The following is a 228,106-nucleotide window of genomic DNA, read 5'->3' on the forward strand; positions in this document are numbered from 1 at the left end:
TCGACCCTCGCCGACCGGCACTCTGACCTGGTCAGCGGGGAGGTATCTGGCCATCCACGGGGAGATCCCTGGCCACCAGCGGGGCGACATATGGCCGCCTACGGGGAGTATTCACTGGCCGCCGACACAGCCGATCGCCGAGTTGCCGGTGCGTGATGTCTTCGCCTTCGGCCGGTCGTGGCACACGATCGCGGAATCGCTGCCGCTCGACGACGCAGGAGGTTTTGACGCGGGGAGTTCGATGTACCGCTCGACGGCTGCTGGTCGTAAGGTACGCGTCCACACCCTCCCCTCCGGCCAACGGCTCATCGTCGTGTGGCAGCCCGGGTACGCCGGGCCGCCGAGTGCCGAGGAGACGGCGTTGCTCCGCGATGCGCTCATCGGCGTGGAGCCCGGATCCGAACGCGAGACCCCGCCTCGTGCCCGAGCGGAAGCGCCCGGCGAGCGGTTGCTCACCCAGGTGCAGGCGGCGCCATGACCATCACGAGCGACACCACCGCCACGGCACGGCGGATCGGCGAACTCGATCAGTACATGGCTCAGCACGTCCTGTCGCCGTCGGGTGAGTTCGTCTGCCGGATGCTCGGCAGTTGCCAGCGAAGTGTCCTCAGCCGAAACCGGAGTTCTCAAGCGGGCGCCTCCTTCACCGCCGGACAGTTGTCGCATGTCGGCCACCACTACGACCTGCTGGTCAACGGCCGTCCGGCGCGCACCCTGGTCATCGCCATGGAGACCGGACGGGCGCGAGCGGGCGTGACGCTGAAGGAGCGCCACGCCGAGGTGATGAAGTCGGCGAGCCTGACCTTCGGAGCGCGAAACCCGCACATGCGCGGTGTCACGAACGCCTTGCGGCTGGCCGTTGGCCGTGATCCCGGAGCCGACCGAGAGGGCGAGCACCTTCGCCTCGACGGCACCCGTGCTCCGGTGCACCTCTTCGACGCCTACGCCATGGCCAACATGCGGTTGTGCTCCGCGGTCGTCACCGGGACCAGCAAATCGCTGGGCAACCCGACGATGAGCCGGAACTGCACGCCGCACATGGCTGCCACGATCCAGATCCTCGAGCCAACCCTCTGCATCGTGCAGGGCGTCGAGGTCTACAAGGCGCTCACCGCGCTCATGACCCGTCGCCGGCAGGTGGCACCGCACCTCGAGCGGGCGCGGATATCGGGCGTTGACACGCTCGTTGCCGCCTTCACCCATCCGTCCGCAATGAGGTTGACCGACCACTGGGGGCGGCTGACCAGCGCGCCGTACTTGTATGAAACCGTCGCGCCGACGATCAGGACCGCACACCAGTTGCTCAGCGGGGACGCCGAGCATCGGCGGCCCGCGCCGGGGCCGTGATCCCGGGCGCTGCCGTTGGCTACCAGCCCGGGTAGCGGTCCCACCAGTGCGGATCGGCCGCGTCACCGTAGCCGCTGCCGGAAGGGCCGTCGACGAACTCGGTGAGCAGGTCTTGCGCCAGGACGTCGGCGACCCACACCAGCTCCATCCTGGATACGAGGTCAACGGGGAGTGCATCTACGCCGTGCGCTGCGCCGAGGAACGCCCCGGCGGTAGCGGCGACGTGCATGCCGTGCGGAACGGACGCGGCAAACATCAGGGCATCGCGTAGCTGCGCGCGGTCGGGAAACGAGAGAGCCACGTAGACGGCTCCGGCCAGGGCCGATGCGGCGCGAGCATCCGGCGCGAGCTGCGCCAGGACCTTGGCCTGACGTGGGTGGTCCCGTCCGGCGTGTATGGCCGACGAGAGTGGTAACCCGGTCATGACCCGCACGAGCGACTGGCACTCCCGCTGCGCCAGCTCCGCCGACTTCAGCACGTCCTGGCGCTTGGCGAGGTTCGCGATCACGGTGACGCCCAGGGCCGCGGCATCAGCCGCCTCTTGGCCATGTGTCGTGGACGCCACCTCTGCCGCGAACCGTCCGGGTTGCGGGCCCCACCATTCCACGAGACCGGCAGGGAGGGTGCGAGTGAGCCCGTGCGCCCCGACGCTGGTCCACTCGCTGTCTTCGGCGCCCCAGTTCGGTTGGCTCTGCAACGCGGAGACCGTGGCGGGCGCGGACCCGCGTCGAACCGTCAGCACTGGCACCTGAGCGAGCCAGCCGTCCGGCCAGCCCTCCTCCTTCCAACGCTTGATCCCTGGGATGCCCTGCATCGCCGCCCACCTCGCGTAGGCGTGTCGCACCACGCTGGGCGGATGGCAGATGCCTTTGTGAGTCCCTCGGATGTTGGCGCGGATGATGCCCTCGATGGTGAAGCAGGCGAGCTGACCGGCGCTTGTGGCCCGAAGGGGTCCGCTGGCCGGCACCTTGCCGCCGGTCGCGCCGATTGCGTCACCGAGCATCAGCCCGAGCACGCAGCCCCGAGCGGTTGCGAGCTGCTCTGCCGTCACCCTGGTCATCCCGGGAAGCATAGAGGTGAGTGACACGAGGGCGGCTCGGCGCCGGGGCGCTGGCGGCCGGGCGGAGGCCGGCGAGCTGGACGTAGATCTCGCGCTTGGCGGTCGCCGCGCCGCGACGGTTGAGCACGTAGCCGGTCAGCCAGATCCATCCGGGGTACGTCTGCCGGTCCGACACCGAGACGACGCGGAAGGCCAGGGCGCGGTCGCCGGCGAACTGCACCGAGGCGCGACCGTCGATCCGCAGCAGGTCACCGGGCTGGGGCCGCACCGCTACCAGTACCCCTCGTTGGGCCGGCACTCCCGGGCGTGCATGGTCTGCCAGTCGCGCAGCGCCCGCTTGATCCGGTCGTTCTCCTCAGCGAGCAGCCGTACCGTCTCGTTGAGCGCCGCCAGCTCGTCGGCCACGCGCGCCTGGAACTCGCGTACCTCGATCGGGTCGACACCGCGCCGGCATGCGGCGAACTCGCGGGTGCGCACCTCGTGCGGCGTCAGCCGACCGGGATATCCGGCGGGGTAGGGCCGACCACCTCGATACACCTGAGCCACGACGATCCTCTCCACGGGCACGCGAGACCGCGACGGGTCCCGCTGGTGGGCGCTGGGCAGGGCGGGTCGTCCGCGCGGGGGCCGCGGACGACCCGCCCGCTCCGCCGCCGCAGCTCTCTTCAGCGGTACGACAGCTGAGCAGTCCGGTCGGTCGGGACGGGCACACACCCGCCCCGACCAGGGGGATGCCTCTGCTCCTTGTTGCCACGCAAGGGGAGAGGCGGTCTTCAACTTAGCTGTCCCAGCCATCTGAGTCAAACGAAGAGTTGTTGCGGGGTGTCGTTGCGTGATCGAATTGGCGTGCCACGCAGGGGGAGTCATGCCGATTACTGCCGACTACATCCGCATCGCCGACGAGATCGTCGCCGACATCCGGGCGAACAAGCTCAAGCCAGGGGACAAGCTGCCCTCGATTGCGCAACTCGCCGCGATGTACAAGGTCAGCCCGTCGACCGTGAAGCAGACCTATGTGCGGCTTGAGGCGCTGCGCGTGATCTGGCGTCACCAGGGCAAGGGCATCTTCGTGAATGACCCGAAGCTCTGGATGCGGGAACCGTAGGTAGCGACCCGGCGACGGAATCAGGCCTTACGGGTACCTGTGCCCGTTCGGCGGGGCGACTAGAGTCTTCGCGTGATCGACCGGAAGTTGCTGCTGTCCGACCTGCAGAAGCAGGTCAAGAACCTGGAGAAGGACCTGCGGGAGCAGGCCGAGTCGGTCGAGGAGGTGCGCCTCAAGCTGCGTGGCGAGTACGACCACGCCTTCAAGGTCGGGCGTACCGCCGCCACCTGGGCGGCCTGGCGCGACGAGCGGGTGACGCAGGTCGCCGTCGCGTGGGTGCTCGGCACCGTCTTCGTACGCTTCTGCGAGGACAACGGCCTGCTGCCCGACCCCTACCTCGCCGGGCCGGGGGATCGGCTGGTGCTGGCCGAGGAGGCCGAGGCGCAGTTCTTCCGGGAACACCCCGACAAGACCCTGCGGGATTGGCTGCACCAGGGCTTCGACGCCATCGCCAGCACCCAGGCAGGCAAGTCGCTCTTCGACAAGCGGCACAACCCGCTCTACCAGATCCCGCTGTCCCACGACGAGGCCAAGAATCTGATCGCCTTCTGGCGCCGGCGCACCGAGCAGGGCGACCTGGTGCACAAGTTCCGCGACGAACTGTGGGACACCCGCTTCCTCGGCGACCTCTACCAGGATCTCTCCGAGGCGGCCCGCAAGACCTATGCGCTGCTCCAGACGCCGGAGTTCGTCGAGGAGTTCATCCTCGACCTGACCCTCACCCCGGCCATTGATGAGTTCGGCCACGACGTCGTGAAGATGATCGATCCGACCTGCGGCTCGGGTCACTTCGTCCTCGGCGCCTTCGAGCGCTTGTTGAAGGAGTGGGAGCGGCACGCCCCGAACCGTGACCCCCACGAGCGGGTACGCCTCGCCCTCGACGCCGTCCACGGCGTCGACATCAACCCGTTCGCCGTAGCCATCGCCCGCTTCCGCCTCCTGGTCGCTGCCCTCCGCGCCAGCGGCGTCAAGACCCTCGCCGACTCGGCCGGCTACGTCTTCCCGATGCACCTGGCGGTCGGCGATTCACTCATCAAGGACCGACAGCTTCTGCTGTTCTTTGACGAGTTGGCCGACCTGCAGTACAGCACCGAGGACCTGCAGGAACACGTCGGCATCCTGGAGGGCGGCCGGTACCACGTCGTTGTCGGCAACCCGCCGTACATCACCGTCAAGGACAAGGCGCTCAACGAGCTATATCGTGGGATCTACAGCGCGTGCGCCGGCACCTATGCCTTGTCAGTGCCCTTTGCGCAGCGATTCTTCGAGTTGGCGCGGCGGTCAGGCTCAGATGGCAGGGGTGGCGGCTTCGTCGGCCAAATCACGGCTAACTCTTTCATGAAGCGTGGATTCGGAAAGAAGCTGATTGAAGAGTTCTTTATCGAAAACGTTGAGCTGAGCCACGTCGTGGACACCTCAGGAGCCTATATCCCAGGGCATGGCACTCCGACGGTAATCCTTGCGGGCCGTCCTAGCTCGGGGCCCCGTTCTGATGTCGTTCGCGTTGCTCTCAGCGTGCGCGGCGAGCCAGGCGCTCCTGACGAACCGGGCAGCGGTGTAGTCTGGCAGGCTATCGTTCGCCAAATCAACGACCCGGGCTCGCACTCGGAATGGCTTGATGTAGTCGATATGCCGAGAGAACGTCTTGCCCGCCACCCATGGAGTCTCTCCGGTGGCGGCGCGGACGGGGTCCGCACCGCCATCGAAGCAGCTCCTGAGCTGCTTGTGTCTAGGATCGACCCGCCTGTAGGACGCGCAGTGCGCGTCGGGTCTGATGACGCGTTCAACCGTCCGCGGCCCATTTCTCTGGCTCCCGGAACTGACCTCAGCCGTCTTCGTCCAATCGTGCAAGGCGAGGTGGTTCGGGACTGGTCGATGCACGAGATGCTCTTGACGTGGTATCCCTACGAAGATGGGCGGGTCAAGCCGGGGCTTGAAAACGAACTTTGGCTGCTGAGGACGCCGCTAGCTGCTCGTCGGACGTTCCAGGGAACTATGGCGGATGCCGGACGGCAGTGGTGGGAGTACATGCAGCACACTGCGTCTGCTTACACGACAAGGCTGTCGATCACCTTCCCCAACGTGGTCACTCACAACCACTTTGTGCTGGACAGGGGTGGGAAGGTCTTCGATGCGCACGCGCCGGTGATCAAGTTGCCGGAGGGGGCGTCGGAGGACGATCACCTGCGGCTGCTCGGGGTGCTTAACAGTTCGACCGCCTGCTTCTGGCTCAAGCAGGTCAGCCACGACAAGGGCATCCGTGGCGAGGGCGGAGGATTTACTCCTGATGACTGGGAACGGTTCTACGAGTTCACGGGTACCAAGCTGCAGGAGTTTCCGCTGCCGTCCGCGTACCCCCTTGAACTGAGCCGGGAGATCGACGGGCTGGCGCAGCAGCTCGCCACGGTGACCCCGGCGGCGGTCGCGGCCTCCGGCGTGCCCACCCGCGAACGGCTCTACGCCGCGGAGCGGGAGTGGCACTCGATCCGGGCGCGGATGATCGCGTTGCAGGAGGAGTTGGACTGGCAGGTCTACTCGCTCTACGGGCTGCTGGACGAGGAGTTGACCGCCCCGGCCGGCTCGGTGCCGGAGGTGAAGCTGGGTGAGCGGGCGTTCGAGATCGTGCTGGCCCGCAAGATGCGCGACGAGGGCCTGGAGACGCAGTGGTTCGCCCGGCACGGGTCGACGCCGATCACGGAGCTGCCGGCGCACTGGTCGGACGAGTACCGGGCGGTGGTGGAGCGGCGGATCGCGGTCATCGAGAGCAACCGCAACATCGGGCTGATCGAGCGGCCGGAGTGCAAGCGACGCTGGGCCAGCGAGGGCTGGGACGCGATGCAGGCGAAGGCGCTGCGCGACTGGCTGCTGGATCGGTGCGAGGCGCGGGAGCTGTGGTACCACCACGTCGACGGTCTCGAACAGCCGCGCCCGTTGACCACCGCCCAGCTCGCCGACGAGCTGCGCCGCGACGATGACGTGCTGACCGTCGCCGGCATCTACGCGCCCGGTAAGGATCTCGGCAAGGTGATCGCCGACCTGGTCGCCGACGAGCATGTGCCGCACCTGGCCGCGCTGCGCTACAAGGAATCCGGCCTGAGTAAGCGGGCCGACTGGGAGCACGTGTGGGACCTGCAGCGGCAGGAGGACGCACTGCCCGACGAGGCGGCGAAGCGGGAGTTCCGCAAGCAGATCCCGGTGCCGCCGAAGTACACGTCGGCGGACTTCCTCAAGGGCAGCTACTGGAAGCACCGCGGCAAGCTCGACGTGCCCAAGGAACGGTTCATCTCGTACCCGGGTGCCAGCCGCGACGGTGACCCGTCGCTGCTGGTCGGCTGGGCCGGCTGGGACCACCGCGAACAGGCCCAGGCCCTCGCCACCCTGATCGTCGCCCGCGAGCAGGAGGACGGCTGGGCCGCCGACCGGCTGCTGCCGCTCGTCGCGGGGCTGCGCGAGATCCTTCCCTGGGTACGCCAGTGGCACGGCGAGTTCGATCCGGAGTGGGGCGCATCGCCGGCGGACATCTACGACGGCTTCCTCGCCGAGACCACCAACCGGCTGCACCTCACCGACGAGGTGCTCACCTCCTGGCGCCCGCCGAAGGCCACCCGCGGCCGCAAGGCTAAGGCATAGCAACACGTTGGACCTCCTCACCCTGAGGCCGGTCTTCTGGCCGGCCGGGATGAAGGGAGCGGCAGCAGTGGGAGACATCCCGGCCGGCTGGCACATCAGGGAGATGCTTCCCGTCCGGGGGCGACTGCAGCAGTACCGGCTTCAGTCAGCGGTGACGTTCCGTTGTCGCCGCTGCGGCCGGGACACGACGACACAGACAGTCGCCACCCTTGAATGGGACTGGTCAGCCCCGATGTGCGAGGGCTGCCATGCCGAACTGTCAAAGACCCCGCACGCCGAACCCATCCGGCCGATCGTCCCCGAGCCGTGGAAGCCGTCCGTTGCAGAGCCGCGGGAACCCACGCCGATCAGTGCTAAGCCGGAGAAACGAGAGGGCTGGCGTAGCGCACCGGGCATCCTCCGCGGGAACTTCACACAGCTCGCCATCATCCTGCGGGACCGGGCCGCCGGGGCGAAGCTGAAGCCCGAGGAGCGACGGACGCTCAGAGTTCTTGAGGACGAGCCCATCTTTCCGGTGGCACTGCGCTATGCGGAACTGCTCGACGAGGGCGAAGCCATGGTGGCCCGGCACAGCGGACGCGGTGCGCCCAAAATTGTCAGGGCATTGACCCAGCAACGCATCGCCGCTGTTCGCTCGTTCGAAAACCGCTACCGGCAACGGGTCGCCCACGTCCGAAGAACGAGCAGCGTACCGGACCGGTTGAGCACGCTGATCGTGCGGGAGATCGCCAGAGAGAAGTACGACCGGGCACTCGCCTCCGTGCTGCGGCAACGAGGCCTGCGTCCCGATGCCATCAGCGTCCCCGCCGTTCGCCTCTGGTCCTGGCTCACCGCGGCGACCGGCGACCGGACGTCCGGCGATGAGGCTCTGCCCCCCGCGGTACGTCGGCTTCTGCGTATGCACGACACGGCCTTCATGCAGGCCGTCATAGCCGACGCGAAGGTAACTCAGCCTGACGCCGCCTTTGAACATCCCGCAGTTGTGGAGCGCTGGGCGGCGAGCACTGGCGAGGTCGAGTCTCAGCTCAGGTCTGCCCGCGACCGGTGTGACCGGGCGCTGCGTGGGAAGTTGTCGAAGGGACAGCGAGCCAAGGAGATCGGCAGACTGCGGGCTGCCGCCCGCGCATACGCAATGGCGTCGGCGCGCAACCTGATGGCTGACTTCGCGCTGAAGTCCCTCCGGCTGGAGGTGCTGCAACAGTACGGGCAGGAACGATTCCAGCAATTCCGTATCGCCATCCTGAAGGAGGCGACGGAGATGGTTTATCGGACCGAGCCGGCGTTGGCATCCGAGGTGGCGCGGGCCAGCGCGGAGCACCGGAGGTCCTGTCCGCGGTGGTCCGCGCGCAACCCCTGTTTGACGTGCGCGCCGCAGGTGGCGGCCGTCGTTCGGGAGCGTCTGTCCGCACGGGCGAGCGCGGGCGCGGGCGACACGCACAAGGAGGCCTCCAAGCCCCGAGAGGTCGAAGTCGGGGAGGTCACCGCGACCACCTGTAGCGGCGGACCGGATTCCTTCACCTGCCGCGACCTGGGCCGGCAACTGTCGGCGAACCTCGGAAGGATGGTCGGTGTCACCGAGCCGCGGTATGACAGTGAAACGGGACGCTTCGGTTATGGCTGGGTGACCGAGCACGGGGAGTGGGGCGCCGGCGAAGGTCAGGCCGCCAACGTGCATGACGCGTGGCTGCAGGCAGTATGTCGCACGGCTCTGGATCTCGGCGGTGAGGTGTCGCGCGTCCACGTCCTCTGTAGCGACCAGCGAGCAGCCTCCGTGGTGAACCACGTCGTGAAGGTCGAGTTCGTCGCCGAGGCACTGGGATTTCCGGTCACTGAGCAAACCCGCAAGCTGCTGACGCGGCTGCTTCAGAGTCGCGGCAAGGTGTCGGCCTCGGCTAGCGGCTGCCAGGAGCGCCATCGCGGTGCAGACGCGGCAGGGCAACTCGCTGACCTCGCGATCCGCGCTGGCGAGGCCGGCGGAACGGACGCGATCAAGGCTGCAGGGAAGAAGATCGCGGAGGAGTTCCGCAGGCTGGCAGAGACGACCAGCGCGCAGTCGCCGGAGGACGGCGGCGGGGCCTCTTGGATCCCGGGTGGGTTCGACAAGGGGGAGCTCCGATGGCGGGGCGCGTTGCGTCAGGTCCACCTCACGAACGGCTGGACCGAACTCCCCGACGGGCTGAAGGCCACCGTCGAGGACAGGCAACGCCTTCGCCTGGTCGTTGACCATCCCCGTCGAGGGTCATCCCCCGTTCAGACCGAGAGCGAGGTGCTGCTTCGACGTACCGGCCGACGGTGGGAACTGCACGGGGTGAGCTGGCCCCGCGGAATGCTCCCGGGAACCCTGGTCACCTACCGCTGGCGCCCGAGTGAGCGCCGGATCAGGGCGAGCACCGAACTGCTGCCCCAGCCGGAGCGGATTGATGAGCTGACCTACCGGCACCGTTACGACATACGGGTTGTCACCAGGGAAAACGCGCCCGGGGTGAAACCGGGCGTGCAAGACCACGATCTGTCAGATTCCGCCTGGGTGATGCGCACGCTGCGGATTCTGGGTCACCTCAGTGCGGACGGTAGCGCGATCCTGGCTGAGGAAGCGCTGGTGCGCAACTGCTTGGAGCTGGGCATGCCGCAGAAGCGGGTCCCACGCATCCATCCCGCCGTCGAGCGGCTGGTGAAAGAACAGCGCATCGGACGAATATCAGGCAGCCTTGACGGCAGCGGTCAGCCAAGTTATCCACCCCGGCGGGGAGAAACGCGCGTCCGACTTCTGCGCTACGCGCCGCGATTGGAGCGCATCGCTCCGCCCCCACCCAGGCATGCGCAATCGCAGTGCACCGGCCGCGAGCACGTGGTGAACGGCTTCGTGCGTCGCCTCCCGGCCGGACGGCAGGCGTCCGACGAACAGAAAGAACTGCATCAGGAGGCGATCCGCGCCAAGCAGGTGGTGAACCGCCCGCTGCCCGACGGCCACACGTTCGTGCGCTCGCATCGCCGCAAGGGGTGAGCCGGCAGTCACGGTGACATGGGGGTCCGGCCGACACACACGAGATCAGCGATGATGGCAGGGCGGGCGTGACTCACTTCGGACGATCAACAAGGCGTAGGACCGCAAATCGACCAAGACCCGATGCCCCGACCGGGAGCCTCGCCTGCGTTGTCCTACCTCTGCACGATCTCGTTGTCCAGCCGGACCGTGAACCACCTGGCCGATCGCATCAGCCACCACCGCAACGAGCGCCGATCCAGGTGGCGGCGCCTCGACGCGGGAAACACCAGCACCACGGCGTGAACGTGCAGGTCATTGCCGATGCCGCCGGCCGCCTCGTCTGGGCTTCGCCGATGAGGGCTACCAAGGAGCCCGCGGCAGCGTGTACGCACCGTTCAAGCGGCACCGCTTCCGGGCGAAGTTGTCACGCCGGCAGAAGGCCGTGAACCGTGCCCACGCGAAGATCCCGTGCCCGGTCGCAACCCCTTCGCGTGCGCCAAACTACGCATCCCGTTCACCCGTGATCACGTGTCGCAGCGGGTAGCCGGGCGGTGGCGTCCTGCAGCGGGAGGGCGCGCTGGCGAGGGTGATGACGGTCTGGATGCCGTCGGTGCTCAGGCAGCTTGAACCAGACCAGCTGCGGCGGGAGGCGAAAGATGGGTGGGCCCCCGCGGCACGCCCGGTCGCCGGGGCTGCCTGACCGACGCCCTGAAGGTCACCCCGGCGGTCGGGTTCACCCTCGCCGAGGACCTGACCAGTAGCCATCGCGCCCGGGTGGAGCCGGTGCGGCACTCCAGCACCGACAAGGGCGGCGTGCTCGACGTGTGTCCGAAACCGCCGCGATGCTCACCGTCGCCAGGGGAGCTGGACAAGCTACCCGGCCGCGAGCAGCGTGTCGCCTGGGGCCTGGCGCCGCTGGACGGCGACTACGACCAGGTGCTCATCGACTGTCCGCCTCACCCTGGACGTCGTCACCCTCGTCAGCCTGGCGAGAAGCTACCTCAGTGGACCTGGCCATAGTTGAAATGCCTCCCACTGAGCTGGCACCCACGTCGGTCACGGCTTTCACTGAATCGGTGAAGAATCACGCAGACGGCGAGCTACTTCGAGCCGCGCCGCTGCTGAGCCCGACCCCCGATGACAGCGTCACACTGATTTACGCGGATTCCGCGGAGTTTCAGTAACGGCCCGGGATGGTGCGTAGCGAAGATCGCCTACCCGCCAAGTGGAAGCAGCAGCGACGTCTGTGCGGAGGCCACCGCAGGCGTTTCGCCGACGCCGTGCCACTCCTCGGAGAGCTCATCCCGCGTACCCCGACGAACCAGGCAGACCGGACGGTGGACGGTCGGTTCGGCTGACCACCTTGGACCTTTTCTCGGATGGACGGTCACGGCATCGCTCGGTAACGTTGCGGCTCTGTCGCTGCGAGGAGGCTTCGGGCGCCGAAGCTCAAGGGCGTCAACGATTGAGTTTCGAGGTGCGCTGTGCCGTTCCCGGTAATTCTGGTGGCCGTCGCCGCAGGTACGACGGCGGTCAACTTAATCGGAAACAAGATCATCGAGAACCAGGCAAAGAAGAGGATCGAAGGCATAAAGGCCCAGCACGATGACGAGTACGCGAAGCACCGGGCCGCCGCTGAGTCCACCACTGAGAAGTTGAGAAGACTGGGCGAGTGTCAACAGTCAGCCCTCGACAGTGTGATGCCCCGAATGAAGGCCTTCGCAGACCGGAACGAGCGCCAGTTGCGGATGCGTGGACGCCAAATCATTGAGAACGGCGAGGCGCCCGAACAGCGCGAGATCGACGCATCTCCCGAGGTCTCGGGACCTGGCGAAATTTCGACCGCGATGGCGGGTATCGCATCGGCTGCCGCCGGAAATGGCCTTAGTGCTGCCGCCTACACGACCGTAGCGAAGGTGGCCACAGCATCTACCGGAACTGCGATCAACGCCTTGAGCGGCGCAGCGGCAAAAAACGCAACTCTTGCGGCGATTGGAGGTGGCGCTAAGGCTGCAGGGGGCGGGGGTATCGCAGCAGGCGCACTCCGGCTCAACATCATCACGGCGGTCCCGGCAGTCGCGCTCAGCGTCGGCTTGATGATCAAGTCGAAGTCTGACGCCGACAAGGCAGTCGCCAAGTACGAGGCGGACGTCAAGACGGCAATCGCCAAATACCACCACCAGAACGAACTACTTCGCGGCGTTGATCAGCGGGTCGACGAGATGCAAACCGTGTTGGCCGACCTCGTGAGGTGCGCAGGGGAAACGATTGACCGCCTGGAGCAGGCTGAGCGCGAGCCCGGCGGGTTCGACCTCGACAACGATGATCATGCCCACCGTCTCCAAGCGGCGCTCCTCGTCGTGAAGGGCGTCGGCGACGTCAGCGCCGCGCCCGTCGTGAATCCAGATCTGACGCTCGACCCCAGTGGTGAATTCCTCGTGATCAAGTACCGCAACTACGACCCGGAGCGCGACAATGCCTGACGCCCGTCGGAAGACCATCGTCGAAGGGGTCGGCTGGGCGGCCACGACAGCGGACGCCGCCCAGTACCTCATGGCAATTGTCGGCGTCGCCAAGGGCATCGACGCGAACATGACCGAGCGCGCCCGAATCGCAGCGGACCGCGACAAGGAGATCGCCCGAATCGGCGCCGCGAGTCAGGGCTTGCGGGACTATCTGGATCGCGTCTTTGCCGAGCGCCGCGAACTGCACCAGGGCTTCTTCACGAGGCTCGACAAGGCTATCGAGGACGGCGACCCAGAGACCATTCGTGCATGCGTCACCGGGATCGTCGAGGTCGCCAAGCACTCGCCCCTCAATGACATCGTGGAACTGCGCTCCGTCTGGGCGGACCCGAACGCAGTGATCGAGATCTAGCATCGATGATGCAGGAAATGCGACCATCTACGTCAGGCCGGATTATCCGCTGAAGCACCTGGTGGAGCAGGCCAACCGACGAGTCTGCGCGATCCCGATTTCGTCGCTGCGTTCTCCCAGGTCGTCCGCCGCGGTCGATGATGGATAAATCTATGAACCCACGGAGTTGGTCGCTCAGTGGTCAAAACTGGTTCCTCGTCCTGCACCACGTCGAAGCCAACCGCTACGCAGGATGAAAAGGGATCAATTGGGTAGATCTGTCAAGGGAGAAGGGCTGGCCTCGATGTCTCGCGCTTCACGCCGGCTCGTTCGACCCGACCCATCGTCGTCGATCGCCGCAGTCGCGCTTCCGAGTATGGTGAATGGCCGCCTCTCGCGGCGGCGGGGCGTGCTCTCCTGAGGGTTGTCGGGGCAACGGCGTATGGGCTAGACGGGGGCGAGATGGCCGTGATCCGTCGAATGCTGTGGTGCTAGCGCGCCGGTCGCATCGTGACTCCATCCGCGGGCCCTACTCGGCATCAGGCATTGGACAGTTGCCGCGATGGTGTGGCACCGAGGCTCCTCGATAAGGTGGCCCTCGATGACCGCGGGGGGATGGTGACGTGGCAACGCCGGGCAGCGTGTTCTGTGTAGAGGGCCAATGGGACGATAATCTTGCTGAGCGTGGGTCGGTGCTACCAACACTGGAGATGCTGGAGTGCCTGGGGCGGATCCGCTACATCCATCGCGACGTCGCCACACCCGACGAGCTGCGCTACTACCTCGACCAGTGGCTGTCCCGCAAGTACGCCGCCTACAACGTCGGCATCTTTGCGATAGACGGCTCACCCGGCGAGTTGCGTCTGTCCAACCGACACCAACTGAAACTGGCGGAGGTGGCGAGCTGGCTACAGGGCCGGTGCGACGGCAAGCGGCTCTACTTTGACTCCGGCTCGATCCTCCGGATCTCCGATGCCTCGCTTGCTGAGATCCTGGAGGAAACCGGCGCATCGATGGTCTGTGGCTTTACCAGGACCATCGACTGGGTCGAGTCCGCCGCCTTCGACACGGTTCTCATCGACCGGCTTGCCAACGGCCAGAAGGTCAACAGCGTCGGGCAGCTGGTGGGGTCCGCCCGATGGGCGGCCTTGACGGAGCATCTCGGCTTTCGCGTGAGGTGCCGGAGCGGCGCGGCTGCGCGGATTCCGGGAATGAGACGGCCGGAGTCCGGTGTGCCGGCATGAATGGCGGACGGGCGAGCAGCGAGTCGAGGGTGCCCACCTGAGGCTGCCGGGACGACGAGCCGTCGGCTGTCGTACCAATGCGTTTCGCTTGAGCACGGGTCGTCATCTCATGCGCCCATCAAGTGGGATCAGGATGAAGGCAGCGGACGGGAGGAGGCGGCGTGGACATGGAGGACTGTGCGGTGGCCGACGCAGGGCGGCTGGCGGCTTTCGTGGAGGAGGTGCTCGGACCTCCGCGGACATGGCCACCGCTACCGCCGGGCTACCCTGACGGCCTGGCGCTCGCTGTCATCGACGCCATATGGTCCGTGGGCGTCCGGTACAAGGCGGTCGAAAATGTCGTCTACCGCTATCGCAGATCCCGGCGCGAGGCGGGTGGTGATCCTAACCGGGATGGGGTCTCCGAGCTGCTCCAGCACTACGGGAAGGCTGGTGGGCCCGAGACGTTCGCGGAGCGTGTGAACAACCGGCAGAGGGTGTCGACGCATCCGGGCGCCGTACTGAAGGCGGAGGCGGTCTACCAGGCGGCCCTGGGCCTACAGGCGGCGGGGATCGAGACGTGCGAGGAGTTGCGCGCGGCGGCGACCGGCTCCGACGCAGCGCGGGTCAAGAGCCTATGGCTGGCGGTGCCGGGGCAGGGTTCGGCTATCTCCTGGCGCTATTTGCTGATGCTGGTCGGCCTGCCCGGTGTGAAGCCGGACCGCATGATCCGCCGATTCGTTGCCCGGGCGCTCGGTCACTCGGGCGTCGCTCCAGACACTGCCGTCTGCCTCGTGGAGAAGGCCGCGGAACTCCTCGACGTGTCGCCGACGTCGCTGGATCACGAAATTTGGCGACACGAGCGCAGGAGGCGGCCTCGTCGTCCTGATGTCGCTGAGTAATGCCGAACGAGGCGCCGCGACCCGCCACCAGCGGATAACGCGGGAGAGGAGCGATCGGTACGGTAAGGACCATGTCTTCGCCCAGCCCTGCCCCGCTGCTCCGGGAGTACATCGACATCCCGGAGCGCACGAGCGTGAGCGACTTCGTGCTCAAGCTCTCCGACAGTGTCGCCGACGCCGACGCCACCCTCCGCGACTATGTCGTCACGGACCGACTGCTGGCGAACTTCGACGAGGCGCTCGGGCTGATCCGCTCCGCGGTCGAGGGGCACGCCTCCAAGGCCGCGTACCTGCACGGCTCCTTCGGCTCCGGCAAGTCGCACTTCATGGCGGTGCTGCACGCGCTGCTGCGGGGCGAGCCGGCGGCCCGCGGGCGGGACGAACTGGCCCCGCTGGTCGCCAAGCACAGTGTCTGGCTGGACGGGCGGAAGTTCCTGCTCATCCCGTACCACCTGCTCGATGCCCGCTCGCTGGAGCAACGGGTGCTCGGCGGCTACGTCGACCGGGTACGGGCGCTGCACCCCGACGCGCCGATCCCCGCGGTGCACCGCACCGACGCGCTGCTGGAGCAGGCCGCCGCGCTGCGTGAGAAGATCGGCGACGCCCAGTTCATCGCCGGCCTGCCGGGCGGCGACGTCGAGGACGAATGGGGCGAGACCGAGGCATTCTGGACGCCGGAGCGGCTCGACGAGGCGTTCGCCGGGGCGTACTCCGACGAACTGCGTCGCAAGCTCGTCAACGACCTGCTGACCAGCTGGAACAAGGGCTTCTTCAGCAACGCGCGGGAGGACGCGGAGGCGTTCATCTCCCTGGACCGGGGCCTCACCGAGATCAGCCGGCACGCCAAGGAACTCGGCTACCACGGCCTGATCCTCTTCCTCGACGAGCTGATCCTCTGGCTTGCCAACTCGATCGGCGACCAGCAGTTCGTCTCCCGCGAGATCCAGAAGATCACCAACTTCGTCGAGGGCGGCGACACCCGCCGCCCTATCCCGATCGTCAGCTTCATCGCCCGGCAGCGTGACCTGCGCGAGCTGGTCGGGGAGGAGGTCGTCGGCGCGAACGAGCTGAGCTACCAGGACACCCTCAACCTGGCCAGCGGCCGGTTCGACGTGATCAAGTTGGAGGACCGCAACCTTCCGGAGATCGCCCGCCGTCGCCTGCTCAAGCCCCGCGACGCCGCGGCCGCCGAGGCGATCTCGCGCGCCTTCGACGCCACCACGAAGGTACGCCGGGAGGTCTTCGACACCCTGCTCGGGACGGACGCCGGTCGCGGTGCCGACATCGACGCCTTCCGGTCGACGTACCCGTTCAGCCCGGCCTTCATCTCGACCCTCGTGCACGTCTCCAGCGCGTTGCAGCGATCCCGCACCGCGCTCAAGCTCATGCGGCAGCTTCTCGTCGACCGCCGGGAAACTCTGCGGCTGGGGCAGCTCGTCCCGCTCGGTGACCTCTACGACGTCATCAGCAGCGGCGGCGACCAGCCCTTCACCGAGAAGCTCAAGGCCGAGTTCGAGATGGCCCAGAAGCTGTACGAGCTGAAGCTGCGCCCGTACCTGCTCGGCCAGTACGGCCTCACCGAGGACGACCTCGACGCGGCCCGACGTGGTGACCCCATACCCGCGGAGGCCGCCGGGCGGGTCCGCGCCTTCACCGGCGACGACCGGCTCATGAAGACCCTGCTGCTCGCCGCCCTGGCGCCCAGCGTGCCCGCCCTGCGGAACCTCACCGCGCGCCGGCTCTCGGCTCTCAACCACGGCAGCATCACCAGCCCGATCCCAGGAGGCGAGGTCGCGCAGGTCGCGCGGAAGCTCGCCGACTGGGCGGGCCAGTTCGCCGAGATCCGCATCGGGGAGGGCGACGACCCGGTGGTGTCGCTGGAGCTGGTCGGTGTCGACGTCGACAGCGTCCTCGCCACGGCGAAGCACTACGACAACGAGGGCGCCCGCAAGCACATCGTGCAACGGCTGCTCTGGCAGCAGCTCGGCGTGCCGTGGAGCGACTCGTTCTTTGCCGAGGCGGGGCTCACCTGGCGGGGCAGCCGACGCATGATCGAGTTGGTGTACGGCAACGTCCGCGACCGCAACGACATCCGCGACGAGGCGTTCCACCCCGACGCCCCCGACGGCTGGCGACTGATCATCGACTATCCGTTCGACGACGGCAGCCACGGGCCGGCCGACGACCGGCAGCGCGTGCAGGAGCTGCTGAGCAGAACCAACGCCCGGACGGTGTGTTGGATCCCGGCCGCCCTGACCGTCGAGCGCCGCAACGAGCTGGGCAAGCTCGTCATCATCGACAAGCTTCTCGAAGGGCAGCGCTTCGACAGCCACGCCGAGCACCTCAACCCGGACGACCGGCGGCGGGCGCACGGCGCGCTCACGAACCAGCGCAGCGCCCTCCTGGCCAAGATGCAGGGCGTCCTGCGCCAGGCGTACGGGTTGGCCGCGAAGCACGCGACCGACGTGCAACTCGGCTTCGACGATCACCTCCAGTCGCTGACCCGGGCACTGGAGCCGAAACTCCCGATGGGCGCCACCTTCAACGACGCGCTGCAGACCATCGGCGACCAGATGCTCACCCAGCAGTACCCGGCCCACCCCGACTTCGACCCGGACCGCAAGGGCGACCCCGTACGGCTGCAGGACGTCAAGGTCGTGCTCGACTACGTCCGGCGCGCCGTCGAGTCGCAGGAAGGGCGCGTCGAGGTCGACCGGGCGCACCGCCACACCATGCGACGGATCGCCAACCCGTTGCGGCTCGGGACGATGCACGAGGCGGCCTTCGTCATCGAGGGGGAGTGGGTCCAGCACTTCCACCAGAAGGCGGCGAGCGAGGGCATCACCGGCGAGCTGCGGGTGGCCGACCTGCTGCGCTGGATCGACGAGCCGAAGGCACGCGGCCTCGACCCGATCGTCGCGCACCTCGTCGTGACGACCTTCGCCGAGCAGACCGACCGCGCCTTCTACCTGCACGGCAGCCAGGTGACGCCGGCACCGGAACCCGGCAAGATCACCGCTGACCACACCCTGCGCGAGGAGAGCCTGCCCAGCGAGGAGGACTGGGACCGCGCGCGGGCACGGGCCGCCGCGATCTTCGGCTTCCAGCCGCTCGCCCTGCGCCGCGGCCGGCTGGTAGCGCTCTTCGGGCGGGACCTGAGCAGCCAGGCGAGCCGGCACCGGGACGCCGCCCACACTCTGGTGAGCCGGCTCGAACAGCACGCGGTTCGGCTGGGACTCGACCGGGAGAGCGGCCGGCTCGCCACCGCACGTGCCGCCGCGGACCTGCTCGACGCGCTGACGACCGCGCGGTCGGCCAAGGATGCGATCGAGCGGCTGGCGAGGGCAGAACTGTCCGGACCGGCCGACCGTACCGGCAGGAGCATCACCAGTGCCGCCGACGTGTCCGCGGCGCTCGTGGCCGCGCCCTGGGATACCTTCGAGATCGTCGCCGGCCTGCCAGAGCCGCACGCGAGTGAGGCCGAGACGGTGCTCGCGGATCTCCGCCGAACCGCGCAGGCCGACGAACTGACGGCACCGCTCGCCCCGGCCCTGCGACGTGCCCAGACCGACGCCACCACGTTGCTACGGCGAGCCACCCGCAAGCCCGAGTTCGTCGAGCCGCGGAAGCGCGACGATGACACGCCTCAGATCGTCGTTCCCTCCCGGACCGGCCCGGAAAACCGTGATGCGCGGGAGGGCGGCGAGCAGCCGCACGGCCGGGTTGCGGTCCGTGGTGAGAAGCTTGAGGCGGCGGTGGCGCGACTGCGCGCCTTCGCCAGCGACCATCCTGACGCCACCATCGAGGTGACCTGGAGAATCGTGCCGTGACACAGGCACCCGCGGTCTCGCAGGCGTTGCGGATTAGCCCCGCGGCGCTCGCCCAGAAGGTGGCGCAGCAGCTCGACCGGCATCGCAACGGTGACCCGTACCCCGTCATGGTGGTCGGCGCGGAGCCGGAGTGGCCGCACGACCCTGTACTGCTGCTGCCCGGCGGGCGGCAGGCCCGTGTCGTGCCGTGCGTGTCGCCGCTCGCCGTCTGGGAGCACCTCGTCGCGGAGCGTCGCGACGAGGTGCTCGTGCTGCTCACCGACATCCCCGAGTCCGCCCTCGGCCACGGGGTGCGTAGCCGGATCTTCCGGCAGCAGGTGATCGGCATCGAGCCGTGGGGACTGGTCGTCGACGCCTTCGGCGCTCAGGTGCCGGACACGGCGCTCGAGAGTGAGCGGTGGGCCGGACAGGCCCTGCTCGACGCGATGCCGCCCGGTGGTTGGCCCAGGCTCACCACGAGGGTGCTGACCCGCGACGTCGCCCTGCGCCATCTGGCCTCCGTCCGGCTCGGTCTGCATCGGTGGGGAGCCGGCGCCGACGATCTGGACGTGACCGCGCTGCTGCGGTGGAGCGTCGAACCGGGGGCGATCGAGGCGTTCGACCTGCTCCGGCAGGAGGAGCGGGACGGCCTGGTGCGCTGGCTCGTCGAGCAGTTCGGCCGGCCGGCCCGGGCGCTCTTCGCGCTCGTCGACGCCGGGCGGGGCGCGGACGCGTTGCCGTTGGGTCTGGTCTGTGACGCGCTGTGGACCAGCGACAATCCGGACGCCGTGCGCGCCCAGGGCCGCATCGACCAGTACTTCGGCAAGCTCGACGACGATGCCGCCGTCCGCGCGTTGGCTGAGGTGGCCGTGCAGGTCGTCGGCGCGTTGCTGGCCGACCGGGACGCAGATCTCCGGCGCCAGGGGCACGCCGTCCTCGATCGAGCCGAGCAGTTGCTCGTGCTGTTCAACGCGGTCGGCAGCGCGAGCCACAGCCGGATCCTGCGTACGGGATTCACCCGGCGGTTGAGCGACGCGGCGGCCGCGCTTGTCGCCGGCCTGGCCGATCCCGGCGATCCGGCGCTGGAGACGGCGGTCGACAACCTGGCGGGGCACCGGCTGGCCGAGGCGGAGAACGAACGGGTACGACGGGTGCGGATGGCCCAGCGGCTCGTCCGGTGGCTCGGCACTCCGGTCGAGCCCCCCGCGAGCGTGGCCGACGGTGTGCAGCGGCAGATCGCCGAGTGGGGCTGGGTCGACCTGGCGTTGAACCACGTCTGGGCCGGCGAGGATGTCCATCCCGAGTTGCAGCGGGCCTTCCGCTCCGTTCACGACCGTGCGCAGCAACGGCGTCGGGACCTCGACGCCGCCTTCGCCAACCGCCTGGTGGCCTGGGCCGCCGCCGGGCCGGGTAACGACGGCGAACTGCTGACCGTCGAGAACCTTCTCCCTCGCGTCATCGACCCGCTGGTCCGCGCGCACCGACCGGTGCTGCTGGTCGTGCTGGACGGCATGAGTGCGGCGGTGGCCGTCGAACTCGCCGACGAATTGTCCCAGCACTGGGTCGAGTACGACCCGCTGGCTCGGAAGGGAACCGGCCGCCGCCGGGGCATCGCGGCCGCCCTGCCCACCCTGACGGCAGTGTCCCGGACCTCGCTCTTCGCCGGCGCGCTGCGTGCCGGCACTCAGGCCACCGAGCAGCAGGTGTTCAAGCAGGGGCGGTGGGGCGACGACGCCCAGATCTTTCACAAGGGCCCCGCCCGGGGTGGGGCAGGAGAGGTGATCTCCGGTGACCTCACCGACGCACTGGCCGGTCCGGCGCGTCTGGTCGCCGTGGTGATCAACACGGTGGATGACTCACTGGCCCACGGCCGCGAGGGCCAAGAGGCCGGCTGGCAGCTCAACGATCTCGGCGCCCTGCGTAGCCTGCTGGACCTCGCCCGGAACGCAGGCCGGGCCGTCGTGATCACCAGCGACCACGGGCACGTGCTCGAGCGCGGCGGCGAGCACCTCAAGGCCGCCGACGCCGCCTCCGCCCGCCATCGCACCGGCCCGGGCCCTGCCGGGCCCGGGGAGGTCGAGCTGAGCGGCCCGCGCGTCGTTGCCGAGGAGAAGCGGATCATCGCGCTCTGGGACCCCCTGCGGCGCTACCGCCCCAGCAAGGCCGGCTACCACGGTGGAGCCTCGTTGGCCGAGGTGACCATCCCGCTCCTGGCGTACCTGCCGCCCTACGCCGACGATGTGCCACAGGACTGGGCGCCGGTCGAGAACCGCCCGCCCGAGTGGTGGGCGGCGAGCGCACCTGCCGTCACGGTCGCACCCGCCCCGGTGTCCCCCAGCAAGCCACGCCGGAAGGCGCCGGTCGTCGCGGGCGAGGCGCTGTTCGACATCCCCGACATGCCGCCGGCGCCGGGAGCGACATCCGCGGCAGGCGGCGGTGACCTGGTGAAGACCCTGCTCGACACCGATCTCTTCAAGGCGCAGCACAGCCTCACTCCGCGCAAGGTCGACGCCAGGAAGATCGAAGCGGCTCTGCGGGCGCTCCTCGAGGCGAAGGGCGTGCTGTCGGCGGCCGTGCTGGCGCAGCGGGCCGGGGAACTGCCGGCCCGCGCGGTCGGCTTCGTGAGCACACTGCAGAGGATCTTCAACGTCGACAACTATCCCGTGCTGTCGCTGATCGACGACGCCCGCACCGTCCGGCTGGACATCGCGCTGTTGCGGACCCAGTTCAACCTGCCGGACGGTCTGGCGTGAGCGGCGTCAGCCCAGCCCGGCGCCGTGAGGTCATCGACGCCTTGCGACGGGGCGCCGTGCCCTCGGCAGGGTTGGACCTGTTCGCCGTGGGCCTGGACCGGTTCGTGACCTCGGTGAGTGAGGATCTCGACGCCATCTCCGCCGGCGGTTCGGTGTTCAAGGCCGTTCGCGGCGAGTACGGGTCCGGCAAGACCTTCTTCACGCGGTGGCTGGCCGAGCGGGCGAAGCGGGCGAACCTCGCCACCGCCGAGGTGCAGATCTCCGAGAACGAGACGCCGCTGCACAAGCTGGAAACCGTCTACCGGCGGCTGACCGAGCGCCTGACCACCGCCACCTTCCCCCCGAGCGCCCTGCGGCCCGTCGTCGACGGCTGGTTCTACGCCTTGGAAGAGGACGTCCTCGCCGCGGGAGACGTCACACCGGACGACGCCGCGGCGCTGGATCGCGCCGTGGGGACGCTGCTGGACCAACGGCTCGCGGCGGTCAGTCGCAGTGCGCCGGCCTTCGCAGCAGCGCTGCGGGGCTACCGGACCGCCGGCCTCGACGGCGATTCGGCGACGGCGGAGGCGGTGCTCGCCTGGCTCGGCGGTCAACCGCACGTCGCCGCCTCGGCCCGCCGGGTGGCCGGCGTACGGGGCGATCTCGATCATTTCGCGGCGCTCAGCTTCCTGCAGGGGCTTCTCGTGGTGCTGCGCGACAGCGGTCACCCCGGCCTGCTGCTGGTCCTCGACGAGGTGGAGACGCTGCAGCGGGTCCGTTCCGATGCGCGGGACAAGGCGCTCAACGCCCTGCGCCAGCTCATCGACGAGGTGCACTCCGGCCGGTTCCCCGGGCTCTACCTCGTCATCACCGGCACCCCGGCCTTCTACGACGGCCCGCAGGGTGTCCAGCGACTCGCCCCGCTCGCGCAGCGGCTCGCGGTCGACTTCACCACCGACCCCCGGTTCGACAACCCCCGCGCCGTGCAGATCCGGCTCCCCGGCTTCACCGTCGATTCGCTTGTGGAACTGGGCGGCCGGGTCCGGGACCTCTACGCGGACGGTTCCGCGGCTGCAGACCGTGTGCGCGAGCTGGTCGATGACGCGTACCTCGGTGATCTGGCCCGGGCCGTTGCGGGCGGGCTCGGGGGCAAGGTCGGGGTGGCACCGCGGCTGTTCCTCAAGAAGCTCGTGGGGGAGGTGCTCGACCGCGTCGACCAGTTCCCCGAGTTCGACCCCCGCCAGCACTACGCGCTCACCCTCTCTGCGGCGGAGATGACGGACGTGGAACGCAACGCGAGCAGGGCTGACGAGATTTCGCTCGACCTGTAGGAAAGAATCAGATCATGAGCACCGACCTCGCCGACCTCCTCGGGACGCAGGAGACGGCCGCCCTCGAGTTCAAGCGGGAGGCGACCGATCGCAACGCCATCCGCAAGGCGATCTGCGCGCTTGCCAACGACCTGGCCGGACAGGGTGGCGGTGACCTGTTGATCGGTGTCGACGACAGAGGACGAGCCGTTGGCGGTGTCGACACCTCCGATGCCGCGCTGCTCAAGATCACCGAATATCGCGATCAAGGCCTGATTCTCGACAGACCCTCCATGGTCGTGACCCGTGGCCTGTACCAAGGTCAGCAGGTGATACGGGTGCGTGTGAATGCGTCCCGCACCCCTCCGGTTCGGTTCGAAAACGTGGTCTATGTCCGGCCTGGGCCCTCCACACGTCGCGCAACGCGTGACGACGAACGGGTGCTGTCAGAGCGTCGTCGCTCTTTCGAGTTGCCCTTCGATGTTCGGCCTGCGCCCGGCAGTTCCCTCGCCGAACTTGATTTGGAGCTCTTCCGAACAGAGTATCTCCGCCAAGCGGTGGCGCCGTCGGTCCTCGAGGAGAACCATCGGTCCATTGAACAGCAGCTTGCCTCTTTGCGCCTGGCGGACCTCGATGGTGCACCGACCGTGCTTGGCCTGTTGGTGGTCGGCGTCGATCCCACAAATCGGATCCCTGGCGCGTACGTGCAGTTCGTCCGATATGAGGGAAACGACGTGGGCGGGTCAGTTCTGGACGAGCAGGAGATCCGGCTCAATGTTATCAATACGGCGGAGCGGCTGGAGTCTCTACTCAAGGGGCATCTCCGTAGCCGGCTAGTCGAGGTTACCGGGTTCCGTGAGGAGGCCCGCCCGAACTATCCTTTCGAAGCGCTCCGTGAGTTGGTCATGAACGCAATGATGCACCGGAACTACGAGTCGTCTAATGCTCCTGTCCGAATCGCTTGGTTCGACGACCGGATCGAGGTTACAAACCCGGGTGGGCCGTTCGGGCAGGTGCGGGCGGACAACTTTGATAGGGTGAACGACTACCGTAATCCCTCCTTGGCGGCGGCAATGAAGTCACTCGGATACGTAAACCAATTTGGGCGTGGCATTGGTCGGGTGCGTGCTGCCCTGGCTCGTAACGGGAATCCCGAGGCCGACTTCGCTGTGGACGATGCGTCATGGACCGTGACGGTGAGGAGCGCATCGTGATCTCGGTTGCGTTGTTTAACAACAAGGGCGGTGTTGGCAAGACAACGCTTACCTACCATCTTGCTCATATGCTTCAGCGGCTTGGCCACCGCGTGCTCGCCGTTGACCTTGACCCGCAGTCCAATCTAACGGCAGCATTCCTCGACGAGGATGAGTTAAGCGAGATTTGGCAGGAGGGGAGTGAGTCGGACTGGCCCTTAGCTGAGGGACAGCAGAAACTCCTACTGCGAGCCTACAGTGATTCGGGAACCGTTGCCTCGGCTGTCCAGCCGATCATGCAAGGCCTCGGAGATGTTCGATTTACGCATCCGGTCACTATCGTGGATGGTCTCTGGCTTGTTCCTGGGGACCTGAATCTCAGCGCGTTCGAGGACAAGTTGTCCGCGGCCTGGCCAAACAGCCTGATTGGTGACCCTGCGGCACTCCGAACTACTACCGCGTTCCATCGGCTCATTACCGATGCGGGGCAAAGGGTGCGGGCCGACATCGCATTGGTTGATGTCGGGCCTAATCTCGGAGCCATTAACCGAGCTGCACTGCTTGCCGCCGATACCGTACTCATGCCACTCGCGGCCGACCTATTTTCCTTGCGTGGTCTCAGGAACCTCGGACCCGCCCTTCGTGACTGGCGGCGAATCTGGCAGAGCAATGTGCTGCCGCACGTCCCTGCGGATATTTCTGCTCCGCTAGGGGCTATGACGCCGATCGGGTACGTAGTTATGCAGCCGAAGATGAGGCTCGACCGGCCGGTCAAGGCGTATCAGCGCTGGCTGGATCGCGTTCCCATCGTCTTCGCCAGTTCCGTCCTGAACAATCCATCTAAAGCCGCAGACCGCACCTACGAGGTTGCAACGCTCCGGAACTACCAAAGTCTCATGCCTTTAGCGCACGATGCGCGGAAACCGATGTTTGACCTCAGATCGGCAGACGGTGCTCTCGGCAGCACTCAAATGCTTGTGCAGCGGTGCTACCAGGACTTCAAGACACTGAGTGAGCGGCTGCTGGAGAGGCTTGAGCAGTTGCGAATCGACAAACCGTGAGGGAGGGAGATCAGCTCCACCCGGTCGTGCTGCACCACGTGGTCAACACGTTGCAGTGGCCGGCACTGCGGCCGTTGCAGGAGGCGGCGGTCGGTCCCCTCCTGGACGGCGAGGACGCCCTGCTTCTGGCGCCCACGGCCGGAGGCAAGACCGAGGCGGCCATGTTCCCGCTGCTCTCCCGCATGGCACAGGAGAACTGGTCCGGCACCTCACTGCTGTACGTGTGCCCGCTGAAGGCGCTGCTCAACAATCTCCTACCTCGCCTCGAGACGTACACCGGCTGGCTCGGCCGCCGGGCGGCGCTCTGGCACGGCGACGTGACAATGGGACGCCGCCGGACGATCCTCCGCGAGCGACCGGACGTCCTGCTCACCACGCCGGAATCGATCGAATCGATGCTGGTCAGCTCGGCCGTCGACCATGAGGAGTTCTTCGGCCAGGTTCGGGCGGTCGTGGTGGACGAGGTGCACGCGTTCGCCGGCGACGACCGGGGATGGCACCTGCTGGCCGTCCTCGAGCGGCTGTCCCGGGTGGCGGGCCGCGCGGTGCAGCGGGTCGGCCTGTCGGCCACCGTCGGCAACCCCGACGAGCTGTTGGGCTGGCTGCAAGGATCGGGCTCGGGACGACGGCCAGCCCGCGTCGTCGCACCGGGCGTCGAGACGGCCGCACGCACGGGGCCGGCAGCATCTCCCGCGGGCGAGGTCGAGCTGGACTACGTCGGGTCCGTGCACAACGCGGCCACGGTCATCGCCGCCCTGCACCGCGGCGAGAAGCGACTGGTCTTCTGCGATTCCCGGGCTCTGGTCGAAGACCTCGGCCAACGGCTGCGGGCGCTCGGCGTCACCACGTTCCTCTCCCACGCCTCGCTGGCCGTCGAGGAGCGGCGCCGCGCGGAGGAGGCGTTCGCGCAGGAGCGGGACTGCGTCATCGTGGCCACCAGCACGCTGGAGTTGGGTATCGACGTCGGGGATCTCGACCGGGTGATCCAGATTAACGCGCCCCGCACGGTCGCGGCCTTCCTGCAGCGGATCGGCCGTACCGGCCGGCGGACCGGCACCACGCGGAACTGTCTCTTCCTCGCCCTCGACGGCGACGGCCTGCTGCACGCCGCCGGCCTGCTTCACCTCTGGTCCCAGGGTTGGGTCGAGGCCGTGGTGCCGCCGCCCGAGCCGCGGCACATCGTGGCGCAGCAACTGCTGGCCCTGTCCCTGCAACGGCACCGGATCGGCGACCAGACCTGGACGGGTGAGTGGAACGGGCTGACGCCCTTTGACAAGAGCGCCGAGGTCATCGTCCGGCACCTCGTCGGCCAGGGGTACCTCGACGAGGACTCCGGCATGCTGTTCATCGGGCCGGAGGCGGAGCTGCGGTTCGGCCGGCGGCACTTCATGGACATGCTGGCGGTCTTCACCGCACCGCCGCAGTTCACCGTCCTTGCCGGCCGGACCGAGATCGGCCGTACGGATCCGGCGCTGCTCACCGCCAAGGTCGACGGCCCCCGGCTGCTCCTGTTGGGCGGGCGCAGCTGGCGGGTCACCTACATAGACTGGAAGCGCCAACGGTGCTTCGTCGAACCCGCGGACGGCGGCGGCAAGGCGCTCTGGATGACGGGCGGGGCACCACAGGGCCTGTCGTTCCAGATGGTCCGTGCCATGCGCCAGGTTCTGCTGGGCAGCGAACCGCCGGTCGCGCTCACCGGTCGGGCCCGGACCAGGCTCGCGAGCCTGCGCCAGGAGCGTGAGGGGGTTGTGCATCCCGGTGGCGCAATGGTCGTCCGCGACAAGGACGGCGAGGTCAGGTGGTGGACCTGGGCCGGTTACCGGGCGAACGCCACCCTGATCGCCACGGTGAGCGACATCGCCGACCCGAACCAGCGGTACGACGACGCATCGATCCGGCTGCGGCCCGATCTTGACCGCGAGACGATGCGCCGGGCTGTCTCGGACGCGTCCGAGCGAATCTGCCTCCCCGACGTCAACCCGAAGGCGTTGGCGGGACTCAAGTTCAGCGCCGCGCTGCCGGAGCGACTGGCGGTCGCCACACTGGCGGCCCGGCTCGCTGACATTCCGGGCGCTCACGCTGTGCTGGCCGAGCCGATCCGCATGACGAGCCTGCTCGGCGACTGAATCCGGACGGCCAGGGTGGGCGCGAGGGATGACCGCCGCGACGGGCTCAGGCCAGGAGGACCGTCACGCCGGCGGCGCGTAGGTCTGCCACCACCTGCGCGTCGGCCGCGTCGTCGGTGACCAGGGTGTCCACGGCGGACGCGTCGCAGATCTTGGCGAAGGAGTGGCGGCCGAGCTTCTCGGACCCGGCCACGACGACCACTCGACGGGCGCGCGTGACCATCAGCGCGTCGATGCCCGCCTCGCTCTCGTCGTGGCACGACGTGCCGTCGGTGGAGAAGCCGTCGACGCCGAGGATGAGGACGTCCAGCCACAGGGACTGCATGACCATGGTGGTGAGCGGGCCGGTCAGTTCGTACGACTGGGGGAGCGCGACCCCGCCGAGGATGACGGTGCGCACGGAGGGTCGCAGCACCATCTCGGTGGCGATGTTCAGCGCGTTCGTGACCACCGTCAGCGCCGGCCGGGCGGTGGCCTGCGCCAGGTCGGGGCGTGCCGCGAGATGTCGGGCGGTGGCCGACGTGGTGGTGCCCCCGTTCAGCCCCACGACGCTGCCCGGCTCGACGAGGCCGGCGGCCGTGGCGGCGATGCGCTCCTTGGCGCCGCGGTCGCCGCGGTGGCGGTAGCGGACCGGCAGGTCGTACGCCACCGAGCTGGCCACGATGCCGCCGTGCGTGCGGGTCACCAGCTGCTGCGTGGCCAGGGTCGTGAAGTCCCGGCGGACGGTCGGCTCGGAGACCTGGAGGGCGGCCGCGGCCTCGGCCACCGACAGCCGGCCGCCGCGCGCGGCGAGTAGCTCCAGCAGCGCCTGCAGCCGTCGGGACCGGTCGGCCGCCCCGCCGGGCGCGGTGCCTCCCGTGGCGGCGTCGGTGGAGGTCACAGCGGGCTCCGGGCGCCGGAGTCAGGCATCACAGCTCCTTGACGATCACGGCGGGGAGCAGGTGCCGGTAGTCGGCGAGGTCCACGCTTCCCGCCACCGGCGCGCGGACGGCCGCCGCCGACAGCGCGACCGCCTCGGTGAGCCGGTCGGGCCAGGCGTGCCGCCCGATCATGCCCCGGGTCAGCGCGGCCACGCAGGCGTCTCCCGCGCCGGTCGGGTTTCCGGCGACGGGGTGTGGCAGGTACGCGTGCCAGGCGCCCTCGCCGGTCACGGCGAGCAGCCCCTCGGGGCCGAACGAGGCGACGACGGCGTCCGCGTCGAGCGCGCGGACGGTCTCGACGGCGGCGGCCGGACCCGGCGGCGCGTGCCCGGTGAGGCCGGCCAGTTCCTCGGCGTTCGGCTTGACGAGGTCCGGGCCCGCGTCCAGGCCGTGGCGCAGCGGGTCGCCGCTGGTGTCGAGCACCGTCCGGGCGCCGGCCCGCCGGGCCACCTCGACGAGCACGCGGTACGCGTCGGCCGGCACCCCGGACGGCAGGGAGCCGGAGAGCACGGCCACCTCGGCGTCGCGTACCAGGTCGGTGAACCGGGCGAGGAAGGCGTCCCACTCGTCGGCGGTGACCGTGGGGCCGGGCTCCCACAGGCCGGTGGCGGTGTCCGGCTCGGCCACGACGACGGTCCGCCGCGACTCGGCGGCGATCGGCACGAACGCCTCCGGCACCTCCTGGTCGGCGAGCAGGGAGCGGATGCGTGCGCCGCAGGCGCCGCCCGCGAGTCCGGTGGCGACGACCGGGGTGCCGAGGGCGTGCAGCAGGCGGGCGACGTTGAGGCCCTTCCCGCCGGCCCGTTCGTCCACCCGGGACACGCGGTGGGTGGCGCCCGGCGTGAAGGCGGCGACGTGGTACGTCACGTCCAGCGCGGCGTTGAGCGTGACGGTGAGGACGCGACCGGTCACGTGCGGACCATCGATCGGGTCGGGCAGCGGGGCCGCCCGCTGGTCTCGTGCTCCACGTGGGTCACCTCCGGCCGCTGGCTCCCGGTGGGTGTGAAATCTGCTCGATCTTGCGGCGATGCGAGCGTAAGTGATCAGGTGGTCGTCGGGCAATCCGTCGACGGGCCGACGCGACCAGCGGCTGGCCTCGCGGATCTCCCCTCTTGCCATCGATCGATATGTGATTGACACTGATCGATGATCGGCGTAACCGTACACGTTCGATCAGGCCCCGTCATGTTGGGAGTGATCACTGTGGCCCCGCCAGCTCACTACAATCCGTCCCGCCGTGACCTGCTCCGGTCCGGTGCCGTGCTGGGCGCCGCGGCCGGCCTCACCGGCGCCGTCGGCGCGCCCGCGGCGGCCGTCCCGGGCGGCACCGAACCCGCCCGTGGCAGGGACGAGAAGAGCATGGTCGACGTCCCGTTCGAAGGCTTCGCGCAGGTACGCGTCGGGCTCATCGGCCTCGGCAACCGGGGCGGCGACCAGGACCGGCGGTTCGGCGCCGTGGCCACGGTGACCGCCGTCTGCGACATCCGACCCGAGCGGGTCGACCGGACGATCAGCCGGATCATGGAGCAGGGCTTCCAGGACACCCCACCCGCCGGCTACTCCAACGGCGAGGAGGACTACCTCAACCTCCTGCGCCGCGACGACATCGACCTCGTCTACATCGCCACCCCCTGGGAGTGGCACCACCCCATGGCCAAGGCGGCCATGGAGCACGGCAAGCACGTCGCCGTCGAGCTGCCGATCGCGCCGTACCTCGACCAGATCTGGGACCTCGTCCGCACCTCCGAACGGACCCGGAAGCACTGCGTGTTGCTGGAGAACGTCAACTACTTCCGACCCGAGCTGGCCATGTTCACCATGGCCCGGCAGGGGCTCTTCGGCGACCTCCAGCACGCCTCCGGCGGGTACGTCCACGACCTGCGCTGGCCGTACCTGTTCGGCGGGGCGTACCACCCCGAGCACTGGCGTCGCCGCTGGCAGACCAGGATGAACGCCTCGCACTACCCGACGCACGGCCTCGGGCCGGTCGCGGCGGCCCTCGGCATCAACCGGGGCGACCGGTTCGAGGAGCTGATCGCCGTGGCGTCCGCACCCAAGGCGCTGGCCCTGTTCCGCGCCGAGGACCCGCGGGTCGGGCCCGACCACTCGTCCTGGGACGACAAGCCCTACATCTCCGGCGACCGGCACACCTGCTTCGTCACGACCACCAGCGGCCGGTTCATCCGCGTCGAGCACGACGTCAACTCGCCCCACCCGTACACCCGCGAGACCACCCTCACCGGCACGCGGGGGTCGATCGAGCTGGACAACGCCCGGGTCTACCTCGAATCGCTCGGCCACCAGAACCACACCTGGCGGACCGGCAACGACTACACCGCGATCCTGCGGCAGCACGACCACTGGCTGTGGCCCACGCTGGAGAACCTCGCCGACCAGTACGGCGGCCATGGCGGCGGCGACTTCGTCTCCATCTGGCGTCTCATCCAGACGATGCGGCTCGGCATGACCCCCGACATCGACGTCTACGACTCGGCGGCGTGGTGCTCGGTGATCCCGCTCAGCCACGAGTCGTTGAAGAGCGGCCGGATGCGCCCGGTCAAGGTGCCGGACTTCACCCGCGGGCACTGGCGCAAGGCGCGGCCCACGTTCGACCGGCCCAAGCCCGACGACCCGTGGCTGACGGAGCGCTGAGACCGTCAGCCGGTCACGCCTGACGCGGTGCGTCGGGGTCGGGAGCGACCGCGTCGCCCGACCCCGCCGCCGGGCCGGGTTGCTTGGGTACGTCCCGCGCCCGGTCCGGCGGCTGCCGCGTCACCGCGTCGCCCCGCCGCCCGGCGGGGCGGGACTCGTCGGTGCGTGGCCGGTCCCTCAGCAGCTCCTCCACCCACCGTGCGGCGATCTTCTGCAGGGCCGTCATCCGGCGTACGGCGTCGACGACGTTCTCCTCCGCGGTCGGGCCGGCCGCCGCGGGGACCGGGCCGGCGGCGAACTCCTGGAGGATGCCCGTCCAGCGGCGGGCGAGCTGCTCCGCCCTGCGCGCCCGGGCCAGGTGCAGCTCGTACTCGGATTCGAGGGTCACGAGCCGCTCCGAGTACGGCAGCAGGGCCCGCCGGACCCGCTCGTCGAGCCGTACCCGGATCTCCGGTTCACACGTGACGGTCTTGGCGCCCCGCGAGAAGGTCCAGTCCGCCGCGTCGACCGCCCGTTGGAGGCGTACCTCGAGGTCGCCGGCCCGGTGCGGCGGAAGCGTGCGGGCGAGGTCCGCCGCCAGGCGGGTCAGCTTCTGGACGGCGTGCGGCTGGAAGTAGTGCGCGTGCCAGCTCAGGTCCTCCGGGCGCAATCCCTCGGACCACCACATGAGGCTGGCGCGCACGTGGAAGACGTACACGTAGCCCTGGGCGGGGACGGCGAGTTCCGCGTCGCGCCGTTCGGTGAGGCGCCCGGGTGGGGGAGGGGGCGGCCCGAACGCCGTGGCGGGCTCCATGCCCCGCAGCAGCGCGACGACCTGCCCCCAGCGCCGTGACAGCCACTGCCCGGTCTCGACGCTCAGCCGCGCGCCGGTCGTGAGGGCGTTCTCGCCCCAGCGGCGCCAGCGCTGCCCGGTCCGGGCGTCCGGGGGAGGGCCCCCGCCGGCCGCCGGGGCGGGATCGGGGTTGTCCGCCATGCCGCCCCTCCCTCCGCCGGACCCGCTGCCCGGGCACCGCGACGCCCCGCCGGCCCACGTCCCGCCGGCCCACGTCCTGCCGCTGGCCCGGCGCCGTGCCGGCCCACGTCGTGCCCCCATGTGAACAACGGCTCACCGACCCCGGGAAGTGACGGCCACGCAACGAGGTCCGGCCGGCTTCGCCGGTCGTGCCGGCCGCGGGGGTACGTGCCAGGGGCGGCGCGGCGGCGTCCGCGGGCGCCCGTCCGCCGCCGGCGGTGGGGCGCCGCCGGTCAGTGGCGGTGGGCGGGCTGGTCCAGGATGGCGCTGAACCGCTCCTCGGCGAGGTCGAGCTGGGCGAGGATGTGCCGCTTCACGTCCGCCGAGAGGGGCGTGTCGGGCCGGCTGACCAGCTCGCGGAACACCGGCACGAGGGGGCGGTACTTGCGCGCCGACGACTCGACCTTCGGACCGACCATGTGGATGACGCCCACCCCGTTGTCCGTGAAGTCCGACACCTTGATGACCCGTGCCCAGGGCTCCCGGTCGAGGCTGGCCGCCACGTGCTCGCGGTACTGCTCGTTGCGGTCGCGCGCCGGGTCGTACGCCGGATTGGTGACCGCCGCCACCAGGCGCGCGACCCGCGCACCGAACCGGGCGGCGAGCGCGGCCAGCGCGGCGGCCGTGGGGTCGTCGCCGGCGGCGTCGCCGGCCAGCTCGACCGGGTGGTCCTCGACGGCGTCGTGCAGCAGCCCGGCGACGATCACGTCCACGTCCCGCACCTGGTAGTGGTGCATCATCCGGATGGCGACCCGCAGCAGGTGGTTGAGGTACGGCTCGCGGACCCGCCGGTCGTCGCGGTGCAGCTCGGCGGCGAGGTCGAGCGCGGCGGTCAACCGCTGCCGGGCCGCCGCGTCGAAGGACCGGATCTCCAGCCGGAAGCGCTCCAGCAGTCCGGGCTCGCCGTGGATCTCCGTGATCGCGTGCATCGGCATGCTGCCCAGGTACGGCGGGAAGTCCATGCGTCACTTATAGCCGATCTTCACCACGGCGGCGGTGCGCCGCCCCGGCGACGCGACCAGCGGCCGATGGTGGACGATCGCGTACGTCCGGGAACCGGTGGGAAGGAGGTGGCGATGGCCCGGTTGAGCTGGCTGCGGGTGGCCGCGGGGCGGCTGCGCCAGCGCTGGTGGCCGGTGGTCGAGGCGACCGTCGCCGCCACCGTCGCCTGGATCCTCGCCACCCGGCTCGTGGGGCACCCGCAGCCCTTCTTCGCCCCGGCCGCCGCGCTGATCGTCCTCGGGCAGGCCCGCGGGCAGCGGCTGCGCCGGGCCGTCGAGGTGGTGCTCGGCGTGGCCGGCGGGGTGCTCGTGGCCGACGTCGTCATCCAGGCGCTGGGTCGGGGCAGCACCTGGACCGTCTTCACGGTGATCCTGCTCACCGTCGTCCTCGCGGCGGCCGTCGGCGCGACCGGCGTGACCCTCGTGCAGGCCGCCGTCTCCGCCCTCTACCTGGTGGTGGTCGCGCCGCCCACCGAGTCGCTGGTGCCGTTCCGGTTCGTCGACGCGCTGATCGGCGGCGCGGTGGCGCTCGCCGTCAGCCAACTGGTCGACGCCCGACGGCCGCTGGCCCCGCTCATCGCCGAGGTCCGGGGCACGTTCGACGAGATGGGCGGGCTGCTCGCCGGCATCTCCGACGCGCTGGACCGGCACGACGAACGGGCGGCGCTCGCCGCGCTGGCCCAGGCCCGGGGGATGGACGCCCGGATCGACCGCCTCCGCGAGGGGGTGCTCGCCGCCGGCGAGGCGCTGTGGCTGAACCTGCGCCGCCGGCGGCACCTCGGACGGCTGCGCTCGGTCGACAGCTCGATCCAGCAGATCGACTACGCCGTCCGCAACGTCCGGGTGCTCGCCCGCGCCGGCGTGACGCTGAGCCGGCAACCGTCGCCGGTGCCCGCCGACCTGGGGGTGGCGCTGCGCTGCCTCGCCGACGCGGTCCGGGCCGCCGGGGAGGCGCTCGCCGCCGACCTGCAGGGGCACGAGGAGGCCGCCGACGGGCACGCCGCGCGGGCGGACGAGGCCGCGCTCGACGCCGTACGCACGGCCGGCCGCCTCTACGCCGCCGGCCCGTCCCTGCCACTCGCCATGATCATCGGGCAGGTCCGGGCGACCGCGATCGACCTGCTGCGCGGGCTCGGCGTGGAGGACGACGCCGCCGTCCTCGGCCGGGTCGACCAGGCCCTCGGACTGCCGCCGGTCTGACCCTCAGGAGAGCGCGTCCAGCCAGTCGGCGGCGGCGTCCCGGATCTCCCCGGGCACCTCGTGGCCGCCGGGGAACTCCCGGTACGCCACGTCGTAGCCGAGGCCGTGCAGCCGGGGCACCAGCCGCCGGCTGCACACGTCGATCGGCAGGACGCGGTCGCCGACGCCGTGCGAGACGAAGATCCGGGGCCGGCCGTGGGTCACCAGCGGCGCCGCGAACCCGGGGGAGAAGGCCACCACGCCGGCCACCAGGTCGCCGTTGGTGAGGCCGAGCGAGAGCGCGTACGACGCGCCGTCGGAGAAGCCCCCGAGCGTCACGTCCCGCACCGGGTACCCGGCGAAGACCGACTCCAGCACGGCGTCGATGCGCCGCACGTCCGGCCCGAACCCCTCGCCGATCAGGTCCCAGCTGCTCGCCACCGCCTGCGGCGCCACCAGCAGCAGGTGGTGCGCGTCGGCGACCGGGAGCAGCAGGTCCAGCCCCTGGCGTGCCGAGCCGCCGGCGCCGTGCAGCAGCACCACGAGACGGTACGGCCGGTCGCCGGCCGGCGCCGGGGCGTAGAGGAGGGCGAGGGGCCCGCCGGCGGCGTCGGTGAGCGGCAGCAGGCCGGCGGTCGCCGGGCCCACGGGCGCGGCGGGCCGGGCGGTGAGCCGTCCGTGCCGGGGGTTCTCCTCCGGCTGCCGGTGCGGCGGCGCGGGCTCGGACACAGATCACCGCTCCTCGTCGTCGGGTGTGGTGCCGCGGTTACCCGGCCGCCCGCCGGTTAACCGCCGCCGGGCCCGCCGCCCGCCGGTCGGCCGCCACGTGCCGCCGCCCGCCGTGGGGTCGCCGTGCCGCCGCGCGCCGCCGGTCAGCCGCCGGGCCGCCGCCCACGGGTCGCCGCCGCCGTGGTGCCGCCGCCCGCCGTGCCGGCGTTCAGGCACTGTCGCGGGCCACCAGCGCGGACGGGAAGAACGTCGCCGGCGGGACCGGACGCCGGTCGAGCACCGCCTGCGCGGCCGCGGTGGCGATCCGCCCGACGGGGTGGCTCGCCGTGGTCAACGCGGGGGTGTTCAGCTCGGCGAGCGGGATGTCGTCGAACCCGGCCACCGCCACGTCGCCCGGCACCCGCACGCCCCGCCGGCGCAGGCCGGCGATCACACCGAGCGCCGTGGGGTCGCTCGCCGCGAAGATGGCGTCCGTGTCGGGCCAGCGCTCCATCACCTCGACGGCGGCCGCCCGCCCCCGTGCCGGTGTGAAGTCGCCGCGCACCAGGCGCACCGGCAGCCCCGCCTCCCGGACCATCTGCCGGTAGGCGCGCACGGACCGCCCCGCGCACATCAGCCAGCGGGGACCGGTCACCATGGCGATGCGGCGCCGGCCCGTGGCGTAGAGGTGGTGCAGCACCGCCGTCGTGCCGCCGCCGTTGTCGACGTCGAACGCGGGGACGGTGCGCGAGCCGATGCCGATCGAGGCGACCCGCCCGCGCAGCGACCGGGGCACCGCGTCGAGCACCGACCCGGTGGTGTTGACCAGGACGATCCCGCAGACGCCCCGGTCGTACGCGAGCTCGCGCAGCGCCTGCGGGGCGCTGCGTGGCAGCCAGTGCAGGCTCACCCCGATCCCGTGCGGGGTGCCGACCTGGGCGGCGGCGGCCACCACCCGGGCCACGTACGGGTCCTCGAGGACGGCCGACGTGGTGCCGGTGACCGCCACGGCGAGCCGGACGCCCGCACCGCGGACCAGCGCCCGGGCGGCCGCGTTCGGCACGTAGCCGAGCCGGTCGGCGGCGGCGGCGACCCGGTCGCGGGCCTCCGGCGACGCGGCGCCCGTGCCGGCGATCACGCGGGACGCGGTCGAGCGGGACACGCCGGCGGCCCGGGCGACATCCTCCAGGGTTGCGGGTCGTGCGGCCGCGGTCGTCATCTCGTCCTCCCAGGTGGTGCGGGTACTCTCGGGCATCATCCCTCCCGGGTGTGACGAGCGGTACCTCCGTAACCAGCTTGAGGTGAGAGCGCTCTCAGGTGTCGGATCGGGGTGACCGGAAAGATCCCAGGAAGGAACCCGCACCCCGTGAGCCCCGCCACCGCGCCATCCGTCGACGCGACCGCACCGGCCGTATCCCGAGCGGTGCGGTCCGCCCGCAACGGCGTGGCCGTCGTCTTCGCCCTCAACGGGCTCGCCGTGGCGACCTGGTTCTCCCGGGTTCCCGCCGCCCGCGAGGCGCTCGGGCTCAGCGCCGGGCAGCTCGGGCTGCTCCTGCTGGCCGTCTCGGCCGGCTCGCTGCTCGCCATGCCCACCGCCGGGCTGGTCAGCCAGCGGCTCGGCGCGGCGCGCACCGTCCGCCTCTCGACCGCGGTGGTCGCCGTGGGCCTCACCGGGGCGGGGCTGGCCACCGGCCTCACGCACTCGCCGATCGCCGTCGCCCTCGGCCTGTTCGCCTTCGGCTACGGCTCCGGCACCTGCGACGTGGCCATGAACGTCGAGGGGGCGACGGTCGAGCGGCGCCTGGGGCGTACGGTCATGCCCCGCTTCCACGCGGCCTGGAGCCTCGGCTCGGTGGCCGGCGCCGGCCTGGGCGCCGGGGCCGCCCGGCTCGACGTCCCGGTCGCCGCCCACCTGGCCGCCGTCGCCGTGGTGGTGCTGGGCGGCACCCTGCTGGGCGCCCGGCTGTTCCTGCCGCCCGCCGTGGCCGGCGCCGACGCGCCGGCGCAGTCGAACGCGGCCCGGCGCCGGGCCCTGCTCGCGGCGTGGCGGGAGCCGCGGACCCTGCTGGTCGGCCTCGTGGTGCTGGTCATGGCGTTCACCGAGGGCAGCGCCAACGACTGGCTCGCGGTGGCCTTCGTCGACGGTCACGACCTGAGCGAGGCGGCCGGCGCGGCGGTGTTCGGCGTCTTCGTGGCCGGCATGACGCTGGGGCGTACGGCCGGCACGATCGCCATCGACCGGTGGGGCCGGGTGCCGGTGCTGATCGGCACCATCCTGCTCGCCGCGGTCGGCGCCGCGCTGGCGATCCTGGCCAGCTCGGGACCGGTGGCGGTCGCCGGGGTCGCGCTCTGGGGCATCGGGGCGTCGCTCGGCTTCCCGGTCGGCATGAGCGCCGCAGCGGACGAGGAGGAGAAGGCGGCCGTACGGGTCAGCGTCGTGGCCGTGATCGGCTACACCGCGTTCCTCGCCGGCCCGCCGCTGCTCGGCCTGCTCGGTGACCGGGTGGGCATCCTGCACGCCCTGCTCGTGGTGCCGCTGCTGCTCGTGCCGACGCTGGCGCTCGTGCCGGTGATGCGCGAACCCCGGTCGAGCGACCGGCCCTGACGCGGTCCGGTCCCGCGGCGCATCATCAAAGCTAGTGGAGATCGGGAGCCAGCGGTATCGGGTGCGCGGCCGACTGCGCCGCGTCCCGCCGCTGGCTAGGTTCGCCGGGTGCCTACCGAAGAGATCACCGCAGCGGCCGCCGGAACCTGGGTGCTGGGAGACCGCACCGTCAACCGGATGGGGTTCGGCTCGATGCGGATCACCGCCGACCCGGACCGGGACCGCGCCCTCACCGTGCTGCGCCGCGCGGTCGAGCTGGGCGTCAACCACATCGACACCGCCGCCTTCTACGTCTCACCCGGCGGAACCCTGCGGGTCGGCACCGGCCCCGCCCGCTACGCCACCGAGCTGATCCGCGCGGCCCTCGCCCCGTACCCGGCGGACCTGGTGATCGCCACCAAGGTCGGTCCCGGGTACGACCCGCGCGACGGCTTCACCGAGGCCCTCACCCCGGCCCAGCTCCGCGCCCAGGTCGAGGAGAACCTGCGCCGGCTCGGGCGCGACCACCTCGACCTCGTGAACCTGCGGCTCTACCGGCGGCCCTCCGCGGTGCCGCTCGCCGAGCGGTTCGGCGCCCTCGCCGACCTGCGCGCCGCCGGGCTGATCCGCCACCTGGGGCTCTCCAACGCCCGCCCCGAGCACCTCGACGAGGTACGCGACATCGCGCCCGTGGTGTGCGTGCAGAACGCGTACGGGGTCGACGCGTACCGGGAGGACGACGAGTTCGTCCGGCTCTGCGGCGCGCGCGGGATCGCGTACGTGCCGTTCTTCGCGCTCGCCGGCACGCGGCGGGAGGCGGGAGCGACGGCCGAGCGGAACGAGGCCCTGCTCGCCGTGGCCCGTGCCCACGACGCGACCCCGCACCAGGTGCGGCTGGCCTGGACGCTGCACCAGGGCCCGCACGTGCTCGCCATCCCCGGCACGGGCGACCCGGAGCACCTGGTGGCGAACGTCGCCGCCGCCGGGCTGCGGCTCACACCCGAGGACCTGGCCCGGCTGGGCTGACCCCCGGCGGGGCGGGGACGACGCCGCCCGGCTCGGCTTCCGTCGGGCCGGGCCGGGCCTCCGCCGGGCCGGGCCGTCCGTCGGGCCGGGCCGGGACCGTCGGTGTCGTGCGGCCGGGTCAGTCGCGTACCCACACCCGCAGCGGTCCGCCGGTCGTGAAGCCCGCCCGCACGGCGGCGGTGAGGTCGTCGCCGGACTCGTACCCGACGAGCGGTTCCCCGGGCCGGGCGGCGTGGACCGCGGCCCAGACGTCGGCCGCGTCGGCGCCGCTGGCGAAGACGTTCGAGACGCCGGTCACCGGGCCGCTGCGGTTGAGCACCGCCCCGCCCGCCACGGCGCCACCGGCCGTCCACACGGCGAGCACGGTCACCCGCGGGTCGCCCAGCAGCGCCGGGCGGAACAGCTCACCCCCGCCGTGCGCCGCGGCCCACACGGCCAACCGGTGGGGGGTGGTCACGGGAGCCAGCGGTGGACGCCCGTCCGCCGCGCCGGACGGTGGCGCGGGGGCGGCCACCGGCGGGCGGTGGATCCACCGGGCCGTGAAGAGCACCCGGAAGCCGTACGGCCGCAGGTCGAGGTCGGTGAAGCTGTCCTTCACCGACGCGCCGGGGCCCGCGTCGATCCGGTCGAGCACCGCCTCGGCGGCGAGGCCGGGACGCAGCGTGACGGCGTCCGGGTACCAGGGCGGGGAGCGGCGCGGCACCGACCAGGCGTCCGCGTCGAACCGGCCGACCAGGCCGTGGCTCGCGCAGACGATGTCGCACCACTCGGCGTTGTTCCGCGCCGCCGCCGGATCCCCGAGCACGGCCCGAGCCTAGCCCCGGCACGGCCTCCGGCGACGGTCAGGTCGTTCCCACCCGGCTCGCAGCCGATTGCCAGGAAACGGTGCTGCACTGGGAGGCACGCCGAGGGAGAGGAGCCGGGAATGGGCTGGTTCAACCGGCGGTCCCGCGCCGACGGGACCCCGACGAAGCTGGACCGGGAGGCGACCCGGGACGACCTGGCCGCGCTGGAGGCGTTCGTCACGAGCCGGCACGGCGTCGAGTTCTACCTGGAACCGGAGACCACGGCGACGGACACGACCGTCGTGGCGATCGCGCACGACGGGGAGTGGATCCGCCGCCGCACCGGCTCGCCCCGGGCCGCGGCCGCCATCGCGCGCCGGCACGCCGTCCCGCTGTACGAGGCCGCCCGTACCGGCTACCCGGAGCGGATGCGGGCCTGGAACCGGGCCCACCCGGAGCGACGCGCCCACTGACGCCGCGGGCCGCCCGGCCGCGTCGCGCCGTGCCACGCCCGCCGACGCCGCGAGCCGGCCGCGTCGGGACGCGCCTGGCGACGCCGCGGGCCGTCCGGCCGCGTCACGCCCGCCGAGCGCCCCGGGCGTCGCGCCCGTCGCCGGTCAGGCCCCGTCGACCTGCGCCCGCGCCTGCGCGCGCGTCATCGGCTCGGCGTGGCTGGAGACGTACCAGTCGTAGTGGTCGTCGAGCAGCCGACGGACCAGGGCCAGGTCGGGGCCGTCGTCGGGCTCGCGCAGGTGGGCCGGCGGCGGGTAGAAGCAGTCGCCCAGCAGCATGACGCCGGAGTCCGGCACCAGCACCACCGTCGAGTCGGGCGCGTGCGCGCCGCCGACGTGCCGCAGGCGCACGCCCACCGGCAGGTCGTCCTCGTCGGTGAAGGTACGCGTCGGCGGCAGCACCGCGAAGTCGTCCCACGAGTCGACGGCCAGGGCCCGCGCCCGGAAGCTCGGGGCGAGCCGGGGGCTCGCTCGCACCTGCTCGCGCAGGTAGCGGTGGCTCCACGGCCGGGCCGCCTCTTCCCGCAGCAGCTCCCGCCCGCTGACGTGCCCGACGATCTCCACGCCCGGCCACGCGCACGCGCCCCAGACGTGGTCCCAGTGGTGGTGGGTGTAGACCAGCCATCGCGGCTCCGGCAGCCCCGCCGCGTGCAGCGCGGCGCGGATCTCGCGGGCGTGCGCGGGGCTCTGCCCCGCGTCGACGAGCACGCTGCCGCGTTCGTCGGCCACGAGGGCGACACCCGCCTGCACGGCGAGCGGGTCGGGATCGCCGGGGTAGAGCCAGACCCGCCCGGCGAGCCGGTGGAACCGCATGACGACCTCACCCCCGCCGACGACGTTCCCGCGCTGTGCCCGTCGATCCTAGGCGTCGCGCCGGCCGTGCCGCGCATCGCGCCCCCGTCGACCGTGCCGCGCATCGCGCCCGCGGTGCCGTACGCCGCGCCGGACGCGCCGTCGCGTGGGCCGCGCCGGCCGCGCCGACGGCGCCGTGGACCGGCGGCGCCGTACGCCGCACCGACGCGTCGCGGACCGGCCGCGCCGTACGTCGTACCGGCCGCGCGTGGCCGATCCCGCCGGCGTACGCCCTCCACAGTGGCTGGTCGCGCCGCTGCCGGCGGCTCGGTGGCGCGTTGACCCGGGGTCCGGCCGTGTGGCAGCATTCGCGGCCTGACGGCAGTGAAGGAAGCCGGTGCGATTCCGGCGCGGTCCCGCCACTGTCACCGGGGAGTGATCCCCCCTCGCGAGTCACGGCCGTGCGTGCGCGGTTGGAAGGCCGGGGGTGAGCGTCGATCCGGGAGCCAGGATACTTCGGCCGTCGGGAGTGACCCCAGGGCGTGGACACCCGAGGAGGACCCGATGACGCACCGCGTCCACCGCGCCGGCGGCGATCGCCGCGACCGGCCCGCAGCGGGAGGCGCGTTCGCGCCCCACCGCACCCGACCCACCGGCGTCCCCGCCCCGACCGACGGCGGCACGCGCGCCGTCCCGGGCACCCGCGCCCTCCCGAGCGGCGGCACCCGCCCCCTCCCGGGCACCGGCATCCCCGCCGTCCCGGTCGGTGGCACCCGCCCCCTCCCGAGCGGCGGCACGTCGCTCGTCCCCACCGCGCCCCACCGTTCGGCCGGTCGGCCGTCGACGCCGCGCGGAAGCCGCTCCACCCCCTGACCCCACCCCGCGCCGCCGGCCGGCGGTGAACCCCGGCGGCCTCCCGCGCTGTCCCACCCGCTCCGCCCGCTCGTCCCGTACGGCGGTCGGGCGTCACTCTCCGGAGCCACCCGTGTGCATCCTGCTGCTGTCCACCTCCGACACCGACCTGCTGGCCGCCCGCGCCAGCGGCGCCGACTACCGGCTGGCCAACCCGGCCCGGGTCGACGCCGAGGCCGTTCCCGCGCTGCTCGACGGCGTCGCCGTGGCCGTCGTACGGCTGCTGGGCGGCCGACCGGCGTGGCCGGACGGGCTGGCCGCGGTGCTCGCCTCGGGCGTGCCGACGGTCGTGCTGAGCGGGGAGCCGGCGCCGGACGCGGAGCTGATGGCGGCCTCCACGGTGCCCGTGGGTGTGGCCACGCAGGCGCTCGCGTACCTCGTCGAGGGCGGCCCGGAGAACCTGGCCCAGTTGGCGCGCTTCCTCTCCGACACCGTGCTGCTCACCGGTGAGGGATTCGCGCCGCCGGCGTCCACCCCGGCGTACGGCGTGTACGGCGACCGGACGGCGCGCGCCGACCGGCCGACGATCGGGATCGTCTTCTACCGGGCGCACGCGCTGGCCGGCAACACGGCCTTCGTGGACACCCTCGCCGACGCCGTCGAGGCGGCCGGCGGAAACCCGCTGCCCGTCTACTGTGGTTCGCTGCGCGGGCTGGCCGCCGACGCCGGCCCCATGGCGCTGCTCTCCCGGTGCGACGCGCTGCTGGTCACCGTGCTCGCGGCCGGAGGGGCGGTGGCCGCCGACGCCTCCGCGGGCGGCGACGAGGACGCCTGGGACGTCGGCGCGCTGGCCTCGCTCGACGTACCCGTCGTCCAGGCGCTCTGCCTGACCAGCACCCGCGAGCAGTGGGCCGGGTCCGACGCCGGCCTGACCCCGCTGGACGCCGCCATGCAGGTCGCCGTCCCCGAGTTCGACGGGCGCGTCATCACCGTGCCGTTCTCGTTCAAGCGGATCGACGGCGACGGCCTCTCCGTGTACGCGGCCGACCCCGAACGCGCCGCCCGCGTCGCCGGGATCGCCGTACGCCAGGCCCGGCTGCGGCGGCTGCCGAACGCGGACAAGCGCCTCGCGATCGTCCTCAGCTCGTACCCGACGAAGCACTCCCGGGTCGGCAACGCCGTCGGCCTGGACACCCCCGCGTCCGCGGTGCGGCTGCTGCGCGCGCTCGCCGACGCCGGCTACGACCTGGGGGACGCGCCGCCGCCCGACGACGGCGACGCGCTGATCCACGCCCTCATCGCGGCCGGCGGCCACGACGTCGAGTGGCTCACCCCCGAGCAGCTCGCCGCCGCCGAGGCGCGGGTGCCCGGCGAGGTGTACCGGCGCTGGTTCGCGCAGGTCCCCGCGCCGCTGCGGGAACGGATGCGCGCCCACTGGGGCGAACCGCCCGGCGACCTGTACACCGACGGCGGAGACATCGTGCTGGCCGGTCTGCGCTTCGGCAACGTGGTCCTGCTCATCCAGCCGCCGCGCGGCTTCGGCGAGAACCCCATCGCCATCTACCACGACCCGGACCTGCCGCCCAGCCACCACTACCTGGCCGCCTACCGCTGGCTGGCCGCGCCGCCGGCCGACGGCGGGTTCGGGGCCGACGCCGTGGTGCACCTCGGCAAGCACGGCACCCTCGAATGGCTGCCCGGCAAGGGCCTCGGGCTGGCCGCCGACTGCGCACCGGACGCCGTCCTCGGTGACCTGCCGCTGGTCTACCCGTTCATCGTCAACGACCCCGGCGAGGGCACCCAGGCCAAGCGCCGCGCGCACGCCGTGGTCGTCGACCACCTGGTGCCGCCGATGGCCCGCGCCGAGACGTACGGGGACCTCGCGAAGCTGGAGCAGCTGCTCGACGAGTACGCCACCGTGCAGGCGCTCGACCCGGCGAAGGTGCCGACCGTGCAGGCGCAGATCTGGGAGCTGGTCCGGGCGGCCGAGCTGCACCACGACCTGCACACCGAGCGGATGCCCGCCGCCGAGGAGTTCGACGACTTCGTGCTGCACCTCGACGGGTACCTGTGCGAGGTCAAGGACGTGCAGATCCGCGACGGCCTGCACGTGCTGGCCGCCGCGCCCACCGGCGACGCCCGCGTCAACCTCGTCCTCGCCGTGCTGCGCGCCCCGCAGGTGTGGGGCGGCGCCCGCGCCCTGCCGGGGCTGCGGCAGGCGCTCGCGACCGCGTACGGGCTGGACGAGGCCGCGCTGCTCGCGGCTCCCGGCGAGCGCGTCGCCGTCCCCGCGGCCCTCACCGACACCGTGGACGGCCCGTCCGCCACGGCGGCCGACACCGTCGACCTGATCGAGGCCCTCGCGCGCCGGCTCGTCGTCGCCATGGAGACCCTCGGCTGGGACGCCGGCAAGGCCGACGCGGTCGTCGCCGAGGTGACCGGCCGGGACCTGCCGGACGCCGCCGCGGTGCTGCGCTTCGCCGCCACCGAACTCGTGCCCCGGCTCGACGCGACCACCGACGAGCTGACGCACACCCTCGCCGCGCTGCAGGGCCGCTTCGTGCCGCCCGGACCGTCCGGCTCGCCCACCCGGGGGCTCGTCAACGTCCTCCCCACCGGCCGGAACTTCTACTCGGTCGACCCGAAGGCCATCCCCAGCCGCAACGCCTGGGACGTGGGCGTGGCCCTGGCCGACTCGCTGCTGTCCCGGCACCTCGCCGACACCGGCGAATACCCGCGCTCGGTCGGGCTCACCGTCTGGGGCACCAGCGCCATGCGGACGCAGGGCGACGACATCGCCGAGATCCTCGCGCTGCTCGGCTGCCGCCCCACCTGGGACGACCGGTCCCGCCGCGTCACCGGCGTCGAGGTGGTGCCGCTCGCCGACCTGGGCCGCCCCCGCATCGACGTCACCGTGCGGATCTCCGGCTTCTTCCGCGACGCCTTCCCGCACGTGGTGGCGCTCCTCGACGACGCCGTACGCCGGGTCGCCGCCCTCGACGAGCCGCACGAGCACAACTACGTCCGTGCCCACGTGGCCGCCGACCTGGCCGAGCACGGCGACGAGCGGCGGGCCACCGCCCGCATCTTCGGCTCCAAACCCGGGGCGTACGGGGCCGGGCTGCTGCCGCTCATCGACGCCCGGAACTGGCGCAGCGACGCCGACCTGGCGCAGGTGTACGCGGTGTGGGGCGGCTACGCGTACGGCCGGGGGCTGGACGGCCGGGAGGCGCGGGCCGACATGGAGCGCTCCTTCGCCCGCATCGCGGTGGCCGTCAAGAACCAGGACACCCGCGAGCACGACATCGTCGACTCCGACGACTACTTCCAGTACCACGGCGGGATGGTGGCGATGGTCCGCCACCTCACCGGCGCCGCGCCCGCCGCGTACGTGGGCGACTCGGCCATGCCGCACGACGTGCGCACCCGCACGCTCGGCGAGGAGACCCGGCGGGTCTTCCGCGCCCGGGTCGTGAACCCGAAGTGGATCGCCGCGATGCGCCGGCACGGCTACAAGGGCGCGTTCGAGCTGGCCGCCACCGTGGACTACCTGTTCGGCTACGACGCCACCGCGGGCGTCGTGGACGACTGGATGTACGAGCGGCTCGCCGAGGCGTACGTCTTCGACCCGACCACCCGGGAGTTCCTCGCCGAGTCCAACCCGTGGGCGCTGCGCGGCATCACCGAACGGCTCCTGGAGGCGGCCGACCGGGGCCTGTGGGCCGAACCGGAGCCGGCCACGCTGGACCGGCTCCGCGAGACGTACCTGGCCAGCGAGGGTGACCTGGAGGACCGCGCGTGACCACGTTCCCGTTCTCCGCCGTGCTGGGCATGGACGACATGCGCCTGGCCCTGCTGCTGAACGCCGTGAGCCCGGCGATCGGCGGCGTGCTCGTCCGCGGCGAGAAGGGCACCGCCAAGTCGACGGCCGTCCGCGCGCTCGCCGCCCTGCTGCCCCCGGTCGACCAGGTGGCCGACTGCCGTTTCGCCTGTGACCCGGCCGCGCCCGACCCGGGCTGCCCGGACGGCCCGCACCCGGCCGGCGCGCCCGTGCAGCGGCGGGCCGCCCGACTGGTGGAGCTGCCGGTCGGCGCCGCCGAGGACCGGGTGGTCGGCGCGCTCGACCTGGAGAAGGCCCTCGGCGAGGGCGTACGCGCCTTCGAGCCGGGCCTGCTGGCCGCCGCGCACCGCGGCGTGCTCTACGTCGACGAGGTCAACCTGCTCCACGACCACCTGGTGGACCTGCTGCTCGACGCCGCCGCGATGGGCCGCAGCCACGTCGAGCGCGAGGGCGTCTCGGTCAGCCACGCGTCCCGGTTCCTGCTGGTCGGCACGATGAACCCGGAGGAGGGGGAGCTGCGGCCCCAACTGCTGGACCGGTTCGGGCTCACCGTCGAGGTGGGGGCCAGCCGCGACCCGGCGATCCGGGCCGAGGTGGTCCGCCGCCGCCTCGCCGCCGACGCCGACCCGGCCGGCTTCGCGGCCCGCTGGGCCGACGCCGAGGCGGAGGTCGCCGGGCGGGTGGCCGCCGCGCGGGCCCGGCTCGACGAGGTGGTGCTCCCGGACGCGGCGCTGCGGCAGATCGCCGAGGTCTGCGCCGCGTTCGACGTGGACGGGATGCGCGCCGACATCGTGACGGCGCGTACCGCGATGGCGCACGCCGCCTGGCACGGCCGGGACCGGGTGGGTGTCGAGGACGTCCGGGTGGCGGCCCGGTTGGCCCTGCCGCACCGGCGGCGCCGGGACCCGTTCGACACGCCGGGGCTGGACGAGAAGCGGCTCGACGAGGCCCTGGAGCGGGCCGGCGACGACCCCGACGACGACCCGCCGGGCGGCCCGTCCGGCGGCCCGGACGGCGGCGACCCGGACGGCGGTGGACCCGTCGGTGGCGGGCCCGGCGGCGTTGACGGTGGCGGGCCCGGCGGCGGCGCTGGCGGTGACCCACGCGGCGGCGGCCCGGACGGCGGTGACCCACGCGGCGGTGATCGGCGCGGCGGTGATCCGCGCGGCGGTGGCGCGCCGCCGGCCGGGCGCGACGACGCCGGCCCGGACCGCGCCGACGCCGACCTCCGGCGCCGCCCCGACGGCGGGTCCGGCCCGGACGGACCGGCCCCGGGCGGGGACGCCGGAGCGGGCTCCGGGTCCGACCCGGCCGCCGGGAACGGGGCGGCGCGGGGCGCGCTGGGCGCCGGCGCGGGGATGCCCCGGCCGGGTTCCGTGGCCGTACCCGTCGGAGGGTTGCGGGCGCGGCTGCTCACCGCACCCGGCGTCGGCGACGGCGTGCCGGGCCGGCGCTCGCGGGCGCGTACCGGGCGGGGCCGCACCACGGGCGCCCGGCTGCCTGCCGGCCGTCCGGGCGCGCTGCACCTTCCGGCGACCCTGCGCGCCGCCGCGCCGCACCAGCTCGACCGGGGCCGGCGGGGTGGTCCGCTGCGCCTGCGGCCGGCCGACCTGCGCGAGGCGGTGCGCGAGGGCCGCGAGGGCAACCTGGTGCTGTTCGTGGTCGACGCGAGCGGGTCGATGGGGGCCCGGGAGCGGATGTCCGCCGTCAAGGGGGCGGTGCTCGCGCTGCTCACCGACGCGTACCAGCGGCGGGACAAGGTCGCGGTGGTCGCGTTCCGCGGGAGCGGCGCGCAGACCCTGCTGCCGGCCACCTCGTCGGTGCTCGCCGCCTCGGCCCGGCTGGCGGAACTGCCCACCGGCGGCCGTACGCCGCTCGCCGAGGGACTGCTCGCCGCGGCGGAGCTGCTGCGGGTGGAGCGGCTGCGCGACCCGAGACGCCGCCCTCTGGTGCTCGTGCTCACCGATGGGCGGGCCACGGCCGGGGAACGTCCGCTGCTGCGCGCCGACCGGGCGGCGGCCGTGCTCGCCGCCACGGGCGCCCCGTGCGTCGTCGTGGACTGCGAGTCCGGCTCGGTCCGCCTCCACCTGGCCCAGCGCCTGGCCACCCACCTGCGCGCCCCCCTGACCCCCCTCACTTCCCTGACCACCCCGACCCCCCACCCCACCGCCCCGCGATCTTGCACTTTCGGCCCCGACAAAACTGGTGAAGCGGGGCGAACGAGGGGCGCAAATCGCAAGATCGCGGAGTTGGTCGAGGGCGTGACGACACGAAGGAGCGTCGCCTGATGCCGCAGGGCAAGCCGTCCCACGTACCCGCCGACGGGCTCACCACCCGGCAGCGCCGCAACCGCCCGCTGCTCGTCGTCCACACCGGACAGATGAAGGGCAAGTCGACGGCCGCCTTCGGCCTGGCGCTGCGGGCCTGGACCGCCGGGCTGCCGATCGGCGTCTTCCAGTTCGTCAAGAGCGCCAAGTGGCGGGTGGGGGAGGAGAACGCGTTCCGCGCGCTCGGCGAGGTCCACGAGCGCACCGGCCAGGGCGCCCCGGTGACCTGGCACAAGATGGGCGAGGGCTGGTCCTGGATCCAGCGGGGCGACCGCGCCGACCACGCCGCCGACGCCCTCGAGGGGTGGCGGCAGATCCAGCGCGACCTGGCCGCCCAGCGGTACGGGCTCTACGTGCTCGACGAGTTCACCTACCCGATGAAGTGGGGCTGGGTGGACGTCGAGGAGGTGGTCGAGACGCTCGCCGGCCGCCCCGGCTTCCAGCACGTGGTCATCACGGGCCGGGACGCCCACCCCCGCCTCGTCGAGGCGGCCGACCTCGTGGCCGAGCTCACCAAGATCAAGCACCCGATGGACGCCGGCCAGAAGGGGCAGAAGGGCATCGAGTGGTGACACCCGGGCCCGCCGACGTGCCGGCCGGGTCCGCCGACGTGCCGGCCGGGTCCGCCGACGTGCCGGCCGGGTCCGGGCCGCGCGCCCGGCCGTCCGGTGCGGCGCGCCGCCACCCGGGGGAGCCCACCCCGCCGTGGGCGCTGCCCCGCGTGGTGGTCGCCGCGCCGGCCAGCGGGCACGGCAAGACCACGGTGGCGACCGGCCTGCTGGCCGCGCTGCGCCGCCGCGGTCTCGCCGTGAGCCCGCACAAGGTCGGTCCCGACTACATCGACCCCGGCTACCACGCGCTCGCGGCCGGCCGTCCCGGCCGCAACCTCGATCCGTGGCTGGTCGGCGAGGAGCGGATCGCGCCGCTGCTGCGGCACGGGGCGCGCACCCCCGTCCCCGCCGACATAGCTGTCATCGAGGGCGTCATGGGGCTGCACGACGGGGCGGTCGGCCGCCGCGGGTACGCCTCCACCGCCCACGTCGCCCGGCTGGTCGACGCCCCGGTGCTGCTCGTGCTGGACACGACGGCCCAGGGCCGTTCGGCCGCCGCGACGGCGCTGGGCATGGCCGCCTTCGACCCGCGCGTCCGGCTCGGCGGCGTGATCCTCAACCGGGTCGGCTCGCCCCGGCACGAGCGCCTGCTGCGCGACGCGTTCGCCGAGGTGGGCGTGCCGGTCCTGGGGGCGCTCGCCCGGACCGCCGAGGTGGCCGCGCCGGCACGGCACCTCGGCCTCGTCCCGGTCGCGGAACGCGCGCCGGAATCCGTCGCCGTGGTCGACGCGCTCGCCGACCTCGTCGAGTCCACCGTCGACGTCGACGCGGTGCGCGACCTGGCGCGCACCGCACCGCCGCTCACCGCGCCGGCGTGGGAGCCGGTCACCGCCGTCGGCGGCCCCGCCGGCACCACCCGTCCGGTGGTCGCGGTCGCCGGCGGTCCGGCGTTCACCTTCGCGTACGCGGAGACCGCCGAACTGCTCACCGCCGCCGGCGCCCGCGTGGTCACCGTGGACCCGCTGCGCGACCCGGCGCTGCCCGCCGGCACCCGCGCCGTGGTGATCGGCGGCGGCTTCCCCGAGGCGTACGCCGAGCGGCTCGCCGCCAACACGGCGCTCCGCGCCGAGCTGGCCGGCTTCGGCGGCCCGGTGGTCGCCGAGTGCGCCGGCCTGCTCTACCTCGGCCGGTCCCTCGACGGTGTGCCCATGTGCGGCCGGCTGGACCTCGCCGCCCGGATGACCGGCACGCTCACCCTCGGCTACCGCGCGGCGGTCGCCGCCGCCGACTCGCCGCTCGCCGGCGCCGGCGACCCGGTACGCGGCCACGAGTTCCACCGCACCGTCACCGATCCCCGCCACGGCGACCGCCCGGCCTGGCGCTGGGACGGCGCCGCGCACGGCTTCGTCGACGGCCTCGTGCACGCCTCCTACCTGCACACGCACTGGGCGGGCCACCCCGGGGCCGCCCGGCGGCTGGTCGAGGCGGCGGCCCGCTGACCACGCCGCCCGTCCGGCGTTCCCCACCACCCCGAAGGAGTCCGATGAGTTCGACGACCCTCACCACCGCGCCGCCGGTCGGCCGGTGGAGCCGCGCCGAGCGGGTACGCCTCGGCGGCATCGTGCTCGCCGTCGCCGTGCTGCACGTCGCCGGCTGGAGCCTCTACCTGTACTGGAACAACCAGCCCGTGGCCGCCGGCGGGCTGGCCGGCGCGGGCACGCTCGCGTACGTGCTCGGGGTGCGGCACGCCTTCGACGCCGACCACATCGCGGCGATCGACGACACCACCCGGATCATGCTGCTGCGCGGCCGGCGGCCCGTCGGGGTCGGCTTCTTCTTCGCGCTCGGGCACAGCGCCGTGGTGCTGCTGCTGGCCCTCGTGGTCGGGCTCGCCTCGGCCAACCTGACCGGGCCCCGGCTGGCCGGCGTCCGGGAGGTCGGCGCGACCGTCGCGATCGTCACGGCGACCGCGTTCCTGGCGCTGGTGGCGCTGCTCAACGCGGCGGTCCTCGCCGGGCTGGCCCGGTTGTGGCGGCGGCTGCGCCACGGCGAGCTGGACGAGCGGGAACTCGACCTCCAGCTGCTCAACCGCGGCCTCGTGCAGCGGGTGCTCGGTTCCCGGGCCCGCTCGCTGGTGCGCTCCTCGTGGCACATGGCGCCGGTCGGGTTCCTCTTCGGCCTCGGCCTGGAGACCGCCAGCGAGGTCACGCTGCTCGCCCTGTCGGCCAGCACCGCCGCCGGCGGGGGCCTGCCGGTGCTGGCGCTGCTCACGCTGCCGCTGCTGTTCGCGGCCGGCATGTCCGCCATGGACACCGCCGACAGCCTGCTGATGAGCCGGGCGTACTCGTGGGCGTACCGGCACCCGGCCCGGCGGCTCTACTACAACCTGGCCACGACCGGCATGACCGTGCTCGTCGGCGGCGTGGTGGCCACCGTCTACGGCGCCGGGCTGCTGGTCGAGCACCTGGACGTGCGGGTGCTCGCCGGGTACGCCGGTGTCGCCGACCACTTCGAGCAGCTCGGCTACGTGGTGGTGGGGCTCTTCGTGGTCTCGTGGGTCGGCGCGGTGGCGCTGTGGAAGCTGCGCGGCTACGACCGTCGCTACGGCGGGGGCGCCGCCGACTGAGGGTGTCGGCGAGGGGCCGAGCCCAACGGATGGGCCCCGCTCACCGCTCAGCCGGCGAGGGTCCGGGTGAGCGTGTAGCCGACGGTGGCCGCGGCCAGGCCGGCGGCGACGCTGCCCAGCACGTTCACGAGAGCGGGCAGCCGGCCGCCGGCCCGGGCCAGTTGCAGCGTCTCGTAGCTCAGCGTGGACCAGGTGGTGAGCGCGCCACAGAACCCGGTGCCGAGCAGCGCGCCGACGGCCGGGCCGGTCGGGAGCCCGGCCAGCGCGCCGAGCAGCAGCGAGCCGGCCACGTTGACGGTCAGCGTGCCCCAGGGGAAGGCCGAGCCGAACCGGGCCTGCACCGCCCGGTCGGTGAGGTAGCGCAGCGGCGCGCCGACGGCCGCGCCCAGCGCGACGAGGAGCACGGTCACCGGGCACCCCGGGACAGCAGCCGTCCGGTGAGCGTGTCGCCGGCCCAGACGGCGAACAACGCCCCCACGACGGTCGCCGCCAGGTAGGCCAGCGCGGTCGCGGGGGCGCCGGCGACGAGTGCCGCGTGCACGTCGACGGCGTACGTCGAGAACGTGGTGAAGCCGCCGAGCACGCCGACACCGAGGAACGGACGGGCCAGTGGCGGACCGCCGCCGGCCGCCCGCAGCACCGCCATGAGCACGCCGATGAGCAGGCACCCGCTCACGTTGACGCCGAACGTCGCCCAGGCGAAGGTGGCCGGGCCGTGCGGGAAGGCGGCCTGGAGGCCGGCGCGCGCCAGCGCGCCGAGCACCCCGCCCGCGGCGATCGCGCCGAGCACGGCGGCCGGGTGCGCGGCGACCTCCCGGCGGTCACGCGGCACCCGCAGGTCGACGTCGGGGTCGACCCGCCGGCCCGCTCCGTCCGCCACCCGTACCCTCCCGGTCTCCGCCGCGACCGGCCCGCGGCGCGGTCCGCCCCGTGCCGTCGCGGCCGGTCGCCCGCGCCCCGGCCCGGGACCACCGTCCGCACGGCGGTGCGGGGTCGCGGGGTCAGGATAGGCCCGCGGCCGGCCGGGCCGGTCAGCGGACGGCGACGACCGCGGCGTCGGCGCCGCCGCGCCAGAGCGTGCCGACCTCGGTGTATCCGGCGTCGGTGAGGGCGGTCAGGTGCCAGGACGCCGGCGGGGTCCACTCCGGGCTGTGCCCGCTCGGGTAGATGGCGTGCCGGCGCTCGACCAGCGGGGCGAGGGCCGGGTCGGCGGCGGCCCGCTCCCACCACTGCGACCAGGACAGGGCCGCGCCGGCGGCGTACCGGGCCGTGCGGCGGGCCTCGGCGCGGGCCGCGAGCCGCTTGGTCAGCCCCGGCAGGGCGTCGTCGGGCATGTGGTCGGCGTTGACGAGGATGCCGCCCGGGCGCAGCACGTCACGGATCTCGGCGTAGAGGCGGGCGAGCCGGTCGGCCGGCAGCCAGTGCAGGGCGGTGGCGGTGAGGACGGCGTCGTACTCGCGGTGGGGGAGCCCGGCGACCCAGTCGGGACGGCCGAGGTCGGCGGTGACGACGGTGGCGCGACCGGCGAGGGACGCCTCGGCGATGGCGAGCAGGGCCGGGTCGAGGTCGAGCAGGGTCACGTCGGCGCCCGGGAAGCGGGCCAGGGTGCGCAGCGAGATGGTGCCGGTGCCGCCGGCGAGGTCGAGCAGGCGCGGGGGTGCGCCGTCGGTGGTCGCGTCGACCGCGTCGAGCATGGCGGCGAACCGGTGCTCCCGGTCCGGCAGGTACGCCTCCTGCTGCCGGTCCCAGCTCTCCTGCCAGGCGGACGCGTCGGTGATGTAAGGGCTCATGCCCCATGAGGCTAGTTACCAGGCGGACCGCCGTCCAGACCTTGTTGCCAGTTATTTGCAACAAGCCTCGGGCGGCGGTCCGGGTGCGGGTCGGGCGGGCTCAGGCCACCGTCGCCGGCTCCCGGGACGCCTCGGTCGCCGGACGCGATGACCGGCGCCGGTCCAGGCGCAGCGCGACGAGCAGGACGCCGAGACCGGCCAGGGTGAGACCGGCGCCCGCCCAGATCGGGGAGGTGTAGCCGAGGCCCGCCGCGATGGTGAGGCCGCCGACCCACGCGCCGAGCGCGTTGCCGACGTTGAAGGCGGCGATGTTGGCGCCCGAGGCGAGGGTGGGCGCCTCGTTCGCGTACCGCATGATCCGCATCTGCAGCGGTGGCACGGTGGCGAAACCGAAGCCGCCCATCAGCACCAGGGCCGCGATCGTGAGCGGCCGGCTGCCGGCGGTCAGGGCGAACCCGGCCAGCACCACGGTGAGCGCGGCCAGGACGACGACGAGGGTCCGCGACAGCGAGACGTCGGCCGCCCGGCCGCCCAGCAGGTTGCCGGCGAACAGGCCCACGCCGAAGAGCACCAGCAGCCACGGCACGGCGCCCGAGGCGAACCCGCTCACCTCGGTGAGGGTGAACGCGATGTAGGTGAAGGCGCCGAACATGCCGCCGAAGCCGAGGACGGTGATCACCAGCGAGAGCCAGACCTGCGGGTGGGTGAAGGCGCGCAGCTCGCCGCGGAGCCCGCCGGCCGGAGCGTCGGCGCTCGCGCGGGCCGGTACGAGCGCGGCCAGGCCGATCAGCGCGACCACCCCGATGCCGGTGATCGCCCAGAACGTCGAGCGCCAGCCGAGGTGCTGGCCCAGCAGCGTGCCGAACGGCACCCCGAGCACGTTGGCGATGGTCAGCCCGGCGAACATCAGCGCGATGGCGCCCGCCCGGCGTGCGGGGGCGACCAGCCCGGCGGCGACCACCGCGCCGATGCCGAAGAAGGCGCCGTGGCAGAGCGCGGCGACGACGCGGCCGACCATCATCGTCGGGTAGTCGCCGGCGACGGCGGAGAGCAGGTTGCCGACGATGAAGAGCACCATGAGGCCGAGCAGCACCTGCTTGCGGGGCAGGCGGGTGACGGCGGCGGTCAGGGCCACCCCGCCGACGGCGACGCTCAGGGCGTAGCCGGAGATCAGCCAGCCGGCGACCGGCTCGCTGACGGCGAAGTCGGCGGCGACCTCGGGCAGCAGGCCCATGATCACGAACTCGGTGAGCCCGATGCCGAAGGCGCCGATGGCCAGCGCGAGCAGGCCACCGGGCAGGGACTGGGAACGTACGGACATGGTCCATCCCGTCGAGGAACAAGATTGCAGGCGTGTGCAACTACACGCGTGGACAACGAGATAGTTGCACGCGCTTCATACCTGCGCAAGCGTGCTAGCCTGGCGAGCGATCCGCATCACGGGAGGTGGCGGCATGGGCATCGCCGACGACGCCGTGGAGATCCGCGCGCAGGGCTGGCGTACGCTCGCCGCCCTGCACGGGCTCATCGAGACGGCCCTGGAGCGGGCGTTGCAGGCCGAGCACGACCTCTCCGTGGTCGAGTACACGGTGCTCGACGCGCTCTCCCGGCAGCACGGCTGGCACATGCGCATGCGCCAGCTCGCCCGGGCCGCGGCGCTCTCGGGCAGCGCCACCACCCGCCTCGTCACCCGGCTGGAGGAGCGGGGGCTGCTCACCCGGGTCCTGTGCGCCGACGACCGGCGCGGCATCTACACCGAGCTGACCCCGGCCGGGTGCGACCTGCTCGCCCGCGCCCGGCCCACCCACGACCGGGTGCTCGCCGACGCGCTGGCCGAGGCCGAGGCGACCCCGGAACTCGCTCCCCTCGTCGACGCGCTGCACCGGCTGCCGACCCCCGGCTGACCGCCGCGCCGACCCCCCTGGCTGACCACCGCGCCCGCGCCACGCCGACCCCCGGGCTGACCACCGCGCCCGCGCCACGCCGACCCGCCGTTTCGCCGTCGCCGGCCCGGGGCACATGCCCGGCCAGGATCGTCGAAGAGGGGGTTCGTGATGGCGCAGACCACCACGTCGACCGGCCGGGCGTCCGGCCACACATCGGGACGGGAGGGCTCCGGCCGCCGCTCCGGGCCGCCCTTCCGCAAGCCGCGCTGGCCCAAGGCGTACGCGTTCGCGCTCGTCACGGGCGCCCTGTTCCTCGTCTCCTGGATCGGCCAGTTCGTGTTCCAGATGGCCGTGGAGAGCAACGAGGCGAGCCAGCACGGGCAGTCCTTCGCCTGGACCGAGTTCCTGCCGCAGTTCTTCGCGTCGACCCTGGAGAACTGGCAGTCGGAGTTCCTCCAGCTCGTCTGGCAGGCGGCCGGCCTCGCCCTCTTCTACTACTGGGGCTCCTCCCAGTCCCGGGAGTCCGACGAGCGGATCGAGGCGAAGCTCGACGCGCTGCTGCGCGAGCGGGGGATGGACCCGGAGAACCCGGACGGGGCACCGCAACCGGCCGCCTGACCGGTCCGCCGGCGAAAACGGCCGTCCGCCCCCCGGCACGGGCGTCCCGGCGCGGGCGTACGGTACCGGGTCAGCGAGCACGGACCCGGCCGTGACGGCGGGTGGACAGGAGGCAGCCGATGCAGGACCGGACCCCTCGACCCGAGGACCTGGAGCCGATCGAGCGGGCCAGCGTGGACGAGCTGCGCGCGCTGCAGCTCGAGCGGCTGCGCTGGTCGCTGCGGCACGCGTACGACAACGTGCCGCACTACCGGCGGGCGTTCGAGGCCGCCGGCGTGCATCCCGACGACTGCCGGGACCTCGGCGACCTGGCCCGGTTCCCGTTCACCGGCAAGGCGGAGCTGCGGGAGAACTACCCGTTCGGCATGTTCGCGGTGCCCCGCGAGCGGATCGCCCGGGTGCACGCCTCCTCCGGCACCACCGGCCGGCCCACCGTCGTCGGCTACACCCGCGACGACCTGACCACGTGGGCCCGGCTGATGGCGCGGTCGATCCGCGCCTCCGGCGGCCGGCCGGGCGACCGGGTGCACGTCGCATACGGCTACGGCCTGTTCACCGGCGGCCTCGGCGCGCACTACGGCGCCGAGGAGCTGGGCTGCACGGTCATCCCCGTCTCGGGCGGCATGACCGAGCGGCAGGTGATGCTGATCCGCGACTTCGAACCCGAGATCATCATGGTCACCCCCAGCTACATGCTCGCCATCATCGACGAGATGCAGCGGCAGGGCGTCGACCCGCGGACGACCTCGTTGCAGATCGGCATCTTCGGCGCCGAGCCGTGGACCGAGGACATGCGCCGGGAGATGGAGCAGCGGCTCGACATGCACGCCCTGGACATCTACGGGCTCTCCGAGGTGATGGGCCCCGGCGTCGCCACCGAGTGCGTGGAGACCAAGGACGGTCTGCACCTGTGGGAGGACCACTTCTACCCGGAGATCATCGACCCGGTCACCGGCGAGGTGCTGCCCGACGGCGAGCGCGGTGAGTTGGTCCTCACCTCGCTCACCAAGGAGGCGATGCCGGTCGTGCGCTACCGCACCCGCGACCTGACCCGCCTGCTGCCGGGCACCGCCCGCCCGATGCGCCGCATCGAGAAGATCACCGGGCGGACCGACGACATGATGATCGTGCGCGGGGTGAACGTGTTCCCGACCCAGATCGAGGAGCTGATCCTGCGTACGCCCGAACTCTCCCCGCACTTCCAGTGCGTGCTCGACCGGCAGGGGCGGATGGACACCCTCACGGTGCGGGTCGAACGGCGGGCCGGCGTGGCCGTGGACGCCGCCGAGCGGGCCGGCGCCGCGCTGGTGGGCCTCGTGAAGAACACCATCGGGGTGAGCGTGGGGGTCGAGGTGATCGCCCCGGACGGGGTGGAGCGCTCGATGGGCAAGATGCGGCGCATCGTCGACCAGCGGCGGGCGGGCTGACGTGGGGAACGAGCGCAACGCCGCGCACGACATGTTCGACGCCGACGTGGCCTCGCGCGGGCTCGGCATCGAACTCGTCGAGGCCGCCGACGGCGCCGCCGTGGCGCGGATGCCGGTGACCGAGGCCATGCTCAACGGCCACGCCATCGCGCACGGCGGCTTCGTGTTCCTGCTGGCCGACACCGCGTTCGCGCTGGCGTGCAACAGCTGGGGGCCGGTGACCGTCGCGGCCGGGGGCGAGATCAGCTTCGTCCGGCCGGTACGCGCCGGTGACGTCCTGACCGCGCGGGCCACCGAGCGCACCCGGTACGGCCGCAGCGGCATCTACGACGTCACGGTCACCCGCGACGACGGCGCGGTGGTCGCCGAGTTCCGGGGCCGCAGCCGTACGCTCGCCGACCGGTCCCGCGCCGACGGCACCCCGGCCGACGCGACCGCCGGCCGCTGATCCGCCCCGCGCGGGACCGTCCGTCACCGACCGTCCGCATAGGATCGCCGCATGCGCGTCCTGGTGGTCTCCGCGCCGCTGGTCGGTCACGTCTTCCTCCTGGTGCCGCTCGCGCTGGCGCTGCGCGACGCCGGGCACGAGGTGCTGGTCGTCACCGGCGGCGAGGGGATGGCGGTGGCCGGCTCCGGCCTCCCGGTGCGCGACGTCGCGCCGGGCTTCGACTTCGGGCGGATCGCCCGTGGCGTCCTGCTCCGCCACCCGCTCGTCGCGCGGGCCGAGCTGGCCGGGACGGCCGGCACCCGGGGCGCGGGCCTGCTCTTCGGCGCGCTCAACGACCGGCTCACCGATCCGGTGGTCGCGCTGGCCACGACGTGGCGGCCCGACCTGGTGCTGCACGAGCCGTTCGCGGTGGCCGGCGCGGTGGCCGCGGCCCGCCTCGGCGTGCCGGCCGTACGCCAGGAGAACGCCCTCTTCGACGGCCGGGAGCTGGTCCGCGCGACCACCGCCCGGCTCACCGGCGCGCTGCGCCGCCACGGTGTCGCCGCGCTGCCGCCGCCGGCCGCCGCCATCGCCGTCGCCCCGCCCAGCGTGCTCGCCCAGGACGGCTGGCCGATGCGCTACGGCGCCTACCTCGGCGGCGGCGAGCTGCCGGACTGGCTGCGCGAGCCGGGCGAGCGACCCCGCGTGCTCGTGAGCCGCAGCACGCTCACCGGGCCGGGCGGCGGCGGGCCGATGGGCGCCGTGGTGGCCGCGGCCGCCCGCGTCGACGCCGAGTTCGTGCTGGTGCGCCCCGACCGCCGGTTGGCCGGCAGGGCACTGCCGCCAAACGTCCGGACGGTCGGTTGGATCCCGCTGCCCGCCGCGCTGCCGGCCAGCGCGGCCCTGGTGCACCACGGCGGCGCCGGCAGCGTCTACCACGCCCTCGCCGCCGGGGTGCCGCAGCTGGCCACCCCCGGCCCCGGCGACCGGCGGCACAACGCGGACCTGGTGGCGCGCCGGGGAGCCGGTCTCGCGCTCGCCCCGAAGGAGATCACCGCGGAGGCGCTCACCCGGCTGGTCGACGACCCGGCGCTGCGCCGGGCGGCGCGGGAGGTCGGCGACGAGATCGCCGCGATGCCCGACCCCGCCACGCTGGTCGGCCGGCTCGAAGCGCTGCGCTGACCGCCGAGGACGCGCCGGGGCGCGACGACCCGCGACCTGGCGACCGCGACCTGGCGACCTGGGACCGACGACCGTGGACCTGGCGGCCGGGCCGCACGGGCGTCCGCGCCCGTCCCGCGGCCCGGCGTCCCCGGCGCGACGGCCGGAATGCGGCAGGATGTCCGGATGGGACACGTCGTGCTCTTCCACTCCGTGTACGGGTTGCGTCCGGCGACCCTGGCCGCCGCCGACCGGCTCCGCGCCGCCGGCCACGAGGTCACCGTCCCCGACCTCTACGGCGTGCCCGCCGCCGGGACCGTCGAGGAGGGCTTCGCCCTGCTGGGGAAGGTCGGCGAGGACGCGGTGCTCGACCGGGCCCGGGCCGCCGTGGCGTCGCTGCCGCCGGAGACGGTGCTGGGCGGCTTCTCCATGGGCGCCGGGGTGGCCGGCGCCGTGCTCGCCGACCGCCCGGACGCGGCGGGGCTGCTGCTCCTGCACGGCACCGGTGGCGACCCGGCGACCGTCCGGCCCGGGCTGCCGGTGCAGCTGCACCTCGCCGAGCCGGACCCGTACGAGCCGCCGGAGGAGGTCGACGAGTGGCGGCGGGCGATGACCGGGGCGGGGGCCGCGCTGGAGGTGCACCGCTACCCGGGCGCCGGACACCTGTTCACCGACCCGGACGTGGCCGACCACGACCCGGTCGCGTCCGTGGCGACCTGGGCCCGCGTCCTCGCCTTCCTCGCCGGCCGTTGACGCCGGCGCCCCGACCGGCGACCCCGCTGTCGTCGGGTGCCGGTCAGGCGGCGGCCGCCGCCGGTTCCACTGCCGGTCCGGGGTCCGACGGGTCGAGCGCAACGGTGGGCCGTACGGGCGGCTGCGCGGCGCCGGTCGGCGCCCGCACGGCGTCCCCGGCCGGCGCGTCCCGGGCCGCGCCGCTCGACGCCGGGTCGCGTCCCGTGCCCCGCGCCGGCGGGTGAGTGCCGCGCCCGGCTGCGATCGGGCCGGGCGGCTCCGGAGCCGGTCCGGCGCCGTGCCAGCGGCCCGGCGCGGACCGGTCGATCCCGGGCGTCCCGCTGCCGGCCGCCGGGTAGCGGCCGTTGAACGGCATCGCGTCGAGGGACCGGACCCGCGGTGGCGGCGCCGCCTGGCGTACGGCGGATGCCCCGGGCGGCGCGTCCCTCGGTCCGGGAACCACGGCCGCCGGCGCGGGGACGGCCGCGACCGGGTGGACGGGCGGCACGTGCCGGCGGGCGGGCCGGGCGGGCGCCGCCGCCGGGCCGCCGACCGGGTCGAGGCGGCGGAGGCGGTGGGACAGCACCACGTCGACGGCCCGCTGACCGAACGTGGCCCGGAACCGGCGGGGCAGCCGGTCGGCGGCGACCCGGCGCAGCGCGGGCGACGCCAGCGCGTGCCCACCCGCGGGATCAGGGACCAGGAGACCGGCGGCGACCAGGGCGGCCAGCGCCGGCGGCAACCGCTCGGCCGGCCAGTCGAGCACCCGCGCGACCTCGTCCGCGGTGAACCCGGGAGGCAGGACGGCGGCGGCCATCAGCACCGCCCGGTGTGGACCGTCGAGCCGGTCCAGCTCGGCCCCGACCGCGCGGCGCAGGGCCTCCGGCAGTGGTGGCAGCGTCCGGTCGTCGCCGTCGGCGAGCGCCCGCACGTACGCGGCGGCGTGGCCGGGGTGGCCCCCGACCAGCGGGAGCAGGCGGGTGACCAGGCGCAGCGGCTGCTCGGCGCGGATCAGCAGGTGGCGCAGCAGCCGGCCGGTCTGCACGGGGGTGAGCGGGCGCAGCGGCACCCGGTGGTGCCGCTGTGCGGCCACGGGCAGCACGTCCGCCCGGTCGGGCCGGTGCAGCGTCACCACGGCCAGCGGCAGCCCCCGCGCGGCCGCCGCGACGAACAGCGAGTGCAGGAACCGGTCGACCGCGGGCGCGGCCCGGTCCAGGTCGTCGACCGCCACCACCACGGGACCGCGGGCCGCCACCCGCAGCAGCAGCTCCTGGCACCAGGCGGCGCCCGCCGTGGCCTGGCCGTCGGGCACGTCGAGCAGCCGTTCCAGCGCCGGCAGGGCGGTCGCCAGCCGGGCCGGCGGGAGCAGCCCGGCCAGGGTGCCGGCCCACCCGGCGCCCGGCGCGCCGGAGCCGGCGAGCGCGCGCAGCAGCTGCGCGACCGGGGCCAGCGGCTCGTCCGGGTACGGCGGGCAGGACGCCACGCACCAGCGGACCGGCGTCCCGTCGACGGCGTCGAGCGACCGGACCAGGTCGTGCAGCAGCCGGCTGCGGCCGCTCCCGGCAGGGCCCACCACCGACACCCACCGCGGGCTGCGGTCGCGCACGGCGCGCAGGATCCGGTCCCGGGCGCCGGCCAGCTCGCGCCGGCGCCCCACGAGCGGGGCGTCGTGGCGTACGGCCGCCGGCCCGGCCGGCCCGACCGCGTGCCAGACGCCCACGGGGGGCACCCGGCCCGCCACCGTGACCGGGGTGAGCCGCCGGTAGGTCACCGTCCCCGCGGTGGCCCGGTGGGTGGCCGCGCAGCAGACGACCGCGCCCGGCGGGGCGTACTCCTGGAGGCGTGCCGCGGTCGTGATGACCGCGCCGCTCGCGGCGCCGTGCCCGCCGTCGCGCGCCGCGCCCAGGTCGACCACGGCCTCGCCGGTGGCCACGCCGACCCGGACCCGCAGGGTGGCCCCTCCCGGCAGCGGCCGCCGGTCCAGCTCCCGCTGGATCTCCAGCCCCGCCCGGACCGCGCGGTACGCGTCGAACCCGTCGGACTCGCGGGCGCCGAAGAGTGCCATCACCGCGTCGCCGATGTACTTCTCCACCACGCCGTGCCAGCGGCGCAGCACTCCCGCCACGGTGTCGAAGTACGCCCGCTGCACGGCGCGTACGTCCTCCGGGTCCAGCCGGTCCACCAGCGCCGTCGACCCGACGATGTCGGCGAACAGCACGGTGACCGTGCGCCTCTCCTCGGGCACGGGCCAGCGTGGCGACGGGACCCGCGGCGCGGCAGCGACGAACGTGGACATGGCCTCGCACCTGCCCTTCCCCCGGTTGGCGGCTGATGACCCTCGGAGACTCGCACTCCCGCGCCGACCGGGGATCCGTAGGACGACGTATGTCGGCCGCGCGCAACCTTCGGTCGCAATGTCGACGCGAGGAGTACCACATGGGGGAAACGGACGTAGAACGGTGCGGGGGCCTGTGACTAGGCTGCGTGCCATGGCCAGCGATGTGGACACGGCACCGCTCGTCGGCCGGGCCGACCTGCTGAAGTCGGTCCGGTCGGCCCTGCTCGACGACGTCGCGCAGGGGCACACCGCCGCGGTCTTCCTCACCGGCGAGAGCGGGGTGGGCAAGACCCGGCTGCTGCGCGAGGTGGGCACGCACCTGCGCGACGCCGGCGCCGTGGTCCTCACCGGCACCTGCCTGGACATCGGCGACGCCTCCCCGTTGCATCCCCTGCTGCAGGCGCTGCGCCGCTTCGACGCGGAACTGTCCACCTCGCACACCCGCACGTCGTCGGCCGTGCGCGCGCTGCTGCGCATGTTCGCCGAGGAGACCGCCGGGCCGGACGGCGCGGGCGCGCTGCTGGAGCGGGTCTCCCGCGGCCTGCACCTCATCGCCGAGGGTCGTCCGCTGGTGCTGGTCCTCGACGACCTCCAGTGGGTCGACCGCAGCACCCGGCAGCTGCTGCTGTACCTGCTCGCGGGCCTCGGCGACCTCCAGCTCTCGGTGCTGGCCGCCGTCCGGGCCGAGTCGTTGCAGAACGCGCACCCGCTGCGCCGGGTGCTCACCGAGCTGCGCCGGCTGCGGTCCGTACGCGTGCTCGACCTGGCCCCGCTGGACCGGGCGGCCACCGAGCAGCTCGCCGCCGAGGTGGTCGGCCGGCCGCTGACGCCGGAGGCGGCCGAGCAGATCTGGCAGCGCAGCGGCGGCAACCCGTTCGTCATCGAGGAGCTGGCCCGCGACCTGCGCGACGGCCGCGACGGCCTCTCCGACACGCTGCGGGAGATCTTCCTGGCCCGGGTGGACGCCCTGCCCCAGCCCGCGCACGCCGTGGTCCACGCCGTCGCCGCCGGCGTCGAGCCGGTGGAGCACTGGCTGCTGGCCCGGGTGGTGGGGCTGCCGGAGACCGAGCTCATCGAGGCCGTCCGGGCGGGCGTCGCGCACCGGCTCCTGGTCGGGGCGGACGACGGCTACCGGCTGCGCCACCGCCTCGTGGCCGAGGTGCTGGAGAACGAGCTGCTGCCGGCCGAGCGCGCGGCGCTGCACCGCCGCTACGCCGAGGCGTTGACCTCGGCGGAGGCCGAGCTGCACCAGGCCCGGCTGGCCCACCACTGGCGACTGGCCGGCGAGCCGGTCCGGGCGCTGCCGGCCGCGGTGGCCGCCGCGCAGGAGGCCGAGCGGCTGCACGGCTACGCCGAGGCGCACCGGCACTGGTCGGCGGCGCTGCAGCTGGCCGACAGCCCGGCCGTCGGCGCGCGCGCCGTGGACCGGGCCGACCTGCTCGGTCGCGCCGCCGAGGCGGCCCACCACTGTGGCGAGCACGCCCGGGCGCTCACCCTGCTGGAGGAACTGGCCCGCGCGGGTGGCATGTCGGCGTGCGCCCTGCACATCCGCCGGGCGCGCTACCTCGCGGCCGCCGGCCGGTCCGCGCTCGCGGAGACGGAGTACCGGCGCGCCCTGGAGGCCGACGACTGCACCCCGCGGGAGCGGGCGACCGCCGCCGCGCACCTGGCCGAGCTGCTGCTGCACCTCGGCCGGTACGCCGACGCGGGTCGCCGCGCCCGGGAGGCGCTGGAGCTGGCCGCCGCGGTGGACGGCTCCACCTCGGAGGTGGTGCTCGCGAGCGCCGCGCTGGGCTTCAGCGAGGCGTACCTGGAGGATCCGGACGCCGGCCTGGCGGTGGTGCGCCGCGCGCTGGACATCGCCGAGCGGGCCGGCCGGCCGGAGGACGTGGCCTGCGCGTACCTGCACCTGGCCGAGCTGCTGACGGGCCCGCTGAACATCCTCGAAGAGGGCGTCGTGGTGGCCCGCCGGGGCGCCGAGCGGGTCGCCGAGCTGGGGCTCGGCCGCACGTACGAGACGCGGCTGCTGGCCATCGCGACCAACGGGCTGTTCCGGGTGGGCCAGTGGGCGGAGGCGGAGAAGGTCGTGGCGGCCGCGCTGCGGCACCGCCCGTCCGGCGCCGACGCCGTCGAACTGCTGCTGGCCCGCTGCCGGCTCTCCGTCGGCTACGGCGACATCGAGGCGGCCGACCGCGACCTCGACGCGGTGGCCACCGTGCTCGCCGGTGGCGGCGCCCGCCACGTCATCCCGCTGCTGACGCTGCGCGCCGGCCTCGCGATGTGGCAGGGGCGGCACGACCTGGCGCGGCAGGCCGTGCAGCGCGGCCTGACCGAGAGCCGCTCCGACGACGTGGGGATCCTCGCCGCGCTGGTCTGGCACGGTCTGCGCGCCGAGGCGGAGGCGCACGCCAGCCGCACCGTCGCGGTCGACGAGACGGCGGTGCGGCGGCTGCGGGACGTGGCCGAACGGGTGGCCCGCAAGAGCGAGAAGGCCGCCCGCCCGGTACGCGACGTCGTCGACGGGTTCCTGGCGCTCTGCGACGCCGAGGTGGGCCGGCTCGACGGCAACGACCCGGACCTGTGGGCCCGGTCGGTGGCCGAGTGGGACCGGCGCAACCACCCCTACCCCGCGGCGTACTCGCGGCTGCGGCAGGCCGAGGCGCTGCTGGCCCGGCGCAGCCGGGTGGCGACCGCCGGCAAGCTGCTGCGCGAGGCGTACCGGACGGCGCAGGGGCTCGGGGCCGTGCCATTGACCTCGGAGATCCGGACGCTGGCCACCCGGGCGCGCGTGTCGCTGGAGGAGCGGGAGCCCGCGCGTGGGCGGGACGCCGCGGCGGAGGTCGCCGGCGCCGACGAGCTGGCGGCGCTCACGGCGCGGGAACGCGAGGTGCTCGCCGCCGTGGCCGAGGGGCTGACCAACCGGGAGATCGGCCAGCGGCTGTTCATCAGCGAGCGGACCATCGGGGTGCACGTGTCGCACATCTTCGACAAGCTCCAGGTGCGCACCCGCGTCCAGGCCAGCGCCATCTACCTGCGGAACCGGCGCGGCTGACCCGCCCGGCGTACGCGACGTATACGTCGTTCTACTGATCCGGCGGACAGCGGCGGCTGCAAGGCTGTGCCCTGTCGCCGCCGGCACGTCGTGCCGGGGACCACTGTGGAGGAGAGATGACCGAACCGGTCTGGGGCCCCGTGCACCGGGACATCGTCGACCTGCTCGCCGATCACCCCGCTGACGTGCCGGCCGTGGTCGACCACCTCACGAAGCTGCAGGACCTGCTGGTCCGGCTCCCTCCGCTGCTGGACAGCTGCCCGCTGGCCGACTTCAACAAGCTCTACCTGACCATCACCACCACGGTCCTCGACGGCCTGTACGACGACCGCTTCGTCGACCCCGTCTTCCTGTCCCGGCTGGACGTCGAGTTCGCGGCCCGCTACTTCGACGCCCTCCGCCTGTGGACCGACTCCAGCCCCGGCACCCCGAAGGCGTGGTCCTGCCTCTTCGAGCGGATGCGCGGCCCGGACGCGCGGCCGCTGCCGTCGGCGGCCGCCGGGGTGAACGCGCACATCAACTTCGACCTGCCGTTCGCCCTGGTCACCACGTTCGACCACCTCGAATCCGAACCGGTCGACGGCAGCGACCAGCACCGCGACTACCTCGAGATCAACAACATCTTCGCCGAGAAGATCCCGGGGCTTCGCCGGGGCTACCTGGAGCGCTGGCAGCTGCTCATCGACATGCTCAACGGCGAGATCGACGACTGGTACCAGGGGGAGCTGGTCGAGTACACGCGCGACGTCGCCTGGCGTAACGCGCAGAAGATCTGGCGGTGCCGGCACGATCCGACCGCCCACGAGCGCGAGCGCAGCCGGCTGGACTCCACGGCGGCGGCGCTCGGCCGGCTGCTGCTGTCGCCCCTCGGGGCGTTCCTGCAGTAGCCGGGACGGGGGGTCCCCGCGTTCCGTCCGGGGGGCGGAACGCGGGGACGTGTCACCGACGCGGGGGGAAGCGCCGCCGGTTCGGGGGGAACCGGCGGCGCGGCGCGTCCGGGGGTACGGCACGGCGCGGCGCGTCCGGGGGTACGGCGCGGCGGCGGCTGACGGGGCACGGGGGTACGGCGGCGGGGTGGTGGCCGGGGGGACGCCGCCTCGCCGCGCACGTGCCCCCGGGGGAGCGGGCAGTGCTCCCCGGACGGGGGGGCGGCGCCCCTGCCGTTGCCGGTCCTCGGCACCGGAGGGAGGCCCGCGCCGCCGGCGGGTGTCGGGCGGCCCGCACCGGGTACGCGCGGGCCATGACGCTCCCCACCCGGCGGCCACCGGTCGCTCGACCCCGGCCCGCCCGACCCGCCCCGGCGCGGCCGGGCGGCGCGGCCCCGCGCCCGACCCGCTCCGGCGGCACCCGGTGAGCCGGCGGCGCTCCCCGTCCCGCGCCGCGCCCGCGGGACGTCCACGACGGTAGAACCGCCGGTTCCGTCCGGTGGCGGTCGCGGCAGCACCTACGGTCGGGGCAGGAGTTCTGGACGCGGGACGGGGACATGGCTGACGAGCACGGGGCGAAGCCGCGACGGGCGCAGGGGCGCCGCCGGCCGAACGGGCCCGGGCCGGCGCTGCGGGCGGCCCGTGACCCGACCCGCCCGGAGCCCTCCGGTCGCCGGGTCGTCGTTCCCGAGCGGGTGGCGAGCCCGGTACGTCCCGCGCCACCGCCCGGCCGGCTGAACCGGTGGCTCTTCCGGCACCGGGTGCAGCCGGTCGGCCCGGAGGCGGCCGAGGGGCAGACCCGCGCGCATCCGTGGTGGCAGGTCATGTGCCTCACCGGCGTGGACTACTTCTCCACGCTGTCCTACCTGCCGGGGATCGCCGCCGTGGCGGCCGGCGCGCTCTCGCCGCTGGCGACGTTGCTGATCGTCGCGCTGACCCTGTTCGGGATGCTGCCCATGTACCGGCGGGTGGCACGGGAGAGCCCGCACGGGCAGGGGTCGGTGGCGATGCTCGAGCGGCTGCTGCCGTTCTGGCGGGGCAAGATCTTCGTGCTCGTGCTGCTCGGTTTCGTGGCCACCTCCTGGATCATCACGATCACGCTCTCGGCGGCCGACGCGACGGTGCACCTGCTGGAGAACCCGTACCTGCCCGAGGGCTTCCACGGGCAAGGCGTCGCCGTGGCGGTCACGGTGGCGCTGCTGCTCGTCCTCGGCGGGGTGTTCCTGCTCGGGTTCCGCGAGGCGGTGGCGGTGGCCATCCCGCTGGTGACCGTGTTCCTGGCGCTGAACGCGATCGTGGTGGCGGTGGCGATGACCCGGATCCTGGACGACCCGGGCGCGCTCGCGGACTGGGGCGACCGGTTGGGCGGGGTGGGCGGGCCGGGTGACGTCGTGCTGACCGCGGCGCTCGCCTTCCCGCTGCTCGTGCTGGGGCTCTCCGGGTTCGAGACCGGCGTGAGCATGATGCCGCTGGTCGCCGGCAAGGGGCCGGACCGGGAGGCCCGGCTGGCCGCCCGGATCCGCAACACGCGGCGGCTGCTCACCGCCGCCGCCTTGATCATGTCGGTGTACCTGCTGCTGACCACGTTCGTGACCACCGTGCTGATCCCGCCGGAGGAGTTCGGTCCGGGCGGCGCGGCCAACGGCCGGGCGCTGGCCTTCCTGGCGCACGCCGACCTGGGCGAGGGCTTCGGCACCGTCTACGACGTCAGCAGCGTGCTGATCCTGTGGTTCGCGGGCGCCTCGGCGATGGCCGGGCTCATCAACATCGTGCCGCGCTACCTGCCCTCGTACGGCATGGCTCCCGAGTGGGGGCGGGCCGTGCGCCCGGTCGTGCTGGTCTACACCCTGGTGAGCGTCGCGATCACGCTCGCGTTCCGGGCCGACGTCAACGCGCAGGCAGGCGCGTACGCCACCGGGATCCTCGCCATGATGGTCTCCGGTGCGGTCGCGGTCACCATCTCGGCACTGCGGCACCGGCGGCGCGTCGCCACCGCCGGCTTCAGCGTGCTCACCCTCGTGCTGCTGTACGCACTGGGCGACAACGTCCTCAACCACCCGGACGGCATCACCATCTCGGGCCTGTTCATCCTGGGGATCATCGTGGTCTCGCTCGTCTCCCGGGTCACCCGTACCACCGAGCTGCGGGCGGAGCGGATCGAGTTCGACGAGCCGGCCCGGCGGTTCATCGCCGAGTCGCTGGCGCACGACGGCCGGCTGCACCTCATCGCCAACAAGCGCAAGGGCGGTGCCGCGAAGGAGTACACGCTCAAGGAGCGCGCCCAGCGTGCCATGAACCCGGTGCCCGGCGCGGCGGACGTGCTGTTCCTCGAGATCGACGTGATCGACCCCTCCGAGTTCAGCCAGGTGCTGCGGGTGCACGGGGTCGAGGTGGGCGGGTTCCGGGTGCTGCGGGCCAGCAGCCCGGCGGCGCCGAACGCCATCGCGGCGATCCTGCTGGCGTTGCGCGACGTGACCGGCGTACGGCCGCACGCCCACTTCGAGTGGTCGGAGGGGAGTCCCATCGCCCACCTGCTGCGCTACCTGATCCTGGGCCGGGGCGACACGCCGCCCGTCGTCCGGGAGATCATCCGCCGCAGCGAACCCGACCCGGCCCGCCGGCCCGGCATCCACGTGGGCGGCTGACCCCGTCGGTCCCGCCCGTCACGCCGGTCCCACCGGCCGTTCCTCGCGCCTCTCCCGAGAAGGTGAATGGCAAGGTTGTTCACGTTCACGGCCTGATTGTCCGTATTGCGCCCGTATCGTGACGTCTGGTGGCCGGCGATCCGTCGTCCACCCCGCGTCCGGTTCGGACGCGGCCGTGCAGGCAGCCAGGAGAGGCAGGAGACGATGTCGACGTACCAACAGGGCCGGCGGGTAGGACGACCCAGACGGCGGTCCCGGTGGTTCTTAGCCGGCGGGTTGCTGGCGGGCAGCCTCGTGGTGGGCGCGGCGGGCGCGGCCGGCGCCGCCGTGGGGGCGACGTCCCTGCTCGACCCGTTCCCGACAGCCGGTGTGCAGCGGGGGGACGACGCGGACGGGGACCGGCGCGGGGGCGCCGACGCGCGTGAGCCGGCCGGCGACGGCGCCGGCCGCCCGGACGGGCGCGACGGTGACGGCCGGGACGCCGCCGGCGCGCCGCGCGGGCACGGGGACGGCCCCGGAACCGGCCGCCACCCGGTGGTGGAGGTGCCGTGCGACGCGGGCCGGCTCGTGGCGGCGCTCGTGAAGGCCAACGCCGAGGGCGGCGGTTCCCTGCGGCTGGCGTCGAAGTGCACCTACACGCTGACCCAGGCGTTCGCGCAGCCCGACGACTACGACGGCGGGATCCGGGACGCGCGGGAGGCGGCCGACGCGGCCGAGACACCGGGCGACGCCGAGGCGCCCCCGCGCAACCCGGCCGACGACAAGGCCGGCCTGCCGGTGATCTACCAACCCATCACCATCGACGGCGCCGGGGCGACCATCGAACGCGACGTGCACGCCGAGGACTTCCGCTTCTTCACCGTCCGCGACGGCGGGGAACTGTTCCTGCGCGACGTCGAACTCCGCAACGGCCGCTCGAAGATCGAGGGCGGCGCCGTGCACATCGTGCACGGGGCCACCGCCGTCGTCGAACGCGTCACCGTCGTCGGCAGCACGTCGCTGTCCGCCGAGGGTGGCGGTGGCGGGATCTTCAACGACGGGAACCTCGTGGCCACCGACAGCAGGTTCATCGGCAACAGCGCGGCCGGCACCGCGGGCAAGGGCGGGGGCCTGCTCAACGGTGGCGTGCTGACGCTGCGGGGGTCGCAGTTCCACCACAACAGCGCCAACGGCTACGGCGGTGGGCTCGGCAACTACCGGGGCGCGGCGGACGTGGAGAACACGACCTTCGTGCAGAACAGCGCCGCGCAGGGCGGCGGCATCGCGAGCTTCTCGGCGCGGACCAAGGTGCTGGACACCGCGGTGCTGGGCAACACCGCCCAGGTCGGCGGCGGCATCGCGAACTCCGACGCCGTCATCGTGCTGCGCGGGATGACGATCCGCGACAACACCTCCACCCTGAAGGGCGGCGGAATCTCGACCGTCCAGGGGCTGCTCCCGCTGGACGACAGCGTGGTCGCCGGCAACACCACCCACGGCCTCGGCGGCGGCATCTACGCCGAGAAGTCCAACCTGCTGGTCCGCGGCAGCGACGTGGCCCGCAACGGGGCGGTCGGCGCCAAGTCGACGGGCGGCGGCATCCACGCCACGGCCGGTCAGGTCTCGATCTACACGAGCAAGGTGGTGGGCAACAACGCGTCGGCCCGGCCGGGTGGCATCTTCGCCCAGCAGGCGCGGGTACGCGTCGACGACGAGAGCGTCGTCGCCGGCAACGAGCCCACCAACTGCGTGGGCGGCCGGGTGCCGGTGCCCCACTGCTTCCGCTGACCGACCGCGTGCCAGGGCGCGCCCGGCCGTGCGTGACGATCGATCGTCGCGGGCGGACCGGGTGCGCCCGGCCGTGTCGTCGGGGATGTGGTCAGACCTCGACCACCCGGCGGCTCAGCCGAGCGCGCGCAGCGGGCCGGCGAGGTCGCTGGCGAAGAAGTCGATGAAGCCGTCCGGATCGGGGCCCGCGTTCTGGAGCACGATGTGGTCGAAGCCGGCCTCGACGTACCCGCGGACCTTCGCCACGTGCGGTTCCGCGTCCGGGCCGACGGAGAGGAACTGCCGGATGTGCTTCTCCTCGACGTGCGCGCTGGCCGCGTCGAAGTTCACCGGGTTGGGCAGCTCGCTCATCACCTTCCACCCGGTGACGAGCCAGCGGCTGGTCGTCAGCGCGGCCTCCACGGCCTGGCGCTCGTCGCTGGCCCAGGCGAGCGGCACCTCGGCGTACCGGGGGCCCTGCCCGCCGGCGGACCGGTACCGCTGCACGATCGAGGGGTCGGCCTCGGTGGCGAAGAGCCCGTCGCCGAGCTCCGCCGCCATGGTGGCCGACTCGGGCCCGCTGGCGGCCACCGCGATCACCGGCAACGTCTCCGGCAGGTCGAAGACCCGGGCGTCCTCGAGTTGGAGGTGGCGGCCCTCGTACGACTGGTAGCCGCCCCGCCAGAGCAGCCGGATGATCTCCAGCGCCTCGCGCAGCCGCTCGTGCCGGCCCCGGACGCTCGGGAAGCCCTGCCCCACGACGTGCTCGTTGAGCCGCTCGCCCGCGCCGACGCCCAGCGTGAACCGTCCGTCGGAGATCAACGCCATGGTCGCGGCGGCCTGGGCGATGATCGCCGGGTGGTACCGGACGCTGGGGCAGGTGACCCCGGTGGCCAGCCCGAGGGTGCTGGTCTGCGCCGCGATCGAGCCCAGCATGCTCCAGGTGAAACCGGAGTGCCCCTGCGTGTCCAGCCAGGGGTGGTAGTGGTCGCTCATCTCCACGAAGTCGAATCCGGCCTGCTCGGCCCGGACGGCCTGACGGATGATCTCCTTCGGCCCGTAGCCCTCCGTGGACAGCTTGTACCCGATCTGCATCGCTGGTGCTCCCCGTCCGTCCGCTGGAGCAGCAGCCGTTCCCCTGGGGCGCTCCCGCAAACGCCGTACCCCCGTAGACCCAGCCTCCTAGGACGCCGTACGCGGTGTGAGGCGCGCGCGATCCGATGGTCGTGGGTCCACGATCACGGCGGCCGGGCGGCCGCTGGTGCTGGACCTGGCCGATTCGGCCGCGGACCGCTCGGTCCGTGCCCGCAACGCCGGCCGTGCTCGCGGCGGCGCCGGTCGTGGGCCGGTCGTCTGACCGTGGCGGCGTGGAGAGCCCGGCGGCGGGCCGGGCCGGGGCTCACGGTCACCGACGGCACGGGCAGCGGTGCGAACCCGGCACCCGGACGGCGAACGGCCCGCGCCGGAGTGGGCGCGGGCCGAGGAGTGCGGCGCCGACGTCGGCGCGGGGGCCGGGAGTGTCCTACTGGGACGGCTGGGGGAGCTCGCAGTCGATCTTCGGGTTGGCGCCGATGTAGTTCAGCGGGCCGGCCACGATGGTGACCAGGATGGTCCCGGCCTCCGCGCAGTTGGTGTCGTCGTCGCCGTAGTAGCCGCGCTGACCCGCGGCGATGGCACCGATGACCAGCCAGATGACGACGAGGACTCCGAGTATCGACGTGCCGCGCATGGCGTGCCTCCTGACGGGGGTGTGGTGGGTCGAGGTGCAGGGCGTTGTACCCAGTCGCGTGCGACGGCTAACGGTGGGGCCGATCGGCGGCGTTGGGCGGGACGTCCGGCTGGCGGGGGACCGCCGGTGGGGGAGCCGGCATCGGCCGCGGGCACCGTGGCGGTCGCGCCGACTATCGGATCGAGGACCGATCTCGGCGGGGCGGGCCCACCGGGACGTAGAACTGGCGTCACGGCACCGCCGAGGAGGAGTCATGGACGTCCGCACCCCGACCCGGTACGTCGACGATCCCGCCGACGTGGCCTTCGCCGCCCGCGCCCTGGCCGACGGCGCCGTCGTCGCGGTGGCCTTTGGGAACTTCTACGCCCTCGTCACGCGGCCGGACGCGGCGACGGTGCGCCGCGTCAACCTGGCGAAGGGACGGCCGGCCGACCAGGTGGGCAGCATCACCGCCACGGCCCACCGGATACCGGCCATGTTCGACTGGTCGCGGATCCCGCCCCGGCTGCCCGAGGGGCGGGTCCGGCAGTTGATGGACGGACTCTTCGGCGCCGGCCCGTTCGGGTTCTGCGGCCCCGCCGTCGACCGGCTGCCCGACCACCTCGTGCGCGTCGACGGCGGCGTGCGGACGACCCAGGTGATCGCGCCCGGAACGCTCTGCCCGTCGAACTCCTTCTTCGCGCGGGCCTGCGCCGAGGCGGGGGCGGAGCACCTCTTCATCACGTCCGCGAACCGCTCCCACCATCTCACGGGAGCGGACGAGGAGCCGGCCCACTGGCGGGCCGAGGGCATCCTGGCCGACTTCGCCCACGTGCCCGACCTCGTCGTCCTCGCGCACCGCGACGAGGCGGCGGCCCGCGCGGCGTACCCGGTCCACCTGCCGACCTCGGTCACGCTGCTCTCCTTCCACCGGCCCGAGGGGGAGTGGGAGGAGCCGCCGGTGCTGCCCGTGGAGCGGCACGGTTCGCTGCACGTCGACGACGTGCGCCGCGCCGCCGCGCCCCTCGGGCTCCAGGTGCGCCTGAGCGCCCGCGCCGCGCGCCGGCTGCGGGTCCGGGCGTACGACGGGGCCCTGGTCTGACCGTCCACACCGGACCTGCACGGGGGTACCCGGAGCCCGGGTACCGCCCGGGTGGCGGTACCCGGGCGGACGGTGGCCCGGGTCGGGGGGTGTCAGGCCGGGCGGGCCCCGTCGGACAGCACGGCGGCCGTCTCGTCGGGGGCGCCGGCCAGCACCTTCGCCTGCTGTGGCCAGGTGGCCAGCCCGGGTGCCGCGCGCAGGCCGGCGTTGCGGATGAGCGTCCGCAGCGCCGCCTCGTCGAGTTCGGCCAGCTCCCGGAAGGTGCGGATGCCGGCGGCCTGCAGCGCCGCGGCCATCTTCGGCCCGATGCCCTGGATGCGGCGGAAGTCGTCCACCTCGACGGTGGCGGCGGCCATCGGGCGGACGGGCGGGGTGGCCACCCCGGAACGGCGGCGCGGCGTGGCCGCCGGAGCCGCATCCGCGCCGGCCGGCTCACCGTCGGGGACCGAGGCACCGCCAGCCCCGTCGGCGGGCGCCCCGGTCGCGGCCGGGCCACCGGCCGTGGCGACCTCGGGGCGGCCGGAGGCCGCGGTCGTCTCGGCCGGGTCGGCGGGAATCGCCGTCTCCGGCCGGTCGGCCTCCGCGGTGGTCTCCACCCGGTCCGCGGCGACCGTCGGCGCGGTGTCGCTCCGCGCGGCGTCCGGCGCGGTCGCGGGCTCGGCGTCCGCCGGCTCGGTGACCGTCGTGGCCGCGGCCTCGGCCGGGGACGCCGCGGCGGACGTGTCGGCGGCCCCGGTGCGCTCCGCCGGCGGGACCGCGCGCGGCTCGGGGACCGGGTCGCCGGTCAGCGCCATGTCGGCCGGGTCGACCGTCGCCGGGGAGTCGTCCACGGCCGTTCCGCCGGTCGGCACGGCGGCCGGCTCGTCGGTGACGGCCGTCGTCGTGCCGGACGGCTCGTCGGTGACCGCGCTGGGCGCGGTGGTCGGCTCGTCCGCGACCGCGCTCGGCGTCGGGTCGACCGTCGCGGCGGGCCGGTCCGGGTCGACGGTGGCGTCCGGCGCCGGGGCGGTACGCACCGCGACCGGCTCAGCGTCCACGGTGGGCGTACCGGCGTCGTGTGCGTCCCGCCGGCCGCGCACCGCCCACCCGGCGGCGAACCCGAGCAGCAGAACCAGTATCACTGTCAGCGAGTGCCCGAAGGACCACGCCACGGCAGACCTCCCTCTCACCTCGTCGATGTGTCGTGCGAGAAAAAACCCGCCGCAGCTTCGCATACGCGCGGTCGGTGCGACAGGGAGGCACGGGTACCCAACCGGGGTGCGGGACGGGCGGGCACGGGTGGTGCCCGAGGTGCGACGGAGCGTGCCGTGCCGGGTGCCGGACGGCCCACCGGGCGGGTACGGACGGTCGCCGGTCGGGCAGCCGGCGCGGTCCGGTCGGGCACGGGGACGACCCCGACGCCACCGGGCGTCGGGGTCGCGTGGACCGGGCCTCAGTCCTCCTCGCCCCGGTAGGTGTAGAAGTCGTCGACGAACCGGCGGCGCAGTGCCGGCACCCGGCTCGTGACGCCGAAGTAGCCGCGGGCGCCGAGCAGGGCGAGCCGGCCGACGACGGGCTTGTACAGCCGGTCGTCCCCGTTGGTGCCGCTGCGGTTCAGCGAGTCGGCGACCCGGGCGAAGCCGTACGGCAGCATGGCGGCCTCGTAGTCGGCGACGGCCTGCACGAGCGTCTTCTCGCCGGCCGCGGCGAGCCGCACCTGCCGGCACAGCAGCGCGGCGTCGCGCAGCGCGGTGTTCGCGCCGACCCCGCGGCCGGGGGTCATCGTGTGGATGGCGTCGCCGAGCAGCGTCACCGTGGTGCTCTTCCACGGTGGCACCGGCTCGGTGGTGGTGACGCGGATCGGCAGCGCGCTGGCCGGGTCGGCGCGGGTCAGCAGCTCCCGCAGGTGCGGGTGCCAGGAGCGGGTGAGGTCCAGCGCGACCGCCACCAGGTCGTCGCCGCGCCGCTGCATGACGTCGTCGGGGAACCGGCGCGCCGTGCTCCAGACGACGAGGTTGATGTTGTCCCGGGTGGGGTCGTGGGCGCGCCCGTGCCAGCGGGACAGCACGGCGGCGTCGGCGGGGGTGACGTCGGGTTTGAGCCGGCCGTCGGCGTCCCACTTGAAGTCCATGACGTGCAGCACGCCCATGATCCCTCCGGTGCCGAAGATCAGCGAGATGCCGCGTTGGAGCTGTTCCGGCAGGAGCGAGCGGGTGTGCGGGGTCAGCGGGATGCGGGTGGCGATGTTGACCGTGCCGGCGTCGCGGGTGACCGCGTGCGGCAGGTACTGCCGGCGGACCGCCGAGTGGGTGCCGTCCGCGGCGACGAGCAGGTCGCCGGTGTCGCTCGTGCCGTCGGCGAAGTACGCGGTGACCGTGCCGTCGTCGCGCTGCTCGTAGCGGGTGAACGTCTTGTCGAAGTGGACGGTGTCCTCCATGCCGGTGAGCAGGACCTGGCGCAGGGTCATCCGGGCCACCGACCGTTCGGTGTCGACGGGATGGGTGTCCGGGCGCAGCTCGAAGGACGCCGTGCGGCGCATGCGTTGGGTGATGACGTTGAACCAGCGGGGCGAGCGGGCGCACGTGGCCAGGTAGATGTCGAACAGCTCCGGCGGCAGGCACTCCCGCAGCGCGCGGCTGCCGGTGGGGCCGATGCCGACGCGGTAGCCGAGCAGCCCTTCGCCGCGGGTGCGGTACCGCTCGTAGACGGCGACGTCGATCCCGGCCCGGCGCAGCCCGTGCGCGAGGCACAGGCCGCCGGTGCCGGCGCCGATGACGAGCACGCGCGGCGCGGTGGCGGACACGGCGGCCCCTCAGCCGGCCGGGCGGGGGACGGGCGCGCCGGCCGCGTCCCAGCGGTAGAAGCAGCCGGCGATGGCGTCGCGGGGGGAGCGCCAGGTTGGCAGGTACGGCGAGGTGTGCGCGGAGAGCCGCTCGTTGACCTTCCGGTAGAGCGGGTGGTTGCGCGCCTCGGCGAGGGCCTCCGGGTCGACGTCGGCGGTCTCCATCAGGTGTACGAAGACGTCGTGCAGGCAGTAGAGGGACCGGTGGGTGACGCCGGTCAGTCCGGGCAGCTCGGTCGCGTCGGACTCGGCGAAGATCTGGGCCACCCGGCCCTCCGCGCCGGGGGCGATCCTGCTGACGATCAGTAGACGGCTCATGGGACCCCTTCCGCCGGTGGCCCCCGCCGGGAGCCACGGGACTGCTGTGCCGCCCACCGTGCCCGCCGGCCTGTCACCTGCCCGTCACGCGTTGCGGCGCTGCGGTGACGGCGGGCGGGCCGGTCCCGTCGCCGCACGGGCGGGCGGCCCCGTACGGTGGCGGGCCGCGGGGGCGCCGTCGCGGCTGGCGCGGCGGATCGGGGCGAGCGTGTCGTCGAGCAGCGCGCACATGGCCGGCGACGGTTCCAGCCGCAGTTCGCGCCGGAGCAGGTCGCGGTAGACGTAGAAGGCGTGCACCGCCTCGAACGCGTTCCCCTCGGCGAGGTGGATGCGCACCACGAGGCGGTGCGGGGTCTCGCGGAGCGGCTCTGCCGCCATGGCCTCCAGCGCGGCCTCGAGCGCCTCGCCGTGCCGGCCCGCGGCGAGGTGCTGCCCGGCCACCTGTTCCAGCATGTGCAGGCGGAGCTGGCGCAGGCGTTCGCGTTCCAGCAGGACCCAGTCGTCGTACCAGCCGGGGAGCAGGTCGTGCCGGCCCGCCGCGAGCGCCCGGGCCGTGCAGCGGGGGTCGTCGCCGTCGCGTACGCGGGTGGCCGTGCCGACCAGCTCGTCGACGTCGAGGCGTACGGACGGGTCCAGCCGCACGGTGTCGCCGCTGACGGTCAGGGGGCAGCAGGGATCCTGGCGTAGCCGCCACAGGGCGGTGCGCAGCGACGACAGCGCCCGCTCCTCCGGCGCGTCGGGCCACAGCAGGCCGGCCAGCTGGCAGCGGGTGGCGCCGGGGCGCAGCCCGATGAGCGCGATCACCCGCTGGAGGCCGCGGGGCACGACCACCGGCCGGTCGCCGTGCAGGAGCCGGAAGCCACCGAGCAGGTGCAGCGACACCGCGCCGGGACGGCCCCCGGTCGGCACGGACGGATCAGCGGCCACGGCGGCACCCCCTGCGGAACGCGTGTCCCGACTGTCTGCTGTGTCCCGGCGCGGCTGCCCACGACACCGCTGCCGTCGGGTCGCGGTGGGCGCGGCGTCGCGCCGGGCGGCCGGGCTGACCGGGACGAAGATTATCAATAAGTGTCACTCTGGGTCAATGGTGGTGCCGGTGCCGGCGGTCCCTGCCCGGAGACCATGAGATGTGCTCTGAACTGCGAATAGTTACCGCCGGGACGATCGGCGGGAGGCAACGGCGCATAGCCGGTACACAGCTTACGTCAACGCAGCGTCACCATGGATCGTCCCCGATGCACCCCCGGCGGTGACGCCGCCGTGACGAGCGCCGCCGCATCGTGGCCGCAGTCGTCCGGCTCGTCCGGCGCCGGCGGGCGCGGCCGGCGGGCGCCGTGGGAGGAGGCCCTGTCCATGGATCGTTCGCTGATCGTCGCGAAGGTGGTTCCGACCGCCGAGGCGCAGGTCGCCGAGATCTTCGCCGAGTCCGACGCCACGGAGCTGCCGCGCCTGGCCGGCGTGCGGCACCGGTCGCTGTACCGGCTGCACGACCTGTACGTGCACCTGCTGGAGACCGAGCTGCCCGGTGACGAGGCCGTGCGGGCCGCGCGGGAGCACCCGGAGTTCGACCGGGTCAGCGCGCGGCTGCGACCGTACGTCTCGCCGTACTCCCCGACCTGGCGCTCGCCGCGCGACGCCATGGCGCGCTGCTTCTACCGCTTCGACGCCCCCGCGACCGCCGGGGGCGGCCGTGACCGCCACCGCCCCCCGCGAGGAGCAGCTCTGGTCGCGCTGCGCCGGCTGCGCCACCCTGCTCTACCGCAAGCGGCTGCGCCGCAACCTCGACGTCTGCCCCGAGTGCGGGGCGCACGCCCGGCTCAGCGCGCCGGACCGGCTGCGGCAGCTCGTCGACCCGGGCTCGTTCCGGCCGCTGCCCGACCCGCCCGCCGACGTCGACCCGATCGGCTTCGTCGACGTGGTGCCGTACCCGCACCGGCTCACCGCCGCGCGGGCCGGCACCGGGCTCGGCGAGGCGGTGGTCTGCGGCACCGCCACCCTCGGTGGGCACCCGGCCGCCCTCGCCGTCATGGACTTCCGCTTCCTCGGCGGCAGCCTCGGCTGCGCCGTCGGCGAGCTGATCACCCGGGCGGCGGAACGCGCCCTCGACGACCGGGTGCCGCTGATCCTCGTGACCGCCTCCGGCGGGGCGCGGATGCAGGAGGGCGTGCTGTCGCTCATGCAGATGGCCACCGTGAGCCAGGCCGTCGCCGCGCTGCGGGAGGCGGGGCTGCTCACGGTCAGCGTGCTCACCGACCCGACGTACGGCGGGGTGGCGGCCTCCTTCGCCACCAACACCGACGTGGTGGTCGCCGAGAGCGGCGCCCGGATGGGTTTCGCCGGGCCCCGGGTGATCCGGCAGGTCACCGGCCGGGCGCTGCCGGAGGGCTTCCAGACCGCCGACTTCCTGCTCCGGCACGGGCAGGTCGACATGGTCGTGCCCCGCCGCGCACTGCGGGCCCGGCTCGTGGCGCTGCTCGCCGCGGCCCGGGGCGGGCGGACGCCGGCGCCCGGACCGGGCGACCCGGCCGCGCCGGCGGCCCGCCGGCCCGTACCCCGCCAGCAGCCGGCCGGCGCGGGCCGCGACACCGCCCCGGCGGACGCGACCGACGGCGACCCCTGGGCGACCGTACGGCTGGCCCGGCACCCGGGCCGACCGACCACCCTGGACTACCTGGACTCCGCGTTCGACGGCTTCGTCGAACTGCACGGCGACCGGCTCGGCGGCGACTGCCCGGCCGTGGTCGGCGGCCTCGCCCGGCTCGACGGCCGGCCGGTCATGGTGATCGGCCACCAGAAGGGGCACACGACCGCCGAACTGGTCGCCCGCAACTTCGGCATGGCCAGCCCGGCGGGGCACCGCAAGGCCCTGCGGCTCATGCGCCTCGCCGCCCGGTGGGGCCTGCCGGTGGTCACGCTCGTGGACACGCCCGGCGCGGATCCGGGCGTCGGCGCGGAGGAACAGGGGCAGGCCGCCGCCATCGCGGAGAGCATCCTCGCGCTCACGGTGCTTCCCACCCCGGTCGTCGCCGTCATCACCGGCGAAGGGGGCAGCGGTGGGGCGCTGGCCCTCGCGGTGGCCGACCGGGTGCTGATGCTCGCGCACGCCGTCTACTCGGTGATCAGCCCGGAGGGCTGCGCCGCGATCCTCTGGCCGGACCGGTCGGCGGCTCCCCAGGCGGCGCGGGCGCTGCGGCTCACCGCGCCGGACCTGCACCGGCTCGGCGTGGTGGACGAGATCGTGCCGGAGCCACCGGGCGCGGCGCACGACGACCCGCAGGCGACGGCCGTCGCCGTGCGCGACGCGGTGCGCGCCAACCTGCTGCCGCTGCTCGACGTGCCGCCGGCGACCCTGGTCCGCCGGCGGCGCCAGCGGTTCCGGCGCTTCGGCGCCGCCCGCGCCGCGGCCGGGGGTGTGCGGTGACCGCCCCCGGGACGGCCGGCCCGGAGACGGCGGCGGCCGACGGCGGCGACCGTCGGGCGGGCACGGACGCCGTCCTGGCCGGGCTGCGCCGCCACGCCCGGCAACTGGTCGCCGAGCTGGCCGGGCCGGTCCGCCGCGTCCGGCTGCGCAGCGGCGAGACCGTGCTGGAGGTGGAGTGGCACGGCGCTCCGGTCGCGCCGCCACCGGTCGCGCGGCCGGACGCCGCACCGCCCCCCGCCGACCAACCGGCGGACGGGCCGCGCCCGGCCGAGCGGTCCCCGGTCCCACCGGCCGCCGAGATGGTCGTCCGCGCGCCGATCGTCGGCACCTTCTACCGGGCGCCGGAGCCCGGGGCGGCTCCCTTCGTGGCCGTCGGCGACCACGTACGGGCCGGGCAGGTGGTCGGGATCGTCGAGGCGATGAAGTTGATGAACGAGGTCACCGCCGAGCGGGCCGGCCGGGTGACCGCCGTGCTCGCCGACGACGGCCAGCCGGTGGAGTACGACCAGCCGCTGATCGCGCTGGATCCGGCCTGAGGTGGTGCGGGATGTTCGAGACGGTGCTGATCGCCAACCGGGGTGAGATCGCCCTGCGGGTGCTGCGCGCCTGCCGTGAGCTCGGGGTGCGGACGGCGGTCGTCTACTCCGCCGCGGACGCCGACTCGGCCGCCGTCCGCCTCGCCGACCGGGCCGTGTGCATCGGACCGGCCCCGAGCCGGCGCAGCTACCTCAACGCCGCCGCCATCGTGGAGGCGGCCCGGCAGGTCGGCGCCCAGGCGGTGCACCCCGGCTACGGCTTCCTCTCCGAGGACGCCGACTTCGCCGAGATCTGCGCCCTGAACGGGCTCACGTTCATCGGGCCGCGCCCCGAGGTGATGGCGGCGCTCGGCGACAAGTCGTCCGCCCGGGCCCTCATGAGCCGCGCCGGGCTGCCGCTGCCCGACGGCAGCGTCGAACCGGTGCCCACCGTGGAGGCGGCCGTCGAGGTGGCCGCCGGCATCGGCTACCCGGTGATCGTCAAGGCGGTGGCCGGGGGCGGCGGGCGGGGGATGACCGTCGTCCGGTCCCCGGCCGACCTGCCCCGGGCGTACGCGCGGACGCGGGCCGCCGCGCAGGCCGTCTTCGGCGACGACCGGGTGTACGTCGAGCGGTACCTGACCGACGCCCGGCACGTCGAGGTGCAGGTGCTGTGCGACGGGCACGGCAACGGCGTGCACCTCGGCACGCGGGACTGCTCCGTGCAGCGGCGGCACCAGAAGCTCGTCGAGGAGGCGCCCGCCCCGGCGCTCTCGGCGGGCACCCTCGACACGATCGCCGAGACGGCGCTGCGGGGCGCGCTGGAGGTCGGCTTCACCGGCGCCGGGACGCTGGAGTTCCTGGTCGACGCCGCGGAACGGTTCCACTTCCTGGAGATCAACTGCCGGATCCAGGTGGAGCACCCGGTCACCGAGATGGTCACCGGCGTCGACCTGGTGCACGAGCAGCTGCACATCGCCGCCGGTGTGCCGCTGCGCTGGCGTCAGGAGGAGATCCGCCCGCACGGGGTGGCGGTGGAGTGCCGGGTCAACGCCGAGGATCCGGACCGCGGCTTCGCCCCGACACCCGGCCGGCTGGACCGCTTCGTCCCGCCCGGCGGTCCGTTCACGCGCGTCGACACCCACGGCCGTCCCGGCTACGTCGTCGGCCCGCACTACGACTCGCTCCTGGCGAAGGTGGCGGTGTGGGCCCCCGACCGGGAGCTGGCCCTCGACCGGCTCGAACGCGCGCTCGGCGAGTTCGAGGTGACCGGGCCGGGCGTCCGCACCACGATCCCGTTCGTGCGGCGCGTGCTCGACGACGCCGAGTTCCGCAAGGGCCGCCACACCACCGGCCTGGTCGACCGGCTGCTCGCCGCCGCCGCGCCCGGCTCGCCCGACCCCGCGCCGGCCACCACCGCACCGCCGAACGCCTGACACGAGGAGGACCGATGACCGTCACCCGAGGCCACCCGATGACCGCCGAGATCACCGACATCCTGGTGGCACACTGCGGACTGGACGCCGAGGTCGCCGCCCGTACGCCCGCCGCCTCCCTGGAGGAACTCGGCCTGGACTCCCTGGCGCTGCTGGAACTCTCCGCGGTGGTCGCCGACCGGTACCGCGTGCAGATCCCGGAGCAGGCCGCCCAGCTCAGCATCCCGGCGGTGGCCGACCTCGTGGCCCGCCGCGGCCAGCAACCGGGACACACCGAGAACAGCATCGTGATCGCCGCGCCGCTGCCGCTGGTGTGGGACGTCACCAACGACGTGGCGAACTGGACGGAGCTGTTCACCGAGTACGCGGCCGTGGAGATCCTGCACCGCGACGGCGACACGGTGCGGTTCCGGCTCAGCATGCACCCCGACGAGAACGGCGTGGTGTGGAGCTGGGTGAGCGAACGCACCGCCGACCCGGCCACCCGGCAGGTGCACGCGCACCGGGTCGAGACCGGGCCGTTCGAGTACATGCGGATCCACTGGCGCTACACCGAGGAGCCGGAGGGCACCCGGATGACCTGGGTGCAGGACTTCGCCATGAAGCCCACCGCGCCCCTGGACAACGCCGGGATGACCGAGCGGATCAACGCCAACAGCGCCGTGCAGCTGGCCGTCATCAAGGAGCGGATCGAGCGGCGGGCCCGGGCCGGGGCGCCGGCCGGCGAGACGACGGGGACCGGCGATGAGTGAGCGCACGATGCACCTCGTCGCCGCCCGGGACGTACCGGCCGACCGCCGCCGGGGCGGCGCGCTGCGGGTGCTGCTCGGCCCGCGCACCGTCGGCAGCACCTCCGGGTTCATGGGTGTGGCCACGCTGGACCCGGGGGAGCGGATCGCCGAGCACTACCACCCCTACAGCGAGGAGTTCCTCTACGTGGCCCGGGGCGCGATCACCGTCGACCTGGACGACCGCCCGGTGCCGCTGGCCGCCGGGGAGGCGCTCTTCGTGCCGGTCAACGTCCGCCACCGGCTGCGCAACACCGGCGCCGAGCCCGCCGAGGTGGTCTTCCACCTCGGACCGCTGGCGCCCCGGCCGGAACTCGGCCACGTCGACACCGAGCTGGTCGAGCAGCGGGGTGCGTCGTGAGCGCGAGGAGTGAGCCGGGGTTGCGAGCCCCGCAGTCGCGAACTCAAGGTGGCGCTGTGAGCGCGAGGAGTGAGCCGGGGTGGCGAGCCCCGCAGTCGCGAACCAAAGGTGGCGCTGTGAGCGCGAGGAGTGAGCCGGGGTGGCGAGCCCCGCAGTCGCGAACTCAAGGTGGCGCTGTGAGCGCGAGGAGTGAGCCGGGGTGGCGGGCACCGCGGCCGCGAACCGGGGTGGCGTCGTGACCGGGCGCCGCACGGTGGTGACCGGGATCGGCGTGGTCGCCCCGGGCGGCGCCACCCGCGACCGGTTCTGGAAGTCGATCACCGAGGGGCGCACGGCGACCCGGCGGATCACGTTCTTCGATCCGTCGCCGTTCCGCTCCCGCATCGCCGCCGAGTGCGACTTCGACCCGGTCGCCGCCGGGCTCACGGCGGCCGACCGGCGGCGCGCCGACCGGTACGTGCAGTTCGCGCTCGCCTGCGCCGACGAGGCGCTCGCCGACGCCGGACTCACGCTCACCGACGCCGAACGCGACCGCGCCGGGGTAGTGCTCGGCACGGCGGTGGGCGGCACCATGGCGCTGGAACAGGCGTACGTGAGGGTCAGCGACTCCGGCCGGCGCTGGCTCGTCGACCCCGGCCGCGGTGGCCCGTTCCTCTACCAGGCGCTCGTGCCCAGCAGCCTGGCCGCCGACGTGGCCTGCCGGCACGGGCTGCACGGCCCGGCCCAGGTCGTCTCCACCGGCTGCACCTCCGGCATCGACGCCATCGGGTACGCCCACCAGCTGATCGCCGACGGCGAGGCGGACGTGGTGCTGGCCGGCGCCGCCGACTCGCCGATCTCGCCGGTCACCGTCGCCTCGTTCGACGCCATCAAGGCGACCAGCCCGGACAACGACGACCCGGCGCACGCCTCGCGCCCGTTCGACGCCGACCGGCACGGGTTCGTCCTCGCCGAGGGCGCCGCCGTGCTGGTGCTGGAGGAGGCCGGGCACGCCCGGCGGCGCGGCGCGCACGTCTACTGCGAGGTGGCCGGGTACGCGAGCCACAGCAACGGCTACCACATGACCGGCCTGCGGCCCGACGGCGTGGAGATGGCGCTGGCCATCACGGCGGCGCTGCGGCAGGCCCGGCTCGCCCCCGAGCAGGTCTCCTACATCAGCGCGCACGGTTCGGGCACCCGGCAGAACGACCGGCACGAGACCGCCGCGTTCAAGCGCGCGCTGGGCGAGGTCGCGTACCGGGTGCCGGTCAGCTCGATCAAGTCGATGGTCGGGCACTCGCTCGGCGCCATCGGCTCGATCGAGATGGCGGCCTGCGCGCTGGCCATCGAGTTCGGCGTCGTGCCGCCCACCGCCAACTGGACCACCCGGGACCCGGAGTGCGACCTGGACTACGTGCCGAACGAGGCGCGCGAGCTGCCCGTCGACGTCGCCCTCTCGGTGGGCAGCGGCTTCGGCGGCTTCCAGTCCGCGATGATCTTCCGTCGTCTGTCGAAGGCGGCCACGTGACCGCCCGGGCGGTGGTCACCGGCGTCGGGGTGGTCGCGCCGAGCGGGATCGGCGCGGACGCGCACTGGCGTACGGTGCTGGCCGGCACCCGGCGCACCGGCCCGATCACCCTGTTCGACCCGGCCGGCTACCCGACCCGGCTCGCCGGGGAGGTGCCCGGCTTCGAGGCCGCCGCGTACGCGGAGAACCGCCGGCTCGTGCAGACCGACCGGTGGACGCACCTGGCGTTCGCGGCCACCCGGCTCGCCCTGGCCGACGCCGGCCTGCCCGACCGCTCACCCGACCCGTACGGCTACGCGGTCACGCTGGCCAGCTCCTCCGGCGGCAACCTGTTCGGCCAGCGGGAGCTGCAACGGCTGTGGGGCGGGCCGACGCGCACCGTCGGGGCGTACCAGTCCATCGCCTGGTTCTACGCGGCCAGCGTGGGCCAGCTCTCCATCCACCACCAGTTCAAGGGGCCGTGCGGGGTGCTGGTCAGCGAGGCGGCCGGTGGGCTGGACAGCCTCGCGCACGCGGCCCGGTCGGTGCGCCGCGGCACGCCGGTGGTGATCGCCGGGGGGACCGAGTGCCCGCTGAGCCCGTACGCCCTCACCTGCCAGCTCGCGAACGGGCTGCTCAGCGACGTCGCGGACCCCGAGCGGGCGTACCGGCCGTTCGACGCCGCAGCGAGCGGCTACGTCCCGGCCGAGGGCGGGGCGGTCTTCGTCGTCGAGGAGCTGGGACACGCGCTGGCCCGCGGCGCGCGCGTCTACGGCGAGCTGACCGGGTGGGGAGCCACGCACGACGCCGCGCACACCGGCCCGGAGAGCGCCGGCGACCCGGTCCAGTACGCCCGGGCCATGCGGCTCGCCCTGGACCGCGCCGGCGTGGAGCCGGGGGACGTGGACGTCGTGCTGCCCGACGCGCTGGGCGTGCCCCGGTACGACCGCACGGAGGCCACCGCGCTGCGCGCCGTCTTCGGTGACCGCCCGCCCCCGGTCAGCACCGCGAAGCCGCTCACCGGCCGGGCGCACCAGGGCGGCGCCGCGCTCGACGTGGCCACCGCGCTGCTCGCGTTCCGGCACGACACCCTGCCCGCCTCGGCCGGCCCCGACGAGGTGGCCGCCGGCTGCGAGCTGGACTTCCTGCGGGAGCACCGCCGCCCCCGCACCCGGCTGGCGCTCGTGTGCGCCCGGGGCTTCGACGGCTACAACAGCGCGCTGGTCCTGCGCGGGGCCGCGCCGGCGAGGGAGGACGAGGATGGCTGAGCAGCGGGCGCGGGTGGTGTTCCTGGTCCGGGTGCCGGCCGCGCGCACCGAGGCGTTCCTGGCCGCGTACGAGGCGATCCGTCACCAGGTGGCCGGCGGGGTGCCGGGGCACCTCGTCGACCAGGTGTGCCGGTCGTCGGCCGACCCGGAGCAGTGGCTCATCACCAGCGAGTGGGCCAGCCTCGCCGACTTCGAGAGCTGGGAGCGCAGCCCCGAGCACCGGGAGCTGGTCCGGCCCATGCGGGAGTGCTTCACCGACGCCCGCTCGCTGCGCTTCCACGTTCACGCACAGACCCCCACCCCGGCCTGAGCGCCCCGGCCGGCCGCGACGTCCGGCCGGGCCGCCGGTAGGGTCGGCCCGCGGGAAGGGTGGTGCCGACGGTGGCGTACCAGGTGGCGGTCTGCGGGCCGGCGGACGCGACGGACACGGAGGTGGCGCAGGCCCGCCGTGTCGGTGAGCTGCTCGCCGAGCGGGGTGCCACCGTCCTCTGCGGAGGCGGCGGCGGGGTGATGGCCGCGGTCGCCGCCGGCGCCCGCGCCCGCGGCGGCCTGGTCGTCGGCGTACGCCCCGACGACGGGAACGTCCCCGGCCCGTCCGCCGACGTGTCCGTGACGATCAGCACCAACCTGGGGCAGGCCCGCAACGCGGTGCTGGTGTGGAGCGCCGACGCGGTGATCGCCGTGGGCGGCTCCTGGGGCACTCTCAGCGAGGTGGCGCTGGCCATGCGGCGGGGCGGCGTGCCGGTGGTGCTGCTGGGCGGGTGGCGGGTGTTCGACGGCGGCGGCGCGGCGGTCGCCGGGCCGGTGCCGGTGACCAACCCGGAGGAGGCCGTACGGCTGGTGCTGCCGGACTGAGCGGAGGCCGCCGGCCGGCGCGAGCGTCATCCGGCCGACGGGTCGCTCTGCGCCCGGTAGGCGGCGGCCAGCCGCTTCGGCGCCCGGTCGTACCACGCCTCGACCATCAGCTCGGTCAGCTCCGTCGTGTCGATCCGGTCGAGCCGGACCAGCACGGCCGGGTAGCCGTCGAGGTGCGGGATGGTGAAGTAGACGTCGGGGTCGTCGGCGAGCAACGCCTCCTTGGCGCCCAGGTCGGGCACCCGCGCGCCGAGGATCGGGCCGTCCGGCGCCGCGTCGCCGAGCGCGGCCAGGTCCGGCTTGCGCAGCGGCCGCTCCCACACGAACAGCTTGTTCCGCACCCGCCACGCCGGCAGGCCGTCGTACGACGGGTACTCGGATGTCTCCGGCAGGCTCGCGGCGATCCGGCGGACGTCGTCCCAGCTGGCCATCCGCCCAGCCTACGGCCCCCGGCCGCCGTCGGGATCCCGCCGCTCGCCGACCCGCGAGGGCCGTCCCGGTCGGCGCCGGCGCACCGTCGGGCCGATTGACGGGCTGCGTCGACTGCGGCTACGGTCCTGCCTCGACCGAGGCCCGGGGGGACCGATGGGTGAGCCGACCGTGACCGACCTGCCGGCCGAGACGCCGCCGGTCTGCCTGACCGACTTCGCCGCGCGCGCCCGGGCGGTGCTGCCCGCCGACGTGTGGGACTACGTGAACGGGGGCAGCGGCGCCGAGGTGACTCTCACCGCGAACCGCGCCGCCCTCGACCGGGTCGCGGTCCTGCCCCGGATGCTGTGTGGGGTGGAGCTGCCGGACCTGACTACCCCCCTGCTCGGCCGCCCGTACGCGATGCCGGCGGGCGTGGCGCCGATGGCGTACCAGCGGCTGCTGCACCCCGACGGCGAGCGGGCGCTGGCCGGGGCGGCGGCCACGGCGGGCGTTCCCTACCTGGCCAGCACGCTCAGCAGCACCCCCGTCGAGGACGTGGCCGCCACCGGCGCGGAGGTCTGGTTCCAGCTCTACTGGCTGCGGGAGCGTTCGCTGGTCCTCGACCTGCTGGCGCGGGCCCGGGACGCCGGCTGCCGGGCGCTGGTCGTCACCGTGGACGTCCCGGTGCTCGGCCGGCGCTTCCGCGACCTCCGCAACGCGTTCCGGCTGCCCGCCGAGGTGGTCGCCGCGAACCTGCCCCACGGCCGGGACGACCTGGCGCACCTCGGCACGCCCGGGGTGTCGCCGGTCCCGGCGCGGTCCGGGGCGGTGTTCGCCCCCGCGCTGCGCTGGGCCGACCTCGCGTGGCTGCGTGAGCAGGTCGACCTGCCGCTGGTGGTCAAGGGGGTGCTCGACCCGCGTGACGCGCGGGAGGCCGTGGCGCGGGGAGCGGACGCGGTGGTGGTCTCCAACCACGGCGGCCGGCAACTCGACGGGGCGCCGGCCAGCGTCACGATGCTGCCGGAGGTCGTCGAGGCCGTGGGTGACCGGTGTGAGGTGCTCCTCGACAGCGGCGTCCGCGGTGGCACCGACGTGCTGCGCGCGCTCGCCCTCGGCGCGGCCGGGGTGCTCGTCGGCCGGCCGCTGCTGTGGGCCCTCGCGGCGGGCGGGCGGCCCGCCGCGGAGGAGGCGCTGGCCCTGCTCGCCGGCGAGCTGCGGGACGCGCTCGCGCTGGCCGGGTGCGCCGATCCGGCCTCGGCGCGCGAGCTGCGCACCCTCGTCACCAGCTGAGCGGCCACGGCCTGACACACCGCGTTCACCCGATGGCAATGCGCGACGGCCGCCGTTCCGGCGTCCTGGATGGACGGTCATAATGGGCGGCATGGTTGCCTGGGAGTACGCCCTGCTGGTCCGCCGCTACCAGGGGCAGGGCCGCAATTTCCACGTGTCGTTCGTCTGGTACGGCCCCGACGGCTCCCGCAAGGACGTCACCGCCTACGGCGACACGGCGATCGCACACCTCAACCGGGTCGGCCGGGAGGGCTGGGAGCTGGTCTCCGCCGCCGAGGACGTCAACAACGTGCAGGGCAGCACCGAGGTGCACCGCTACCACCTGAAGCGCCCCCTGGCCTGACACCCACCCGCCGCGCCCACCCACCCACCCGCCGGCGCCCGCCCCCCGGCGCCCCCGGCGGCCCGCCGCCCCCGCACACCCCGTCGATCATGAGGTTGACGGGCGGGAGAGCGCTCCCGGACCCCGCCAACGTCATGATCGACAGGCCCCGGGCCCCAGGCCCCGGGCCCCAGCCCGGGGCCTGTCGGGCCGGGTCAGGTCAGGTCGACCGTCGGGTACAGGGGGAAGCCGGTCAGCAGCTCGCTGGCCTGGCGGCTGACCTTGTCGGCGACGGCCGCGTCGAGCGCGTACTTGGCCTTCGACGGGGTGCCGTCCGCGTTCGCGCCGGGGCGGGTCTGGCTCAGCACGGTGTGGATCAGCTCGGCGATCGTGTCCATCTCGGCGGTGCCGAGACCCCGCGTGGTCAGGGCCGGGGTGCCGATGCGGATGCCCGAGGTGTACCAGGCGCCGTTCGGGTCCTGCGGGACCGAGTTGCGGTTGGTGACGATGCCCGCGTCCAGCAGCGCCTGCTCGGCCTGGCGACCGGTCAGCCCGTACGAGGTGACGTCGATGATCGCCAGGTGGTTGTCCGTGCCGCCGGTGACGAGGGTGGCGCCGCGGCGGAGCAGCCCCTCGGCGAGCGCCTGCGCGTTGGCCACGATCCGCTGGGCGTAGTCGGCGAAGTCGGGGCGGCGAGCCTCGGCGAGCGCGACCGCCTTGGCGGCCATCACGTGCGGCAGCGGGCCGCCGAGCACCATGGGGCAGCCGCGGTCCACCTGCTCGGCCAGCTCCGGCTGGCAGAGCACCATGCCGCCGCGCGGGCCGCGCAGCGACTTGTGGGTGGTCGTGGTGACGATGTGCGCGTGCGGCACCGGGTCGAAGTCGCCGGTGAAGACCTTGCCGGCCACGAGGCCGGCGAAGTGGGCCATGTCCACCATGAAGGTGGCGCCCACCGAGTCGGCGATCTCCCGCATGATCCGGAAGTTGACCTTCCGGGGGTACGCCGAGTAGCCGGCTACCAGGATCAGCGGCTTGAACTCGCGGGCCGCCTCGGCGACCTTGTCGTAGTCGATGAGGCCCGTCGCCGGGTCGGTGCCGTAGCTGCGCTGGTCGAACATCTTGCCCGAGATGTTCGGGCGGAAGCCGTGGGTGAGGTGGCCGCCGGCGTCCAGCGACATGCCGAGCATCCGCTGGTTGCCCAGCTCGCGGCGCAGCGCGAACCAGTCCGCCTCGGTGAGGTCGTTGACCTGGCGCGCCTGCGCCCTCTTCAGCGCCGGGGCCTCCACCCGGTCGGCCAGCACCGCCCAGAACGCCACGAGGTTCGCGTCGATGCCCGAGTGCGGCTGGACGTACGCGTGGGCGGCGCCGAACAGCTCGCGGGCGTGCTCGGCGGCGAGCGCCTCGACGGTGTCCACGTTCTGGCAGCCGGCGTAGAAGCGGCGGCCCACCGTGCCCTCGGCGTACTTGTCGCTGAACCAGTTGCCCATGGCGAGCAGGGTCGCCGGGGAGGCGTAGTTCTCGCTGGCGATCAACTTGAGCGACTCGCGCTGGTCGGCCAGCTCGGCGGCGATGGCGTCGGCCACCCGGGGTTCGACGGCGCGGATCACCTCGAGCGCGCTGCGGAAGGCGGTGGACTCGGCATTCGGCGACGACATGCGACCTCCTACTCACGTACGGAAGGCCCAGGCGCTCGGCATGCGTCCTCGTGACGGGGCCGCTCCCCGATGGTTCTCCATCCCCACGCGCCAGTAACGGCCCGGCCCGATCCTACCCAACCGGCCGCCGGAGGCCCGGACGACCTCGCCGGGGGTTGGGCGCGGCGCGACCCGCGGTGGGGCGGTGCCGGTGCACGTGGCGCCGGCCGGAGGCGGAACTAGGGTGCACACGGCGGTCGGCAGGACGTGCCCGACCGGCTCACGTCGGAACAGCACCGCCGGACGGCCGAGCCCGGCTGGGCGAGCTGGCCCGGCCACCGGAGCCCCCGGCACGGCGACGGGCCCGGCGGTCGCCGGGCCCGTCGGTGCCGTTCGCGGCCGTCAGGCGCGCACGGCGTCGAGGGACTTCTTGACCGCCTTCGGGTCCGACGGCTTGCGCGGCGCGTCGTCGCGAAGCTCGATCATCCGCGCGCCGATCTCCTGGAGCTGCTTGCGGCCCAGCGCGTCACGCACCTTGGGGAACCACTCCTGCTCCTCCTCCTCGACGTGGTGCAGCACGTTCTCGATGAGCACCGTCGTCTTGGCGTTGAAGTGCTCGTCCTCGGCGTCCATGGCGAACAGCTCGGCGCAGAGCACGTCCGCCACGTGGTGCTCCTCGTAGGACTCGAGGATGTCGTCCTCCAGGTCCGGCAGGAGCCGGCGGACCTCCGGGTACATCACCTCGTTCTCCAGGTAGGTGTGCACGGTGAGCGCCTCGATGATCTGCCCGACCAGCTTCTGCCGCTGGTCCGCCGGGCCCTCCTCGGCGTCCTGGAACGCCTTGAACAGGCGGCGCATCTCCTTGTGGTCCTCCTTGAGCAGGACGATGGCATCGGTGGACACCGGGTGACCTCCTAGGTGTGTCGGGTGGTCGTCCGGTACCCCGGCGGTGACGTGCGGAAACGGGTGGGGCCCGGCACGACGCGCCGGGCCCCACCGTCATCGGTGCGTCGTGGTCACCTCACCACGTTGTACGCGTCGACCATGCCCGCGCCGTAGAACCCGTTGCGGGCCCCGCCGGAGCACGTCGCGTCGTACAGGTGCGGGTCCGCCGCCGAGAACAGCGGCACGGGGTTGTAGACCCCCGCCGGGCAGGGCTTGGCGACCGCGGTGTTCTGCAGGAACGCGGCCAGCTGGCCGGGGTTCATGCCGGGGTGCGCGGAGACCGCCAGGGCGGCGACGCCGGCCACGTGCGGGCTGGACATCGAGGTGCCCTGCTTGTAGCCCCACCCGTTGGTGCGGGTGGCGGTGTTGAAGGTGGTGGACAGGATCGCGTCGGTGGTGGTGGACCGGGCGCCCTGGGTGCGGAACCGGGTGTCGCCACCGGGCGCCGTCACCTCGACCACACCCTGCCCGTACGAGGAGTAGTAGCTCTTCTCCCCGGTCGGGCCGACCGCCGAGACGGTCACCACGCCCGGCGCCTCGGCCGGCAGGTCGAGGCAGGCGCTGTTGATCTCACGGGTCTCCGGGGTGCCGTTGTTCGGGCTGCCCTCGTCGACCGTCTTGTGCTGCAGGTCCACGTTGGAGTTGCCGGCGGACGCCACGTTCAGCACGCCCTTGCTCGCCGAGTAGCGGATGGCCCGCTGCACGGCCTGCCACACCGGGCGCTGGCGCGCGTCGTTGCGGCAGTTGAACTCCCACGGGTCGATGTAGTAGCTGTTGTTGGTCACCTGCATGCCGTGCTCGGCGGCCCAGATGAAGCCGCAGACGGCCGCCTCCGGGAAGATGTAGCCGTCGTCGTTGACCACCTTCACGGCGGCCACCTTGACGCCCGGCGCCACGCCGGTGACGCCCACGCCGTTGACGGCGGCGGCGATGGTGCCGGCCACGTGCGTGCCGTGGTCCGACGTGGTGGGGTTCCAGGCCGCCTCGGTGGTGTCGGCGACACCACCGACGCAGGACGCGCTCTTGTCCTTGGCGATCTGGCTGGCCAGGTCGGGGTGCGTGCTGGAGATCCCGCTGTCCAACACGCCGACGACGACGTCCGGGCTGCCCGCGTTGACGGCGTGCGCCTGCGGCACCCGCATCATCGGCATGTCCCACTGCTGGGCGAAGAGCGGCTCGGCGGTGGGGTCCGCGGTGGTCCGGACGGCGTCGGCCGCCGGCACCTCCACGGTTTCGCCCTCCTCCAGGGCGGTGCCCAGGCCGGCGGTGGCGGCGACCGAGTCGACCCCGGCGCCGGCCACGGCGGTGGTGAAGCGGGGGTTCGCCGAGCGGGCCACGAGCACGCCGATCTGGTCGTAGCGGGCCACCACCGTGCCGTCGGCGGCGGCCACCCGGGCTGCCGCCCGGTCGGTCTTCGCCCCCTGCGGGGCGAGGACGAGGTAGGTGGTCTCCGGGCCGGCGGCGGAGGCGGCCGGGGCCAGCCCTCCGGTCACGGCGAGACCGATGCCGAGCGTCAGCGCGGACGCCGCGGCGAGTGTCTTGCGACGGATCACCTTCACACAGACTCCCAAGGGGGCCGTACATCGCCGCTCGGGTGCCCCTGGGCAGGGGCAACCGGGCGGGAGACGGGCAGGATGCCGCCTCCGTTGGGACAGCGCCGGAGGTGGACGCGGCGTTACACCGCGGCGACGGTCGGGCGAATCCGTGTCAGACGGTGGCGATTGTGTGGGGGATCTCGTCCAGCAGCTCGCGGGCCAGGAAACCGATCCGGCCGTACCGGGGGACGAGCCGCTGACCGCTCACCGCGTGGGCGAACGCCGCCCAGCACGCGGCCTGCGCGGGCTCGGCGCCGCGGGAGAGCAGGCCGGCGAGGAGCCCGGAACGCACGTCGCCGCTGCCGGAGGTGCCCAGCCCGGCGTCGCCGCTCTCCTCGCGCCAGCCCTGCCCGTCGGGCGCGGCGATGTGCCCGTAGAGCGAGACCACCGCGTCGTGGCGGGCGGCCAGCTCCGCGGCGTCGGCGTCGAGGTCGTCGCCGGGGTCGCGCCCGAGCAGGTGCCGCGCCTCGGTGAGGTTGGGGGTCAGCACCACCGGCCGGCCGGAGCCGACCAGCAGGTCCGGCTCGTGGCTGAGCGCGCCGAGGGCGTACGCGTCGAGCACGAGCGCCGTCCGCCGACCGGCCGCGTCGCGCACGAGGTGCAGCAGGCGCGCGGTCTCCTCGATCTCCTTGAGTCCCGGGCCGAGGGCGACCACGTCCGCCTCGGCGACCAGCGCGGCGAGCTGGTCGCCCGGGTCACCGGCGAGCGCGCCGTCCCTGGTCTCCGGCAATCCCACGACGAGCGCCTCGGGCACCTGGATGCTGAGCGCGGCGGCGGTGGACTCCGCGGCGGCCAGTTGCAGCACGCCGGCGCCGGCCCGCAGGGCGGCCACGCCCGCCAGCAGCACCGCGCCGGGGGTGAACCGGGACCCGCCGACCACCAGCACGGTGCCGCGGTTCTCCTTTCCGCCGGAGGGTACGGGCAACGCCCAGTCGCGCAGCAGGGCCGGGGTGATGACCCGCGGCTCAGATCGGTTCGGCACGTACCTCGTCCTCCCGTGTCGGATGGGCGCCCTGCTGGTGGAGGTGGCCGACCTCGTTGAAGCCGTCCAGGCGCAGCCGGCCGTCGTCGTCGGCCGACCAGCCGGTGATCGCGCAGTTGGCGATCACGTGCTGCCGGGTGAGCGCCATGAGCTCCGCCTCGGTCAACCCCTCGACGAGGTACCGGAGCACGAAGACCAGCGCGTCGTGGCCGAAGAGCAGCACCCGCTGCCCGCGGTGGTCACGGCGCAGGTCGCCGAGGAGCGCGCGCAACCGCAGCGCGACGTCGGTCCACGCCTCGCCGCCGGGCGGCCGGTAGTAGAACTTGCCCAGCCGGCGCCGCCGCGCCTCCTCGTCCGGGTAGCGGGCGCGTACGCCGTGCGGGGTCAGGCCGTCGAGGATGCCCAGCTCGCGGTCGCGCAACCGCTCGTCGCGGCTGAGCGGGACTCCGGTGTCCTCCAGCGCCAGCTCGGCGGTGCGGACCGCCCGCAGGTACGGCGAGGTCACCGCCACGTCCGGGCGGCGGCGCGGCGGCAGCGCGGCGAGCCAACGGCCGGTGGCGCGGGCCTGCTCCTCGCCGGTGGGGGAGAGCGGCACGTCGGCGTCGCGGTGGTCGAGGCCGATGAGTTCGGCGCCGGCGGACTCCGCGCGGGCCGCCGCCACGTTCGCCGTGCTCTCGCCGTGCCGGACGATCCAGAGCCCCGCCAGTTCCGCCATGCGGCAACCCCTACCCGCGGCCCTGCCCCGGATAACCGCCCGCCGCCCGGCCGGCGGGTGCGTGATCGCGGTGAGGCCGGGTAAGCGCCCGGCCCAGACGCAGGAAGGGGAGGTGCGCCGTGGCGACCATGACCAAGGAACAGAAGAGCCCGGTCAAGGACAAGAACTACGACCTCATCCGCACGTTGCAGATGTCGCTGGAACACGTCTACCGGATGGAGACGTACATCGCCGACGCCGAGCAGCGCGGCGACAGCGAACTGGCCGACTGGTTCCGCAAGATCCAGGACAACAACCGCCGGGCGGGTGACCAGGGCAAGCAGATGCTCATGGCCCGGATGCAGCAGGAACAGCGCTGAGGACGGGTGCGCGGGCCGGGCGGGCGGTGCGCCCGCCCGGCCGCTGACCTCCGGCCGCCGGGCCGACGCGCCGGCATCCGGCCTGTTCGCGTACGCGCGGGAGCCCGTCGACCGCTACGGTGTGAGGCGTGGCGGGGGCGGAGGAGATCCGGGTCGGGGAGCGGGTGGTCCGCGTCTCCAGCCCGGACAAGCCGTACTTCCCGGAGCGGGGCCTCACCAAGCTGGACGTCGTCCGCTACTTCCTGGCCGTGGGTGACGGCATCCTGCGCGCGCTGCGGGACCGGCCGACGATGCTGGAGCGCTGGCCGCGCGGCGTCTTCGAGGGCGCGAAGATCGGCACCCGGCAGGACAACCGCGGCGACGCCTTCTACCAGAAGCGGCTGCCGGCCGGCGCGCCCGACTGGGTGCGCACCGCGCACATCACCTTCCCGAGCGGACGCACCGCCGACGAGGTCGCGCCGAGCGAGCTGGCCGTGGTGATCTGGGCGGCGAACCTCGGCACGCTGCGGTTCCACCCGTGGCCGGTCTCGGCGGCCGACGTGGAGCGCCCCGACCAGCTCCGCATCGACCTCGACCCGATGCCGGGCGTGGACTTCGCCCAGGTGGTGCCGGTGGCCCACGAGGTGCGGGCGTTCCTCGCCGAGCTGGGTCTGACCGGCTACCCGAAGACCACCGGCGGCCGGGGCCTGCACGTCTACCTGTCGATCGAGCCGCGCTGGAGCTTCGGGGACTGCCGCCGGGCGGTGCTCGCGCTGGGCCGGGAGATGCAGCGCCGCCTGCCGGACCTGGTCACCACCACCTGGTGGCGGGAGCAGCGCGACCGGCCCGTCTTCGTCGACTACAACCAGATGTCCCGTGACCACACGATGGCCTCGGCGTACTCCATCCGGCCGACGCCCCGGGCGCTGGTGTCGGCGCCGCTGGACTGGGCCGAGCTGGACGACGCCCGGCCGGAGGACTTCGACGTGGTCTCCATGCCGGCCCGGTTCGCCGAGCGCGGCGATCCGCACGCCGGCCTCGACGAGAAGCGTTTCTCGCTGGAGCCCCTGCTGGAGCTGGCCGACCGGGAGGGTCTGGAGGCGCCGCCCGAGCGGTGAGCGTCCCTCCGCTCGTCACACCCAGGGGCTGCGGGCCCCGTCGAACTCCTCGAAGACCAGCCAGGTGCGGCTGCTGAGCACGCCGGGGATGCTCTGGATCCGGCCCAGCACGACGTCGCGCAACGCCGCGTTGTCCGGCGCCCGCACCAGCGCCAGCACGTCGTGGTCGCCGCCGAGCAGCGCGGCGTGCTCGATGTAGCGCACCTGCGCGAGCTGCGCGGACACCTCGCGCCAGGTGTTCTGCTCGATCGTCAGCGCGACGTACGCCGAGGTGCCCAGCCCGGCCGGCTCGGGCGCCACCTGGGCCCGGAAGCCGGTGATCACCCCCTCGCGGACCAGCCGCTCGACCCGGGCGTACGCGTTGGTGCGGGAGATGTGGATCCGCTCGGCGAGGGTGCGCACCGAGGTGCGGCCGTCGCGGACCAGCTCGTCGAGGATCCTCCGGTCCACCTCGTCGAGCGGGCGGGACGAACGTCCCGCCGGCGCGGCGGGGGCCGCCTCCGTTTCGGTCTCCTGGCTCATCACAGCCCCTTCCGCGTGCCGTTCGTCCCACGTTCATGGCCGATCTTGAGCAAATCATCCGCCAGGCAGGAGCATAGGTCCACCACACGTCCAGGAGGTCCCGCCGTGACGACCACACCCCAGGCGGTCCGCAGGGCATCCCCGCGCACCCGTCGCCGGCCGGCCACCCCGGCCGACCCCGCCCGTCCGCTCCTGCCGGACGCCGAGCCGGTCCGCCTGCTCGACCCGGCCGGCACGCCGCTGCCCGCCCGCGCCGACTACCCCGAGCCGCCCGCCGACGTCCTGCGCGAGCTGTACCGCCGGATGGTCGTGGGCCGCCGGTTCGACGCCCAGGCCACCGCGCTCACCAAGCAGGGCCGGCTGGCCGTCTACCCCTCCTCGCGCGGCCAGGAGGCCTGCCAGGTGGGTGCGATGCTCGCCGTACGCGACACCGACTGGGTCTTCCCGACCTACCGCGAGTCGATGGCGCTGGTGTCCCGGGGCCTGGACCCGGTCGAGGTGCTGACCCTGCTGCGCGGCGACTGGCACTGCGGGTACGACCCGGCCGCCCGCCGCACCGCGCCGCAGTGCACCCCGCTCGCGACCCAGTGCGTGCACGCCGCCGGCCTCGCCTACGGGGAGGCGTACCAGGGGCGGGACACCGTGGCGCTGGCCTTCATCGGCGACGGCGCCACCAGCGAGGGCGACTTCCACGAGGGGATCAACTTCGCGGCCGTGTTCAAGGCGCCGGTGGTCTACTTCGTGCAGAACAACCGGTACGCCATCAGCGTGCCGCTGTCCCGGCAGACCGCCGCGCCGAGCCTCGCGTACAAGGGCGTCGGCTACGGCGTGCCCAGCGAGCAGGTCGACGGCAACGACCCGGTCGCCGTGCTGGCCGTGCTCACCCGCGCCGTGGCGCACGCCCGCGCCGGCAACGGGCCGTTCCTCGTCGAGGCGCACACCTACCGGATGGAGCCGCACACCAACGCCGACGACGCCACCCGCTACCGCGACGGCGCCGAGGTCGAGGCGTGGCGCGACCGGGATCCGATCAGCCGGCTGGAGACGTACCTGCGCGCCCGCGGCGAGCTGGACGACGACGCGGTCGCCGCGGTGGCCGCCGAGGCCGAGGCGTACGCGGCCGCGCTGCGCGAGCGGATGAACGCGCAGCCGACCGTCGACCCGCTCAGCCTCTTCGACCACGTGTACGCGCAGCCGACGCCGCAGCTCGTCGAGCAGCGCGAGCAGGTCCGCGCCGAGCTGGCCGCCGAGCGGGAGGGGGACGCCTGATGGCCACCACCATGGCGAAGGCCCTCAACGCCGCCCTGGCCGACGCGATGGCCGACGACGAGCGCGTGGTCGTCTTCGGCGAGGACGTCGGGCAGCTCGGCGGCGTCTTCCGGATCACCGACGGCCTCCAGGCCCGCTTCGGTGACAAGCGCTGCTTCGACACCCCGCTCGCGGAGGCCGGCATCGTCGGCTTCGCGGTCGGTCTGGCCATGTCCGGGCTGCGCCCGGTGGTCGAGATGCAGTTCGACGCGTTCGCGTACCCGGCGTTCGAGCAGATCGCCTCGCACGTGGCGAAGCTGCGCAACCGCACCCGCGGGGCGCTCAGCGTGCCGATCGTCATCCGCGTGCCGTACGCCGGTGGCATCGGCGGCGTCGAGCACCACTGCGACTCCAGCGAGGCGTACTACGCGCACACCCCCGGGCTCAAGGTGGTCACGCCGGCCACCGTCGCCGACGCGTACTCGCTGCTGCGCGAGGCGATCGCCGACCCCGACCCGGTGGTCTTCATGGAGCCGAAGAAGCTCTACTTCTCCAGCGCCGACGCCGACCTGCCGGCGCGTACCGAGCCGTTCGGCCGGGCCGTCGTGCGCCGGCCCGGCCGCGACGCCACGCTCGTCGCGTACGGGCCGGCGGTGCCCGTCGCCCTGGAGGCCGCCGAGGCGGCCCGGGAGGAGGGCTGGGACCTGGAGGTCGTCGACGTACGCACGATCGTGCCGTTCGACGACGAGACGGTGACGGCCTCGGTGCGCCGGACCGGCCGCTGCGTGGTGATCCAGGAGGCGCAGGGCTTCGCCGGTGTCGGGGCCGAGATCGCGGCGCGGGTGCAGGAGCGCTGCTTCCACGCCCTGCACGCCCCGGTGCTGCGGGTGTCCGGGCTGGACATCCCGTACCCGGCGCCGATGCTCGAGCACACCCACCTGCCCGGTGTGGACCGGGTGCTCGACGCCGTCGCCCGCCTCCAGTGGGACGACGAGCCGGACCCGCGCTGGCTCCCGGCGACCCAGGGCAGCGCGGCATGAGCGAGCGCAGCGAGCGAATCATGGAGCGCAGTGCGGTGGAGTCTCGTGGCGGTGCCGACCGGAGGGAGGCAGCGGCATGAGCGAGCGTGTTTTTCTGCTGCCGGACCTCGGGGAGGGGCTCACCGAGGCGGAGATCGTCGAGTGGCGGGTCGCGGTCGGCGACACGGTCACCGTGGACCAGACCGTGGTGGAGGTGGAGACCGCCAAGGCCGTCGTCGACGTGCCCTGCCCGTACGCCGGACGGGTCGTCGCGCTGCACGGCGCCCCCGGTGAGGTCCGCCCGGTCGGCCAGCCGCTCATCACGATCGCGGCGCTGGACGGCGCGGCGCCCGCGTCCGGCGACGGACCGGAGCCCGCCGGGCACGCCACCTACCGCGAGGAGGAGCGCGCGGGCTCGGGCAACGTCCTGATCGGCTACGGCACCGGGCACGGGCCGGGGCGGCGCCGTCGCCGTCCCCGGCTCGCGGTCGCCCCCGACCCGGCCCCGGCGGCCCGGCCGGCGTCCGGCCCGTCCGCCGGGACGGCGACCGCCGCCGGACCGGTCGCCGTCGCCAACGGCACCGCGACGCTGGCCCCGCTGGTCATCTCGCCGATCGTCCGCCGGCTGGCCCGGGAGCACGGCCTCGACCTCGCCGCCCTGACCGGCACCGGGCCGGGCGGGGTGATCCGCCGCGCCGACGTGGAGGCCGCGGCCGCCGCCACGCCCGGCCGGCTGGCCGCGATGCCGCAGCCGCCGGTCGCGTCCGACGCCGAGGACGTGGTGGTCCCGCTGACCGGGGTGCGCAAGGTCATCGCCGACAAGCTGTCCCGCAGCCGCCGGGAGATCCCCGAGGTGACCATCTGGGTCGACGCGGACGCCACCGGCCTGCTGGAGACGCGTGCCGCGATCAACGCCGCGCGGCCCGAGCAGCCCGTCAGCATCCTGGCCCTGCTGGCCCGGATCTGCCTGTCCGCGCTGCGCCGCTACCCGCAGCTGAACGCGCGGGTGGACACCGAGGGCCAGCGGATCGTCCAGTCCGCGGGCGTGCACCTCGGCATCGCCGCGCAGACCGACCGGGGCCTGGTCGTCCCGGTGATCCGCGACGCGCAGCGGCTCACCACCACGGAACTCGCCGCCGAGCTGGCGGACACCACGGCCGCGGCGCGGGCGGGCACCCTGCCGCCGGCGCGGCTGACCGGCGGCACGTTCACGTTGAACAACTACGGGGTGTTCGGCGTCGACGGCTCCACGCCGATCATCAACCACCCGGAGGCGGCGCTGCTCGGCGTGGGGCGCATCGTGGACAAGCCGTGGGTGGTCGACGGTCAGCTCGCGGTCCGCAAGGTGGTGCAGCTCAGCCTCACCTTCGACCACCGGGTCTGTGACGGCGGGGTCGCCGGGGGCTTCCTGCGGCACGTCGCCGACTGCGTCGAGCGGCCCGCGCTGCTCATCGCCGCCGTCTGACCGGCGTACGCCACGGGGGCCGGCACCGTGTGGTGCCGGCCCCCGTCGCATGCCCGGTCGTGCCGCGGGCGGCGGCCGGGCGCACCCGACCGCCGCCGGTGACGGTCAGCCGGCGCTGCCGCCCGTCGGTGTGAGCACCACCTCGGCGGTGCCGGTCTGCGGCGGGACGCCGGGCTCGGTCGGCGCGTCGGTGTACTCGGCCACGAAGACCGCGCGCAGGTTGTCGGCGCCACCGTGACCGCCGTCGAGGAAGGTGGTGATGGTGCCGCTGCACCCGGTCGCCGAGGAGAGCGGGTGGCCGTGCTCGTCGTGGCCGAGGATGTACGTCACCCGGACGCGGGCGCAGTCCACGGGCAGGTCGTCGGTCACCCGTACCTCGAAGGCGACGGTCTGCCCGAACTCGAACGGCTGCCCGGCGGTCGGCGTCACGAACTCGACGATCGGCGCCCGCGGCCCGATCAGCAGCGGCAGCGTGGCGGCGGCCGACCGGCCGGTGCGGTCGGTGACCTTCAGCGTGGGCTGGTACTGGCCGTTCGCGCGGTAGGTCCAGGTCGGGTTCGGGTCGGTGGAGTCCACCGATCCGTCGGCGTCGAAGTCCCACGCGTAGCGGAGCGGGTCACCGTCCGGGTCGACGGTGCCCGCGCTGGAGAAGTGCACCGTGAGGGGCGCCTGGCCGGCCGTCGGGTCGGCGCTGATCCGCGGGATCGGGGTGTGGTTGCCGCGCACGAAGTCGATCCGGGACAGTTGCGCGTCCGGGTTCTCGGCGAAGTAGCCGTCGCCGTACTCGAGGACGTAGAGCGCACCGTCCGGGCCGAACTCCATGTCCATCGGGTTGTCGACGACCAGCGACGGGACCACCGGCCGGATGTCGCGCACCTCGCCCCGGCGGTCGAGGCGGAACTCCTTGATGTAGTCGCGGGTCCACTCGTAGAACAGCGGCACCCCGTCGTAGTAGGCCGGCCACCTCGTCCGCGACGTGCTGCGCCCGTCGTAGTCGTACGCGGGGCCGGCCATCGGCCCGATCCCGCCGGTGCCGAGCTGCGGGAACTCGGCCGAGGCGGCGGACGGGTACCACACCTGCGGCGCATCGACCGGCGGGAGCCGGCGCTGACCGGTGTTGTGCGGCGAGTCGTTCACCGGGCGCCGGCAGTCGAAGTACGCACCCGGCGTGCCGGTGGCGAAGTCGTAGTCGCGGTACGGCATGGTCGGCGTGACGCAGTACGGCCAGCCGTAGTTGGCCGGCTTGTCCACGAGCATCCACCGGCCGTGACCCGCCGGCCCTCGGTCCGGGTTCGCCGAACCGGCGTCGGGGGAGTAGTCGGCCAGGTAGACGTCGTCGGTACGACGGTCGACGGCGAACCGGAACGGGTTGCGCAACCCCATCGCGTAGATCTCGGGGCGCGTCTTCGGCGTGCCCGGTTTGAACAGGTTGCCGGGCGGGATCGAGTAGCCGCCGCCCGGCTTGACGCGGATCCGCAGCAGCTTGCCCCGCAGGTCGTTGGTGTTGGCCGAGGTGCGCTGCGCGTCGAACGCCGGGTTGCGGTCGGCCCGCTCGTCGATCGGGGTGTAGCCGTCGGAGAAGAACGGGTTGGTGTCGTCGCCGGTGGAGAGGTAGAGGTTCCCCTTGCTGTCGAACTCGATCTGCCCGCCGACGTGGCAGCAGATCCCCCGGTCGACGGGGACGTCGATGATCTTCTGCTCGGAGGCGAGGTTCAGCGTCATCCCCTCGAGCTTGAACCGGGACAGCCGGAGCACGCCGCGGAACCGTTCCCAGTCCTCCTCGGTGCCGACCAGCGGCGCGTCGCCCTCGTTGACGTCCGGGGTCGCCGGGTCGTCCACCGGCGTGTCCATGGGCGGGGAGTAGTACAGGTACACCCACTTGTTGCGGGCGAAGTCGGGGTCGATGGCGACGCCCTGGAGCCCCTCCTCGTCGTGCTCGTAGACGGGGATGTCGGCGGCGAGGGTGTTCAGGCCGGTGCGCGGGTCGTGGATGCGGACCTCGCCGGTGCGCGAGGTGTGCAGGACACGCAGGTCGGGCAGGACGGCGAGGCTCATCGGCTCGCCCGGGTAGTCGTTGAGCGTCACCTTCTGGAAGCTGGAGTCCGGCGGCGGGCCGGCGGGCGCGGGCGCGGCGGCGGCCGGCCCGGCGGGCGCGGCGAGCCCGGCCGTGACCAGCGCCAGGGCGGACAGGATGGCGGTCCTCTTCTTCACGGTGGTCCCCCGAGTCTCGGTGGTCAGTAGCGGAGCGACGCGAGGTAGTCGAAGCCGACGCGGGCGGTGTCCAGGGCGTCGGCGGGGGTACGCGGCGGGGTGCCGGCGTCGTCGCGCTCCACGATGTACTCCTCGATGCCGGCCTCCCGCTCGTGGGCGAAGATCCGCCCGAAGTCGATGAGGCCGTCGCCGAGGTCGGCGAAGCTGGCGTTGGTGTCCATGTCCTTGACGTGCACCTGGCGGATCCGGCCCCGGTTGGCGTGGATGAGGTCCACCGGGTCGCGCGCGCCGCGCCAGGCCCAGAACAGGTCGAGTTCGAAGTGGACGAGGCGGGGGTCGGTCTCGCCGGTGAGGATCTCGAAACCCGTCCGCCCGTCGGTCAGCGGGACGAACTCGAGCTGGTGGTTGTGGTAGCCGAACTGCAGGCCGGCGCGCTCGGCCATGCGGCCCGCGCGGTTCAGGTCCCGGGCCAGGGCCCGGTAGACCTGCGGGTCCCGGATCGGCTGTCCGGCCGAGTCCAGACCGAACCACGGGTGCACGATCTTCCGGCAGCCCACGACGTTCGCGTCGGCGAGGGCGCGCTCCCAGGCGTCGGCGTCGAAGGGCTGCGGGATCCCGGTGTGACCCGAGGTGGCCCGCAGGCCGGCCGCGTCCAGCGCGGCCCGGAACTGGGCCGCCGTCCGGCCGACGAAGCCGGCGTGCTCGACCCGCCGGTAACCGATGCGCCGGAGCGCGGCGAGCGTGCCGGGCAGGTCGGCGGCGAGTTGGTCGCGCAGGGTGTAGAGCTGGATGCTGATCCGATCCAGCGGCACCCGTCGCCGGCCCCGGCCGTGGCTCGATCCACCCGAGGCGGACGCGGCCGAGGCGCCGAACAGCCCGGCGGCGCCGACCGCCGCGGCCGAGACGGTCGCCGCGCGAAGCACCCCGCGCCGGCTGACCGGCTCGGACGCCTCGGGTGGCTCCGACCGCCGTGTGCTCTGCTCCATGGTGGTGTCCCTCCCTGCCGGACCGTGCCGTCCGGCGGTTCCGGGTCGACCCGCTGCCGCGCCCGGGCACGCCGGACCGGCCGGAGGGCGCCTCCGGCGGACGCCGCGGTCGGCGTGCGGGTAGGGGACGGGCCCACACGGGGCGCGCCACTGGCGGCAAGCGGGCAGCGGATCGACCGATGGGCAAGTTTCTATCTGGCTCGACACCGTACCGTTGTCGACGGTCGAGCGCAAAGGTTCCGCGGGGAGGGCGGAACTTTTGCTGGGGCTGACAAAAGTTGCCCGGGGCCCACGTCGGCCGGGGGACGGGCGGGTGGGTCGAATCCGGCCGGCACGGCGCGCCGGGGCGCGGACGGGACGGTCCCGTCGCGGCGGGCCGGCGACGGCGGTAGCCGACGGTCCGTCCGAGTCGGGGCGAGGCGGAGCGGTCGACGCCATTCGGCGCAACGCGTCCGCATGCCGCCCATAATTGCGTCGCCCTTATTCCGCGAATTGCGTGGGAGCCGTACGCGGGATGGAGAGAATGAGGCGCAGGGAAGCGGAAAACGGGGGGACGCATCATGAAGTTGAGGCGGCGTTTGACGCTGTTGGCAGTAACCGTCGCGGCCACTCCACTGGTCCTGGTCGGCTGTACCTCCGAATCGAAACCCGGGGACGGGCACGGGGCGAAGCACGCCGCGCCGCCGGATCTCACCGTCACGCCGGGGGACAGGACGAAGGACGTGCCGGTCAGCGCCGAGATCGGCACCCGGGTGGCCGGCGGCCGGGTCACCTCGGTGCGGATCACGGACGACAAGGGCAAGGAGGTCAAGGCCGAGCCGCGCGAGGACGGGTCGGGGTGGGTCCCGAGCACCACCCTGGCGCCGAAGCGGACCTACACCGCCGAGGTGACGGCCACCGGTGACTCCGGCAAGACCACCACGCGGACGATCACGTTCACGACCTCGCCGAAATCGACCAGACCGGCCGTGACCAGCACTCTCTATTTCGCCGACAAACAGACGTACGGCACGGCGATGCCAGTCACGGTCGCTTTCGACCCGCCCATTCCGAAAGAGGCCAGGGCGGACGTGCAGCGCCGGTTGTTCGTGAAGACGGATCCACCGCAGCCGGGCGTCTGGTCGTGGGTGTCCGACGGTAGCCAGGTCTATTACCGGGCGCCCGATTTCTGGCGACCCGGCACGAAGATCAGCGTCCGGTCCGGGCTCGAGGGGCTGCCGATCGGCAAGGAGTACGTCGGCGACGCCGACCGGAGGGCCACGTCCACGATCGGCCGGCAGGTCTCGCTGGAGATCGACAACGCCACCAAGCAGATGACGGTCATGCGCGACGGCAAGGCGATCCGCAAGATCCCGGTCAGCCTCGGCAAGCCGAGCACGCCGACGTCCAGCGGCAAGATGGTGATCATGGAGAAGCACCAGTTCACGACGTTCGACACCCGGGGTTCGGCCGACCCGTACGTGGTCGACGTCGAGGACGCCCAGCGGCTCACCTGGGGTGGCGAGTTCATCCACGGCGCCCCGTGGTCCGAGGGCGACCAGGGGAACACGAACGTCTCGCACGGTTGCACGAACGTCTCCGCCGCGGCCGCCGACTGGCTCATGAACGTCACGCAGGTCGGCGACCTGGTGACGGTCAAGGGCACCGAGGTGCCGCTGACGGAGGGCAACGGCTGGACGGCCTGGAACGTCAGCTGGGCCGAGTACGTCAAGGGCAGCGCCCTGCCGGTGCCCGCCGGTCTCGCACCGGCGCCGGCCAGCCCGGCGCACCCCGGCGCGGTCGCGGGTGGCTCGCCCGCCCCGCACCCGTCGGTCACCGGCGGCTGACCACCGCGGCGCACACCGACCGGGCCGGCCCGCCCACTCCGCGGGCCGGCCCGCCCGCCCTCATCCCCGCGATCTTGCACTTTCTGCCCCGGCAGAACGCCGGAAAAGGTGCGAACCGGGGGCCGGAAGTGCAAGATCGACGGGGTGGTGGGGCGGGGTGCGGGACCCGTCCCTGAGGTGGATCGGGGGTTGCCCGGGTACGACCCTGGGCGTACCCCGAATCACTCCCCGGGATGGGCGGAAACGTCGGTGGTCGGGGCTAGATTCAGCAGTATGGGAGAGCGCAGCGACCGCTTCCACGTGCGGGTCAGCGTGGGCGACCACGGCGTGGACGTGCACGCCGTGGGCGAGATCGACATCGCCACGGTGGGTGCGTTGCGCTCCGCCCTCTGGGCCGCGCCCGCGCGTCCCGTGCTGCGGCTGCACCTGTCCGGGGTCCGGCTGCTCTCCGCCGCCGGCGTCCGGGCCCTGGTCGCCGCTCATCGGCGGGTGCGCACTCGCGGGGGCGAGCTCGTGCTGGTCGATCCCGAGCCGGTGGTGGCGCGGGTGCTCCGGGTGACCGGTCTGCACCGGGTCATCCCGGTGGTGGAGACGTCCGGGCCCGCGTCCGCCTCGCCGGCCACCACGCCACGGCCGACGGCCGCCGTGGCCACCGCGCAGCCGACCGTGGCCGTGGCAGCCCCACAGCCGACCGCGGCCGTGGCCGCGGCGCAGCCGACCGTGGCAGCTCCAGCCCCACAGCCCAGCGTGGCCGTGGCCGCTGCGCAGCCGTCGTCGGGCGGCCCGGATCGGTCCGCGCCGGCCCGGCCGGAGCCGCCTCAGCCGGTGCTGCTGGCCGCCTGAGGCCACCAGGACCGACGGCCGCCGGGTCCGGGGCCGCGCACCGCGGCGGCGTACGCACGAGGGGCCGCCGACGGTCGGTCGACGGCCCCGAGGCGTGGGCTCAGCGTACGCCGAGCAGGTCCACCACGAAGATCAGCGTCTCGCCGGGACGGATGACCCCGGCCGCGCCACGGTCTCCGTACCCCAGGTGCGGCGGGATGACCAGCCGGCGACGGCCGCCGACCCGCATCCCGACCACGCCGGCGTCCCAGCCCGCGATGACCTGCCCGCCGCCGAGCGGGAACTCGAACGGCTCGCCCCGGTTCCAGGACGAGTCGAACTCGCGTCCCGTGGAGTGTCCGACGCCCACGTAGTGCACGGTGGCCAGCTGACCCGGCTGGGCCTGCGGGCCCTCGCCCACGGTGATGTCCTCGATCACGAGGTCGGCCGGGGGCGCTCCCTCGATCGGCGCGACCTCGGGCTTGCCCGAGCGGGCACCTGCTGGCTGGTTCATCCGGGATTCTCCTGCCGTCCGTCCTGTTCCGGTCAGCCCCGATCCTGCCCGACGGCGGCGGGCGCGTGTGCGGCAGCCCGCCGACCGGCCCGTGTGCCCGTCCGCAGACCGGCCTCACGCGACCGACGCCGGCGGGCGTCACCTCGGGGGTGACGCCCGCCGGGCGGGGGAGGGAGCGAGGTCAGCGCAGCCAGGGGAACCGCCGGACGACGGGGAGCGCCGCCCAGACCCGGCCGAGGCCGAGCGTGTCGCCCGCGTTCACGAGGGCGAGGAGCGCCAGCACGGCCGCGTAGATCAGGTGGTCGTCCATGAACGGGTTGTTCTCCGGAGGCAGGACGGCCGTCCACATCATGACCAGGAGCAGCCCGCCGGTGACCGCCGCGATCCGGACGCCGATCCCCAGCACGAGGGCCGTGCCGATGGCGGCCAGGCCGAGCATGAACAGCCAGTCCGCCCAGGCCGCGCCCGCGATCCCGCCGTAGAAGCCCTCGAACGGGCCGGTGGCGCCGAAGGCGAGGAAGCCCTTCGTGGGGCTGCCGCCGTCGATCCAGGCGTCCTTGCCCTCGGTGGCCAGACCCAGCCCGAACAGCTTGTCGAGGAAGGCCCAGAGGAACACCCAGCCCAGGGCCAGGCGGAGGCCGGCGTGCAGGTAGCGGACCGCCCTCTCCCGGGTCGTTCCGGCCGGCACAGCGGCGGGACCGGCGGTCGTCCGCCCAGTCGTCGCGGTCATCGTCTCCACGTCCCTTCTCGTCCGTCCTCACGGCGCTTGTCCGGTGACGTCTCCAGTGGACCGTTCGGCGGCCCGGCCCGGACAGGGCCGAGCGGGCCCGCCTCGACCGGGTCCTTGGTCCCGTTCCCGCCCGGGTCGGCCGGGCCGACCGGCACGGACCGTCGGCCCTGACCGACGGCGCGCTCCGGCCATAGCGTCGTGGGTGGACAGCGGTGAGGAGGACGTGATGAGGACGTGGCAGGTGGGCGACGTGATGACGGGGGACGTCGCGACGGTGCGGGAGGCGACGACGTACCGGGAGATCGTCGACGTGCTGGTGCGGCGGGGGATCAGCGGGGTGCCGGTGGTCGACGGGTTCCGCCGGGTGCTCGGCGTGGTGTCCGAGGCGGACCTGCTGCACAAGATCGAGCACACGGGCGAGCCGGAGCGGCGGCGGATCTTCGAGAGCCGACGGCGGCGCGGCGCCCACGGCAAGGCGGGTGCGCTGCTCGCCCGCGATCTGATGACGGCCCCGCCCGTCACGACGTACGCCGAGGCGTCACTGCCGGCCGCGGCCCGCACGATGGACCGCGAGCAGGTGAAGCGACTGCCGGTGCTCGACGACCTCGGTCGGCTGGTCGGCATCGTGACCCGCGGCGACCTGCTGCGGGTGCATCTGCGCAGCGACGCCGCGATCCGCGAGGACGTCGTGCAGGAGGTGCTGCACCGGATCCTCGCCGTGCGGGACGGGCTGGTCACCGTCCAGGTCCGCGCCGGTGAGGTCACCCTGGCCGGCCGGGTCGACCGGCGGTCCGCCGCCGACCTCGCGGGCCGGCTCGCGGCCCAGGTCAGCGGTGTGGTCCGGGTGTCGAACCGGATCGTGTTCGACGCCGACGACACGGCCCTCGTGGAGGCGGGCGGGGTGACGCCCGTGGCGTGAGACTCCCGGGTCGCGGCGGCCGCCGGGCTCGCCTTGGGGCCGATCCCCACCCGGGCCGCCGCGAGACCCGCCCGCCACCCGCCCACCCGGTCGCGTGAGGCGGACCCTGGACCGGCCGCCGCACCCCGGCCGCGGGCGGCGGGGATCTCGGCGGAGCCGGCTCGCCGGCCCCGCCGCTGGCCTAGGCTCGAAAAGCGCCCCTGTGCTCCGGAACTTCGCGGCGAGCGGCGGGAGCGGCACCCCGGTGAGGCGGTCGATGCGGAGGGCGCCGGGTGGGCGAGGCGACGTTGTCGGCGCCGGTCTGGGCGTGGGCCGCGGTGAGCGCGGTCATCGCCGTGATGCTCGCGGTGGACATGCTCTCGCACCGGGACAACCACGTCATCGAGCTGCGCGAGGCGCTGGTCTGGAGCGCCGTCTGGATCGGCGCCGGGGTCCTGTTCGGCGTGTTCGTCTGGCTGTGGCGCGGGGGCGACCCGGCCGTGGCGTACTTCTCCGGCTACCTGCTGGAGAAGGCGCTGTCGGTGGACAACGTCTTCGTGTTCGCCCTGCTCTTCGGCTACTTCCGCGTGCCGGCGGGCTACCAGCACAAGGTGCTGTTCTGGGGCGTGGTCGGCGCGCTGCTGTTCCGGCTGGTCTTCATCGTGGCCGGCGCGCAGCTGCTGCAGCGGCTGGCCTGGGCGGGTGTGGTGCTCGGCGCGTTCCTCATCTGGACCGGCTGGCGGCTCGCCGTACGCGGGAAGCCGGACGTGGACCCGGGGCGCAACGTCGTGGTCCGGTTGTTCCGCCGGGTCGTGCCGACGGACCCCGCCTACCACGGTGACCGGTTCACCGTCCGCACGGCGGGGCGCCGCCGGGCCACCCTCCTGCTGGTGGCGCTGGTCGCCATCGAGGCGACCGACGTGGTCTTCGCGATCGACTCGGTGGCCGCGATCCTCGCCATCACGACCGACACGTTCCTCGTCTGGACGGCGAACGCGTTCGCGGTGCTCGGCCTGCGCAGCCTCTACTTCTGCCTGGCGGGGCTGCTGCGGCACTTCGGCTACCTGCGCTACGGCGTGGCGCTCCTGCTGGGCTTCGCCGGGCTGAAGCTGATCCTGGCCGAGACGCCGGTGGGGAAGCTGCCGATCTGGCTCACCTTCGCGGTGGTGGTGCTGACCCTGTCGGTGTCGATCGTCTGGAGCGTGCTGTCCGGGCGCCGGGGACGCCGCCGCGCCAGCCGGGCCGGCCAGCCACCGGGCGGCGCACAGCCCTAGCGGCCGGTCCGGCCGACCGCCGGGGGCGTTCAGCGCGAGTGGCCGGTCAGGCCCGCCCGGGAGGTGCCCGGCCCGAGCGGCCGGTCAGGCCGGGTGCGTCACCGGCCGGGCCAGCTGGTCGGCGAGGACCGCCGGCGCCTCGGCGAGGGACGGGCCGTACCAGGTCAGGTGCCGTCCGGACAGCAGCGCGCACGGCGTGCCGGGGAAGGCCTCCGGGCCGTCCGTGGCGGTGAAGCGGTACGGCTCGTCGGGGAGCACCACGAGTTCCGGGCCGGCCTCGCGCAGCGCGGCGAGGTCGGGGCGGGGATAGCGCTCGGGGTGCCCGTCGTACGCGTTGCGCACCCCGAGCCGGCGCAGCACGTCCCCGGCGAACGTGTCGGCGCCCAGGACCACCCAGGGCCGGCGCCAGACGGGCACGACCGCGCGACGTGCCGGCGTCAGCCGCGGCGGGTCGGCCCAGGCGCGGCGGGCGGTACGCAGCCAGGCGGGCTCCTCCGCCGCGCCCAGGGCGGCGAGCAGGTCGGCCAGTTCGGCGAGCGCCTCCGGGACCGTACGGGGATAGGTGACGCGTACGGGCACCCCGGCCGCGGTCAGCGCGTCGGCGTCCACGCGGCGGTTCTCCTCGACGTTGAGCAGGACGAGGTCCGGTCGCAGCGCCAGCACGCGTTCCAGGTCCGGGTACTTGGTGCCGCCCACCCGGGGCACGTCGAGCCCGGGCGGGTGGGTGCACCAGTCGGTGGCGCCCACGAGCACCCCGGGCAGGGTGACGGCCACCGCCTCGGTCAGCGACGGCACCAGGGACACCACCCGCACCGCGCACCTCCCTCACGGCCCTCGCGACCCCCGCCGATCCGGGCGGAGCCACGACGTCTCCCGAGGCACGATCCTGCCGGACGCGGCGACGTGGACGGGACCGGGGGCGGCGTCGAGGCGGGCGGTGACGTCCAGGTGCGCGGGGCGGCAGCCCGCGGTGTCGGCGTACCGGCGGATGGCCGTGCCCACGTGCTCGCGCAGACCGGCCGTCCGCGCGTCGGCGGCGATCTCCACCCGGACCCACAGGTCGGGCCGCGGCGGGTCGCCGGTCAGCACCACGCGGGCGCGGCGGACCCGCGGATCCCCGGTGAGGTCGCGCTCCAGCGCGCGGGCCAGGGGCGCGGCGGCCAGGCGTGTCCGTCCACGCCGACCGGGGCGGGCGAGGGTGCCGTGCCACGCCCCGCGGGCGGCGCGCAGCTCCCGCCGCAGCAGCCACAGCCCGCCGGCGGCGGCGAGGAGACCGGCGGCCGCCGCGGCGAGGGCGCTCCACGGTGCGGCGAGCCGCCAGGCGCGGCGCAGTCCCGCGCCCAGGATCACGTCGCCGGGCTCGACTCCGGGCAGCAGACCGAGGTTCAGCGCCAGCGCGACGCCGCCGGCCGCGACGAGCAGCAGCGCCAGCGCGGTCCAGAGCACCCGGTGCGCGGCGTTGCTCATGCCTCCCTCCGGCGGGAGAGGCGCACCTCGACCCGGTCGGGGCGGTACGCCGTGAGCCGGTGCAGCTCCTGCCGTACGGCGAACTCGACCTCGGCCCGGGTGGCCGGGTCGCCGGTGGCCACCACCCGCGGCCACCAGTGGCCGCCGCGCCGGCGTACCCGGACCCGCGCCCGGTGCACGCCCGGCACCGAACCGGCCGCGGCGGCGAGCCGGCGCTCCGTCGAGCGGCGGTGCAGGTGCCAGCCGTCTCCGGCGTCCAGCCGCTGGGGCGACCACCGCCGCAGTTCGGCGGCGAGGACGGCCAGCCCGACCAGGAGGAGGACGAGCGCCGACACGCGTACGGCCGGGTCGTCCCACCGGGTGTCGCCCAGGGTCGCGGCCCAGCCCCCGGCGTCGGTGAGCAGCGCCGGCCGGCCCGCCGCGGCGAGCAGCGCCTCGACGGCGAGCAGGACGCCGCCGGCCAGCAGGGCGACGGCGAGCAGCAGGGTGGCCAGGCGGTTGGCGGTCCGCATCTCAGGTCCCGGCGGCGCCGGTCACGCCGGCGCCGGCGGGTCCACGCCCGGCACGACGACGTCGTCCACGGTCACGGTGACCTCCCGTACGGTCAGCCCCGTCACGGCCTCCACCTCGCCGATCACCGCGTCGCGGATCGCGTCGGCGACGGTCGGCACCGGGCGGCCGTACCAGGTGACCACGTCGACGTCGACGCTCGCCGCGTGGTCGTCGAGGCGGACCGCGACGCCGTGCGGCCGGGCCGGTACGCCCACCAGCGCGTGCACCCCGGCGACCTGCCGGGCCGCCCGGGCGCAGATCCGGGCGACCGCCTCCGGGGCGATCCTCGTCGGGCCCCGGTCCGTCGGGTCGGTCATCGCCCCTCCCGTCGGTCACCGCCGCCGGACGGCCCGGTCACCGAGGCCCGTCGAGGCGGGGGCCCCGTCCAGCACGCGCACGACGATCCACCCGACGAGCCCGGCGAGCACCGCGAGCGCGGCGACGCGGAGACCGGCCGCCGCCCAGACCGCCACCACGAGGAAGCCGGCGAGAAAGCCGAACTGCTGTCGTGACATGCCACCTCCCGGCCGGCACGTGACCGGCGCGGATCTGGATACACGCTCCGCCCCGGCGGGAACGTGGCGACCGTGTGATCCACGTCACAATCAGCGGCGGGAGGATGGCCGGACCGGCCGAGCCGCCACCATGATCCACCCCCTAGACTCGGCGCCGGCGACCGATCGGCGGATGGACCAGGCGGATGACGATCACCGGCACTGACGAGGGCGTTCTGCTGCGGACGCTGCCCGTGGCGGGCGGGCGGGCTCCGCTCTTCACCCGTGCCGGTCATCCCGTGTACGCCGCGCACCGGCTCGCCGAACTCGTGCAGGGCCGTCCGGCGGGTGTCACCGGGCACCAGTGGAGCACGGCGAGCCGGGAGGCGTACGACCTCGTCGTGTGCTCCGGCGACTCCGGCCGCCCGCTCGTCGCCGTCGAGTTCGCCGCCGCGGCGCCGCCCGGCTCACCCGCGCAGCGCGCCGAACGGATGAAGGCCGCCGTCGCCGCCGCGGCGGGGCTGCCGGTGCTACGCATCGAGTCGTCCACCCTGCGGGCCGCCGACCACGGGCGCCGCCTGGTCGAGTACGTCCTCGACGCCCGCGCCTACGCCGCCGCCACCGCACCGGCCGACCCCGACGAGCCCGCGCCGGTCGGCTTCCGGGAGATCCTGGGCCGGCTGCCGGACGGGCGGACCGGGCACGTCAACGACCTGGGGGCGCTGGCCCGGGTCGCCGCCCTCGACGCGTACGTGTCGCGCCGGCTGGCCGACCCGATCGTCCGTGGCCTGCACGTGCGGTGGAGCGGTGGGCCCGCCGAGGGGTGGAGCTGGGTGGAGGTCCGGCCCGGAGCCTGCCTCGTGGAGCGGGTGTCGGTGTGGGAACAGGGGTTCTCCTGCGGGATCGACCCGGCGCGCCTCGCCGAGGACCTCGCGGCGGTCGCCGTCGGTGAGCGGCTGCGCGACCTGGACGGTGGGCTACCCGGGGTCACGACCCGTGACGCGCTGCGGGCCGACATCCTCGCGTTGAAGGATCGCCACGACGAGATGGTGGGTGGATTCGGTTTCGCGCACCTCTGCGCGGACTGACGTTTCTCGTACGCGGGCGGTCACCACGGCGCCCCGGCGGGACATCGCCTATTCCGGTGACCGTGACGCGGCGCCGTGGCCCGGCCGGGTGAGGCGTGCCCCGGTGCCACCCGACATCCGGCCGGCACGCGCCGGCAACAATTTTCCGCCGACCGGTTGAACCGTGGGCTCCGGCGTTCCGTACTCCAGCGGGAATGGACAGGATCTCCCCCCGTCCGCGGCACCGGAGGCGGGAGACGGTGCGGAAAGGCATCGTCGGTCATCGACGTGTCGCGGCGCGCTCGCGGCTACCTCAGGCGTGGCGTGCCCGTGCAATTCCGACGGTCCGCCGAGGGCACGGATCCACCACCGGATCGTGAAGGAGAACAATTCGATGCGCAGGTCCACACGGGCGCGCCGGTCGTCCGGCAACGCGCGGAGCAAGCGGCTGCTGGCCGTCGTCGGCACGCTCGCCGTCTTCGGCGGGATCGTGGCCGTGACCCAGATCTCGTCGGCCGAGGACCGGCGGCCCGGTGGCACCCGGCCGGTCGCGGGTTCCTGCGTGCAGCCCAGTCCCGGCGCCACGGCGCCCGGCGGGCGGGACTCCACCTCCCGTACGTGGCAGGACGGCCGGTGGGTGCGCAACCACTGGGGCGACGGGCAGCAGTCGATGCGGGAGTGCCAGGAGGGCTCCGGCGGCGGCAGCGGCTCCGGCGGTTCCGCGATCGCCTGCCCGGACGTGGCGGGCGAGCTGCCGGAGGTGCCGCGCCGGGCCCGCGCCGAGGTCGAGCGCAACCTGAGCCAGTTGCAGGCCCAGATCGCCGAGGCCGACCGGCGGCTGGCGGCCGAGGGCAGCCGGGGTGAGCAGTTCGTCCGTTCCGCCATCCTCCAGCCGCTGGCCAGCAAGCGCCGGGCGACGCTGGCGCGGATCACGACGGCCATCGACCGGTTCGGCCCGCGTCCGCAGAACCTGGCGCGGCTCGCCGAGTGCCAGGTCGCCCCGGTGGGCGGCGACAACGGCGGCAGCAACGGCGGTGGCAACAACGGTGGCGGGAACAACGGCGGTGGCAACAACGGTGGTGGCAACAACGGCGGTGGCAACAACGGCGGCGGGAACAACGGCGGCCCGGGCTCGGGCCTGGACGTCCTCGCCAACGACTGCGACGACAGCCGCCTGCAGCCGCACGACGGCTTCCAGAACGGCAACCGCTGCGTGAGCACGGCCTTCGGCGAGGTCGGCGCCGCCGCGAACAACCCCTCGCTGCTGATCACCGACTTCCCGCAGGAGATCGGCGCGAACCAGCCGTTCACCCTGCGGGTGAGCACGCGGAACCTCGTCCGGGACCGCTTCCTCCCGGCGGGGCAGGGCGGGTACTACGTGGAGAGTTCCCTGCTCAACGAGCAGGGGCTGGTGCGCGGGCACTTCCACACCGCCTGCCGGATGCTCGACAGCCTCGACACCCCGCCGGAGCCGCAGGAGGTGCCGGCCTTCTTCGTCGCCACCGAGGACGGCGGGGGCGGCGCCGAGCCGGACGAGGTGACCATCCAGGTGCCCGGTCTGCCCGAGTCCGGAACGGCGCAGTGCGCGGTCTGGGCCGGCGACGGCTCGCACCGGCTGCCGATGATGGAGCGGGCCAACCAGACCCCCGCCTTCGACGCGGTGCGCATCCAGGTCAACTGAGCCGCTCCGCGGCGGTGGGTCGCGGCAGGGTCAGCCGGGCGGTGGCCGGGTCACCGGAGCGCGGCGCGGCCGGGCCGACCGGGACAGCCCCGGTCGGCCCGGCCGCGTGTGTGGCGTCGGCGGGGGCCGGCAACGCGTCGGCCGGCCCCCGCGGGCCGGCCGACCTCAGGCGCTCGCGGGTGCGCGCCGCGGCCGGGTGGCCGGCGCGACCCGCCCGGACTCAACGGTTCTTGTACGCCTCGACGACCTCGACGGGAATCCGGCCCCGCTCCGAGATCCGGTAACCGTTCTTGGCGGCCCATTCCCGGATGGCGCGGTTCTGTTCCCGATCCATGGTGGCGCCGCCGCGCGCGGGGCGGCGCGCGGTGCGGACGCTCTCCGTCGTCCCGCGCCCGATTCGCCGACCGGCGCTGATGTACGGGTCGAGCGCCTTTCGCAGCACTCCGGTGTTCTCGTCGGAGAGGTCGATCGTGTAGGCGACGCCGTCGAGGCTGAACTCGACCGTCCGGTCGGCCTTTCCGCCATCGAGGTCGTCGGTCAGCACCGTGATTACTTTTCTGGCCATCGCCGATTACTCCCTGTCTGGGGCTGGTGTGTCCAAAGTTTGACGTACGCTCCGGCTAAGCCGCAAGAATACGGCCCTCTCCATTACCGGGTCGCGTTTTCCCATCATCAATAACAGGTGTCGAGGCGCGGAATCCGGCCCCGTGGGATCGGCGGCACGCCGAATCGCTCCCGCCGGGGACCGTTGTCACGGCAATCACCGGGGAGCCGTGCGACGAGGTCGGCAAAGGCGCCTATTCGCCGAGCAGCCCCGCGTGACCGGCGAGCGCGGCGGCCTCGGCCCGTGTGGTGACGCGCAGTTTCCGCAGCAGCGCCGCCGTCATCCTCTTCACCGTGCGTTCGGACACGTGCAGGTGCTCGGCGATCTCCACGGTGCTCCGCCCGCTCGCGATGGCCCGCAGCAGTCGACGCTCCTCGGTGTCGAGGTCGATCGGGGCGACGCGGGACGGCCGGAGCAGCCCGCGCAGCAGCTCCGACGGCAGCACCGCCCAGCCGTCGAGGATGGCCACCAGCGGCCGCATCAGCTCCTCCGGCTCGCTGCTCTTCGGCAGGTACCCCTCGGCGCCGGCGCGCAGCGCCTCCAGCGCCGGGGCCGGGTCGTCGTCGCCGGACATCGCCACCACCCGCACCCGGGGCGAGGTCCGCCGGATGGCGGCCACCGCGCGGATGCCGCCCGGCGGCGGCATGTGCAGGTCGACCAGGGCCAGGTCCGGCTGGCAGCGGGCCACGAGCGAGGCGGCCGCCGACGCGTCCCCGGTGGAGGCCACCACCTCGGCCCGCTTGTCGGTGGCGGCGGGCAGCAGCAGTTCGAGGCCCCGGACGAAGAGTGGGTGGTCGTCCACGACGACGAGTCGGATGGTGGGTGCGTCGGGCATGTCTGGTCCGTTCCCGAGCGGGTACCGATCATGCGGGTACGCGCCGGTACGAGGGGAGTCGGGGCGGATGCGTGGACGGCACGGGTTGCAGGGGCTGTTGCGGGGTTTCCGGCGGATCGGGCCGGGTGGCACGGACGGCGAACGGGCGACGCGTACCGACCACGAGCTGATGCTCCGGGTCCTCTGTCACGAGTTCCGCACCCCCGTCAGCACGCTCACCTCGCTGACCCGGGCGCTGGCCGACGACCACCGTGAGCTGAGCGGCGAGGACCGGCGCGCGATCACCCAACTGGCCCGCGACCAGGCCGTACACCTGCAGGCGCTGTTGCGCGACGCCACCGCCGGCACGGGCGCGCTGGCCCGGGCCGCGGAGCCGGAGCCCGCCGTGCCGCTGGCCGGGATCCTCCGCGAGGCCGCCGCGCTGGTGCCCGCGCACCGCCGCCGGGCGCGGGCCACCCGGGGAGCGGCACGGTTCCCCGTACCGGCCGGGCGCACCCGGCAGGTGCTGGTGAACCTCGTGGAGAACGCGCTGCGGCACGGGCCCGCCGACGGGCAGGTGGGGCTGTACGCGGCCCTGCGCGGCTCCCATCTCAGCCTGTTGGTGACCGACGAGGGGCGCGTCGATCCGGCGCTGCTCGACGCGCTGCGCCGGCCGGAGCCCTCCGCCGGGATGTCCGGGCTGGGGTTGTGGATCGTCCGGCAGATCGTCGCGGCCGACGGTGGCGCGCTGCACGTGCACCGGCTCCACCCGCGCGGCGTGGCGCTGGAGGTGCGCCGTCCGGTCCTCCGCCACGCCGGTTGACCCGGCGGGGTCGCCGATTGGCCCGGCTGGGCCAGCGGCGCGGGAAGTGTCCTCGGTACCAGGTGAGCCCGGTACCGAGGAGGGACACATGTTCACCCACATGAAGGACCTGCAGTTCGAGGCCAAGCCGGACGGTCCGGACGCCGCGTTCGCCCGTCGCCTACAGGAGATCCTGGGCGGCAAGTGGGGCGAGATGACCGTCGCCAACCAGTACCTCTACCAGGGGTGGAACTGCCGGCTGCCGGGCAAGTACAAGGACCTCCTCCTCGACGTCGGCACCGAGGAGATGGGCCACGTCGAGATGATCGCCACCATGATCACCCGGCTGCTGGAGAACGCGCCGCTGTCGCTGCAGGAGGCGGCCGAGGACAACCCCATGGTGGCCGCCGTCTACGGCGGGTCGAACCCCGCGCACCTCATCCACGGCGGTGGCGGGGCGCTGCCCGTGGACAGCGCCGGGGTGCCGTGGAACGGCAACTTCATCACCGCGAGCGGCAACCTGATGGCCGACTTCCAGCTGAACGTCACCGCCGAGGCGCAGGGGCGGCTGCAGGTCGCCCGCCTGTTCAACATGACCGGCGACCCGGGCGTCAAGCAGATGCTCCGCTTCCTGCTGGCCCGGGACACCATGCACCAGAACATGTGGATGGCGGCCATCGAACAGCTGAAGGAGGACGGCCTGGAGGAGATGCCGGTGCCCGACGCCTTCCCGGACTCCGGCGACCTCACCGAGCAGTTCGGCTACACGTACCTCGACTTCTCCCCGGACGGCGACGCGGCCGAGGGCCGCTGGGCGTCGGGGCCGTCCCCCGACGGGAAGGGCCGGTTCCGGTACGAGGGCAGCCCGCGCCCGCACGCGCCGGAGCCGGTGCTGCCGCCCGGCGACCCGCGCCTGTACGGCACCAACCCGGGCATGGCCGGCAGGGCCGCCGACAGGGCCAGGAGCGAACTCACCTGACGTCCCCGCGCCGGGCCGCCCGACCGCCGGGTGGCGGCCCGGCCGCACCCGTACCGAAGGAGGTGTGCCGTGACCGAACTCGTGCTCCGCCCGCTCGCCGACGCGTTCATGCAGGTGGGTGTCTACGTCGCCGTCATGGTGGCGCTCTTCGGCTGGCTGCGCTGGCGCTACGGCGACCGGGTCACCGACGGGCTGACCAGCCGGCCCCGGCTCGGTCCGCTCGTGGGGGCGCTGCTCGGCGTCAGCCCCGGCTGCGGTGGCGCCATCGTGCTGATGCCGCTCTACGCGCGCCGCAAGGTGTCGTTCGGCACCGTCGTCGCGGCGCTGGCCGCGACCATGGGCGACTCGTCCTGGGTGGTGCTCGCCTGGAACCCCGCGTTCGCGCTCAAGATCCACGCGTTGCTGTTCGCGGTGGGTCTGGTCACCGGCTACGTCGTGGACGCGCTCGGCATCGACCCGGTCCGCGCCCCGCGCCGCCGGGCCGCCCGCCCGGAGCCGGCCGGACTCGCCGGACCCGCCCCGGCGGACGCCCTGGCGATGGTCGGCGGGCCCGACCTGGCCGCGTCCCGCCGGCTGCTCGGCGGGCTGCTGCCCCGGGTGCCCGCCTCCACGGCGTTCTGGGGGCTGACGACGCCCGCGTTCGCGGTGTCGGTTCCGGTGGTGTTCCAGATGGTCGACCCGGGCGTGCTGACCCGCGCCTTCGGCGGCGTCGACCCGTACCTCGCGCTGGGCGTGCTCGGCACCCTCGTCGCGGTGCTCATCTTCGCGGCCGGCCGGGGGCGGCTCGCCGACGACAGCCTGGAGACGGCGCAGCCCACCTCGTTCCGGGCGACGCTGCGGCACAGCGCGCACGAGGCGTCGTTCGTCACCGTCTGGGTGGCCGTGGCGTACGTCGGCTGGCAGGTGTTCACGACGACGACCGGCTTCGACGGCTCCCAGCTCGCCCTGACCGGGCTGCTCGGCGTGCTGGTCGGCGCCGGGATCGGACTGATCCCCGGCTGCGCCGTGCAGATCGTCTTCACCGGCCTGTACGTCAGCGGCGGCATCCCGCTGCCGACCCTCGTGGCCAACGCCATCAGCCAGGACGGCGACGCCCTGATCCCGCTCGCCGCGTTGCGGCGGCACTCGGCCGCGCTGGCCACCGTGATCACCACGATTCCGGCCGCCGCCGTCGGCGCCGCGCTGCTGCTCCTGCTCTGACCGGAAGGAGAACCCATGTCCTCGCATCCGTTCGTCCCCATCGCCCGTACGCGGGTGAAGCTGGCCGTCTGCGCCGCGCTGACCCTGGCCGCGGCGGGCGCCGGGATGCCCGTCTGGACGGTCGTCGCCCTGGCGCTCACCTGCGCCGCGATCCCGCTCGCGGTGGCGCTCGCCGGGGGCGGGCCGCTGCTGCGGGAACTGCTGTTCCCCGCGCCGCGCGCCGGGACGACGAGTGGTCTGGCTCACACCCCGGAAGAAAGGGAACGCTTTGTGACTTGAGTCTGACACGCTCAACTCAATGCGATAGCAGGTGTTCGATGGCAACTCTTCCGGTACTTCCCCTGACCGACGCCGTGCTGCTGCCCGGCATGGTCATCCCGGTGACCCTCGACCCGACCACCCAGGCCGCGGTCGACGCGGCCCGCGCGACCGGCGACCGCAAGCTCCTGGCCGTGCCCCGCCTCGACGGCGACTACGGCCCGGTCGGCACGGTCGCCACCATCGAGAAGGTCGGCCGGCTGCCCAGCGGCGAGCCGGCGGCCGTCGTCCGCGGTCTGTCCCGCGCCCGCATCGGCTCCGGCGTGCCCGGCCCCGGCGCGGCGCTCTGGGTGGAGGCCACCGAGGTCCCCGAACCCGCGCCCGCCGGCCGCGCCCGGGAACTGGCCCGCGAGTACCGCGCCCTGATGACCTCGGTGCTCCAGCAGCGGGGCGCCTGGCAGGTCATCGACGCGATGGAGCGCATGACCGACCTCTCCGAGCTGGCCGACTCCGCCGGGTACGCGCCCTGGCTGACCCTGGAGCAGAAGGCCGAGCTGCTCGCCGCGCCGGACGTCACCGCCCGGCTGGAGCTGCTTGTCGGCTGGGTGAAGGAGCACCTGGCCGAGCAGGAGGTCACCGAGCAGATCAACAACGACGTGCGCGAGGGGCTGGAGAAGTCGCAGCGGGAGTTCCTGCTGCGCCAGCAGCTCGCCGCGATCCGCAAGGAACTCGGCGAGGACGAGCCGGACGGCTCGGCCGACTACCGGGCCCGCGTCGAGGCCGCCGACCTGCCCGAGAAGGTGCGCGAGGCGGCGCTGCGCGAGGTCGGCAAGCTCGAACGGGCCAGTGACGCCTCCCCGGAGGCGGGCTGGATCCGGACGTGGCTGGACACCGTCCTCGAGATGCCGTGGAACACGCGTACCACGGACAACACCGACCTGGCCGCGGCCCGCGCCGTGCTCGACGCCGACCACGCCGGCCTGACCGACGTGAAGGACCGCATCCTCGAGTACCTGGCCGTGCGCAACCGCCGCGCCGAGCGCAACCTCGGCGTCGTCGGCGGACGCGGCTCCGGCGCCGTGCTCGCCCTCGCCGGCCCGCCCGGTGTGGGCAAGACGAGCCTCGGCGAGTCCGTCGCCCGGGCGCTCGGCCGCAACTTCGTCCGCGTCTCCCTCGGCGGCGTGCGGGACGAGGCCGAGATCCGCGGGCACCGGCGCACCTACGTCGGCGCGCTGCCCGGCCGCATCGTCCGCGCCCTGCGCGAGGCGGGCTCGATGAACCCGGTCGTGCTCCTCGACGAGGTCGACAAGCTGGCCGCCGGCTACGCCGGCGACCCGGCCGCCGCCCTGCTGGAGGTGCTCGACCCGGCGCAGAACCACACTTTCCGGGACCACTACCTGGAGGTCGACCTCGACCTGTCCGACGTGCTGTTCCTGGCCACCGCGAACGTGGTGGAGACCATCCCCGGCCCGCTGCTGGACCGCATGGAGCTGGTCACGCTCGACGGGTACACCGAGGACGAGAAGGTGGCCATCGCCCGGGACCACCTGCTGCCCCGGCAGCGGGAGCGGGCTGGGCTGACCGCCGACGAGGTGACCGTCTCCGACGAGGCCCTGGCCCGGATCGCGGGGGAGTACACCCGCGAGGCCGGCGTCCGGCAGCTGGAGCGGGCCCTCGCGAAGATCCTCCGCAAGGTGGCGGTCGCGCTGGCCACCGACCCGACCCCGGTCCGGGTGGACACCGACAACCTGGCCCGCTACCTGGGCCGGCCGAAGTTCACCCCGGAGTCGGCGGAGCGTACCGCCGTGCCGGGCGTGGCCACGGGTCTCGCGGTCACCGGCGCGGGCGGCGACGTGCTCTTCATCGAGGCCACCAGCATGGAGGGCGAGCCGGGGCTGACCCTCACCGGCCAGCTCGGCGACGTGATGAAGGAGTCCGCGCACATCGCGCTGTCGTACCTGCGCTCCAACGGGCGCCGGCTCGGGCTGGACCCGAACGCCCTCGCCGGGCGGCGGATCCACCTGCACGTGCCGGCGGGCGCGGTCCCCAAGGACGGCCCGAGCGCCGGCATCACCATGGTCACGGCGCTCGCGTCGCTGGCCAGCGGCCGGCCGGTACGCCCGGAGTTCGGGATGACCGGTGAGGTGACCCTCTCCGGGCGGGTGCTGCCCATCGGCGGCGTGAAGCAGAAGCTGCTCGCCGCGCACCGGGCCGGCCTGACCGAGGTCATCATCCCGAAGCGCAACGAGCCGGACCTGGACGACCTGCCCACCGAGGTCCGCGAGGCGCTGACCATCCACACGCTCTCGGACGTCGCCGACGTGCTCGCCCTGGCGCTGCGCCCGGCCGACATCGAGGCGGAGTCGCTGGACGGCCCGGCGCTCGCCGCCGCCTGACCCGGCACGGAGGGGCCCCTGTCGACACGTCGGCAGGGGCCCCGTCGTGACATCCGTCAGGGACGACCGCGGCCGTCGCGGTCGCGCCGGTCGCCACCGTACGGCCGGTCCCGCCGGTCGCCACCGAACGGCCGGTCGCGGCGGTCGCCGCCGTAGGGGCGCTCCCGGCGGTCGCCGCCGTACGCCCGCTCCCGCCGGTCCCGGTCGTCGCCGTCGCGGTCGCGGCGGACGGTCGCCTTGCGGCCCTTGATGGTGCTGGCCCGCAGCCCCGCGATCACCTCGTCGGCGACGTCGTGGGGCACCTCCACGAGTGAGAACCGGTCGGCGATCTCGATCGAGCCGATGTCCCGGCCGCTCACCCGCGTCTCCCCGGTGATCGCCCCGACCAGGTCCTGCGGGCGCACCCCGGCGCGCCGGCCGAGCCCCACGAAGACCTGCGTGGTGCCGCCCGGGCGGGGGCGGCCACCGCCGCGCCGCTCGCCCCGGGCGCCCTCGCGCGGGCCGCGCAGCGACACCTGGGGGATCTCCTCCTCGTCGTCCGCGCCGGGCGAGGTCGCCTCGTGGGCCAGCTTCACGGCGGCGAGGGCCACCTCCATGAGGTCGAACTCGTCGGTGAGCGACTCCACGATCACCCGGAACGGCTCCAGGTCGTCCTCGAGCAGGCTCTCCCGCAGCGCCGCCTGGGTCAGCTCCAGCCGGCGCGTCCGCAGGTCGGCCACCGTCGGGATGGTGTCGATGGCGATCCGCTGGCCGGTGACCCGCTCGATCGTCTTGAGCATCCGGTGCTCCCGCGGCTCGGCGAGGGTGATCGCCACCCCCTCCCGCCCGGCCCGGCCCACCCGCCCGATGCGGTGCACGTACGACTCCGGGGCGGACGGCACGTCGTAGTTGACGACGTGCGTGAGCTGCTCCACGTCCAGACCGCGGGCGGCCACGTCGGTGGCGACCAGCAGGTCGGCCGTACCGGCCCGCAGCCGTCCCATCACCCGGTCCCGCTGCTCCTGGCTCATGCCGCCGTGCAGGGCCTCGGCCCGGTAGCCGCGGCCGTTCATCGTCTCGGTGAGCCGGTCCACCTCCTCCCGGCTACGGCAGAAAACGATGGCCGCGGTGGGGGACTCCACGTCCAGCACCCGGCCCAGCGCCGCCGGCTTGTGCGCCCGCGCCACCAGGTAGGCGCTCTGGCGTACGCGGGGCGCCTCCCCGGCGACCGGCTGCTCGCGCTCGATCTGGATGCGGACCGGGTCGGTGAGGTGCTGGCGGGCCATCCCGTCGATGCGCGACGGCATGGTGGCCGAGAACAGCACCGTCTGCCGCTGCGCGGGCGCGTGCTCCAGGATCGCCTCGATGTCCTCGGCGAAACCCATGTCCAGCATCTCGTCGGCCTCGTCGAGCACGACCGTGGCCAGCCCGCCCAGCCGCAGCGTGTCCCGCGCGATGTGGTCCAGGGCACGGCCCGGCGTGGCCACGACCACGTCGACGCCGGCGTCCAGGGCCCGCAGCTGCCGCCCGATCGGCTGCCCGCCGTAGATCGGCAGCACGCGGGTGCCCAGCTCCCGGCCGTACCGGTGGAACGCCTCGGAGACCTGGACCGCCAGTTCCCGGGTCGGCACCAGCACGAGCGCCACCGGGTCGCCGTCGTCGCGGCCGGCCGGCATCCGCTGGAGCAGGGGCAGCGCGAAGGCGGCGGTCTTGCCGGTGCCGGTCGCCGCCTGGCCGAGCAGGTCCCGGCCGGCCAGCAGCGGCGGGATCGCCTCGCGCTGGATCGGGGTGGGCTCCTCGTAGCCGAGGGCGGACAGCGCGCCGAGCAGCTCCCGGCGGAGCCCCAGCTCCGCGAAGCCGTTCGCGTCGTCGCTGTCCGGGCCGGTGGGGTGGTTCTGTGCCGAGCTCATGTGACAAGCCTTTCATCACCGCCCCGGGCCCGCCGCGCCGACCGGTCACAACCCGCCCCGGACGCCATCCGGTCGGAGATCGCGACGCGCGCACACGGGGAGGGCCGGGCCGCGGCGGCGACCGGCTACGCCGGGCGGCGCGGCTACCGTGAGCGGGTGCGTACGGTCGAACTGCTCTGCGCGCCGGCGCTGGACGCCGCGGTGCGGGCGGCGTGGGACCGGCTGGCCGCGACCGGCCTTCCGAGCCTCGCCCGCAACACGCATCCGACCAACCGGCCGCACCTGACCCTCGCCACCGTGGACGCGTTCCCGCCCGGCGCCGCGGCGCGCCTCGCCGACCTGTTCGACGCGGCGCTGCCCGTGCCCGCGACCGTCGACCGGGTGGCGGTGCTCGACGGCAGCGCCCCGCTGGTCTGGCTGGTCCGGCCCGCGCCGCAGCTGCTGGCCCTGCACGGAGCGGTCTGGGACGTGCTCGCCGGCGCGCCGGGGCCGCGCCCGTGGCACCTGCCCGGACGGTGGATCCCGCACCTCAGCCTGGCGCTGCGGTTCGGCGACGCCGACCGCCGCCGCGCCCGGGCGGTGGTCGGTGCGGACCGCCCGGCCGGGGAGTTCGTGGCGGCGCGCAGCTACGACAGCGCCACGCGCACCGTGCGGCGGTTCGCGTGACCGGGGCCCCTCCCGGATCGCACGCGTCCGGAAGGGGCCCCTGCGGACACGCTCAGCGGTAGAACCGCACGTAGTCGAACTCGGCGGTCACCGGCGGCTGGTTCCCGCCGTGGGCGACCAGGCCGATCCGGGGCGTGGTGTCGGCCGGGAAGGTCCAGACGCCACCCCAGGTCCAGTGCCGCCCGTCGCGGCTGGAGGCCGCCCGGAACTCGTGCTCGCCGTTGGCCGGGTCGACGCGGTGCGCCAGCCGCAGCCAGGTCGTGGTGGCCGGGGTGCCGACGATGGTGCCGCCGTACACCGGCTGCCCCGCGAACGGCAGCTCGTAGCCGTACTCCACCTGCCGGGTGTTCCAGATCGCCACCTGGGCCAGCCGGGCGAACCGGTCGTCGTCGACGTACGCGACGAGGCCGGCCTGCTGGTAGTTGCGGACGGTCTCCTCGCCGAGGTCGAGGGTCACCTTCGTCTCCACCACGTAGTCGCCGGCCGGCGCGTCGCGCAGCAGCACGCTCGCCGTGTTGCCGGTGCCGGTGAGGTCCGCGGCCTGCGTGGGCCAGCGCAGCGCGCCGCCGGCCACGGTCGCCGCCGGGTCCTCGCGGATCCAGCTCCAGGCCGGCCCGAGGCCGTCGGCGAACTCGTCGGAGTAGGCGACCAGCTCCCGCCCGACCCGGGGCGCCGGCACGGCGGCCCGGACCGGCTGGAACAGCCGGACGGCGCTCACGTTGTCGAACTCGGCCGTGCCGCCGTCGGCGCGCAGGGTGATCCGCCCGGCCACCGGGCGCTCCAGCCGCAGCTCCACCACGGCCACCTGGTCACCGAGCCGCGCCGGGCTGAGTTCGGCCACGAGCTGCCGGCCGCGTACCTCGACGGCCAGGTTGTGCCGGTGGGCGGGGTCGAACCCGGCGGGCAGCGGCGCGCTCGCCGTCCGGCGGCCGTCGCGGGCCACCAGGGCGCCGGCCGCCGCGTCGACGCGGACCTCGACCCGGTCGGCCAGGGTGATCCCCGCGCTGCGCGCGCCGGTCAGCCGCAGGTCGGCCTCCGCCCGCACGTCGCCGCCCACCGTCGTACGGCTGGTGAGCGTCCCGCCGCCGGTCAGCCGGCCGTCGGCGACGCGCCAGTCGCCGCCGATCCGCCGCCAGCCGGCCAGGCCGGCGCGGTCGAACCGCTCGTCGACCGGGCCGGTGGTCACCGGCGCCGGCCGCGTCCCGTCGGAGGGACCGGCGCCGGCGTTCACGGTGGGCCAGCCGTCGATCCAGTCCAGCCGGTCGAGCAGCATCGGCCGCTCGTTGATGCCGAACGGCTCGTCGAGGTACGGGTCGGCGCGGTCGATGGCGTGGTAGACGATCCAGTCCTGCCCGGACAGGTCGGTGAGGAATCCGTTGTGGCCGGTGCCGATCCAGCGGTTGCCGTTCTGCGTGAGCACCGGGGTGCCGCCGGTGCGGGAGGCGGTGAGCGGGACGCCGTCGCGGTCCAGGAACGGCCCGCGGGGACTGCGGGCGCGGCCGACCTGCACCGAGTAGCCGGTGGCGGGGCCGGCGCAGCAGTTCGCGGTGGACGCGAAGAGGTAGTACCAGCCGTCGTGGCGCAGCACGTAGGTGCCCTCGAACTTGTTGTCGATGGCGACCAGCGTGGGCGTGCCGACGGCGCGCAGCCCGTCGGGGGAGAGTTCGGTGACCGAGACACCGCCGTAGTAGCTGCCGTAGTAGAGGTAGCTCGTGCCGTCGGTGTCGGTGAACTGGCTGGGGTCGATGGTCCACAGGTAACCCCCGCCGCCGCCGGGGCGGGGCGCGACCACCGGCTCGTCGGCGAACGTCCACGGGCCGGTGGGGGTGGGCGCGGTGGCGGCGCCGATGGCGTAGTCGCTGCCCTCGGGCGAGACGGTGGTGTCGGTGACCGTCATGTACATGACGTAGCGGTCGCCGATGCGGCGCACGTCCGGCGCCCAGTAGGCGGCGCCGGGAGCCGCGTACGGCGGGCGTTGGTCGGGGCCGAACGCGTCACCGACGTACGTCCAGTCGACCAGGTCGGCGGAGCGGGCCGTGGGCACGCGGTGGAAGCTCCGCTCGCCCTCGCGCAGCGGGTCGGTGGTGCCGTAGGCGTACCAGTAGCCGTCGTCACCGCGCACGATCACCGGGTCGGCGAACGTGTCGCCCACGCCGGCCGATATCGGGTTGCGGTAGGGGACGGCGGATCGGGGTTCGGCGGCGGCCGGCGCGGCGGCGGAACCCGCCAGCAGCAGACCGAGTGTGGCGGCGAGTGCGCCGCCGCGGCGGAGATGTCCCATCAGACCTGCCTCGCGTGGAGTGGACGTCGGTGTGACTCGCGTCCCTTCCTACAACGATGCATACAACGTTGTAAAGACTGTCGGCCACCACCGAAACGTCGCCGTGCCAGCATGGGCGGATGCACACCGCGACCGCCGACGCGCCGGCCCTGGCCCAGCTCGCCACGTTGCTGGCCGACACCACCCGGGCCCGGATCTGCCTCGCCCTGCTCGACGGCCGGGCCTGGACGGCGGGCGAACTGGCCCGGACCGCCGGCGTCGCCCCGTCCACGGCGAGCGACCACCTCAGCCGCCTCGTCGAGGGCGGCCTGCTCGTGCAGGAACGGCAGGGGCGGCACCGCTACCTCCGGCTGGCCGACCCGGGCGTGGCGCAGCTCATCGAGGACCTCGCCGGGCGGGTGTCCGCGCCCGCGCCGCCGGCCCGGTCGCTGCGCGCCGCCCGGGCCGGTGCCGCCCTGGCGTACGCCCGCACCTGCTACGACCACCTGGCCGGGCGGCTCGGTGTGCTGGTGCACGACGCGCTGCTGCGCGGCGGCCTGCTCGACCGGGCCGGTGGGCTGGCGCTCACCCCGGCCGGGATCGCGTGGTGCGCCGACCTGGGGCTGCCCGTCGTCCAGCTGCGGTCCGCCCGCCGCCCCCTGCTGCGCGACTGTCTCGACTGGACCGAACGCCGTCCCCACCTCTCCGGCGCCCTCGGCGCCGCGCTCTGCGACCGCCTGTTCGAGCTGGGCTGGCTCGCCCGGGGCGCCGGCCGCGCCGTACGCCTCACCCCAGCCGGCGGCCCGGCGCTCGCCGCCGCCCTCGACCTCGCGTCGGACGACCTCGCCCCGCCCGCCGCGCCCGACACCGGCGGCGGCCGCGCCTGACCCGGCGGCAACCGGACCGCCGCCACCGGCCGTACACTTCGGCGACCACCGTAGGATTCCGCGCCTAGCGTCGGCGCGTGACCCTCACCTGGCCCGACATCGCCCCCGCCCCCGACACCCCGCCGTGCGGCCCGCCCACGCTGGACCCGGACACCGGCTGCACCCTCACCCGGCACGCCGACGTGCGCGCGGCGCTCACCGAGCCGGCCTGCCGGGTGCCGGTCGCGCCGCCCGGGGCGGCGTACACCCTCGCCTGGCTGCGGGGCGCCGTGAGCCGGTTCAGCGCGCCGGAGCACCACCCTGCCCGGAGGGCCGCCGGCCTCGCCGCCCTGGACCCTCTCGATCCCGCCGACCTGCGCCGCGAGGCCGCCCGGGTGACCGCCGCCGCTCTCGACGCCGCCGGCGGCCGGTTGGACGTGCCGTCCGCGCTCGCCCGGCGCGTACCCGTGCGGGTGCTCGCCGGGCGGCTCGGGATGGCCGACCCGGAGGCCGCCGTCACGTCGGTGGCCACGGTCGCCGCCGCCTACCAGCCGGGCGCCGACCCGGTCGCGGTCTGGCGGGCCGACGCGGCCGTGGTGGAGCTGGTGGCGCAGTCCCCGCCCGCCGGGACCGAGGTGCTCGCCAACCGGATCGGTTTGCTGGTGCAGGCGTGCGACGCCACCGCCGGACTGGTCGGCGCGGGCGCCCGCCACCTGCTGCCGACGGCCGCCGGCACGGCCGCGGAGACGTCGCCGGCCACCGGCACGGTTACGGACGCGTCACCGGCCACCGGCGGGGTCACGGACGTGTCGCCGGTCGGTGACACCGCGGACCTGCTCGCGGAGGTGCTCCGGCTCGACCCGCCCGTCCGCGGCACCCGCCGGATCACCGCCGGCCCGGTGCGCCTGGGCGGCGTCGACCTGCCACCCGACACCGCGCTGCTGCTGCGCTTCGACGCGGCGAACCGCGACCCGGCGGTCTTCGCCCGGCCCGACGCCTTCGCGCCCGGCCGGCCCGTGCCGGCGCTGACCTTCGGCGCCGGTCCGCGCGGCTGCCCCGGTCGACGGCACGCGCTGGCGCTCGCCAGCGGGGTGCTGGACGTGCTGCGCGAGCGGTGCCGCCGTGCCCCGGAACCGGTGACGTACGCACCGCACCCGCTGCTGCGGGTGCCGACCCGACTCGAGGTGATCCCCCGATGACGCTTCCGTCCGCACCCGCCCGACACGACCGGCCCGCCGGCGACCACGCCGCCCGGTGCGCCGAGTTCCGCGCCCTGCACCGGCCCGGCCGGCCGCTGCTGCTGCCCAACGCCTGGGACCACGCCTCGGCCGCCGCGCTCGTCGCCCGCGGACACCGGGCGGTCGGCACCACGAGCCTCGGCGTCGCCGCCGCGGCCGGCCTCCCGGACGGCACCGCGGCGACCCGCGCGGAGACGCTGGCGCTCGCCGGGCGGCTGCGCCGGCTCCCGGCGCTGCTCACCGTCGACGTGGAGGGAGGATTCGCCGACGACCCGGCGGAGGTCGCCGCGCTCGCCGTCGAGCTGGCGGGGCTCGGCGTGGTGGGGATCAACATCGAGGACGGCCGGCCGGACGGGGGACTCGCCGCGCCGGAGGCCGTCGCGGAGCGGGTGGCGGCCGTCAAGGCCGCCGTGCCCGACCTCTTCGTCAACGCGCGGACCGACGCCTGGTGGCTCGGCGTCCCCGAGCCGCTGGACGAGGGGTTGGCGCGGGCCCGGGCGTACCGGGCGGCCGGAGCCGACGGCGTCTTCGCGCCCGGCACCGTCGACCCGGACACCGTCCGCACGCTCGTCGCCGAGGTCGACGCCCCGCTCAACGTGCTGTACCTCCCCGGCGGGCCCGGCGTCGCCGAGCTGGGCCGCCTCGGGGTGGCCCGCGTGAGCACCGGCTCGCTGCTGTTCCGGGCTGCGCTCGGTGGGGCGCTGTCCGCCCTGGAGGAGGTACGGGCCGGAGCGGCGGACACCGACGGGGCGGGTGCGCCCGGCCGACCCACCGAGTTGCCCTCGTACGCGCAGGTGCAGGGGTTGGTGGAGTGGGGTGGGGAGGGCGAGCTGTGACCTACTATCGCCGAACGGGGTAGATAGGAGGATTGTTCGGGCTTCTCCCGATCCGGCCGATTACGGTGGGTGCAGGGCAAGCGACCAGGTGTCGTGACCGCAGGGAGGACCGATCATGCGAGTGCCCAGCCGAAGCTCCGGACCGCGGCCCGGTCCGGTCACGCCCACCGCCGCGGCCCACCGCCTGCCCGCCCCGTCCGGCCCCACGCCGGCCAACGGACCCGACCTCGCCGCCTACCGTGCGGCCGTCGCCGACCTGCTCGTCGAGGTCGGGGCGCTGGCCGACGCGCCGAGCGTCGCCGCCCGGCAGGTGCTCATCGACGACCGGCTGCGCGAGCCGGCCCTCGCCGCGGTGCTCGACGCCACCCCGCAGGGGTTCCTCGGCGCCCGCGAGACGCTGCTGCTCGAGATGGCCCGCTACCAGCCGCACACCCGCAGTTCGGCGCGGGACCTGACCGCGCTCGTGCGGATCTACCTGTTGTCGCGCATCGACGTGATGTGGTGGCGGGACACCCCGGCGTTCCTCACCGACGCGCAGGTCCAGGGCAGCCACGACCTGGTCGACCTCGAGTGGCTGCGTCGCCGGGACCTGCTCCGGTTCCGCTACCGCGAGCAGCCGGCCACGGTGCTGGGCCGGGGCTACCAGGCGATGCGCCGCCGGCTGCGACCCAACGGGAGCCCCCGTACCGCCGGTCTGCTCGCCCGGCGCGCGCGCCGGGAGGTGGTGGCGCTGCTCAACGACGTGGGGCGCGAATTCGCCGCGTCGACGCCGGCCGGCACCCCGCCGCTCTGGGTCACCTCTCTGACCCGCAGCGCGGAGCACCAGCACCGGCTGCGGCGCCTCGGGTACGCGGCCATGCTGCCCAGCGGCCACTGCGTCGGGTACGCCGTCGACGTGGAGATGGACTGGTTCGCCCGGTTCGGCGTACGCGACACCCTGGCCGCGGTCCTGCTCGCCCGGCAGGAGGCCGGCGAGATCAACGTGGTCGACGAGGGGCAGGCGTGGCACGTCTGCCTCGCACCCTCGGCCCGGCAGCGGCTGCGCCGGGCGTACGAAGCCGAGATGGGGGTCTGAGCCGATGTGCGGTATCGCGCTGAGCATCGGCCCGGACGCCGACCCGACGATCCTGCGCCGGATGCTCGCCGTGCTCGCCCCGCGCGGCGAGGTGACCGAGGCCCGCTACGAGAACGGGCTGCTCGCCGGCACCCGGCGCCTGCGCGTGGTGGACCGCGAGCGGGCCGTGCAGCCGTGGACGTCGGCCGACGGGCGCTGGCTGCTCTGCTACAACGGCGAGGTCTTCAACCACCGGGACCTGCGGGCGGAGCTGACCCGGCTGGGCCACGCCTTCCGCGGCGACAGCGACACGGAGGTGGTGCTCGCGGCGTTCGAGCGCTGGGGCGACGAGGCGGTCACCCGGCTGCGCGGCGAGTACGCGTTCGTGGCCGTCGAGCGGGCCACCGGCCGCGCCTACCTCGCTCGTGACCCGCTCGGGGTCAAGCCGCTGTACTGGGCCCGCAAGCCCGGCTGCCTGCACCTCGCCTCCGAGGTCAAGGCGCTGGTCGGGCACGGCGCCCCGATCGTCGAGGTGCCGCCCGGGCACCACGGCTGGGCCGACGGCGACGGGACCGTCCGGCTGCGGCCGCACGTGGACCTGCTCACCCTCGGCGACGGGCTGCCGATCGACGACCCGGACGAGGCCGCCCTTCTCGTCCGTGCCGCACTGCACGACAGCATCCGGGTCCGGGTCGACACCGACCTCACCGTCGGGGTGGTCCTCTCCGGAGGGCTGGACAGCTCGCTGGTCCTGCGCCACGTACGGGACCTGCACCCCGACTGCGTGGCCGTCACGGTCGGCGTGCCGGACAGCCCGGACGTGGCGTACGCCCGGCGCCTCGCGGCCGACCTCGGCGTGCCGCACGAGGTCGTCGAGCTGCGCCCGCGCGACATCCGGCTGGCCGACGTCCGGGAGGCCATCCGGATCTCCGAGCTGACCGAGTACGGCGACATCATCAACGCCGTCGTGTCGGTGCCGCTGTTCCGGCGGCTGCGGCAGCTCGGGGTGAAGGTGGCGCTCACCGGCGACGGCTCGGACGAGCTCTTCGGCGGGTACCCCATGTACCACGAGGTCGGCCCGGACGCGTCCCGCCGGCTCTTCCTGCACCGGATCCGCAACCTGGGCCGGACCGAGCTGCAGCGGGTGGACCGCGCGAGCATGGGCCACGGGGTGGAGACCCGCGTGCCGTTCCTCGACCTCGGCGTGGTTGAGCTGGCCCTGCGGCTGTCGCGGGACCTGAAGATGCGCGACGGGCAGGAGAAGTGGATCCTCCGCAGAGCGTTCGCCGACGTGCTCCCCGACTACGTGCTCCGCCGCCCGAAGAACCCCATGTCGTACTCCTCGGGGCTGCACGAACGGGCGCGCCTCTACAAGCCGTTCTTCGCCCGGCTGCACCGCTCGTTCGGCTACCAGCTGCTGGAACCCGTGCGGCGGGACTTCGACAGCGTCCTGAGCCGCTGCGGCAACGACCTCGACCGGGCGATCGCGGACGGCCTGGCGCGGCCGGACTACACGGTGCTGGAACACGCCCGCGACCTGGTGGGCGCCGCGCGGTGGAACGCCGCGCCGATGGTGCGCCGCCTGGTCGGCCCCCGCCGCACCCGGGGGAAGGGGAGCCCCGCGCGCGGCGCCCAGGGTGCCGGCGTCACCCCGGCGGACGAGAGCCCGCGCCACGCGCGCGGTGACGGCGCGCCGCTTCCCGGCTGAACCCGGGGGACGGGACGTCGCGGCGAGGCTCCGGATGATCGAGTCGGAGGGACGCGACGTCCGATCACCGCCAGCGCCCACCCGGGCCGCCGCGCCAGGCTGGGACGCATGACCGCACCGAACCGTTTCGTCGTCCGTCCGCTGCCGCCCACCGTGCTCGCCGCCGTCCGCCGGGGCGGCCGGGACTCCGCGGGCCGCCCCGTGGAGGCGGTCGTGGCCGAGGGGGACGAACCGCTGCGCTGCTGCCTGCGGGACGCCCGCGCGGGCGAGGAACTGCTGCTCTTCGGGTACGCGCCACCGGTCGCCGCCGGCCCGTACCGGGAGGTCGGCCCCGTCTTCGCGCACGCGGACGCGTGCGCGGGTCCGGTGCCCGGCGGCGGTTACCCGCAGGCGTGGCGGGGCCGGCCGCAGGTGCTGCGGGCGTACGACCGGCGGGGCCGGATCTGCGGCGGCCGGCGGCACGACGGCACCGACCCGGAGACGGTGATCGCCGAACTGTTCGCCGACCCGGCGGTGCACCAGTTGCACAGCCGCAACGTCGTCTACGGCTGCTTCATGTTCACGCTGGACCGTGCGGGGGAGTGACCGCGGCTCGGGGCCGGCGTCCCGCGCCGGCGGGGTCGGGTCGGGGGCTTGCCCGGCCCGGCCCCGGGTACCTGTCGGGCATGGCGGATCTGGACGTGCTGGTCGTCGGGCAGGTGGCCCGCGACCTCGTGCTGCTGGTCGACGACGTGCCGGAGGCCGGGCGGAGCGCGCCGGTGCGCCGGCGGCGGGAGCTGCTCGGCGGCAAGGGCGCCAACCAGGCGGTCGCCGCCGCGCAGCTCGGAGCCCGGGCCGGCCTGCTCGGCGTGGTGGGCGACGACGAGGTCGGCGAGCACCTGCTGGCCCAGGCCCGGGCCGACGGGATCGACGTCGCACCGGTGGTACGCCGGCGGGGCGTCCGCAGCGGCCTCATCGTCGACCTGCTGGACGCCCGCGGTCGCTGGCGCTACCTCGAGGACCTGCCCCCGGCGACCCTGCTCACCCCGGCGGACGTGGCCGGCGCCGGGGCCGCGCTGCGGGCCGCCCGCGCGGTGCTCGTCCAGCTCCAGCAGCCCGCCGACGCCGCGCTGGCGGCGGCGCGCACGGCCCGGGAGACCGGCCGGACGGTGGTGCTCGACGGCGCGCCGCCCGATCCGGCGACGGCCGACGCGCTGCTCGCCGCGGCGGACGTGCTGCGCGCCGACGCGCGGGAGACCGCGTTGCTCGTGGGGGAGGCACCGGGCGACGCGACCGCCGGCCTGGCCGCCGGGCGGAAGCTGGTGCGGCGCGGCCCGACACTCGTGGCCGTCGAGGTGCCCGGCGAGGGCAACGCGTTCGTCTGGCCGGACGGCCAGCTCTTCCTGCCGCTGAGCGACACACCGACGGTCGACAGCACCGGCGCGGGCGACGCCTTCGTGGCCGCGCTCACCGTCGCCCTGCTGCGCGGTGAGCCGACGGAGGGTGCCGCCCGGTACGCCGTGGCCGCCGCGGGCGCCACCGTCGGTCACCCCGGTGGCCGGCCGGCGCTCAGCCCGGGCGCCCTCGCGGACCAACTGGACCGCATCCCGGCCGGCTGAGCGGCGACCGGCCGGTCGAGGACGCGAGCTGTCCGGTGGTCGATGGACAACCGGCGGCGCGCCGCATAGCGTCCAGTGAATATGCGGAGGACACTGCCGGCCGTCACCCTGGCCCTGCTGCTCGCGCTCACCGCCTGTTCGGCCGACGTGCCGGACGGCTCCCCACCGACCGTGGCGTCACCCACCGGCACGCCCACGGCCTCCCGACAGGACGCGGCCCAGGTCGACCAGACCCTGGCCAGCCTGCGCCGGGTCGACGACCTGCCGCTGTACGAGATGACCTACGTCGGGGGGTACGACGCGACAGTGGGCACGGACGCCGCGCCGGCGAGCCCGTTCGGCTGCTCGCTGTTCGTGGCGGCCGGCGACCGCAGCCGGCCGCTGTTCGCGCGGAACTTCGACTGGGACGCCAACCCGGCCATGGTGCTGCGCACCGACCCGCCGGACGGGTACGCGTCCATCTCGCTCGTGGACCTGTCGTACCTCGGGGTCGGCGCCGACCCGGCCGGCGACCGCCGGCTGCTGAACGCGCCGCTGCTGCCCTTCGACGGGATGAACGAACGCGGACTCGCGGTGGGGCTGGCCGCCGACGACACGGCCCGGGCGGAGCCGGTCCCGGGCAAGCCCACCGTCGGCTCGGTGCGCATCCTGCGCCTCGTGCTCGACCGGGCGGCCACCGTGGACGAGGCGGTCGCCGTCTTCACGGCGCACAACCTCGACTTCTCCGGCGGTCCGCCGCTGCACTACCTGGTGGCCGACGCCACCGGCGCGTCCGCCGTGGTCGAGTTCGTCGACGGCGAGATGCGCGTCGAGCGGGGGCAGGGCCCGTGGCAGGCGTTGACGAACGTGCCGGTCGTCGGCGTCGCCGAGCAGAAGCGCCGGGAGGACCACCGCTACGGCCTCATCGCCCGGGCCATGGACGAGACCGGCGGGGTGGTGGACGCCGCCGCCGCGCACCGGGTGCTGACCGGCGTGCGGCAGGCGCACACCCGCTGGTCGGTGACGTACGGCCTGCGCAGCGGCGAGGTGCGGCTGGTCACGGCGACCGGCGGCGGCGAGCGGCGGTACCAGCTGCCGGTGAGCTGACGACCGGCGCGGCGCCGGCCGGGCCCCCGGCCGGCGCCGCCGATCCGGTGCGACGCGACCCGGCCCGCCCTCGGCGCCGGCCGGGCGGGACGGGTGAGGGCCCGGCCCCCGAGGGGGACCGGGCCCTCACCGTGTGCGCCGGTGGTTACCGCGGTGCCTACCAGCCGCCCAGGTAGGTCGGCTGGGTCTGCACGTTGAGCTCCTGGTACCGGACCAGCTCGGCCGTCCAGGTGCGCCAGTCGCTGAGCTTCAGGACGTCGAAGCCCTTGGCGATGTCGTTGGAGTAGATGTAGCCGTTGTAGTAGTACGCCGACCAGCTACCGCCGCCGATCATCTGCTCGTTCGAGATCGGGCCCCGCTCCCAGAAGGCGATCTCCTTCGGGTTGCGCGAGTCGGTGAAGTCCCAGACCGAGATGCCGCCCTGGTACCACGCCTGGACCATGATGTCCCGACCCAGCACCGGGATCAGCGAGCCGTTGTGCGCCACGCAGTTCTCGGTGTCGGCGTTGGTCCGCGGGATCTTGAAGTAGCTGCGGAAGACCATCTTGCGGTGGTCGCCGCGGCCGGTGATGTCGTAGATGGCGTCCGCGCCGCGGTTCGGGCCGACCTCCTCGTTGCAGGTCGCCGCGCCGCCGCCGCCCAGCTCGTCCGTGAAGACGACCTTGGTGCCGGAGTTGTTGAACGTGGCCGAGTGCCAGAACGCGAAGTTGGTCGTGTCCCGGACCCGGTTGATCACCCGCGGCGCCTCCCGGTTACGGATGTCCATGAGGATGCCGTCGCCCATGCACGCGCCGGCGGCCAGGTCCTTGCTCGGGTAGGCGGTGATGTCGTGGCACCCGGTGGTCGCCGAGCCGGTCTCGCTGCCCTCGAAGCCGCCGTCCGGGAACAGGTTCGGCGTGGCCACCACGGCCGCCTTCGTGGGCGTCTTCACCGGCACCTTGATGATGGAGATCGAGTCGTGCGGCGGCTGGCAGTCCGGGAAGTTCGCCCGCGGGCTGTACGAGGAGACGTACACGTAGACGGTCTTCTTGTCCTTGCCGGGCACCAGGGTGTGGGTGTGCGAGCCACAGGCCGTCTCGACGGACTTCACGTACCGCGGGTTGGCCTTGTCCCTGATGTCGAAGATCTTGATGCCCTCCCAGGACTCCTTCACGTCGGCGCCCTGCGCGGTGCTGTTGCAGGAGTCGTCGCTGCGGGACGAGTCCGTGGAGAGGAAGAGCAGGTCACCGTAGACGGAGATGTCGTTCTGGGAGCCCGGGCAGAGCACCCGGGAGACGACCTGCGGCGAACTGGGCCGCGAGACGTCGTAGACGACGAATCCGTTGTAGTTGCCCGCGAAGGCGTACTTGCCCTGGAACGCCAGGTCGCTGTTGGTGGCGTCGAGCGGGGCGACCTTGGGCAGGTTGGTGACCAGGCGGATGTTGGGGCTGCTGACGATCTCGTCAACGCCGGGGATGGTGTTGGTGGCGGCCGTCGGGGCCTGCGACGTCACCTGGGCGCTGCTCGGCGGCGCGACCAGGACGCTGGCGGTGAGGAGGCCGGCGGCGGCGACGGCCACGATCCGTGCCTGTCGTAACCGTGGCTTGGGGAGTCCGATCATCGGCGAGACCCTTCGCGAAGGGGGGTGGCGAATGTGGACACACTACCGTCCGATGAAGGACGTCGATGTGATCCAGGTCACATGGAAGGAGGATCGTCAATGGATAGCATCGCGGTGACCTCGTTCTCAGGGAGTGGCCCATGACCGGTCGACGCGCCCGTGTCCTGGCGATCGTCACACTGGCGATCGTCCTGCCGCTGGCGGTCGTGGTGTCGCTGCGCGCCCGTGGCGACGAGGGGTCGGCCGGCACGCCGGCGGCCGCGCCCACCAGCGCCGCGCCGACGAGCCCGGAACCGACCGACGTGACGGTCATCGTGCCGGGCCGGCCGGGCGAACCGGCCGCCACCGCCGCCCCGAGCGAGGTCCGCGGCGCCGGCGCGGTCCCGCACAACTCCATGGACGTCTGGTTCGTCCGGATGATGATCCCGCACCACACGCAGGCGCTGGAGATGGCCCGGCTCGCCCCCGAGCGGGCCGCCGACCCGACCGTGCGCGCCATCGCCGACCGGATCCGCGCCAGCCAGGGTCCGGAGATCGGCATGATGCGCGCCTGGCTGAAGAACCGGGGCCTGTCCGAGGAGGCTCCGGGCCACGACCACGGCACGATGCGCGGCATGCAGACGCCGGAGGCGATGCGGAAGCTGGCCGCCACCCGCGGCGCCGACTTCGACCGCCTCTTCGTGCAGATGATGACCGAGCACCACCGGGGGGCCATCGAGATGGCCACCGACCTGCTCACGGTCGGCTCGGACCAGCAGCTCAACGAGTTCGCCAACTCCGTGGCCACCGAGCAGGCCGTGGAGATCGGCCGGATGCGCGAGATCCTCCCCGACTGACCGGTTTCCCGGCCACCCCCGCCCCGGGCCGGGGGCCGTCGCATCCCCGGGCACGTACGCTGGGTGACCGTGAACCGCACGATCCTCGGCCGACCACTGCGCGGCGTCGCCTTCGACGTGTTCGTCTCGGGCACCGTGGTGCTCTTCGGCCTCGCCGGGGTGGTGGCACAGCCGGGCGGCTGGAAGGCCACGCTGGTCGGGGTGGCCATGGCGGTCGCGTTGCTGTTCCGCCGGTCCCACCCCACCGCGGTGGCCGCGGCCGTCGGGGCGCTCGGGCTCGTCCAGGTGATCGCCGGCTGGGGGCCGCTTCCCTTCGACTTCGCCGTGCTCGTGGCGCTCTACAGCGTGGTGAAGTACGCCGACCGGCTCCGCGACGGCCTGCTCGCCGGCATCGGCGCCCTCGTGGGCGCGGTCCTCGCCGCGATCCAGACGGAGGGCGCCGGACCCTGGTGGGGCCGGGCCATCTACTTCGGGCTCGTCACGGCCGCGACCTGGCTCATCGGGCTGAACGTCCGCACCCGGCGGCTCTACGTGCTCAGCCTCGAGGAGCGCGCCGCCACGCTGGAGCGGGAACGCGAGGCCGAGGCCCGCGCCGCGGTGGCCGGCGAACGCGCCCGCATCGCCCGCGAACTGCACGACGTCGTGGCGCACAGCATGGCCGTCATGATCGTGCAGGCCGACGGCGCGCGCTACATGCTGGACCGCGACCCGGAGACCGCCCGCCAGGCGGTCAAGGTGGTCGCCGACACCGGCCGGCAGGCGCTGGAGGAGATGCGGCGACTCGTGAGCGTCCTCCGCGAGCCCGCCCCGCCGGAGCCGGCCGCCGCGGACGCCGGGCCGGACGGCGCGACGGTGGGCGGCGACCCGGAGCACCGCCGGTTGGCCCTCGCCGAGCTGCCCGCCCTGCTCGACCGGTTCCGCGCCGCCGGCCTGCGGGTCCGGCACACGGTCAGGGGTGACGCGCCGCCGCTGCCGGCCGGGCTCGAACTCACCGTCTACCGGCTCGTGCAGGAGGCGCTGACCAACGCCCTCAAGCACGCCGGCGTCGGCGCCGCCGTCGAACTGACCCTCGAACACACGGCCGACGCCGTCGTGGTCCGGGTCGTCGACGACGGGCGCGGCCGGCCGGTGGTCGCGCCCACGCCGTCCGGCGGGCACGGCCTGCTCGGCATGCGGGAGCGGGTCGGCGTGTACGACGGCACGCTCACCGCCGGCGCGCGCCTGGCCGGCGGCTGGCAGGTCGAGGCCCGGCTGCCGCTCCCCGCGGGCACCGCCCCGGCGGAGGTGATCGCGGCATGACGGTCCGGGTGGTGATCGTCGACGACCAGGCGCTGGTCCGGGCCGGGTTCCGGATGGTGCTCGACTCGCAGCCGGACCTGGAGGTGGTGGGCGAGGCCATCGACGGTGCGGACGCGCTGCGGGTGCTCGCCCGGGTCGAGGCCGACGTGGTGGTGATGGACATCCGGATGCCGACCATGGACGGCGTCGAGGCGACGCGGCGCCTCTGCGCGGACCGCCCCGCCGGACCGCCCCGGGTCCTGGTCCTCACCACCTTCGACACCGAGGCGGACGCGTTCGCCGCGCTGCGGGCCGGGGCGAGCGGGTTCCTGCTCAAGAACGTGCCGCCGGAGGAACTGCTCCAGGCGATCCGGGTCGTGGCCCGCGGCGACTCGGTGGTCGCCCCGTCCATCACCCGGCGGCTGCTCGACCGGTTCGCCGGCCACCTGGGTCCCGGCCCCACCGAGGACCCGCGGCTGGCCCAGCTCACCGACCGGGAACGGGAGATCCTGCTGCTGGTGGCCCAGGGACTGTCCAACGCGGAGATCGCCGGCACCGTGCACGTCGCCGAGGCGACGGTGAAGACGCACGTCGGGCGGATCCTCGCGAAGCTCCAGCTCCGCGACCGGGTGCAGGCGGTGGTGTTCGCGTACGAGAACGGGCTCGTCGTCCCCGGCGGCTGAGCGGCCGTACGACCTGAGTCGTACGGGTCCGCCCGGTCAGGGACGACCCGGGGCGTACCGCGGTCGAGCGCGCAGGTGGAGCCGGACGGGGCACGGGCGCCCATAGCGTCGAGGCGTCAGAACGTCCACCTCGACGGGGAGCACCACGTGCCTGTTCCACCTCCCGCGCCCGCCGCCACCGGCGGCACGATCACCGGTCGCGGCGGCGTCGCCGTCAGCGCCCGCGCCCTCGGCAAGCGGTATGGCAGCGGCCCGGCCGCCGTCGTCGCCCTCGACGGCGTCGACCTGGACTTCGCGGCCGGTCGGTTCACCGCGATCATGGGCCCGTCCGGCTCGGGCAAGTCCACGCTGCTGCACTGCCTGGCCGGCCTGGACCGGCCGAGCGCCGGGTCGGTGCGGATCGGCGAGGCCGACCTCGACCGGCTCGACGACCGGCGGCTCACCCTCCTGCGCCGGGACCGGGTCGGCTTCGTCTTCCAGAAGTTCAACCTGCTGCCCGCGCTGACGGCCGAGGAGAACATCGTCCTCCCGCTGGCCATCGCCGGCCGCCGCCCCGACCGGGCGTGGCTGCGCCAGGTGGTCGCCGCGGTGGGGCTCTCCGACCGGCTGCGGCACCGGCCCGCCGAACTCTCCGGCGGCCAGCAGCAGCGCGTCGCCATCGCCCGGGCCCTCATCACCCGGCCGTGGGTGGTGTTCGCCGACGAGCCGACCGGCAACCTCGACTCCCGCTCGGGCGCGGAGGTGCTGCGCCTGCTCCGCGAGGCCGTGGACACGCTCGGCCAGAGCGTGATCATGGTGACGCACGACCCCGTGGCCGCCGGGCACGCCGACCGGGTGGTGCTGCTCGCCGACGGCCGGCTGGTCGCCGACCTCGCGGCGCCCACCACCGAGCAGGTGCTCGACGCGCTCGCCCGCCTCGACCCGTCCGCGGCGCACGGCGCCCGGCCCGGCACCACGGCGCGGCGGTGACCGGCATGCTGGGACTCACCCTGCGTTCGCTGCGCGCCGAGGCCGTGCGGATGGCGCTCTCCGCGCTGGCCGTCGTGCTCGGCGTGGCGTTCATCGCCGGCACGCTGATCTTCGTCGACGGGATGCGGGCCGCCGCGTACGAGCGGGCGGGCACCTTCGACCGCCACACCGACCTCGGCGTGTACGCGCAGCGGGACCCGATCGGCCCCGCCCTCGTCGACCGGGTGCGCGCGGTGGACGGCGTGGCCGCCGCCGAGGGGGAACTCACCGGAACCGCGGGCGTCGTCGGCTCCGACGGCCGGCCCGTGATCGGCTACGCCGTCCTCGCGGCCATCCCCACCGACCCGGCCCTGCGCTCGTACGACGTGGTCGCCGGCCGCCTGCCGGACCGCACCGGCGAGGTGGTGCTCGACGCGGCCACCGTGGAGGAGGAGGGCTTCACCCTCGGCGCACCCGTGCGCGTCGGCGGCACCGGGGGCGCCGCCCGCCCGTACACCCTCGTCGGCACCGTCGACGTGGCCGGCACCACCCGGGACGTCGGCGGGCCGTTCATCGGCCTGGTCGGCCCGGACGCGCTGGCGGTCACGGGGGAGAAGGGGTACGGGCGGATCATGGTGGCGGCCCGCCCCGGGGTCGACGACGAGACCCTGGCCGCCCGGCTGGCCGCCGTGGCCGGCGACGGCACGCAGGTGAAGACCCGGCAGGAGATCCTCGACGACGCCGTCGACGAGGCCGTGCGGGACCTGAGGCAGTTCATGATGGTCCTGCTCACCTTCGCCGCCGTGGCGGTCGTGGTGGCGGCATTCGTCATCGCCAACACCTTCGCCATCGTCCTCGCCCAGCGCACCCGCCGGACGGCGCTGCTGCGCCTGGTCGGCGCCACCCGGCAGCAGGTCTTCGCGGCCACCCTGCTGGAGTCGGCGGTGGTCGGGTTCGTGGCCTCCGCGGCCGGCGTGCTGCTCGGCGCGGGGCTGGCCGCCGGGATGGGCGCCCTGCTGTCGCGGTGGGACGTCCCGGTCGGCGGGGGCGGGCTCACCGTGACGCCGGGCACCGTGCTGGTGAGCCTCGTGCTGGGGACGGTGCTCACCGTCGGCGCGGCGCTGCTGCCGGCCTGGCGGGGCACCCGCGTGCCCCCGGTCGCCGCGCTCACCGACGCCGCCGTGCAACCCGCCCGGGGTGCCGGCGCGCTCCGCCTCGCCGCTGGTGCGCTGGTGCTGGCGGCGGGGGTCGCGGCCCTGCTCGGGGCCGCCGCGGTCGGGCAGGTGGTGCTCGTGGCGGCCGGCGGCGTGCTCGCGTTCCTGGGCATCGTCCTCTTCGGCCCCATGCTCGTCCCGGCGATGGTGCGGGTGCTCGGCTGGCCGGCCCGCCGGCTGGCCGGGGCCACGGGCGGGCTGGCCGTCGCCAACGCGGTGCGCAACCCACGCCGGGTCGCCGCCACCAGCACCGCCCTGGTCATCGGGATCGGCCTGGTGTCGGCGTTCGTGGTCGGCGCACAGAGCACCAAGGACGGCATCGAACGCAGCGTGGACGCCGAGATCGGGGTCGACTTCCTGGTCACCGGCATCGGCGGCGACCTGCCCGCCCCGCTCGTCACGGAGCTGGCGGCCCGGCCGGAACTCGGTGTCGTGCACGAGCAGCGGGCCGCGGTGGCCGACGACATCGAGGTGCGCGCCGCGCACCCTGCGCTGGTCGGCCGGACGCTCACCGGGGTGTCGGCCGGGGACCTGGACGCGTTCGGCCCGGGCACGGTGCTCGTGCACCGGGAGCTGGCCGCGGCCCGCGGCTGGACCGTCGGCGCCCCGGTCACCGTGAAGGGCCGGCAGTTCCGGGTCGCCGCCGTGGTGGACGACGACTCCGCGCCGCTGGCGGCCTCCCGTACGCCCGAGGGTCACGTCGTCGACGTCGTGGACGGTGACTTCACCGCCCTCTTCCCCGACGAGCGGGGCTACCTGGCGGAGGTCGAGCCCGCCGACGGGGTGGGCGCGGAGCAGGCCCGGTCGGCGATCGAGGCGGTCCTCGCCCGCTACCCGACGGCGAACCTCATGGACCAGGCCGCCTACAAGAAGATGCTCACCGGCACCGTCGACATGGTGCTCGCGTTCGTGACCGCGCTGCTCGGCCTGGCCGTGGTGATCGCGCTGGTCGGCGTGGCCAACACGCTGAGCCTGTCGGTCGTCGAACGGACCCGGGAGAACGCCGTGCTGCGGGCGGTCGGCATGACCCGGGGCCGCATGCGCGCGATGCTCGCCGTCGAGGCGGTGCTCACCGCGCTGGTCGGCGCCGTGCTCGGGCTCGGGCTCGGGACGGGGGTGAGCGCCGCCGCCATGGCCCTGCTGGCGCGCATCGGCGGGGACTTCCACGTCGTCCTGCCGGCCGGGCGGCTCGCCCTGATCCTCGGGATCGCGGCGGCCGCGGCGCTGCTGGCCTCGGTGCTGCCGGCCCGGCGGGCGCTGGCCCGCCCCGTGGTGGAGGCGCTGCACGACGAGTGACGCCGCCGGCCCGGTCCCGCGGGTCGACGCCGCCGGCCCGGTCCCGCGGGTCGACGCCGCCGGCCCGGTCCCGCCGAGACGGGACCGGGCCGGGCGGTGCCGGGTCCTACAGGCGCTCGACCACCGGGCCCGAGCAGCGGTTGCGGGTGTCGAAGACGTACCGCGCGTGCCGGGCCACCAGGTCGTAGTCGAAGGCGTCGTGGTCGGTCACGACGACCACCGCGTCGGCCTCGCGGACCTCCCGCTCGGTCAGGTCCACGACGGTCACCCCGCCGGGGATGTGGTGCGGCTCGGCGTACGGCTCGACCGCCCGGACGTCGGCGCCCAGCGCCTGCAGCCGGCGGGCCACGTCCACGGCGGGGGAGTCGCGCATGTCGCCGGTGTTCCGCTTGTACGCGAGCCCGAGCAGCAGCAGCCGCGCGCCGGAGACGGCCCGCCCGGACCGGTTCAGCCCGGCCATCACCCGCTGCGCCACGTGCTCGGGCATCTCGTGGTTGACGTCGTTGGCCAGCTCGATGAAGCGGAACTGCCGGCCGAGGCGCCGCTTCACCTGCCAGGACAGGTAGCACGGGTCGATGGGCAGGCAGTGCCCGCCCACACCGGGGCCGGGCCGGAACGGCATGAAACCGAACGGCTTGGTCTCGGCCGCTTCGATGGCCTGCCAGACGTCGATGTCCAGGTGGTGCGAGAGCATCGTCAGCTCGTTGATCAACGCGATGTTGACCTGCCGGAACGTGTTCTCGATGAGCTTGGTCAGCTCGGCCACGCGGGTCGAGTCCACCGGCACCGTGCGCGCGACGATGCGCCGGTAGAACCCGTCCACCCGGGCCAGCGAGTCGGCGTCCACACCGGAGACCACCTTCGGCGTGTTCTCCAGGCGCCAGGTCGGGTTGCCCGGGTCGATCCGCTCCGGGCTGTAGCCGAGGTGGAAGTCGCCGGGACTGTGCAGCCCGCTCGCCGATTCCAGCAGGGGCCGCAGCAGTTCCTCGGTGGTGCCCGGGTACGTGGTGGACTCGAGGATGACCGCGCAGCCCGGCCGCACGTACGGGCCGATGCCCATCCCGGCCTGCTCGACGAAGCTCAGGTCGGGCGTGCCGTCGCGCAGCGGGGTCGGCACGGTGATCACGCAGACGTCGAAGCCCTCGGCGTCGGCGTAGTCCGTGCTCGGCCGGTACCGTCCCGTGCTCAGCGCCCGGCCGAGCCGGTCGGTGGGGATGTCCTCCACGAACGACTCGCCCGAGGCGAGCCGTTTCACGCGGTCGGCGTCGACGTCGAGCCCGACCACGTCCAGGCCGGCCTCCACGGCCCGCATGGCCAGTGGCAGTCCGACGTACCCCTGGCCGATGACGACCAACTTCTCAGCGCTCACCCGAGCTCCCGCGGCAGACGGTGGAAACGACCTGCTTGAGCGTAGAGCGCCGTCTGGGGTCGTACGTCCGTTTTGGGGATATCGGGGCTGGTGGGGTCCGTCGGCCATCCGGCATCCGCCGGCCGTCACTCCCGCCGGCGTCGCGCCTCGCGGGTCAGTTCGTCCCCGCCGGGGGCGGATTGCCCCCGGTCTCGCCCGTGGGAGTCGGTGAGGCGGGATCGGACGTGGGCGACGGCGACTCGGAGGTGGAGGACGAGTCGCTCGGCGACGGTGAGCTGGGGTCCGGCGACGGGGACTCTTCCGTCGGCGACTCGCTCGGCTGGACGCTCGCGCTGGGGCTGACCGACGCGGGCGCGCTCGTACGGGGCGCCCGCGGACGTTCCGGCCGGTCCGGGTCGTCGGTGGGCTTGTCCTCGTGCACCGCCGGCACGTTGCGGTCCTGGCTGGGCGCCACCGCGGGCGTGCTCGGGGTCAGCTCCACGGCCGGCGCGTCCGCGTCCTTGGCCGCGCCGAGCGCCGCCACGAGCCCGGCCACCGCGACCAGTACGGCCGCGCCGGCGCCCACGAGGGCCGGTCGGCCACGGCGGCGGGGCGCCACCGGGCCGGCGGGAAGGTCCGGCTGGGTGTCCGGCCCCGCGTCGCGCAGAGGGGAGACCGCGACCAGGGCCGTCGGCTCCGCGCTCTCGCCCACGGCGGCGCGCGCCGCCTCCGCCATGGCGGCACCGCTGCTGAACCGGTCGGCGGGGTCCTTCGCCAGGGCACGCGCCACCAGCGCGCGGACCGCCTCCGGGATGTCGTGCGGCAGCTCGGGCGGCTCGTCGTCGAGATGCCGCACGGCGACCTGGAGCGGGTTGTCTCCGGTGAACGGCGGGGAGCCGGTCAGGCAGCAGTACGCGACCGCGCCGAGGGCGTAGATGTCGGTGGCGCCGCTGACCGGGCGACCGGCGGCCTGCTCCGGCGCCATGTAGAGCGCGGTGCCGGGCACCGCGTTGGTGCTCGTGATGCTCGTGACGTTGGTGGACCGGGCCACACCGAAGTCGACCAGGACGACCGAGCCGTCCTCCTGGACGAGCAGGTTGCTCGGCTTGACGTCGCGGTGCACGATGCCCCGGCGGTGCGCGGCGTGCAGCGCCTGCGCGACCTGCGCGACGATCGACATCGTCTCGGCGACGCCGAGCCGCCCGAGGGACTCGATCCGCCGGGACACCGGCTCGCCCTCGACGAACTCCATGACCAGGTAGTCGGCCCGGCCGCCGTCGGGTAGCTCGTCCTCGCCGCAGTCGAAGACCTGCACGATGCCCGGGTGCCGCAGGGCGGCCATGATCCGGGCCTCCGCCCGGAACCGGGCGATGAAGTCGGGGTCGGAGACCAGCGCCGGCAGGAGGACCTTGACCGCGACCTGCCGGCCGAGGACCAGGTCGGTGCCCTGCCAGACGTCGCCCATTCCGCCCGTGGCGACACGCTCGTCCAGGCGGTAGCGACCGCTGAGCACGACCTCCGATGACAACACGCGATTACCGTACCCACAGCTGTCCGGAACCACGCACCGCGCGGTCCCGTCCCGGGCGGGCGGCCGAGGGGCGGGGGCCCCGCGCCCGCCTCCGGACCGGACACGGTCGGTGGCCGGCGCGTGACGGACGGCCACATCAACCGGCGTACGGTGGGACCGGCGCGCGGATGCGAGCACATGTGGCCGCGTAGCGTCCCGGAGCCGAAAAGTGTTACGGCGACGCGCCGGTCAGCACGGTTGACAAATGTCACTCTTCTGTGACCGGAAGCCCGCTTGCCGGTGCCGGCCTCCGCTCCTAGCGTTGGCGCAACTCGGGTCGCTCCACGGCACACCCGGCTGCGTCGACCGCCGTGGCGGGAGTCCAGGCGAAACCACGGGGCCGCCGCGGCCACGGGCGTGATCAGGTCGGCGGGGGGCGAGAGAGGTGCGCAGACGGGTCCGGTCCACGCCCCGGACGGGCATCGCGTGCGCCGGCGTCCGTCGCGCCGTGGCCGGGAGACACGCGACGGAATGACCCGTGAGCTGAGCGAGGCCGTCGAGGCGGCGCGGGCCGGTGACGAGGACGCCTTCCGGTTCCTCTACCGGACCCTCCAACCGGGCCTGCTGCGCTACCTGACGGCGCTGGTCGGTGGCGACGCGGAGGACGTGGCGTCGGAGACCTGGCTGCAGATCGCCCGGGACCTGCCGAGCTTCACCGGCGGCGAGTTCCGCGCGTGGACGGTCACCATCGCCCGCAACCGGGCCATGGACCACCTGCGGCGGCAGCGTCGCCGCCCGTCGTTGCCGGTGCCCGTGCAGGCGCTGAGCGACCTGGCCGGCGACGCCGACACCGCCGAGCGGGCCGGGGAGACCATCGGCACCGAGGCGGCCATCGCGCTGATCGCCACGCTGCCGCAGCGGGAGGCGGAGGCGGTCCTCCTGCGGGCGGTGATCGGTCTGGACGCCGAGACGGCCGGGCGGGTGCTCGGCCGCCGGGCGGGGGCCGTGCGCACCGCCGCCCACCGAGGGCTGCGGCGGCTCGCCGCGATGCTGGAGCGCGACGACCGGCGCTCCGCCGCCGCTACCGAGGGCGCACCACCCCGTCCGCGTGGCGACCTGCGCCGGCAGGCGCCGCACGCCGAACCGGCGGATGGTTGACGTGAGAGGTTTCAGGATGAGTGTCCGCCGGCCCGACCGGCCCGCCGACCGCGCGGAGGCCGACCGGCTCCTCGACGCGGCCCGCGCCGGCGCGCGCGGAACAGCGGGCGGGGTCCCGCCCGATCCGCTGACCGACCTGCTCGCCGCCGCGGCCGCGCCCGCGGGCGCGCACGAACTGGCGGGCGAGGGGGCCGCGCTGGCGGCCTTCCGGGCGGCGCGCGCCGCACCGGCGCCCACACCCGCACCCGCACCCGCTCCACGCCGCCGGCGCCTCACCGCGCGGGCCCTTGCCTGGGCCGCCGGCGTGCTCGCCACCGCGACGGCCGGCGCCGCCTTCGCCGCGGTCACCCTGGAACGACCGCCGACCCCGGCGCCGTCGCCCACCCCGGTGAGCCCCGGTCCCGGCAGCGACCACCCGGACGGCAGCCCGACCGATGGCACCCCCGGTGGGGAACCGGGCGGGGGCTCGCCGTCACCGGCGCCGACCGTGTCGCCGAGTCCCGCCGCCACCGGTACGCCCTCCGGCGCCCCGGCGCCGGACGACGTGGCGGGACTGTGCCGGGCGTACCTCGCAAAGAAGCCGACCCAGCGCGACAAGGCGCTCACCACGCCGGGGTTCCAGCCGCTCGTCGAGGCGGCCGGCGGTGCCGGGCAGGTCGAGGCGTACTGCGAGGAGCGGGCAGCCGAGCCGACCGCCACGCCGGACGACGCTGACGGCTCGGACAAGAGCGACGGCACCGGCAACGGGTCCGGCAAGGGCAAGGGGCCGGTCAACGGCAACGGGTCCGGCAACGGGTCGGTCAACGGCAACGGGTCGGTCAACGGCAACGGGCCGGTCAACGGCGGCGCGCCGAAGCAGGACACCAGCAAGGCCAACGGCAACGGCGGTGACGCCGCCCCGCCGGGCAGGAGCAACGGCTCCGGCAACCCGAACGCGCCGGGGTCCGGCAACGGCAGGGGTTCCGGCGACGGCGAGGCGCCGGGCAACCGTTCCGGCGGCGCGCCCGGCCGGGGCGACGGCGGACACCTCCCGGCCTGATCCGACCCGGCATCGCGGACCGCGTTCCGCACCGCTCACGCCGTTCGGGTCGTGTCCGCCCGTCCGCCGCCGGCCCGCCGCGCGGCACGGTTCCCCGCCCTCGACGCCCGTGGCCGTTTCCACCCGGCCGGCGCCCGGTCGTCTGTTAGACAGGGGGAGGGCGGTCCCGCTCGTCGGCCACCGTGTCGGTGGGTGGCGATACGGTGACCGCGTCCGGGTGCCGGCGCGGGAGGGGGCCGACCGATGGTGACGTCACCCGAGCTCGATCGCGGCGCGATCCTGCGTGAGTCGGCGGCCGCGGCGCGCCACCTGGCGCGGATCTGCTTCAAGACGGGCCCGCCGACACACACCGGGCTCGAACTCGAATGGACCGTGCACGACGCGGCCGACCCGTCCCGCCCGGTCGACCGGGCGCGACTGCGGGCCGCGCTCGGCGGGCACTGCCCCGCCACCCTCGACGAGACGAGTCCCGCCCGGCCCCTGCGCCACGGCAGCGCGGTGAGCCTCGAACCGGGCGGGCAGGTGGAGATCTCCACGCCGCCACGGGCGTCCCTCGGCGCACTCGTCCGCGCCACCGAACTCGACATCGCCGAGGTCACCGGCCTGCTCCGCGGCGCCGGGCTGGTCCTCGGCCGCACCGGCATCGACCCCCACCGGGGGCCGCACCCCGTCGTCGACACCCCCCGCTACCGCGCCATGCGCCGCGCCTTCGACCACGGCGGGCCGGCGGGGCGCACGATGATGTACTGCACGGCCGGCCTCCAGATCTGCCTGGACGCGGGCGAGCCCGAGCACCTGCCGCTGCGCTGGGCCGTGGCGCACACGGTCGGCCCGCCCCTGCTGGCCGCGTTCGCCACCTCCCGCCGCCACGCCGGGCGCGGCACGCGGTGGGCGTCGGCCCGCATGGCCGCCTGGCTGGCCATCGACCCGGCCCGCACCGGCCCGGTCTGGTCGCCGGCCCGACCGGACGAGGACCCGGTGGCGGCCTGGACCCGTTACGTGCTCGCCGCCCCGCTGCTGTGCCTGCGCACACCCGGGCCGGACTGGACGGCGCCGCCGGGCGTGACCTTCGCCGACTGGCTCGCGGGGGCGCTGCCCCGGCCGCCGACCACCGACGACCTCGACTACCACGTGAGCACGCTGTTCCCCCCGGTGCGACCCCGTGGCTACCTGGAGCTGCGCTACCTCGACGCGCAGCCCGGCGCGGCGTGGCGGGTCCCGCTGGCGGTGCTCGCGGCGCTCTTCGCCGACACGGAGGTCCTGCACGCCGCCCACCTGGTCAGCGCGCCGGTCGCCGACCGCTGGCACCAGGCGGCCCGGCACGGGCTGGGCGACCGGCCGCTCGCCACCGCCGCCGCGCGCCTGCTCGACCTGGCCCTCGCGGGGCTGCCCCGACTCGACCTGCCGCACGACCTGCACGAGGAGATCCACCGAGACGTACGACGGCGGCGGACCGCCGCGGAGAGGGGAGACCGGTGACCGACACGAGGACCGATCGTCTCGGCCCGGAGCAGCTGCGCGCGCGGATCGCGGCGGAGCTGGACCGTACGCGGGCGCGCACCGCCCAGCTCACCGACGTGGTCGACGACGCGGACCTGATGCGCCAGCACTCGCCGCTGATGTCGCCGCTGGTGTGGGACCTCGCGCACGTCGGCAACCAGGAGGAGCTGTGGCTGGTCCGCGACGTGGGCGGCCGTCCGCCGGTCCGGCAGGACATCGACGACCTCTACGACGCCTTCAAACAGCCGCGCAGGGACCGTCCCTCCCTGCCGCTGCTGCCGCCGGCCGAGGCCCGCGCCTACGTGGCGACCGTCCGGGACAAGGTGTACGACCTGCTGGACGGGATGCGGTTCGCCGACCGGCCGCTGGTGGCCGACGGGTTCGCCTTCGGGATGATCGTGCAGCACGAGCAGCAGCACGACGAGACGATGCTCGCCACCCACCAGCTGCGCGCCGGGCCGGCCGTGCTGCACGCGCCGCCCCCACCGGAGCCGCGGGCACGGGTCGGCGGGGAGGTGCTCGTCCCGGCCGGTCCGTTCACCATGGGCACCGACACCGACCCGTGGGCGCTGGACAACGAGCGACCGGCCCACCGGGTCGACCTGCCCGCGTACGTCATCGACGCGGCGCCGGTGACCAACGGCCAGTACCGGCGGTTCGTCGACGACGGCGGGTACGACGACCCGCGGTGGTGGAGCGAGGCCGGCTGGGCGCACCGGACGGAGGCCGGGCTGACCGCGCCCATGCACTGGCGGCGCGACGGCGACGGGTGGGCGTACCGGCGGTTCGGGCGGTGGGCCCCGGTCCGCGACGACGAGCCGGTGGTGCACGTCTGCTGGTACGAGGCGCAGGCGTACGCGGCGTGGGCCGGCAAGCGGCTGCCCACCGAGGCGGAGTGGGAGAAGGCCGCCCGCTGGGACCCGGCCACCGGCCGGTCCCGCCGCTACCCTTGGGGCGACGAGGACCCCACGGCCGCACACGCCAACCTGGGGCAGCGCCACCTGTGGCCCGCACCGGTCGGCGCGTACCCCGACGGGGCGTCACCCCTGGGCGTGCACCAGTTGATCGGCGACGTCTGGGAGTGGACGTCGACCACCTTCCGGGGCCACCCGGGGTTCCGCGCGTTCCCGTACCGCGAGTACTCGGAGGTCTTCTTCGGCGACGACTACCGCGTGCTGCGGGGAGGGTCGTTCGGCACCGACCGGGCGGCCTGCCGCGGCACGTTCCGCAACTGGGACTTCCCGATCCGCCGGCAGATCTTCAGTGGCTTCCGCTGCGCCCGCGATGCCCGCCCGGAGGAGTCGCGGCCGTGACGGGGAGCCGGCGCGCCGTCCACCCGCCGGAGCGCGGCGGTGCCACCTGATGTGCCGTCACCTGGCCTACCTGGGGCCACCGGTCACGCTCGCGCGGCTGCTGTTCGACCCGCCGTTCTCGCTCGTGCGGCAGTCGTGGGCCCCGCGCGACATGCGGGGCGGCGGCACCATCAACGCCGACGGCTTCGGGATCGGGTGGTACGCCGGCGACGGCGAGACCGTGCGCTACCGGCGCGCCCAGCCGATCTGGAGCGACCCCACCATCGCGCAGCTGGCCGCGGTCACCTCGGCCGGCGCGGTGCTCGCCGCCGTCCGCTCGGCCACCGTCGGCATGGCGGTGGTCGACAACGCGGCCGCGCCGTTCGCCGAGGGCCGGTGGTTGTTCAGCCACAACGGTGTGATCCGGGGCTGGCCCGACTCGGTCGTGCCGCTCGCCGCGGAGCTTCCGGTGCGTGACCTGCTCACCCTTGACGCCGCCACGGACTCGGCGCTGCTGTGGGCGCTGATCCGGCACCGGCTGCGCGCGGGCGCCGACGCGGCCGAGGCCGTGGCCGCGACCGTCCGCGCGGTGGCCGCGGCGGCGCCCGGGTCGCGCCTCAACGTGCTGCTGACCGACGGCCGGACGGCGGTCGCCAGCGTGCTCGGGCACGCGCTGTCGCTGCGTGAGACGTCCGACGCGGTGCTGCTCGCCTCCGAGCCGCACGACGACGACCCTGCCTGGCGGTCCGTGCCGGACGGGCAGCTGGTCACGGCCACGGCCGGCCGGGTGCGGCTGCGCCCACTCGGGTAGCGCCACCCGGCCCACGAGCACCGTCCGACCGATGCGAAGGGAAGTGCCTGCATGAGCGCCGAACCGCTGGAGATCCACCTCGAGGAACAGGACCTCGCCCGCAGCCTGCGGGAGGACGTGCGCGTCGGGCTGAGCGCCGAGCCGAAGTGGCTGCCGCCGAAGTGGTTCTACGACGCCCGCGGCAGCGTGCTGTTCGAGGAGATCACCCGGCTGCCCGAGTACTACCCGACGCGGTCCGAGCGGGCCGTGCTGGCCGCCCGGGCGCCGGACATCGCCGAGCTGACCCGCGCGAAGACGCTCATCGAGCTGGGCTCCGGCTCCTCCGAGAAGACCCGGCTGCTGCTGGACGCGCTCACCGACCGGGGCGGGCTGGGCACCTTCGTGGCGTTGGACGTCTCGGCCAGCGCGCTGCGCGGCTCGACCGCGCGGATCGCCGCCGACTATCCCGGCCTGCGGGTACGGGGCATCGTGGGCGACTTCACCCGCCACCTCGACCGGCTGCCCGCCGGGGGGAGGCGGCTGGTCCTCTTCCTGGGCGGCACCATCGGCAACCTGCTGCCCGCCGAGCGCGCCGAGTTCCTCGGCCGGACCCGGGCCGCGCTGGAGTCCGGCGACTGGCTGCTGATCGGCACCGACCTGGTCAAGGACCCCTCGGTCATCGTGCCGGCGTACGACGACACCGCCGGCGTGACCGCCGAGTTCAACCGCAACGTGCTGCGCGTCGTCAACCGGGAGCTGGGCGCGGACTTCGTCCCGGAGGCGTTCACCCACGTGGCGCGCTGGGACGCGACGAACGAGTGGATCGAGATGCGGCTGCGCGCCGACCGCCCGATGCGGGTACGGGTGCCGGAGCTGGACCTCGCGGTGACGTTCGCGCAGGGGGAGGAGCTGCGTACCGAGGTGTCCGCGAAGTTCCGCCCGGAGGGTGTGGCGGCGGAACTGGCCGCGGCGGGCTTCGCCGGACGCGCGTTCTGGACCGATCCGGACGGCCTCTTCGGCGTCACGCTGGCCCGCGCCGCCTGACGGCGTTCGGTCACCCGCACGGCGGGGCGGCGCCGTGATCGGATAGGCTCGGTTCCGCGAAGGGGAGTAGCCCCCAATGTCGTGGTCGACATACTGGTGCGTCACGCATCCGGCCACGCGGCCCCGTCCCGGGGCGGGCGAGACCTTCGGCTCAGGCTGTCACAGCCGGGTCGAGGGCGCCCCGTACCTCCTCCCGGCTTGATCGGGAAGGATGTCATGGAAGGATTCCTCGCCGCGCTGGTGATCAGTTTCGGCGTCATCTTCGTTGCCGAACTGGGCGACAAGAGCCAGCTCATGGCGCTGGCCTTCGCCACGCGGTACCGGCCGATGCCGGTCCTCATCGGCATCACCGTCGCGACCACGGTGGTGCACCTCGCGTCCGTTGCCATCGGGTCCGGGCTCGGCGCCGTGCTGCCGACCGACTGGATCTCACTGGTCGCGGGCGTCGCCTTCCTCGGCTTCGCGGCCTGGACGCTACGGGGGGACACCCTCACCGAGGAGGAACGCCGGAAGGCCGAGAAGACCAGCAGGTCGGCGGTCGTCGCCGTCTCGGTGGCGTTCTTCCTCGCCGAGCTGGGCGACAAGACGATGCTCGCCACGATCACCCTGGCCACCCAGCACGGCTGGGTCGGCACGTGGATCGGCTCGACGATCGGCATGGTGGCGGCCGACGCCCTCGCCATCCTGGTCGGCCGGCTGCTCGGCCGCCGCCTCCCGGAGAAGATGATCAGGTTCGGCGCCTCGGCCCTCTTCGCGATCTCCGGCCTCTGGCTGATCTTCGAGGCCGTCGCCGAACTCACCTGACGGGCGGCGAACGCCGCGCGGCCGTCCCGACAATCCCCGCCGCGCTGCGGAAAAGACGATCACCACTTACCGTTGGCGGTGAGAGGCGAAGCGGGAGAAAACGGGAGGATGACCACATGAGCAGGCACGACGAGCCCAACGAGTACGGCTTCGCCGGCGGCGCCACCGCCCCCGAACCGCCTCCGGGTGGACGGGCCGACGAGCAGGACCGCGCCGAGGAGGTGGCGATCCCGGGCGACGACCTCACCGAACCCGCCAGCGAGGCCCTCTACGAGGAGACCGACGACGAGCACGGGACCGACGACCGGCGATGAGCCGTACGCCCCGGGGGGACACCCCCTCCGGGGCGCCCGCTCCCGTCCGACGGGCCGCGCCGGGGTATCCGGCGCGGCCCACGTGCGTCCCGGGACCGGTTCACGCCAGCGAGATCCACGTGTGCCCCGAGGGCCGGGCGGGCCAGTTAGGGCCCCACGTGCGTCCCGGACCGCGCCGGCTACGCCCGCGTGCGTCCTGAGGCCCCGCCGCCGGCTCGGACCGCCGGCGAGCGGTCCGTGCCGCTGACCCACCCCACAGGACCGCCGCGCCTCGCGCCGCTGTCCCGGGACCCATCCCGCCTGACGTGGCGCCACCGCCGCGCCCGCCGCCACGGGCCGGATGCCGTGACTTTTCCCCGAGGCCGCCCGATGCCGAATGGCTCTTTCCCGGGTTGGTAATTCGAGCGCATCGCGCGCCACTGAAAACGCTCAACTCCGGACATAAGCCGTATTAGCCGGTTTAATGGTTTCACGAGTTGAAGACGACCTTGGGGGTTTTCGTGAAGTTCTTTGGCGTTACCGGCCCGGTACGGAGGCGCGCCTGATGGACCTGCTCCGCCAACTTCGCCACGTGCGTCGGCACTGGTGGGTCGTGCTGGTGACCGTGATGGTGGCCCTGGGTGTCAGCGCCTTCCTCACCGTCCGGGCCCAACCCCGGTACGTCGCCTCGGTGACCTTCTTCGTCACCACCCCCAACCAGGGGGTCTCGGACGCCTACCAGGGCGGACTCTTCCTCCAGCAGCGTGTCCGGTCGTACGCCGACCTGCTGACCAGCGACCGGCTCGCGCAGAGCGTCGTCGCCGAGAACCCCGTCGGCCTCACGGCGGACGAGGTGCAGCGCCGGGTCAGCACGTCCACCGAGTCGGGCACGGTTCTGCTCAAGGCGTCGGTGACCGACACCGACCAGACGCGGGCGCTCAAGGTGACCGAGACGCTGTCGGCGCAGTTCGTCGACCTCGTGCAGAAGGTCGAGACCCCGCCCGAGGGCAAGGCCCCGATCAAGATCGAGGTGGTGAGCGGCCCCCGCGTCAGCTCCAGTCCCGTCTCCCCGCAGCCCGTACGCAACCTCCTGCTCGGCGGCATCATCGGCCTGGTGGTCGGCGTGGGCCTGGCCATCCTGCGCGGTGTGGCCGACGTCCGGCTCCGCGACGCGGCGGGCCTCCAGCGGGCCACCGGCAGCCCCCTGCTCGGCGAGATCCCGTACGAGAGCGGCGCGAAGTCGGCGCCGCTGATCATCGGGGACGCCGCCACGTCGTCGCGGGCCGAGGCGATCCGGAAGCTGCGCACCAACCTCCGCTTCGTCGACGTGCACGAACCCGCGCGGGTCATCGCGGTCACCAGCGCCCTGCAGGGCGAGGGAAAGACCACCCTCTCCTGCAACCTGGCCATCGCCCTCGCCGAGGCGGGCTGGCGGGTCCTGCTGGTCGACGCCGACCTGCGCCGCCCGAAGGTCGACGAGTACCTGGGCATCGACGCCGGCGTCGGTCTCACCGACGTGCTCGTGGGCGACGTCCAGGTCGGCGACGTGGTGCAACGGTGGGGCGACAAGTCGCTGCTGGTGCTTCCCAGCGGTTCGGCGCCGCCCAACCCGAGCGAGCTGCTCGGCTCGAAGGCGATGGCCGACCTGCTGCTCGCCCTCCGCGAGTCGGCCGACATCGTCATCATCGACACCGCCCCGCTGCTCGCCGTGACCGACGGCGTCGTGGTGGCGGTCCAGGCCGACGGCGCGCTCATGGTCAGCCAGCAGGGGCGGACCTCGCGGACCCAGGTGGCCGCCGCTGCCCGGTCGCTGCACGCGGTCTCCGTGCGGCTGCTCGGCTGCGTGCTGAACATGGCGAAGATGCCGAAGGCCGAGGCGTACCAGTACGAGGCCTACCGGGTGGTCGCCGCCACGGAGCTGCCCGCGGTGCCCAGCGACCGGGCGAGCGCCGCCCGGCACGCCGAGGGCGGGGCCGGCGTCAGCGACCTGACACAGGAACTCACCCGGTTGCCACGATGAGCGCCGCGAGGGGTCGTATCGAGCGTTCGATCTCCTCGGCGCAGTGGCGGAAGTCGGCGGCGGTGCCGCCGATCGGATCCCGGAGGTCGTCCGCGCCGGGGGCGGCGGGTTGCAGCCGTCCCCGGGCGCGGGCGGCGGCCTCGACGGCGGCGCGCAGCGGATCGCCGGCGGGGTCCCCGGGCGGCTCGGCCGCCTCCGCGAGGCGCCCGAACTGGCGCAGGGTGAACGTCCGGTGCAGCACCGACGGCGCGAGCGCGGTGCAGACCGAGCGCTGCCGCCGGGTGGCGGTGAGCACGAGCGTCGCCTCGACCAGGTACTCGGCCCGGAGCCGGCGGCTGCGGAAGTCGGTGGGGTCCTCGCCGGTCTCGGCCGCGATGTCCGCGGCGTACGGGTGCATCGGCAAGCCCTCCACCGCGTCGGTCCCGGCGCTGGCCACGGTCACCGGCCGGCCCGCCAGCGCCCGGCGTGCCAGGTACTCGGCCATCGGCGAGCGGCACAGGTTGGCGTGGCAGACGAACAGCACGTGGTCGGTCATCGGGACCCCTCTCGTCGGTGCCGTCGCGGGCGGTGCCGCCACGACGGTGCGGCGCCGGCGGTCGCGGCCGGACGCGGAGGGGTTGCCCGCATCGTACGCGGACCAACGCCCCACGGGCGGCGCTGCCGCGCCGTGGCCGGCGATCCGGTCGGGGGTGCGTACGCGATGAGGATCGGCATCCTGTCGTACCACTTCCCGCCGGAACCGGCCTTCATCCCGGGCAGCCTCGCCGAGGAGCTGGCGGCCCGCGGACACGAGGTGCGCGTGCTCACCGGCTTTCCGGACTATCCCGACGGTCGGGTCTACCCCGGTTGGCGGCAGCGGTGGCGGCACGAGACGCGGGCCGAGCGGCTGACCGTCCGCCGCGTGCCCCGCTACGTGACCGGTGACGGCTCCTCCGGCGCCCGGATGGCCGGCTACTACTCGTTCGCGGGCAGCGCCACCCTGGTCGCCCGCCGGTTCCTCGCCGGCATCGACGCGCTCTACGTCTTCCAGATGCCGGCCGTCAGCTTCGCGGCGGCCGGTGTGATGCGGCTCCTGAACCGGGTGCCGACCGTCCTGCACGTCCAGGACGTCTGGCCGGAGGACACCCCGGGCGCCGACGGGCGGTGGGGGGCCCGGATCGCGGCCGCGATGGGCCGGACCTTCCACACCGCCGACCGGGTCGCCGTCGTGGCACCGTCCATGCGGGACCTCGTCGTCGCGGCGGGCGCCGACCCGGCCCGCGTCTCCGTCGTCCTCAACTGGACCGACGAGCGGATCTTCCGGCCGGCGCAGCCGAGCGCCGCGGCCCGGGAGCTCGTCCGCCGTGACGGGCGGTGCGTGGTGATGCACGCCGGCACCATCGGCGCGCGGCAGGGGCTGGAGACGGCCGTGCGGGCGGCCGCCGCCCTCGACCGCACCATGGACCTGGTCCTGGTGGGTTCCGGCGCGGACGAACGGCGGGTGCGGGGGCTCGCCGCCGAGCTGCGCGCGGAGAACGTGCGGTTCGTCGAACGGCGCTCGCCGTTGGACATGCCGGAGCTGTACGCCGCCGCCGACTACCAGCTGGTGATGCTGCGGGACCTGCCCGAGCTGCGCGGCACCGTGCCCGGCAAGGTGCAGGCCGCGCTGTCGTGCGCGGCGCCCGTGGTCGCCTCGGCCGCCGGGGACACCGCCGACCTGGTGGAACGGGCCCGGGCGGGGCTCTCCTGCCCGCCGGAGGACTGGGCGAGCCTCGCCGACCGGTTCTGGCTGGCCGCCACCATCCCGGCGTCCGCCCGGGTCGACATGGGCCGGCGGGGACGCGAGGCGTACCTGCGGGAGATGTCGCTGCCGGCGGGCGTGGACCGGATCGAGCGGCTGCTCCAGGAGGCCGCGGCGGGCCGTCGGGCCGCGTGACGCCCGCGAACGAACTTCGCGTACGCATCCAGATAGGCCATAACGTCACGATTCCCGTCTCCCGAGTGTTAAGAACACCGGGAGGAATGGGGTCTTCTGTCCGGTTCCAGGGAACGGGGAGTGTGCGGTGACGGAGAGCGAACGACCGCGTCGGCGACGGAGCCGGTCGCGGCGTCGGCGGCGGGCGCGCCTGCGGCGCATGCTGCTCGCCGGGCTGGTGGTCGGCTCACTGCTGGCGCTGACCGGCGGCTGGGTCGGGTTCCGGGGCTGGCAGGCCCGCGCCCACCTGCTCAACGCCGCCGGGCTGGCCCGGGAACTCAGCGCCCAGGTCGTCGGCGGCGACACCGCACGGGCCCAGCGCACCCTGGCCGCGCTGCAGGAGCAGTCGGGCGCCGCCCGGCGGGCCACCGACGACCCCGGCTGGGCGCTGGGCCGGCGTGTGCCGTTCGCCGGGGACGACCTCGGCGCGGTGCGGCGGATCGCGGTGGCGGTCGACGACCTGGCCCGCGACGCCTTCCCGGCCCTGCTGCGTGCCGACCTGTCCAGCCTGGTGCCCTCCGGTGGCCGACTCGACGTGGGCCGGTTGCGGACCGTCTCGGCCGACCTCGACGGGGTCAACCGGACAGTGCAGCAGACTCGCCGTGACCTGGCCACCGTGTCGGGGGACGGGCTGGTCGCCCAGGTCCGCCAGGCCCTCGTCGACCTGCGCGGCGAGATCGACCGGCTGGCCACGTTGACCACGGCGGCCGACCAGGGTGCCCGCCTGCTGCCGCCGTTGCTCGGCGCCGACGGCCCGCGCCGGTACCTGCTGGTCTCCCAGAATCTCGCCGAGCTGCGCTCGACCGGCGGCATGTTCGGCGCGTACGCGGTGATCGAGGCCGAGAACGGCCGGGTGAAGATGGGGCGGCAGGGCAGCAGTGCGTCGCTCGGCCGGTTCGACCCGCCGGTGAAGGTGCCCGCGGAGGCCCGCGCCCTCTGGGGTGACCTGCCGGGCATGTATCCGGCCGACGTGAACCTCACTCCGCACTTCCCGACGGCCGCCGCGCTCTACCGGGAGATGTTCCGCCGCAAGACCGGCAGCACGGTCGACGGGGTGCTCGCCGTGGACCCGGTGGTGCTGTCGTACCTGCTGAAGGCGACCGGACCCGTCGTCGTGCCCGGCGGCGTGCCGCTGTCCAGCGACAACGTCGTGCGGACGCTGCTCAACGAGGCGTACCAGCGGCTCGAACCCCGGGAGCAGGACACCTACTTCGCGGCGGCGGCGGTCGCGGTCTTCGACGCCTTCTTCACGAAGAATGTTGATCCGAAGGTGTTGTTGTCCGTATTCGACCGTGCTATCACCGAACGCCGGATATTGTTCTGGAGTGCCCGACCGGAGGAGCAGCGGACGTTCGGCGAAAGCCGACTTGCCGGGGCCCTTCCGGAGAAGGACACCGTGCCGGTCGTCGGCGTGTTCCTCAACGACGGCAGCGGCGCGAAGCTCGGCTACTACCTGCGGCCGGCGGCGACCCTCACGGTCGGTGAATGCCGACCCGACGGCCGCCGGGAACTCCGGTTGCGGGTGACGCTGCGGTCGACGGCGCCGAAGTCCGGTCTCAGTGAGTCGGTCCTCGGCCTCGGAATGGCGGGTGATCCCTACACCGTACGCACGTTGGTGTCGGTGTTCACCCCGACGGGTGGGGCGGTGCTCGACGCCCGACTCGACGGGACGGAGACGGCTGTGGGCGGCGGCAGCGAACGCGGCCGCCACGTGACCACGGCGAACGTCGAGGTCCGACCCGGCGCCAGCCGGACGTTGGAGCTCACCGTCCTGACCGGAAAGAAGACCGGCACCGGTGAGGCCGAGCTGTGGCTCACGCCCACGGCCACCCCTTGGACCACCCAAGTTGATACCGCACCAAGCTGTGACCAGTAGGAGGGAACCAACCATGCGGCTATCCCGCATCATCATGGCGCTCACGGTCGGCCTGGCCGTGGTGGCCGTGCCGACGGCAGCGGGGGCGGCACAGCCGCAGCCGACGCCAGGCGTGACGGACACACCACAGCCACCGCCGTACACGCCCCAGCTACCCGCGTCGCTGACCGTCCAGCCGTCGTCCATCGACCTCGGCGACACGGTGAACCTCATCGGCGAGCGATTCGGTCCGAGGGAGACGGTGGACATCGTGGTCACGGTGACCCCGCTCGCGGCCCCGGCCGCGAACCAGGCACCGGCCCGCCGCAGCGACGGCACCACGGTCGCGATGGCCCCGGTCGCCTACCAGGCGAGCGCGCCGCTGAAGTTCACCGCGCGCACCAACGGGGACGGCACGTTCACCCGCAGGTACAAGCCGTCGGTGACCGGTCTGCTGACCTTCACCGCGACGGGCCGCGACTCGGAGCGCACCGCCACCGCCCAGCTGCAGGTCCGCGGCCAGGCTCAGCCGCCGGCGCTCCCCGTCACCGGTGACAGCCTGGGTACGCCGATGAAGATCGGCGGCGGCCTCGCCGGCGCGGGCGCCGTGCTGCTCCTGCTCACCTTCGCCTGGCGGCGCCGCCAGCGTCTGGGGGCGGGGTCGCACTGAGGCACCGCGCCGGGCGGTGCCCGGAGTGGTAACGAGACTGGCGCCCGTCGGATCCGATCCGGCGGGCGCCAGTCTCGTGCGGTCAGGCGGGCATCCGCGCCGGTGGCGATCCCGCTGCCGCGTCTCCGCCCGCAGCCGCGCGTCGATGTCCGCCACCCCGCGCCGCCCTCGCCCGTCGATCATGAGGTTGGCGGGGACGAACCGGACGACGCGCCTCGCCAACCTCATGATCAGCCAGAGTTGTCGGGGGCGGTGGGCGCACCGGGTGGTGGGCGGTGGGAACGCCCGGGGACGCGGTGGCGGCGGGCGTACAGTCGGGCGGTGGAACGTACCGAATCATTGCCGGCGCAGACGCGACCACCGGGCGTGGCCGCCGTCGATCCCGGCAGCGTGCTCCTGCCCGGCCACGACGTGCCCCTCGGCCGATACACCACCGTGCGGCGGCTCCTTCCCCAACGCCAGCGGCGGATGGTCGGCGCCTGGTGCTTCGTCGACCACTTCGGCCCCGACGACGTCGCCGAGCGGCCCGGCATGGAGGTGCCGCCGCACCCGCACACGGGCCTGCAGACCGTGACGTGGCTGCTGGACGGGGAGATCCTGCACCGGGACAGCCTCGGCAGCGTCCAGCCGATCCGGCCCGGCCAGCTCAACGTGATGACGTCGGGGCACGGGATCGCGCACTCCGAACGCTCACCCGAGGCGCACCCGCCGGTGATGCACGGCGTGCAGCTCTGGGTGGCGCTGCCGGACCCGGCGAGGGCCGGCGCCCCCGACTTCGCCCACCACGCCGACCTGCCGCGCTGGAGCGACGGCGGCCTCGACGTGACGCTGCTGGTCGGTGAGATCGGCGGCGAGCGGTCCCCGGCCGTGGTGCACACCCCGCTCGTCGGCGCGCAGCTCGAACCGGCCGGCGCGGATCCGGTCGCGTTGCCGCTGCGACCCGACTTCGAGTACGGCCTGGTCGCCATGTCGGGCTCGGCCGAGGTCGACGGTGTGTCGTTCGCGCCGGGTGACCTGCTCTACCTCGGCACGGGGCGCCGTCAGCTCACCCTGAGCGCCACGGCGGGCAGTCAGCTGCTCCTGCTCGGCGGGACGCCCTTCGAGGAGCCACTCGTGATGTGGTGGAACTTCGTCGGCCGCTCGCACGAGGAGGTCGCGGCCGCGCGGGAGGACTGGATGGCGGGGCGGCGCTTCGGCGTGGTCGCCGAGGACCCCGCGCCGCCGCTGCCCGCGCCGGCGCTGCCCACCACGCGCCTCAAGGCCCGCGACCGCAGTGGCGGCGTCCACGACTGACTCCCGACGATCGAGGCGGCGGCGTGCCCCGGCCCCGCGCCGCCGCCCGGCGTCGCGGAGCTGCCGTGCCCGCGCCGGCGAACTCGACACGAGCCGGCGCCGGGCATCGGGTAGACGAGCGCCGCGCCCGCGCCGCGTGTGACCGGTGGCGGCGCGGGTAGTCGGCGGCATGCCGATCGCCAGCATCGAGGACAAGAAGCGTCTGGTGCGCCGCCTCGCCGGCAGCGGACGCGGATTCGCCGAACAGTACGGCTTCCAGGTCACCAACAACCCGTCGAGCCTCTTCCAGCTCCTCTACCTGTCGGTGCTGCTGGCCAGGCGGGGGGACTTCCGGCGAGCGGTGGACAGCGCGCAGGCGCTGCGCGACGCCGGATGGGACAGCGCCGCCCGGCTGGCCCGCTCGCTGCACGAGGACCGGGTGCGCGTACTGCGCGAGGCCGGGCAGCGGGGTGACGTCGCCGCGCTCGCCGACACGCTCGGCGATCTCGCCCGTACGGTCGTCGACCGGTACCGGGGCGACCTGCGCCGGCTGCGGGCCGCGGCGCACTACGACCCTCGCCTGGAGCGGGAGCTGCTCGCCGAGCTGCCCGGCGTGGACGGTCAGGTCGTCGACCTGTTCCTGCGGGAGGCGCAGGCGCTGTGGCGCGAGGTGGCTCCGGTCGCCGACCGCCGTGCGCTGGCCGCGGCGCGCCGGCTCGGGCTCGGACGCTCCGCCGGCGACCTGGCCGGGCTCGCGGGCAGTGGCGAGTCGGAGCGGCTGGCCTGGCTGGTGGGCGCGCTGGCGCGGGTCGACCTGGAGAAGCGGTACGCGGAGGTCATGAGCTGATCGGTGCGAGTGGCCAGGCCCACAGGCCGAATCTTCTTGACCATTCGGCTGATGCGCATTGTATGATGATCGCGGTCGTCAGGCCCGCCCGGTTCGGGCGTATCAACCACCCGGCGGCTGCGGCCCGGTTCGGGCTCGTCCGGCACCGGGACAGGTTCTGTGTGGCGCCCCAGGTCGCGGTTCGCGGCCCGGGGCGCCCGCCTGTCTTCGGGGCCCGGTCGGCGGCACCCGCGGCCCCCGGTCGGCGGCACCCGCGGGCCCCCGGTCGGCGGCGGCGCGCCGGATCCCCGGCTCGTGACGCGCTCACGCCAGGCCGGCCAGCAGGTTCACGGTCACCGCGACGACGAACGCGCCGAACAGGTACGACAGAAGCGAGTGCATGAGGACGGTCCGGCGCATCTCCGGGCTGGTGAGGTTCGTGTCGGAGACCTGGAAGGTCGCGCCGACCGTGAACGCCAGGTACGCGAAGTCCGCGTAGCACGGCGGCTCCGCCTGGTGGAAGTCGACGCCCCCGTCCGGACCCGTGTAGTAGACGCGGGCGTACCGGGCGGTGAAGACGGTGTGCACGACGAGCCAGGAGAGCAGCACGCTCACCACCCCGGCCGCGCCGTACAGGTCACGCGGCACGCCCCGCGGCGCCATGGCGGCGGCAGCGATCACCATGACCACGGCGAGCAGGCTCGCCACACCGGCGCCCACCAGCACGATGTCGCGGATGGCGCGGTTCGGGTCCTCGAACGCGGCCAGCCGGGCCGTCCGGGCGGCGTCCATCGGCCAGATCTTGCTCCACACGATGGCCAGCCAGGTGGCCGCCGCCACGTCCCAGCCGGCCAGCGGGGCGAGCAGCGGCGAGACGAGGAGGCCGAAGCCGACGCCGACACCCAGCCCGACCAGCGCCACGATGGCGATCTGGGCGACGGCCGGCGTGTGACCGTCCGGCGCGCGGGGCCGGACGAAGGCGCTCATCCGCCGCCACCCGTGCCGCCGTCGACCGTCGGCGCGGGCACGGTCGGTCAGATGCCGCGCAGGTGCTGCGAGACCCGCGTGTGTGGTTCGCGTGCCTGGGCCGCCCGCTGCGACCGGCCGACCTCCGGGGCGGCCTCGATGCCCGCGGAGCGGGCGACCTCGTTGCCGTTGGCGTAGTCCACCGGCGGCAGCGCCCGCAGGGCACGCAACACGTCCGGCGGCGCGCCCTCCCGTTCGGCCTCCCGGATCACGTCGTCCTTGTCGGCCGGGTAGTCCAGGCTCGACAGGTACTGCAGGACGTCGGCGTAACTCGCCATGGTGTCGACTCCTCCGGGGATCGATCCGGTCACGACCGGCGGCGGTTACCCGCCACCCGGCCGCTCACGCCGCCAGCGCGGGAAAATCCGCTCGGGCAGGAGATCCGCCGGCGCCGTCCGCGCGGGAGATCGACCGGCGCCGTCCGCCGGGTGACCGTTTCCCGGGGCGGTCGGCGGGTACTCGCGGGCCCCGACGCAGCCCGGCGAGGAGCACGCGATGGACTACGACACCTTCATCGACCAGGTGGCGCAGCGGACGAGGGCACCCGAGGAGCGGGCCGCCGCCCTCACGGCCGCGACCCTGGAGACGCTGTCCGAGCGGTTGACCGGGGGCGAGGTGCTGGACCTGGCGGCCCAGTTGCCGAAGCCGTTGCAGGTGGTGTTGAAGCCGAGCCCGCGTACCGAGGCGGCGGAGCGGTTCGGGGCCGCGGAGTTCGCGGCCCGGGTCGCGCTGCGCGCCGGTGTCGACGAGAACACGGCCCGCGGCGGCGTCCGCGCCGTGCTCACCACGCTGCGGGAGGCGATCACGCGGGGCGAGTTCGACGACGTGATGAGCCAGCTTCCACGCGACTACCGGGAGATGGTCGAGCCGGCCATGGCGCCCGGCGCCGGGCTCCGCCGGGCCGGCTGAACGGCGACCGCGCCGACCGGCGGACGACCGGTGACCGCGCTGACAGAGGCGCCACGACCGGGCGCGGACCGCGTCGGCGCGTTTGCCCCCGACGGGTACGGGAAACCGCGTGCCGACGCGGGGAGGTGGCCTTGGTCGGGGAGCGGATCAGGGTGGCCATGCTGCACGGGCCCGGTCGGCCGGACGCCGACGGCGTGAGCGACTACGTGGTGAACCTCGCCCGCGCGCTCGACGACGTCGGGGTGGTGGTGACCCCGGTCCCGGTGCGTCCCCACGGCCCGGCCGGTTGGCGGGCCGCCACCGCGTACGCGGCCAGGACCGTGCGCCGGCTGCGGCCGGACCTGGTCCACGTGCAGTTCGCGCCGTCGGCGTACCGGTTCTCCGGCCACCCCGGGCTGCTGCCGCTGCGGCTGCCCCGGGACGTCCCGCTGGTCACCACCGTCCACGAGTACGGGTGGTGGGCGGCGCCGGCCTGGCTGCCCCGACCGTTGTGGACCCTCGTGGAGCGGACCGGGCTCTGGGACCGGGAGACCGGACGGCTGGTGCCGGCCAGCGCCGAGGTCATCGTCACCAACCCGGCCCACGCGGCGCTGGTGGCCGCGCGTGCCCGCCGCGGCCCGGCGCACATCCCGATCGCGCCGAACGTGGCCGACCAGGTCGGCGCGGCCACCGCCGGGCGGCGACTGCGGGCGGAACTGGGGCTGCCGGAGGGGGCGCCGCTGCTGGCGTTCTTCGGCTTCGTGCACCCCGTGAAGGGGGTGCGGCAGCTCATCGAGGCGCTGCCCGACCTGCGGCGCGCCCACCCGGACCTGCGTCTGCTCGTGGTGGGCGGCTTCACCTCGCAGGCGCTGCCGGAGGCCGAGGCGCGGGCGTTCCGCGCCGAGCTGGAGGCGCTGGCCCGCCGGTGCGGGGTCGCCGAGGCGGTCACGTTCACCGGGCACGTGCCGGTCGAACGGGTGTCCGCCGCGCTGCACGCGGCCGACGCGGTGGTGCTTCCGTTCACCGAGGGCGCCAGCACGAAGAGCGGCGCGCTGCTGGCCGCGCTCGCGCACGGGGTGCCGACGGCGGTCACGGTGCCCGACGGCGACACGGAGTTGCGGCGCAGCGGCGCGGTGGCGGTGATCGGGCAACGGCGTGACAGCGGGGCCATCGTCCGTACGGTGGGGAAGCTGCTCACCGACCCGGTGCTGCGCCGGCGGCTCGCCGAGCGTGGGCGTGCGTTCGCGGCCGCGTACTCCTGGCCGCGTGTCGCCGCCGCGCACCGGGACCTGTACGCGCGGACCCTGGGGCGGGTCGATGCGTGAGCCGTACGCCGACATCCTCGTGGTGGACCTGCTGGGCGGCATCGGCGACCTGCTCATGCTGCTGCCCGCCGTGCACGGCCTCGCCCGCCGCCACCCCGGCGCGCGGCTGCGGGTGCTCACCCACGAGCCCGGCGCCGAGCTGATCCGCGCCGATCCGGCGGTCACCGAGGTGCGGACGCCGCGGCACGGCCGGGCGGGCGCGGAGCGGGCGGCGGTGGTCGAGGCGCTCGCGGCCCGCCGGCCCGACCTCGCGGTGAGCACCACCCGGTACGACGACATCCCGCGACTGCTGGAGGAGGGGGCGGGCCGGGCGGTGACGAACCTGTGGCGCGACCCGCCGCCGGACCAGCCGGTGGGGGAGCGTTACCTGGAGATCCTGCACGCAGAGGGGTTGCTCGCCGACGCCGACCGGGCGGCGCGGCCCCGCGTCCACCTGGGAAGGGACGCCCGCGCCGCGGGCGAGCGGGTCCTCGCCCGGCTGGCCGGTGACCCACCGGCGCCCCCGGTGGTCCTGGTCACCGACGCGGGGATGGCCGTGAAGCACTGGCCGCGCGGGCACTGGCGGCGGCTCGCCGCCGCGCTGGCCGGGAGCGGGCATCCGGTGCTCGCCGTCGGGCCGGCGGAGGTCGCGGCCCCCGTCGGGTCGCCGCTGCCCCGCGCCGACCTGCCCACCCTGGCCGGGCAGTTCGCCGCGGTCGCCCGCCGCCGCGGCGTGGTGGTCGGCCCGGACACCGGCCCGGTCCGGCTCGCCGCCGCCGCCGGCGCGGCAACGGTGGCGCTGTTCGGTCCCACCGACGCGCGCCGGTACGGCATCGGCGGCGTCGACCTCCAGGGGCTGCCCGACTGCCCGTACCGGCAGCCCACCGCCATCACCGAGCAGCCCTGCTGGTGGCAGGCGCGCTGCCCGCTGGACCCGTCCGGACCTGCCTGCATGGCCGATCTGGACCCGGCGCGGGTGGCCGACGCCGTGGGGGCGGTGGCCGGACGGCGGCCCGGGCACAGCGGTTGACCTGGGCAACCATCGACACGCGCGACGCCCCCGCCCTGGCATGTCGACTGAGCCTGGCCTAACCTTGTCCCGGCGAGGGGAGTACTTCCCACGAACCATTCCGGTCAGTACGGCGTGCCCGGCACGCCTCGGGTGGTTGCCCACGGATGTGGGTGAAGGAGACCTCGGACATGGCACCGTGTTCGAGGAGGCCCCATGACCGAGCTGTCGTACCTGTCCGCCGCCGACCTGTCGTCCGTCGGCACCCCCACGCTCTGGGCGGTGACCATCGTCGGCGTGCTCGCGCTGCTGGTCCTGGACTTCCTCGTCACCCGCCGCCCGCACGAGGTGTCCATGCGCGAGGCGATCGGCTGGTCGGCGTTCTACATCGCCCTGCCGCTCGCCTTCGGCGCCTGGGTCTGGAACCGCTACGGCGGCGAGCTGGGCGTGCAGTACCTCACCGGCTACCTCGTGGAGAAGTCCCTCTCCGTCGACAACCTCTTCGTCTTCATGCTGCTGCTGGCCGCGTTCGCGGTGCCGGCGGTGCTCGCCCAGCGGGTGCTCCTCTACGGCATCGCCGGCGCCCTGGTGCTGCGGGCCGTCTTCATCGCCCTGGGCGCGGCGGCGCTGGAGACGCTCGACTTCGCCTTCCTGCTCTTCGCGATCATCCTCATCGCCACCGCCGTGAAGCTGCTCCGTGACGCCCTCACCGGCCACGAGCAGGAGGTGGACATCAACAGGATGCGCTCGGTCCGCCTGCTGCGCCGGTTCATGCCGGTCACCGACGAGTACCAGGGCACGCGGATGACCGTCCGGCAGGGCGGGCGGCGGGCGCTCACCCCGCTGGCGCTCGTGGTGGTGGCGGTGCTCGCCACCGACGTGGTCTTCGCCGTCGACTCGGTGCCGGCCGTCTACGGCATCACCGAGGACCCGTACCTGGTCTTCGCCACCAACGCGTTCGCCCTGCTCGGCCTGCGCGCGCTCTACTTCGTCCTGCACGCGGCGCTCAGCCGGCTCGTGCACCTCAGCTACGGCCTCGCGATCATCCTGGCGTTCATCGGCGTCAAGCTCGGCCTGCACTGGGCGCACGGCATCTGGAAGGGCGTGCCGGAGATCCCCACCCTGGCGTCGCTCGGCGTCATCATCGGCGTCCTCGTGGTGGTCACGCTCACCAGCCTGCGGGCCACCCGGCAGAGCGAACCGGGGCAGCGGGAGATCGTCGAGCAGCGGTGACGGCGACGGGGCGCGGTCCGCGCCCCACACCGGGGTGGTACGCGGAACGATTCCACCGTGGGCCGCGCAGGTGGTACGACTGACGGGTGGGAATCGTATCGCCCGGCTTCCAGGGTCGGCCCCGCTCGTCGGAGCCCGCCCTGCCACCCGGCCAGTACCTGACGCAGGACTTCCCGGTGCTCTCCGCCGGCCCGACGCCCCGGGTGCCGCTGGACACCTGGGAGTTCGTCATCACCACCGAGACCGGCGCGGAGTACCGCTGGTCCTGGTCGGAGCTGATGGCGTTGCCGCAGGAGACGCCGCAGGTCGACATCCACTGCGTCACCCGCTGGTCCAAGCTCGGCACCACCTGGCAGGGCGTCTCGCTCGACACGCTGCTCGACGGCGTCGACACCGACGCGGACTACGTCATGGCGCACTCGTACGGCGGGTACACGACCAACCTCCCGCTGGAGGACCTGCGGGGCGGGCGGGCCTGGGTGGCGCACACCTTCGAGGGTGAGGAACTGCCGGGGGAGCACGGCGGGCCGGCCCGCCTGCTGGTGCCGCACCTCTACTTCTGGAAGTCGGCCAAGTGGGTGCGCGGTCTGCGGCTCATGACCACCGACGAGCCCGGCTTCTGGGAGACCGCCGGCTACCACGACTACGGCGACCCCTGGCGCGAACAGCGGTACCAGGGTGACTGAGCGCGCCGCGGCGGTGCGCCCTCCGGCGCGCGCGCCGCTCACCTGGCGGGTGGCCCGGCTCGTGGAGCGCCGGGTGGAGACCCCGACCGCGCACACCCTGGTGCTGGAGGTGCCGGACTGGCCCGGGCACCTGCCGGGGCAGCACCTGGACGTCCGGCTCACCGCCGCCGACGGCTACCAGACCGCCCGCTCGTACTCCCTGGCCGGGCCGGTCGTCGACGGCCCCGCGGGGCCCCGCATCGAGCTGACGGTGCAGCGGGTGCCCGACGGGGAGGTGTCGCCGTACCTCATCGACACCTACGCCGAGGGCGACCCGGTCGAGGTGCGCGGGCCGGTCGGCGGCTGGTTCGTCTGGCGCCCGGAGGAGACCGCCCCCGTGCTGCTGGTCGCGGGCGGCTCGGGGATCGTGCCCCTCATGGCGATGCTGCGGGCGCGCCGGTCGGCCGGCAGCCGGGTGCCGTTCCGGCTGCTCTACTCGGTGCGTACGCCCGACGACGTCATCTATGCCGACGAGCTGCGCCGCCGTGCCCGCGACGACCTGGGCCTGGACGTGGCGTACCTCTACACGCGCCGGGCGCCGGAGGGGTGGCGGGGCGAACCGCACCGGATCGGGCTGGCCGACGTGAACAACCACGGGTGGCCGGCCGATCTGCAGCCGATCAACTACGTGTGCGGCCCGACGGGGTTCGTGGAGACCGTGGCCGACCTGCTCGTCGGCCTGGGACACCAGCCACGGCGGGTGAAGACCGAACGCTTCGGCCCGACCGGCTGACCGGCGAGGAGGCAGCAATGACGGAGATGTCCTTCCTGGACGGCAACATGCTCGACGGGCCGCTGCGGGAGCTGTTCGCCGTGGACGTGAGCGGAGCCACCGGCCGCTGCGAGAACTGCGGGGTGGTCGGCCCGATGGGCACGCTGCGCGTGTACTCGCACGCGCCGGGCCTCGTGGGGCGCTGTCCGAGCTGCGCCGAGGTGATGCTGCGGCTGGTCCGCTCGCCCTCCTGGGCGCGGCTCGACCTGCGCGGGACCACGTTCCTCCAGGTGCCCGTGCCCCTCGACCAGCCGCATCCCCGTCCGCTCTGAGCGCTCAGGACGTCGCGGTGAGCTGGTCCGCCCGCCGGTCGCCGGGCTGCTCCGCCTGGGACTGCGCGGGTGCCGGCGGCGCGGCCGGCGGCGCGGCCGGCGGCGCGGCCGGCGGTGCGGTCGGCGCGGGCGCGGTGGCCGGCGCCGCGGCCGGACGACCGGGCCGCGGCACGGGCACGGCGGTGGCCGCCGGCCGGATCCGGTCCAGGCGGCGCCGCAGCCGGCCGAGCACCTGGCCGACGGTCACCGGCACCACGGTGAGGACGAGCTGACCGGTGCGCTCGTCGACCGTGGCGCCGACGCCGTAGAGGCGCGCCCCGCGCCGGCGGATGCGGGGTCGACCGGCGGAGAGCCGGGGGGCGCGGACCGGGGCGCTGCCGTGGCCGTGAGCACCGGTCAGTTCGGCGCGCACCGGGTGTCGCTGGCCCGTCGCGGAACTGGCGGTCAGCAACCGCTCCAGCGGGAACGTGCCGCGTACGGTGCTGCCGGTGGGGTCCGCCGGGTCCACGATGGTCGTGGCCGGCAGGTCTCCGGCGACGAGGCATACCGGGCCGGCCAGCCGGGAGAAGCCGGGATGGGGGCTGCGGGCGGTGACGGTGAGGGCTGGTCCGTCCCAGCCGATGTCCACCGTGTCCAGCCGGGCCAGCCAGTCCGCCCGCACGTCCGTCACGTCGGCCCACTCGGAGGCGCGCACGCGCGGGTAGGCGGCGTACCACCGTTCGCCGGAGACGACGGTGGCGGGGACGCCCCGCTCGGCGTCCTGGTCGATCACCGCGAGCAGGTCGTCGACCCCGCCCGCGGCGACCGCGCCGAGGCGCAGCCGGGCCTCGATGCCGAGCCGGTCACGCAGGCCGCCGGTGAGGTGACGGTCCACGAGGCGGCGGACCACCGCGTGGACGCGCTCCTGGGTGGCCCGGTCCAGCCGCCGGAAGTCGTCGCCGACCAGGCCGGCCACCTCCAGGCCGAAGTGCCGGCGCAGCACCGCGTCGCGCCGCGGGCCCGCCGGGATCAGCTGCGCCACGAAGTCGACCAGTCGCTCCACGCTGACGAGCCGCCTCTCGACGCTGCTGCGGTAGGTGATGTTGCGGGCGTCGAGGCGGCGGACGGCGTGGTAGTAGTCGTAGTCGGCGAGCACCGAGACGCGCCGCGCCCGGTAGCACGCCTCGAGGGTGAACGGCTGGTCGCTGAGGACCGGCATGTCCTCCGGGAAGCGCAGCCCGTGCTGGTCGATCAGTTCCCGCCGGAACAGCTTGGTGTTCGCCAGCGACCACGGCAGGGCCGAGTCGAACAGGTCGACGTCGACGGCGTCGGACGCGAAGATGTCCTGGAAGACGTGCCGCCCGTTGACCCCCACCACGCGGCCCAGCGTCACGTCCGAGCCGTGCCGGTCGGCCGCGGCCACCAGCCGCTCCAGGGCCTCCGGGCCGAGGTGGTCGTCGGAGCCGAGGAAGAACACGTAGCGCCCGGTGGCCAGCTCCAGGCCCCGGTTGCACGGCGCCGCGGGCCCGCCGGAGTTCGGCTGGTGCACCACAGTCAGGACGTCCGGGTGCCGGGCGGCGAGCCGGTCGAGCAGGCGACCGCCGCCGTCAGTGGACCCGTCGTCCACCGCGACGACCTCCATCCGGGACGCGCCGATACTCTGCCCCAGCAGCGACGACAGGCAGCGGCGCAGGTAGGGCATGGTGTTGTAGACGGGGACGACGACGCTGACGTCGGGCGGGGTCATCGGATCGCTCCTTGCGCGTCCGGCACACCGGAGTCCGGCGGGCGATGGGTCTCGGGGGGCGATGGCGGGGAGGCGGGCGGCGGCGGGCTCGCACCGGGGTGCAGCCGCCGGTAGACCTGGTCGAGCACGTCCGCCTGCGCCTGCCATGTCCAGCTCGCCAGCAGCCCGGGGCGGTCGTACGCCGCCCGATACCGCGCCGGGTCGGCCAGCACCGCGCGTACCGCGCGGACGAAGTCGTCGACGTCGCCGGCCCGGAAGACCTCGCCCTGACCGGTCTCCCGGGTGGTGGCGGCCATCGTCCGCACGTCGCTGACCACCAGCGGCAGCCGCGCGTGGGAGTACTCGAAGAACTTCGTGATCAGCGCGATCTCGTGGTTCGGCCAGTGCTGGATGGGGATCACGCCGACGTCGGCGCCGGACAGGAACGGCACCACCTGCCAGTGCGGCACGTACGGGTGGACGTGCAGCCGGTCGGCGACGCCGAGCGCCGTGGCGCGGCGGACAAGTTGCTCGACGTACCGCAGCCGCGGGTTGACGACCAGCGCGACGTGCACGCCGGCCAGCCGGGGGAGGGCGTCGACCAGGATGTCCAGGCCGCGCTGCGGCGCCGCCGCGCCGCTGTAGACGAGCAGGGGCACGTCGTGGGCGATGCCGCACCGGCCCCGGATCGCCGGCGCGGGCGCCTCACCCGCCGGGCGGTGCTCGACGGCGGGGGCGTTGAGCAGCACGGTGGGGCGCTCCGCCAGCCCGTGCTCGCGGCACAGCAGGTCGGCCAGGGCGGGCGAGACGGTCACAACGGCGTCGGCGTACGGGGCGTACTCCCGCTCGTGCGCGCGATGGGCGGGCAGCCACCGGGCGTGGTCGCGCCACGGCCGGATGCCGGGGAGGAACTCGTGCGCGTCCCAGACGAGGCGCACGTTCCGTCCGCCGGCCAGCGCGCGGATCTTGGCGCGGGCGCCCACGCCGAGCATCCGGAAGTCGTGGGCGTGGATCAGGTCGGGTCGCAGCGCGTCGACGACCGGGCCGTAGGCCAGCTCGTAGTCCCACAGGCCGGGCTCCAGCCGTCGCCACGCCCGGTCACCCAGTGCCAGCCGCCAGAACAGGGTGTACGCCCGGTCCCACGGGCTGCGGAACCTGCGGCGGTCGCGTACCCGGTTCATCATCCCGGTGCGCAGCCAGACCCAGCGGTCGAGCAGGTGGGCCGCCGTCTCCCGCAGTCGCAGCGCGCGCCGGGCCCGGCGCAGCCGGGCGGGCGGCAGCTCGTCGGCGCGCAGCGCCAGCAGCGCGGCGCTCACCGCGAGGTCGGCGCGCCAGGCGCGAACCCACTGCGCCCGGTGCTCGGCGATGCCGCCCGGGCGGTACGCCAGCGGCCAGCGCACCCAGGTGCGCCGGAACTCGTGGCGTCGCCGGTCCAACGGCGTCGGCATCGGCAGCAGCCGCACTTCGGCCGTGCCGAGGCGCCAGCGGTGCTCGACGCCGTCCGGCGAACGGCCCAGCAGGGTGACGTCCCAGCCCGCCTCGGCCGCCGAGCGGGCGATCTTCTGCACCCGGGAGTCGCCCTCGACGCGGTTGTCGACGAGCATCACCACCCGGCCGCGGTGCCTACCGACCGCCGCGTCGTCGCCCACCCTGGTCCTCCAGCAGCCACCTGGTCCGTCCGGCGCGACACCACGGTCGCGGAGCCAGGCGTACGGAGGGCGACGGGGACGTGACGGGTGATGGACCGGGAGGCGGCGGTTGGTGGCCGTGCCGGGGCCCCGCGGTGAGCGCGAACGCCGCCGGGGACGCCGACGGGCGGGAGCGCCGATTCGGCGACTCCCGCCCGACCGCGTGGATCAGCGGCCCGGGCCGCGTGCCTCCCTGAACTGTCCGCCCAGGCGCTCGATGCGGCCCTGCTTCTGCTCGACCCGCCGCCGCTGCCGCGCCGTGAGCTGCTTGCGCCCGCTCTGCCGCAGGTAGATCGGCTGCCGCTGGTCGTTGGACATCGGCATGCTGTTCATGGACGCCGCCTCCTCCTCGGTGCGCCGACACGTGCGTCCACAGGTTGCCGCGGCGGCGGGTGAGCCGGCCCCACCCACCACGGGTGAGGGGACGTCAGCTTCCCGGCCGGGGGAACGCCACGGGGCTGCGCAGGCCGCCGCGGCCCGCCGCCCGGACGCCGAAGAAGACGTTGTCCTTGGACAGGTCGATGGTCACCTGGGTCACGTCGCCCACGGGAATCACCTTCTGCCACTCCGCGGCGGTGGTCTCCCGCCAGACCACCTCGTACCCGGCCAGGTCGGGTTCGTCGCCGCGCCGCCAGCGCAGCGTGGTGTTGTTGGTGAGGTCGCTGGTGACGATGACGACCCCCTTCGGCGTGCCGGGCGCCTGCGCGAGCGACCACAGCGCCGCGCCGTTCACCCGGGCCACCCGCGTGATGTACCCGAAGTCGCAGAACTCCGGCAGGTCGCCGTACTGCCGCCCGTCGACGACCCGCACGTCCTGGTGCTGGTGGGCGAAGTCCTCGTTCGGCTCGGTGAACCGGCCCGCCGGCCAGCCCTGCTCCAGGAACGAGATGTGGTCGCTGCCGCGCAGGTAGCGGTCCCGCCGGTAGATCACCCGGACCCGCATGCCGGTCGCGCCGTTCTCGGCGACGTCCTTCACGAACCGGGCGAGCTGACGCGACGGCGAGTCGTTCTCGCCGCCGACGGACCGGCGGGTGTTCGCCTCGGCGGGCGTCTCGGCGGTCGGCACGCCCTCGGCGAAGAGCCGCACCGTGCGCGGGTCGCGGGTGCCGTCGTCGGCCGTGCTGCTGCCCACGATGTCGTCGCTGAACATCCCCTGCACGTCGGCGCCGGCCGCCTTGAGCTGCTGGGCGAGGTGGGCGGAGCCGTAGAGGCCCTGCTCCTCGCCGGCCACGGCGGCGAAGACGATGGTCGCCGCCGTACGGCGGGTGGCCATCAGCCGGGCCAGCTCCATCACGAGGGCCACCCCGGAGGCGTCGTCGTCGGCGCCCGGCGCGTCGCTCACCGCGTCCATCACGTCCGAGGCGCGCGAGTCGTAGTGGCCGGTCACCACGTACGTCCGGTTCGGCGACGTCTCCCCGCGCAGGGTCGCCACGACGTTGGTGATCCGGGTCGGCACCGGGATGCGGGAGGCGGGTTGCTGGACGTACGACTGGAGCTCCACGGTCATCCGCCCGCCGGAGGCCGCGGCGTACTCCCGCATCCGGTCGTAGATCCAGTCCCGCGCGGCGCCGATGCCGCGCTCGGGGTCGTCCTGGGCGGAGAGGGTGTGCCGGGTTCCGAAGGCGGCCAGCCTCCGGACGATCGCCTCGATCCGATCCTGGTCGACGGCGCGGAGCAGGTCGCGCAGCTCACGGTCCGGCGGTTGCGGCCGCACCGGGTGACCGGGGCCCGGCGGGGCACCGCCGCCGGACGCGGCGGCCGGGTCGGCCAGCGCCGGTACGGCAACGGTGGCGGCCGTGGCGGCGGTGGCGGCGGTCAGGAAGGTGCGGCGCGTGGGCCTCGTGGGCGGCCGGCCGCTGTCGTCAGTTCCCATGACGGCATCCTCGCCATCGACGACCGTGTCTGTCTACATCGTTCGGCGTGGATGTTCCACGACCTTTCACCCGGGTCGGGTGATGACGCCCGGACCGGCGCCTTCCTACGGTGAGGGCATGACCTCCGTACGCCCGACGCCCGCGGATCCCACGCCGGGACTGGTCGCCGCCCGGGAGGCCGGTGACCAGCGGGCCCTGCCGCCGGAGCTCGGACCCGACTCGATGGCGGTCCTGAGCGGCCCCACCTTCATGTACGCCGACCGGTGCGGGGACGTGCCACCCGGAAGCATCGGCGGCCTCGTGCACCTGGACACCCGGCTGGTCAGCGAGTGGGTGCTCTCGATCAACGGCTCGCGGTTGCTGGCGCTGCGCGCGGGGACGCTCGAGCACTACGCGGCGGAGTACGTGCTCACCGTCCCCGAGGCGTGCGGCCTGCCCGCGGACAGCCTGGGCATCCGCCGGCAACGCTACGTGGCCGACGGCTTTCACGAGCGGGTGAGCCTGGTGTCGTTCCGGCCGGAGCAGGTCCGCTTCGAGCTGCGGCTCGCCGTGAACGCCGATTTCGCCGACCTGTTCGAGGTGAAGTCGGGGGTCCGGGACCGCTCGGCGCAGATCACCCGCGACCACTGTCCGGACGGCGCGGGGCTCTGCTTCTCCTACGCCGCCGACGGGTTCTCCGCCGAGACCCGGGTCTGCTCCTCCGTGCCCGCCGACCGGGTCGAGGGCGACCAGCTGGTCTGGGAGATCGAGCTGTCCTCACGCCAGGAGTGGGAGGTGGACCTGCACGTGCCCCTTCCACCCGGGATGGGCGTGGTGGAACCGATCCGGGGGGACATCGCCGACGTCTTCCACCGGCGGGTCGAGGATCCGCTGCGCCGCTGGGCGGAGGAGCGGGCCGTCCTGCGCAGTGACCATCAGGGGCTGGAGCGCACCGTCCGGCAGTCACGGGACGACCTCGCGGCCCTGCGGCTGGACCTGGAGGTGAAGGGGCAGCGCATCCTGCTGCCCGGCGCCGGGCTGCCCTGGTTCCTCACCGTCTTCGGCCGGGACACGCTGATCACCGCGTACCAGACGCTCGTGGGCGGGCCGATGCTGGCTCACGGCGCCCTGCTCGCGCTGGCCCGCCTCCAGGGTCGGCGCTGCGACGACTTCACCGACGAGGAGCCCGGCAAGATCCTGCACGAGGTGCGCAGCGGCGAGTTGACCCGGACCGGGGTGAAGCCCTACACGCCGTACTACGGCACCGCCGACGCCACCCAGCTCTGGCTGATCCTGCTCTCCGAGTACTGGCGCTGGACCCACGACGAGGAGACGGTCCAGTTCCTGCGGGACAACGCGATCGCGGCGTTGCACTGGATCGACAACTACGGCGACCGGGACGGGGACGGCTACGTGGAGTACGCCACCCGGTCCCCGGAAGGGCTGGGCAACCAGTGCTGGCGCGACTCCCCGGACGGCGTCTGCTTCGCCGACGGGCGGATCCCCGTGCTCCCGATCGCCACCAGCGACCTCCAGGGCTACACGTACGACGCGAAGCTTCGTCTGGCCGAACTGGCCGACGGGCCGCTCGCCGACCCGGGGCTCGCCCGGCGGTTGCGCGCCGACGCGGCCGCCCTCTACCAGCGGTTCAACCGGGACTTCTGGATCGAGGAGCGGGGCGGCTACTACGCCGTCGGCCTGGACGGCGACAAGACCCCCATTCGACTCCATCACCTCGAACATGGGGCACCTGCTGTGGAGCGGGATCGTGCCGCGGGAGCGGGCCGACACCGTGGTACGGCAGCTCATGGCGGAGGACATGTTCTCCGGGTGGGGCATCCGCACCCTGTCCCGCGCCGAGCGGCGGTACAACGCCATCGGCTACCACCTGGGCACGGTCTGGCCGCACGACAACTCCATCGCGGTGCTCGGTCTGACCCGCTACGGCTACCGCACCGAGGCGAACCGGATCAGCCTGGCGCTGCTGGAGGCCGCCGAGCACTTCGACTATCGGCTGCCGGAGGCGCTGACCGGGTTCCAGCGGGAGCGGATCATCTTCCCGGTGCCGTACCCGACGGCGTGCAGCCCGCAGGCCTGGGCCACCGGCACCCCGCTGGCGCTGGTCCGGTCGATGGTGGGGATCGAGCCCGTCGACGGAAAGCTGGTCGTCGACCCGGACATTCCGGCCGAGCTGGGCCGGATCACCGCCGACCGGATCCGGGCCTTCGGCAAGCTGTGGGAGATCGAGGCGGTCGGCACCAGCGGGCACGTCCGGCTCGCCTCCGGCTGAGGCGCACGTTTGTCCGGCCGCTGCCCGGGAACCGGGGCGGAATGACGAAGCCTCGTGTGGTGATCGTGGGGGCCGGGTTCGCCGGTTACCACGCGGCGAAGACGTTGAGCCGGCTGGCTGGCGACCGGGCCGAGATCGTGGTGCTCAACTCGACCGACTACTTCCTCTACCTGCCGCTGCTGCCCGAGGTGGCGGCCGGGGTGGTGGAGCCCACCCGGATCGCGGTGCCGCTCGCCGGCACGCTGCGAGGCGTACGGGTGGTCATCGGCGAGGCCGACGAGGTGGACCTGCAGAACCGGTGGGTGGGCTTCACCCAGCCGGAGGGGGACCGCAACCGCCTCGCGTACGACCGGCTGGTGCTCGCCGTCGGCAGCGTCAACAAGCTTCTGCCGATCCCCGGCGTGACCGAGTACGCCCACGGGTTCCGCGGCCTGCCCGAGGCGCTCTACCTGCACGACCACGTGGTGCGGCAGATCGAGCTTGCCGAGCAGGCCGAGGACCCGGCCGAGCAGCAGGCGCGCGCCACGTTCGTGGTGGTGGGCGCCGGCTACACCGGCACCGAGGTGGCCGCCCACGGTCAGCTGTTCACCGACGCGCTGCACGCCCAACGGCCGCGGCTGACCGTCCGCCCGCGCTGGATGCTGCTCGACATCGCGCCGCGCGTGCTGCCCGAACTCGACAAGCGGATGTCGGAGACCGCGCAGCGGGTCCTCCAGCGGCGCGGCGTCGACGTGCGGATGGGCACCTCCGTGGCCGAGGCGACCGCCGACGGGGTGAAGCTCACCGACGGCGAGTACGTGCCGACCTGTTCGCTGGTCTGGTGCGTCGGTGTGCGCCCCGACCCGTTCGTCGAGGAACTGGGCCTGCGGACCGAGCGGGGACGGCTCGTCGTCGACGAGTACCTGAACGTCCCCGGGTTCCCGGAGGTGTTCGCCTGTGGCGACGCGGCGGCCGTGCCCGACCTGACGCGGCCCGGTCAGATCTGCGCGATGACCGCACAGCACGCGCAGCGCCAGGGGAAGCTCGCGGCCCACAACATCGCGGCGTCGTACGGCCACGGCCGCCGCCGGCCGTACCGGCACCACGACCTCGGTTGGGTGGTCGACCTCGGCGGCAAGGACGCGGCGGCCAACCCGTTGAAGCTCAACATGGCGGGGCTGCCGGCGAAGGCGGTCACCCGGGGCTACCACCTGCTGGCCATGCCGGCCAACCGGACCCGGATCAGCGCCGACTGGCTGCTCGACGCGACGCTGCCCCGGCCGGCGGTGCAGCTCGGGCTGGTGCCGGCGAACGCCGTGCCGCTGGAGAGCGCCGCGCCGGAGATGCCCGTCCGCGTCCGCTGACGTTCTGAGGGGAGTGGCCGTTCCGGCGGCCACTCCCGTCGCGTCCGCCGGCCGCCAGGCGTCCGCCGCCCCCGGCGCCGGTCAGCAGCCGGCGGCCGTCGGGACGTCCGCCCCCGGGCCCCGGTCCGGCCGCCGTCAGCCGGCCGGCGGTGGCGGTGGGCGACGGAACGGGGCGTACTCGCGGAGCAGGACCTGCACGATGCCGGCGGCGGGGATCGCCAGCAGGGCGCCCACCAGGCCGGCGAGTTCCGCGGCGAGCAGCAGGCTGACCAGCACGGTCAGCGGGTTCAACCGGACCGCGCGGGACAGGATGACCGGCCACAGCAGGTGGTTCTCCACCTGCTGGTAGATCACGAAGAAGACCAGCACGACGATGCCGGCGGTGGGGGAGTGCACGAACGCCGCCAGGGCCGCGATGATGGTGCCGAGCGTGGCGCCCACGAGCGGGATCAGGTCGGCGATGGCCACCAGCAGGGCGATCACCGCGGCGAACGGCACGCCGGTCAGCAGCAGCACCAGGAACGTCAGCAGCCCGCAGATCAGGCTGATGAGCAGGTTGCCGGTGAGGTAGCCGTTGACCGTGCGGGAGACCTCCCGACCGATCCGCTGCCACCGGGCGGCCCGCGCCTCTCCGGCCGCCGCCATCACCGACCCGGTGATCCGGGGGGCCTCCAGCACCATGAGGTACGACAGCACGATGACGGTGATGAGGCCGATGACGCCCTCCGCCACGCTCCGCAGGACGCCGACCGCGGGCTGGCGCAGCCGCTCGGCGTACCGGGCGATCTCGTCGGAATGGCCGGCCAGGAAGTTCCGGGCGCCGACGCGGTCCAGCAGCCGTCCCACCGGGCCCTGGCCCGCCCGGGCCTCCCGCAGCATCTCGGGGGCGCGCTGGGCGAACCGGGTGACGTCGTCGACGAGCGGGACGACGATCAGCGCGGCGAGCGCGGCGAGCACGACGAAGGCGACCACGAAGACCAGCAGCGTGGCCAGGGCGCGCCGGTGGACCAGCCGCCGTTGCAGCCGGTCGACCAGGGGTTTGAGCGCCACCGCGAAGAACGCCGCGACCAGGCCCCAGATCAGCACCCGGCGGGTGGCGTAGACCAGCCCCAGCGCGAGCACGGTGGCCAGCAGCAGCCCGATGACGATCAACGCCCGGCGGGCGGTCCTCCGGTCGTCGTCGGCGTCGTTCATCCGGCGCGGCTACCCGGGCGGGACGCCCGGAAACCCGCTGGGGGCGAGGTTCAGTCGCGGGTGTCCGCGTCCGTGGTGGGCAGGGCGCCGGCCACGAACGTGTCCAGGGCCGTGCCGTGCAGCACGACACCGGGCAGTGGGTCCCGGACCGCCGCGGTGACCAGCCGCGCCACCGGCAGCCGGCCGGGCGTCGGGGCGGCGGCGAGCACGAGGTTGCCGTACCGCCGGCCGCGCAGCATCCGCCGGTCGGCGAGCAGGCAGACGTCGGCGAACACCTCGCGCAGCGTGGCGACCTGCACCCGGGTCGCCACCAGGGGCGGCAGGTCGGTGAGGTTGACCAGGTAGATGCCGTCGGGTCGCAGGGTCGCGGCCACCTCGGCGGCGAACTCCACCGTCCGCACGTGCCGCGGCATCCGCGCCGCGCGGTAGATGTCGGCGAGCACGAGGTCGTACGTGGCCGCCGGCGCGTCGGCGACCGCGTCGCGGGCGTCGCCGACCTGGATGCGCACGTCGGGCGGCAGCGGGGGCAGTTTCCGGGTGACCAGCTCCACCACCGCGGGCTCGCGCTCGATCACCAGTTGGCGCGACCCGGGCCGGGTGGCGGCCAGGTACCGGGGGAGGGTGAGCGCGCCGCCGCCCAGGTGCAGCACGGACAGGGCCGCGCCCCGGGGTGCGGCGGCGTCGGCCACGGCGGCCATCCGGCGGACGTACTCGAAGTGCAGGTAGCGGGGGTCGGCGACGTCGACGTACGACTGCTCGACCCCGGCGGCGAGCAGGAGACGACCGGTGCGCCGTACCGGGTCGGCGACCAGCTCCAGCCGGTCGGCCGCGTGGTCCATGCCCGGCACGCTAGCCGATCCCGCGCCGGCCGCCCGCCGGGGGCTCCGGCCCCACGGCGGGCCCGGGGGGTGACCGGCGGGCCGCGTCGGCCCGCCGGTCCCGCCGTCAGCCGGCGTTGATCCCGGCGCCCGCCTCGTCGATGGCGGCGTCGATGCTCCGGGCGAGATCCACGTCGGCGGCGGTCACCGCGCCGGCCTGCCGGGACCGGACGGTCAGCACGGCCGCCGTCGGACCGGGCCGGGAGATCGTCGGCGCCCGTCCGGTCTCCTGCCGCAGCCGTTCGAGGCGGTCCAGCACGCGGTCGAGGTTGTCCGCGGGCAGCGCCACCACCCGGTGCAGCGCGCCGCCGTCACCGGACCAGTACGGCAGGTCGGCCAGCGCCGCGGCGCGGTCCGCCTCGCTGAGCGGCGGCGTCGAGGTGTCGGCCCCGACCACGCCGCCGCCGGCCGGCGGCGGTTCCAGGAGCTCCCGCAGGCTGTCCGGCACGTGCAGTGACTCGACGAGGTCGCCGTCGGCGTCGGCGAGCGCGGCCAGCGTCGCCTGGGCCTGGTACCGGGCCTGCTCCGGGCTGTTGCCGCTGATCCGCCCCACCTCGGCGAGGAAGCCGGGCAGGTCGCGGCGGCGCGGGATGCCGCCCACCGGGAGCACGTCGTGCAGGGACCTCGGCACGGCGGCGAGCAGGCGCTGCCGTTCGGCCTCGTCCAGGGCGAAGGCCAGCACCAGCACCGTGGCCTCGGCTCCGACCTTGGCCGTGCGGAAGTCGACGCCGGCGCGGCGGCGGACGCCGTCGACGAGGTCGTGGTAGCCCACGGTCGTCGTGCCGCCCGCGTTCACGTCCGGCGCCGCCCGCGGCCGGGGGTTCTCCGGCGCGCCGGCCGGCGGCGGGGCCGGCCCGCCGCGCGTGGCGTCCGGTTTGTGCCGGCTGCCCGCCGGCGGCGGTCCGGCGCGCTTGGCCCGGTCGAGGTGGGTGAGCTGCTTGGAAGCGCTCAGGCTGGCGCCCGTCTCGCTCGGCTGCCGGCCCCGCTCCCGAGCCTGCCGGGCGAGCGCCCGGCGACGTTGGTTGTCGCCCTCCATCTGCTTGCGCATCTGGCACCCCTTCCGCTGGGGATCGTGGTTCCGCCGGTCGCCTTCCCGGCGTCGCCGACCACGAAACGGACGCCGGGGGCCCGGCGCGGGCCGCCTCGGCGGCGGCTTCATCCGCCGGGGGTGAGGGACGCTCACCCGTCCCGGCCACAGGATCGGATCAGGACCGGAGTTCTTCCGAGGTACGCGGAAGGGAAGGTCGTCATGAAGCGGATCGTCGAGATCGTCCCGGCACGGCCGGGCTGGTACGCCCGCTGGCGGATCTCACCCGGAACCACCCGCTGTTACCCGGTGAGCCTGTGGGCCCTGCTGGAGGAGGCCGACGGCACGGGCCGGGAGGTCATCGGCGTCGACTGCATCGGCCAGTGGCCCGGTGCGGACGACAACGAGGCCGGTGGGGAGTTCGTCCGGTACCTGTTCCAGACGCCGGACACCGGCCCGCCCGAGGACGCGGAGCCACCGCCCTCGGCGGGCGAGCAGCGCGGCGACGGGCCACGGCTCCAGCCGGTGACGGCCACCTAGACCATCCTCCGGGCCCCTGACCCCCGGTCCCAGGGTCGGGGGCCACCCCGCGCGCCGGGCCGCCCCACATCGGGGCGGCCCGCGCCGGGGCTCATCCGCAGGCCCGGCGACACGGTCGGCGACGTCCGGGCGCGGGCCCGCCGACGGTCACCGGCCGGGCGGATCGCCGGTACGGGACCCGTCCTGGCGGCGGCCCCGTACGGTCAGGCGCTCGGCGTGGGCCGGGCGGTCTCCGGGCGGACCGGCGGCGACGGGCGGGCGAGCAGGCCGGTCACCCCGGTCATGTCGAGGATCGCGCGGAGGAAGCGGGGGACCTGCCGCAGTTCGAGCGCGGTGCCCCGGTCCTCGCCCTCGCGCCACGCGTGCACGATCACGGCGAGGCCCGTGCTGTCGATGAAGAGCAGGTCGGCGAAGTCCAGGGCCACGACCGGCGGGGCCGTGGCGAGCAGCCGGTCGATCTCCTCGCGGAGCGGTGCCGCCGTCGCGTACGCCAGGTCTCCGGCCACCCGGACGAGCGGCGCCGCCGGGTCCGAGCGGTCGACGGACAGGCGGAGCGGGGTCGTCTCGGATGTCCGCCCGTGGGACAGCACGGTCACGCCTTTCCACAGCCCGCCGGTCGGCCCGGGTCGGGGGGATCGTAACAACCGGAGGCGCGGCCCGCCCGGCGCCGACCGGCGGGTTCACCAGCGCGTGGGGTGGCGACGCGGTCGGGCGTAGGGTGGGTGCAGGGATCCGACCCTGGAGCCCGGTCCCGTGACCTGCGGGACGACGAGGAGTGGGGCTCACCCGGTGGCTGTTGCCGACGTCAGGAACGGGGATCCGGGCGACGGGCGGAGCACGCGCCGGGGCGGCGCCCGAGCGTCCGGCGCTCCCTCCGCCACGGGCGTTCCCTCCCAACCCGGCGGTGGCCGTCCGCCCGTGGCCCCCGACTGGTCCGAGGTGGTCCCGCATGTGCGCGAGGGCCTCGTCGTGTGCGACGCCGGCGGCGTCGTGCGGCACGTCAACCCGGTGGCCGCACGCCTGCTGCCCGAACTCGTCCCCGGTACGCCCCTCGCGGCCGGCGTGCCGGCAATCACCACGGACCCGGCCGGTTTCGGGCACCGGTCGCGCCGGCTGACCGCCCGCCGGGTCGCGCTGTCCGACGGACGCTGCTGCTGGTACGTCGAGGACGTCACGGACCACGTCGACCGCGCCGACGCCCTGCTCGCCGAGCGCGCCCGCGCGTCGTTCCTGGCCGGTGTCGGCACGACGCTCGGCAGCCTGCTCCACCCCGACCGGGCCGCCGCGGCGGTGGTCCGGCTGGCCGTGCCCGTCCTGGCCGACGCGGCGGTGCTGGTGCTCGCACCCCGGGCGGGCCGGGTGCGCTGGTGGCGCGCCGTGCGGCCCGGCGACGAGGCCCCGGCGGTGGACGGCGGCGTGCTGGCCGCCGGTGACCTGCCGCAGGCCGTCGCCGACGCGCTCGGCGGCGTGCGAGCGCACGCGGTGGACTGGCTGGCGGAGCAGGCGACGGGCGCCGGCTGGCTGCCCGGTGCCGCCCCCGGTGGCACCCACGCGCGGCTCGTGCCGCTGCCCGGCGTCGACACCCCGGCCGGCGTCCTGCTCGTCACCCCACCGCCCGGCGGGTCGCCCGACGAGGACGGGACCGAGCTGCTGGACGCGTTCGCCGCCCGGGCGGGTGCCGCGCTGACCGCCGCCGCGCTCTACCGCGACCAGGCCGAGGTCGCCGAGACCCTCCAGAGCAGCCTGCTGCCGGTGGAGCCGCCCGGCGTCCCGGGCATCCAGTGGGGTACGGCGTACCGGCCGGCGCAGGCCGGGCTCCGCATCGGCGGCGACTTCTACGGCGCGCACCCGCTCGCCGACGGGGGCGCGCTCTTCTTCCTCGGCGACGTGTCGGGCAAGGGCGTGGAGGCCGCCGTGTTCACCGGCCAGCTACGGCAGTGCCTGCACGCGCTGCACCGGGTGGAGTCGCGGCCGGGCCCGCTGCTCGCCCTGTTGAACGACACCCTGCTGGAGACCGTCCAGGCGCACGGCCAGGGCCGCTTCGCGACGCTGGTGCTCGGGGTGGCGCGGCCGTGCCGCGACGGGGGCCTCACGCTCACCATGGCCGGCGGGGGGCACCTGCCGCCGCTGGTGCTGCGCGGCGGCGGGGAGGTGGAGACGGTGCCGCTGCGGGGGATGCTCATCGGCGTGGTCGGCGACCCGCGCATCGGGGAGGCGACGGTACGGCTGGCGCCCGGCGAGACGTGCGTGCTCTACAGCGACGGTGTCACCGAGGCGCGCGGCGGTCCCCGGGGCGACCAGCAGTTCGGGGCGCAACGGCTCGTGGACACCCTGACCGGCTGCCACCGGATGCCGGCGCCCGCCCTCGCCGAGCGGATCGCGCAGGTGGCCGGGGACTGGCTGACCCGCGGCGACCACGACGACGTGGCCGTGCTGGCCGTCCGCGCCGTGAGGCCCGGCCGGCACCTGCACGCGGTGCCAGCCCCGGCCGGGCAGCCGGGGAGATCCCGGTGACCGCCGCCCGCACGCCGGCCGCCGCGTACGCCGACTACCTGGACCACCTCGCCGAGGCGGACGAGAGCGGCGCCATCGGCGTCGCCCTCGACCTGCTCGACGCCGGCGTGCCGGCCGAACGGGTGCTCCTGGACCTCGTCGCGCCCGCCCAGGAGGACGTGGGGGAGCGGTGGGCGCGCAACGAGTGGAGCGTGGCGCAGGAGCACGCGGCCACCCACGTCAGCGAGCGGGTGGTGGCGGCGCTCGCCGGCCGTACGCGGGCCGTGCCGACCCGCGGCCGGATCGTGGTGGCCTGCATGGACGGGGAGTGGCACGCCCTGCCACCCCGGCTCGTGGCCGAGGTGCTCCGGCTGCGCGGCTGGCGGGTGACGTTCCTCGGGGCCAGCGTCCCGGCCGCGCACCTCGTGTCGTACCTGCACCGGCACGACGCGCACGCCGTCGCGCTGGCCTGCGCGGTGCCGGTGCGGCTGCCGCAGGCCCACCGCATGGTGGAGGCGTGCCGCCGCGCCGACGTCCCGGTGCTGGTGGGCGGGCGTGGCTTCGGGGCCGACGGCCGGTGGGCAGACCGGCTGGGCATGCTGTGGGCGCCCGACGCGCCGGCCGCGGCCGACCTGGTCGCCGACGCGCGGGCGCTGTCGCGCGTGCCGCCGGCGCGTCTGGACCACCTGGCCGACGACGAGTACGCGGCGCTCGTCGCGCGCCGGGCCGAACTCGTCGACGGTGCCCTGGCTGACCTGCGGGAGCGGGTGCCGGCGACTCGGGCGTACGACCGGGCGCGGCTCGACGCGACGGTGAGCGACCTCGGCCACATCCTGGACTTCCTGGCGGCGGCGCTCTATGTGGACGACGGCTCCCTCTTCACGGAGTTCGTGCGGTGGCTGGTGACCGTCCTGACCAGCCGCGGGGTGCCCGCCGCCGCGCTGGCAGCGACGCTGGAGCACTACGGCGGGGTGCTGCGCGAGTTTCCCCGCGCGGCCGGCTTCCTCGACCGCGGCCGGGCGCTGCTCGCGTCCGCCGCCGAGCCGGTCGGGCGTTGAGGTGGGCGGCGCTGCCGGGCCCGCTGCGTATACTTGCGCCACTGCAAACGTCCCCGACGAGGAGGGCATGGTGCCGTTCACCGTCACGTACGCCGAGCGCGATGGCGGTGGCACGTGCCTGCGCCTCACGGGGGAGCTCGACATGAGCACCGCGGAGGAGTTCAACGCGGCGGTCGACCGCCTGACCGCCGCCGGCGAGCGTCGCCTCCTGGTCGACCTCACCGAGCTCACGTTCTGCGACTCCACCGGCATCGCGGCCTTCCTCCGCGGTGACCACCGCGCCGCCGCCGAGGGCGGGTGGCTGCGGTTGACCGGCGCGTCCGGCGCCGTCGACCGGGTGCTGCGGCTGACCGGCGTCGCCCAGGTGCTCGCCTACGACGCGAGGGCGGGCGACCCGGCGCCGCGAGCCGCTCCCTGATCGGTTAGATTTCCCCGCCGGCACGTGACCGTGATGTCCCGTTCCACCGACCAGAGGCAGGTAGCTCATGGGCGCAGACAGCCCGAACCCGGTCCGCATCCTCGTGGTGGACGACGACCCGGGTGACGTGCTCATGATCGAGGAGGCCCTCCAGGACTCCGAGGTCGAGAAGATCATCGACGTCGTCGGCGACGGGCAGGAGGCCATGGAGTTCCTCCGGCGGGAGGGCCGGCACAGCGACGCCGTCCGGCCGGACGTCATCCTGCTCGACCTCAACATGCCCCGGATGGACGGTCGCCAGGTGCTCGGCGAGGTCAAGCAGGACGAGGACCTGCGGACGATCCCGATCGTCGTGCTGACCACCTCGAACGCCGACACCGACGTGCTGGGCAGCTACACGCTGCAGGCCAACGCGTACGTCACCAAGCCCATCGACCTGGACGACTTCAACGACGTGGTGCACCGCATCGACGAGTTCTTCGGCCGGGTCGTCGTGCTGCCGCGGCGCCGCTGAGCCGGACGCCCGGGGTGGGCGACCGGCCGTGTGCCGGGCGGCCTCTCGGATGCTGAACATTTCTCCCGAACGCCCGCGCCGCCGCCCCTCGCGCCGGAGGATCCAGGTGGGGAAGAGTTTCCAGCTGCCTGGGGGGCGACAGCATGAGGTTCTCGGTGGTCGAGATCGGCTACGACCGGCGGCAGGTCGACTCCTGCCTCGATGAGCTGGGTGTCCGGTTGACCCGGCTCGCGGCGTGGGCGGAGAGCACCGCGGGGACGGGGCGGGAGTGGGACCGGATCCGGCGGGAGGCGGCCGGGCTCTGCGGCCTGCTGCGCCGGTACGACGTGGACGACGCGGCCGTGGTCGGGCGCCACGCCGGCGAGGTGGAACGGGAGGCGGCGGCGATCCTCGCCCGGGCGCGCTTCGAGCTGGACGCGGCGCGCGAGGAGGCCCGGCAGGTGCGCGAGCGGGCGTACGCCGAGGCCGTGCAGGCCCGCCGGGAGTTCGAGGCGGCGTTGCAGGCCCGCCGCCGGCGCGAGGCGCGCGCGGACGAGATCCTCGGCGGCGTGGCCGTCGAGCCGGTGCCCGTGGACACCCCGACAGCGGCGGCCGCGACGACCGGGTCGGGGGTGCCGGCGACCCGCGGGGCGGCCGTCGGCGCGGGCGACCCGCCCGGCGGGCGCGACGAGGCCCGGGCGGGGTGACCGGCGCTCAGCTGGTGAGCGCCTCGACGACGGTGGTGGCCCGCTCCTCGTGCTGGGCGTACGCGTCGGGGAACGCGGAGACCTGGACCGTCTGGGCGGCGACAGTGAGGCTCATGTCCTGCCAGCCGGGCACCTCGAGCAGCGCCAGGTAGAACGCCTTCGCGGCGTACGCCGGCCGCATGAGGTCCTGCACCGTGCCCCAGCCGCTGCTGGGCCGCTGCTGGAACAGGCCGACCGAGTCGTGGTCCCAGCCGATGGCCTGGTGGGGGTAGTTCTGCGACTCGGGCAGCACGCCGCTGGCGTAGTTGTAGAGGTTGCTCTCCTGCATGGCGGTCGCCACGGCGATGACCAGGCCCCGCTTGGGGACGTCGAGTTCGCGGCCGACGTCGACGATGATCTTCGCGTTGTCCATCTGCGCCTGCGTGAGCCCGGCGACCGGCCGCGGCTTGCGCGGCTTCGGGGGCTTCTTCGGCGCCTTCTTCTTCGTGGCGGTCGGGCTGGGCGTGGGGCTGGGGCTGGCGCTGGTGGGGGTGGGGGTCGGTGCGGCGGTCCGCTCCAGCGACCGGGAGGCCCGCTGGTCGGCCAGTGCCGCCCGGTCGGCGACGGCCTCCGCCAGCGGCTCCCTCCGCTCGACGGTGTCGTCCCGGGTGCCGGCGTACGCGGCCACACCCAGGCAGCAGGTGACGCCGGCGGCGAGGGCGGCCCGGACGGGCGTCGAGGTCAACAGCCTCCGCCCGCGGCGCGGAGGGGGTTCCGCCGCGCGGTGCCGACCAGTCGTCCGTTCGGTGGATGCCGGGTCGGTGGACCGGGTCGTGGGCTGGGGATCCTGTTGCTTCTGCTCGGAGGGGTCGTCGGGATGCACCCGCCGAGGCTAAAAAGTCGGCGGCCAGAAGCCACCCGCCTGGTTGGTGGCATGCGTCACAATTTGCCACCTTCTACCGGATCATCGGGGGCACCCGACCAGGAAGAGGGTGAAGCGCTCCTGTCCGATATCGCGGATATAGCCGGAACAGGGGGATGACCCGGGCGGATGGGTGATCTTGGTCAGGCGCACCCACGCCGTCCCGCGCCTCGGCCGTACGGCCGATACGACGACCGGCCGTACGGTCACCCGCCGGGTGGGACGGACGCCCCATCGGGCGGCGTCCCCCGGACCCGGCACTCCCGGCACGCCGGCCCGGTACCCCGCCGGCTGGGCACCACGCCGGTCCCGGCCGGCGTCAGCGCCGGACGTTCTCCGCGCCGGTCTTCCCGGCCGCGTCAGCGCCGGCCGTTCTCCGCCGGCGTGACCGTGAGCCGGTGCCGGCTGTTGTCGCCGCTGGAGAACGGCCAGAGTCGGTCGGCGTGTTCGACCAGGTCGGCCAGCTGCTGCCGGGTCAGCCCGGCGGACGCGATCGAGGCGTGCACGTCGGCCCGGTAGCGCCCGTCGGCGTCGCGCCCGAGCTTCGCCTCGGCCCGCACCTTGACGGTGTGCGCCTCGTCGGTGATCCGACCGGCCGCCTCGACGGCCGCGTGGTGCAGGCAGGACGCGAACGCCGCGGCCAGCAGCTGCTCCGGGCGCAGGCCCGTGCAGTGCGCCGCGAGCGGGGACGCCAGCGAGCTGGAGAGCCCGCCGTCGTCGGTACGTACGTGGCCGCCCTCGGCGGTCGCGGCGGCCTCATGCAGCCAGGAACTCGGGTCCGACATGGGCGTTCCTCCCGTCAGTCACCCGCCCGGCTACCCGGCCCTCGACCGGTGAAACCGGCGTCGACGCCGCCCGCGGGCGTGCGCCGGCCGGTCGGCTCGGGGCTCCCGGCGCCCGTCGGCCTCAAGCCTCCCGGCGCCCGTCGGGCTCAGGCCTCCCGGCGCCCGTCGGGCTCAGGCCTCCCGGCGCCCGTCGGGGCGCTCGGGCACCGCGACGGCCTCGGTGACCGCCGTCGCCGCCCGCTCACTCCACGGGGACACCACCGCGCGCCGTGGGCGGGGCGCCGTGAACAGCGGCATCGGCACGTACACCCGGGCGTCCACGGCCTCGGCGAGCAGCAGTGCGGCGACGAGGCTGCTGGGCCGCTCCGTGGGGGCGGCGGCCAGGCAGCGCCGGCACAGCTCGGCCACCTCCCGCGGCAGGCCGTCGATCTCCGGCAGCGGCCGGGGTGGTTCCCGGCGGCGCAGCCCGAGCAGCTGCGTGGCGGTGCTCGCCTCGTACGGCAGCCGTCCGGAGAGGCAGTGGTAGAGCAGCACACCGAGGGCGTACAGGTCGACGGCCGGCGTGACCGGCGCCCGGTCCAGCTGCTCTGGGGCGAGGTACGCGGGGGTGCCCACCACCATCCCGTCCGGCGTCGGGTCGGGCGCGCCCGCCGGCGTGGCGATGCCGAAGTCGAGCACCTTCGCCCCGGCCGGGGTGAGGATGACGTTCGCCGGCTTGACGTCGCGGTGGACGATGCCGTGCGCGTGCGCCGCGGCCAGCGCCGCGCAGACCTCGGCGCAGACCCGCACCGCGATGCGCCAGTCCAGCGCACCGGTCCGCAGGTGGGCGGCGAGCGTCTCGCCCTCGACGAGTTCCATGACGATGTACGGCGTCCGCGGGCCGGGTGGGGTGCCGCAGGTGCCGAAGTCGTGGACGCTCGCCACGTTCGGGTGCACGAGGCGGGCCGCCGAACGGGCCTCCGCGCGGATGCGCTCCACCGAGGAGTCCGCGTCGTCCTGCCCGGGGGAGATCACCTTCACGGCGACCGGCCGGTCCAGCACCACGTCGTGGGCGCGCCACACCTCGGACATCCCGCCGACGCCGATGCGCTGTTCGAGCCGGTACCGCCCGTCCAACGTCCGCATCGACCGGCTCCTCGTCCTCGTCCTTCCGCCCGTGGGCGCCTCCGGTCGCGGTACCCGGGCCCGGAGCAGGGCAAACCGTGGTGATCATCGGAGCGCGGTGGACCGTGAGGCGCTGCGGGTCGCACCCGGGTGCGGTAGCTTCCGACGCGGGGGCGGCGTCACGCCGGACGCCGGCACGGCGAGGGGGCGGCGATGAGCGAGGTGCGCGTACGGTTCGTGGGCGGGCCGGCCCACGACCTGGTCCGGGCCCTGCCGGCCGGCCCCGACGGTGCCCCGCCCGTCCGCTGGATCATGCGGCACCCGGGGCAGGACGCTCCCGTCGACGGGGGCCCCGACCACCTGTACGAGCGCGAGCGGCCCGACGGGACCGGCACCTGGACCATGCGGTACGTGCGCACCGACCCCATCGGGGTCACCGAGTAGCTCCCGGCCGGCACACAGCGCGCGCACAGGTTCCACAGGGGCGCGGCACAGGAAAGCGTCCCACGATGGGGGCATGGTCTCAGACGGGCAGGCCGCGCACGGCCGCATCGAACTGCGCCGCCCCGACGGCGAGCCGGTCCGGGTGCTGGTGGTCGACGACGAACCGACGTTGACCGACCTGCTCTCGATGGCCCTGCGGTACGAGGGCTGGCAGGTGCGCAGCGCGAACGACGGGACGGGCGCGCTCGCCACGGCCCGGCAGTTCCAGCCGGACGCCGTGGTGCTCGACGTGATGCTGCCCGACCTGGACGGCTTCCAGGTGCTGCGGCGCATGCGCGAGCACGCGCCCACCGTGCCGGTGCTCTTCCTGACCGCCCGTGACGCCGTGGAGGAGCGCATCGCCGGGCTCACCGTCGGCGGGGACGACTACGTGACCAAGCCGTTCAGCCTGGAGGAGGTGATCGCCCGGCTGCGTGCGCTGCTGCGCCGCTCCGGTCTCGCGGTCGCCGCCCGGGACGCGCTGCTCACCGTCGGTGACCTCACCCTGGACGAGGACAGCCACGAGGTGCGCCGCGGCGGACAGCCGGTCACGCTGACGGCCACCGAGTTCGAGCTGCTGCGTTACCTCATGCGCAACCCACGCCGGGTGCTGAGCAAGGCGCAGATCCTCGACCGGGTCTGGAACTACGACTTCGGCGGGCAGGCCAACGTGGTCGAGCTCTACATCTCGTACCTGCGGAAGAAGATCGACGCGGGCCGGACGCCGATGATCCACACGTTGCGCGGCGCGGGGTATGTCCTCAAGCCCGCGGAGTGACACCGGGCTGCCGCGCCGGGTCGCCGGCGCGCTGCGCCGCCGACTGTCCGGCTGGACGCTGCGGACCCGGCTCGTCGTCACGCTGGTCGCCCTGCTGGCCCTGGTCTGTCTGGGGACCGGCGCGCTCACCACCGTGGCGCTGCGGCACGTCCTGATCGACCGGGTCGACGCCCAACTCGTTCCCGCCGTGCGGGGGCCGGAACGTCCGTGGCGGTGGGCGCCGGATCCCGCCCGGGCGCAGATCCCACCCGGCCTGCCACCGGGGTCGGTGGTCGCCACCGTCACCGGCGGCGAGGTGGCCACCGCGTTCACCCAGACCGGGAACCAGCCCGGCGGGGAGTCGTTGCCGGTCGACGAGGTCGCGGCGCTGTCCCGCCTGCCCGTCGACGGCCGGCCCCGCACCGTCGACCTGGGTGAGCGGGGCGACTACCGGGCGGTCGCCCGGGCGGGGCCCGGCGACCGGGCCCAGGTGGTCGCGCTGCCGCTGTCCGGTGTGCGGGAGACCGTCTGGTGGATGATCGTCGCCCAGGCCGGCGTGGCCACCGCCGGGCTGCTCGTCGCCGGCACCGCCGGCGCGCTGGTCGTACGGGCCACGCTGCGCCCGCTGCGGCGCGTCGCGGCCACCGCCGGCCGCGTCAGCGAGCTGACGCTGGACCGGGGCGAGGTGGCGCTCTCCGAACGGGTGCCCGAATCCGACACCGACCCGCGGACCGAGGTGGGGCAGGTGGGCGGCGCCCTCAACCGGATGCTCGGGCACGTCGCCGCCGCGCTCGCCGCCCGGCAGGCCAGCGAGACCCGGGTCCGCCAGTTCGTGGCCGACGCGAGCCACGAGCTGCGCACCCCGCTGGCCGCCATCCGGGGGTACGCCGAGGTGGCCCGACGCGGTCGTGACCAGGTGCCACCGGACGTCGCCCACGCGCTGCGCCGGGTGGAGTCCGAGAGCACCCGGATGACCCACCTCGTCGACGACCTGCTCCTGCTCGCCCGGCTGGACTCCGGCCGGCCCCTCGTCGCCGAGCCGGTCGACCTCACCGCCCTCGTGGTCGACGCGGTGAGCGACGCGCACGTGGCCGGGCCGGAGCACCGGTGGCAGCTCGACCTGCCCGACGAGCCGCTGACCGTCACCGGTGACGCCGCCCGCCTGCACCAGGTGGTCGCCAACCTGCTGGCCAACGCCCGCGTGCACACACCACCCGGCACCACGGTCACCACCACGCTGCGCGGTGAGCCGGACGCGGCCGTGCTCCGCGTCGCCGACGACGGTCCCGGGGTGCCCCCGACGCTGCGGGCGGAGATCTTCGAGCGGTTCACGCGCGGCGACAGCTCCCGCTCACGCGCGCACGGCAGCACGGGCCTCGGCCTGTCCATCGTGGCGGCCGTCGTGGAGGCGCACCACGGCACGGTCACCGTGGACAGCCACCCCGGTCGGACGGTGTTCACCGTACGACTGCCGTCCCCCGCCCCCTCGCCGTAATCGGGACGGGTGGGGTGGTCAGCGGCCGAGCGCCTCGGCGAGCACGTCGACGACGCGCCGCGTGTGGCGTCCGTCGGGGTCCTCGTCGACGTTCAGGTCGGTCACGCTCATCCCCAGCAGCCGTTCGGCGCGGGCCAGTGGCGCGACGAGCGCGACCAGTTCGGGCCAGCGCAGCCCGCCCGGCACCGGGTAGGTGACCGCCGGAAGGTCGGCCGGGTCGACCGCGTCGAGGTCGAGGTGCAGCCAGGCGGGGCCGGCGCCGGCGGCCAGCGCCGCGCCGACGGTGCCGGGGCCGCGCCGGCGCAGCTCGGCGGCCGGCACCTGGCGGATCCGCGGGTCGACGCGGGCCGCCTCCACCCGGCTGGCCTCGTCGGTGGGCGGGCGGTGCCCGAGCAGGTGGACGCGACCCGGGTCGGCCAGCGGGCCGTCGACGCCCGCGGCGGCGGCCGGACCGTGCCCGGTGACCACGCTGAGGTCCATGTCGGCGCCCTCGCCGGTCTCGGAGGTCGCGCCGTCGAAGAAGTCCGGGTGGGCGTCCACGAACCACAGGTCCGTCCCGAAGGGCAGGGCCCGGCAGATGCCCGGCAGGATGGCGCAGTCCCCACCCACGACCAGCGGTCGCCGGCCGGCGGCGAGCAGGTCGGCGACCCGCGCGGCGATGGCGTCGCCGGCGCGGCGTACGGCGGCGGCGCCGACGAGGCCGCTCTCCGGGTCGCGGGTGGCATCGTCCACGCGGGCGTCGACCGCGCCGCCGTCCTCGGCGGGCAGCGCCGAGAGCAGGCCGGCCCGGCGCAGCGCCGCCGGCGCCTCCTGCTCGCCCCGCCCCCGGCCGGACGAGTCCAGCGGCGCGTCCACCACGGTCCAGCGCACACCGGCACGGTACCGGCATCCTCGCCCGCGGTGTGGCCGCTTCGCCCGGTCGCGTCCACCCGTGGCAGGCTGGGCACGTGTACCGGGAACGTCCCGCCGGTGTCGCCGGCGGCACGCTGTGGACCAGCGCCAACCCGGGCGGCACGCGGACCGGCCGGGTGCTTCCCGACGGCTGCGTCGACCTGCTGTGGTCCAGCCGGGCCGGCCTGCGGGTGGCCGGCCCCGACCGGACGGCCTTCCTGAGCGTCAGCGCGCCCGGGGAGCGGTGGGTGGGGTTGCGCCTGCCCCCGGGCGTCGGCCCCGCCGTGCTCGGCGTGCCCGCCGACGAACTGCGGGACACCCGGGTGCCGCTGGCGGCGCTCTGGGGTGACCGGGCGGTCGCCGAGCTCGCCGAGCGGGCGGCGGCCGATCCGGCGTCCACGTTGACGGCGCTCGCCGCGCGGCGGCTCCGCGCGGCCGGCGGCCCGGATCCGCTCGGCGCCCGGGTGGCGGCCGCCGCGGCGGCCGGCGTCCCGGTGGCCGCCATCGCCGCCGAGGTCGGGCTCGACCCGCGTGCCCTGCTGCGCCGGTCCCGGGCCCTGTTCGGGTACGGCCCGAAGACCCTCGCCCGGATCCTGCGGATGCGCCGGGCGCTGTCCCTGGCCCGCTCCGGCACGCCGCTGGCCGAGGTGGCCGCCGCCTGCGGGTACGCCGACCAGCCGCACCTGACCCGGGACGTGCGGGATCTCGCGGGGGTGCCGCCGGCCGTCCTGCTCGGCGCCGGCTGACCCGGCCGGGGCGCGGCCGCCGGCCGGCCGGGCTCAGTCGGTCGGGAGGGGCGCGAAGAGGTCGACGCCGTTGCCGTCGGGGTCGTGCAGCACCGCGTACCGCTGCCCCCAGAAGGCGTCCCACGGCTTCAGGTGCCCGTGGTAGCCGGCGTCGGTCAGTTCGGCGTACCACCGGTCCACCTCGGCCGGCTCCGCGCAGCGGAAGGCGAGGTTGGCGCGGGGGCTGCCGGTCGGCGGCGCCCAGTCCGGGTCGAAGGAGCGCACCATCGTGACGTCGTCCCAGGCGAGCCGCAGGCCACCCGGCAGCGTGACCTCCACGTGCGGCTCGGTCTCGGCACCGGCCGGGATGTCCAGGCCGAGGCGGCGGTAGAAGTCCAGCGTCCGCGCCATGTCGGTGGTGGCGAATCCGATCAGGTCGAATCGAGGCGTCATGGACCCGACCCTAGGAAGTCCTCCCGCCGGGTGTCTTGAACGAATCGGACCGCCGCGGACTCCCCGGTGTGGCCGCACGGCGGCGGTGATCGGCGTACGGTGGGGAAAGTCCGGCCTTCCGGGTCAAAAGCCGCAGCGCTGCACCTCCGGGACGCCGGTGTCGTGACGGTGAGGGAAGGAGCGCTCGGTGAACCATCTGGCCTACCTGGACGCGGGATCCGGCAGCCTGATCGTGCAGGCGGTGGTCGGCGGGGTGGCGGGCGTCGCGGTGGCCGCCAAGCTCTACTGGCGGCGGCTGGTCGACCGGTTCCGGCGCCAGCCCACCGACCAGCGCTGACCCGGGCCGGCGATGGCGATCTCCCCCGCGGGCGTACGGCCCGAGCCCGGCTCCTTCCGCGACCCGGCCAACCGGGTCTTCCACGTCGGCGACGAGGTGCTGCGCGGGCTCGACGCGCGGGCCGCCGAGCACTGGCGGGCGCTGGCCGGCAGCGAGTTCTTCACGTCCCTGCTGGCGACCGGCAAGGTCTGCGCCACCGAGGTGCTGGAGCCCGCCCGGGTCCCGGCCGACTCGGCGTGGGCGGCCGTGCTGCGGCACGAGCGCATCCCGTTCGTCTCCCACCCGTACGAGTGGTCCTTCACCATGCTGCGCGACGCCGCGCTGCTGCACCTGGAGATCCTTCGCGCCGCGCTGCCGGCCGGGTTCACCACGAAGGACGGGTCGGCCTACAACCTCCAGTGGCGCGGCAGCGCGCCCGTCTTCATCGACGTCGGCTCCTTCGAGCCGGTGCGCGACGGGGAACCGTGGGCGGGCTACCGCCAGTTCTGCCAGACCATGCTCTACCCGCTGCTGCTCACCGCGCACCTCGGCGTGGACTTCCAGCCCTGGCTGCGGGCCCGGGTCGACGGGATCGAGGCCGACGCGCTGCGGCCGCTGTTCCGGGGCCTCCGGCGGCTCCGGCGCGGCGTGCCGACCCACCTGCACCTGCACGCCGCCATGCAGAACCGGCACGCCGAGGCCACCACCACCGACGTCCGCGCCCAACTGCGCGCCGCCGGCTACTCCCGGGAACTCGCGCTCGCCACCGTACGCGGCATCGAGAAGCTCGTCCGCCGGCTGGAGCCGACCTCGTCGGCCAGCCACTGGAACGACTACCAGCGCACCTGCGGCTACTCCGCCGAGGACCGGGTGGGCAAGGAGCGGTTCGTCGCCGCCGCGCTGGCCGACGGGCCCCGGCCCCGCCTCGTGCTCGACCTCGGCGCCAACGACGGCCGGTACGCCCGCCTCGCCGCACGCCACGCCGACCACGTGGTCGCCGTCGAGCAGGACCCGGCGGTCGTCGACACCCTCTACCGGACGCTGCGCGACGAGGGCGAACGGCGCGTCCTGCCGCTCGTCATGGACCTCGCCGACCCGTCGCCCGGCGGCGGATGGCGCGGCACCGAGCGGGCCTCCTTCGCCGACCGGGCCGCCGCGGACGCGGTGCTCGCCCTGGCCGTGGTGCACCACCTCGCGATCGGCCGGAACGTGCCGCTGCCCGAGGTGGTCGCGTGGCTCGCCGACCTCTGCGCGCCCGGCGGCCGCGTCGTCGTCGAGTTCGTGCACCCCGAGGACCCGATGGCGCGCCGCCTGCTGGCCAACAAGCCCGAGGGGCTCTTCCCCGACTACCACCGGGCGGAGTTCGAGCGGCTGCTCGCGACGCGCGGCCGGATCGCGCGGCGCGAGGAACTGCCCTCGGGCACCCGGACGCTCTACACGGTGGTCGTGGGTGGCTGACCCGGCGACCGACGGGCCCGAGGCCGGTCCGGGCGGGGACACCCCGGCCGCCGGGACGGCCCCGGCCGGGCGTCGCGCCCGGTGGACGGCGGCGTTCCGGTCCGAGCTGGGCCGGGTGCTGGAGGTCGTTGCGCTCGTCGGGCTCGTGGTCACCCAGCCGCTGCTGGACGTGCTCGGCCACAGCCCCGACTTCTTCCTGTTCCACCGCGCCGACCGGGAGCAGATCCTGCAACTGGTGGCCCTGGTCGCGCTGGCGCCCACGGTGCCGGTCGTGCTCTTCGGCGCACTCACCCGCCTCGCCGGCCGGGCGGCCCGTTCGGTGACGCACACCGTGCTGGTCGGGCTGCTGCTCGCCGCGCTCGCCGTCCAGGTCGGCCGGCACGGCACACCGCTGCGGGGCGTACCGCTGCTGCTGGCCGCGGCCGTGGTCGGCGCGGCCGGCGCGGCGGCCCACCGGCGGTGGCGGACACCCGGCCGGGTGCTGCGGGTCGCCGCCGCCGGGCCGCCGGTGTTCGTGGCGCTCTTCCTGCTCGTGTCGCCGACCTCGGTGCTCGTGCTGCCCCGGGCGGCCGGCGAGGCGACCGGCACGGCGGCCACCGACGTCCACCCGCCCGTGGTCATGATCGTCCTCGACGAACTGCCGCTGGTCTCCCTGCTCGGCGCCGACGGGCGCATCGACGCGACCCGATTCCCACACTTCGCCGAGCTCGCCGCCGGATCGACCTGGTACCGCGACGCCACCGGGGTCAGCGGCTGGACCCCGTACGCCCTGCCGGCCATGCTCACCGGCCGGTACCCGGAGCGGGGCGTCGCCCCGCACTACTCGCAGTACCCGGAGAACCTGTTCACCGCGTTCGGCGGCCTGTACGACATCCGCGCCGAGGAGAGCATCACCCGCCTCTGCCCGCCCAGCCGCTGCGAGCAGCCGGTCGCCCCCGAGCAGGGGCTCGGGGTGCTGGTCCGCGAGACCGGCCGGCTGCTCGGCCAGGTCACCGCGCCGCGGGACAGCCTCGTCGACCCCGAGGACTCCTACCGGGAGCAGACCGCGGCCGAGGCCGGGCTCGACGCGGCCGAGCCGATCCCGGACGACCCGACGTTCCGCTGGGACAGCCTGGACGACAACCAGCCGGCCCGGTTCACGAGCTTCCTGGCCGGGCTGAAGCCGGCGCCCCGACCCACGCTGCACTTCCTGCACCTGCTCATGCCGCACTCGCCGTGGGCGTTCCTGCCCTCCGGCGCGCGCTACGACGGCCCGGAGGACCTGCCGAACGACGGCCACGGCTGGGTGGAGCTGGCCCGGCAGCGGCACCTCGCGCAGCTCGGCTACACCGACCGGCTGATCGGGGAGACCCTGCGGACGCTGCGTGCCACCGGCCTCTACGACCAGGCGCTCGTGGTGGTCACCGCCGACCACGGGGTGAGCTTCACCCCCGGCTTCCAGGGCCGCGGCATGGACGCCATCAAGGCCGCGCCCGGCGAGGTCGCCTGGGTGCCGATGTTCGTGAAGGAGCCCGGCCAGCGCGCCGGACGGGTCGACGACCGCAACTGGGAGCACGTCGACCTGCTGCCGACGGTGGCGGACGCGGCCGGCATCCGGCTGCCGTGGCGGGTGGACGGCCGTTCCGCCCGGGCCACCCCCCGCCCGGCGGGACAGAAGCACTTCTACGACCGCCCGGGGGAGCCGACGCCCATCCCGGACGGGGTGCCGAAGCCGCCGCCCCTGCCGGCCGTACACCCGCTGGTCGGCACCACCGTGAGCCAGCGACCGGCGGGCGGGAGCGCCCGGGTGGCCGACCTCGCCGCGTTCCGCGACATCGATCCCGACGCCGGCGCGCTGCCGGCGCTGGTCTGGGGCACCGTCCCGGACGACGTCCCCGACGGCACGCTGCTCGCCGTGGCCGTGAACGGGCGCGTGGGCGCGGTCGTGCCGGTCGTGCCCCCCGACCCGGGCGGGCGCCGCTTCGCCGCGCTGATCGCCGACGACCGGCTCTTCCACGCGGGGAAGAATCGACTCGACGTCTACCAGATCGCCGCCGACGGTGGGTTGCGCCACCTCGCGCTCTCCTGAGCACGGACGCGCGATTCGCCGGTTTCCCCAGCCGGGCGGTCGGGAATCGGGTGACGCATACCTCACCCCCGAACCACCGCAGGCGGTGTCCCCGCAACCACGATTACGGTAAAAGCGAAGGCAATTCAACGAAGATTCGCCGGCGAAGCGAGGAACCACATGACGGAAGTCAAGCTCGATCACCCCGGTGGGCAGCTGTCGATGCCGGTACACGCCGCGGTCGAGGGCCCCGCCGGTATCGGGGTGAGCAAGCTGCTGAAAGAGACCGGGCTGACGACGTACGACCCCGGTTTCGTCAACACCGCGGCCTGCTCGTCCGCGATCACCTACATCGACGGCGACGCGGGGATCCTGCGTTACCGTGGCTACCCGATCGAGCAGCTGGCCGAGAAGTCCTCCTTCCTGGAGGTCTCCTACCTGCTCATCTACGGGGAGCTGCCCACCGATCAGCAGCTCAGCGAGTTCACCGAGTGGATCCGCCGGCACTCGCTGCTGCACGAGGAGATGCGGCGCTTCTTCGACGGCTTCCCGCGGGACGCGCACCCGATGGCGGTGCTCTCCTCCGCGGTCAGCGCGATCTCGACCTTCTACCAGGACAGCCTGGACCCGTTCGACTCCGAGCACGTGGAGATCTCCACCGTGCGGCTGATGGCGAAGGTCCCCACCATCGCCTCGTACGCCTACAAGAAGTCGATCGGGCAGCCGCTGCTGTACCCGGACAACTCGCTCGGCTACGTGGAGAACTTCCTGCGGCTGACCTTCGGCGTGCCGGCGGAGCCGTACGAGGTCGACCCGGTGATGGCCCGCGTGCTCGACATGCTCTTCATCCTGCACGCCGACCACGAGCAGAACTGCTCCACCTCGACCGTCCGGCTCGTGGGTTCCAGCAACGCCAACCTCTTCGCTTCCGTCTCCGCCGGCGTGAACGCCCTCTTCGGCCCGCTGCACGGCGGCGCCAACCAGGCCGTCCTCGAAATGCTCCAGCGCATCCAGGCCGACGGCGGTGACGTCCGGACCTTCGTGCAGAAGGTCAAGGACCGGCAGGACGGCGTGAAGCTCATGGGCTTCGGCCACCGGGTCTACAAGAACTACGACCCGCGCGCGGCCATCGTGAAGAAGGCCGCCCAGGACGTGCTCGGCCGCATGGCCAAGCCGGACCCGCTGCTGGACATCGCCATGCAGCTGGAGGAGATCGCCCTCGCCGACGACTTCTTCGTGTCCCGGCGGCTCTACCCGAACGTGGACTTCTACACCGGCCTCATCTACAAGGCCATGGGCTTCCCGACGAAGATGTTCACGGTGCTGTTCGCCCTGGGCCGGCTCCCGGGCTGGATCGCCCAGTGGCGCGAGATGATCAACGACCCGGAGACCAAGATCGGCCGTCCGCGGCAGGTCTACACCGGCTACTCCGAGCGGAACTTCGTCCCGCTGAACGAGCGCTGACCCAAGCCACAGCGACGAGCGGCCGCCGGCCCCCGAAGGGGCCCGGCGGCCGCTCGCGTCTCACCCGCCCCCCGCGCCCGTCCCTGCCCCCGCCTCTGCCCCCGGTGATCATGAGGTTGGCGGGGACGAACCGGACATCCCGGCCCGCCAACCTCATGATCACCGGGCGTGGGCGTGGGCGCGGGCGCGGGCGCGGCGCGGGCGCGGCGCGCGGCGCGGCGCGGGGCGCGGGCGCGGGGAGGGGGTGGGGCGGTCAGCGGAGGTTGGCTGCGGCCAGCAGGTTGCCGTCGGGTACCGGCGGGAGGGCGCGGCCCTGGGCCATCCGTTCGGCGGTGCGGGCGGCCGTGAACGCCGGGTCGCCGGCGATGGCGGCCGCGTACGTGGCGGCGGTGCGCTGGGCGATGGCCGGCCAGCCGTACCGCTTCCGCACCACCGACCGCGCCCGGCGGGCGAGCGCTGACGCCCGGTCCCGGTCGACCAGCAGCGCGTGGACGGCCTCGGCCAGCCCGTCCGGATCCCCCGGCCGGAAGGTCATGCCGGTGACGCCGGGCTCGACGATCTCGGCGAGGCCGCCGGTGGCCGCCACGGCGAGCGGCGCGCCGGCCGCCGCGCCCTCCAGCGCCACCATGCCGAACGGCTCGTAGATGCTCGGCACCGCGAAGCAGTCCGACGCGGCCATCACGGCGGGCAGGTCGTCGCCGAGGAAGCCCGGCATGCTCACGGCGCCGGCCAGGTCGAGCCGGTGCACGAGCGCCTCCAGCTCGTCCCGGTACGGGCCGTCGCCGGCGATCACCACGCGCAGCCCCGGGTGCCGCTCCCGCAGCCGCGGCAGCCCGGCGAGCAGGTCCTGCACGCCCTTCTCGTAGACCAGCCGTCCGGCGAAGGTGACCAGCGGGCCGTCCCCGGCGTACCGGGCCCGCGCCGCGTCCACGGCCCGCCGCGGCGCCTGCCAGCGGTGCGGCTCGACGCCGTTCGGCACGACGTCCACCCGCGGGGCCGGCACCCCGAACAGGGCCGTCACCTCGTTGCGCATGTAGCCGGAGCAGGCGATGACGCGGCCGGATTCGGTGGTGAGCCAGTGTTCGACGGCGTGGATGGTGCGGTTCATCTCGTCGGGGAGCCAGCCTTGGTGTCGGCCGGCTTCGGTGGCGTGGATGGTGGTGACGAGGGGGAGGTCGAGGTGTTCGCGGAGGGTGATGGCGGTGTGGGCGACGAGCCAGTCGTGGGCGTGGATGACGTCGTAGGTGTCGGTGGTGGTGGCGTGGAGGGCGGCGCGGGTGAGGGTGTGGTTGAAGGCCATGGTCCAGGCGAGGAGGCTGGGGGTGGCCAGGGGGAAGGTGACGGGGTCTTCGGTGGCGCGGATGATGCGGACGCCGTCGGTGTATTCCTCGGTGGGTGCGCCGTCGGTGTGGCGGGTGACGACGGTGACGTGGTGGCCGGCGGCGGCGAGGGCGGTGGAGAGGGCGTGGACGTGTCGGCCGAGTCCGCCGACGAGCACCGGCGGGTACTCCCACGACAGCATGAGGATCCGCCGCGCCGGCGGGGGCGTCCCGGGGCCGGCCGGCGGCGGGGTCGGGGACCGCGTCGGGGTGGGCCGGCAGGTGCGGTCCGTGGCGGTGGCGAGCTTCTCGCCGACCCGCAGCGTCGTCACATTCGTCTCCGTCCAGGCAGGGGCGTACGCGCCGGCGGCGGTGGCGGCGCGGTTGCGTGATGGATGGCCGGGGTGCCGACGCGCGGGCGCGCGTCCCCCGCACCAGCAAAGGGCATCCGGGCACGAACCGCATCTCGAGGAGCGCCCGGGTGACCGACGACACCCGAACGGGTGACCCGCCCGGGTCGTACGGATTTGTGGGTGTCGGCCGCAGGATTGGGCGGGGCGGTGGCGGGGCAATACCCGGCCTGCGCACCGCCCGGCCCGCCGTGAGGTGCGCTCATGACGCGCGGGCGCGCTCATGACCGGGACGAAGGAGCGACATGCAGGTCTGGCCGGGCGAGCGCTACCCCCTCGGCGCCACGTACGACGGGATGGGCACGAACTTCGCGATCTTCAGCCAGGTGGCGGAGAAGGTCGAGCTGTGTCTCTTCGACGAGTGGGACACCGGCGCGGAGCGCCGGGTGGAGCTGCGCGAGGTGGACGCGTACGTCTGGCACGCGTACCTGCCGGGGATCGGGCCCGGGCAGCGGTACGGCTACCGCGTCCACGGCCCGTACGACCCGGCGAACGGCCTGCGCTGCAACCCGCACAAGCTGCTGCTCGACCCGTACGCGAAGGCCGTCGACGGCGACGTGACGTGGGATCCGGCGGTCTACGACTACGAGCACGGCGACCCGGAGCGCATGAGCACCGCCGACTCGGCGCCGTTCATGCCGAAGTCGGTGGTGGTCAACCCGTACTTCGACTGGGGCAACGACTCCCCGCCGCGCACCCCCTACCACCACTCGGTGATCTACGAGGCGCACGTGCGCGGCCTGACCATGCGCCACCCCGACATCCCCGAGGAGCTGCGCGGCACGTACGCGGCCATCGGCTCGCCGCCCATGATCGAGCACCTGAACCGGCTCGGGGTGACGGCCATCGAGCTGATGCCCGTGCACCAGTTCGTGCACGACCACCGCCTCGCCGACCTGGGGCTGCGCAACTACTGGGGCTACAACACGATCGGCTTCTTCGCCCCGCACCACGGCTACTCGGCGATGGGTCGGCTCGGCCAGCAGGTGCAGGAGTTCCGCGGCATGGTGCGGGCGCTGCACGCGGCCGGCATCGAGGTGATCCTCGACGTGGTCTACAACCACACGGCCGAGGGCAACCACCTCGGCCCCACGCTCAGCTTCAAGGGCATCGACGCCCCGAGCTACTACCGCCTCTCGGAGTCCGACCGGCGGTACTTCGTCGACTACACCGGCACCGGCAACAGCCTCAACGTCCGCAGCCCCCACTCACTGCAACTGATCATGGATTCGCTGCGGTACTGGGTGACCGAGATGCACGTCGACGGCTTCCGCTTCGACCTCGCGGCCACCCTGGCCCGCGAGTTCTACGAGGTCGACCGCCTCTCCACGTTCTTCGAGGTGGTGCAGCAGGACCCGGTGGTGAGCCAGGTGAAGCTGATCGCCGAACCGTGGGACGTGGGCCCCGGCGGCTACCAGGTCGGCAACTTCCCGCCGGAGTGGACGGAGTGGAACGGCAAGTACCGGGACACCGTGCGCGACTTCTGGCGGGGCGAGCCGGCCACCCTGGCCGAGTTCGCCTCGCGGATCTCCGGCTCGGCCGACCTCTACCAGGACGACGGCCGCCGCCCGTTCCACAGCATCAACTTCGTCACCTGCCACGACGGGTTCACGCTCACCGACCTGGTGTCGTACAACGACAAGCACAACGAGGCCAACGGCGAGGAGAACCGGGACGGGGAGAGCCACAACCGGTCGTGGAACTGCGGCGTGGAGGGGCCCACCGACGACGAGGCCGTACGCGCCCTGCGCGCCCGGCAGCGCCGCAACTTCCTGGCCACCCTGCTGCTCTCCCAGGGCGTCCCGATGATCGGCCACGGCGACGAGCTGGGGCGCACGCAGCGGGGCAACAACAACGCGTACTGCCAGGACAGCGAGCTGACCTGGATCGACTGGGAGCAGGCCGACGAGGGGCTGCTGGAGTTCGTCCGACGGTTGGTGGCGTTCCGCCGGAGCCACCAGGTGTTCCGCCGCCGCCGCTTCTTCACCGGGCTGCCGGTCGGCGGCCGGGACGTCGGCGCCCCCCTGCCGGACCTGGCCTGGTACACGCCGGACGGTCGGGAGATGACCGGCGAGGACTGGGGCAACGACTTCGGGCGGTCGGTGGCGCTGTTCGTCAACGGGGAGGGCATCCGCGAGCGCGGCGCGTACGGCCAGCGCCACCACGACGACTCCTTCGTGCTCTGCTTCAACGCCCACGACGCGCCGCTGGACTTCACCCTCCCACCGGCCGAGTTCGGCCAGCGCTGGCAGGTGGAGATCAGCACCGCCGAACCCGACGCCGAGAAGACGACGGTGGTCGATGCGGGCGGGGCGCTGTGCGTGCCGGACCGCTCCCTCGTCGTGCTGAAGAGGGCCGGCTGACATGTCCACCACCCCTCGACCGGACGTGCCGCGGGTGGGCGCCACCTACCGGGTGCAGGTCCGCCCCGACTTCGACCTCGACGCCACCGCCGGGCTCGCCGGCTACCTCGCCGACCTCGGCGTGACGCACCTCTACAGCGCGCCGCTGCTCGCCGCCGCCCCCGGCTCGGCGCACGGCTACGACGTCGTCGACCACCGGGCCGTCAACCCGGAACTCGGCGGCGAGGCGGGCCGGCAGCGGCTGCTGCGGGCCCTGCGCGCCGTGGGGCTGGGCCTCGTCGTGGACATCGTGCCGAACCACGCGGGGGTGGCCGTGCCGGCCGCCAACCCCGCCTGGTGGGACGTGCTGCGTCGCGGCCGCGCGTCGGCGTACGCGTCCTGGTTCGACATCGACTGGGAGCGGGGGCGGCTGCTGCTGCCGGTGCTCGCCGACACGCCCGACGCCCTCGACGACCTCGCGGTCGTCGACGGTGAGCTGCGCTACCACGAGCACCGCTTCCCGATCGCCGACGGCACCGGCGACGGCAGCCCGCGGGAGGTGCACGACCGGCAGCACTACGCGTTGGTCTCGTGGCGGCGCGGCGACGCCGAGCTGACGTACCGCCGGTTCTTCGCCGTCTCCGGCCTCGCCGGCCTGCGGGTCGAGGACCCGGAGGTCTTCGCCGCCACCCACGAGCTGATCCTGCGGTGGGCCACGGCGGGGGAGGTCGACGGCATCCGGGTCGACCACCCCGACGGGCTGCGCGACCCCGCCGGCTACCTCACCCGGCTGCGGGACGCCGCCGGGCCCGTCTGGCTCGTCGTGGAGAAGATCCTGGAGTACGGGGAGGAGCTGCCGGACTGGCCGGTCGACGGCACCACCGGCTACGAGGCCCTCGCGGCGGTCTCCGGTCTCTTCGTCGACCCCGACGCCGAGGCCGACCTCACGGCGCTGGACACCCGGCTCACCGGCCGGCGCACCTCCTGGCCGGACCTCATCCACGACACCAAGCTCGCCGCCGCCACCCGGCTGCTCGCCGCCGAGCTGGGCCGGCTCGCCGCGCTCGCCCCCGACCTGGAGCCGGCGGCGGCGCGTGCGGGGCTCGCCGAGCTGGCGGCCGCGTTTCCGGTCTACCGGGGCTACCCGCCCGAGGGCGCCCGGCACCTCGCCGCGGCCCGGGCGGAGGCCGGTCGCCGCCGCCCCGACCTGGCCGGCGTGCTGGACGCGCTCACCCGCCGCCTGCGCGACCCCGACGACGAGCTGGCCTGCCGGTTCCCCCAGTTCACCGGCGCGGTCATGGCCAAGGGCGTCGAGGACACCGCCTTCTACCGGTGGAGCCGCTTCGTGGCGCTCAACGAGGTCGGCGGCAGCCCCGCCCACTTCGGCACCCCGCCGGCCGAGTTCCACCGGTTCGCCGCCGCGCGGCACGTCCGCTGGCCGGCCGCGATGACCACGCTCTCCACCCACGACACGAAGCGGTCGGAGGACGTGCGGGCCCGCCTCGCCGTCCTCAGCGAGCTGCCGGACCGGTGGGCCGGGCTCGTCGCCGGGTGGACGGCCCGCGTCCCGCTGCCCGACCCGGCGTTCGCGCACCTGCTCTGGCAGACCGCCGTCGGCGCGTGGCCCATCGAGCGCGAGCGGCTGCACGCGTACGCCGAGAAGGCCGCCCGCGAGGCCGCCGTGTCGACGAGCTGGACCGACCCCGACGCGGCCTTCGAACGGGCCCTGCACGCGGTCGTCGACCGGATGTACGACGACCCGGAGCTGCACGCCGAGCTGACCGCGTTCGCCCGGGAGATCACGCCGGCCGGCTGGTCGAACTCCCTCGGCCAGAAGCTCGTGCAGCTCGCCATGCCGGGGGTGCCCGACACCTACCAGGGCACCGAGCTGTGGGACAACTCGCTGGTCGACCCGGACAACCGCCGGCCGGTCGACGTCGACGTACGCCGGGAGCTGCTGGCCCGGCTCGACGCGGGCTGGCGCCCGCCGGTCGACGCCGGCGGAGCGGCGAAGCTGCTCGTCGTGTCGCGGACCCTGCGGCTGCGACGCGACCGTCCGGAGCTGTTCACCGGCTACCGCCCGGTGCCGGCGCACGGCCCGGCGGCCCGGCACGCCGTCGCGTTCGACCGGGGCGGCGCGCTCGCCGTGGCCACCCGGCTGCCCCTGCGGCTGACCCGCGACGGTGGCTGGCGCGACACGTTTCTGTCACTTCCCGGACACACTGTGACCGACATGTTCACCGGGCGGGTCTACAGTGGGTCTGAGCTGCTCGTTCATGATCTGCTGAGCACCTATCCCGTCGCCCTCCTCGCTCCCACCGATTCCGTGGAGGCTGCCCGATGACCGAGTTCACGGTGTGGGCGCCCGAAGCCGCCCGGGTCCGGCTGCGCCTGTTCGGCCGCGCCGACCACGAGATGCGCGCCGACGCCGGCGGGTGGTGGCGGGCCGAGGTGCCCGACGCCGGCCCCGGCACCGACTACGCCTTCCTCCTCGACGACGACGACTTCGCCCTGCCCGACCCGCGCTCCCTCTGGCAGCCCGATGGCGTGCACGGGCCGAGCCGGGTCTACTCCCACGACGCCTTCGCCTGGACCGACGGGTCGTGGACCGGCCGGCAGCTGCCCGGCAGCGTCCTCTACGAGCTGCACGTGGGCACCTTCACCCCGGAGGGCACCTTCGACGCGGCCATCGGCAAGCTCGACCACCTGGTCGACCTCGGCGTCGACCTGATCGAGCTGCTGCCGGTCAACGCCTTCAACGGCGAGCACAACTGGGGGTACGACGGCGTCTGCTGGTACGCGCCGCACCAGCCCTACGGCGGCCCGGACGGGCTGAAGCGGCTGGTCGACGCGGCCCACGCCAGGGGGCTGGGGGTGATCCTCGACGTCGTCTACAACCATTTCGGGCCCTCCGGGGCCTACGCGCCGATGTTCGCGCCCTACCTCAGCGAACAGAGCAACCCGTGGGGCCGCACGGTCAACCTCGACGGCCCGCACTCCGACGGCGTGCGCCGCTACATCGTCGACTCGGTGCTCATGTGGCTGCGGGACTACCACGTCGACGGCCTGCGCCTGGACGCCGTGCACGCCCTGCCCGACACCCGCGCCGTGCACCTTCTCGAGGAGATCGCCGCCGAGGTGGAGACCCTGTCCACGCACCTCGGTCGGCCGCTGTCGCTGATCGCCGAGTCCGACCTCAACGACCCGCGGCTCATCACGCCCCGCGAGGCGGGCGGGTACGGGCTGCACGCCCAGTGGAACGACGACGCCCACCACGCCCTGCACACGCTGCTCACCGGGGAGCGGCAGGGTTACTACGCCGACTTCGGGTCGCTGGAGGCGCTCACCGACGTGCTGACCGGCGGCTTCTTCCACGCCGGCACCTGGTCCAGCTTCCGGCAGCGGCACCACGGGCGGCCGGTGGACCGGCAGCGGACGCCGGGGCACCGGTTCGTGGCGTACCTGCAGAACCACGACCAGATCGGGAACCGGGCGACCGGGGACCGGATCTCCACGTCGCTGTCGCCGGCCCTGCTGCGGGTCGGGGCGACGCTGCTCATGACCGCGCCCTTCACGCCGATGCTGTTCATGGGGGAGGAGTGGGCCGCCTCCACGCCCTGGCAGTTCTTCACCAGCCACCCCGAGCCGGAGCTGGCGGCGGCCGTCGCGTCCGGACGCCGGCGGGAGTTCGCCGCGCACGGCTGGCCTCCCGGGGAGGTGCCCGACCCGCAGGACCCGCAGACCTTCGCCCGCTCCCGGCTCGACTGGGCCGAGCTGGACAAGCCCGAGCACCGGGAGATGTACGAGTTCCACCGGCGGCTCATCGCGCTGCGGAAGAGCCGGGCCGACCTTTCGGACCCGCGGCTGCACGCGGTCGACGTCCGGCACGGGGACCAGTTCCTGCTGATGCGCCGGGGTGAGTGCCTCGTGGCGGCGAACCTGGCCGGCAAGGCGCAGCGGATCACGCTGCCGGGAGTGGTGCGGAAGGTGCTGCTGGCCACCGGGAACGGGGTCACCGTGATGCGCGACCGGATCGAGCTGCCGGCGGAGACGGCGGCCGTCGTGGCGCTGTAGCGGGGTCGGCAGGCGGCGGGCGCACCACGAGGGAACCGCCCGGCACGGCGGGACGGGCCGGTGTCGCGGCTAGCCCGCGCGCAGTTGCCGGTGCATGGCGATGTCGTCCACGCGGTGCAGCGTCTCCGCGTTCCGCGGCCGCAGGATCAGCGACAGCACGGCCTCCGGAACGAGGCGGGTGACGCCGGCGGCCGCCATCCAGCCCATCCGGAGCCGGGTCGCGGTGTCCGAGACCGGCTCCAGCGTGAGCCGGACCCGCGCGGTGCCGAGCGGTCCGGCGTGCGCCTCGAGTTCGAGCAGCCGGTTCGGCTCCATCGCGCGGACCACCGTCTGGTCCTCGATCTGCACGGGCCACGGGCCGATCCGGTGGTGCACCCGCGCGCCGACCGCCGGCCAGCGTTCGTCGACGGCCCGCACGTGCGCGGCGCCGACGACCCAACTGGCGTAGCTCCAACCATCCGCGAGCACGGCGAAGACCCGCTCGGGCGAGGTACGGATGGTCCGACTGACTTCGATCATCACGTCTCCTCCGCGTGCCGTACGCCTTCCCGGTCCGTGCCGCGGCAAACGACGGCGGTGTGACCTGCCTCCTCCCGGTGGTTCCGACGACGGACGCCGTTGTAACGTCATTCATCGTGAAAACCCTGGGAGCGGGGCCCGTCGGGGAGACCATCGATCCCACCCGGCACCGGGCCCTCGGCACCGCGAGCCGCGCCTCGATCCTCGAACTCGTGCGTGACGCCGGCGGCGGCCTGACGATCGCCGAGGTGGGCGAGCGGACCGGGCTGCACCCCTCCACCGCGCGCAGCCACCTCGACCGGCTCGTGGACGCCGGTCTCCTCGTCAAGGCGCGCGCCAGTGGCGGGCAGCCCGGACGGCCGGCGTGGCGCTACCGGGCCGCCACGGGGGAGGCCCCTGCACCGGCGCCGTACCGGGCGCTCGCCGCCGCCCTGCTCGACCACCTCGCCCGTCAGGGCCGGGGTGACGTCCGGGCCGAGGCCACCCGCGCCGGGCAGGACTGGGGCCGCCACCTCGCCGCGGCCACCCCGGCGGGCGGGAACCCCGTCGACACCCTGCTGGCGGTGCTCCGCGGCCTGGGCTTCAACCCCGGCCTGCACCCCACGGCGGACGGGAGCACCGAGATCCACCTGTCCACCTGCCCGTTCCTCGAACTGGTGAACCGCAACCCCGACGCCATCTGCGCGCTGCACGTCGGCGTCGTGCGCGGCGTCCTCGACCACGCCGGGGCCGGGACGAGCGGAGCCGTGCTGGAACCGTTCGGCGCGCCGACCGCCTGCGTGGTGCGACTCACCCTGCCGCCGAGCGTCCGCCCACCGGCATGACCACCCGAGCGGACACGAGGCGCCCGGGGCGGCGTACCCACCCGCCGGCCGACCCCGGCGGCCGCAGCGCCAACCCTGGCCGTCTGGTGCGCCGGTTCGTGCCCCCGCAGCACGGCGCCTGGGCGATGCTGCTGCTGCCGTACGTCGTCGGGGTCGCGCTGGTCGGGCCGCGCTGGCCGCATCTGCCGCTGCTCGTCGCCTGGCTGGCCGGCTACCTGCTGTCGTACTACGCCTTCCAGGCCGTCAAGAGCCGCCGGCCGCGCCGCTTCGCCGCGCAACTGCGGGTGTACGCGCTCGTCACGGCGCCCCTCGCGCTGACGGTGGTCGTTGCCCGGCCCGCCGTGCTCTGGTACGCCCCCGCCTACGCCGTGCTGCTCGCCATCAACGCCTGGTACGCCTGGAGGCGACGTGAGCGGGCCCTGCTGAACGACCTCGCCTCCGTGGCGCTGAGCGGCGTGATGCTCCTCGTCGTGGCCACCGTCGCCGGCGTGGCGCCGGTGCGGGTCCTGCCGGCGTTCGCGGCCCTGCTGTTCTACCTGGCCGGCACGGTCCTCTACGTCAAGACCATGATCCGGGAGCGGGGGAGCACCACCTACCTGCGCGCCTCGATCGCGTACCACCTGGCGGCGCTCGTGGCGGCGACCCTGCTCGACGTGCTGCTCGCGCCGGTCTTCCTGGTGCTGCTGATCCGGGCGGCGGTCCTCCCGGCCCGTCGGCTGCGGCCCGCCCAGGTCGGCGTGATCGAGATCGTCTGCTCCCTGCTCGTGCTCGCCGCCGTGCTGGTCGCGTCCTGACCGACGGCCGGCCCCGCACCGTCGCGTCCGCCCGGACCGGCCGGGACGGTGTCGTGGGCTTCGTGCCGACCGCCGCCGCGCTCAATCCCCTGCCCTGATCCCTGAGCCGGACGACTGCGGCCGGCCGTCCGGCCAGTTCTTCGTGAAGATCCAGTCGAGGCCGTCCTCACCGGCGGTGTCGAGGCACGCGGCGCGTCGCAGCCCGCTGCGTGTGGCGACCGTGGCGGAGGCGACGTTCGCGGGCCGGACCCGCGCGATGACGGGGCGACCCGGCAGATGCGTGGCGGCCCAGTCGACGACCGCGGTCGCGGCTTCCGTGGCCACCCCGTCGCCCCAGGCGGCGGGGGCCAGGCGGTAGAAGAGGTTGAGCACCTCACGACCGGCCAGGTGCATCACCTTGAGGCCGCAGAAGCCGAGGCTGAGGCGCTCGTCGTCGGCCTCCCGGGGGTGGACGACCCAGTAGCCGAAACCGTGGTGTCGCCAGTGCTGGTCCCACCGGCGGTAGAGGTCCTCCGCGTCCGCCTGGCTGGTGAGCAGGTCAGCCGGGTTGTGCGCGCATGCCCTCCGGTCACTGTGGACGCGGTAGATGGCGCCGATGTCGGCGGGGGTGGGGCGCCGCAGGGACAACCGCGCGGTCGACAGTTCTTCGTTGCCGCCCATGGCGTCCATCCTCCCAGGGCGGGACGGTCGGGCCGGTGCCGGCGCTCCCGACACCGGCCGCCGCGGTGCGCTGGTCGGGGACCGTCAGTCGCGCAGCATCCCCGGCCCGAACACCTCGTACGCGATGCGCTCCGGCGGCACACCCCGGCGCAGCAGGCCGCCCCGGACCAGGCTCATGAACGGCACCGGCCCGCACAGATGCACCCGCGCCCCGGGGGAGAGCGGGATCCGGGCCGGGTCGACCAGCCCCTCGGCCACCTCGGCCTTCAGCCCGGCCAGCTCCCCGTCGGTCGCGTCCTCGTACCACAGCCGTACGGACAGGTTCGGCAGCCGCTCCTGGAGCCGGGGCAACTCCTCGCGGCGCGCGTGCGCGGAGGGCGTCCGGTCGGCGTGCACGAGCACCACCTCCCGCTCCGGCTCCGTGGCCGCGAGGTGTTCCAGCGCCGACAGGGCCGGGGTGAGCCCGATGCCGGCGCTCACGAGCAGCAGCGGACCGCCGTCGCCGAGCGCGCTGACCTCGCCGAACGGCGGGCTCAGCCGCAGTGTGTCGCCCGCGGCCACCCGCTCGTGCAGGTACGTGGAGACCATGCCGTCCGGCGCGTCACCGGCGCCGCGTACGCGCTTGACGGTGATCCGCCAGTCGGGAGCGCCCGGCCGGCCGGAGAGGCTGTACTGCCGGATCTGCTGCCCCCGACCGCCGTCCAGGTCGACCGCCACCGAGACGTACTGCCCCGGCGTGAACGCGGGCGCGGGAGCGCCGTCGGCCGGGACCAGGGTGAACGAGACGACGTCGGCCGTCTCCCGGGTCCGGGCCACCACCCGCCAGTCCCGCCACACCGCCCCGTCCTCGGCCACCCCGGCCAGGGTGTAGAGGCGGGCCTCCCGGGCGATCAGCTCGCAGGCGAGCAGCCAGTACACCTCGTCCCAGGCGGCCGCGACCTCGGCGGTGACGGCGTCGCCCAGCACCTCGCCGACGGCGGCGAGCAGGTGCCGCCCGACGATCGTGTACTGGGTGGCCGTGATGCCCAGCGAGGCGTGCTTGTGCGCGATCCGGTCCAGGATCGGACCCCACGGCACGCGCCCGTCGCCGGTCAGGTGCTCGGCGTAGGCGACCACGGCGGCGGCGAGGGCGGCCTTCTGCTGCCCGGTCGCCTGGTTGCCCCGGTTGAAGACGTCCAGCAGTTCGGGGTGGGCGTCGAACATGCGCTGGTAGAACCGGCCCGTGATCGCCTCCCCGTGGGCCTGGACGGCGGGCAGGGTCGCGGTGACCACCGCGGCTGAGGATTCCGAGAGCACGACTACTCCTTCCGGCGTGGATGAGGTCGACCTCCACGGAACAGAAACGCAACACCGCGGATCAGGGCCGAAGGTCCCGGGACCGCGTAGCGCCGCTCACACCCGCCCCCGCGCCCGCGACGACCGGCGGCGCGGCCGGCAGGGGCCGGCGGGCGGTCTCGGACGCGCGATGGACGTCGGCCCGTACGCGGCCGCCGGCCGCCGTGGTGGCCGGTGCGGGGATCACGCCGAGGTGCCGGGCCGGGTGGCGCACCGTCCCACGCCGGGGAGGAAGCGTCCGACCCGGGCGGCGTAGCGGCGGTAGGCCTCGCCGTGGGTGGCCACGAGGTGGGGCTCCTCGACCGCGCGGACCTGTAGTTGCAGTGCGAGGACCAGGACGAGCCAGGCGGCCAGGGCGACGGCGTTGGGCACCATGAGGGTGAGGCCGAGGGTGGTGGCCGCCATCGCGGTGAAGATGGGGTTGCGTACGAGCGCGAACGCCCCGCCGGTGACCAGGTCGGTGCGCTCGGCCGGGTCGACGCCGACCCGCCACGAGGTGCCCATGGCGAGCTGGGCGGCGAGCGTGGCGGCGATGCCGGCGACGGTCACGACGAGGCCGGCGACGTGCAGCCACCGCTCGTCGAGGCCGGGCAGTGCCGGCAGGCCCGCGAGGGCGGCTGCCGGGCCCGCGAAGCCGAGCACGAGGCTGGCGAGGAACAGCAGTTTGGCCCACCACCGCAGGGTTCCGGGCGGACCGGCGTCGAGGCGCAGGCCGGTGTCGCCGGTGCGGCGCCACTGCGACAGGGTGCGCCAGCCGAAGGCGAGCAGCAGTCCGAGCAGGTAGAGCAGCAGCGCGAGCCAGGGCACGTCAGTTTCCCAGGGGTGTCGGCGTGGTCCGCCGCCAGGCGGACCGGCGCAGGAGCCGCAGGCCGTTGAGGCCGACGATGACGGTGGACCCTTCGTGGCCGGCGACGCCCAGGGGTAGGGGCAGGTCGCCGACGAGGTCCCAGGTCACCAGGACGACGATGAAGGCTGCGGCGATCAGGAGGTTGGCCTTGACGACCCGCCGCGCTCGGCGGGACAGGGCGATCAGGGCCGGCAGGGTGCCCAGGTCGTCGCGGACGAGTACGGCGTCGGCCGTGTGCAGGGCCAGGTCCGATCCGTGGCGACCCATGGCGACGCCGAGGTCGGCCGTGGCGAGCGCGGGGGCGTCGTTGACGCCGTCGCCGACGAGGAGGACCCGCTGTCCCCTGTCCTGGAACTCGCGTACCCGCTCGGCCTTGCCGGCGGGGAGGAGGCCGGCGTGGGTCTCGGCGATGCCGGCCTCTGCCGCGAGCCGCCGGGCCGCGCCGGGGTTGTCCCCGGTGAGCAGGACGGGTGTGGCGCCGGTGAGGGCGGTGAGGGACGCGACCGTGGAGGCGGCCCGCGGCCGGATGCGGTCGGTGAAGGCGAGCACGCCCCACGGCCGCCCGTCGACGGCCACCACGACGGCGGTGTGGCCGGCGTCCTGCACGTCGGCGACCGCCCGCCGGACGTCGGCGGCGTCGCGGTCGGGTCGTTCGTCGGGCGGGCCGGGCCGGCCGACGGTGACGCGCCTGCCCTCGACGAGGGCGGAGACGCCGCGGCCCGGGGCGGAGCCGAAGTCGCCGGCGGGCGGGACCGGCACTCCGCGGTCCCGGGCGGCGGTCACGACCGCCACGGCGAGGGGGTGCTCGCTGGGGTTCTCGGCGCCGGCGGCCAGCCGCAGCAGTTCGGTGGCGTCGACGCCGGCCGCGGGGTGGACGCCGGCGAGGCGCGGGGTTCCGGTGGTGAGGGTGCCGGTCTTGTCGAACGCCACCAGGGTGGTGTCGGCGAGTCGTTCCATGACGACGGCGGACTTGACGAGCACTCCGTTGCGGCCGGCGAGCGCGATGGCGGACAGCAGGGGCGGCATGGTCGCCAGCACCACCGCGCAGGGGGAGGCGACGATCATGAACGTCATGGCGCGCAGCAGGGTGGGCTGGAACTCGGCCCCGACGGCGAGCGGGATGCCGAACAGGGCGAGGGTCGCCACGACCACGGCCACCGAGTAGCGCTGCTCGACCTTCTCGATGAACAACTGGGTCTTCGCCTTGGTGGCCGAGGCCTCGTCGACCAGCGCGACGATGCGGGCGATCACCGACTCGCCGACCGGCCGGTGCACCCGGGCCACGAGCGCGCCGGTCCCGTTGAGCGTGCCCGCGAACACCTCGTCCCCGGCCGCCTTGGTCACCGGCAGGGGCTCCCCGGTGATGGTGGCCTGGTCGACGTCGCTGACGCCGTCCAGCACCAGCGCGTCGGCGCCGATCCGTTCGCCGGGCCGGATCCGGATGACGTCGCCCACGGTCAGGCCGGCGGTGTCCACCACTTCCTCGCCGCCGTCGGGCAGGAGCCGGGTGGCCCGTTCGGGGGCCAGGTCGAGCAGGGCGCGCACCGAGTCGGCGGTCCGTGCCGTCGCGACGGCCTCCAACGCGCCGGAGGTGGCGAAGATGACGATCAGCAACGCGCCGTCGAACACCTGCCCGATGCTCGCCGCGCCGATCGCCGCCACGATCATCAGCAGGTCGACGTCCAGGGTCCGCGCGCGGAGCGCGCGCAGGCCGGCACGTGCCGGTTCCCAGCCCCCGGCCGCGTAGCACCCGAGGTAGAGCGCCCACCACAGCGCGGGAGGCGAGCCGAGCAGCTGGGCCGCACCGCCGAGCGCGAACAGTCCGGTGGCGACCATGGCCCACCGCACCTCGGGCAGAGCCCAGAGGCGGGCGACGAGGCCGGGCCCGGCGGGGCGGGTGGCGCTGACCGGTGGCGAGAGCGTCGAGCTGGTCACGAGGAACCACAATACCTGCGTGCATGCGAAGGTAAACAAGCAGCCATGCAGACGAGTAGTGGGGTAGCGGGCTATGGTTGGCGCGTGCACACGTCACTGCCCGACTTCCAGATGCCGAACGAGGAGCAGGTCCACCTGGCCGCCGAGGGCTTCCGGCTGCTCGCCGACCCGACGAGGATCAAGATCCTCTGGGCGCTGCTCCAGGGAGAGTCATCCGTCGCGTGCCTCGCGGACCTGGTCGGAGCAAGCCCCACCGCCGTCAGCCAGCACCTCGCCAAGCTGCGCCTCGCGGGCCTCGTGAAGGGTCGCCGGGAAGGCACCTTCGTGCACTACTCCGCGGCCGACAGCCACGTACGCGCCCTGCTCGCCGAAGCGCTGTTCCACGCCGACCACGCGGACAACCCCGACCGGCACGACGACCAGCCGCACGTGCACGAGCCGAGGCCGGCAGCCAGCCGCGGCTGACCGGAGCCGCGCGATCGTCGCGGCAGGTCCAGGGAGGTCGACCGGCGACCGCCCGACGAGGGGTGCGCCGACGTCCGGCCGCGGCCTGGACGAACCTCAGGCCCCCCGGCTGCGCGCGGCGGTCGAGGACACCGCGGCCAGGTCGGGATGTGCGGGCAGAAACACCGTGGGAACGCCCAGCGACTGGTTCATCGCGGCGAGCCGGGACTCGGTCTGCAGGTCGCTGGTGTTGCGCACCCCGCGGACGATCACCCCCACCTCGTGGTGACGGCACCAGGCGGCGGTCAACCCGCTCCAGGCCACCACGGTGACGGTGGTCCAGTCGGCCGGCAGGACGGCCCGGACGGCGGCCGCTCGCTCCTCCGCGTCGGCGCGCGGGTGCTTGGCGCCGTTGACCGCGACGAGGACGACCACCTCGTCGAAGAGGTGGCGTGCCCGGTCCACCACGTTCAGGTGTCCGGCGGTGAAGGGATCAAAGCTGCCGGGGTAGACGGCTCGCACGCGCCGGTGCGCCACCACACGGTGCTGCGCGACGCCGTCCACGCCGCCCGTGTCCGCGAGCGACCGAAGGTGAGCCACGTGGGGCATTCTCCCTCGCCGCCGTCGGGGCCGACGCCCGGGACGGCAGCCCCGGTCAGGCGGCGTCGCACCTGGCACCGACGCGGACGACCGCGCCGCTTCCGATCACTCGGCGAGACGTGTCGGCGCGTCGGTGTCCGCCTCCTGCGACGCGGCCCAGGAGGCGAGCAGGCGCAGCGCGTCCTCGGACGGGGAGGCGGGCTCGGCGGTGTAGATGGTGAGGGTGAGGCCCGGCTCGGCGGCCATCTCCAGCCCCTCGTAGGCGACGGTCAGGTCGCCGACGACGTGGTGGTGGAAGTGCTTCACGCCGGTGCCGTGGTGCCGGACGTCGTGCGCGCCCCATCGCCTGCGGAACTCCGTGCTCCGGGTGGAGAGTTCACCCACGAGGTCGTGGAGGTCCTTGTCGTAGGGGTCGCGGCCGGCTTCGGTGCGGAGGATGGCGACGCAGATGTCGGCGGCGAGGTCCCACTCCGGGTAGAAGCGGTGGGCCTTCTCGTCCAGGAACGTGTGCCGGGCGATGTTGGCGGGGCGCTGCGGCTGGGCGTACGCCTCGGCGTAGAACGCGCGGGCGAGCCGGTTCGCGGCGAGCAGGTCCAGGCGGCCGTTGCGGACGAAGGCGGGCCCCTCGGTGACCGCGTCGAGGGTCCACTGGAGGCTGGGGCGTACCGACCACTGCCGGGCGGTGCGGCGGCGCGGCCGCATGAGGGCGGCGCTGCCGTCCGCGGCCCGGGCGAGGTCGAACAGGTGCGCCCGCTCCGCGTCGTCGAGCTGGAGCGCACGGGCGATGGCGTTCAGGACGCCGGGGGAGACGCCCGCGAGGGCCCCGCGTTCGAGTTTCGCGTAGTACTCGATGCTCACGCCGGCCAGCGCGGCGACCTCGCTGCGGCGCAGTCCCGGCACGCGCCGGTTCGTGCCGGCGGGCAGTCCCGCCCGCTGCGGGCTGATCTTGGCGCGCCGCGAGACCAGGAACTCGCGGACCTCGGTGCGGTTGTCCACGTCTCGACCGTACGTGCCGCCGCTCCGCCAAAGGGTGCCCTGTCGGTACACCTGTCAGGGGAAACTCCCTGAGGCGGGCCGGCCGGGGTTTGCTGGACGGCGTCGCACACGAGCACCGGCCCTCCGGTGAGCCGCTCACGTCTCGGCTGATCACTCCCCGGATGGCGGCAATCCCCCGTCCTGCCGGGGTATGCGGGACGGGTGGCCCGTTTCGGCCGGACTCCGAACTCGAAAGGAAGATCCCCATGCGTGGTGCTGTCCTCTACGGCGCCGGTGACGTCCGGGTCGAGGAGCGCGAAGATCCGCGCATCCTTCTCCCGACCGACGCGATCATCCGCTTGTCCGCGACCTGCATCTGCGGTTCGGACCTGTGGCCCTACCGCGGCGTCGAGGCGGTCAAGGGGCCGGCGCCGATGGGCCACGAGTACGTCGGCGTCGTCCAGGACGTCGGCAGCGAGGTCAGGAACGTCACACCGGGCCAGTTCGTGATCGGCTCGTTCTTCGCCTCGGACAACACCTGTGTCATCTGCCGGGCCGGCTATCAGTCCTCCTGCGTCCACCGGGAGCCGGTCGGCGGGCTCGGCGCCCAGGCCGAGTACCTGCGCGTGCCGTTGGCCGACGGCACCCTGGTGGCCACGCCCGACACCCCGCCGGACGACCTGATCCCGAGCCTCCTGGCGGCCTCGGACGTACTGGGCACCGGCTGGTTCGGGGCCGTGGCCGCCGAGGTCGGGCCGGGCAAGACCGTCGCCGTCGTCGGTGACGGCGCCGTCGGCCTGCTCGCCGTGCTGGCGGCCAGGCAACTCGGCGCCGAACGCATCATCGCGATGAGCCGGCACGAGCCCCGCCAGAAGCTGGCGGCCGACTACGGCGCGACCCACATCGTCACCGAGCGCGGCGACGAGGGCGTCGCCCGCGTCAAGGAACTCACGGACGGCCTCGGGGCGCACTCGGTCATCGAGGCGGTCGGCACCCAGGAGTCGATGATGCAGGCCATCCGCGCCACCCGTCCGGGCGGGCATGTCGGCTACGTCGGGGTGGCCCACGACGTGCGCCTGCCCGGCGACGAGTTGTTCTTCTCCCACGTCCACCTGCACGGCGGCCCCGCGCCGGTGCGTCGTTTCCTGCCCGAACTGATCGACCTCATCTGGAACCGGCAGATCGACCCTGGCAAGGTCTTCGACCTCACCCTGCCCCTCGACCAGGCTGCCGAGGGGTACCGGGCCATGGACGAACGCCGGGCCGTCAAGGTCCTCCTCAACCCGTGACGGCCACCCTCCGGCCGCACCCACGCGCGGCGTACGGGCCGGATGCGCCACCGCGCGGGGCAGGAACCCGGTGGCGGCCGTGTCGCGGGAGGGGTGGGACGGGCGCTGGGCGCGGCGGCGTCAGGCACGGTGCGACGGGATGGTGTGCCACGCCACGACGGCGGCGGCGACGGTGATCGCCGCCGCGACCAGCGAGGTGGTCTGCATCGCGGCCGTGAACGCCTCGCGCGCGTGGTGAGCGAGCGCGGAGTCCGGTGGGGTGACGGTGAGGGCGGAGGCGAGGGAGTCCTCGATCATGGTGCGGTCGCCGGCCGGCAGGCCGCGCGGCAGGGTCAGGTTCGCGCGGTACAGGAAGGTGACGAGCGAGCCGAGGACCGCGATGCCGAGGGCGACCCCGAGTTCGTAGGCCGTCTCGGAGACGGCGGAGGCGGCGCCGGCTCGGCGGGGCGGGACCGCGGAGACGACCACGTCGACGGTGAGGGTCTGGGCGATGCCGACGCCCAGGCCGATGGGTACCAGCGCAAGCCCGAGCCACAGGTAGTGCTCCGCGCCCTCGGCCCCGGCGACCGCGACCAGTCCCAGTGCCGTGAGCACGAGTCCGATCCCGATGGCGCGTCCCGCGCCGAGCCGCGCCACGACCAGCCCGACCACGGCGATGGCCCCGATCGCCGCGATGGTCGCCGGCAGCTCGGCGAGGCCGGCCCGCAGCGGGCCGTACTCGCGGGCCAGTTGCAGGTACTGCGAGAAGAAGAACAACAGACCGGTCAGCGCGAAGACCGCCACGAAGTTGGCCAGCACGGCGCCGGAGAACGCCGGACGGCGGAACAGGCTGATGTCCAACAGCGGCGTGGCGAGTCGCCGCTGGCGGCGGGCGAACAGGTAGCCGGCGACCACCGCGGCCACGAGCGACACGGCGGTGACGGCGTCCGGACCCGACTTGGCGAGATCCTTGACCGCGTAGACGAACGGTACGACCGCTGCCATGGACAGCGCCGCGGACAGGAGGTCGAACCGACCCGGTGACGGGTCGCTGGATTCCGGCAGCAGGATCGCGCCCAGGGCCAGGAGGACGATCATGACCGGCACGTTGATGAGGAACACCGATCCCCACCAGTAGTGCTCGAGCAGGAACCCGCCGACCAGGGGGCCCAGGGCGGCTCCGCCCGCGAAGGCGGCCGACCACACGGCGATGGCGCGGGTCCGTTCGCGGGCGTCGGTGAACAGGTTGCGGATGATCGACAGCGTCGACGGCATGATCGTCGCGGCGGCGACGCCGAGCAGCAGGCGGGCCACGATCAACGTTCCCGCGTTCGGGGCGTAGGCGGCCAGCACGGAGGCGAGCCCGAAGCCGACAGCGCCGACGAGCAGCGTCTTCTTGCGCCCGACGCGATCGGCCAGGTTGCCCGCCGTCACGAGCAGCCCGGCCAGGGCGAGGGAGTACACGTCCCCGATCCACAGGATCTGTGTCGCGTTCGGCGACAGGTCCTGCGTCAGCGCCGGTACCGCGAGGTACAGGACGGTCCCGTCGATGGCCAGCAGCAGGATCGCGATGACCAGCACGCCGAGGGCGGCCCAGCGCCGACGGTGGGGGGTGGTGCCGGTGACCACCGGCGTGGGGTCGTGGAGTCCCATGGCAGAAAACTGTACCGTCCGGTCGGTATAGTTAGGGGCGTTCGCGTGGACCCGCCACGTGGGATCCATCACCTGACCATCGTGTGCCGGAGAGGTGTTGCCGATGGGCCGAACGGCAGGTCGCAGTGCGGGGGACACCCGCGGCATGGTGCTCGACGCCGCGCGTGACCTGTTCCTCCGCCGTGGGATGGCCGCCACGCTCGACGCGATCGCTCAGCACGCCGGCGTGTCCAAGGGCGGGCTGATCTACCACTTCCCCAGCAAGGACCACCTCATCACGGCACTCGTCGAGTCGCTGCTCGACGCGTTCCGCCGCGCGGTCCACGAGCATCTCGATCCGGACGACGACCGCCCCGGACGGCTCGCCCGCGCCTACGTGCGCGCCTGTCTGCACGTGCAGGATCCCGGAGCCGTACGCGAGGACACCATCCTGATCGCCCAGTTGATCACGAACCCCGCGGTGATCGACATCGCCCGTTCCGACGCCCGGCGATGGCGTGACGACCTCACCGCGGACGGCCTGCCCGGCCGCGTCGTCAGCCTCGTCATGGCCGCCGCCGACGGCGCGAGCATGGCCGTCCTGTGGGGCGGAGAGCCAAGCGAAGCGGAGAAGGAAGAACTCGCCCGCCAGCTCATCGACCTGACGCTCGACCCCACCTGACCCCTGCCGGGCCACGAGCGTCCGGGACCGGCGCTGTCGTCCCGGGCGAGGGCCGCGCCCGGGACGGCAGCCCCGATCAGCCGGTCAGAAGTCGTCGTCGAAGCTGACCGTGCCGGTCACGCCCACCTGGTACGCGGACACCCGCCGCTCGAAGAAGTTCGACAGCTCCTGGACGTCCTGCAACTCCATGAACGCGAACGGGTTGCGGCTGCCGTACATCGGCGCGATGCCGAGGACGGCCAGGCGCCGGTCGGCGACGTGCTGGAGGTACTCGCGCATGTCGGCCAGCGACAACCCGGAGACACCCTGCTCCAGCAGGTCGGCGGCGAACTGCACCTCGCACTCCACCGCCTCGGCCAGCATGTCCCTGACCTGCCGCTCCATCTCGGCGTCGAACAGGTCCGGCTCCTCGGCGCGTACCGTGTCCACCACGTCGAAGGCGAACGCCATGTGCATCGACTCGTCGCGGAACACCCAGTTGGTCCCCGAGGCGAGGCCGTGCAGCACGCCCCGGGAGCGCAGGAAGTAGACGTAGGCGAACGCGCCGTAGAAGAACAGCCCCTCGATGCAGGCCGCGAAGCAGATCAGGTTCAGCAGGAAGGCCCGACGGTCCTCCCGGGTCCGGAGTTCCCGCAGCGCGAAGATGGAGTCGATCCACTTGAAGCAGAACTCCGCCTTGCGGGCGATCGAGGGGATGTTCTCCACCGCCGCGAACGCCTCGAACCGTTCCCTCTCGTCCGGCACGTACGTGTCGAGCAGGTTCAGGTAGAACTGGACGTGCACCGCCTCCTCGAAGAGCTGCCGGGAGAGGTAGAGCCGGCCCTCCGGGGAGTTGACGTGCTGGTAGAGGTTGAGCACGAGGTTGTTGGCGACGATGGTGTCGCCGGTGGCGAAGAACGCCACGAGCCGGGACACCAGGTGCCGCTCGGCGGGTGACAGCCGGGCCAGGTCGGGCAGGTCGGAGTGCAGGTCGACCTCCTCGACGGTCCAGGTGTTCCGGATGGCGTCCTTGAACCGGTCGAAGAAGTGCGGATAGCGCATCGGCCGCAGGGTCAGGTCCATGCCGGGGTCGAGCAGCATGTGCCGCTCGCCGGTGCGCGGTTCGGGAACGGTGGTCACTGGCAGGCCTCGCAGCTGTCGGGGTTCTCCAGGGAGCAGGCCAGCGCCGCCGCGTCGCTCGCCGCGACGACCGGGCTGATCACCGGCGCGACGGTGGCCTGCTGGATGCGGGTCGCCGGACGCGACCGCAGGTAGTAGGTGGTCTTCAGCCCGGACTTCCAGGCGTACAGGTACATCGACGAGAGCTTCCCGATGGTCGGGGCGGCGAGGAACAGGTTCAGCGACTGCGACTGGTCGACGAACGGCGCGCGGGCGGCGGCCAGGTCGATCAGCGCCCGTTGCGGCAGCTCCCAGGCGGTGCGGAACAGTTCCCGCACGTCGGCGGGCAGGTCCGTGATCCCCTGCACCGAGCCCTCGGCGCGCTTGATCTGCTCCCGGACCGCCGGGGTCCACAGCCCCCGCGCCTTCAACTCCCGGACCAGGTACGTGTTGACCTGGAGGAACTCACCGGACATGGTCTCGCGCTTGAACAGGTTGGACACCTGCGGCTCGATGCACTCGTAGCAGCCGGCGATCGAGGCGATCGTGGCGGTCGGCGCGATCGCGACGAGCAGGGAGTTCCGGAGCCCGTGCGCGGCGACCGCCGACCGCAGCGCGGCCCACCGCTCGGTCTGCGCCGGTGTGACGCCCCACAGGTCCGGGTGCAGGTCGCCCTTCGCGGCACGGGTTTCGGCGTACGCGGGGTGCGGGCCGAACCGTTCCGCGAGCCCGGCCGACGTCTCCAGGGCGGTCAGGAAGATCTCCTCCTGCACCCGGGTCGACAGCTCGCGCGCCCCGGCGGAGTCGAACGGCAGGCGCAGCGTGAAGAAGGCGTCCTGCAGGCCCATGAGCCCGAGCCCCACCGGTCGCCAGCGAGGGTTCGAGGCCGCCGCCTGCGCCGACGGGTAGTAGTTGATGTCGATCACCCGGTCCAGGAACACCACCGCCGTGCGTACCGTCGCCCGCAGCTTCTCCCAGTCCACACCGGAGGTGGTGACGTGGGCGGCCAGGTTGATCGACCCCAGGTTGCACACCGCGGTCTCGGTGTCGTCGTTCACCTCCAGGATCTCGGTGCACAGGTTCGACAGGTGGATCGTGTTGCCGGGGGCGCCGGTCTGGTTCGACAGCCGGTTCGCGGCATCCTTGAACGTCATCCATCCGTTGCCGGTCTGCGCGAGCGTCCGCATCATCCGCCCGTACAGATCCCGGGCCCGGACCCTGCGGACGGCCTTCTTCTCGGCCGCGCGGTACGCCTCGTCGAACGCCTCGCCGAACAGGTCGGGCAGCTCGGGGGCGTCGGACGGGTCGATCAGCGACCACTCCTCGTCCGCCTCGACGCGGCGCATGAACTCGTCCGGGATCCAGTTCGCCAGATTGAGGTTGTGCGTACGCCTCGACTCCTCGCCGGTGTTGTCCCGCAGCTCCAGGAACTCCTCGATGTCCGGATGCCAGGGTTCGAGGTAGACGCAGGCCGCCCCCTTGCGCCGGCCGCCCTGGTTCACCGCCGCCACACCGGCGTCGAGCGTCTTGAGGAACGGCACGATGCCGTTGGACCTGCCGTTCGTGCCCCGGATCAGCGCACCGCGTCCGCGGACGCGCGACCAGGAGATCCCGATCCCACCGGAGAACTTCGACAGCTTCGCGACCTGGTGGTACCGCTCGTAGATCGAGTCCAGCTCGTCCCGGGGCGAGTCGACCAGGAAGCACGACGACATCTGGGTGTGCCGCGTCCCGGAGTTGAAGAGGGTCGGCGAACTCGGCAGGTACGCCAGGCTCGACATCAGCCGGTAGAACCCGATCGCCTCGCCGGGCGTATCCGACAACCCGCACGCGACCCGCAGCAGCCAGTACTGCGGCGTCTCCACGACGAGTCGGGACTCCGGATGCCGCAACAGGTACCGGTCCGTGACCGTGCGCAGGCCGAAGTACTCGAACCGGAGATCCCCGTCCGGGTCGACGGCGTCGTCGAGCTTGCGGGCGTTGCGGGCGACGAACGCCGCGGTGGCGTCCCCGATCAGTCCCAGGCCGTGGGCGTACGCGATCGCCTGGCTGAAGCTCGCCACGCCCTGCCCGCGGACCTCCTTGTCCACGTACGCCGCCAGCAGCCGTGCCGCGAGCCGCGAGTACTGCGGCTCCTCGCCGATCAGCTCCGCCGCCGTCTGGATCGACAGCTTGTCCAGCTCGGCGGTGCTCGCCCCGTCGTACAGCCCGCTGATCGTTCGGGTGGCGACCCGCAGCGGGTCGACCTCGTCCAGGTCGGCGACCCAGCGCTCGACCGCCCTGACGATCTTGTTGACGTCCACCGGCTCGGTGTCGCCGTCGCGCTTGCGGACCCGCATCGCCTGCCGACGCTGCTCCGGTGCCGCCTGATCGGCCACCGCCACGTCCTGTGTCGCCGTCACGTCCCCTCCTCACGCCTGTCCCGAGGTCGACGGGCGCGCAGGAGGAACGCCACTGGTCGCCGGGCGGCGCACCGGTCGGGGGGACCGGCGTCTCAGGGCGTCGGCCGTCCCGCGCGGCCTCCGACCGCCACACGCGACGCGTGCGGCGCGCTGGCAGGTCTTCGGACTCGTGGGCGTGACCGGAGGTCGCCTACTGGCCGTCGCTTCCCAGACCTCGTGGCCCAGTGCTGTGGTGACGGCGGTCGTTCCCACTCACCGCTGCGGGGCAGTCCCGGATTCCCACCGGCTTCCCTCTTGCCTCGACCACCGTGGACCGGTGGCCGAACCAGCTGCACGGACACCATATATGGGTGCGCCCCCAACATGGCAACACCACATGGTGTGTCTGGCGTGTCGCCAGTATCACCGCGGACCCGGGACTCGCACAGGTCGTCGATGGACGGTGACCCGAGGTCGGGGTGGGCCGGCCGTGTCGCCGCCCCGGGGATCCGCGGCGCGCCGTCGTCCGTCGCGTGGGCGTCGGGCGCCGGCGACCCGCGTGGTCTACTGAAGGCGATACTCCGCGGGCCCGGCCGACCGCGAACGCGGCGCCGCACGCGCGACACCCGGACGAGGCGACCCCGCCCAGGCACGGTGAGGCGTTACCGATGAGACTCAGCTACTGCCAGGACACGACCCCCGCCGACTGGCTCGTGGGATCGGACACGCCCGCCGAGCAGTTGATCACTTTCGGGCCGTCGGGGTTCGAGGCGTTCGCGCGGCTTCGCTTCATCCCTGATCCCACCCGTCCCGGCCAGCAGGAGGCGGACGCCGACGTTCCCGACGACCACCCCACGGACATCGCGCAGACGCGGCGGGCGCTGCGCCTCCTCGCGCCGTTCACGTCCACCCCGGACGAGTGCTACTTCTGCCTCTGGGAGGGGTACTCCGACGCCCCGCTGCCGCCCGAGGTGCAACACGGCCGACTGGTCGAGCTGCCCCACCGCCGCTACGCCCTGCTGCGCGGTTCGCTGGCCGACATCGACGCCTGGGAGGCGGACCTCGGCGGCGGGCAGAACATCGCACCGCCGGCCTTCGTCTGGCCGGCCGACCACAGCTGGTGCTTCGCCAGCGACGTCGACCCGCACTGGGCCGGCATCGGCGCCGAGCGGGCCGCCGTCGACGCGCTCGTCGGTGACCCGCGGCTCGACGTCGTACCGGCCCGGCCGGCAGACCCGCGGCCCTCGTACCGCTGATCGACGAGCCAGGCAGTGTCCGCTGGCTCCCCCGGGCGGCGATCTGGGATGCTTCGCCCATGCCTTCCTTCCCGCCCACCTTCGCCGATGAGATCATCGCACTGCCCGCCCACGCCCAGTTCGAGGCGTTCCTCGACGAGCACCGAGCCGCGCTCAACGCCTGCCTGGACGGGTTGACGGAGGAACAGGCGCGCCGGTCGTTGGTGGCCTCCCGGACCACGCTGCTGGGTCTCGTGAAGCACGCGACCTTCGTCGAGAAGGTCTGGTTCGACGAGGCCGTCACGGGCCGGTCGCGCGCCGAGATCGGCATTCCCGAGACGTCGGAGGAGTCGTTCGTCCTCGACGACGACGACACGATCGCCAGCGCCCAGCGCGCGTACCGCGAGGCCTGCGAGGCGTCCCGCCGGGCGACGTCGTCGCTGGGTCTGGACGACATCCTCCGCGGGCACTGGCGCGGCCCGCTCCCGCTGCGGTGGGTGTATCTCCACGTGCTGCGGGAACTCGCCCAGCACTGCGGGCACGCGGACATCCTCCGGGAACAGCTCCTCGACCGGTAGCGCGTGGACGCCGCCTCATGCCGCCGGCAGGGCGTCGTCAGTCGCTGCTCAGGAGCATGTTGATGAAGACGAGCAGCTTGCGGCCCGGGGTACGGGGCAGGTTGGGTAGCGGCACCCGTACCTGGCTCTCCACGAACGGCAGCGCCACGGTGACCGGGATGGTGCGCCGGTGGACCGGCGTGCCGAGCCGTACGCTCCACTGCTGCGCCGCCTCGTCGAGCTCGGCCATGATCTCGTCGATGGTGCGCGCGTCGCCGCGTTCGGTGGCGTCCGTGAGCGCGGCCATGCCGGCCCGGAACGCGTGCACCTCGGGCTGTTCGCGTAGCCAGGCGATGACCCGGCCGAGGCTCCAGCCGCGGCGTTCGGCCGTTGCCTTGACGTAGTGCGCGAGCACGGGCGTGGGCACGGCGGGCTGGGCGGCGCCCAGCCACTTCTCCTTGCGCTGCAGGTAGGCGGCCCGCACCTGCTCGGTGAAGACGCCGAGGATGCGGGAGGCGTGACCGTACTCGGGCGAGTCGTCGTGGTAGGCCTTGCTGCGGTCGAGCAGGAGCGCCGAGCCGGCACTCTCCTGTAGCGCGAGGTAGTAGAAGAGCCGGATGAGCAGCAGTGGGCCGTGCCCGAACACGCGCGGCTGCGACCCGAACGCGCTGGTGAAGGCCCGCAGCACGCCGCGGGTCTCTTCGCGGCGGTCCAGGCCGCGCACCACGTCGTCCCAGTAGGTCGACGGATAGAAGTGGGTCCCGGGATACTCGGCGGCGAGCGCCGGGGGTGTGTGACCGCCGGGCAGGACGTCGCGGAGCCGCACGTCTGGCATCTGCTGGAACAGTTCGGCCCCGCGCAGGTAGAGATCCGAGACCGCCTGCGGGTCCAGGTCGAGGATCTGGAAGCCGGGGCCGACGTCGGTGGTCCACTGGAGTCGTTCGCGGTTGGCGTGGATCGTCGGTCCGTCGAGCAGGACACGGTCAAACAGCACGAGACACTCGAGAGCCGCGGCCTCCCACGGCGGCGTGTGCCGCGCGGGGGCGAAGCTGTCCAGGCGCAGCCACAGCAGGGTCGACGTGTCGACCAGTAGAGACGGCGTACGGTCCACCGGGCCCTCCTTCGCTGGTACCTCACGCATTGTGGCGGCCGGCGTCCATCCCCGGTGCCTCGCCGCCGGGAGCGGCCCGTCGGCAGGCTGGGCGACGGCTGACTGTGGTCGCGGTGACGCCGGTCGCCGACCGCCGGCGGGAAATCCGGGTGCGAGGGCCGGTGGGGTGGTCTGTGATCGAGGGATGGCGATCACGATGGGTACGCCGGCGGTCGACGAACTCGGCGACGTGCTGCGAGTGTTGGGGGAGTGGCAGCACGACGGCGGGCCCGTGCAGCTGCATCCGGGAGATGTGGGGTGGTTCTGGCGGTTCGGTGCGGAGCGGACGGCGACGGCCACGCGGACGTGGAGCCGGGCCGGGGACGTTCTGGCGGTCGGACTGCTGGACGGCGCGGACCTGGTGCGGTTGGCGTTCGCGCCGGACGCCCTACGGGACGAGGAGCTGGCGCGGCGGGTGGTCGAGGACGTGTCGGCGCCCGAGCGTGGGGTGCTGCCCGAGGGCGCCGTGTCCGTCGAGGTGCCGGTGGGCGCACTCGTCCAGGACCTGTTGTCCACGCACGGCTGGGAGAGCGGTGAGCCGTGGACGCTGCTGCGGCGTGACCTCGGCGTGCCGGTGCCGGATCCCGGTGCTCGGGTCGAGGTGATCGGGCCGGAACGGGCGCACGAGTGGGCCGCCGTCGTGCGGGCGTCGTTCGACGGGTCGACGTTCACCGAGGAGCGCTGGCACGCGATGGCGTCAGGTGTGCCGTACGCCGGCGCGCGGTGCCTGGTCGTTCGCGACGAGCGGGGCGAGGCGGTGGCGGCCGTGGCGGTGTGGTCGGCGGGCGGCGGCAGGCCCGGGCTGATCGAGCCGATGGGGGTGCACCGGGCACACCGCGGTCACGGACACGGCCGAGCGATCACGATGGCCGCGGCTCGCGCGCTCCAGGAGTTGGGTTCGTCCAGCGTCGTCGTGTGCACCCCCAGCGCCAACGTGGGCGCCGTCGCCACGTACCGGTCGGCGGGCCTGGACCGGTTGCCCGAGAGACGGGACCTGCACCGCGCCGCCGCCTGAGGTGTTCGCAGTGACGGTGGTCAGGTGTGGGCGAGGACGGACGGTCGGCGGGTGCGGCGCACGTGGAAGCGGGCGCCGTGGGCGAGGGAGAGACCCAGGCCGGCGAAGGCGAGTCCGCCCACGTGGCCGACCCACGGGGACCAGCCCTCGACGTCGCCGACCGTGAAGCCGGCGGCTGTGGCGACGATGGTGGCGAAACCGTAGGGGGTCAGGGTCACGGCGCCGGCGCCGCCCAGGACGAGCAGCGCCCGGCGTGGCAACCGCTCGCCCCAGGGCCGGGTCAGCGCCGCCAGCAGCAGTACCCCGGCGAGAGCGCCCAGCACGGTGAAGTCGATGCCGTGCCGCTCCATCCACACGAGCACCTCCGGCGCGCCGTCCGCGCGCAGTGCGGCGGCGAGGTCACCGGGTGGCCGGCCGGCGTTCCCGCCGAACGCCCAGTAGGTCTTCATCAGGACGTAGGGAGCCAGCGCGGCGATCCCGAGCCAGACGATCTTGGGCGTCGTCGTCGAGGTCATGCGCTGATTCCACTGCGGCCCGGGCCGCGGAACATCCCTCCGGGGAACCAACCGGCTCCCCCACGAGGGGGACCGACAAGCGCGCCGGCCACGGCGACCGGCACTCAGGCCCGCCGCACGTCGTCCCAGCGCCCCGGGAGGTGCCGCACCACCCGCGTGCTGCCTGTGCAGCCGGACGGGCAGTCCACGTGGTAGTTCGCGGACTGCCGCGCGCCGGCGAGGAGGTACGACAGCCCCACCAGGTTGCCGCTGAGCCGCGCCGCCTCGGCCTCGATGTCCTCGAAGCGCCGCTGCTCGGCCAGCAGCCAGCCGAGCTGCCGGTAGGAAGGGTTGCGGCCCGGTTCGGCGAGCAGGTCCCGGACGAGCTGGGTCGCCTCCTCCAGGCGGCCCTGTGCCGCCAGTAGCCGCACGCGAACGTGCTCCTCGCCCGCGTCGACGGCCGATCGGTAGGCGGCCACGGCCTCGTCGGAGCGGCCGAGCTTCTCCAACAGGACACCGAGGGGCCATCGCGGAACGCCCTTCGTACCGATCGCTGACCGGTAGGCGTGAACCGCC

Annotated in this window: 197 protein-coding genes, 7 pseudogenes and 3 riboswitches (1 of these 207 cut by a window edge); of the genes and pseudogenes, 128 read left to right on the forward strand and 76 right to left on the reverse strand. The window is 74.2% G+C overall.

The genetic code is table 11. The features are described 5' to 3' along the window. Together D7I43_RS02420 and D7I43_RS02425 are read left to right on the forward strand one after the other, a co-directional pair. On the forward strand, window positions 1–478 hold a 478-nt coding region (locus D7I43_RS02420; protein ID WP_204985143.1), incomplete at its 5' end, for a hypothetical protein. Continuing rightward, complete coding sequence (locus D7I43_RS02425; protein WP_120326718.1) at window positions 475–1,347, forward strand: hypothetical protein; 873 nt, start codon at window positions 475–477, stop codon at window positions 1,345–1,347. The genes D7I43_RS02420 and D7I43_RS02425, both read left to right, overlap by 4 nt. Window positions 1,348–1,366: 19 nt before the next feature. Here D7I43_RS02425 and D7I43_RS02430 read toward each other — a convergent pair whose 3' ends face one another. The 3 genes from D7I43_RS02430 to D7I43_RS02440 are packed head-to-tail and all read right to left on the reverse strand — an operon-like array spanning window position 1,367 to window position 2,953. Then, complete coding sequence (locus D7I43_RS02430; RefSeq protein WP_204985144.1) at window positions 1,367–2,407, reverse strand: ADP-ribosylglycohydrolase family protein; 1,041 nt, start codon at window positions 2,405–2,407, stop codon at window positions 1,367–1,369. Then, window positions 2,340–2,675, reverse strand: coding sequence for a hypothetical protein (locus tag D7I43_RS33410; protein WP_240032770.1), 336 nt, complete (start codon window positions 2,673–2,675; stop codon window positions 2,340–2,342). Before D7I43_RS33410 ends, D7I43_RS02430 begins: the two co-directional genes overlap by 68 nt. Window positions 2,676–2,677: 2 nt before the next feature. Further along, window positions 2,678–2,953 (reverse strand): DivIVA domain-containing protein, encoded by a 276-nt coding sequence (locus tag D7I43_RS02440; RefSeq protein WP_240032771.1) that lies wholly within the window; start codon window positions 2,951–2,953, stop codon window positions 2,678–2,680. Between the two features lie 319 nt (window positions 2,954–3,272). Between D7I43_RS02440 and D7I43_RS02445 the strand changes: the two genes are divergently transcribed. The 14 genes and pseudogenes from D7I43_RS02445 to D7I43_RS02510 all read left to right on the forward strand — a co-directional run bounded on the left by D7I43_RS02445 (window position 3,273) and on the right by D7I43_RS02510 (window position 27,340). After that, complete coding sequence (locus tag D7I43_RS02445) at window positions 3,273–3,512, forward strand: winged helix-turn-helix domain-containing protein (RefSeq protein ID WP_120326721.1); 240 nt, start codon at window positions 3,273–3,275, stop codon at window positions 3,510–3,512. Between the two features lie 72 nt (window positions 3,513–3,584). Further along, window positions 3,585–7,142: a BREX-2 system adenine-specific DNA-methyltransferase PglX gene (pglX, locus tag D7I43_RS02450; RefSeq protein ID WP_120326722.1), complete on the forward strand. Its 3,558-nt coding sequence runs from the start codon at window positions 3,585–3,587 to the stop codon at window positions 7,140–7,142. A 67-nt stretch (window positions 7,143–7,209) separates the two neighbouring features. After that, window positions 7,210–10,146, forward strand: a complete 2,937-nt coding sequence (locus tag D7I43_RS02455; RefSeq protein WP_120326723.1) for a hypothetical protein — start codon at window positions 7,210–7,212, stop codon at window positions 10,144–10,146. Between the two features lie 260 nt (window positions 10,147–10,406). Beyond that, window positions 10,407–10,594 (forward strand): annotated as a pseudogene (locus D7I43_RS34300) (IS5/IS1182 family transposase); the annotation flags it as partial. Between the two features lie 1,018 nt (window positions 10,595–11,612). Beyond that, window positions 11,613–12,611: a hypothetical protein gene (locus D7I43_RS02465; protein WP_120326724.1), complete on the forward strand. Its 999-nt coding sequence runs from the start codon at window positions 11,613–11,615 to the stop codon at window positions 12,609–12,611. Next, window positions 12,604–13,005, forward strand: a complete 402-nt coding sequence (locus D7I43_RS02470) for a hypothetical protein (protein ID WP_120326725.1) — start codon at window positions 12,604–12,606, stop codon at window positions 13,003–13,005. The genes D7I43_RS02465 and D7I43_RS02470 overlap by 8 nt, the downstream gene beginning before the upstream one ends. Window positions 13,006–13,625: 620 nt before the next feature. Further along, the gene (locus D7I43_RS02475) at window positions 13,626–14,228 is read left to right on the forward strand and encodes a DUF6642 family protein (RefSeq protein ID WP_420870181.1); all 603 of its coding nucleotides are present in this window, start codon (window positions 13,626–13,628) and stop codon (window positions 14,226–14,228) included. A 161-nt stretch (window positions 14,229–14,389) separates the two neighbouring features. Next, the gene (locus tag D7I43_RS02480) at window positions 14,390–15,109 is read left to right on the forward strand and encodes a hypothetical protein (protein ID WP_120326727.1); all 720 of its coding nucleotides are present in this window, start codon (window positions 14,390–14,392) and stop codon (window positions 15,107–15,109) included. 71 nt (window positions 15,110–15,180) lie between these two features. Beyond that, on the forward strand, window positions 15,181–18,939 hold the full coding sequence (gene pglY, locus D7I43_RS02485; protein ID WP_120326728.1) for a BREX-2 system ATPase PglY: 3,759 nt from the start codon (window positions 15,181–15,183) through the stop codon (window positions 18,937–18,939). Beyond that, complete coding sequence (gene pglZ / locus D7I43_RS02490; RefSeq protein ID WP_147427222.1) at window positions 18,936–21,671, forward strand: BREX-2 system phosphatase PglZ; 2,736 nt, start codon at window positions 18,936–18,938, stop codon at window positions 21,669–21,671. Before pglY ends, pglZ begins: the two co-directional genes overlap by 4 nt. Next, entirely contained in the window at window positions 21,668–22,981 is a 1,314-nt protein-coding gene (gene brxD, locus D7I43_RS02495; protein ID WP_120326730.1) for a BREX system ATP-binding protein BrxD, read from the forward strand. Before pglZ ends, brxD begins: the two co-directional genes overlap by 4 nt. A 14-nt stretch (window positions 22,982–22,995) precedes the next feature. Then, window positions 22,996–24,174, forward strand: coding sequence for an ATP-binding protein (locus tag D7I43_RS02500; RefSeq protein WP_120326731.1), 1,179 nt, complete (start codon window positions 22,996–22,998; stop codon window positions 24,172–24,174). Continuing rightward, window positions 24,144–25,214: a ParA family protein gene (locus D7I43_RS02505; RefSeq protein ID WP_204985145.1), complete on the forward strand. Its 1,071-nt coding sequence runs from the start codon at window positions 24,144–24,146 to the stop codon at window positions 25,212–25,214. The genes D7I43_RS02500 and D7I43_RS02505 overlap by 31 nt, the downstream gene beginning before the upstream one ends. Next, complete coding sequence (locus tag D7I43_RS02510; RefSeq protein WP_120326733.1) at window positions 25,211–27,340, forward strand: DEAD/DEAH box helicase; 2,130 nt, start codon at window positions 25,211–25,213, stop codon at window positions 27,338–27,340. Before D7I43_RS02505 ends, D7I43_RS02510 begins: the two co-directional genes overlap by 4 nt. Before the next feature lie 46 nt (window positions 27,341–27,386). Here D7I43_RS02510 and D7I43_RS02515 read toward each other — a convergent pair whose 3' ends face one another. Further along, window positions 27,387–28,220: a DeoR/GlpR family DNA-binding transcription regulator gene (locus D7I43_RS02515; protein ID WP_120326734.1), complete on the reverse strand. Its 834-nt coding sequence runs from the start codon at window positions 28,218–28,220 to the stop codon at window positions 27,387–27,389. 28 nt (window positions 28,221–28,248) lie between these two features. Next, window positions 28,249–29,172 carry a 1-phosphofructokinase family hexose kinase gene (locus D7I43_RS02520; protein WP_240032774.1) on the reverse strand — a complete coding sequence of 308 codons (924 nt, stop codon included), beginning with the start codon at window positions 29,170–29,172 and terminating at the stop codon, window positions 28,249–28,251. 291 nt (window positions 29,173–29,463) lie between these two features. Here D7I43_RS02520 and D7I43_RS02525 point away from each other — a divergent pair, with 291 nt between their 5' ends. Beyond that, a complete protein-coding gene (locus tag D7I43_RS02525) occupies window positions 29,464–30,912 on the forward strand; it encodes a Gfo/Idh/MocA family oxidoreductase (protein ID WP_204985146.1) in 1,449 nt (482 codons plus the stop codon). Window positions 30,913–30,925: 13 nt separating this feature from the next. Here D7I43_RS02525 and D7I43_RS02530 read toward each other — a convergent pair whose 3' ends face one another. Both D7I43_RS02530 and D7I43_RS02535 read right to left on the reverse strand, forming a co-directional pair. Next, on the reverse strand, window positions 30,926–31,885 hold the full coding sequence (locus tag D7I43_RS02530; protein WP_120326737.1) for a hypothetical protein: 960 nt from the start codon (window positions 31,883–31,885) through the stop codon (window positions 30,926–30,928). Window positions 31,886–32,157: 272 nt separating this feature from the next. After that, window positions 32,158–32,886 carry an HD domain-containing protein gene (locus D7I43_RS02535; RefSeq protein WP_120326738.1) on the reverse strand — a complete coding sequence of 243 codons (729 nt, stop codon included), beginning with the start codon at window positions 32,884–32,886 and terminating at the stop codon, window positions 32,158–32,160. Window positions 32,887–33,000: 114 nt separating this feature from the next. Between D7I43_RS02535 and D7I43_RS02540 the strand changes: the two genes are divergently transcribed. Then, complete coding sequence (locus D7I43_RS02540) at window positions 33,001–34,125, forward strand: FUSC family protein (RefSeq protein ID WP_120326739.1); 1,125 nt, start codon at window positions 33,001–33,003, stop codon at window positions 34,123–34,125. Window positions 34,126–34,128: 3 nt separating this feature from the next. On the opposite strand, the gene D7I43_RS02545 is transcribed toward D7I43_RS02540, so the two are convergent. Genes D7I43_RS02545 through D7I43_RS02555 form a run of 3 tightly spaced genes read right to left on the reverse strand, consistent with a single transcriptional unit; the run spans window position 34,129 to window position 36,031 of the window. Continuing rightward, on the reverse strand, window positions 34,129–34,833 hold the full coding sequence (locus tag D7I43_RS02545) for an alpha/beta hydrolase (protein ID WP_120326740.1): 705 nt from the start codon (window positions 34,831–34,833) through the stop codon (window positions 34,129–34,131). A 3-nt stretch (window positions 34,834–34,836) separates the two neighbouring features. After that, on the reverse strand, window positions 34,837–35,049 hold the full coding sequence (locus D7I43_RS32660) for a hypothetical protein (protein WP_120326741.1): 213 nt from the start codon (window positions 35,047–35,049) through the stop codon (window positions 34,837–34,839). Then, window positions 35,042–36,031 (reverse strand): LacI family DNA-binding transcriptional regulator, encoded by a 990-nt coding sequence (locus D7I43_RS02555; RefSeq protein WP_120327058.1) that lies wholly within the window; start codon window positions 36,029–36,031, stop codon window positions 35,042–35,044. The genes D7I43_RS32660 and D7I43_RS02555 overlap by 8 nt, the downstream gene beginning before the upstream one ends. A gap of 147 nt (window positions 36,032–36,178) precedes the next feature. On the opposite strand from D7I43_RS02555, the gene D7I43_RS02560 reads away from it, so the two are divergent. Together D7I43_RS02560 and D7I43_RS02565 are read left to right on the forward strand one after the other, a co-directional pair. Then, window positions 36,179–37,417: an MFS transporter gene (locus D7I43_RS02560; RefSeq protein ID WP_120326742.1), complete on the forward strand. Its 1,239-nt coding sequence runs from the start codon at window positions 36,179–36,181 to the stop codon at window positions 37,415–37,417. Window positions 37,418–37,525: 108 nt separating this feature from the next. Further along, window positions 37,526–38,422, forward strand: a complete 897-nt coding sequence (locus tag D7I43_RS02565; protein ID WP_192902045.1) for an aldo/keto reductase — start codon at window positions 37,526–37,528, stop codon at window positions 38,420–38,422. 118 nt (window positions 38,423–38,540) lie between these two features. Here D7I43_RS02565 and D7I43_RS02570 read toward each other — a convergent pair whose 3' ends face one another. Beyond that, the gene (locus D7I43_RS02570) at window positions 38,541–39,227 is read right to left on the reverse strand and encodes a hypothetical protein (RefSeq protein ID WP_120326743.1); all 687 of its coding nucleotides are present in this window, start codon (window positions 39,225–39,227) and stop codon (window positions 38,541–38,543) included. A gap of 120 nt (window positions 39,228–39,347) precedes the next feature. Between D7I43_RS02570 and D7I43_RS02575 the strand changes: the two genes are divergently transcribed. Beyond that, window positions 39,348–39,680 carry a hypothetical protein gene (locus D7I43_RS02575; RefSeq protein ID WP_120326744.1) on the forward strand — a complete coding sequence of 111 codons (333 nt, stop codon included), beginning with the start codon at window positions 39,348–39,350 and terminating at the stop codon, window positions 39,678–39,680. Between the two features lie 144 nt (window positions 39,681–39,824). Here D7I43_RS02575 and D7I43_RS02580 read toward each other — a convergent pair whose 3' ends face one another. Then, a complete protein-coding gene (locus D7I43_RS02580) occupies window positions 39,825–40,532 on the reverse strand; it encodes an MBL fold metallo-hydrolase (protein WP_120326745.1) in 708 nt (235 codons plus the stop codon). A gap of 366 nt (window positions 40,533–40,898) precedes the next feature. After that, window positions 40,899–41,028, forward strand: a riboswitch (cobalamin riboswitch). 468 nt (window positions 41,029–41,496) lie between these two features. Between D7I43_RS02580 and cobN the strand changes: the two genes are divergently transcribed. The 5 genes and pseudogenes from cobN to D7I43_RS02610 all read left to right on the forward strand — a co-directional run bounded on the left by cobN (window position 41,497) and on the right by D7I43_RS02610 (window position 50,708). Next, window positions 41,497–45,165: a cobaltochelatase subunit CobN gene (gene cobN, locus D7I43_RS02590; protein WP_120326747.1), complete on the forward strand. Its 3,669-nt coding sequence runs from the start codon at window positions 41,497–41,499 to the stop codon at window positions 45,163–45,165. Between the two features lie 29 nt (window positions 45,166–45,194). After that, window positions 45,195–47,354: pseudogene (locus tag D7I43_RS02595) on the forward strand (VWA domain-containing protein); the annotation flags it as partial. A gap of 137 nt (window positions 47,355–47,491) precedes the next feature. Continuing rightward, the gene (gene cobO / locus D7I43_RS02600) at window positions 47,492–48,103 is read left to right on the forward strand and encodes a cob(I)yrinic acid a,c-diamide adenosyltransferase (RefSeq protein WP_120326748.1); all 612 of its coding nucleotides are present in this window, start codon (window positions 47,492–47,494) and stop codon (window positions 48,101–48,103) included. Window positions 48,104–48,243: 140 nt separating this feature from the next. Then, entirely contained in the window at window positions 48,244–49,581 is a 1,338-nt protein-coding gene (locus D7I43_RS02605; protein ID WP_240032789.1) for a cobyrinic acid a,c-diamide synthase CobB, read from the forward strand. 44 nt (window positions 49,582–49,625) lie between these two features. Next, window positions 49,626–50,708, forward strand: coding sequence for a HoxN/HupN/NixA family nickel/cobalt transporter (locus D7I43_RS02610; RefSeq protein ID WP_120326749.1), 1,083 nt, complete (start codon window positions 49,626–49,628; stop codon window positions 50,706–50,708). Window positions 50,709–50,755: 47 nt separating this feature from the next. Here the strand turns inward: D7I43_RS02610 and crcB are convergent, their stop codons facing one another. From crcB to D7I43_RS02630, 4 genes are all read right to left on the reverse strand, one after another. After that, window positions 50,756–51,118 carry a fluoride efflux transporter CrcB gene (crcB, locus tag D7I43_RS02615; RefSeq protein WP_120326750.1) on the reverse strand — a complete coding sequence of 121 codons (363 nt, stop codon included), beginning with the start codon at window positions 51,116–51,118 and terminating at the stop codon, window positions 50,756–50,758. Continuing rightward, on the reverse strand, window positions 51,115–51,588 hold the full coding sequence (locus D7I43_RS02620) for a fluoride efflux transporter FluC (protein ID WP_120326751.1): 474 nt from the start codon (window positions 51,586–51,588) through the stop codon (window positions 51,115–51,117). Before D7I43_RS02620 ends, crcB begins: the two co-directional genes overlap by 4 nt. Window positions 51,589–51,739: 151 nt before the next feature. Continuing rightward, on the reverse strand, window positions 51,740–52,498 hold the full coding sequence (locus D7I43_RS02625; protein WP_120326752.1) for a class I SAM-dependent methyltransferase: 759 nt from the start codon (window positions 52,496–52,498) through the stop codon (window positions 51,740–51,742). Between the two features lie 100 nt (window positions 52,499–52,598). Next, the gene (locus D7I43_RS02630) at window positions 52,599–53,819 is read right to left on the reverse strand and encodes an MFS transporter (RefSeq protein ID WP_240032775.1); all 1,221 of its coding nucleotides are present in this window, start codon (window positions 53,817–53,819) and stop codon (window positions 52,599–52,601) included. A gap of 133 nt (window positions 53,820–53,952) precedes the next feature. Between D7I43_RS02630 and D7I43_RS02635 the strand changes: the two genes are divergently transcribed. The 6 genes from D7I43_RS02635 (at window position 53,953) to D7I43_RS02660 (ending at window position 58,770) form a co-directional block, all read left to right on the forward strand. Continuing rightward, window positions 53,953–54,402: a MarR family winged helix-turn-helix transcriptional regulator gene (locus D7I43_RS02635; RefSeq protein ID WP_120326753.1), complete on the forward strand. Its 450-nt coding sequence runs from the start codon at window positions 53,953–53,955 to the stop codon at window positions 54,400–54,402. 150 nt (window positions 54,403–54,552) lie between these two features. Then, a complete protein-coding gene (locus D7I43_RS02640; RefSeq protein WP_120326754.1) occupies window positions 54,553–55,002 on the forward strand; it encodes a DUF6766 family protein in 450 nt (149 codons plus the stop codon). A 119-nt stretch (window positions 55,003–55,121) separates the two neighbouring features. Continuing rightward, complete coding sequence (gene paaK, locus D7I43_RS02645) at window positions 55,122–56,429, forward strand: phenylacetate--CoA ligase PaaK (RefSeq protein ID WP_120326755.1); 1,308 nt, start codon at window positions 55,122–55,124, stop codon at window positions 56,427–56,429. Between the two features lie 31 nt (window positions 56,430–56,460). After that, on the forward strand, window positions 56,461–56,877 hold the full coding sequence (gene paaI, locus D7I43_RS02650) for a hydroxyphenylacetyl-CoA thioesterase PaaI (RefSeq protein ID WP_120327063.1): 417 nt from the start codon (window positions 56,461–56,463) through the stop codon (window positions 56,875–56,877). Between the two features lie 51 nt (window positions 56,878–56,928). Further along, window positions 56,929–58,038 carry a nucleotide disphospho-sugar-binding domain-containing protein gene (locus D7I43_RS02655; RefSeq protein WP_120326756.1) on the forward strand — a complete coding sequence of 370 codons (1,110 nt, stop codon included), beginning with the start codon at window positions 56,929–56,931 and terminating at the stop codon, window positions 58,036–58,038. A 147-nt stretch (window positions 58,039–58,185) separates the two neighbouring features. Next, complete coding sequence (locus tag D7I43_RS02660) at window positions 58,186–58,770, forward strand: dienelactone hydrolase family protein (RefSeq protein ID WP_120326757.1); 585 nt, start codon at window positions 58,186–58,188, stop codon at window positions 58,768–58,770. Window positions 58,771–58,813: 43 nt separating this feature from the next. Here the strand turns inward: D7I43_RS02660 and D7I43_RS02665 are convergent, their stop codons facing one another. Beyond that, window positions 58,814–61,045 carry an adenylate/guanylate cyclase domain-containing protein gene (locus D7I43_RS02665; RefSeq protein WP_192902046.1) on the reverse strand — a complete coding sequence of 744 codons (2,232 nt, stop codon included), beginning with the start codon at window positions 61,043–61,045 and terminating at the stop codon, window positions 58,814–58,816. Window positions 61,046–61,238: 193 nt separating this feature from the next. Here D7I43_RS02665 and D7I43_RS02670 point away from each other — a divergent pair, with 193 nt between their 5' ends. From D7I43_RS02670 to D7I43_RS02685, 4 genes are all read left to right on the forward strand, one after another. Next, a complete protein-coding gene (locus D7I43_RS02670) occupies window positions 61,239–64,139 on the forward strand; it encodes a helix-turn-helix transcriptional regulator (protein ID WP_120326758.1) in 2,901 nt (966 codons plus the stop codon). A gap of 116 nt (window positions 64,140–64,255) precedes the next feature. Beyond that, complete coding sequence (locus tag D7I43_RS02675) at window positions 64,256–65,026, forward strand: DUF5995 family protein (protein ID WP_120326759.1); 771 nt, start codon at window positions 64,256–64,258, stop codon at window positions 65,024–65,026. A 596-nt stretch (window positions 65,027–65,622) separates the two neighbouring features. Next, window positions 65,623–67,710, forward strand: coding sequence for an APC family permease (locus D7I43_RS02680; protein ID WP_204985147.1), 2,088 nt, complete (start codon window positions 65,623–65,625; stop codon window positions 67,708–67,710). A gap of 204 nt (window positions 67,711–67,914) precedes the next feature. Next, window positions 67,915–69,477, forward strand: a complete 1,563-nt coding sequence (locus D7I43_RS02685) for a hypothetical protein (protein WP_120326760.1) — start codon at window positions 67,915–67,917, stop codon at window positions 69,475–69,477. A gap of 114 nt (window positions 69,478–69,591) precedes the next feature. Here D7I43_RS02685 and D7I43_RS02690 read toward each other — a convergent pair whose 3' ends face one another. Both D7I43_RS02690 and D7I43_RS02695 read right to left on the reverse strand, forming a co-directional pair. Beyond that, on the reverse strand, window positions 69,592–70,551 hold the full coding sequence (locus D7I43_RS02690; RefSeq protein ID WP_120326761.1) for a TIGR03557 family F420-dependent LLM class oxidoreductase: 960 nt from the start codon (window positions 70,549–70,551) through the stop codon (window positions 69,592–69,594). Between the two features lie 427 nt (window positions 70,552–70,978). Beyond that, window positions 70,979–71,185 (reverse strand): hypothetical protein, encoded by a 207-nt coding sequence (locus tag D7I43_RS02695; protein WP_120326762.1) that lies wholly within the window; start codon window positions 71,183–71,185, stop codon window positions 70,979–70,981. A gap of 253 nt (window positions 71,186–71,438) precedes the next feature. Between D7I43_RS02695 and D7I43_RS32665 the strand changes: the two genes are divergently transcribed. Next, a complete protein-coding gene (locus D7I43_RS32665; protein ID WP_158610065.1) occupies window positions 71,439–72,266 on the forward strand; it encodes a hypothetical protein in 828 nt (275 codons plus the stop codon). A gap of 92 nt (window positions 72,267–72,358) precedes the next feature. Here the strand turns inward: D7I43_RS32665 and D7I43_RS34230 are convergent, their stop codons facing one another. The 4 genes from D7I43_RS34230 to D7I43_RS02720 all read right to left on the reverse strand — a co-directional run bounded on the left by D7I43_RS34230 (window position 72,359) and on the right by D7I43_RS02720 (window position 76,332). Next, entirely contained in the window at window positions 72,359–73,417 is a 1,059-nt protein-coding gene (locus D7I43_RS34230) for a helix-hairpin-helix domain-containing protein (protein WP_120326763.1), read from the reverse strand. Between the two features lie 281 nt (window positions 73,418–73,698). Further along, window positions 73,699–75,048 (reverse strand): FAD-dependent oxidoreductase, encoded by a 1,350-nt coding sequence (locus D7I43_RS02710; RefSeq protein WP_120326764.1) that lies wholly within the window; start codon window positions 75,046–75,048, stop codon window positions 73,699–73,701. Window positions 75,049–75,057: 9 nt separating this feature from the next. Then, window positions 75,058–75,405 carry a TcmI family type II polyketide cyclase gene (locus tag D7I43_RS02715; protein WP_120326765.1) on the reverse strand — a complete coding sequence of 116 codons (348 nt, stop codon included), beginning with the start codon at window positions 75,403–75,405 and terminating at the stop codon, window positions 75,058–75,060. An 84-nt stretch (window positions 75,406–75,489) separates the two neighbouring features. Continuing rightward, on the reverse strand, window positions 75,490–76,332 hold the full coding sequence (locus D7I43_RS02720) for an AfsR/SARP family transcriptional regulator (protein WP_120326766.1): 843 nt from the start codon (window positions 76,330–76,332) through the stop codon (window positions 75,490–75,492). 426 nt (window positions 76,333–76,758) lie between these two features. On the opposite strand from D7I43_RS02720, the pseudogene D7I43_RS02725 reads away from it, so the two are divergent. The 10 genes and pseudogenes from D7I43_RS02725 to D7I43_RS02770 form a co-directional block, all read left to right on the forward strand. Continuing rightward, window positions 76,759–77,076, forward strand: a pseudogene (locus D7I43_RS02725) (TcmI family type II polyketide cyclase); the annotation flags it as partial. Between the two features lie 19 nt (window positions 77,077–77,095). Beyond that, window positions 77,096–78,826 (forward strand): acetyl-CoA carboxylase carboxyltransferase subunit alpha, encoded by a 1,731-nt coding sequence (locus D7I43_RS02730; protein ID WP_120326767.1) that lies wholly within the window; start codon window positions 77,096–77,098, stop codon window positions 78,824–78,826. Next, window positions 78,823–79,362, forward strand: a complete 540-nt coding sequence (gene accB / locus D7I43_RS02735) for an acetyl-CoA carboxylase biotin carboxyl carrier protein (protein WP_120327065.1) — start codon at window positions 78,823–78,825, stop codon at window positions 79,360–79,362. Before D7I43_RS02730 ends, accB begins: the two co-directional genes overlap by 4 nt. A gap of 11 nt (window positions 79,363–79,373) precedes the next feature. Further along, a complete protein-coding gene (locus D7I43_RS02740) occupies window positions 79,374–80,777 on the forward strand; it encodes an acetyl-CoA carboxylase biotin carboxylase subunit (RefSeq protein WP_120326768.1) in 1,404 nt (467 codons plus the stop codon). A gap of 14 nt (window positions 80,778–80,791) precedes the next feature. Further along, window positions 80,792–81,529, forward strand: a complete 738-nt coding sequence (locus D7I43_RS02745; RefSeq protein ID WP_120326769.1) for an SRPBCC family protein — start codon at window positions 80,792–80,794, stop codon at window positions 81,527–81,529. Further along, the gene (locus tag D7I43_RS02750) at window positions 81,522–81,926 is read left to right on the forward strand and encodes a cupin domain-containing protein (RefSeq protein WP_120326770.1); all 405 of its coding nucleotides are present in this window, start codon (window positions 81,522–81,524) and stop codon (window positions 81,924–81,926) included. The genes D7I43_RS02745 and D7I43_RS02750 overlap by 8 nt, the downstream gene beginning before the upstream one ends. A gap of 235 nt (window positions 81,927–82,161) precedes the next feature. Then, window positions 82,162–83,433 carry a beta-ketoacyl-[acyl-carrier-protein] synthase family protein gene (locus D7I43_RS02755; protein WP_120327066.1) on the forward strand — a complete coding sequence of 424 codons (1,272 nt, stop codon included), beginning with the start codon at window positions 82,162–82,164 and terminating at the stop codon, window positions 83,431–83,433. After that, window positions 83,430–84,680, forward strand: coding sequence for a beta-ketoacyl synthase N-terminal-like domain-containing protein (locus tag D7I43_RS02760; protein ID WP_120326771.1), 1,251 nt, complete (start codon window positions 83,430–83,432; stop codon window positions 84,678–84,680). Before D7I43_RS02755 ends, D7I43_RS02760 begins: the two co-directional genes overlap by 4 nt. Continuing rightward, a complete protein-coding gene (locus D7I43_RS02765) occupies window positions 84,673–84,990 on the forward strand; it encodes an antibiotic biosynthesis monooxygenase family protein (protein ID WP_120326772.1) in 318 nt (105 codons plus the stop codon). The genes D7I43_RS02760 and D7I43_RS02765 overlap by 8 nt, the downstream gene beginning before the upstream one ends. 71 nt (window positions 84,991–85,061) lie before the next feature. Beyond that, the gene (locus tag D7I43_RS02770) at window positions 85,062–85,535 is read left to right on the forward strand and encodes an SLOG cluster 4 domain-containing protein (protein WP_120327067.1); all 474 of its coding nucleotides are present in this window, start codon (window positions 85,062–85,064) and stop codon (window positions 85,533–85,535) included. A 26-nt stretch (window positions 85,536–85,561) separates the two neighbouring features. Here the strand turns inward: D7I43_RS02770 and D7I43_RS02775 are convergent, their stop codons facing one another. Beyond that, the gene (locus D7I43_RS02775) at window positions 85,562–85,966 is read right to left on the reverse strand and encodes an MmcQ/YjbR family DNA-binding protein (RefSeq protein ID WP_120326773.1); all 405 of its coding nucleotides are present in this window, start codon (window positions 85,964–85,966) and stop codon (window positions 85,562–85,564) included. 154 nt (window positions 85,967–86,120) lie between these two features. Between D7I43_RS02775 and D7I43_RS02780 the strand changes: the two genes are divergently transcribed. Together D7I43_RS02780 and D7I43_RS02785 are read left to right on the forward strand one after the other, a co-directional pair. After that, a complete protein-coding gene (locus D7I43_RS02780; protein WP_120326774.1) occupies window positions 86,121–87,236 on the forward strand; it encodes an alpha-hydroxy acid oxidase in 1,116 nt (371 codons plus the stop codon). Window positions 87,237–87,318: 82 nt separating this feature from the next. After that, the gene (locus D7I43_RS02785; protein WP_120326775.1) at window positions 87,319–87,579 is read left to right on the forward strand and encodes a hypothetical protein; all 261 of its coding nucleotides are present in this window, start codon (window positions 87,319–87,321) and stop codon (window positions 87,577–87,579) included. 194 nt (window positions 87,580–87,773) lie between these two features. On the opposite strand, the gene D7I43_RS02790 is transcribed toward D7I43_RS02785, so the two are convergent. The 5 genes from D7I43_RS02790 to D7I43_RS02810 all read right to left on the reverse strand — a co-directional run bounded on the left by D7I43_RS02790 (window position 87,774) and on the right by D7I43_RS02810 (window position 93,429). Further along, complete coding sequence (locus D7I43_RS02790; RefSeq protein WP_120326776.1) at window positions 87,774–89,213, reverse strand: glycine hydroxymethyltransferase; 1,440 nt, start codon at window positions 89,211–89,213, stop codon at window positions 87,774–87,776. Between the two features lie 18 nt (window positions 89,214–89,231). After that, window positions 89,232–89,321, reverse strand: a riboswitch (ZMP/ZTP riboswitch). A 273-nt stretch (window positions 89,322–89,594) separates the two neighbouring features. Then, window positions 89,595–90,095 carry a hemerythrin domain-containing protein gene (locus tag D7I43_RS02795; protein WP_120326777.1) on the reverse strand — a complete coding sequence of 167 codons (501 nt, stop codon included), beginning with the start codon at window positions 90,093–90,095 and terminating at the stop codon, window positions 89,595–89,597. Between the two features lie 113 nt (window positions 90,096–90,208). Next, window positions 90,209–91,696, reverse strand: a complete 1,488-nt coding sequence (locus tag D7I43_RS02800) for a S8 family peptidase (RefSeq protein ID WP_120326778.1) — start codon at window positions 91,694–91,696, stop codon at window positions 90,209–90,211. Window positions 91,697–91,844: 148 nt separating this feature from the next. Beyond that, the gene (locus D7I43_RS02805) at window positions 91,845–92,714 is read right to left on the reverse strand and encodes an NAD(P)H-hydrate dehydratase (RefSeq protein ID WP_120326779.1); all 870 of its coding nucleotides are present in this window, start codon (window positions 92,712–92,714) and stop codon (window positions 91,845–91,847) included. Beyond that, window positions 92,698–93,429, reverse strand: a complete 732-nt coding sequence (locus tag D7I43_RS02810) for a histidine phosphatase family protein (protein ID WP_120326780.1) — start codon at window positions 93,427–93,429, stop codon at window positions 92,698–92,700. Before D7I43_RS02810 ends, D7I43_RS02805 begins: the two co-directional genes overlap by 17 nt. 128 nt (window positions 93,430–93,557) lie before the next feature. On the opposite strand from D7I43_RS02810, the gene D7I43_RS02815 reads away from it, so the two are divergent. Together D7I43_RS02815 and D7I43_RS02820 are read left to right on the forward strand one after the other, a co-directional pair. Next, window positions 93,558–93,788 (forward strand): hypothetical protein, encoded by a 231-nt coding sequence (locus tag D7I43_RS02815; protein WP_120327068.1) that lies wholly within the window; start codon window positions 93,558–93,560, stop codon window positions 93,786–93,788. A gap of 128 nt (window positions 93,789–93,916) precedes the next feature. Beyond that, window positions 93,917–94,885: a DNA polymerase domain-containing protein gene (locus D7I43_RS02820; protein ID WP_120326781.1), complete on the forward strand. Its 969-nt coding sequence runs from the start codon at window positions 93,917–93,919 to the stop codon at window positions 94,883–94,885. Window positions 94,886–94,900: 15 nt separating this feature from the next. On the opposite strand, the gene D7I43_RS02825 is transcribed toward D7I43_RS02820, so the two are convergent. Further along, on the reverse strand, window positions 94,901–95,407 hold the full coding sequence (locus D7I43_RS02825) for an Lrp/AsnC family transcriptional regulator (protein WP_120326782.1): 507 nt from the start codon (window positions 95,405–95,407) through the stop codon (window positions 94,901–94,903). Between the two features lie 105 nt (window positions 95,408–95,512). Here D7I43_RS02825 and pdhA point away from each other — a divergent pair, with 105 nt between their 5' ends. From pdhA to D7I43_RS02840, 3 genes are all read left to right on the forward strand, one after another. After that, the gene (gene pdhA / locus D7I43_RS02830) at window positions 95,513–96,676 is read left to right on the forward strand and encodes a pyruvate dehydrogenase (acetyl-transferring) E1 component subunit alpha (protein ID WP_120326783.1); all 1,164 of its coding nucleotides are present in this window, start codon (window positions 95,513–95,515) and stop codon (window positions 96,674–96,676) included. Then, window positions 96,673–97,695 carry an alpha-ketoacid dehydrogenase subunit beta gene (locus D7I43_RS02835; RefSeq protein ID WP_192902059.1) on the forward strand — a complete coding sequence of 341 codons (1,023 nt, stop codon included), beginning with the start codon at window positions 96,673–96,675 and terminating at the stop codon, window positions 97,693–97,695. The genes pdhA and D7I43_RS02835 overlap by 4 nt, the downstream gene beginning before the upstream one ends. A gap of 76 nt (window positions 97,696–97,771) precedes the next feature. Beyond that, a complete protein-coding gene (locus tag D7I43_RS02840; protein WP_120326785.1) occupies window positions 97,772–99,139 on the forward strand; it encodes a dihydrolipoamide acetyltransferase family protein in 1,368 nt (455 codons plus the stop codon). Window positions 99,140–99,244: 105 nt separating this feature from the next. On the opposite strand, the gene D7I43_RS02845 is transcribed toward D7I43_RS02840, so the two are convergent. Together D7I43_RS02845 and D7I43_RS02850 are read right to left on the reverse strand one after the other, a co-directional pair. Further along, window positions 99,245–101,350: a PQQ-dependent sugar dehydrogenase gene (locus D7I43_RS02845; protein ID WP_192902047.1), complete on the reverse strand. Its 2,106-nt coding sequence runs from the start codon at window positions 101,348–101,350 to the stop codon at window positions 99,245–99,247. A gap of 23 nt (window positions 101,351–101,373) precedes the next feature. After that, entirely contained in the window at window positions 101,374–102,336 is a 963-nt protein-coding gene (locus tag D7I43_RS02850) for a sugar phosphate isomerase/epimerase family protein (RefSeq protein ID WP_120326786.1), read from the reverse strand. Window positions 102,337–102,896: 560 nt separating this feature from the next. On the opposite strand from D7I43_RS02850, the gene D7I43_RS02855 reads away from it, so the two are divergent. Further along, the gene (locus D7I43_RS02855) at window positions 102,897–104,162 is read left to right on the forward strand and encodes a L,D-transpeptidase (RefSeq protein WP_120326787.1); all 1,266 of its coding nucleotides are present in this window, start codon (window positions 102,897–102,899) and stop codon (window positions 104,160–104,162) included. A 273-nt stretch (window positions 104,163–104,435) separates the two neighbouring features. Further along, window positions 104,436–104,750, forward strand: a pseudogene (locus tag D7I43_RS34235) (STAS domain-containing protein); the annotation flags it as partial. 355 nt (window positions 104,751–105,105) lie between these two features. Here D7I43_RS34235 and D7I43_RS02865 read toward each other — a convergent pair. Together D7I43_RS02865 and D7I43_RS02870 are read right to left on the reverse strand one after the other, a co-directional pair. Beyond that, complete coding sequence (locus tag D7I43_RS02865; protein WP_120326789.1) at window positions 105,106–105,498, reverse strand: FKBP-type peptidyl-prolyl cis-trans isomerase; 393 nt, start codon at window positions 105,496–105,498, stop codon at window positions 105,106–105,108. 181 nt (window positions 105,499–105,679) lie between these two features. Beyond that, complete coding sequence (locus D7I43_RS02870) at window positions 105,680–106,237, reverse strand: DoxX family membrane protein (protein WP_192902048.1); 558 nt, start codon at window positions 106,235–106,237, stop codon at window positions 105,680–105,682. A 217-nt stretch (window positions 106,238–106,454) separates the two neighbouring features. On the opposite strand from D7I43_RS02870, the gene D7I43_RS02875 reads away from it, so the two are divergent. After that, window positions 106,455–107,147, forward strand: a complete 693-nt coding sequence (locus D7I43_RS02875; RefSeq protein WP_120327071.1) for a CBS domain-containing protein — start codon at window positions 106,455–106,457, stop codon at window positions 107,145–107,147. A gap of 287 nt (window positions 107,148–107,434) precedes the next feature. Continuing rightward, a complete protein-coding gene (locus D7I43_RS02880; RefSeq protein WP_275670807.1) occupies window positions 107,435–108,400 on the forward strand; it encodes a TerC family protein in 966 nt (321 codons plus the stop codon). Window positions 108,401–108,484: 84 nt separating this feature from the next. On the opposite strand, the gene D7I43_RS02885 is transcribed toward D7I43_RS02880, so the two are convergent. The 5 genes from D7I43_RS02885 to D7I43_RS02905 are packed head-to-tail and all read right to left on the reverse strand — an operon-like array spanning window position 108,485 to window position 110,934. Next, window positions 108,485–109,213 carry a helical backbone metal receptor gene (locus tag D7I43_RS02885; protein WP_120326791.1) on the reverse strand — a complete coding sequence of 243 codons (729 nt, stop codon included), beginning with the start codon at window positions 109,211–109,213 and terminating at the stop codon, window positions 108,485–108,487. Between the two features lie 12 nt (window positions 109,214–109,225). Next, the gene (locus tag D7I43_RS02890; protein ID WP_120326792.1) at window positions 109,226–109,867 is read right to left on the reverse strand and encodes a hypothetical protein; all 642 of its coding nucleotides are present in this window, start codon (window positions 109,865–109,867) and stop codon (window positions 109,226–109,228) included. Next, window positions 109,864–110,379: a DUF6286 domain-containing protein gene (locus D7I43_RS02895; protein ID WP_120326793.1), complete on the reverse strand. Its 516-nt coding sequence runs from the start codon at window positions 110,377–110,379 to the stop codon at window positions 109,864–109,866. The genes D7I43_RS02890 and D7I43_RS02895 overlap by 4 nt, the downstream gene beginning before the upstream one ends. 21 nt (window positions 110,380–110,400) lie before the next feature. Next, a complete protein-coding gene (locus tag D7I43_RS02900) occupies window positions 110,401–110,736 on the reverse strand; it encodes an Asp23/Gls24 family envelope stress response protein (protein ID WP_120326794.1) in 336 nt (111 codons plus the stop codon). Window positions 110,737–110,751: 15 nt separating this feature from the next. Next, window positions 110,752–110,934, reverse strand: coding sequence for a hypothetical protein (locus tag D7I43_RS02905; protein ID WP_120326795.1), 183 nt, complete (start codon window positions 110,932–110,934; stop codon window positions 110,752–110,754). 185 nt (window positions 110,935–111,119) lie between these two features. Between D7I43_RS02905 and D7I43_RS02910 the strand changes: the two genes are divergently transcribed. After that, complete coding sequence (locus D7I43_RS02910; protein WP_120326796.1) at window positions 111,120–112,001, forward strand: DUF2726 domain-containing protein; 882 nt, start codon at window positions 111,120–111,122, stop codon at window positions 111,999–112,001. Window positions 112,002–112,374: 373 nt separating this feature from the next. Further along, a complete protein-coding gene (locus D7I43_RS02915) occupies window positions 112,375–113,661 on the forward strand; it encodes a hypothetical protein (protein ID WP_120326797.1) in 1,287 nt (428 codons plus the stop codon). A gap of 220 nt (window positions 113,662–113,881) precedes the next feature. Here the strand turns inward: D7I43_RS02915 and D7I43_RS02920 are convergent, their stop codons facing one another. After that, the gene (locus tag D7I43_RS02920; protein ID WP_120326798.1) at window positions 113,882–114,226 is read right to left on the reverse strand and encodes a histone-like nucleoid-structuring protein Lsr2; all 345 of its coding nucleotides are present in this window, start codon (window positions 114,224–114,226) and stop codon (window positions 113,882–113,884) included. 232 nt (window positions 114,227–114,458) lie between these two features. Further along, window positions 114,459–115,100, reverse strand: a complete 642-nt coding sequence (locus D7I43_RS02925) for a response regulator transcription factor (RefSeq protein ID WP_120326799.1) — start codon at window positions 115,098–115,100, stop codon at window positions 114,459–114,461. Window positions 115,101–115,167: 67 nt separating this feature from the next. On the opposite strand from D7I43_RS02925, the gene D7I43_RS02930 reads away from it, so the two are divergent. From D7I43_RS02930 to lon, 5 genes are all read left to right on the forward strand, one after another. Next, entirely contained in the window at window positions 115,168–115,902 is a 735-nt protein-coding gene (locus D7I43_RS02930; RefSeq protein WP_147427223.1) for a sensor histidine kinase, read from the forward strand. 88 nt (window positions 115,903–115,990) lie between these two features. Next, on the forward strand, window positions 115,991–116,860 hold the full coding sequence (locus tag D7I43_RS02935) for a manganese catalase (protein WP_120326801.1): 870 nt from the start codon (window positions 115,991–115,993) through the stop codon (window positions 116,858–116,860). Window positions 116,861–116,929: 69 nt separating this feature from the next. Next, the gene (locus D7I43_RS02940; protein WP_120326802.1) at window positions 116,930–118,060 is read left to right on the forward strand and encodes a putative manganese transporter; all 1,131 of its coding nucleotides are present in this window, start codon (window positions 116,930–116,932) and stop codon (window positions 118,058–118,060) included. 15 nt (window positions 118,061–118,075) lie between these two features. Then, complete coding sequence (locus tag D7I43_RS02945) at window positions 118,076–118,339, forward strand: hypothetical protein (RefSeq protein ID WP_120326803.1); 264 nt, start codon at window positions 118,076–118,078, stop codon at window positions 118,337–118,339. A 38-nt stretch (window positions 118,340–118,377) separates the two neighbouring features. Beyond that, window positions 118,378–120,714 (forward strand): endopeptidase La, encoded by a 2,337-nt coding sequence (gene lon, locus D7I43_RS02950; protein WP_120326804.1) that lies wholly within the window; start codon window positions 118,378–118,380, stop codon window positions 120,712–120,714. Window positions 120,715–120,899: 185 nt separating this feature from the next. Here lon and D7I43_RS02955 read toward each other — a convergent pair. Beyond that, window positions 120,900–122,603, reverse strand: a pseudogene (locus D7I43_RS02955) (DEAD/DEAH box helicase); the annotation flags it as partial. Window positions 122,604–122,759: 156 nt separating this feature from the next. On the opposite strand from D7I43_RS02955, the gene D7I43_RS02960 reads away from it, so the two are divergent. Next, entirely contained in the window at window positions 122,760–123,269 is a 510-nt protein-coding gene (locus D7I43_RS02960) for a 2'-5' RNA ligase family protein (RefSeq protein WP_120327072.1), read from the forward strand. 52 nt (window positions 123,270–123,321) lie between these two features. On the opposite strand, the gene D7I43_RS02965 is transcribed toward D7I43_RS02960, so the two are convergent. Further along, window positions 123,322–125,550, reverse strand: coding sequence for a family 43 glycosylhydrolase (locus D7I43_RS02965; RefSeq protein WP_120326805.1), 2,229 nt, complete (start codon window positions 125,548–125,550; stop codon window positions 123,322–123,324). A 119-nt stretch (window positions 125,551–125,669) separates the two neighbouring features. On the opposite strand from D7I43_RS02965, the gene D7I43_RS02970 reads away from it, so the two are divergent. The 8 genes and pseudogenes from D7I43_RS02970 (at window position 125,670) to D7I43_RS03005 (ending at window position 133,915) form a co-directional block, all read left to right on the forward strand. Then, window positions 125,670–126,416 carry an ArsR/SmtB family transcription factor gene (locus D7I43_RS02970; RefSeq protein WP_120326806.1) on the forward strand — a complete coding sequence of 249 codons (747 nt, stop codon included), beginning with the start codon at window positions 125,670–125,672 and terminating at the stop codon, window positions 126,414–126,416. Between the two features lie 77 nt (window positions 126,417–126,493). Next, window positions 126,494–127,594, forward strand: a complete 1,101-nt coding sequence (locus D7I43_RS02975) for a cytochrome P450 (protein WP_240032778.1) — start codon at window positions 126,494–126,496, stop codon at window positions 127,592–127,594. After that, window positions 127,591–128,469 (forward strand): isocitrate lyase/PEP mutase family protein, encoded by an 879-nt coding sequence (locus D7I43_RS02980; RefSeq protein WP_120326807.1) that lies wholly within the window; start codon window positions 127,591–127,593, stop codon window positions 128,467–128,469. The genes D7I43_RS02975 and D7I43_RS02980 overlap by 4 nt, the downstream gene beginning before the upstream one ends. Before the next feature lie 115 nt (window positions 128,470–128,584). Further along, complete coding sequence (locus D7I43_RS02985; RefSeq protein ID WP_120326808.1) at window positions 128,585–129,544, forward strand: DUF5715 family protein; 960 nt, start codon at window positions 128,585–128,587, stop codon at window positions 129,542–129,544. A gap of 4 nt (window positions 129,545–129,548) precedes the next feature. Beyond that, window positions 129,549–131,153: pseudogene (locus D7I43_RS02990) on the forward strand (asparagine synthetase B family protein); the annotation flags it as partial. 186 nt (window positions 131,154–131,339) lie between these two features. Then, entirely contained in the window at window positions 131,340–131,816 is a 477-nt protein-coding gene (locus D7I43_RS02995; RefSeq protein ID WP_120326810.1) for a DUF1203 domain-containing protein, read from the forward strand. An 80-nt stretch (window positions 131,817–131,896) separates the two neighbouring features. Further along, entirely contained in the window at window positions 131,897–132,829 is a 933-nt protein-coding gene (locus tag D7I43_RS03000) for a PfkB family carbohydrate kinase (RefSeq protein ID WP_120326811.1), read from the forward strand. Window positions 132,830–132,910: 81 nt separating this feature from the next. Continuing rightward, window positions 132,911–133,915, forward strand: coding sequence for a linear amide C-N hydrolase (locus D7I43_RS03005; RefSeq protein ID WP_120326812.1), 1,005 nt, complete (start codon window positions 132,911–132,913; stop codon window positions 133,913–133,915). A 157-nt stretch (window positions 133,916–134,072) separates the two neighbouring features. Here D7I43_RS03005 and D7I43_RS03010 read toward each other — a convergent pair whose 3' ends face one another. Beyond that, entirely contained in the window at window positions 134,073–135,515 is a 1,443-nt protein-coding gene (locus D7I43_RS03010; protein WP_120326813.1) for an LVIVD repeat-containing protein, read from the reverse strand. Window positions 135,516–135,655: 140 nt separating this feature from the next. Here D7I43_RS03010 and D7I43_RS03015 point away from each other — a divergent pair, with 140 nt between their 5' ends. The 5 genes from D7I43_RS03015 (at window position 135,656) to D7I43_RS03035 (ending at window position 141,770) form a co-directional block, all read left to right on the forward strand. Continuing rightward, a complete protein-coding gene (locus D7I43_RS03015; protein WP_120326814.1) occupies window positions 135,656–136,351 on the forward strand; it encodes a DUF305 domain-containing protein in 696 nt (231 codons plus the stop codon). Between the two features lie 63 nt (window positions 136,352–136,414). Next, complete coding sequence (locus tag D7I43_RS03020) at window positions 136,415–137,650, forward strand: sensor histidine kinase (RefSeq protein WP_120326815.1); 1,236 nt, start codon at window positions 136,415–136,417, stop codon at window positions 137,648–137,650. Next, complete coding sequence (locus D7I43_RS03025) at window positions 137,647–138,312, forward strand: response regulator (protein ID WP_120326816.1); 666 nt, start codon at window positions 137,647–137,649, stop codon at window positions 138,310–138,312. Before D7I43_RS03020 ends, D7I43_RS03025 begins: the two co-directional genes overlap by 4 nt. A gap of 147 nt (window positions 138,313–138,459) precedes the next feature. Continuing rightward, window positions 138,460–139,281 carry an ABC transporter ATP-binding protein gene (locus D7I43_RS03030; protein WP_420870179.1) on the forward strand — a complete coding sequence of 274 codons (822 nt, stop codon included), beginning with the start codon at window positions 138,460–138,462 and terminating at the stop codon, window positions 139,279–139,281. A 5-nt stretch (window positions 139,282–139,286) separates the two neighbouring features. Beyond that, a complete protein-coding gene (locus D7I43_RS03035; RefSeq protein ID WP_120326817.1) occupies window positions 139,287–141,770 on the forward strand; it encodes an ABC transporter permease in 2,484 nt (827 codons plus the stop codon). A gap of 106 nt (window positions 141,771–141,876) precedes the next feature. Here the strand turns inward: D7I43_RS03035 and D7I43_RS03040 are convergent, their stop codons facing one another. Together D7I43_RS03040 and D7I43_RS03045 are read right to left on the reverse strand one after the other, a co-directional pair. Beyond that, a complete protein-coding gene (locus D7I43_RS03040) occupies window positions 141,877–143,139 on the reverse strand; it encodes a nucleotide sugar dehydrogenase (RefSeq protein ID WP_120326818.1) in 1,263 nt (420 codons plus the stop codon). A gap of 154 nt (window positions 143,140–143,293) precedes the next feature. Next, window positions 143,294–144,649 (reverse strand): serine/threonine-protein kinase, encoded by a 1,356-nt coding sequence (locus D7I43_RS03045; RefSeq protein WP_192902049.1) that lies wholly within the window; start codon window positions 144,647–144,649, stop codon window positions 143,294–143,296. 510 nt (window positions 144,650–145,159) lie between these two features. On the opposite strand from D7I43_RS03045, the gene D7I43_RS03050 reads away from it, so the two are divergent. The 9 genes from D7I43_RS03050 to D7I43_RS03090 all read left to right on the forward strand — a co-directional run bounded on the left by D7I43_RS03050 (window position 145,160) and on the right by D7I43_RS03090 (window position 154,568). Next, window positions 145,160–145,786, forward strand: coding sequence for an RNA polymerase sigma factor (locus tag D7I43_RS03050; RefSeq protein ID WP_120326820.1), 627 nt, complete (start codon window positions 145,160–145,162; stop codon window positions 145,784–145,786). Between the two features lie 16 nt (window positions 145,787–145,802). Continuing rightward, window positions 145,803–146,825 (forward strand): hypothetical protein, encoded by a 1,023-nt coding sequence (locus tag D7I43_RS03055; protein ID WP_120326821.1) that lies wholly within the window; start codon window positions 145,803–145,805, stop codon window positions 146,823–146,825. Window positions 146,826–147,068: 243 nt separating this feature from the next. After that, the gene (gene egtA, locus D7I43_RS03060; protein WP_120326822.1) at window positions 147,069–148,304 is read left to right on the forward strand and encodes an ergothioneine biosynthesis glutamate--cysteine ligase EgtA; all 1,236 of its coding nucleotides are present in this window, start codon (window positions 147,069–147,071) and stop codon (window positions 148,302–148,304) included. Further along, window positions 148,301–149,638, forward strand: coding sequence for an ergothioneine biosynthesis protein EgtB (gene egtB, locus D7I43_RS03065; RefSeq protein WP_120326823.1), 1,338 nt, complete (start codon window positions 148,301–148,303; stop codon window positions 149,636–149,638). Before egtA ends, egtB begins: the two co-directional genes overlap by 4 nt. A 49-nt stretch (window positions 149,639–149,687) precedes the next feature. Beyond that, window positions 149,688–150,428: an ergothioneine biosynthesis protein EgtC gene (gene egtC / locus D7I43_RS03070; protein WP_120326824.1), complete on the forward strand. Its 741-nt coding sequence runs from the start codon at window positions 149,688–149,690 to the stop codon at window positions 150,426–150,428. A 51-nt stretch (window positions 150,429–150,479) separates the two neighbouring features. After that, entirely contained in the window at window positions 150,480–151,451 is a 972-nt protein-coding gene (gene egtD / locus D7I43_RS03075) for an L-histidine N(alpha)-methyltransferase (protein WP_120326825.1), read from the forward strand. Window positions 151,452–151,667: 216 nt separating this feature from the next. Further along, window positions 151,668–152,255 carry a TMEM165/GDT1 family protein gene (locus D7I43_RS03080; RefSeq protein ID WP_120326826.1) on the forward strand — a complete coding sequence of 196 codons (588 nt, stop codon included), beginning with the start codon at window positions 151,668–151,670 and terminating at the stop codon, window positions 152,253–152,255. A 116-nt stretch (window positions 152,256–152,371) separates the two neighbouring features. After that, window positions 152,372–152,569 carry a hypothetical protein gene (locus D7I43_RS03085; RefSeq protein ID WP_120326827.1) on the forward strand — a complete coding sequence of 66 codons (198 nt, stop codon included), beginning with the start codon at window positions 152,372–152,374 and terminating at the stop codon, window positions 152,567–152,569. 544 nt (window positions 152,570–153,113) lie between these two features. After that, on the forward strand, window positions 153,114–154,568 hold the full coding sequence (locus tag D7I43_RS03090) for a tyrosine-protein kinase domain-containing protein (protein ID WP_120326828.1): 1,455 nt from the start codon (window positions 153,114–153,116) through the stop codon (window positions 154,566–154,568). Here the strand turns inward: D7I43_RS03090 and D7I43_RS03095 are convergent. Then, window positions 154,549–155,103, reverse strand: coding sequence for an arsenate reductase/protein-tyrosine-phosphatase family protein (locus tag D7I43_RS03095; RefSeq protein WP_120326829.1), 555 nt, complete (start codon window positions 155,101–155,103; stop codon window positions 154,549–154,551). The two genes, D7I43_RS03090 and D7I43_RS03095, sit on opposite strands and share 20 nt — an antisense overlap. Before the next feature lie 165 nt (window positions 155,104–155,268). Here D7I43_RS03095 and D7I43_RS03100 point away from each other — a divergent pair, with 165 nt between their 5' ends. The 5 genes from D7I43_RS03100 to D7I43_RS03120 all read left to right on the forward strand — a co-directional run bounded on the left by D7I43_RS03100 (window position 155,269) and on the right by D7I43_RS03120 (window position 161,166). After that, window positions 155,269–156,483, forward strand: coding sequence for a glycosyltransferase family 4 protein (locus D7I43_RS03100; RefSeq protein WP_120327075.1), 1,215 nt, complete (start codon window positions 155,269–155,271; stop codon window positions 156,481–156,483). A gap of 199 nt (window positions 156,484–156,682) precedes the next feature. Next, the gene (locus tag D7I43_RS03105; protein WP_120326830.1) at window positions 156,683–158,398 is read left to right on the forward strand and encodes a DUF4012 domain-containing protein; all 1,716 of its coding nucleotides are present in this window, start codon (window positions 156,683–156,685) and stop codon (window positions 158,396–158,398) included. A gap of 13 nt (window positions 158,399–158,411) precedes the next feature. Continuing rightward, window positions 158,412–159,047 (forward strand): hypothetical protein, encoded by a 636-nt coding sequence (locus tag D7I43_RS03110; protein ID WP_120326831.1) that lies wholly within the window; start codon window positions 158,412–158,414, stop codon window positions 159,045–159,047. 321 nt (window positions 159,048–159,368) lie between these two features. Beyond that, window positions 159,369–160,340, forward strand: coding sequence for a pirin family protein (locus tag D7I43_RS03115; RefSeq protein ID WP_120326832.1), 972 nt, complete (start codon window positions 159,369–159,371; stop codon window positions 160,338–160,340). 169 nt (window positions 160,341–160,509) lie between these two features. Next, complete coding sequence (locus D7I43_RS03120; RefSeq protein ID WP_120327076.1) at window positions 160,510–161,166, forward strand: nucleoside triphosphate pyrophosphohydrolase family protein; 657 nt, start codon at window positions 160,510–160,512, stop codon at window positions 161,164–161,166. Window positions 161,167–161,469: 303 nt separating this feature from the next. Here D7I43_RS03120 and D7I43_RS03125 read toward each other — a convergent pair whose 3' ends face one another. Both D7I43_RS03125 and D7I43_RS03130 read right to left on the reverse strand, forming a co-directional pair. Further along, a complete protein-coding gene (locus tag D7I43_RS03125) occupies window positions 161,470–162,132 on the reverse strand; it encodes a DUF1345 domain-containing protein (RefSeq protein WP_120326833.1) in 663 nt (220 codons plus the stop codon). A gap of 47 nt (window positions 162,133–162,179) precedes the next feature. After that, window positions 162,180–162,449 carry a DUF2795 domain-containing protein gene (locus D7I43_RS03130; protein ID WP_120326834.1) on the reverse strand — a complete coding sequence of 90 codons (270 nt, stop codon included), beginning with the start codon at window positions 162,447–162,449 and terminating at the stop codon, window positions 162,180–162,182. Window positions 162,450–162,666: 217 nt separating this feature from the next. Between D7I43_RS03130 and D7I43_RS03135 the strand changes: the two genes are divergently transcribed. The 7 genes from D7I43_RS03135 (at window position 162,667) to D7I43_RS03165 (ending at window position 168,374) form a co-directional block, all read left to right on the forward strand. After that, a complete protein-coding gene (locus tag D7I43_RS03135; RefSeq protein WP_120326835.1) occupies window positions 162,667–163,080 on the forward strand; it encodes a DUF2267 domain-containing protein in 414 nt (137 codons plus the stop codon). Between the two features lie 131 nt (window positions 163,081–163,211). Beyond that, window positions 163,212–164,384, forward strand: coding sequence for a glycosyltransferase (locus tag D7I43_RS03140; protein ID WP_147427224.1), 1,173 nt, complete (start codon window positions 163,212–163,214; stop codon window positions 164,382–164,384). Next, window positions 164,377–165,393 carry a glycosyltransferase family 9 protein gene (locus D7I43_RS03145; RefSeq protein ID WP_120326837.1) on the forward strand — a complete coding sequence of 339 codons (1,017 nt, stop codon included), beginning with the start codon at window positions 164,377–164,379 and terminating at the stop codon, window positions 165,391–165,393. The genes D7I43_RS03140 and D7I43_RS03145 overlap by 8 nt, the downstream gene beginning before the upstream one ends. Window positions 165,394–165,588: 195 nt before the next feature. Beyond that, complete coding sequence (locus D7I43_RS03150; RefSeq protein WP_120326838.1) at window positions 165,589–166,605, forward strand: TerC/Alx family metal homeostasis membrane protein; 1,017 nt, start codon at window positions 165,589–165,591, stop codon at window positions 166,603–166,605. A gap of 86 nt (window positions 166,606–166,691) precedes the next feature. After that, window positions 166,692–167,291 (forward strand): sulfite oxidase-like oxidoreductase, encoded by a 600-nt coding sequence (locus tag D7I43_RS03155; RefSeq protein WP_120326839.1) that lies wholly within the window; start codon window positions 166,692–166,694, stop codon window positions 167,289–167,291. Then, complete coding sequence (locus D7I43_RS03160) at window positions 167,284–168,063, forward strand: ferredoxin reductase (RefSeq protein ID WP_396844500.1); 780 nt, start codon at window positions 167,284–167,286, stop codon at window positions 168,061–168,063. Before D7I43_RS03155 ends, D7I43_RS03160 begins: the two co-directional genes overlap by 8 nt. A gap of 17 nt (window positions 168,064–168,080) precedes the next feature. Then, window positions 168,081–168,374, forward strand: a complete 294-nt coding sequence (locus tag D7I43_RS03165; RefSeq protein WP_120326840.1) for a DUF6510 family protein — start codon at window positions 168,081–168,083, stop codon at window positions 168,372–168,374. A 4-nt stretch (window positions 168,375–168,378) separates the two neighbouring features. Here the strand turns inward: D7I43_RS03165 and D7I43_RS03170 are convergent, their stop codons facing one another. The 4 genes from D7I43_RS03170 to D7I43_RS03180 form a co-directional block, all read right to left on the reverse strand. Beyond that, window positions 168,379–170,100, reverse strand: coding sequence for a glycosyltransferase family 2 protein (locus D7I43_RS03170; RefSeq protein WP_192902050.1), 1,722 nt, complete (start codon window positions 170,098–170,100; stop codon window positions 168,379–168,381). Next, complete coding sequence (locus tag D7I43_RS03175; RefSeq protein ID WP_120327078.1) at window positions 170,097–171,683, reverse strand: glycosyltransferase family 4 protein; 1,587 nt, start codon at window positions 171,681–171,683, stop codon at window positions 170,097–170,099. Before D7I43_RS03175 ends, D7I43_RS03170 begins: the two co-directional genes overlap by 4 nt. A 252-nt stretch (window positions 171,684–171,935) precedes the next feature. Next, window positions 171,936–172,100 (reverse strand): hypothetical protein, encoded by a 165-nt coding sequence (locus D7I43_RS32670; protein ID WP_158610067.1) that lies wholly within the window; start codon window positions 172,098–172,100, stop codon window positions 171,936–171,938. Window positions 172,101–172,194: 94 nt separating this feature from the next. Continuing rightward, entirely contained in the window at window positions 172,195–173,640 is a 1,446-nt protein-coding gene (locus D7I43_RS03180; protein WP_120326841.1) for a M28 family metallopeptidase, read from the reverse strand. Between the two features lie 250 nt (window positions 173,641–173,890). On the opposite strand from D7I43_RS03180, the pseudogene D7I43_RS33420 reads away from it, so the two are divergent. The 3 genes and pseudogenes from D7I43_RS33420 to D7I43_RS33425 form a co-directional block, all read left to right on the forward strand. After that, window positions 173,891–174,364 (forward strand): annotated as a pseudogene (locus D7I43_RS33420) (glycogen debranching N-terminal domain-containing protein); the annotation flags it as partial. Window positions 174,365–175,427: 1,063 nt separating this feature from the next. Further along, window positions 175,428–175,910: a glucosidase family protein gene (locus tag D7I43_RS34305; protein ID WP_420870182.1), complete on the forward strand. Its 483-nt coding sequence runs from the start codon at window positions 175,428–175,430 to the stop codon at window positions 175,908–175,910. 41 nt (window positions 175,911–175,951) lie between these two features. Next, window positions 175,952–177,253 (forward strand): NAD(P)/FAD-dependent oxidoreductase, encoded by a 1,302-nt coding sequence (locus D7I43_RS33425; protein ID WP_240032790.1) that lies wholly within the window; start codon window positions 175,952–175,954, stop codon window positions 177,251–177,253. Between the two features lie 135 nt (window positions 177,254–177,388). Here D7I43_RS33425 and D7I43_RS03190 read toward each other — a convergent pair whose 3' ends face one another. The 3 genes from D7I43_RS03190 to D7I43_RS03200 all read right to left on the reverse strand — a co-directional run bounded on the left by D7I43_RS03190 (window position 177,389) and on the right by D7I43_RS03200 (window position 180,373). Next, window positions 177,389–178,447 carry an AI-2E family transporter gene (locus D7I43_RS03190; RefSeq protein WP_120326843.1) on the reverse strand — a complete coding sequence of 353 codons (1,059 nt, stop codon included), beginning with the start codon at window positions 178,445–178,447 and terminating at the stop codon, window positions 177,389–177,391. A gap of 50 nt (window positions 178,448–178,497) precedes the next feature. Next, complete coding sequence (locus D7I43_RS03195) at window positions 178,498–179,286, reverse strand: spermidine synthase (protein WP_120326844.1); 789 nt, start codon at window positions 179,284–179,286, stop codon at window positions 178,498–178,500. A 106-nt stretch (window positions 179,287–179,392) separates the two neighbouring features. Next, a complete protein-coding gene (locus tag D7I43_RS03200) occupies window positions 179,393–180,373 on the reverse strand; it encodes a DUF2267 domain-containing protein (protein ID WP_120326845.1) in 981 nt (326 codons plus the stop codon). Between the two features lie 201 nt (window positions 180,374–180,574). Between D7I43_RS03200 and D7I43_RS03205 the strand changes: the two genes are divergently transcribed. Next, complete coding sequence (locus D7I43_RS03205) at window positions 180,575–180,892, forward strand: hypothetical protein (RefSeq protein WP_120326846.1); 318 nt, start codon at window positions 180,575–180,577, stop codon at window positions 180,890–180,892. 203 nt (window positions 180,893–181,095) lie between these two features. On the opposite strand, the gene D7I43_RS03210 is transcribed toward D7I43_RS03205, so the two are convergent. After that, on the reverse strand, window positions 181,096–181,488 hold the full coding sequence (locus D7I43_RS03210) for an STAS domain-containing protein (protein WP_120326847.1): 393 nt from the start codon (window positions 181,486–181,488) through the stop codon (window positions 181,096–181,098). A gap of 355 nt (window positions 181,489–181,843) precedes the next feature. Between D7I43_RS03210 and D7I43_RS03215 the strand changes: the two genes are divergently transcribed. From D7I43_RS03215 to D7I43_RS03235, 5 genes are all read left to right on the forward strand, one after another. Further along, window positions 181,844–183,406 (forward strand): SpoIIE family protein phosphatase, encoded by a 1,563-nt coding sequence (locus D7I43_RS03215; RefSeq protein ID WP_338041987.1) that lies wholly within the window; start codon window positions 181,844–181,846, stop codon window positions 183,404–183,406. Continuing rightward, a complete protein-coding gene (locus tag D7I43_RS03220; protein ID WP_120326849.1) occupies window positions 183,403–184,443 on the forward strand; it encodes a cobalamin B12-binding domain-containing protein in 1,041 nt (346 codons plus the stop codon). Before D7I43_RS03215 ends, D7I43_RS03220 begins: the two co-directional genes overlap by 4 nt. A gap of 67 nt (window positions 184,444–184,510) precedes the next feature. Continuing rightward, window positions 184,511–184,861, forward strand: a complete 351-nt coding sequence (locus D7I43_RS03225; RefSeq protein ID WP_407942570.1) for an STAS domain-containing protein — start codon at window positions 184,511–184,513, stop codon at window positions 184,859–184,861. Window positions 184,862–184,928: 67 nt separating this feature from the next. Further along, entirely contained in the window at window positions 184,929–185,375 is a 447-nt protein-coding gene (locus D7I43_RS03230; RefSeq protein WP_120326850.1) for a response regulator, read from the forward strand. Between the two features lie 143 nt (window positions 185,376–185,518). Beyond that, a complete protein-coding gene (locus D7I43_RS03235; RefSeq protein WP_120326851.1) occupies window positions 185,519–186,061 on the forward strand; it encodes an ATPase in 543 nt (180 codons plus the stop codon). A gap of 7 nt (window positions 186,062–186,068) precedes the next feature. Here D7I43_RS03235 and D7I43_RS03240 read toward each other — a convergent pair whose 3' ends face one another. From D7I43_RS03240 to D7I43_RS03250, 3 genes are all read right to left on the reverse strand, one after another. Next, window positions 186,069–186,923, reverse strand: a complete 855-nt coding sequence (locus D7I43_RS03240; RefSeq protein ID WP_120326852.1) for a hypothetical protein — start codon at window positions 186,921–186,923, stop codon at window positions 186,069–186,071. Window positions 186,924–187,321: 398 nt separating this feature from the next. After that, window positions 187,322–187,747: an OsmC family protein gene (locus D7I43_RS03245; RefSeq protein ID WP_120326853.1), complete on the reverse strand. Its 426-nt coding sequence runs from the start codon at window positions 187,745–187,747 to the stop codon at window positions 187,322–187,324. Window positions 187,748–187,918: 171 nt separating this feature from the next. Continuing rightward, the gene (locus D7I43_RS03250) at window positions 187,919–188,872 is read right to left on the reverse strand and encodes a serine/threonine-protein kinase (protein ID WP_120326854.1); all 954 of its coding nucleotides are present in this window, start codon (window positions 188,870–188,872) and stop codon (window positions 187,919–187,921) included. 192 nt (window positions 188,873–189,064) lie between these two features. Here D7I43_RS03250 and D7I43_RS03255 point away from each other — a divergent pair, with 192 nt between their 5' ends. The 3 genes from D7I43_RS03255 (at window position 189,065) to D7I43_RS03265 (ending at window position 191,586) form a co-directional block, all read left to right on the forward strand. Further along, window positions 189,065–189,295: a hypothetical protein gene (locus tag D7I43_RS03255; RefSeq protein ID WP_120326855.1), complete on the forward strand. Its 231-nt coding sequence runs from the start codon at window positions 189,065–189,067 to the stop codon at window positions 189,293–189,295. A 73-nt stretch (window positions 189,296–189,368) separates the two neighbouring features. Beyond that, a complete protein-coding gene (locus D7I43_RS03260) occupies window positions 189,369–190,112 on the forward strand; it encodes a response regulator transcription factor (RefSeq protein ID WP_120326856.1) in 744 nt (247 codons plus the stop codon). Between the two features lie 43 nt (window positions 190,113–190,155). Continuing rightward, window positions 190,156–191,586, forward strand: a complete 1,431-nt coding sequence (locus D7I43_RS03265) for a HAMP domain-containing sensor histidine kinase (protein ID WP_240032791.1) — start codon at window positions 190,156–190,158, stop codon at window positions 191,584–191,586. Window positions 191,587–191,604: 18 nt separating this feature from the next. Here D7I43_RS03265 and D7I43_RS03270 read toward each other — a convergent pair whose 3' ends face one another. Continuing rightward, window positions 191,605–192,456, reverse strand: a complete 852-nt coding sequence (locus tag D7I43_RS03270) for an arginase family protein (protein ID WP_120326858.1) — start codon at window positions 192,454–192,456, stop codon at window positions 191,605–191,607. Window positions 192,457–192,533: 77 nt separating this feature from the next. On the opposite strand from D7I43_RS03270, the gene D7I43_RS03275 reads away from it, so the two are divergent. Next, window positions 192,534–193,223: a helix-turn-helix transcriptional regulator gene (locus D7I43_RS03275; protein ID WP_120326859.1), complete on the forward strand. Its 690-nt coding sequence runs from the start codon at window positions 192,534–192,536 to the stop codon at window positions 193,221–193,223. 33 nt (window positions 193,224–193,256) lie between these two features. Here D7I43_RS03275 and D7I43_RS03280 read toward each other — a convergent pair whose 3' ends face one another. Next, window positions 193,257–193,655: a VOC family protein gene (locus D7I43_RS03280; RefSeq protein WP_120326860.1), complete on the reverse strand. Its 399-nt coding sequence runs from the start codon at window positions 193,653–193,655 to the stop codon at window positions 193,257–193,259. A 187-nt stretch (window positions 193,656–193,842) separates the two neighbouring features. On the opposite strand from D7I43_RS03280, the gene D7I43_RS32975 reads away from it, so the two are divergent. The 4 genes from D7I43_RS32975 to D7I43_RS03295 all read left to right on the forward strand — a co-directional run bounded on the left by D7I43_RS32975 (window position 193,843) and on the right by D7I43_RS03295 (window position 198,940). Beyond that, window positions 193,843–193,992, forward strand: a complete 150-nt coding sequence (locus tag D7I43_RS32975; protein WP_192902051.1) for a hypothetical protein — start codon at window positions 193,843–193,845, stop codon at window positions 193,990–193,992. Window positions 193,993–194,004: 12 nt separating this feature from the next. Further along, a complete protein-coding gene (locus D7I43_RS03285) occupies window positions 194,005–195,429 on the forward strand; it encodes a methyltransferase domain-containing protein (RefSeq protein ID WP_120326861.1) in 1,425 nt (474 codons plus the stop codon). Then, the gene (locus D7I43_RS03290; RefSeq protein ID WP_120326862.1) at window positions 195,422–197,497 is read left to right on the forward strand and encodes a sulfatase-like hydrolase/transferase; all 2,076 of its coding nucleotides are present in this window, start codon (window positions 195,422–195,424) and stop codon (window positions 197,495–197,497) included. The genes D7I43_RS03285 and D7I43_RS03290 overlap by 8 nt, the downstream gene beginning before the upstream one ends. A 159-nt stretch (window positions 197,498–197,656) precedes the next feature. Beyond that, window positions 197,657–198,940: a citrate synthase gene (locus D7I43_RS03295; RefSeq protein WP_120326863.1), complete on the forward strand. Its 1,284-nt coding sequence runs from the start codon at window positions 197,657–197,659 to the stop codon at window positions 198,938–198,940. Window positions 198,941–199,193: 253 nt separating this feature from the next. On the opposite strand, the gene D7I43_RS03305 is transcribed toward D7I43_RS03295, so the two are convergent. Continuing rightward, window positions 199,194–200,591, reverse strand: a complete 1,398-nt coding sequence (locus tag D7I43_RS03305; protein ID WP_120326864.1) for a glycosyltransferase family 4 protein — start codon at window positions 200,589–200,591, stop codon at window positions 199,194–199,196. A gap of 323 nt (window positions 200,592–200,914) precedes the next feature. On the opposite strand from D7I43_RS03305, the gene glgX reads away from it, so the two are divergent. The 3 genes from glgX to treZ are packed head-to-tail and all read left to right on the forward strand — an operon-like array spanning window position 200,915 to window position 207,085. Further along, window positions 200,915–203,032 carry a glycogen debranching protein GlgX gene (glgX, locus tag D7I43_RS03310; RefSeq protein WP_120326865.1) on the forward strand — a complete coding sequence of 706 codons (2,118 nt, stop codon included), beginning with the start codon at window positions 200,915–200,917 and terminating at the stop codon, window positions 203,030–203,032. A gap of 1 nt (window position 203,033) precedes the next feature. Continuing rightward, entirely contained in the window at window positions 203,034–205,355 is a 2,322-nt protein-coding gene (gene treY / locus D7I43_RS03315; protein WP_120326866.1) for a malto-oligosyltrehalose synthase, read from the forward strand. Continuing rightward, entirely contained in the window at window positions 205,352–207,085 is a 1,734-nt protein-coding gene (gene treZ / locus D7I43_RS03320; protein WP_120326867.1) for a malto-oligosyltrehalose trehalohydrolase, read from the forward strand. The genes treY and treZ overlap by 4 nt, the downstream gene beginning before the upstream one ends. Before the next feature lie 69 nt (window positions 207,086–207,154). Here treZ and D7I43_RS03325 read toward each other — a convergent pair whose 3' ends face one another. Beyond that, window positions 207,155–207,604 (reverse strand): SRPBCC family protein, encoded by a 450-nt coding sequence (locus D7I43_RS03325; protein WP_120326868.1) that lies wholly within the window; start codon window positions 207,602–207,604, stop codon window positions 207,155–207,157. Between the two features lie 125 nt (window positions 207,605–207,729). Between D7I43_RS03325 and D7I43_RS03330 the strand changes: the two genes are divergently transcribed. Together D7I43_RS03330 and D7I43_RS03335 are read left to right on the forward strand one after the other, a co-directional pair. Further along, the gene (locus tag D7I43_RS03330) at window positions 207,730–208,428 is read left to right on the forward strand and encodes a helix-turn-helix transcriptional regulator (protein WP_192902060.1); all 699 of its coding nucleotides are present in this window, start codon (window positions 207,730–207,732) and stop codon (window positions 208,426–208,428) included. Next, the gene (locus D7I43_RS03335; protein WP_120326870.1) at window positions 208,425–209,222 is read left to right on the forward strand and encodes a YwiC-like family protein; all 798 of its coding nucleotides are present in this window, start codon (window positions 208,425–208,427) and stop codon (window positions 209,220–209,222) included. Before D7I43_RS03330 ends, D7I43_RS03335 begins: the two co-directional genes overlap by 4 nt. Window positions 209,223–209,303: 81 nt before the next feature. Here the strand turns inward: D7I43_RS03335 and D7I43_RS03340 are convergent, their stop codons facing one another. From D7I43_RS03340 to D7I43_RS03360, 4 genes are all read right to left on the reverse strand, one after another. Continuing rightward, complete coding sequence (locus D7I43_RS03340) at window positions 209,304–209,882, reverse strand: GNAT family N-acetyltransferase (RefSeq protein ID WP_204985148.1); 579 nt, start codon at window positions 209,880–209,882, stop codon at window positions 209,304–209,306. 84 nt (window positions 209,883–209,966) lie between these two features. Then, complete coding sequence (locus D7I43_RS03345; protein WP_120326872.1) at window positions 209,967–211,178, reverse strand: globin domain-containing protein; 1,212 nt, start codon at window positions 211,176–211,178, stop codon at window positions 209,967–209,969. Window positions 211,179–211,400: 222 nt separating this feature from the next. Then, complete coding sequence (locus tag D7I43_RS03355; RefSeq protein WP_120326874.1) at window positions 211,401–212,024, reverse strand: methyltransferase family protein; 624 nt, start codon at window positions 212,022–212,024, stop codon at window positions 211,401–211,403. Window position 212,025: 1 nt separating this feature from the next. Next, complete coding sequence (locus D7I43_RS03360) at window positions 212,026–213,999, reverse strand: heavy metal translocating P-type ATPase (protein ID WP_275670803.1); 1,974 nt, start codon at window positions 213,997–213,999, stop codon at window positions 212,026–212,028. A gap of 84 nt (window positions 214,000–214,083) precedes the next feature. Here D7I43_RS03360 and D7I43_RS03365 point away from each other — a divergent pair, with 84 nt between their 5' ends. Continuing rightward, a complete protein-coding gene (locus tag D7I43_RS03365; protein WP_120326875.1) occupies window positions 214,084–214,464 on the forward strand; it encodes an ArsR/SmtB family transcription factor in 381 nt (126 codons plus the stop codon). 96 nt (window positions 214,465–214,560) lie between these two features. Here the strand turns inward: D7I43_RS03365 and coaD are convergent, their stop codons facing one another. Together coaD and D7I43_RS03375 are read right to left on the reverse strand one after the other, a co-directional pair. Continuing rightward, window positions 214,561–215,043 (reverse strand): pantetheine-phosphate adenylyltransferase, encoded by a 483-nt coding sequence (gene coaD, locus D7I43_RS03370; protein WP_240032779.1) that lies wholly within the window; start codon window positions 215,041–215,043, stop codon window positions 214,561–214,563. 105 nt (window positions 215,044–215,148) lie between these two features. Then, window positions 215,149–216,039: a helix-turn-helix transcriptional regulator gene (locus tag D7I43_RS03375; protein ID WP_120326877.1), complete on the reverse strand. Its 891-nt coding sequence runs from the start codon at window positions 216,037–216,039 to the stop codon at window positions 215,149–215,151. A 245-nt stretch (window positions 216,040–216,284) separates the two neighbouring features. On the opposite strand from D7I43_RS03375, the gene D7I43_RS03380 reads away from it, so the two are divergent. After that, window positions 216,285–217,307 carry a zinc-dependent alcohol dehydrogenase family protein gene (locus D7I43_RS03380; protein ID WP_120326878.1) on the forward strand — a complete coding sequence of 341 codons (1,023 nt, stop codon included), beginning with the start codon at window positions 216,285–216,287 and terminating at the stop codon, window positions 217,305–217,307. A 120-nt stretch (window positions 217,308–217,427) separates the two neighbouring features. Here the strand turns inward: D7I43_RS03380 and D7I43_RS03385 are convergent, their stop codons facing one another. Then, window positions 217,428–218,939: an MFS transporter gene (locus D7I43_RS03385; RefSeq protein WP_120326879.1), complete on the reverse strand. Its 1,512-nt coding sequence runs from the start codon at window positions 218,937–218,939 to the stop codon at window positions 217,428–217,430. A gap of 103 nt (window positions 218,940–219,042) precedes the next feature. Between D7I43_RS03385 and D7I43_RS03390 the strand changes: the two genes are divergently transcribed. Further along, window positions 219,043–219,600 carry a TetR/AcrR family transcriptional regulator gene (locus D7I43_RS03390; RefSeq protein WP_120326880.1) on the forward strand — a complete coding sequence of 186 codons (558 nt, stop codon included), beginning with the start codon at window positions 219,043–219,045 and terminating at the stop codon, window positions 219,598–219,600. An 84-nt stretch (window positions 219,601–219,684) separates the two neighbouring features. Here D7I43_RS03390 and D7I43_RS03395 read toward each other — a convergent pair whose 3' ends face one another. Together D7I43_RS03395 and D7I43_RS03400 are read right to left on the reverse strand one after the other, a co-directional pair. Continuing rightward, a complete protein-coding gene (locus D7I43_RS03395) occupies window positions 219,685–220,680 on the reverse strand; it encodes a ribonucleotide-diphosphate reductase subunit beta (RefSeq protein ID WP_120327081.1) in 996 nt (331 codons plus the stop codon). 35 nt (window positions 220,681–220,715) lie between these two features. Beyond that, window positions 220,716–223,037 (reverse strand): ribonucleoside-diphosphate reductase subunit alpha, encoded by a 2,322-nt coding sequence (locus D7I43_RS03400; RefSeq protein WP_420870183.1) that lies wholly within the window; start codon window positions 223,035–223,037, stop codon window positions 220,716–220,718. A gap of 198 nt (window positions 223,038–223,235) precedes the next feature. Then, a riboswitch (cobalamin riboswitch) is annotated at window positions 223,236–223,445 on the reverse strand. 302 nt (window positions 223,446–223,747) lie between these two features. Here D7I43_RS03400 and D7I43_RS03405 point away from each other — a divergent pair. Both D7I43_RS03405 and D7I43_RS03410 read left to right on the forward strand, forming a co-directional pair. Then, window positions 223,748–224,335, forward strand: a complete 588-nt coding sequence (locus tag D7I43_RS03405) for a hypothetical protein (protein ID WP_120326882.1) — start codon at window positions 223,748–223,750, stop codon at window positions 224,333–224,335. Window positions 224,336–224,394: 59 nt separating this feature from the next. After that, window positions 224,395–224,892, forward strand: coding sequence for a DinB family protein (locus D7I43_RS03410; RefSeq protein ID WP_120326883.1), 498 nt, complete (start codon window positions 224,395–224,397; stop codon window positions 224,890–224,892). A gap of 37 nt (window positions 224,893–224,929) precedes the next feature. On the opposite strand, the gene D7I43_RS03415 is transcribed toward D7I43_RS03410, so the two are convergent. After that, on the reverse strand, window positions 224,930–225,982 hold the full coding sequence (locus D7I43_RS03415) for a hypothetical protein (RefSeq protein ID WP_120326884.1): 1,053 nt from the start codon (window positions 225,980–225,982) through the stop codon (window positions 224,930–224,932). Window positions 225,983–226,166: 184 nt separating this feature from the next. On the opposite strand from D7I43_RS03415, the gene D7I43_RS03420 reads away from it, so the two are divergent. After that, window positions 226,167–227,036 (forward strand): GNAT family N-acetyltransferase, encoded by an 870-nt coding sequence (locus tag D7I43_RS03420; RefSeq protein WP_120326885.1) that lies wholly within the window; start codon window positions 226,167–226,169, stop codon window positions 227,034–227,036. Window positions 227,037–227,056: 20 nt separating this feature from the next. On the opposite strand, the gene D7I43_RS03425 is transcribed toward D7I43_RS03420, so the two are convergent. Then, window positions 227,057–227,551, reverse strand: coding sequence for a hypothetical protein (locus D7I43_RS03425; RefSeq protein WP_120326886.1), 495 nt, complete (start codon window positions 227,549–227,551; stop codon window positions 227,057–227,059). A 104-nt stretch (window positions 227,552–227,655) separates the two neighbouring features. Then, window positions 227,656–228,106 carry the end of a tetratricopeptide repeat protein gene (locus D7I43_RS03430; protein WP_158610069.1) on the reverse strand. It continues 452 nt past the right edge of the window, so only the last 451 of its 903 coding nucleotides appear in the window; its start codon lies beyond the right edge, outside the window — the gene reads right to left on this strand; its stop codon occupies window positions 227,656–227,658.

Origin of the sequence: Micromonospora globbae (assembly GCF_003610785.1) — a bacterium.
Classification (GTDB): Bacteria; Actinomycetota; Actinomycetes; order Mycobacteriales; family Micromonosporaceae; genus Micromonospora; species Micromonospora globbae.

Excerpts from the sequence above, each read along its gene's own strand:
- D7I43_RS02425 (WP_120326718.1), top strand. The coding sequence starts at position 475 with ATGACCATCACGAGCGACACCACCGCCACGGCACGGCGGATCGGCGAA.
- D7I43_RS02430 (WP_204985144.1), bottom strand. The coding sequence starts at position 2,407 with ATGACCAGGGTGACGGCAGAGCAGCTCGCAACCGCTCGGGGCTGCGTG.
- D7I43_RS02445 (WP_120326721.1), top strand. The coding sequence starts at position 3,273 with ATGCCGATTACTGCCGACTACATCCGCATCGCCGACGAGATCGTCGCC.
- D7I43_RS02470 (WP_120326725.1), top strand. The coding sequence starts at position 12,604 with ATGCCTGACGCCCGTCGGAAGACCATCGTCGAAGGGGTCGGCTGGGCG.
- pglY (WP_120326728.1), top strand. The coding sequence starts at position 15,181 with ATGTCTTCGCCCAGCCCTGCCCCGCTGCTCCGGGAGTACATCGACATC.
- D7I43_RS02500 (WP_120326731.1), top strand. The coding sequence starts at position 22,996 with ATGAGCACCGACCTCGCCGACCTCCTCGGGACGCAGGAGACGGCCGCC.
- D7I43_RS02505 (WP_204985145.1), top strand. The coding sequence starts at position 24,144 with ATGGACCGTGACGGTGAGGAGCGCATCGTGATCTCGGTTGCGTTGTTT.
- D7I43_RS02530 (WP_120326737.1), bottom strand. The coding sequence starts at position 31,885 with ATGGCGGACAACCCCGATCCCGCCCCGGCGGCCGGCGGGGGCCCTCCC.
- D7I43_RS02535 (WP_120326738.1), bottom strand. The coding sequence starts at position 32,886 with ATGGACTTCCCGCCGTACCTGGGCAGCATGCCGATGCACGCGATCACG.
- D7I43_RS02540 (WP_120326739.1), top strand. The coding sequence starts at position 33,001 with ATGGCCCGGTTGAGCTGGCTGCGGGTGGCCGCGGGGCGGCTGCGCCAG.
- D7I43_RS02555 (WP_120327058.1), bottom strand. The coding sequence starts at position 36,031 with ATGACGACCGCGGCCGCACGACCCGCAACCCTGGAGGATGTCGCCCGG.
- D7I43_RS02575 (WP_120326744.1), top strand. The coding sequence starts at position 39,348 with ATGGGCTGGTTCAACCGGCGGTCCCGCGCCGACGGGACCCCGACGAAG.
- D7I43_RS02580 (WP_120326745.1), bottom strand. The coding sequence starts at position 40,532 with ATGCGGTTCCACCGGCTCGCCGGGCGGGTCTGGCTCTACCCCGGCGAT.
- cobO (WP_120326748.1), top strand. The coding sequence starts at position 47,492 with ATGCCGCAGGGCAAGCCGTCCCACGTACCCGCCGACGGGCTCACCACC.
- D7I43_RS02610 (WP_120326749.1), top strand. The coding sequence starts at position 49,626 with ATGAGTTCGACGACCCTCACCACCGCGCCGCCGGTCGGCCGGTGGAGC.
- D7I43_RS02625 (WP_120326752.1), bottom strand. The coding sequence starts at position 52,498 with ATGAGCCCTTACATCACCGACGCGTCCGCCTGGCAGGAGAGCTGGGAC.
- D7I43_RS02630 (WP_240032775.1), bottom strand. The coding sequence starts at position 53,819 with ATGTCCGTACGTTCCCAGTCCCTGCCCGGTGGCCTGCTCGCGCTGGCC.
- D7I43_RS02635 (WP_120326753.1), top strand. The coding sequence starts at position 53,953 with ATGGGCATCGCCGACGACGCCGTGGAGATCCGCGCGCAGGGCTGGCGT.
- D7I43_RS02640 (WP_120326754.1), top strand. The coding sequence starts at position 54,553 with ATGGCGCAGACCACCACGTCGACCGGCCGGGCGTCCGGCCACACATCG.
- paaK (WP_120326755.1), top strand. The coding sequence starts at position 55,122 with ATGCAGGACCGGACCCCTCGACCCGAGGACCTGGAGCCGATCGAGCGG.
- paaI (WP_120327063.1), top strand. The coding sequence starts at position 56,461 with ATGTTCGACGCCGACGTGGCCTCGCGCGGGCTCGGCATCGAACTCGTC.
- D7I43_RS02655 (WP_120326756.1), top strand. The coding sequence starts at position 56,929 with ATGCGCGTCCTGGTGGTCTCCGCGCCGCTGGTCGGTCACGTCTTCCTC.
- D7I43_RS02660 (WP_120326757.1), top strand. The coding sequence starts at position 58,186 with ATGCGGCAGGATGTCCGGATGGGACACGTCGTGCTCTTCCACTCCGTG.
- D7I43_RS02665 (WP_192902046.1), bottom strand. The coding sequence starts at position 61,045 with ATGTCCACGTTCGTCGCTGCCGCGCCGCGGGTCCCGTCGCCACGCTGG.
- D7I43_RS02670 (WP_120326758.1), top strand. The coding sequence starts at position 61,239 with ATGGCCAGCGATGTGGACACGGCACCGCTCGTCGGCCGGGCCGACCTG.
- D7I43_RS02675 (WP_120326759.1), top strand. The coding sequence starts at position 64,256 with ATGACCGAACCGGTCTGGGGCCCCGTGCACCGGGACATCGTCGACCTG.
- D7I43_RS02680 (WP_204985147.1), top strand. The coding sequence starts at position 65,623 with ATGGCTGACGAGCACGGGGCGAAGCCGCGACGGGCGCAGGGGCGCCGC.
- D7I43_RS02685 (WP_120326760.1), top strand. The coding sequence starts at position 67,915 with ATGTCGACGTACCAACAGGGCCGGCGGGTAGGACGACCCAGACGGCGG.
- D7I43_RS02690 (WP_120326761.1), bottom strand. The coding sequence starts at position 70,551 with ATGCAGATCGGGTACAAGCTGTCCACGGAGGGCTACGGGCCGAAGGAG.
- D7I43_RS02695 (WP_120326762.1), bottom strand. The coding sequence starts at position 71,185 with ATGCGCGGCACGTCGATACTCGGAGTCCTCGTCGTCATCTGGCTGGTC.
- D7I43_RS32665 (WP_158610065.1), top strand. The coding sequence starts at position 71,439 with ATGGACGTCCGCACCCCGACCCGGTACGTCGACGATCCCGCCGACGTG.
- D7I43_RS02715 (WP_120326765.1), bottom strand. The coding sequence starts at position 75,405 with ATGAGCCGTCTACTGATCGTCAGCAGGATCGCCCCCGGCGCGGAGGGC.
- D7I43_RS02740 (WP_120326768.1), top strand. The coding sequence starts at position 79,374 with ATGTTCGAGACGGTGCTGATCGCCAACCGGGGTGAGATCGCCCTGCGG.
- D7I43_RS02745 (WP_120326769.1), top strand. The coding sequence starts at position 80,792 with ATGACCGTCACCCGAGGCCACCCGATGACCGCCGAGATCACCGACATC.
- D7I43_RS02750 (WP_120326770.1), top strand. The coding sequence starts at position 81,522 with ATGAGTGAGCGCACGATGCACCTCGTCGCCGCCCGGGACGTACCGGCC.
- D7I43_RS02765 (WP_120326772.1), top strand. The coding sequence starts at position 84,673 with ATGGCTGAGCAGCGGGCGCGGGTGGTGTTCCTGGTCCGGGTGCCGGCC.
- D7I43_RS02775 (WP_120326773.1), bottom strand. The coding sequence starts at position 85,966 with ATGGCCAGCTGGGACGACGTCCGCCGGATCGCCGCGAGCCTGCCGGAG.
- D7I43_RS02780 (WP_120326774.1), top strand. The coding sequence starts at position 86,121 with ATGGGTGAGCCGACCGTGACCGACCTGCCGGCCGAGACGCCGCCGGTC.
- D7I43_RS02785 (WP_120326775.1), top strand. The coding sequence starts at position 87,319 with ATGGGCGGCATGGTTGCCTGGGAGTACGCCCTGCTGGTCCGCCGCTAC.
- D7I43_RS02790 (WP_120326776.1), bottom strand. The coding sequence starts at position 89,213 with ATGTCGTCGCCGAATGCCGAGTCCACCGCCTTCCGCAGCGCGCTCGAG.
- D7I43_RS02810 (WP_120326780.1), bottom strand. The coding sequence starts at position 93,429 with ATGGCGGAACTGGCGGGGCTCTGGATCGTCCGGCACGGCGAGAGCACG.
- D7I43_RS02815 (WP_120327068.1), top strand. The coding sequence starts at position 93,558 with ATGACCAAGGAACAGAAGAGCCCGGTCAAGGACAAGAACTACGACCTC.
- D7I43_RS02825 (WP_120326782.1), bottom strand. The coding sequence starts at position 95,407 with ATGAGCCAGGAGACCGAAACGGAGGCGGCCCCCGCCGCGCCGGCGGGA.
- D7I43_RS02840 (WP_120326785.1), top strand. The coding sequence starts at position 97,772 with ATGAGCGAGCGTGTTTTTCTGCTGCCGGACCTCGGGGAGGGGCTCACC.
- D7I43_RS02850 (WP_120326786.1), bottom strand. The coding sequence starts at position 102,336 with ATGGAGCAGAGCACACGGCGGTCGGAGCCACCCGAGGCGTCCGAGCCG.
- D7I43_RS02855 (WP_120326787.1), top strand. The coding sequence starts at position 102,897 with ATGAAGTTGAGGCGGCGTTTGACGCTGTTGGCAGTAACCGTCGCGGCC.
- D7I43_RS02865 (WP_120326789.1), bottom strand. The coding sequence starts at position 105,498 with ATGAACCAGCCAGCAGGTGCCCGCTCGGGCAAGCCCGAGGTCGCGCCG.
- D7I43_RS02875 (WP_120327071.1), top strand. The coding sequence starts at position 106,455 with ATGAGGACGTGGCAGGTGGGCGACGTGATGACGGGGGACGTCGCGACG.
- D7I43_RS02890 (WP_120326792.1), bottom strand. The coding sequence starts at position 109,867 with ATGAGCAACGCCGCGCACCGGGTGCTCTGGACCGCGCTGGCGCTGCTG.
- D7I43_RS02895 (WP_120326793.1), bottom strand. The coding sequence starts at position 110,379 with ATGCGGACCGCCAACCGCCTGGCCACCCTGCTGCTCGCCGTCGCCCTG.
- D7I43_RS02900 (WP_120326794.1), bottom strand. The coding sequence starts at position 110,736 with ATGACCGACCCGACGGACCGGGGCCCGACGAGGATCGCCCCGGAGGCG.
- D7I43_RS02905 (WP_120326795.1), bottom strand. The coding sequence starts at position 110,934 with ATGTCACGACAGCAGTTCGGCTTTCTCGCCGGCTTCCTCGTGGTGGCG.
- D7I43_RS02910 (WP_120326796.1), top strand. The coding sequence starts at position 111,120 with ATGACGATCACCGGCACTGACGAGGGCGTTCTGCTGCGGACGCTGCCC.
- D7I43_RS02915 (WP_120326797.1), top strand. The coding sequence starts at position 112,375 with ATGCGCAGGTCCACACGGGCGCGCCGGTCGTCCGGCAACGCGCGGAGC.
- D7I43_RS02920 (WP_120326798.1), bottom strand. The coding sequence starts at position 114,226 with ATGGCCAGAAAAGTAATCACGGTGCTGACCGACGACCTCGATGGCGGA.
- D7I43_RS02925 (WP_120326799.1), bottom strand. The coding sequence starts at position 115,100 with ATGCCCGACGCACCCACCATCCGACTCGTCGTCGTGGACGACCACCCA.
- D7I43_RS02930 (WP_147427223.1), top strand. The coding sequence starts at position 115,168 with ATGCGTGGACGGCACGGGTTGCAGGGGCTGTTGCGGGGTTTCCGGCGG.
- D7I43_RS02935 (WP_120326801.1), top strand. The coding sequence starts at position 115,991 with ATGTTCACCCACATGAAGGACCTGCAGTTCGAGGCCAAGCCGGACGGT.
- D7I43_RS02945 (WP_120326803.1), top strand. The coding sequence starts at position 118,076 with ATGTCCTCGCATCCGTTCGTCCCCATCGCCCGTACGCGGGTGAAGCTG.
- lon (WP_120326804.1), top strand. The coding sequence starts at position 118,378 with ATGGCAACTCTTCCGGTACTTCCCCTGACCGACGCCGTGCTGCTGCCC.
- D7I43_RS02965 (WP_120326805.1), bottom strand. The coding sequence starts at position 125,550 with ATGGGACATCTCCGCCGCGGCGGCGCACTCGCCGCCACACTCGGTCTG.
- D7I43_RS02970 (WP_120326806.1), top strand. The coding sequence starts at position 125,670 with ATGCACACCGCGACCGCCGACGCGCCGGCCCTGGCCCAGCTCGCCACG.
- D7I43_RS02980 (WP_120326807.1), top strand. The coding sequence starts at position 127,591 with ATGACGCTTCCGTCCGCACCCGCCCGACACGACCGGCCCGCCGGCGAC.
- D7I43_RS02985 (WP_120326808.1), top strand. The coding sequence starts at position 128,585 with ATGCGAGTGCCCAGCCGAAGCTCCGGACCGCGGCCCGGTCCGGTCACG.
- D7I43_RS02995 (WP_120326810.1), top strand. The coding sequence starts at position 131,340 with ATGACCGCACCGAACCGTTTCGTCGTCCGTCCGCTGCCGCCCACCGTG.
- D7I43_RS03000 (WP_120326811.1), top strand. The coding sequence starts at position 131,897 with ATGGCGGATCTGGACGTGCTGGTCGTCGGGCAGGTGGCCCGCGACCTC.
- D7I43_RS03005 (WP_120326812.1), top strand. The coding sequence starts at position 132,911 with ATGCGGAGGACACTGCCGGCCGTCACCCTGGCCCTGCTGCTCGCGCTC.
- D7I43_RS03010 (WP_120326813.1), bottom strand. The coding sequence starts at position 135,515 with ATGATCGGACTCCCCAAGCCACGGTTACGACAGGCACGGATCGTGGCC.
- D7I43_RS03015 (WP_120326814.1), top strand. The coding sequence starts at position 135,656 with ATGACCGGTCGACGCGCCCGTGTCCTGGCGATCGTCACACTGGCGATC.
- D7I43_RS03025 (WP_120326816.1), top strand. The coding sequence starts at position 137,647 with ATGACGGTCCGGGTGGTGATCGTCGACGACCAGGCGCTGGTCCGGGCC.
- D7I43_RS03035 (WP_120326817.1), top strand. The coding sequence starts at position 139,287 with ATGCTGGGACTCACCCTGCGTTCGCTGCGCGCCGAGGCCGTGCGGATG.
- D7I43_RS03050 (WP_120326820.1), top strand. The coding sequence starts at position 145,160 with ATGACCCGTGAGCTGAGCGAGGCCGTCGAGGCGGCGCGGGCCGGTGAC.
- D7I43_RS03055 (WP_120326821.1), top strand. The coding sequence starts at position 145,803 with ATGAGTGTCCGCCGGCCCGACCGGCCCGCCGACCGCGCGGAGGCCGAC.
- egtA (WP_120326822.1), top strand. The coding sequence starts at position 147,069 with ATGGTGACGTCACCCGAGCTCGATCGCGGCGCGATCCTGCGTGAGTCG.
- egtC (WP_120326824.1), top strand. The coding sequence starts at position 149,688 with ATGTGCCGTCACCTGGCCTACCTGGGGCCACCGGTCACGCTCGCGCGG.
- egtD (WP_120326825.1), top strand. The coding sequence starts at position 150,480 with ATGAGCGCCGAACCGCTGGAGATCCACCTCGAGGAACAGGACCTCGCC.
- D7I43_RS03080 (WP_120326826.1), top strand. The coding sequence starts at position 151,668 with ATGGAAGGATTCCTCGCCGCGCTGGTGATCAGTTTCGGCGTCATCTTC.
- D7I43_RS03085 (WP_120326827.1), top strand. The coding sequence starts at position 152,372 with ATGAGCAGGCACGACGAGCCCAACGAGTACGGCTTCGCCGGCGGCGCC.
- D7I43_RS03090 (WP_120326828.1), top strand. The coding sequence starts at position 153,114 with ATGGACCTGCTCCGCCAACTTCGCCACGTGCGTCGGCACTGGTGGGTC.
- D7I43_RS03095 (WP_120326829.1), bottom strand. The coding sequence starts at position 155,103 with ATGACCGACCACGTGCTGTTCGTCTGCCACGCCAACCTGTGCCGCTCG.
- D7I43_RS03100 (WP_120327075.1), top strand. The coding sequence starts at position 155,269 with ATGAGGATCGGCATCCTGTCGTACCACTTCCCGCCGGAACCGGCCTTC.
- D7I43_RS03105 (WP_120326830.1), top strand. The coding sequence starts at position 156,683 with ATGCTGCTCGCCGGGCTGGTGGTCGGCTCACTGCTGGCGCTGACCGGC.
- D7I43_RS03110 (WP_120326831.1), top strand. The coding sequence starts at position 158,412 with ATGCGGCTATCCCGCATCATCATGGCGCTCACGGTCGGCCTGGCCGTG.
- D7I43_RS03120 (WP_120327076.1), top strand. The coding sequence starts at position 160,510 with ATGCCGATCGCCAGCATCGAGGACAAGAAGCGTCTGGTGCGCCGCCTC.
- D7I43_RS03125 (WP_120326833.1), bottom strand. The coding sequence starts at position 162,132 with ATGAGCGCCTTCGTCCGGCCCCGCGCGCCGGACGGTCACACGCCGGCC.
- D7I43_RS03130 (WP_120326834.1), bottom strand. The coding sequence starts at position 162,449 with ATGGCGAGTTACGCCGACGTCCTGCAGTACCTGTCGAGCCTGGACTAC.
- D7I43_RS03135 (WP_120326835.1), top strand. The coding sequence starts at position 162,667 with ATGGACTACGACACCTTCATCGACCAGGTGGCGCAGCGGACGAGGGCA.
- D7I43_RS03145 (WP_120326837.1), top strand. The coding sequence starts at position 164,377 with ATGCGTGAGCCGTACGCCGACATCCTCGTGGTGGACCTGCTGGGCGGC.
- D7I43_RS03150 (WP_120326838.1), top strand. The coding sequence starts at position 165,589 with ATGACCGAGCTGTCGTACCTGTCCGCCGCCGACCTGTCGTCCGTCGGC.
- D7I43_RS03165 (WP_120326840.1), top strand. The coding sequence starts at position 168,081 with ATGACGGAGATGTCCTTCCTGGACGGCAACATGCTCGACGGGCCGCTG.
- D7I43_RS03170 (WP_192902050.1), bottom strand. The coding sequence starts at position 170,100 with ATGACCCCGCCCGACGTCAGCGTCGTCGTCCCCGTCTACAACACCATG.
- D7I43_RS03175 (WP_120327078.1), bottom strand. The coding sequence starts at position 171,683 with ATGCTCGTCGACAACCGCGTCGAGGGCGACTCCCGGGTGCAGAAGATC.
- D7I43_RS32670 (WP_158610067.1), bottom strand. The coding sequence starts at position 172,100 with ATGAACAGCATGCCGATGTCCAACGACCAGCGGCAGCCGATCTACCTG.
- D7I43_RS03180 (WP_120326841.1), bottom strand. The coding sequence starts at position 173,640 with ATGGGAACTGACGACAGCGGCCGGCCGCCCACGAGGCCCACGCGCCGC.
- D7I43_RS34305 (WP_420870182.1), top strand. The coding sequence starts at position 175,428 with ATGGCGGAGGACATGTTCTCCGGGTGGGGCATCCGCACCCTGTCCCGC.
- D7I43_RS33425 (WP_240032790.1), top strand. The coding sequence starts at position 175,952 with ATGACGAAGCCTCGTGTGGTGATCGTGGGGGCCGGGTTCGCCGGTTAC.
- D7I43_RS03190 (WP_120326843.1), bottom strand. The coding sequence starts at position 178,447 with ATGAACGACGCCGACGACGACCGGAGGACCGCCCGCCGGGCGTTGATC.
- D7I43_RS03195 (WP_120326844.1), bottom strand. The coding sequence starts at position 179,286 with ATGGACCACGCGGCCGACCGGCTGGAGCTGGTCGCCGACCCGGTACGG.
- D7I43_RS03200 (WP_120326845.1), bottom strand. The coding sequence starts at position 180,373 with ATGCGCAAGCAGATGGAGGGCGACAACCAACGTCGCCGGGCGCTCGCC.
- D7I43_RS03205 (WP_120326846.1), top strand. The coding sequence starts at position 180,575 with ATGAAGCGGATCGTCGAGATCGTCCCGGCACGGCCGGGCTGGTACGCC.
- D7I43_RS03225 (WP_407942570.1), top strand. The coding sequence starts at position 184,511 with ATGGTGCCGTTCACCGTCACGTACGCCGAGCGCGATGGCGGTGGCACG.
- D7I43_RS03230 (WP_120326850.1), top strand. The coding sequence starts at position 184,929 with ATGGGCGCAGACAGCCCGAACCCGGTCCGCATCCTCGTGGTGGACGAC.
- D7I43_RS03235 (WP_120326851.1), top strand. The coding sequence starts at position 185,519 with ATGAGGTTCTCGGTGGTCGAGATCGGCTACGACCGGCGGCAGGTCGAC.
- D7I43_RS03245 (WP_120326853.1), bottom strand. The coding sequence starts at position 187,747 with ATGTCGGACCCGAGTTCCTGGCTGCATGAGGCCGCCGCGACCGCCGAG.
- D7I43_RS03250 (WP_120326854.1), bottom strand. The coding sequence starts at position 188,872 with ATGCGGACGTTGGACGGGCGGTACCGGCTCGAACAGCGCATCGGCGTC.
- D7I43_RS03255 (WP_120326855.1), top strand. The coding sequence starts at position 189,065 with ATGAGCGAGGTGCGCGTACGGTTCGTGGGCGGGCCGGCCCACGACCTG.
- D7I43_RS03260 (WP_120326856.1), top strand. The coding sequence starts at position 189,369 with ATGGTCTCAGACGGGCAGGCCGCGCACGGCCGCATCGAACTGCGCCGC.
- D7I43_RS03280 (WP_120326860.1), bottom strand. The coding sequence starts at position 193,655 with ATGACGCCTCGATTCGACCTGATCGGATTCGCCACCACCGACATGGCG.
- D7I43_RS03285 (WP_120326861.1), top strand. The coding sequence starts at position 194,005 with ATGGCGATCTCCCCCGCGGGCGTACGGCCCGAGCCCGGCTCCTTCCGC.
- D7I43_RS03295 (WP_120326863.1), top strand. The coding sequence starts at position 197,657 with ATGACGGAAGTCAAGCTCGATCACCCCGGTGGGCAGCTGTCGATGCCG.
- glgX (WP_120326865.1), top strand. The coding sequence starts at position 200,915 with ATGCAGGTCTGGCCGGGCGAGCGCTACCCCCTCGGCGCCACGTACGAC.
- treY (WP_120326866.1), top strand. The coding sequence starts at position 203,034 with ATGTCCACCACCCCTCGACCGGACGTGCCGCGGGTGGGCGCCACCTAC.
- treZ (WP_120326867.1), top strand. The coding sequence starts at position 205,352 with ATGACCGAGTTCACGGTGTGGGCGCCCGAAGCCGCCCGGGTCCGGCTG.
- D7I43_RS03325 (WP_120326868.1), bottom strand. The coding sequence starts at position 207,604 with ATGATCGAAGTCAGTCGGACCATCCGTACCTCGCCCGAGCGGGTCTTC.
- D7I43_RS03335 (WP_120326870.1), top strand. The coding sequence starts at position 208,425 with ATGACCACCCGAGCGGACACGAGGCGCCCGGGGCGGCGTACCCACCCG.
- D7I43_RS03340 (WP_204985148.1), bottom strand. The coding sequence starts at position 209,882 with ATGGGCGGCAACGAAGAACTGTCGACCGCGCGGTTGTCCCTGCGGCGC.
- D7I43_RS03380 (WP_120326878.1), top strand. The coding sequence starts at position 216,285 with ATGCGTGGTGCTGTCCTCTACGGCGCCGGTGACGTCCGGGTCGAGGAG.
- D7I43_RS03385 (WP_120326879.1), bottom strand. The coding sequence starts at position 218,939 with ATGGGACTCCACGACCCCACGCCGGTGGTCACCGGCACCACCCCCCAC.
- D7I43_RS03390 (WP_120326880.1), top strand. The coding sequence starts at position 219,043 with ATGGGCCGAACGGCAGGTCGCAGTGCGGGGGACACCCGCGGCATGGTG.
- D7I43_RS03395 (WP_120327081.1), bottom strand. The coding sequence starts at position 220,680 with ATGCTGCTCGACCCCGGCATGGACCTGACCCTGCGGCCGATGCGCTAT.
- D7I43_RS03400 (WP_420870183.1), bottom strand. The coding sequence starts at position 223,037 with ATGCGGGTCCGCAAGCGCGACGGCGACACCGAGCCGGTGGACGTCAAC.
- D7I43_RS03405 (WP_120326882.1), top strand. The coding sequence starts at position 223,748 with ATGAGACTCAGCTACTGCCAGGACACGACCCCCGCCGACTGGCTCGTG.
- D7I43_RS03410 (WP_120326883.1), top strand. The coding sequence starts at position 224,395 with ATGCCTTCCTTCCCGCCCACCTTCGCCGATGAGATCATCGCACTGCCC.
- D7I43_RS03420 (WP_120326885.1), top strand. The coding sequence starts at position 226,167 with ATGGCGATCACGATGGGTACGCCGGCGGTCGACGAACTCGGCGACGTG.
- D7I43_RS03425 (WP_120326886.1), bottom strand. The coding sequence starts at position 227,551 with ATGACCTCGACGACGACGCCCAAGATCGTCTGGCTCGGGATCGCCGCG.